General features: G+C 60.4%; 212 protein-coding genes and 2 pseudogenes (1 of these 214 running past the window's edge). 127 read left to right on the forward strand and 87 right to left on the reverse strand.

Annotated elements, in window-relative coordinates; all coding sequences use genetic code 11:
- From AB9N64_RS24230 to recX, 16 genes are all read left to right on the forward strand, one after another.
- Positions 1–449, forward strand: partial view of a phage tail tape measure C-terminal domain-containing protein gene (locus AB9N64_RS24230; protein WP_371359714.1) — the end only. The gene continues 712 nt to the left of window position 1, outside the view; the window shows 449 of its 1,161 coding nt (coding positions 713–1,161); the start codon falls outside the window, past its left edge; the stop codon is at positions 447–449.
- A gap of 28 nt (positions 450–477) precedes the next feature.
- Positions 478–816 (forward strand): phage tail protein, encoded by a 339-nt coding sequence (locus tag AB9N64_RS24235; RefSeq protein WP_032893276.1) that lies wholly within the window; start codon positions 478–480, stop codon positions 814–816.
- Between the two features lie 51 nt (positions 817–867).
- Positions 868–1,551 carry a phage minor tail protein L gene (locus AB9N64_RS24240; protein WP_057021849.1) on the forward strand — a complete coding sequence of 228 codons (684 nt, stop codon included), beginning with the start codon at positions 868–870 and terminating at the stop codon, positions 1,549–1,551.
- A gap of 2 nt (positions 1,552–1,553) precedes the next feature.
- Complete coding sequence (locus AB9N64_RS24245; protein WP_098949392.1) at positions 1,554–2,327, forward strand: C40 family peptidase; 774 nt, start codon at positions 1,554–1,556, stop codon at positions 2,325–2,327.
- A 33-nt stretch (positions 2,328–2,360) separates the two neighbouring features.
- Entirely contained in the window at positions 2,361–2,990 is a 630-nt protein-coding gene (locus AB9N64_RS24250; RefSeq protein ID WP_371359715.1) for a tail assembly protein, read from the forward strand.
- 32 nt (positions 2,991–3,022) lie between these two features.
- Positions 3,023–3,631, forward strand: coding sequence for a tail assembly protein (locus AB9N64_RS24255; protein ID WP_072434279.1), 609 nt, complete (start codon positions 3,023–3,025; stop codon positions 3,629–3,631).
- Between the two features lie 59 nt (positions 3,632–3,690).
- Positions 3,691–7,632: a phage tail protein gene (locus AB9N64_RS24260; RefSeq protein ID WP_371359716.1), complete on the forward strand. Its 3,942-nt coding sequence runs from the start codon at positions 3,691–3,693 to the stop codon at positions 7,630–7,632.
- Positions 7,633–7,918: 286 nt separating this feature from the next.
- Positions 7,919–8,638, forward strand: a complete 720-nt coding sequence (locus AB9N64_RS24265; RefSeq protein WP_130174742.1) for a hypothetical protein — start codon at positions 7,919–7,921, stop codon at positions 8,636–8,638.
- 330 nt (positions 8,639–8,968) lie between these two features.
- Positions 8,969–10,048, forward strand: a complete 1,080-nt coding sequence (locus AB9N64_RS24270) for a hypothetical protein (protein WP_130174743.1) — start codon at positions 8,969–8,971, stop codon at positions 10,046–10,048.
- Complete coding sequence (locus AB9N64_RS24275; protein ID WP_130174744.1) at positions 10,045–10,392, forward strand: hypothetical protein; 348 nt, start codon at positions 10,045–10,047, stop codon at positions 10,390–10,392. The genes AB9N64_RS24270 and AB9N64_RS24275 overlap by 4 nt, the downstream gene beginning before the upstream one ends.
- Positions 10,389–10,601: a hypothetical protein gene (locus AB9N64_RS24280; RefSeq protein ID WP_057012114.1), complete on the forward strand. Its 213-nt coding sequence runs from the start codon at positions 10,389–10,391 to the stop codon at positions 10,599–10,601. Before AB9N64_RS24275 ends, AB9N64_RS24280 begins: the two co-directional genes overlap by 4 nt.
- A 36-nt stretch (positions 10,602–10,637) precedes the next feature.
- Positions 10,638–11,177 (forward strand): glycoside hydrolase family 19 protein, encoded by a 540-nt coding sequence (locus tag AB9N64_RS24285; RefSeq protein WP_130174745.1) that lies wholly within the window; start codon positions 10,638–10,640, stop codon positions 11,175–11,177.
- On the forward strand, positions 11,165–11,659 hold the full coding sequence (locus tag AB9N64_RS24290; protein WP_371359717.1) for a lysis system i-spanin subunit Rz: 495 nt from the start codon (positions 11,165–11,167) through the stop codon (positions 11,657–11,659). The genes AB9N64_RS24285 and AB9N64_RS24290 overlap by 13 nt, the downstream gene beginning before the upstream one ends.
- 81 nt (positions 11,660–11,740) lie before the next feature.
- Positions 11,741–12,241, forward strand: coding sequence for a CinA family protein (locus tag AB9N64_RS24295; protein ID WP_020301157.1), 501 nt, complete (start codon positions 11,741–11,743; stop codon positions 12,239–12,241).
- Between the two features lie 83 nt (positions 12,242–12,324).
- Positions 12,325–13,383, forward strand: a complete 1,059-nt coding sequence (gene recA / locus AB9N64_RS24300) for a recombinase RecA (protein WP_014717176.1) — start codon at positions 12,325–12,327, stop codon at positions 13,381–13,383.
- An 8-nt stretch (positions 13,384–13,391) separates the two neighbouring features.
- A complete protein-coding gene (recX, locus tag AB9N64_RS24305) occupies positions 13,392–13,859 on the forward strand; it encodes a recombination regulator RecX (RefSeq protein WP_014717177.1) in 468 nt (155 codons plus the stop codon).
- A 61-nt stretch (positions 13,860–13,920) separates the two neighbouring features.
- Here the strand turns inward: recX and AB9N64_RS24310 are convergent, their stop codons facing one another.
- Both AB9N64_RS24310 and AB9N64_RS24315 read right to left on the reverse strand, forming a co-directional pair.
- Positions 13,921–15,033, reverse strand: coding sequence for a TIGR00730 family Rossman fold protein (locus tag AB9N64_RS24310; protein WP_020301155.1), 1,113 nt, complete (start codon positions 15,031–15,033; stop codon positions 13,921–13,923).
- A 294-nt stretch (positions 15,034–15,327) separates the two neighbouring features.
- On the reverse strand, positions 15,328–15,762 hold the full coding sequence (locus AB9N64_RS24315; RefSeq protein ID WP_014717179.1) for a PA3611 family quorum-sensing-regulated virulence factor: 435 nt from the start codon (positions 15,760–15,762) through the stop codon (positions 15,328–15,330).
- Between the two features lie 179 nt (positions 15,763–15,941).
- Here AB9N64_RS24315 and AB9N64_RS24320 point away from each other — a divergent pair, with 179 nt between their 5' ends.
- The 3 genes from AB9N64_RS24320 (at position 15,942) to AB9N64_RS24330 (ending at position 18,001) form a co-directional block, all read left to right on the forward strand.
- Entirely contained in the window at positions 15,942–16,661 is a 720-nt protein-coding gene (locus AB9N64_RS24320) for a tRNA-uridine aminocarboxypropyltransferase (RefSeq protein ID WP_014717180.1), read from the forward strand.
- Positions 16,662–16,912: 251 nt separating this feature from the next.
- Positions 16,913–17,563: a response regulator transcription factor ErdR gene (gene erdR / locus AB9N64_RS24325; protein ID WP_003189050.1), complete on the forward strand. Its 651-nt coding sequence runs from the start codon at positions 16,913–16,915 to the stop codon at positions 17,561–17,563.
- A gap of 75 nt (positions 17,564–17,638) precedes the next feature.
- Entirely contained in the window at positions 17,639–18,001 is a 363-nt protein-coding gene (locus tag AB9N64_RS24330) for a diacylglycerol kinase (protein ID WP_019817716.1), read from the forward strand.
- Between the two features lie 3 nt (positions 18,002–18,004).
- On the opposite strand, the gene AB9N64_RS24335 is transcribed toward AB9N64_RS24330, so the two are convergent.
- Positions 18,005–18,931, reverse strand: coding sequence for a LysR family transcriptional regulator (locus AB9N64_RS24335; RefSeq protein WP_003189054.1), 927 nt, complete (start codon positions 18,929–18,931; stop codon positions 18,005–18,007).
- A gap of 125 nt (positions 18,932–19,056) precedes the next feature.
- On the opposite strand from AB9N64_RS24335, the gene fpr reads away from it, so the two are divergent.
- The gene (gene fpr / locus AB9N64_RS24340) at positions 19,057–19,836 is read left to right on the forward strand and encodes a ferredoxin-NADP reductase (RefSeq protein ID WP_003189055.1); all 780 of its coding nucleotides are present in this window, start codon (positions 19,057–19,059) and stop codon (positions 19,834–19,836) included.
- A gap of 132 nt (positions 19,837–19,968) precedes the next feature.
- Here the strand turns inward: fpr and tsaA are convergent, their stop codons facing one another.
- The 7 genes from tsaA to AB9N64_RS24375 all read right to left on the reverse strand — a co-directional run bounded on the left by tsaA (position 19,969) and on the right by AB9N64_RS24375 (position 24,865).
- Positions 19,969–20,664: a tRNA (N6-threonylcarbamoyladenosine(37)-N6)-methyltransferase TrmO gene (gene tsaA / locus AB9N64_RS24345; RefSeq protein ID WP_014717182.1), complete on the reverse strand. Its 696-nt coding sequence runs from the start codon at positions 20,662–20,664 to the stop codon at positions 19,969–19,971.
- A 4-nt stretch (positions 20,665–20,668) separates the two neighbouring features.
- Positions 20,669–21,130, reverse strand: coding sequence for a DUF1456 family protein (locus tag AB9N64_RS24350; protein ID WP_005785469.1), 462 nt, complete (start codon positions 21,128–21,130; stop codon positions 20,669–20,671).
- 68 nt (positions 21,131–21,198) lie between these two features.
- Positions 21,199–21,909, reverse strand: a complete 711-nt coding sequence (locus tag AB9N64_RS24355; RefSeq protein ID WP_106111045.1) for an rRNA pseudouridine synthase — start codon at positions 21,907–21,909, stop codon at positions 21,199–21,201.
- Between the two features lie 207 nt (positions 21,910–22,116).
- Complete coding sequence (locus tag AB9N64_RS24360) at positions 22,117–22,587, reverse strand: GNAT family N-acetyltransferase (RefSeq protein ID WP_020301153.1); 471 nt, start codon at positions 22,585–22,587, stop codon at positions 22,117–22,119.
- A 100-nt stretch (positions 22,588–22,687) separates the two neighbouring features.
- Complete coding sequence (gene rimO, locus AB9N64_RS24365) at positions 22,688–24,028, reverse strand: 30S ribosomal protein S12 methylthiotransferase RimO (protein WP_003231334.1); 1,341 nt, start codon at positions 24,026–24,028, stop codon at positions 22,688–22,690.
- A gap of 181 nt (positions 24,029–24,209) precedes the next feature.
- On the reverse strand, positions 24,210–24,545 hold the full coding sequence (locus AB9N64_RS24370; protein WP_014717185.1) for an addiction module antidote protein: 336 nt from the start codon (positions 24,543–24,545) through the stop codon (positions 24,210–24,212).
- Positions 24,542–24,865: a type II toxin-antitoxin system RelE/ParE family toxin gene (locus AB9N64_RS24375; protein WP_371359721.1), complete on the reverse strand. Its 324-nt coding sequence runs from the start codon at positions 24,863–24,865 to the stop codon at positions 24,542–24,544. The genes AB9N64_RS24370 and AB9N64_RS24375 overlap by 4 nt, the downstream gene beginning before the upstream one ends.
- A gap of 414 nt (positions 24,866–25,279) precedes the next feature.
- Here AB9N64_RS24375 and AB9N64_RS24380 point away from each other — a divergent pair, with 414 nt between their 5' ends.
- From AB9N64_RS24380 to AB9N64_RS24395, 4 genes are all read left to right on the forward strand, one after another.
- Complete coding sequence (locus AB9N64_RS24380; protein WP_014717187.1) at positions 25,280–27,181, forward strand: potassium transporter Kup; 1,902 nt, start codon at positions 25,280–25,282, stop codon at positions 27,179–27,181.
- A gap of 135 nt (positions 27,182–27,316) precedes the next feature.
- Positions 27,317–28,423: an NADH:flavin oxidoreductase/NADH oxidase gene (locus tag AB9N64_RS24385; protein WP_019817719.1), complete on the forward strand. Its 1,107-nt coding sequence runs from the start codon at positions 27,317–27,319 to the stop codon at positions 28,421–28,423.
- Between the two features lie 103 nt (positions 28,424–28,526).
- Entirely contained in the window at positions 28,527–29,063 is a 537-nt protein-coding gene (locus AB9N64_RS24390; protein ID WP_201915540.1) for a GNAT family N-acetyltransferase, read from the forward strand.
- Between the two features lie 205 nt (positions 29,064–29,268).
- Positions 29,269–29,454, forward strand: a complete 186-nt coding sequence (locus tag AB9N64_RS24395; protein WP_014717190.1) for a hypothetical protein — start codon at positions 29,269–29,271, stop codon at positions 29,452–29,454.
- Between the two features lie 54 nt (positions 29,455–29,508).
- Here AB9N64_RS24395 and AB9N64_RS24400 read toward each other — a convergent pair whose 3' ends face one another.
- Positions 29,509–31,134, reverse strand: a complete 1,626-nt coding sequence (locus AB9N64_RS24400) for a glucan biosynthesis protein D (RefSeq protein WP_054917809.1) — start codon at positions 31,132–31,134, stop codon at positions 29,509–29,511.
- Between the two features lie 304 nt (positions 31,135–31,438).
- Here AB9N64_RS24400 and AB9N64_RS24405 point away from each other — a divergent pair, with 304 nt between their 5' ends.
- The 15 genes from AB9N64_RS24405 to AB9N64_RS24475 all read left to right on the forward strand — a co-directional run bounded on the left by AB9N64_RS24405 (position 31,439) and on the right by AB9N64_RS24475 (position 47,698).
- Positions 31,439–32,146 (forward strand): tellurite resistance TerB family protein, encoded by a 708-nt coding sequence (locus tag AB9N64_RS24405; RefSeq protein WP_014717192.1) that lies wholly within the window; start codon positions 31,439–31,441, stop codon positions 32,144–32,146.
- Between the two features lie 210 nt (positions 32,147–32,356).
- On the forward strand, positions 32,357–33,979 hold the full coding sequence (locus AB9N64_RS24410) for a methyl-accepting chemotaxis protein (protein ID WP_014717193.1): 1,623 nt from the start codon (positions 32,357–32,359) through the stop codon (positions 33,977–33,979).
- Positions 33,979–34,491, forward strand: a complete 513-nt coding sequence (locus AB9N64_RS24415) for a chemotaxis protein CheW (protein ID WP_014717194.1) — start codon at positions 33,979–33,981, stop codon at positions 34,489–34,491. Before AB9N64_RS24410 ends, AB9N64_RS24415 begins: the two co-directional genes overlap by 1 nt.
- The gene (locus AB9N64_RS24420) at positions 34,488–35,750 is read left to right on the forward strand and encodes a protein-glutamate O-methyltransferase CheR (RefSeq protein ID WP_060767078.1); all 1,263 of its coding nucleotides are present in this window, start codon (positions 34,488–34,490) and stop codon (positions 35,748–35,750) included. The genes AB9N64_RS24415 and AB9N64_RS24420 overlap by 4 nt, the downstream gene beginning before the upstream one ends.
- Positions 35,747–36,448 carry a chemotaxis protein CheW gene (locus tag AB9N64_RS24425; protein ID WP_168223761.1) on the forward strand — a complete coding sequence of 234 codons (702 nt, stop codon included), beginning with the start codon at positions 35,747–35,749 and terminating at the stop codon, positions 36,446–36,448. The genes AB9N64_RS24420 and AB9N64_RS24425 overlap by 4 nt, the downstream gene beginning before the upstream one ends.
- Entirely contained in the window at positions 36,445–38,721 is a 2,277-nt protein-coding gene (locus AB9N64_RS24430) for a hybrid sensor histidine kinase/response regulator (protein WP_032903262.1), read from the forward strand. The genes AB9N64_RS24425 and AB9N64_RS24430 overlap by 4 nt, the downstream gene beginning before the upstream one ends.
- A complete protein-coding gene (locus AB9N64_RS24435; RefSeq protein ID WP_003189079.1) occupies positions 38,718–39,728 on the forward strand; it encodes a chemotaxis response regulator protein-glutamate methylesterase in 1,011 nt (336 codons plus the stop codon). Before AB9N64_RS24430 ends, AB9N64_RS24435 begins: the two co-directional genes overlap by 4 nt.
- Before the next feature lie 52 nt (positions 39,729–39,780).
- The gene (locus AB9N64_RS24440) at positions 39,781–40,782 is read left to right on the forward strand and encodes a PleD family two-component system response regulator (RefSeq protein WP_014717198.1); all 1,002 of its coding nucleotides are present in this window, start codon (positions 39,781–39,783) and stop codon (positions 40,780–40,782) included.
- 175 nt (positions 40,783–40,957) lie between these two features.
- Positions 40,958–42,053, forward strand: a protein-coding gene (prfB, locus tag AB9N64_RS24445; RefSeq protein WP_096001736.1) for a peptide chain release factor 2 whose coding sequence is annotated in 2 segments (ribosomal slippage) — positions 40,958–41,029 and positions 41,031–42,053 — 1,095 coding nt in all. Because the reading frame shifts where the segments join, the coding sequence is not laid out codon by codon here.
- Between the two features lie 79 nt (positions 42,054–42,132).
- Positions 42,133–43,635, forward strand: coding sequence for a lysine--tRNA ligase (gene lysS, locus AB9N64_RS24450; protein ID WP_003189082.1), 1,503 nt, complete (start codon positions 42,133–42,135; stop codon positions 43,633–43,635).
- A gap of 143 nt (positions 43,636–43,778) precedes the next feature.
- Complete coding sequence (locus AB9N64_RS24455) at positions 43,779–44,495, forward strand: TetR/AcrR family transcriptional regulator (RefSeq protein ID WP_014717200.1); 717 nt, start codon at positions 43,779–43,781, stop codon at positions 44,493–44,495.
- A 96-nt stretch (positions 44,496–44,591) separates the two neighbouring features.
- Positions 44,592–45,869, forward strand: a complete 1,278-nt coding sequence (locus tag AB9N64_RS24460; protein ID WP_014717201.1) for a flavohemoglobin expression-modulating QEGLA motif protein — start codon at positions 44,592–44,594, stop codon at positions 45,867–45,869.
- A gap of 92 nt (positions 45,870–45,961) precedes the next feature.
- Complete coding sequence (locus AB9N64_RS24465; protein WP_060767076.1) at positions 45,962–46,867, forward strand: alpha/beta hydrolase; 906 nt, start codon at positions 45,962–45,964, stop codon at positions 46,865–46,867.
- Positions 46,864–47,190, forward strand: a complete 327-nt coding sequence (locus AB9N64_RS24470) for a hypothetical protein (protein ID WP_003172217.1) — start codon at positions 46,864–46,866, stop codon at positions 47,188–47,190. Before AB9N64_RS24465 ends, AB9N64_RS24470 begins: the two co-directional genes overlap by 4 nt.
- Positions 47,191–47,341: 151 nt before the next feature.
- Positions 47,342–47,698 carry a hypothetical protein gene (locus AB9N64_RS24475; protein ID WP_014717203.1) on the forward strand — a complete coding sequence of 119 codons (357 nt, stop codon included), beginning with the start codon at positions 47,342–47,344 and terminating at the stop codon, positions 47,696–47,698.
- Between the two features lie 491 nt (positions 47,699–48,189).
- Here the strand turns inward: AB9N64_RS24475 and AB9N64_RS24480 are convergent, their stop codons facing one another.
- The 3 genes from AB9N64_RS24480 to AB9N64_RS24490 all read right to left on the reverse strand — a co-directional run bounded on the left by AB9N64_RS24480 (position 48,190) and on the right by AB9N64_RS24490 (position 50,085).
- Complete coding sequence (locus AB9N64_RS24480; RefSeq protein WP_003189093.1) at positions 48,190–48,975, reverse strand: OmpA family protein; 786 nt, start codon at positions 48,973–48,975, stop codon at positions 48,190–48,192.
- Between the two features lie 56 nt (positions 48,976–49,031).
- Positions 49,032–49,457, reverse strand: a complete 426-nt coding sequence (locus AB9N64_RS24485) for a DUF4398 domain-containing protein (protein WP_003189094.1) — start codon at positions 49,455–49,457, stop codon at positions 49,032–49,034.
- Positions 49,458–49,740: 283 nt separating this feature from the next.
- Entirely contained in the window at positions 49,741–50,085 is a 345-nt protein-coding gene (locus AB9N64_RS24490) for a hypothetical protein (protein WP_014717206.1), read from the reverse strand.
- Between the two features lie 199 nt (positions 50,086–50,284).
- On the opposite strand from AB9N64_RS24490, the gene ppc reads away from it, so the two are divergent.
- From ppc to AB9N64_RS24520, 6 genes are all read left to right on the forward strand, one after another.
- Positions 50,285–52,930 (forward strand): phosphoenolpyruvate carboxylase, encoded by a 2,646-nt coding sequence (ppc, locus tag AB9N64_RS24495; protein WP_371359725.1) that lies wholly within the window; start codon positions 50,285–50,287, stop codon positions 52,928–52,930.
- 280 nt (positions 52,931–53,210) lie between these two features.
- Entirely contained in the window at positions 53,211–53,858 is a 648-nt protein-coding gene (adk, locus tag AB9N64_RS24500) for an adenylate kinase (RefSeq protein ID WP_003189104.1), read from the forward strand.
- Between the two features lie 90 nt (positions 53,859–53,948).
- Positions 53,949–54,635 (forward strand): tRNA (adenosine(37)-N6)-threonylcarbamoyltransferase complex dimerization subunit type 1 TsaB, encoded by a 687-nt coding sequence (gene tsaB / locus AB9N64_RS24505; protein ID WP_019817729.1) that lies wholly within the window; start codon positions 53,949–53,951, stop codon positions 54,633–54,635.
- Positions 54,636–54,795: 160 nt separating this feature from the next.
- On the forward strand, positions 54,796–55,098 hold the full coding sequence (locus AB9N64_RS24510; RefSeq protein WP_034126521.1) for a hypothetical protein: 303 nt from the start codon (positions 54,796–54,798) through the stop codon (positions 55,096–55,098).
- The gene (locus AB9N64_RS24515) at positions 55,098–55,958 is read left to right on the forward strand and encodes a DUF72 domain-containing protein (RefSeq protein ID WP_038449171.1); all 861 of its coding nucleotides are present in this window, start codon (positions 55,098–55,100) and stop codon (positions 55,956–55,958) included. The genes AB9N64_RS24510 and AB9N64_RS24515 overlap by 1 nt, the downstream gene beginning before the upstream one ends.
- 10 nt (positions 55,959–55,968) lie before the next feature.
- Positions 55,969–56,667, forward strand: coding sequence for an extensin family protein (locus AB9N64_RS24520; RefSeq protein ID WP_073453136.1), 699 nt, complete (start codon positions 55,969–55,971; stop codon positions 56,665–56,667).
- A gap of 3 nt (positions 56,668–56,670) precedes the next feature.
- On the opposite strand, the gene AB9N64_RS24525 is transcribed toward AB9N64_RS24520, so the two are convergent.
- Positions 56,671–57,291, reverse strand: coding sequence for a hypothetical protein (locus tag AB9N64_RS24525; protein WP_014717212.1), 621 nt, complete (start codon positions 57,289–57,291; stop codon positions 56,671–56,673).
- A 96-nt stretch (positions 57,292–57,387) separates the two neighbouring features.
- On the opposite strand from AB9N64_RS24525, the gene AB9N64_RS24530 reads away from it, so the two are divergent.
- Complete coding sequence (locus AB9N64_RS24530) at positions 57,388–58,170, forward strand: class I SAM-dependent methyltransferase (RefSeq protein WP_014717213.1); 783 nt, start codon at positions 57,388–57,390, stop codon at positions 58,168–58,170.
- Positions 58,171–58,757: 587 nt separating this feature from the next.
- Here the strand turns inward: AB9N64_RS24530 and AB9N64_RS24535 are convergent.
- Positions 58,758–59,414 carry a TetR/AcrR family transcriptional regulator gene (locus AB9N64_RS24535; RefSeq protein ID WP_019817872.1) on the reverse strand — a complete coding sequence of 219 codons (657 nt, stop codon included), beginning with the start codon at positions 59,412–59,414 and terminating at the stop codon, positions 58,758–58,760.
- A 93-nt stretch (positions 59,415–59,507) separates the two neighbouring features.
- Here AB9N64_RS24535 and AB9N64_RS24540 point away from each other — a divergent pair, with 93 nt between their 5' ends.
- The 3 genes from AB9N64_RS24540 to AB9N64_RS24550 all read left to right on the forward strand — a co-directional run bounded on the left by AB9N64_RS24540 (position 59,508) and on the right by AB9N64_RS24550 (position 64,060).
- A complete protein-coding gene (locus tag AB9N64_RS24540) occupies positions 59,508–60,608 on the forward strand; it encodes an efflux RND transporter periplasmic adaptor subunit (protein ID WP_371359726.1) in 1,101 nt (366 codons plus the stop codon).
- Between the two features lie 5 nt (positions 60,609–60,613).
- Entirely contained in the window at positions 60,614–63,679 is a 3,066-nt protein-coding gene (locus AB9N64_RS24545) for an efflux RND transporter permease subunit (RefSeq protein WP_130174759.1), read from the forward strand.
- Between the two features lie 141 nt (positions 63,680–63,820).
- Positions 63,821–64,060 carry a hypothetical protein gene (locus AB9N64_RS24550; RefSeq protein WP_060767069.1) on the forward strand — a complete coding sequence of 80 codons (240 nt, stop codon included), beginning with the start codon at positions 63,821–63,823 and terminating at the stop codon, positions 64,058–64,060.
- A gap of 93 nt (positions 64,061–64,153) precedes the next feature.
- On the opposite strand, the gene AB9N64_RS24555 is transcribed toward AB9N64_RS24550, so the two are convergent.
- The 3 genes from AB9N64_RS24555 to plsB are packed head-to-tail and all read right to left on the reverse strand — an operon-like array spanning position 64,154 to position 67,843.
- A complete protein-coding gene (locus AB9N64_RS24555; protein WP_003189124.1) occupies positions 64,154–64,843 on the reverse strand; it encodes a DUF4197 domain-containing protein in 690 nt (229 codons plus the stop codon).
- A 27-nt stretch (positions 64,844–64,870) separates the two neighbouring features.
- Positions 64,871–65,272, reverse strand: coding sequence for a YbaY family lipoprotein (locus tag AB9N64_RS24560; RefSeq protein ID WP_014717218.1), 402 nt, complete (start codon positions 65,270–65,272; stop codon positions 64,871–64,873).
- Between the two features lie 51 nt (positions 65,273–65,323).
- A complete protein-coding gene (plsB, locus tag AB9N64_RS24565) occupies positions 65,324–67,843 on the reverse strand; it encodes a glycerol-3-phosphate 1-O-acyltransferase PlsB (protein WP_371359728.1) in 2,520 nt (839 codons plus the stop codon).
- Positions 67,844–68,024: 181 nt separating this feature from the next.
- Here plsB and AB9N64_RS24570 point away from each other — a divergent pair, with 181 nt between their 5' ends.
- Complete coding sequence (locus AB9N64_RS24570; protein WP_122299770.1) at positions 68,025–68,234, forward strand: cold-shock protein; 210 nt, start codon at positions 68,025–68,027, stop codon at positions 68,232–68,234.
- Between the two features lie 137 nt (positions 68,235–68,371).
- Here AB9N64_RS24570 and AB9N64_RS24575 read toward each other — a convergent pair whose 3' ends face one another.
- The 4 genes from AB9N64_RS24575 to AB9N64_RS24590 all read right to left on the reverse strand — a co-directional run bounded on the left by AB9N64_RS24575 (position 68,372) and on the right by AB9N64_RS24590 (position 73,612).
- Positions 68,372–68,749, reverse strand: a complete 378-nt coding sequence (locus tag AB9N64_RS24575) for a hypothetical protein (protein ID WP_014717220.1) — start codon at positions 68,747–68,749, stop codon at positions 68,372–68,374.
- Between the two features lie 54 nt (positions 68,750–68,803).
- A complete protein-coding gene (locus AB9N64_RS24580) occupies positions 68,804–69,613 on the reverse strand; it encodes a putative RNA methyltransferase (protein ID WP_014717221.1) in 810 nt (269 codons plus the stop codon).
- Entirely contained in the window at positions 69,613–70,764 is a 1,152-nt protein-coding gene (gene dapE, locus AB9N64_RS24585; protein ID WP_005785553.1) for a succinyl-diaminopimelate desuccinylase, read from the reverse strand. Before dapE ends, AB9N64_RS24580 begins: the two co-directional genes overlap by 1 nt.
- Before the next feature lie 256 nt (positions 70,765–71,020).
- Positions 71,021–73,612: a glycosyltransferase gene (locus tag AB9N64_RS24590; RefSeq protein ID WP_019817866.1), complete on the reverse strand. Its 2,592-nt coding sequence runs from the start codon at positions 73,610–73,612 to the stop codon at positions 71,021–71,023.
- 217 nt (positions 73,613–73,829) lie between these two features.
- Between AB9N64_RS24590 and tcdA the strand changes: the two genes are divergently transcribed.
- A complete protein-coding gene (tcdA, locus tag AB9N64_RS24595) occupies positions 73,830–74,639 on the forward strand; it encodes a tRNA cyclic N6-threonylcarbamoyladenosine(37) synthase TcdA (RefSeq protein ID WP_019817865.1) in 810 nt (269 codons plus the stop codon).
- A 117-nt stretch (positions 74,640–74,756) separates the two neighbouring features.
- Here tcdA and AB9N64_RS24600 read toward each other — a convergent pair whose 3' ends face one another.
- The 4 genes from AB9N64_RS24600 to AB9N64_RS24615 form a co-directional block, all read right to left on the reverse strand.
- Positions 74,757–75,170: a SufE family protein gene (locus tag AB9N64_RS24600; protein ID WP_058410371.1), complete on the reverse strand. Its 414-nt coding sequence runs from the start codon at positions 75,168–75,170 to the stop codon at positions 74,757–74,759.
- Positions 75,167–76,372 (reverse strand): aminotransferase class V-fold PLP-dependent enzyme, encoded by a 1,206-nt coding sequence (locus AB9N64_RS24605; protein ID WP_058410372.1) that lies wholly within the window; start codon positions 76,370–76,372, stop codon positions 75,167–75,169. Before AB9N64_RS24605 ends, AB9N64_RS24600 begins: the two co-directional genes overlap by 4 nt.
- A gap of 67 nt (positions 76,373–76,439) precedes the next feature.
- Complete coding sequence (dapD, locus tag AB9N64_RS24610; RefSeq protein WP_014717226.1) at positions 76,440–77,474, reverse strand: 2,3,4,5-tetrahydropyridine-2,6-dicarboxylate N-succinyltransferase; 1,035 nt, start codon at positions 77,472–77,474, stop codon at positions 76,440–76,442.
- A 31-nt stretch (positions 77,475–77,505) separates the two neighbouring features.
- The gene (locus tag AB9N64_RS24615; protein ID WP_229999207.1) at positions 77,506–77,814 is read right to left on the reverse strand and encodes an arsenate reductase; all 309 of its coding nucleotides are present in this window, start codon (positions 77,812–77,814) and stop codon (positions 77,506–77,508) included.
- Between the two features lie 279 nt (positions 77,815–78,093).
- On the opposite strand from AB9N64_RS24615, the gene AB9N64_RS24620 reads away from it, so the two are divergent.
- The gene (locus tag AB9N64_RS24620) at positions 78,094–79,737 is read left to right on the forward strand and encodes a Na+/H+ antiporter (protein ID WP_014717228.1); all 1,644 of its coding nucleotides are present in this window, start codon (positions 78,094–78,096) and stop codon (positions 79,735–79,737) included.
- An 11-nt stretch (positions 79,738–79,748) separates the two neighbouring features.
- Here the strand turns inward: AB9N64_RS24620 and dapC are convergent, their stop codons facing one another.
- From dapC to map, 3 genes are all read right to left on the reverse strand, one after another.
- Positions 79,749–80,948: a succinyldiaminopimelate transaminase gene (dapC, locus tag AB9N64_RS24625; protein WP_371359732.1), complete on the reverse strand. Its 1,200-nt coding sequence runs from the start codon at positions 80,946–80,948 to the stop codon at positions 79,749–79,751.
- A 143-nt stretch (positions 80,949–81,091) separates the two neighbouring features.
- Positions 81,092–83,794: a [protein-PII] uridylyltransferase gene (locus tag AB9N64_RS24630; RefSeq protein WP_014717230.1), complete on the reverse strand. Its 2,703-nt coding sequence runs from the start codon at positions 83,792–83,794 to the stop codon at positions 81,092–81,094.
- Between the two features lie 64 nt (positions 83,795–83,858).
- Positions 83,859–84,641 carry a type I methionyl aminopeptidase gene (map, locus tag AB9N64_RS24635; RefSeq protein ID WP_003189156.1) on the reverse strand — a complete coding sequence of 261 codons (783 nt, stop codon included), beginning with the start codon at positions 84,639–84,641 and terminating at the stop codon, positions 83,859–83,861.
- Positions 84,642–85,029: 388 nt separating this feature from the next.
- On the opposite strand from map, the gene rpsB reads away from it, so the two are divergent.
- The 23 genes from rpsB (at position 85,030) to ispD (ending at position 111,195) form a co-directional block, all read left to right on the forward strand.
- Positions 85,030–85,767: a 30S ribosomal protein S2 gene (gene rpsB, locus AB9N64_RS24640; RefSeq protein WP_003189158.1), complete on the forward strand. Its 738-nt coding sequence runs from the start codon at positions 85,030–85,032 to the stop codon at positions 85,765–85,767.
- 191 nt (positions 85,768–85,958) lie between these two features.
- The gene (gene tsf / locus AB9N64_RS24645) at positions 85,959–86,822 is read left to right on the forward strand and encodes a translation elongation factor Ts (protein ID WP_005785711.1); all 864 of its coding nucleotides are present in this window, start codon (positions 85,959–85,961) and stop codon (positions 86,820–86,822) included.
- A 210-nt stretch (positions 86,823–87,032) separates the two neighbouring features.
- Positions 87,033–87,776: a UMP kinase gene (gene pyrH, locus AB9N64_RS24650; protein WP_003189161.1), complete on the forward strand. Its 744-nt coding sequence runs from the start codon at positions 87,033–87,035 to the stop codon at positions 87,774–87,776.
- Positions 87,773–88,330, forward strand: coding sequence for a ribosome recycling factor (gene frr, locus AB9N64_RS24655; protein WP_003189163.1), 558 nt, complete (start codon positions 87,773–87,775; stop codon positions 88,328–88,330). Before pyrH ends, frr begins: the two co-directional genes overlap by 4 nt.
- A 17-nt stretch (positions 88,331–88,347) precedes the next feature.
- On the forward strand, positions 88,348–89,103 hold the full coding sequence (gene uppS, locus AB9N64_RS24660) for a polyprenyl diphosphate synthase (RefSeq protein WP_003189167.1): 756 nt from the start codon (positions 88,348–88,350) through the stop codon (positions 89,101–89,103).
- Positions 89,104–89,910: a phosphatidate cytidylyltransferase gene (locus AB9N64_RS24665; protein ID WP_020300964.1), complete on the forward strand. Its 807-nt coding sequence runs from the start codon at positions 89,104–89,106 to the stop codon at positions 89,908–89,910.
- The gene (gene ispC, locus AB9N64_RS24670; protein WP_019817859.1) at positions 89,907–91,097 is read left to right on the forward strand and encodes a 1-deoxy-D-xylulose-5-phosphate reductoisomerase; all 1,191 of its coding nucleotides are present in this window, start codon (positions 89,907–89,909) and stop codon (positions 91,095–91,097) included. The genes AB9N64_RS24665 and ispC overlap by 4 nt, the downstream gene beginning before the upstream one ends.
- 53 nt (positions 91,098–91,150) lie before the next feature.
- The gene (gene rseP, locus AB9N64_RS24675; RefSeq protein WP_014717233.1) at positions 91,151–92,503 is read left to right on the forward strand and encodes a sigma E protease regulator RseP; all 1,353 of its coding nucleotides are present in this window, start codon (positions 91,151–91,153) and stop codon (positions 92,501–92,503) included.
- 74 nt (positions 92,504–92,577) lie between these two features.
- A complete protein-coding gene (gene bamA / locus AB9N64_RS24680; RefSeq protein ID WP_014717234.1) occupies positions 92,578–94,965 on the forward strand; it encodes an outer membrane protein assembly factor BamA in 2,388 nt (795 codons plus the stop codon).
- A 45-nt stretch (positions 94,966–95,010) separates the two neighbouring features.
- A complete protein-coding gene (locus tag AB9N64_RS24685) occupies positions 95,011–95,514 on the forward strand; it encodes an OmpH family outer membrane protein (RefSeq protein ID WP_003189173.1) in 504 nt (167 codons plus the stop codon).
- 3 nt (positions 95,515–95,517) lie between these two features.
- Positions 95,518–96,573 carry a UDP-3-O-(3-hydroxymyristoyl)glucosamine N-acyltransferase gene (gene lpxD, locus AB9N64_RS24690; RefSeq protein ID WP_014717235.1) on the forward strand — a complete coding sequence of 352 codons (1,056 nt, stop codon included), beginning with the start codon at positions 95,518–95,520 and terminating at the stop codon, positions 96,571–96,573.
- Between the two features lie 111 nt (positions 96,574–96,684).
- Entirely contained in the window at positions 96,685–97,125 is a 441-nt protein-coding gene (fabZ, locus tag AB9N64_RS24695; protein ID WP_003172281.1) for a 3-hydroxyacyl-ACP dehydratase FabZ, read from the forward strand.
- Entirely contained in the window at positions 97,122–97,898 is a 777-nt protein-coding gene (lpxA, locus tag AB9N64_RS24700) for an acyl-ACP--UDP-N-acetylglucosamine O-acyltransferase (RefSeq protein ID WP_014717236.1), read from the forward strand. The genes fabZ and lpxA overlap by 4 nt, the downstream gene beginning before the upstream one ends.
- A 2-nt stretch (positions 97,899–97,900) precedes the next feature.
- The gene (lpxB, locus tag AB9N64_RS24705) at positions 97,901–99,040 is read left to right on the forward strand and encodes a lipid-A-disaccharide synthase (protein ID WP_060767064.1); all 1,140 of its coding nucleotides are present in this window, start codon (positions 97,901–97,903) and stop codon (positions 99,038–99,040) included.
- A gap of 2 nt (positions 99,041–99,042) precedes the next feature.
- The gene (rnhB, locus tag AB9N64_RS24710) at positions 99,043–99,669 is read left to right on the forward strand and encodes a ribonuclease HII (RefSeq protein ID WP_161793220.1); all 627 of its coding nucleotides are present in this window, start codon (positions 99,043–99,045) and stop codon (positions 99,667–99,669) included.
- A 76-nt stretch (positions 99,670–99,745) separates the two neighbouring features.
- The gene (gene dnaE, locus AB9N64_RS24715) at positions 99,746–103,267 is read left to right on the forward strand and encodes a DNA polymerase III subunit alpha (protein ID WP_003189180.1); all 3,522 of its coding nucleotides are present in this window, start codon (positions 99,746–99,748) and stop codon (positions 103,265–103,267) included.
- 129 nt (positions 103,268–103,396) lie between these two features.
- On the forward strand, positions 103,397–104,344 hold the full coding sequence (locus tag AB9N64_RS24720; protein WP_003189182.1) for an acetyl-CoA carboxylase carboxyltransferase subunit alpha: 948 nt from the start codon (positions 103,397–103,399) through the stop codon (positions 104,342–104,344).
- Positions 104,345–104,518: 174 nt separating this feature from the next.
- Entirely contained in the window at positions 104,519–105,838 is a 1,320-nt protein-coding gene (tilS, locus tag AB9N64_RS24725; protein WP_371359739.1) for a tRNA lysidine(34) synthetase TilS, read from the forward strand.
- A gap of 273 nt (positions 105,839–106,111) precedes the next feature.
- Positions 106,112–107,743, forward strand: a complete 1,632-nt coding sequence (locus AB9N64_RS24730) for a CTP synthase (RefSeq protein ID WP_003189189.1) — start codon at positions 106,112–106,114, stop codon at positions 107,741–107,743.
- A gap of 5 nt (positions 107,744–107,748) precedes the next feature.
- The gene (gene kdsA / locus AB9N64_RS24735; RefSeq protein WP_003189190.1) at positions 107,749–108,594 is read left to right on the forward strand and encodes a 3-deoxy-8-phosphooctulonate synthase; all 846 of its coding nucleotides are present in this window, start codon (positions 107,749–107,751) and stop codon (positions 108,592–108,594) included.
- Between the two features lie 157 nt (positions 108,595–108,751).
- On the forward strand, positions 108,752–110,041 hold the full coding sequence (gene eno / locus AB9N64_RS24740) for a phosphopyruvate hydratase (RefSeq protein ID WP_003189193.1): 1,290 nt from the start codon (positions 108,752–108,754) through the stop codon (positions 110,039–110,041).
- A 171-nt stretch (positions 110,042–110,212) separates the two neighbouring features.
- Positions 110,213–110,491: a cell division protein FtsB gene (ftsB, locus tag AB9N64_RS24745; protein ID WP_003189195.1), complete on the forward strand. Its 279-nt coding sequence runs from the start codon at positions 110,213–110,215 to the stop codon at positions 110,489–110,491.
- On the forward strand, positions 110,488–111,195 hold the full coding sequence (gene ispD / locus AB9N64_RS24750) for a 2-C-methyl-D-erythritol 4-phosphate cytidylyltransferase (protein WP_014717241.1): 708 nt from the start codon (positions 110,488–110,490) through the stop codon (positions 111,193–111,195). The genes ftsB and ispD overlap by 4 nt, the downstream gene beginning before the upstream one ends.
- 129 nt (positions 111,196–111,324) lie before the next feature.
- Here the strand turns inward: ispD and AB9N64_RS24755 are convergent, their stop codons facing one another.
- Positions 111,325–112,221, reverse strand: a complete 897-nt coding sequence (locus tag AB9N64_RS24755; RefSeq protein WP_019817856.1) for a LysR substrate-binding domain-containing protein — start codon at positions 112,219–112,221, stop codon at positions 111,325–111,327.
- 109 nt (positions 112,222–112,330) lie between these two features.
- Here AB9N64_RS24755 and AB9N64_RS24760 point away from each other — a divergent pair, with 109 nt between their 5' ends.
- From AB9N64_RS24760 to rpoS, 8 genes are all read left to right on the forward strand, one after another.
- Positions 112,331–113,443: an S-(hydroxymethyl)glutathione dehydrogenase/class III alcohol dehydrogenase gene (locus tag AB9N64_RS24760; RefSeq protein ID WP_014717243.1), complete on the forward strand. Its 1,113-nt coding sequence runs from the start codon at positions 112,331–112,333 to the stop codon at positions 113,441–113,443.
- 8 nt (positions 113,444–113,451) lie between these two features.
- Complete coding sequence (gene fghA, locus AB9N64_RS24765; protein WP_014717244.1) at positions 113,452–114,297, forward strand: S-formylglutathione hydrolase; 846 nt, start codon at positions 113,452–113,454, stop codon at positions 114,295–114,297.
- A 54-nt stretch (positions 114,298–114,351) separates the two neighbouring features.
- A complete protein-coding gene (ispF, locus tag AB9N64_RS24770; RefSeq protein WP_003189207.1) occupies positions 114,352–114,825 on the forward strand; it encodes a 2-C-methyl-D-erythritol 2,4-cyclodiphosphate synthase in 474 nt (157 codons plus the stop codon).
- On the forward strand, positions 114,822–115,880 hold the full coding sequence (truD, locus tag AB9N64_RS24775) for a tRNA pseudouridine(13) synthase TruD (protein ID WP_014717246.1): 1,059 nt from the start codon (positions 114,822–114,824) through the stop codon (positions 115,878–115,880). Before ispF ends, truD begins: the two co-directional genes overlap by 4 nt.
- Positions 115,868–116,617, forward strand: coding sequence for a 5'/3'-nucleotidase SurE (surE, locus tag AB9N64_RS24780; protein WP_014717247.1), 750 nt, complete (start codon positions 115,868–115,870; stop codon positions 116,615–116,617). The genes truD and surE overlap by 13 nt, the downstream gene beginning before the upstream one ends.
- 41 nt (positions 116,618–116,658) lie before the next feature.
- Positions 116,659–117,294, forward strand: a complete 636-nt coding sequence (locus AB9N64_RS24785) for a protein-L-isoaspartate(D-aspartate) O-methyltransferase (protein ID WP_169850588.1) — start codon at positions 116,659–116,661, stop codon at positions 117,292–117,294.
- Between the two features lie 209 nt (positions 117,295–117,503).
- A complete protein-coding gene (locus AB9N64_RS24790; RefSeq protein WP_014717248.1) occupies positions 117,504–118,340 on the forward strand; it encodes a peptidoglycan DD-metalloendopeptidase family protein in 837 nt (278 codons plus the stop codon).
- Between the two features lie 106 nt (positions 118,341–118,446).
- Positions 118,447–119,454, forward strand: a complete 1,008-nt coding sequence (gene rpoS, locus AB9N64_RS24795; protein WP_003189214.1) for an RNA polymerase sigma factor RpoS — start codon at positions 118,447–118,449, stop codon at positions 119,452–119,454.
- A 156-nt stretch (positions 119,455–119,610) separates the two neighbouring features.
- Here the strand turns inward: rpoS and AB9N64_RS24800 are convergent, their stop codons facing one another.
- Positions 119,611–119,820 (reverse strand): cold-shock protein, encoded by a 210-nt coding sequence (locus AB9N64_RS24800; RefSeq protein ID WP_002554837.1) that lies wholly within the window; start codon positions 119,818–119,820, stop codon positions 119,611–119,613.
- Positions 119,821–120,208: 388 nt separating this feature from the next.
- On the opposite strand from AB9N64_RS24800, the gene dcd reads away from it, so the two are divergent.
- Entirely contained in the window at positions 120,209–120,775 is a 567-nt protein-coding gene (gene dcd / locus AB9N64_RS24805; RefSeq protein WP_003189215.1) for a dCTP deaminase, read from the forward strand.
- Between the two features lie 108 nt (positions 120,776–120,883).
- Complete coding sequence (locus tag AB9N64_RS24810; protein ID WP_005785769.1) at positions 120,884–121,081, forward strand: hypothetical protein; 198 nt, start codon at positions 120,884–120,886, stop codon at positions 121,079–121,081.
- A gap of 21 nt (positions 121,082–121,102) precedes the next feature.
- Here AB9N64_RS24810 and pdeM read toward each other — a convergent pair whose 3' ends face one another.
- From pdeM to AB9N64_RS24880, 14 genes are all read right to left on the reverse strand, one after another.
- Complete coding sequence (pdeM, locus tag AB9N64_RS24815; protein ID WP_020300973.1) at positions 121,103–121,753, reverse strand: ligase-associated DNA damage response endonuclease PdeM; 651 nt, start codon at positions 121,751–121,753, stop codon at positions 121,103–121,105.
- Entirely contained in the window at positions 121,753–124,233 is a 2,481-nt protein-coding gene (locus AB9N64_RS24820; protein WP_371359745.1) for a ligase-associated DNA damage response DEXH box helicase, read from the reverse strand. The genes pdeM and AB9N64_RS24820 overlap by 1 nt, the downstream gene beginning before the upstream one ends.
- A gap of 158 nt (positions 124,234–124,391) precedes the next feature.
- Positions 124,392–125,156 (reverse strand): ABC transporter ATP-binding protein, encoded by a 765-nt coding sequence (locus AB9N64_RS24825; protein ID WP_014717251.1) that lies wholly within the window; start codon positions 125,154–125,156, stop codon positions 124,392–124,394.
- A 13-nt stretch (positions 125,157–125,169) separates the two neighbouring features.
- Positions 125,170–126,288 (reverse strand): succinylglutamate desuccinylase/aspartoacylase family protein, encoded by a 1,119-nt coding sequence (locus AB9N64_RS24830; protein WP_014717252.1) that lies wholly within the window; start codon positions 126,286–126,288, stop codon positions 125,170–125,172.
- A gap of 9 nt (positions 126,289–126,297) precedes the next feature.
- Positions 126,298–127,008, reverse strand: coding sequence for an ABC transporter permease (locus AB9N64_RS24835; RefSeq protein ID WP_003189226.1), 711 nt, complete (start codon positions 127,006–127,008; stop codon positions 126,298–126,300).
- On the reverse strand, positions 127,005–127,733 hold the full coding sequence (locus AB9N64_RS24840; RefSeq protein ID WP_014717254.1) for an ABC transporter permease: 729 nt from the start codon (positions 127,731–127,733) through the stop codon (positions 127,005–127,007). Before AB9N64_RS24840 ends, AB9N64_RS24835 begins: the two co-directional genes overlap by 4 nt.
- A gap of 57 nt (positions 127,734–127,790) precedes the next feature.
- Entirely contained in the window at positions 127,791–128,570 is a 780-nt protein-coding gene (locus tag AB9N64_RS24845) for a transporter substrate-binding domain-containing protein (RefSeq protein ID WP_014717255.1), read from the reverse strand.
- 224 nt (positions 128,571–128,794) lie between these two features.
- A complete protein-coding gene (locus tag AB9N64_RS24850) occupies positions 128,795–130,429 on the reverse strand; it encodes an ATP-dependent DNA ligase (protein WP_014717256.1) in 1,635 nt (544 codons plus the stop codon).
- Positions 130,426–131,430, reverse strand: a complete 1,005-nt coding sequence (locus AB9N64_RS24855) for a ligase-associated DNA damage response exonuclease (RefSeq protein ID WP_014717257.1) — start codon at positions 131,428–131,430, stop codon at positions 130,426–130,428. Before AB9N64_RS24855 ends, AB9N64_RS24850 begins: the two co-directional genes overlap by 4 nt.
- A gap of 585 nt (positions 131,431–132,015) precedes the next feature.
- Positions 132,016–134,457 carry a penicillin acylase family protein gene (locus tag AB9N64_RS24860; protein ID WP_371359747.1) on the reverse strand — a complete coding sequence of 814 codons (2,442 nt, stop codon included), beginning with the start codon at positions 134,455–134,457 and terminating at the stop codon, positions 132,016–132,018.
- A gap of 275 nt (positions 134,458–134,732) precedes the next feature.
- Entirely contained in the window at positions 134,733–134,939 is a 207-nt protein-coding gene (locus tag AB9N64_RS24865) for an SEC-C metal-binding domain-containing protein (RefSeq protein WP_057975615.1), read from the reverse strand.
- Positions 134,936–135,418 (reverse strand): LEA type 2 family protein, encoded by a 483-nt coding sequence (locus AB9N64_RS24870; RefSeq protein ID WP_032873061.1) that lies wholly within the window; start codon positions 135,416–135,418, stop codon positions 134,936–134,938. Before AB9N64_RS24870 ends, AB9N64_RS24865 begins: the two co-directional genes overlap by 4 nt.
- Before the next feature lie 21 nt (positions 135,419–135,439).
- Positions 135,440–135,910 carry a YchJ family protein gene (locus tag AB9N64_RS24875; protein WP_003189238.1) on the reverse strand — a complete coding sequence of 157 codons (471 nt, stop codon included), beginning with the start codon at positions 135,908–135,910 and terminating at the stop codon, positions 135,440–135,442.
- A gap of 4 nt (positions 135,911–135,914) precedes the next feature.
- A complete protein-coding gene (locus AB9N64_RS24880) occupies positions 135,915–136,412 on the reverse strand; it encodes a DUF6231 family protein (RefSeq protein ID WP_014717260.1) in 498 nt (165 codons plus the stop codon).
- Between the two features lie 179 nt (positions 136,413–136,591).
- Here AB9N64_RS24880 and AB9N64_RS24885 point away from each other — a divergent pair, with 179 nt between their 5' ends.
- Positions 136,592–137,350 (forward strand): collagen-like protein, encoded by a 759-nt coding sequence (locus AB9N64_RS24885; protein WP_019817848.1) that lies wholly within the window; start codon positions 136,592–136,594, stop codon positions 137,348–137,350.
- A 103-nt stretch (positions 137,351–137,453) separates the two neighbouring features.
- On the opposite strand, the gene AB9N64_RS24890 is transcribed toward AB9N64_RS24885, so the two are convergent.
- The gene (locus AB9N64_RS24890) at positions 137,454–137,918 is read right to left on the reverse strand and encodes a CopD family protein (RefSeq protein WP_019817847.1); all 465 of its coding nucleotides are present in this window, start codon (positions 137,916–137,918) and stop codon (positions 137,454–137,456) included.
- Between the two features lie 99 nt (positions 137,919–138,017).
- Here AB9N64_RS24890 and dinG point away from each other — a divergent pair, with 99 nt between their 5' ends.
- The 6 genes from dinG (at position 138,018) to AB9N64_RS24920 (ending at position 146,477) form a co-directional block, all read left to right on the forward strand.
- A complete protein-coding gene (dinG, locus tag AB9N64_RS24895) occupies positions 138,018–140,162 on the forward strand; it encodes an ATP-dependent DNA helicase DinG (protein ID WP_014717263.1) in 2,145 nt (714 codons plus the stop codon).
- Positions 140,163–140,250: 88 nt separating this feature from the next.
- Positions 140,251–142,548 (forward strand): beta-galactosidase, encoded by a 2,298-nt coding sequence (locus AB9N64_RS24900; RefSeq protein WP_058410203.1) that lies wholly within the window; start codon positions 140,251–140,253, stop codon positions 142,546–142,548.
- An 82-nt stretch (positions 142,549–142,630) separates the two neighbouring features.
- Positions 142,631–143,776, forward strand: coding sequence for a serine hydrolase domain-containing protein (locus AB9N64_RS24905; protein WP_371359748.1), 1,146 nt, complete (start codon positions 142,631–142,633; stop codon positions 143,774–143,776).
- A gap of 144 nt (positions 143,777–143,920) precedes the next feature.
- The gene (locus AB9N64_RS24910) at positions 143,921–145,072 is read left to right on the forward strand and encodes an OmpA family protein (RefSeq protein WP_074059124.1); all 1,152 of its coding nucleotides are present in this window, start codon (positions 143,921–143,923) and stop codon (positions 145,070–145,072) included.
- A gap of 27 nt (positions 145,073–145,099) precedes the next feature.
- Positions 145,100–145,747, forward strand: a complete 648-nt coding sequence (gene pdxH, locus AB9N64_RS24915; RefSeq protein WP_019817843.1) for a pyridoxamine 5'-phosphate oxidase — start codon at positions 145,100–145,102, stop codon at positions 145,745–145,747.
- Between the two features lie 265 nt (positions 145,748–146,012).
- On the forward strand, positions 146,013–146,477 hold the full coding sequence (locus tag AB9N64_RS24920) for a glycine zipper 2TM domain-containing protein (protein ID WP_003189251.1): 465 nt from the start codon (positions 146,013–146,015) through the stop codon (positions 146,475–146,477).
- Positions 146,478–146,577: 100 nt separating this feature from the next.
- Here the strand turns inward: AB9N64_RS24920 and nhaA are convergent, their stop codons facing one another.
- On the reverse strand, positions 146,578–147,762 hold the full coding sequence (gene nhaA, locus AB9N64_RS24925; RefSeq protein WP_019817842.1) for a Na+/H+ antiporter NhaA: 1,185 nt from the start codon (positions 147,760–147,762) through the stop codon (positions 146,578–146,580).
- A gap of 216 nt (positions 147,763–147,978) precedes the next feature.
- On the opposite strand from nhaA, the gene AB9N64_RS24930 reads away from it, so the two are divergent.
- Positions 147,979–149,073 (forward strand): PLP-dependent cysteine synthase family protein, encoded by a 1,095-nt coding sequence (locus AB9N64_RS24930; RefSeq protein WP_014717269.1) that lies wholly within the window; start codon positions 147,979–147,981, stop codon positions 149,071–149,073.
- A 265-nt stretch (positions 149,074–149,338) separates the two neighbouring features.
- Here the strand turns inward: AB9N64_RS24930 and AB9N64_RS24935 are convergent, their stop codons facing one another.
- The 3 genes from AB9N64_RS24935 to AB9N64_RS24945 all read right to left on the reverse strand — a co-directional run bounded on the left by AB9N64_RS24935 (position 149,339) and on the right by AB9N64_RS24945 (position 152,426).
- Positions 149,339–150,952: an NAD(P)/FAD-dependent oxidoreductase gene (locus AB9N64_RS24935; RefSeq protein WP_014717270.1), complete on the reverse strand. Its 1,614-nt coding sequence runs from the start codon at positions 150,950–150,952 to the stop codon at positions 149,339–149,341.
- A 106-nt stretch (positions 150,953–151,058) separates the two neighbouring features.
- Positions 151,059–151,730: a COG3650 family protein gene (locus AB9N64_RS24940; protein ID WP_014717271.1), complete on the reverse strand. Its 672-nt coding sequence runs from the start codon at positions 151,728–151,730 to the stop codon at positions 151,059–151,061.
- 96 nt (positions 151,731–151,826) lie between these two features.
- Positions 151,827–152,426: a short chain dehydrogenase gene (locus AB9N64_RS24945; RefSeq protein WP_014717272.1), complete on the reverse strand. Its 600-nt coding sequence runs from the start codon at positions 152,424–152,426 to the stop codon at positions 151,827–151,829.
- Between the two features lie 145 nt (positions 152,427–152,571).
- Here AB9N64_RS24945 and AB9N64_RS24950 point away from each other — a divergent pair, with 145 nt between their 5' ends.
- A complete protein-coding gene (locus AB9N64_RS24950; RefSeq protein ID WP_019817839.1) occupies positions 152,572–153,486 on the forward strand; it encodes a LysR family transcriptional regulator in 915 nt (304 codons plus the stop codon).
- On the opposite strand, the gene AB9N64_RS24955 is transcribed toward AB9N64_RS24950, so the two are convergent.
- The 9 genes from AB9N64_RS24955 to AB9N64_RS24995 all read right to left on the reverse strand — a co-directional run bounded on the left by AB9N64_RS24955 (position 153,477) and on the right by AB9N64_RS24995 (position 161,183).
- Positions 153,477–153,962, reverse strand: coding sequence for a DoxX family protein (locus tag AB9N64_RS24955; RefSeq protein ID WP_014717274.1), 486 nt, complete (start codon positions 153,960–153,962; stop codon positions 153,477–153,479). The genes AB9N64_RS24950 and AB9N64_RS24955 overlap by 10 nt on opposite strands.
- Positions 153,959–154,735, reverse strand: a complete 777-nt coding sequence (locus AB9N64_RS24960) for a DUF2063 domain-containing protein (protein WP_371359749.1) — start codon at positions 154,733–154,735, stop codon at positions 153,959–153,961. The genes AB9N64_RS24955 and AB9N64_RS24960 overlap by 4 nt, the downstream gene beginning before the upstream one ends.
- The gene (locus AB9N64_RS24965) at positions 154,732–155,610 is read right to left on the reverse strand and encodes a DUF692 domain-containing protein (RefSeq protein WP_014717276.1); all 879 of its coding nucleotides are present in this window, start codon (positions 155,608–155,610) and stop codon (positions 154,732–154,734) included. The genes AB9N64_RS24960 and AB9N64_RS24965 overlap by 4 nt, the downstream gene beginning before the upstream one ends.
- 22 nt (positions 155,611–155,632) lie before the next feature.
- Positions 155,633–155,929 (reverse strand): DUF2282 domain-containing protein, encoded by a 297-nt coding sequence (locus AB9N64_RS24970; protein ID WP_014717277.1) that lies wholly within the window; start codon positions 155,927–155,929, stop codon positions 155,633–155,635.
- Between the two features lie 258 nt (positions 155,930–156,187).
- Positions 156,188–156,889 (reverse strand): ABC transporter ATP-binding protein, encoded by a 702-nt coding sequence (locus AB9N64_RS24975; RefSeq protein WP_003193540.1) that lies wholly within the window; start codon positions 156,887–156,889, stop codon positions 156,188–156,190.
- A gap of 1 nt (position 156,890) precedes the next feature.
- The gene (livG, locus tag AB9N64_RS24980) at positions 156,891–157,658 is read right to left on the reverse strand and encodes a high-affinity branched-chain amino acid ABC transporter ATP-binding protein LivG (protein WP_003193538.1); all 768 of its coding nucleotides are present in this window, start codon (positions 157,656–157,658) and stop codon (positions 156,891–156,893) included.
- A complete protein-coding gene (locus tag AB9N64_RS24985) occupies positions 157,655–158,908 on the reverse strand; it encodes a high-affinity branched-chain amino acid ABC transporter permease LivM (RefSeq protein ID WP_014717278.1) in 1,254 nt (417 codons plus the stop codon). The genes livG and AB9N64_RS24985 overlap by 4 nt, the downstream gene beginning before the upstream one ends.
- Positions 158,905–159,828, reverse strand: coding sequence for a high-affinity branched-chain amino acid ABC transporter permease LivH (gene livH / locus AB9N64_RS24990; RefSeq protein ID WP_003193535.1), 924 nt, complete (start codon positions 159,826–159,828; stop codon positions 158,905–158,907). Before livH ends, AB9N64_RS24985 begins: the two co-directional genes overlap by 4 nt.
- 227 nt (positions 159,829–160,055) lie before the next feature.
- The gene (locus AB9N64_RS24995) at positions 160,056–161,183 is read right to left on the reverse strand and encodes a branched-chain amino acid ABC transporter substrate-binding protein (RefSeq protein WP_032903230.1); all 1,128 of its coding nucleotides are present in this window, start codon (positions 161,181–161,183) and stop codon (positions 160,056–160,058) included.
- Between the two features lie 341 nt (positions 161,184–161,524).
- Between AB9N64_RS24995 and AB9N64_RS25000 the strand changes: the two genes are divergently transcribed.
- Entirely contained in the window at positions 161,525–161,827 is a 303-nt protein-coding gene (locus tag AB9N64_RS25000; protein ID WP_014717281.1) for a DUF2288 domain-containing protein, read from the forward strand.
- Positions 161,828–162,055: 228 nt separating this feature from the next.
- Here the strand turns inward: AB9N64_RS25000 and AB9N64_RS25005 are convergent, their stop codons facing one another.
- Together AB9N64_RS25005 and AB9N64_RS25010 are read right to left on the reverse strand one after the other, a co-directional pair.
- On the reverse strand, positions 162,056–164,317 hold the full coding sequence (locus tag AB9N64_RS25005) for a putative bifunctional diguanylate cyclase/phosphodiesterase (RefSeq protein ID WP_371359750.1): 2,262 nt from the start codon (positions 164,315–164,317) through the stop codon (positions 162,056–162,058).
- Between the two features lie 139 nt (positions 164,318–164,456).
- Positions 164,457–164,825 (reverse strand): YkgJ family cysteine cluster protein, encoded by a 369-nt coding sequence (locus AB9N64_RS25010; RefSeq protein ID WP_014717283.1) that lies wholly within the window; start codon positions 164,823–164,825, stop codon positions 164,457–164,459.
- A 252-nt stretch (positions 164,826–165,077) separates the two neighbouring features.
- Between AB9N64_RS25010 and AB9N64_RS25015 the strand changes: the two genes are divergently transcribed.
- Positions 165,078–166,424, forward strand: coding sequence for an MFS transporter (locus AB9N64_RS25015; RefSeq protein WP_014717284.1), 1,347 nt, complete (start codon positions 165,078–165,080; stop codon positions 166,422–166,424).
- 166 nt (positions 166,425–166,590) lie between these two features.
- Here AB9N64_RS25015 and rapA read toward each other — a convergent pair whose 3' ends face one another.
- Entirely contained in the window at positions 166,591–169,437 is a 2,847-nt protein-coding gene (rapA, locus tag AB9N64_RS25020; RefSeq protein ID WP_073453862.1) for an RNA polymerase-associated protein RapA, read from the reverse strand.
- 219 nt (positions 169,438–169,656) lie between these two features.
- Between rapA and AB9N64_RS25025 the strand changes: the two genes are divergently transcribed.
- Positions 169,657–169,998 (forward strand): hypothetical protein, encoded by a 342-nt coding sequence (locus tag AB9N64_RS25025; protein ID WP_014717286.1) that lies wholly within the window; start codon positions 169,657–169,659, stop codon positions 169,996–169,998.
- Here AB9N64_RS25025 and AB9N64_RS25030 read toward each other — a convergent pair.
- From AB9N64_RS25030 to AB9N64_RS25040, 3 genes are all read right to left on the reverse strand, one after another.
- Positions 169,995–171,176 carry an aminotransferase class V-fold PLP-dependent enzyme gene (locus AB9N64_RS25030; protein WP_201915515.1) on the reverse strand — a complete coding sequence of 394 codons (1,182 nt, stop codon included), beginning with the start codon at positions 171,174–171,176 and terminating at the stop codon, positions 169,995–169,997. The genes AB9N64_RS25025 and AB9N64_RS25030 overlap by 4 nt on opposite strands.
- A complete protein-coding gene (locus tag AB9N64_RS25035) occupies positions 171,173–171,643 on the reverse strand; it encodes a RidA family protein (protein WP_371359751.1) in 471 nt (156 codons plus the stop codon). The genes AB9N64_RS25030 and AB9N64_RS25035 overlap by 4 nt, the downstream gene beginning before the upstream one ends.
- A gap of 91 nt (positions 171,644–171,734) precedes the next feature.
- On the reverse strand, positions 171,735–172,607 hold the full coding sequence (locus tag AB9N64_RS25040) for a LysR substrate-binding domain-containing protein (RefSeq protein ID WP_371359752.1): 873 nt from the start codon (positions 172,605–172,607) through the stop codon (positions 171,735–171,737).
- 133 nt (positions 172,608–172,740) lie between these two features.
- Here AB9N64_RS25040 and AB9N64_RS25045 point away from each other — a divergent pair, with 133 nt between their 5' ends.
- A complete protein-coding gene (locus AB9N64_RS25045) occupies positions 172,741–172,902 on the forward strand; it encodes a hypothetical protein (RefSeq protein ID WP_005785860.1) in 162 nt (53 codons plus the stop codon).
- A gap of 143 nt (positions 172,903–173,045) precedes the next feature.
- Positions 173,046–173,162: a cytochrome c oxidase subunit CcoM gene (gene ccoM / locus AB9N64_RS25050; protein ID WP_019817835.1), complete on the forward strand. Its 117-nt coding sequence runs from the start codon at positions 173,046–173,048 to the stop codon at positions 173,160–173,162.
- Between the two features lie 203 nt (positions 173,163–173,365).
- Here ccoM and AB9N64_RS25055 read toward each other — a convergent pair whose 3' ends face one another.
- Positions 173,366–174,841, reverse strand: a complete 1,476-nt coding sequence (locus AB9N64_RS25055; protein ID WP_003189291.1) for an inorganic phosphate transporter — start codon at positions 174,839–174,841, stop codon at positions 173,366–173,368.
- A gap of 332 nt (positions 174,842–175,173) precedes the next feature.
- Positions 175,174–175,374 (reverse strand): hypothetical protein, encoded by a 201-nt coding sequence (locus AB9N64_RS25060; protein WP_003189295.1) that lies wholly within the window; start codon positions 175,372–175,374, stop codon positions 175,174–175,176.
- Positions 175,375–175,915: 541 nt separating this feature from the next.
- Between AB9N64_RS25060 and pcaR the strand changes: the two genes are divergently transcribed.
- From pcaR to pcaC, 11 genes and pseudogenes are all read left to right on the forward strand, one after another.
- Positions 175,916–176,758: a pca regulon transcriptional regulator PcaR gene (gene pcaR / locus AB9N64_RS25065; RefSeq protein ID WP_014717290.1), complete on the forward strand. Its 843-nt coding sequence runs from the start codon at positions 175,916–175,918 to the stop codon at positions 176,756–176,758.
- Positions 176,759–176,903: 145 nt separating this feature from the next.
- Positions 176,904–178,244, forward strand: a complete 1,341-nt coding sequence (locus AB9N64_RS25070) for an MFS transporter (protein WP_371359753.1) — start codon at positions 176,904–176,906, stop codon at positions 178,242–178,244.
- A gap of 248 nt (positions 178,245–178,492) precedes the next feature.
- Entirely contained in the window at positions 178,493–179,350 is an 858-nt protein-coding gene (locus AB9N64_RS25075; RefSeq protein ID WP_014717292.1) for a CoA transferase subunit A, read from the forward strand.
- Positions 179,350–180,129 carry a CoA-transferase subunit beta gene (locus tag AB9N64_RS25080; RefSeq protein ID WP_003189301.1) on the forward strand — a complete coding sequence of 260 codons (780 nt, stop codon included), beginning with the start codon at positions 179,350–179,352 and terminating at the stop codon, positions 180,127–180,129. Before AB9N64_RS25075 ends, AB9N64_RS25080 begins: the two co-directional genes overlap by 1 nt.
- Positions 180,129–181,329: pseudogene (pcaF, locus tag AB9N64_RS25085) on the forward strand (3-oxoadipyl-CoA thiolase). Before AB9N64_RS25080 ends, pcaF begins: the two are co-directional and overlap by 1 nt.
- Positions 181,330–181,350: 21 nt before the next feature.
- Positions 181,351–182,055: a protocatechuate 3,4-dioxygenase subunit beta gene (gene pcaH / locus AB9N64_RS25090; protein ID WP_019817832.1), complete on the forward strand. Its 705-nt coding sequence runs from the start codon at positions 181,351–181,353 to the stop codon at positions 182,053–182,055.
- Between the two features lies 1 nt (position 182,056).
- Entirely contained in the window at positions 182,057–182,623 is a 567-nt protein-coding gene (gene pcaG / locus AB9N64_RS25095; protein ID WP_014717295.1) for a protocatechuate 3,4-dioxygenase subunit alpha, read from the forward strand.
- 188 nt (positions 182,624–182,811) lie between these two features.
- The gene (locus tag AB9N64_RS25100; RefSeq protein WP_014717296.1) at positions 182,812–184,107 is read left to right on the forward strand and encodes an MFS family transporter; all 1,296 of its coding nucleotides are present in this window, start codon (positions 182,812–182,814) and stop codon (positions 184,105–184,107) included.
- A gap of 10 nt (positions 184,108–184,117) precedes the next feature.
- Positions 184,118–185,482 carry a 3-carboxy-cis,cis-muconate cycloisomerase gene (locus AB9N64_RS25105; protein ID WP_371359754.1) on the forward strand — a complete coding sequence of 455 codons (1,365 nt, stop codon included), beginning with the start codon at positions 184,118–184,120 and terminating at the stop codon, positions 185,480–185,482.
- A 10-nt stretch (positions 185,483–185,492) separates the two neighbouring features.
- A complete protein-coding gene (pcaD, locus tag AB9N64_RS25110; protein WP_371359755.1) occupies positions 185,493–186,284 on the forward strand; it encodes a 3-oxoadipate enol-lactonase in 792 nt (263 codons plus the stop codon).
- Between the two features lie 10 nt (positions 186,285–186,294).
- Complete coding sequence (gene pcaC, locus AB9N64_RS25115) at positions 186,295–186,693, forward strand: 4-carboxymuconolactone decarboxylase (protein ID WP_003189316.1); 399 nt, start codon at positions 186,295–186,297, stop codon at positions 186,691–186,693.
- A 128-nt stretch (positions 186,694–186,821) separates the two neighbouring features.
- Here pcaC and AB9N64_RS25120 read toward each other — a convergent pair whose 3' ends face one another.
- From AB9N64_RS25120 to AB9N64_RS25140, 5 genes are all read right to left on the reverse strand, one after another.
- A complete protein-coding gene (locus tag AB9N64_RS25120; protein ID WP_137270990.1) occupies positions 186,822–187,721 on the reverse strand; it encodes a polysaccharide deacetylase family protein in 900 nt (299 codons plus the stop codon).
- Positions 187,722–187,803: 82 nt separating this feature from the next.
- Positions 187,804–189,054, reverse strand: coding sequence for an OprD family porin (locus tag AB9N64_RS25125; RefSeq protein ID WP_019817827.1), 1,251 nt, complete (start codon positions 189,052–189,054; stop codon positions 187,804–187,806).
- A 180-nt stretch (positions 189,055–189,234) separates the two neighbouring features.
- Positions 189,235–190,692 (reverse strand): AdeC/AdeK/OprM family multidrug efflux complex outer membrane factor, encoded by a 1,458-nt coding sequence (adeC, locus tag AB9N64_RS25130; protein ID WP_371359756.1) that lies wholly within the window; start codon positions 190,690–190,692, stop codon positions 189,235–189,237.
- Positions 190,689–193,850: an efflux RND transporter permease subunit gene (locus AB9N64_RS25135; protein ID WP_014717302.1), complete on the reverse strand. Its 3,162-nt coding sequence runs from the start codon at positions 193,848–193,850 to the stop codon at positions 190,689–190,691. The genes adeC and AB9N64_RS25135 overlap by 4 nt, the downstream gene beginning before the upstream one ends.
- A 3-nt stretch (positions 193,851–193,853) precedes the next feature.
- Positions 193,854–195,002 (reverse strand): efflux RND transporter periplasmic adaptor subunit, encoded by a 1,149-nt coding sequence (locus tag AB9N64_RS25140; RefSeq protein WP_014717303.1) that lies wholly within the window; start codon positions 195,000–195,002, stop codon positions 193,854–193,856.
- 265 nt (positions 195,003–195,267) lie between these two features.
- Here AB9N64_RS25140 and AB9N64_RS25145 point away from each other — a divergent pair, with 265 nt between their 5' ends.
- Positions 195,268–195,900 (forward strand): TetR family transcriptional regulator, encoded by a 633-nt coding sequence (locus AB9N64_RS25145; RefSeq protein WP_014717304.1) that lies wholly within the window; start codon positions 195,268–195,270, stop codon positions 195,898–195,900.
- Between the two features lie 266 nt (positions 195,901–196,166).
- Here the strand turns inward: AB9N64_RS25145 and AB9N64_RS25150 are convergent, their stop codons facing one another.
- The 3 genes from AB9N64_RS25150 to AB9N64_RS25160 are packed head-to-tail and all read right to left on the reverse strand — an operon-like array spanning position 196,167 to position 198,746.
- Positions 196,167–197,222: an alkene reductase gene (locus AB9N64_RS25150; RefSeq protein WP_038449371.1), complete on the reverse strand. Its 1,056-nt coding sequence runs from the start codon at positions 197,220–197,222 to the stop codon at positions 196,167–196,169.
- A gap of 28 nt (positions 197,223–197,250) precedes the next feature.
- Positions 197,251–198,417 carry an MFS transporter gene (locus AB9N64_RS25155; RefSeq protein ID WP_014717315.1) on the reverse strand — a complete coding sequence of 389 codons (1,167 nt, stop codon included), beginning with the start codon at positions 198,415–198,417 and terminating at the stop codon, positions 197,251–197,253.
- A 17-nt stretch (positions 198,418–198,434) separates the two neighbouring features.
- Positions 198,435–198,746, reverse strand: coding sequence for a helix-turn-helix transcriptional regulator (locus tag AB9N64_RS25160; protein ID WP_003189349.1), 312 nt, complete (start codon positions 198,744–198,746; stop codon positions 198,435–198,437).
- 155 nt (positions 198,747–198,901) lie between these two features.
- Between AB9N64_RS25160 and AB9N64_RS25165 the strand changes: the two genes are divergently transcribed.
- Complete coding sequence (locus AB9N64_RS25165) at positions 198,902–199,480, forward strand: ACP phosphodiesterase (RefSeq protein WP_014717316.1); 579 nt, start codon at positions 198,902–198,904, stop codon at positions 199,478–199,480.
- Positions 199,481–199,538: 58 nt separating this feature from the next.
- Here the strand turns inward: AB9N64_RS25165 and AB9N64_RS25170 are convergent, their stop codons facing one another.
- Positions 199,539–200,330 carry a 1-acyl-sn-glycerol-3-phosphate acyltransferase gene (locus AB9N64_RS25170; protein ID WP_014717317.1) on the reverse strand — a complete coding sequence of 264 codons (792 nt, stop codon included), beginning with the start codon at positions 200,328–200,330 and terminating at the stop codon, positions 199,539–199,541.
- Positions 200,330–201,085 (reverse strand): L-ornithine N(alpha)-acyltransferase, encoded by a 756-nt coding sequence (olsB, locus tag AB9N64_RS25175; protein ID WP_003189352.1) that lies wholly within the window; start codon positions 201,083–201,085, stop codon positions 200,330–200,332. Before olsB ends, AB9N64_RS25170 begins: the two co-directional genes overlap by 1 nt.
- Before the next feature lie 184 nt (positions 201,086–201,269).
- Between olsB and AB9N64_RS25180 the strand changes: the two genes are divergently transcribed.
- The 8 genes from AB9N64_RS25180 to AB9N64_RS25215 all read left to right on the forward strand — a co-directional run bounded on the left by AB9N64_RS25180 (position 201,270) and on the right by AB9N64_RS25215 (position 209,632).
- The gene (locus AB9N64_RS25180) at positions 201,270–202,343 is read left to right on the forward strand and encodes a serine hydrolase domain-containing protein (protein ID WP_371359757.1); all 1,074 of its coding nucleotides are present in this window, start codon (positions 201,270–201,272) and stop codon (positions 202,341–202,343) included.
- Positions 202,340–202,654 (forward strand): hypothetical protein, encoded by a 315-nt coding sequence (locus AB9N64_RS25185; protein ID WP_014717319.1) that lies wholly within the window; start codon positions 202,340–202,342, stop codon positions 202,652–202,654. The genes AB9N64_RS25180 and AB9N64_RS25185 overlap by 4 nt, the downstream gene beginning before the upstream one ends.
- Before the next feature lie 258 nt (positions 202,655–202,912).
- A complete protein-coding gene (locus tag AB9N64_RS25190; RefSeq protein WP_019817817.1) occupies positions 202,913–204,088 on the forward strand; it encodes a M20 aminoacylase family protein in 1,176 nt (391 codons plus the stop codon).
- Between the two features lie 58 nt (positions 204,089–204,146).
- On the forward strand, positions 204,147–205,457 hold the full coding sequence (locus tag AB9N64_RS25195; RefSeq protein WP_014717321.1) for a citrate-proton symporter: 1,311 nt from the start codon (positions 204,147–204,149) through the stop codon (positions 205,455–205,457).
- Positions 205,454–206,896 carry an amidase gene (locus AB9N64_RS25200; RefSeq protein ID WP_122299698.1) on the forward strand — a complete coding sequence of 481 codons (1,443 nt, stop codon included), beginning with the start codon at positions 205,454–205,456 and terminating at the stop codon, positions 206,894–206,896. Before AB9N64_RS25195 ends, AB9N64_RS25200 begins: the two co-directional genes overlap by 4 nt.
- Before the next feature lie 64 nt (positions 206,897–206,960).
- Positions 206,961–207,719, forward strand: coding sequence for a helix-turn-helix domain-containing protein (locus AB9N64_RS25205; RefSeq protein WP_014717323.1), 759 nt, complete (start codon positions 206,961–206,963; stop codon positions 207,717–207,719).
- A gap of 172 nt (positions 207,720–207,891) precedes the next feature.
- Complete coding sequence (locus AB9N64_RS25210) at positions 207,892–208,473, forward strand: YceI family protein (RefSeq protein WP_003189365.1); 582 nt, start codon at positions 207,892–207,894, stop codon at positions 208,471–208,473.
- A gap of 1 nt (position 208,474) precedes the next feature.
- A complete protein-coding gene (locus AB9N64_RS25215; RefSeq protein WP_003189367.1) occupies positions 208,475–209,632 on the forward strand; it encodes a phosphatidylserine/phosphatidylglycerophosphate/cardiolipin synthase family protein in 1,158 nt (385 codons plus the stop codon).
- A gap of 145 nt (positions 209,633–209,777) precedes the next feature.
- On the opposite strand, the gene bglX is transcribed toward AB9N64_RS25215, so the two are convergent.
- Positions 209,778–212,069 (reverse strand): beta-glucosidase BglX, encoded by a 2,292-nt coding sequence (bglX, locus tag AB9N64_RS25220; RefSeq protein WP_106111527.1) that lies wholly within the window; start codon positions 212,067–212,069, stop codon positions 209,778–209,780.
- 241 nt (positions 212,070–212,310) lie between these two features.
- Between bglX and AB9N64_RS25225 the strand changes: the two genes are divergently transcribed.
- From AB9N64_RS25225 to AB9N64_RS25240, 4 genes are all read left to right on the forward strand, one after another.
- Complete coding sequence (locus AB9N64_RS25225; RefSeq protein ID WP_014717327.1) at positions 212,311–212,922, forward strand: LemA family protein; 612 nt, start codon at positions 212,311–212,313, stop codon at positions 212,920–212,922.
- A gap of 18 nt (positions 212,923–212,940) precedes the next feature.
- Positions 212,941–213,669 carry a YgcG family protein gene (locus tag AB9N64_RS25230; RefSeq protein WP_168224204.1) on the forward strand — a complete coding sequence of 243 codons (729 nt, stop codon included), beginning with the start codon at positions 212,941–212,943 and terminating at the stop codon, positions 213,667–213,669.
- 31 nt (positions 213,670–213,700) lie between these two features.
- A complete protein-coding gene (locus tag AB9N64_RS25235) occupies positions 213,701–214,318 on the forward strand; it encodes a TPM domain-containing protein (RefSeq protein ID WP_032903207.1) in 618 nt (205 codons plus the stop codon).
- A 207-nt stretch (positions 214,319–214,525) separates the two neighbouring features.
- Entirely contained in the window at positions 214,526–215,743 is a 1,218-nt protein-coding gene (locus AB9N64_RS25240) for an SAM-dependent methyltransferase (protein WP_106111526.1), read from the forward strand.
- Positions 215,744–216,348: 605 nt separating this feature from the next.
- Here the strand turns inward: AB9N64_RS25240 and AB9N64_RS25245 are convergent.
- The 3 genes from AB9N64_RS25245 to AB9N64_RS25255 form a co-directional block, all read right to left on the reverse strand.
- Positions 216,349–218,910, reverse strand: coding sequence for a TonB-dependent hemoglobin/transferrin/lactoferrin family receptor (locus AB9N64_RS25245; RefSeq protein ID WP_371359758.1), 2,562 nt, complete (start codon positions 218,908–218,910; stop codon positions 216,349–216,351).
- A 126-nt stretch (positions 218,911–219,036) separates the two neighbouring features.
- Positions 219,037–220,005, reverse strand: coding sequence for a FecR domain-containing protein (locus AB9N64_RS25250; protein ID WP_201915498.1), 969 nt, complete (start codon positions 220,003–220,005; stop codon positions 219,037–219,039).
- Positions 220,002–220,541, reverse strand: coding sequence for an RNA polymerase sigma factor (locus AB9N64_RS25255; RefSeq protein ID WP_166405453.1), 540 nt, complete (start codon positions 220,539–220,541; stop codon positions 220,002–220,004). The genes AB9N64_RS25250 and AB9N64_RS25255 overlap by 4 nt, the downstream gene beginning before the upstream one ends.
- Before the next feature lie 168 nt (positions 220,542–220,709).
- Between AB9N64_RS25255 and AB9N64_RS25260 the strand changes: the two genes are divergently transcribed.
- Positions 220,710–221,042, forward strand: coding sequence for a YegP family protein (locus AB9N64_RS25260; protein WP_014717333.1), 333 nt, complete (start codon positions 220,710–220,712; stop codon positions 221,040–221,042).
- A gap of 48 nt (positions 221,043–221,090) precedes the next feature.
- On the opposite strand, the gene AB9N64_RS25265 is transcribed toward AB9N64_RS25260, so the two are convergent.
- Together AB9N64_RS25265 and AB9N64_RS25270 are read right to left on the reverse strand one after the other, a co-directional pair.
- A complete protein-coding gene (locus AB9N64_RS25265) occupies positions 221,091–221,969 on the reverse strand; it encodes a dihydrodipicolinate synthase family protein (protein WP_019817812.1) in 879 nt (292 codons plus the stop codon).
- A 30-nt stretch (positions 221,970–221,999) separates the two neighbouring features.
- Positions 222,000–222,782, reverse strand: a complete 783-nt coding sequence (locus tag AB9N64_RS25270; RefSeq protein WP_014717335.1) for an aldolase — start codon at positions 222,780–222,782, stop codon at positions 222,000–222,002.
- Positions 222,783–222,942: 160 nt separating this feature from the next.
- On the opposite strand from AB9N64_RS25270, the gene AB9N64_RS25275 reads away from it, so the two are divergent.
- On the forward strand, positions 222,943–223,470 hold the full coding sequence (locus tag AB9N64_RS25275) for a helix-turn-helix domain-containing protein (RefSeq protein WP_014717336.1): 528 nt from the start codon (positions 222,943–222,945) through the stop codon (positions 223,468–223,470).
- A 122-nt stretch (positions 223,471–223,592) separates the two neighbouring features.
- Here the strand turns inward: AB9N64_RS25275 and AB9N64_RS25280 are convergent, their stop codons facing one another.
- Complete coding sequence (locus AB9N64_RS25280) at positions 223,593–224,609, reverse strand: DUF4917 family protein (RefSeq protein ID WP_014717337.1); 1,017 nt, start codon at positions 224,607–224,609, stop codon at positions 223,593–223,595.
- A gap of 123 nt (positions 224,610–224,732) precedes the next feature.
- Between AB9N64_RS25280 and yiaY the strand changes: the two genes are divergently transcribed.
- Positions 224,733–225,881 carry an L-threonine dehydrogenase gene (gene yiaY / locus AB9N64_RS25285; RefSeq protein WP_054917605.1) on the forward strand — a complete coding sequence of 383 codons (1,149 nt, stop codon included), beginning with the start codon at positions 224,733–224,735 and terminating at the stop codon, positions 225,879–225,881.
- Here yiaY and AB9N64_RS25290 read toward each other — a convergent pair.
- Together AB9N64_RS25290 and AB9N64_RS25295 are read right to left on the reverse strand one after the other, a co-directional pair.
- Positions 225,848–227,032: an MFS transporter gene (locus AB9N64_RS25290; protein ID WP_020301016.1), complete on the reverse strand. Its 1,185-nt coding sequence runs from the start codon at positions 227,030–227,032 to the stop codon at positions 225,848–225,850. The genes yiaY and AB9N64_RS25290 overlap by 34 nt on opposite strands.
- A gap of 105 nt (positions 227,033–227,137) precedes the next feature.
- Positions 227,138–228,050: pseudogene (locus AB9N64_RS25295) on the reverse strand (aminotransferase class I/II-fold pyridoxal phosphate-dependent enzyme).
- Positions 228,051–228,223 lie beyond the last annotated feature (173 nt).

The raw sequence follows: 228,223 nt of genomic DNA on the forward strand, positions 1-228,223 counted from the left end.
GCTCGGCCATCACCAGTTGGTTGAGCCCTTCTGTTCCAGCAGGTTCAGTGCTGGGGCCAAGCGGGTATCAAAATGAACTCAATGTCTCCGGCATCAAGTATGCCAATGGAGGGGTATTCACCAACTCCATTGCGACCGGCCCCACCCTGGCTCCCATGGCCCTCTTCGGCGAAGCCGGCCCCGAAGCCATCATGCCTCTGAGCCGTGGTTCCGACGGCTCCCTGGGCGTGCGCGCACTGGGCGGCGGTCAATCAGGCAACACCAGCAGCAACCAGGTGGTGATCCAGCAAACCATCAACGTTGCCGACGGCCAAGGCTCAGGCACCGACACCAACGCCCAGAACGTCGCCCGCGCCTATGCCGGTTCCGCCCGCCAGGGCGCCGCCGAGCAGATCGCCCGCGACCTCAAGCCGGGCGGGCAAATCTGGTCGGCCATCAACGGCCGCTGATCATCAACGGCTTACGCCTGGAGAAAACATGAGCACAGAAACTTTCACATGGGTGCCCAAGGTGGAGCCCGTCGGCAGCGTCGAATTTCGCCTGAAGACGGCCAAGTTCGGCGACGGCTACCAGCAAACGGCCGCGGATGGGATCAACAACAAAACCCAGTCCTGGCCACTGACGTTCGTGGGTGACGAAGCGCGCATCAAAGCGATCGTTGCTTTCCTTGATCGCCATGCTGGCGCCAAAGCGTTCAGTTGGACCGCACCACTGGCAGAGCCTGCGTTGTATCGCTGCAAGGGTTACCAGCCAACGCCCATGGGCGCCGGGCTCTACTCCCTGACGGCGACGTTCGAGCAAGCCTTCCACCCCTAGCGCCGCCTCCACCCCGCCGTAGTGCGGGGTTTTCTTTGCCCGGAGAATCATATGTCCATCACCGCAGATATCCAGACCCTGGAGCCCGGGGCCTGGGTGGAGCTTTTCGAGCTCGATGCCACTCCTTTGGGCGCCGAACTGTACCGGTTTCACGGCTACCCCCAGGAATCATCGATCTTCTGGCAGGGCCACGAATATTCACCCTGGCCGATCCAGGCCGAAGGCTTTGAAATGTCGGGGCAGGGTACCCAACCGACGCCGACGCTGGCCGTAGGTAACGTCGGCGGTTTCATCACGGCGCTGGTGCTGTATTTCGAAGATCTGGTAGGCGCGCGGCTGATCCGCCATCGCACCTTGGCCAAGTACCTCGACGGCCAACCCGAAGCCGACCCTGAAGAGGAACTGCCGCCGGACATCTGGTACGTCGAGCGCAAAGTCGCGGAAAGCAGCGAGACGGTGAAGTTTGAACTGGCCAGTGCGCTGGACTTCAACGGCGTGCAACTGCCACGTCGACAGATCGTCGCCAACGTGTGTTGGTGGCTCAGTTGCGGCGGTTACCGCGGCCCTTATTGCGGCTACAACGGCGGGCCGGTGGCGGATGCCAATGACGTGATCGTCACCGACGCTGCCAAGGATAAATGCGGTGGGCGGCTGACTAGCTGCAAGCTGCGTTTCGGCGAGAACAACCCACTGCCCTACGGTTCATTTCCAGCGGCGGGCCTGTTGCGGAGTTGAGCATGAACAAGACCAACCTGGCGGCGATTGCCCGGCACGCCGTGGCCGCGTATCCCCATGAGTGTTGCGGCTTGCTGATTCGTGAAGGGCGCAAGCGTGTGTATGTGCCTTGTCGAAATACGGCGAGCACACCCAGCGAACACTTTCGGCTGGCGCCCGAGGACTATGCCGCCGCGGAAGAACGCGGCGAAATCCTCGCTGTAGTGCACAGCCATCCGGATTGCCCGGCGACACCCAGTGAAGCAGACCGCGTGGCGTGCGAAGCCTCCGGGTTGCCTTGGCACATCGTTGAAGTACGCACCGACGACGACGGGCAGGTGCGCACCGGTGAATGGGCCAGTTGCACGCCAAACGGCTACCAGGCGCCCCTGATCGGTCGCGCCTTCGCCCACGGCGTGCATGACTGCCTGAGCATTATCCTTGACTACTACCGCCGCGAGCTGGGCATCGAGCTGGGTGACTATCAGCGTGAAGACGGTTGGTGGGACAAGGGCGGCAACCTCTACCTGGACAACCTGCCGGCCGCTGGCTTCGTGCAGGTCAGCCAACTGCAACAGGGCGATATCGTACTGATGCAGATCCGCTCGCCAGTGCCCAACCATGCTGCGATCTACCTGGCCGACGGCGTGCTGCAAAGCGAACCCGAACATTACCCGGCGCCAGGTTCGATCCTGCACCACCTGTATGGCCGCGACAGCAAGCGCGACACCTACGGCGGCTACTGGGGTGAGGTGACGGTGAGTTATTGGCGACACGGCCTGCGGGCCAAACATTAACCACATCGGCGGATCATTCGCCGGGAGGATGCCATGCATCATGAAAAAGTCAGGACGGTGCGCCTCTACGGCAGCCTTGGCGCGAGCTTCGGGCGCGTGCATCGACTGGCGGTGAGCAACGCCTCGGAAGCGATCCATGCACTGTGCATTCTGGTGCCGGGGTTTGAGCGTTATTTGATGCAGTCCAAGGACCGGGGCGTGACGTATTCGATTTTCCTGGGCCGCGACAACATTGGCCAGGATCGCCTCAAGGCACCTCCAGGCGCTGCGGATATCCGTATCGCACCGGTACTGGTGGGCAGTAAGCGCGCAGGGTCGATGCAAACCATTATTGGCGTTGCGCTGATTGTGGCGGCGTCGTACTTCTCTGGCGGTCTGGCCTCGGGGAGTTCCTCCACCCTGATCGGTGCTTCATCCACCACTGGCTGGACCTTTGCCGCGAGCATGGGGATTTCCATGGCCATGGGGGGCGTCGCGCAGTTGATGTCGCCGATGCCCAAGGGCCTGGGCACCATGGACCGCCCGGATAATCGCTCCAGTTACAGCTTCAATGGCCCGGTGAACACCAGCATCCAGGGTAGCCCGGTAGGCCTGTTATATGGCGAACTGACGGTGGGCAGTGCGGTGGTCAGCGCGGGTATCTATGCGCAGGACCAACTCTAGCCAACGTTGCGAAGATGACCAGGAGAGTGCTCATGGGATTGGCAGTAGAACAAAATATGATGCGAACCGTCCTGCTATCAGGCTCGCTCGCCAGGCTTTTCGGTCGAGAGCATCGTGTGACCACCACGGGTGGTTTCAAGGACGTGATGGGCTACTTCAAACAGTTTCCCGGCTTTGAACGTTACATGCTGCAGAGCGCTGACAAAGGTTTGCGCTTTGCGGTATTCAACGGCAAACGCAACATTAGCGAAGACGATATCCAAAAGCCTCTTGGCAAGGACGTGATTCGTATCGCGCCAGTGTTAACCGGCTCCAAGCGGGCCGGGGGGCTACAGACCATTATCGGCGCGGTATTAATCGCGGTGGCCTACTACAACCCGTTTGGCTTTCTCACGGGCCCGGCGGCCAGCATGATGATGATGGCAGGTGCGTCCATGGCGATGGGGGGCGTCATGCAGATGTTGTCACCTCCCCCCAAAGGGCTTGGCGCCCAGGATAGCCCCAACAATCGCCCGAGCTACAGCTTCAATGGCCCGGTCAATACCAACGCCCAGGGCAATCCGGTAGGGCTGCTCTACGGCGAGTTGGTCGTCGGCAGTGCTGTGATCAGTGCCGGCATCTACGCCCAGGACCAACTCTAACCGTCCTCCTTTTCACCCAGCCCGCCGAGTGCGGGCTTTATTTCGCCTGAAGGAAAGCCATGACTGACCTCACTCTCGCTGGCAGCAAAGGCGGCGCGTCCAAGCCCCGTCCCTCCGTGGAGGCGCCAGACAGCCTGCAAAGTACGGCCTATGCCCGTATCCTCGATCTCGTCAGCGAAGGCGAGATTGTCGGTTTGAAAAACGATAAGCGCTCGGTGTTTCTTGACGAGACCCCGCTGGCCAACGCCGATGGCAGCCTCAACTTCAGTGGCGTGACCCTCGACACCCGCAATGGCAGCCAGGACCAGTCACATATCCCTGGCTTCCCAGCAGTGGAAAACGAAAGCCCGGTGTCCGTCGAGCTGCGCAGTGATCAGCCCTGGACCAAGTCCTATTCCAACCTGCAACTGTCGGCGGTACGGGTTCGCCTGGCCGTGACGCGGCTGTCGCAGACCAACACCAGCAACGGCGACACCAACGGTTATACCGTCCAGTACGCCATTGACCTGTCCACCGACGGCGGCGCATTTACAGAGGTGCTGGCCGCCGCGTTCAGTGGCAAAACCACCACCAAGTACGAACGTTCCCACCGTGTCGACTTGCCACCTGCGAAAGTCGGCTGGACCTTGCGCGTGCGCCGTATCACGCCGAACTCCACCAGTGGCGCGATTGCCGATACCACCACCGTAGAATCGTCCACCGAGGTGATTGACGCCAAGCTGCGCTACCCGGGCTCGGCGCTGATCGGCCTGCAATTCGATGCCGCGCAATTTCAGTCGATCCCCTCGCGTTCTTTCGAACTGCGCGGGCGCATCATCAAGGTGCCCAATAACTACGACCCGCAAACCCGCACCTACAGCGGTGTATGGGACGGTACGTTCAAATCGGCCTGGACCGACAACCCGACGTGGATCTACTACGACCTGCTATTGCATCAACGCTATGGCCTGGGCCACCTGCTCAACGCCGGCCAAGTGGATAAGTGGGAGCTTTACCGCATCGGCCAGTACTGCGACCAGCCGGTGTCCGACGGCAAGGGCGGCACCGAACCGCGTTTCACCTGCAACCTGTACCTGTCGGTGCGTGCCGATGCACTGAAGGTGCTGCAAGACCTGGCGACCACCTTCCGGGGCATGGCCTATTGGGGCGCGGGTTCCGTGATGGCGGTGGCGGATATGCCGGAAGACCCGGTGTACACCTACTCCAACGCCAACGTGATCGGCGGCCAGTTCATTTACGGCGGTTCGGCGAAAAAGACCCGCTACACCGTTGCCCTGGTCAGTTGGAACGACCCGACGGATTTCTATCGCCAGAAGGTGCAATACGTCGACGACGCCGAGGGTATCGCGCGCTATGGCATCCAGCAAACCGAAATCAGCGCCACCGGTTGCACCTCGCAGGCGCAAGCCCAGCGCATCGGCAAATGGGCATTGCTGACCAACCGCCTGGAAACCGAAAGCGTGACCTTCGCGGTCGGCCTCGACGGCACCCTGGCGCGGCCCGGCCAGATCATCCGCGTGGCGGACAACGACCGCGCAGGCCGCCGCATCGGCGGGCGCCTGCGTGCCGCCACCCTCGACACCCTCACCCTGGATGCTGAAGTCACCGCCACTGCCGGCGACACCATCACCCTGGTGATGCCCAACGGCAAGGCTGTGTCCCGAGAGGTCAAATCCGTCAGCGCCGCAGGCGCGGATGAGCAGTTGGTTACGCTGCAAACCAAGCTCGACGACATGCCGCCGGCTCAATCGATCTGGGCCATCGACTCCGCGACCCTGGCTTTGCAACAGTTCCGCGTACTGTCGATCTCCGAAGACTTTTCGGATGACGAAATCAAATACAGCCTCAGCGCGGTCAAGCACGTACCGAGCAAATTTTCCGCCATCGACAACGGCGCCAAAATCGACAGCCCGCCGATCACGGTGATCCCACCGAGCGTGCAAGCGGCACCGACCGGCGTGATGGTCAGCAACGACCATTTCGTCGAGCAGGGCAGCGCGGTCAATGTCATGACCATCGAATGGCAGCGAGCGGCCAATGCCATTGCGTACGAGGCTTACTGGCGCAAGAACGACGGTGAATGGATCTACGCTGGCCGCACGGGCGGCAGTTCTATCGAAGTGTCCGGCATTTATGCCGGGCGCTATGTGGCCAAGGTGCGGGCGATCAACGCGTTGGATATCGGCTCGTTGTATAGCGAGTCGGTGGAAACCGTCCTTAACGGCAAGACCACACTGCCGCCGACCGTGGCAGCGCTGACGACGGAATCGTTGGTGTTTGCGATCAAGGTGAAATGGCAGATTCCGCAGGGAGTGAGCACGGCGGATTTGCAGCGTACGGAAATCTGGTACGGGAAGACTGCCGAGTTGGCGCTGGCGACCAAGTTGGGGGATTACGCGTACCCGCAGACTGACTTGACCATGATGGGGCTGGCGGCGGGGGCGTCGTTGTTCTTCTGGGCGCGGTTGGTGGATCGCACGGGCAATATCGGGCCTTGGTTTCCGACCGGGTCTGGGGTACTGGGGCAAAGCAGTTCGGATGCCTCTCCGATTCTCGATCTGATCGCAGGCAAGATTGGCGAGACGGAGCTGGGTAAGCACCTGGTGGATCGAATCGAGCTGATTGACGGTGTGGGCGTGGGCTCGGTCAATGAGCGCCTGGACAAGACGCGCAAAGAGTTGGAGGGGCTAGTAGATCAGGTAACGGATGCGTTGCTGTTTGATTCGGCCAGGGCATATGCCAGTGGTGAGTTTGTGCGGTTGGGCAATCACCTTTACCAGGCTGTTGTTTCGGTGCCTGCTGGAAATACACCGCCGAATACAACGTATTGGTTGGACATCGGCACGCTTGTGCAAACCACCGCGGCACTGGCTGCACACATACAGCAGAACTCGGCGGCAATTGCTCAGCATGGCAGCGACATCAACGCTCAGGCCCAGCAACTGAATGCTGTGAAGGTCACGGTTGATGATCCGGTCAGCGGCGTAAGCGCTACAGCGAATGGGTTGAACACCCTGAAGGCTACGGTGACCACGCTGGATGGCAAGGTCACTACCACGGCAGAACGGGTTGATGGCATCTCCTTGCAGGTTAACCCTTCTATGCAGGGTGACGAAGCTGGGTGGCAGGGTTCCGAACAGCAGAGCGTCGGCGTCTGGTCGATTCAGTCGGCGATTATCGAGGGCGACCTGATCCAGGGGCAGCGCACGGACGTACTGGAAGTAAAACATGCTGCGAACTCGGCAGCTGTTCAGTCTGAACAGACTGCACGTATTAGTGCCGACGGGGTATTGGGTAGCAGGATCGATACGGTTATGGCGCAGACCAACGCCAACAAAGCGGCTGTCCAATCCGAACAGATTGCACGTATCAATGCCGATGGCGCTCTCGGCAGCAGGATCGATTCCGTCACTGCACAAACCGACGCCAATAAGGCGGCTGTTCAGAGCGAGACTACCGCGCGTACAAATGGCGATCAGGCGCTCGGCCAACGCATCGACACCGTCCAAACCACGGTAGGTGGCCAAACATTGGCCATCCAAACCAACGCGACGGCTATTCAGACTGTGGAGGGCAAGGTCACGGCCAACTGGTCTGTGCGCATGCAGTACGACGCGGGCAAAGGGCAGTATTCCTATGCCGGTATCGGGCTTGGCTTAGAAAATGGACCGGGTGGGTTGGAGAGCCAATTCATCATCAGTGCTGATCGGTTTGCAGTAGGGCAGAAAAATCAATTTCCATTTGTAATTCAGGACGGGCAGACGATTATTGCTGATGCCTTTATTGGGAATGGGACTATTACCAATGCCAAGATCGGTAATTACATTCAATCTAATAATTATAAGGAGGCGGAGCGAGGTTGGAGGTTGTTCTTCGATGGAACATTCGAAATCAACGGTTCGGTGCCAGGAACAGGAAGAATGCTGATGAATAATCGAGCGATAAAAGTGTTTGATTCGGTTGGTACCCTTAGGGTTCAAATGGGAGATTTGAGTGCATGAGTTTTGGACTTATAACATTCAATTCTACGGGGGCTTCCATTAACACAATGACAGGCCAGGCATTGCGGGTTATAGAGAAGTTTTCGGTAGAGGCACTGACAAAAGGAAGTAAGGCTGTACCTGGGTATGGTCCTGCTAATGCTTATCTCTATTCGATACCCATAGGGTGGGCCGGGCAGGTAGGTGTCTCCGCTTCTCTTTTAGAGGGACAAATAGTCTGGGGCTATGAATGGTACTACCGCCCAGCTTATTTGTGTTCTAGTGTGCTAATTTTGGTGGCGTACAAATGAACTTTGGATTAGCGGTAAGAAATTCGGATGGGGAAATCCTCGTCGACTCTACATTTTTGAATTATTCCTTGGCTGAGTCTGGTACTACGAACTGTGCGATTGGCCTTACTTCTATCCGATTCGCGGCAATAATCACTTCACTCGATCCGCCTATCGCCTGCGCTGCCCAGTGGCTGGGTAAAGGACAAATAGGAGGAATCACACCGATAGGTTCGGTCGGAGCGTGGACAGGTTTTTCTGTTCGGGTGAGGCAAGCAGACATTACGTTGAACTGGCAAGCGTATACGACGAATTTACCCCCTGATGAAGAGTGGTCTTTGTCGGTATTCAACGATGTCAGCAATAGAGTTTTTGATGCTAGTCGGAGAATGCTCACATTTTCTGGAGAGGTATCCGGTAAAGCAGAGGATTGGGTTAGGGTGAGTGGTAGTCCTTTTGTAAATGGTCGTGACGATCTCTATCACTATCGGAAGGCTCCGATAGAGAATGGGCAGTATGTAGCCATAGGGGTACTTCCTTTTGCATTTTTTGGGATTACCAATAGCAGTCGTGGACAGGTATCGGTGGTTACGGAAGTAGGACTGGGTTGGGCTGCTAGTGGAATACCCTTACTATTTTTGGAGTCTTTTATGGATGCGCCTTCCGGTATGTTTTTAGGTGGTATTCCTGGTGCCGTAGTTTATGACTTTCCTGCGATGCCGATTTTAAATATCTAAAAGCGCTACATTAAGCACAGCTCTAATGAGATGTCCGAGGGGTCTGCGAGATACACGATGCATTTGGCGTTGTTTCACTTGCACCTGAAGGTAGTGGGTGGAACTACAGAGTGAGAGTGAGGGGGGAATGAGCATTGGACGCTAGCAGTGCTCTAGTCATAACGGTTAAGTTAAAAAAAACGCAGCCCTATGAGTGGCTAGTCTCATTTTCTCTACATTGTGAAGTCAGATAACAATCCCAGTAGTGGTACATGCTGTTTTTAACAGATGACTTATGTTTTTAACGTCCGCCGTAGTGCGGTTTTTTTTGCCTGTTTTTGGGAGCTTCAAATGGCACGACAAGAAATTGATCTGGGCACGCGCCCCAGCGGTGTGGGTGGTGATACTCCACGTAGTGCGATGATAAAGCTCAATGCAATGACCGCAGAGTTATATCAGGGGGATGCTTTGGCCAAAGCCAGCGGCTGGGGGGCAAGCGTTCCTATCTCTATGAAACCTACAGATAGCGCCGACGCCCTACCGGCCATCAATGGTTTGTTCATGTTCGGCAATGGTGGGGTTTCGCTCCCGTCGAGCTATGTTTTTATCATTCAAACTGTAAGTGGCGCCGGTGGAGGACATGTACGACAAATCGCTTTCGACTTGCTCAGTGAGCGCGAATGGAGCCGGCAATATGCCCAAGGAACAGTCGCTAAGCCTTGGCAAAGTGGCATATATGGCGAGTTGGATATTGACGCCGCACTCATGGTGCGCCGTCGTCTCAAAATCTTTAACCCCTATACTTACGTTGCCAATATCGATGATGTTTCTATTGCCCAAGTTCAAGGGTATGGGTACGTCTCTCTGAATACCGCAGGCACCCTGCCCTCTGGATATGCCTATGGAGTCGTCAACACGGTGCTGAATCCAGGCGACCAGGTGTTTCAGGATTTCGTAGGTTTGACTGGTCTTCCAGGCGCTACCCAGAACGCTTATAGGCGTACGGGTTATGGCACCAGTGAAACGCGCTGGGGTCCTTGGCGATTGGTCATGGACAGTGCCAGTGCACTGCAACCGGTAAATGATGGTGAGCGCAGCGGGTTGATGGACCTGACCATGATGAATGGTAATGCTGCCGTGTGGCGCTACAAGAACGGGAAAGTCGTCATGCATATCTGGACCGGCACAAGTGTGACGCTGCAGCCTGGGGACATCATCACCCAAATCGTTGCGCTCCCTGTCCAAGTTGTCGATCCACGTTTCGCCGTATGTGAGGTTAATTTCCAGCCGACCATTAGTTATGACCATTTCGGAATCACCACAAAATGGGTCAACGCAGACGGTGGTTCAGTAGGATTTAGTTGCCGCAACGGTGCAACGGCGCAGCAGTTTACAAACTTCAAGGTACAGGTAGTGGGGGCTTGGAAATGATCATTATCAAACTGTTTGCCGTTCTGATGGATGGCGAGTTGACGGCTAGCCTTGAGGGCGAGCTATTGACCGTTGGCGAAGATGTCTTGGATCTGTCGTTGATTCCCGACGGTTATCAAGTCAAGTCCAGCGACGTCGAATGTAAATGGTTGGCACCCATGTCGGTGATTGAGCGTAACAACGGCGTATTGAGCTTGACCCTAAAGCTGCCGGTAAGCGCTGATTCGCCTGAGTTCATGCGCAACCCGGAACCGTTGGCCGTTACGAGCGAGGGGCCTGTTTCTATTCCAAGAGCGCCGGTTATTGCTGCACCGGTTATCAAACCCATCGAGGTTGATGTATGAGCCTGATAAAACTTAACGCCCTTGAGAAAATTGGCAGTGTCGCTGAGGACGGCGAGCTGATCAGGACGAAGGCAGTCGCTTATCTGCAATCAACCGACTGGCAGGTGATCGCCAAGTATGAGCGTGCCCGACCCATTCCTGATGACGTGATGCAAAAACGCAAGGCAGCGTTGGATATCGTCAGCGGTGTATCCAATGTCGAAACTTGACTGCTTGTCGCGCGTTTTTATCACCTGGAGATCTTAATGATGATGACGCCGCAGCAGTTACTACAGATCCTCCCCGACGCCGGCCGCCAAGCCGGCGTTTTTGTTCCTGCCTTAAACATCGCAATGCATGCGTATGACGTTATTACCCCGTCGAGGATGGCTGCCTTTATTGCGCAGGTTGGGCATGAGTCTGGACAGTTGCGCTGGTTGAAAGAGTTTTGGGGGCCGACCGCTCAGCAGGCGAGGTATGAGGGGCGCACTGATCTGGGCAATTCGGTGGTGGGGGATGGTTTCAAATTTCGCGGCCGAGGCCTGATACAGGTCACGGGGCGGGCTAATTATGCTGCCTGTGGCGAGGCGCTGGGCCTGGATTTACTTGGTCATCCGCAGTTGCTGGAACAACCTCGATGGGCATGTGAATCCGCCGCCTGGTTCTGGCAAAGCAACGGGCTCAACGAGCTGGCTGACAAAAACCAGTTCACCACCATTACCCGGCGTATCAACGGCGGACTCAACGGCCTGGAGGGCCGCCTGCAGTTGTGGGCGCGGGCGAAGGCGGTGCTATGCGTTTCCTAAGTGTGTTGCGGTGGATCGGCATATGCCTGCTCATGGCGCTGGTGTGGCAGTTGCAGGCCTGGCGATATGGTGCGCAGCTGGAGCATCAGGCCGCTTCCCATTTGCAAGCGTTGAACCAGCAAAACCAGGCGGCGCTGAATCGGCAGAGGACGGAACAGGAAAAGCGCCTGGCCCTTGAGCTACAGCTCACCACCAGCGACCAGCAACACACCCAGGAATTAAGCGATGCCCAACGCAACCAAGTGGCTCTGCGCGATCGCCTGGCCACTGCTGATGTGCGGCTGTCAGTCCTTCTCGACACCACCGCCACTGGCTGTACAGTACCAGCCGCCTCCACCCCCGGCGGCGTGGTTCATGCAGCCCCGCGAGCCCGACTTGACCCGGCGCATGCTCAGCGAATTATCCGCATCACCGACGACGGCGATAGCGCCCTGATCGCCTTGCGCGCTTGCCAGGCCTATGTGCAGGCCGTCGCGCATTAGTCTCTTGATGCACTCTGTATCTTGCATGGCCGATAGGCTCCTGTAGGGTAGGCGAACCCCCGCCCACTCCTGGAGACGACTGTGAAGGAAATCACTCAACTGGCTGCCGAACTGGGGCGCCGTTTGCAGGTGCTCAGTGCCCACGTCACCACTGCCGAGTCCTGTACCGGCGGCGGTATTGCCGAAGCCATCACGCGGATCCCGGGCAGTTCGGCCTGGTTCGAGGCGGGCTATGTCACTTATTCCAACCGGCAGAAGACCCGGCAACTGAATGTGCCGGAAAAGCTGTTTGCCAAAGTCGGGGCCGTCAGCCAGGAAGTGGTGGAAGCGATGGCCCGCGGCGCGCAGGAAAAAAGCCTGGCGCGGTTTGCCGTGGCGGTCAGCGGTGTGGCCGGCCCCGATGGCGGCTCGCCGGACAAGCCGGTGGGCACCGTTTGGCTGGCCTTTGCCGTGGGCGACGAGGTGACCGCCGAGCTTGCGCACTTCCCCGGCAACCGCGACGAGGTCCGCCGACAAACGGTAAAAGCCGCGCTGGAGGGCTTGTTGCGACGAGCTGCAGCAGAAATAGACAATCAGGGGTAGGCGATCACCGATCTTTGTGGAACAATACTGTCTACTTATACAGGTGTTGGCCGTCAGGCCTTATTGATTACGTGAGGACTTTAATGGACGACAACAAGAAGAAAGCCTTGGCTGCGGCCCTGGGTCAGATCGAACGTCAATTCGGCAAGGGTGCCGTAATGCGTATGGGCGATCACGACCGTCAGGCGATCCCGGCTATTTCCACTGGCTCTCTGGGTCTGGACATCGCGCTCGGCATTGGTGGCCTGCCAAAAGGCCGTATCGTTGAAATCTACGGTCCTGAATCTTCCGGTAAAACCACCCTGACCCTGTCGGTGATTGCCCAGGCGCAAAAGATGGGCGCTACCTGCGCGTTCGTCGACGCCGAGCACGCCCTGGATCCTGAGTACGCCGGCAAGCTGGGCGTCAACGTCGATGACCTGCTGGTTTCCCAGCCGGACACCGGCGAGCAAGCCCTGGAAATCACCGACATGCTGGTGCGCTCCAACGCCATCGACGTGATCGTGGTCGACTCCGTGGCGGCCCTGGTGCCCAAGGCTGAAATCGAAGGCGAAATGGGCGACATGCACGTGGGCCTGCAAGCCCGCCTGATGTCCCAGGCGCTGCGTAAAATTACCGGTAACATCAAGAACGCCAACTGCCTGGTGATCTTCATCAACCAGATCCGTATGAAGATCGGCGTGATGTTCGGCAGCCCGGAAACCACCACCGGTGGTAACGCGCTGAAGTTCTACGCTTCGGTCCGTCTGGATATCCGTCGTACTGGCGCGGTGAAGGAAGGTGACGAGGTTGTCGGTAGCGAAACCCGCGTCAAGGTCGTGAAGAACAAAGTGGCCCCGCCATTCCGTCAGGCTGAGTTCCAGATTCTCTACGGCAAGGGTATCTACCTGAACGGCGAGATGATCGACCTGGGCGTACTGCACGGTTTTGTCGAGAAGTCCGGTGCCTGGTATGCCTACAACGGCAGCAAGATCGGTCAGGGCAAGGCCAACTCGGCCAAGTTCCTGGCAGACAATCCGGATATCGCTGCCACGCTTGAGAAGCAGATCCGCGACAAGCTGCTGACCGCAGCGCCGGACGTGAAAGCGGCTGCCAACCGCGAGCCGGTAGATGAAATGGAAGAAGCCGATACTGACGTCTGAAGCAAACGATGACTGTTGTACTGGATACACTCGTCGCCGTTCGGCGCACTGCGATGGACCTGCTCGCTCGCCGCGAGCATGGTCGAGTCGAGCTGACACGTAAGTTACGTCAGCGCGGCGCAGAGCCAGAGATGATCGAAACAGCCCTCGACCGGTTAACGGAAGAAGGGCTGTTGTCGGAAGCCCGTTACCTTGAAAGCTTTGTGTCTTACCGCGCACGTTCCGGTTACGGCCCTGCGCGGATTCGCGAGGAGTTAAGCCAACGTGGACTGCAACGTGCCGATATTGACCTTGCGCTACGTGAGTGCGGTATCAATTGGCAGTCGCAGTTGGAAGACACCTGGCGTCGCAAATTTGCGGGGCATCTTCCGATTGATGCCAAAGAACGTGCGAAGCAAGGTCGCTTCTTGAGTTATCGCGGGTTTTCGATGGACATGATCAGCCGCTTGTTGAGCGGCCGGGATATGGACGACTGAACGCCAAAAAACAAAAGGCCCACTATGAAAATAGTGGGCCTTTTTTTTTGCCTGCAAAAAATCACGCTGTCTCTGGCGTCATCCGTTGCTGGGCCTTGCCCTGAGCCTGTGCCCAGTTCTCCGGCAGGTTGATGTAATCCACCAACTCCCGCAATCGCCCCTGATCGCGACCGTTGAAATTGAACACCAGGCGCGTCAAATGGCTGAATCTCGGTTCGTCATGGTCTTCGCCCGTATAGGCGAGTTGCTGGAATTCGCCACTGAGCCGCAGGCTGGCAAACGCTTGCTGCATATGGGCGAGGGCGCGCTCACTCAGGGGATGATTCATGCGCACCACAAACTCACGCTTAAGCCAGCGGGTGGAGTGGAAGTTGGCGTAGAACTGGTTGATTTCGTCTACGGCCTCTTCGGCGCTGTAGACCAGGCGGACCAGTTTGAGGTCGGTGGGCAGGATATAGCGATTGGCTTCCAACTGACTGCGGATGAAATCCAGGGCGCCTTGCCAGAACCCACCGCCCGGCGCATCCAGTAGCACGACCGGCACCAGTGGGCTCTTGCCGGTCTGGATCAGGGTCAGCACTTCCAATGCCTCGTCGAGGGTGCCGAAACCGCCAGGGCACAACACCAGTGCGTCGGCTTCCTTGACGAAGAACAGCTTGCGGGTAAAGAAGAAGTGGAATGACAGCAGGTTGTCGGTGCCATCAATGGTTGGGTTGGCATGCTGTTCAAAGGGCAGGGTGATATTGAACCCTAGGCTGTGCTCCAGGCCCGCACCTTCGTGGGCCGCGGCCATGATGCCGCCACCGCCACCGGTTATGACCATCAGGTCGGACCGTGCCAACGCCGCACCTACCTCTCGGGCTAGCGCATACAGCGGGCTTTCCACTGGCGTACGCGCCGAGCCGAATACCGTGACTTTGCGCCGGCCCTTGAATTGTTCGAGCACCCGAAAGGCATGGTCCAGTTCGCGGATGGCCCGCAGGGTGATCTTGGCGTTCCAGCGATCACGGTCGTCCTGGGCCATGCGCAGGACGGTGAGGATCATGTCTCGATAAAGGGAGATATTCGGGCTGTTGGGGGCGATCAACTGAATTTGTGCGTCGACCTGCTGGGTGAGGTCGGTCCCGTTTTCTTCAAAATGACGAAGCAACAAATCATTCGATTCATAAGGCATTCAATTTCTCCTTCTCTACAGGGCCTGGGTAGTCGACGAGAACGTCGCCTGGGCCACGACACTGCTTGTGTCGCGGCATGCCGCAGGAGGGCAGGCCTTTTTTGCCCTGAAAATGTGACAGAACAGCGTTAAAAACTGTGGTGGGCGGGCATCTGGGATGAGCTGATCATGGGCCGAAAAACCCTTGGCTGGCAACCGCTTATTGATGGCTCATTAGGCAGTTTAGTCGTTGACAGCAAACGCAGCGGGGGCGTGCGCGCCGCTGGGCAGCGGCGCGGGAGGGGCAAGCAAAGGTTACTTTTTCTTCTTCGTCGGAGCCGGGCAATCGGCCTCTGCGAACTTGACCGAGGCCACCGGGCGATTGGTCTTGTTCTCGGTGATTTCATAGCGCATCACTGCGCCCTTGGCCATCAGCTCGCGGTAGCCCGGGTTGGTGCATACACTGCGGCCCAGCTGGAAATACACAGCCTTGGGGTTGGCGCGCATCTGTTCGGCACGGTCAGGCAACACGCTGAGGTGATCGATCAGTTGCATCCCTTCAACGGTGTAGGCGACTTCCAGGGTTTTTTCGTCGATTTCCCGGGGCAGGTCCTTGTTGCTTTCGGCCGCGACGCTTTGCAGCTTCTTGTTCATTTGAGCCTCCAGCAGCGAGGCCGCGTGGGCGCCCATAGGCAAGACCAGCGCAAGGGCGACGGATGGGGCAACAAGGCGCAGCATGGAACGCAGCATGAAACTCTCCTGATTCGGTTACTGGTGCATAGACCAGCCACTGGGCTGTGCGTTCAGTGGCGCGCAATTATAGGTGAGCCCTTGCCACTACAGCCAGGCGTATCGCTGGTAAACTGCGGGACTTATGTTTTCCATGAGTTTTGTTCCGTGTCGATTTCTTCTACTTCGCCGCGTGCCCGATGAGTCACGCCGTCTCCCGTTTGCGTACCCAGCGTCTGGCGCGTGCCGTCAGGCCGTTTCTCAATCGGGGTTCCCGTGCTGAGCGCTGTCCCGGCTGTCGGGTCATTCCTGAGTACTGCCTGTGTGCCTGGCGGCCTCAGGTAGAAGCCAAGTCCGCCATGTGCCTGTTGATGCATGACGTTGAACCGATGAAGCCCAGTAACACGGGCTGGCTGATCGCCGATGTCATACACGACACCACCGCGTTTGCCTGGTCGCGTACCGAAGTCGACCCCGAGTTGCTCAGGTTGCTGGCCGACCCGCAGTGGCAACCCTACATCGTATTTCCCGGTGAATTCGTGGCGCCGCAACGGGTGGTCAGTGAAGTGCGCGTGGAGGAGGGCAAGCGCCCACTGTTCATTCTGCTGGACGGCACCTGGAGCGAAGCGCGCAAGATGTTTCGCAAAAGTCCCTATCTGGAACATTTACCGGTGCTGAGCCTGGCGCCCGAACAGTTGTCACGCTACAAACTACGGCGCTCCAAGCGCGATGACCATTTCTGCACCGCCGAGGTGGCGGCGCTGTGCCTGGAGCTGGCCGATGACCTGGCCGCCAGCGAAGTGCTGGATGCCTACCTTGATGTGTTCAGCACCCATTACCTGGCTGCCAAATTCCAACTGTCATTGGATGCGGAGGACACCGTGCATACCCGCCTTGCACCCTACATCCCGGCGGGATAACCAGACGACGTTTGCATGATGGCACTGTAAGCCCGCAACCCGCTAAAATCCCCACGGGCGTAGTGCTTGACCCTCCAGGCTACGCTGGGCATGCTGTGCGCCGATTGGGCGCAACCGTGAATTATCGACGTCGTTTCATGTGTTTTTGACGTTGAGCGGGCCCTGTGGCGATCGCTGCCTGGCCGTCGCCTCGTGTATTGGTGAACCCTGAACCCATCAGGGCTCCCATAAAAAACAGGATCATTTAACCAATGGCCACATACGAAATCCTGATTGCCGATGACCACCCGCTGTTTCGCAGCGCACTGCATCAGGCCGTAACCCTGGGCCTTGGCCCCGATGTACGTCTGGTCGAAGTGGCCAGCATTGCCGAACTGGAAGCCCGCCTGACTGAAAAATCCGACTGGGATCTGGTGTTGCTCGACCTGAACATGCCGGGCGCGTACGGTTTCTCCGGGCTGGTGCTGCTGCGTGGCCAATACCCGCAGATCCCCGTGGTGATGGTGTCGGCCCAGGAAGAAGCCGACGTGGTGGTGCGCTCCAAAGAGTTTGGCGCCAGCGGCTTCATTCCCAAGTCCAGCGCGATGGAAGATATCCAGAAAGCCGTGCGCACGGTGTTGGACGGCGATGTGTCCTGGCCACCCCAGGCGTTTGAAGAAATCAATGTGTCCGATGAAGCCAAGGCCGCCCGCGATGGCCTGGCCAGCTTGACGCCCCAGCAGTTCCGAGTATTGACCATGGTCTGCGAAGGGTTGTTGAACAAGCAGATTGCTTACGAATTGAGTGTGTCGGAAGCGACCATCAAGGCCCACGTTACGGCGATTTTCCGTAAGTTGGGCGTGCGTACGCGCACTCAGGCGGCGTTGCTTTTGCAGCAACTCGAGTCCATCTCGCAACATTAAGTTACAGCCGCTTCACGCTTTTTTGACTTTGCGTGATCTAGCTTCCCCACTTCTTTGGTTCAGTTGCCTACATCTATGTCGCCTTTCAAGGGTCAAACCGGTATCAAACGTATCTTCAATGCAGGGGGCTATTCCCTGGATGGCCTGCGTGCGGCTTTCACTGGCGAGGCGGCATTCCGCCAACTGGTATTGCTGAATGTCATCCTGATTCCCGTGAGCTTTTTCCTGCAGGTCAGCCGGGTTGAACGGGCGCTGCTGATTGCAGTGTGTTTGTTGGCGCTGATCGTCGAATTGCTTAACTCAGCGGTAGAAGCGGCCATTGACCGTATTTCCCTGGACCGCCACCCGCTGTCGAAAAACGCCAAGGACATGGGCAGCGCCGCGCAATTCGTGGCACTGACCATGATCACCCTGGTATGGGCCGTAATCCTGATCTGACGATCAAGCGATACTCGGCAGCACGATCTCGTCGCTGCGCTGCACCCCAGCGGTGAAGGCGCGGCACAGTTCGAGAAACTCGCGCATCGCCGAGGTCTGGTACTTCTGCTTGTGCCAGATGAAGTAGAACTGCCGGGCCAAATCCAGGTCCGGGGTTTCTACCGGCACCAGGCTGCCACGGCGGAAGGCATCGCGCAGCGCCAGCCGCGAAATGCAGCCAATCCCCAAGCCTGACTCCACTGCCCGTTTGATCGCCTCGGTGTGTTCCAGCTCCAGGCGGATATTCAGCGCGCTGCGGTGATGACGCATTGCCTGATCAAAGGTCAGTCGCGTGCCCGAGCCCTGTTCCCGCAGGATCCACGCTTCGTGGGTCAACTCGTCCATGGTGGCCACGCCACGCTTGGCCAAATGATGCTGGGGCGCACAGAACACCACCAGCTCATCTTCTACCCAGGTCTGCACCTCGATATCGGGGTGGCTGCAGTCGCCTTCAATTAGACCCAGGTCAATTTCGTAGTGGGCAACCTGATGCACGATATGGGCAGTGTTCTGCACATGCAGCTTTACCTGGCTCTCGGGGTGTTGCTGCATAAAGCTGCCAATCAGCAGTGTCGCCAGGTAATTGCCTATGGTCAGCGTGGCGCCGACCGCCAGGGAACCGAAGCCTGACTTGCCGTTGAGCAGGTCTTCGATCTCCTTGGCCTGGTCCAGCAATGCCACCGCCTGGGGCAACAGCTGGTGACCGAGGGCGTTGAGGCTCAGGCGTTTACCGGCGCGGTCGAATAATTGACAGCTGGATTGACGCTCCAGCTCGGTAATTGAGGTGCTGGCGGCGGATTGAGATAAGGCCAGAAGGCCAGCAGCGCGCGAGACGCTTTCCTGCTGGGCGACGGCGACGAAAACTTGCAGTTGACGGAGAGTAAATCGCATATCGATATAACCGATAACCCTTATCTTAATAATCCAGTTAACAGATATTGTCGCCGCCATTAGAATGCTGTGCAATTGCGCATCCTTACCTTTGGCGCAGACCCATTTCCAGGAGTCCCCCGTACATGAGCAACATGAACCACGAGCGTGTCCTCAGTGTTCATCACTGGAACGACACTCTGTTCAGCTTCAAGTGCACCCGCGATCCGGGCCTGCGCTTCGAGAACGGTCAGTTCGTGATGATCGGCCTGCAACAGCCCAACGGCCGCCCGCTCATGCGCGCTTACTCCATTGCCAGCCCGAACTGGGAAGAGCATCTGGAGTTCTTCAGCATCAAGGTGCCCGATGGCCCGCTCACTTCCCAGTTGCAGCATCTGAAGGAAGGCGACGAGATCATCATCAGCAAAAAACCGACAGGCACCCTGGTGCTTGACGATTTGAAGCCGGGCAAGCATCTGTACCTGCTCAGCACCGGTACTGGCCTCGCTCCATTCATGAGCGTGATCCAGGACCCGGAGACCTATGAGCGTTTCGAAAAAGTCATCCTGTGCCACGGCGTGCGCTACGTCAACGAAGTCGCCTACCGCGAATTCATCACCGAGCACCTGCCGCAGAACGAGTTCTTCGGCGAGGCCCTGCGTGACAAGTTGATCTACTACCCGACCGTGACCCGCGAGCCGTTCGAAAACGAAGGTCGCCTGACCGACCTGATGCGCAGCGGCAAACTGTTCAGCGACATCGGCCTGCCACCGATCAACCCCGAGGACGACCGCGCCATGCTGTGCGGCAGCCCAAGCATGTTGGATGAGACCAGCGAAGTGTTGAACAGCTTCGGCCTGAAGGTATCGCCACGGATGCGTGAGCCGGGTGATTATTTGATCGAGCGTGCGTTCGTCGAGAAGTAATACAGAGTCAGTAACACCAGCGATCCAAAAAGTGTGGGAGCTGGCTTGCCTGCGATAGCATCACCTCGGTTCAACTGAACCACTGAGGTGTCTGCATCGCAGGCAAGCCAGCTCCCACATTTGGTTTTCGCCCTATTTAGCCGAAACCACTTCCAGCACACAAATCATCCCCGGCTCCGGGTAGTGCCAGCGCACATCCACATCCCAGAACCGCACACCGTATTCCCGTTCTGAGGTAGGAACCTGATACGCCGGCCGCGGATCCTGTGCCAGACACTGTTCAATCAACTCCACCAACGGTTCACCAAGGCGCTGTGCATGGCCTTGCGCCTGTTGCAGTGCAGCCTTGAGCCATTGCACGCCGATCAGCGCGGGCGCATTGCTGGCGATGTCGTTGGTGGCCGCATCCACGATATCGGCATACGGCACATACGGCTTGATATCCAGCACCGGCGTGCCATCGAGCAAATCTATGCCCGATATCCACAACCGCCCCGGTTCCACCTTGTCCAGCTTCACCACCGACTGGCCGATGCCATTGGGACGATGGGTTGCGCGGGTGGCAAACACACCCATGGACGTATTGCCGCCCAGGCGTGGCGGGCGCACTTTCAGGCGTGGCTTGTCTTCCAGTGCCTGATGAAACAGAAACAGCAGCCACACATGGCTGACCTGCTCCAGCCCCTGCACCGCCTCACCCTGGTCGAACGGCGCCACCAGCTCCAGCACGCCACGGGCAGCCGGTGCCAGTTGCGGTTGGCGCGGGATGGCGAACTTCTCCTTGAAACAGGAGCGTACGAAGCCGACGGGCGAGACCTGGTAACTCATGGGCTTAGGCACGGACCCGCAAGGTCAGGCCCTTGAGGAAGTTACGCAGCAACTGATCGCCACAGGTGCGGTAGTTGGTATGACCAAACTTACGGAACAGCGCGCTCAGCTCTGGCTTGGACACCGGGAACTCCGCCGCCTTGAGGATTGCATGCATGTCGTCTTCCTTCAGTTCGAAGGCCACGCGCAGCTTTTTCAGGATGATGTTGTTGGTCACCGGGGTTTCGATTGGTTGCGGCGGGCGGCTTTCGTCCTTGCCGCGCTTGAAGATCACCAGACCATCGAGGAAGTGGGCCATGACTTCATCCGGGCAGAACACAAAGCCTTCTTCCTCATCTTTCTTGAGGTAGGTCAGCAGGTCTTCCTTGGTCACGTCCATGCCGCCGAGCTTGATGATCTCGACCATCTTGTTGTCGCTGATGTCGAGCATGTAGCGCACGCTGCGCAGTACGTCGTTGTGAATCATGGTGGGCAATCCTGGTATTCAACTGATGACACCGCCGGAATCAGGCGGTGTCGGGAAAAGGGAACGGCTTAAAACTTTTCTTTGCCGGACAGGTAACGCCATTGGCCCACTGGCACCTTGCCAATGGACACGCCGCCGATGCGGATGCGGCGGATGGCGATGACTTTCAGGCCAACGGCTTCGCAGAACAGCGCGATCACGCCGGGTTGCGGGTTTTTCAGCGCAAAGCGCAGGCGGTTCTCGTTCTGCCAGCTGGCTTTGACGGCAGGCAGCTCTTTGCCTTTGTAGGTCAGGCCGTGGTTCAGGCGGTTAAGGCCGTGGGCAACCATGTCGCCTTCGACTTCCACCACGTATTCCTGCTCGATCTTGGCGGCATCGGCGGTCAACTTGCGCAGAATCTTCCAGTCCTGGGTAAACACCAGCAGGCCACTGGCCTTGGCTTGCAGGTCGGCGCTGGCGCTCAGGCGCAGAAAGTGCCCCTTGAGCGGACGCTTGCCGAAGCGGTGTTCTTCAGAGAGGGTTTCGGCGCTGATCGAGGCCATGGCGGTTTCAGCATCCACGCCTGCGGGGGCGTGCAGCAGGATAGTCACCGGCTCTGGCGCGGTGGCTTTAGCTTCCGGGTCCAGCTCGACCTTCTCGTCAGTGACCTTGAACTGCGGCTCGTCGATCACTTCGCCGTCCACCGAGACCCAGCCGCCTTCGATAAACAGCTCAGCCTCCCGACGGGAGCAACCGACCAGTTCGATAAGGCGTTTGGAGAGGCGTATGGGGTCAGTCATGACAAGGGCCGTAACAAAAGGGGGCCACTATTGTACCTGCCTGGCGCCGGTTAATCCCGGCCCCATTTCAGCCCATGTGCCATAACAATTACTTAACTGACGCAACACGGGCCAAATGTGGGAGCTGGCTTGCCTGCGAAGGCGGTATACCAGCACCGGATGGGTAGACTGACCCGACGCCTTCGCGGGCAAGCCAGCTCCCACAGTTCAGGCATTACGGGCCTGTTGCTGCTGGCGCAGACGCAGGTGCAGCAATGGATAAGGCTGCCCAAGCCCATCATGTTCTGTTCGCCCGATTACCTCGAAGCCTTGCTTGAGGTAAAAACCCAGGGCCTGGGGGTTCTGTTCGTTGACGTCCAGTTCATCGGCGTTCATGTGTTCGATCGCGTAGCCCAGCAATTGCCGGCCCAGCCCCTGGCCACGGTAGCGCGGGTCGATAAACAGCATTTCCACCTTGCCCGCCGACACCCCGGCGAAGCCGGTAATGTGCTGGCGCACGTCCTTGGTGCAGATCAGCATGACCGCATCGAGATAGCGGCTCAGCACCAGGTTTTTCAACATGTCGATATAGCTGTCCGGGAGGAAGTCGTGGGTGGCGCGTACCGAGTCCTCCCAGATCTGCACCAGGCGTGCGTAGTCGCTGGTTTTAGGTGTGTGAATCACCGAATGCTGACGCATACCCGCTGTCCCTTGCTGTATTCGGGGTTGATGGACAATACGATAGACCTAAAAAAGCCCCGCATCTTCTCAGAGGCGAGGCTTTTTTATCACCGTGCGATCAGTCGCGCTTTTCAGCCCACAAGTCGTACTCGTCGGCGTCGGTCACGGTGCACCAGACTTTGTCACCCGGCTTCAGGCCGCTGGCATCGTCGATAAACACGTTACCGTCAATTTCAGGGGCGTCGAAGAAGCAACGACCCACCGCGCCTTGCTCGTCGACTTCATCGATCAGCACTTCGATTTCCTTGCCGATGCGCAGTTGCAGGCGTGCCGAGCTGATCGCCTGCTGGTGCGCCATGAAGCGCTCCCAACGGTCTTGCTTGACGTCGTCCGGCACCACGGCCAGGTCCAGCAGGTTGGCCGGAGCACCTTCCACCGGCGAGTACTGGAAGCAACCGACGCGGTCCAGCTGCGCTTCGGTCAGCCAGTCCAGCAGGTACTGGAAGTCTTCCTCGGTCTCGCCGGGGAAACCGACGATGAAGGTGGAGCGGATGATCAGCTCCGGGCAGATCTCGCGCCAGTTCTTGATGCGTGCCAGGGTCTTGTCTTCAAACGCCGGACGTTTCATCGCCTTGAGCACTTTCGGGCTGGCGTGCTGGAACGGGATGTCCAGGTACGGCAGGATCTTGCCGGCGGCCATCAACGGGATCAACTCGTCCACGTGCGGGTAAGGGTAAACATAGTGCAGGCGCACCCACACGCCCAGGCTGCTGAGGGCTTCGCACAGCTCGGTCATGCGGGTTTTCACCGGCGCGCCGTTCCAGAAACCGGTGCGGTATTTCACATCGACGCCGTAGGCGCTGGTGTCCTGGGAGATCACCAGCAGCTCCTTGACGCCAGACTTGACCAGGCGCTGGGCCTCGTCGAGCACATCACCCACCGGGCGGCTTACCAGTTTGCCGCGCATCGACGGGATTATGCAGAAGCTGCAGCTGTGGTTGCAGCCTTCGGAAATCTTCAGATACGCGTAGTGGCGTGGGGTCAGCTTGATGCCTTGAGGCGGCACCAGGTCGATCAGCGGGTTGTGATCCTGGCGTGGCGGCACCACCTCGTGCACAGCGTTGACCACTTGCTCGTACTGCTGCGGGCCGGTCACCGCCAGCACACTCGGGTGCACGTTACGGATATTGCCTTCTTCCACCCCCATGCAGCCGGTCACGATGACCTTGCCGTTTTCCTTGATGGCTTCGCCGATCACTTCCAGGGATTCGGCCTTGGCCGAGTCGATGAAGCCGCAGGTGTTGACCACCACCACATCGGCGTCCTGGTAAGTGGACACGACGTCGTAGCCTTCCATACGCAATTGCGTGAGGATGCGCTCGGAGTCGACAAGCGCCTTCGGGCAACCCAGGGAAACAAAGCCAACCTTGGGGTTGGCTTTTGCGATGGTGGTGGACATGTCTAACCTCGGTATTGAATGACGCTGCCGGTCGTGCACGACAAGGCAACGGATGGGCGCTTGGTGCGCCTCTGATCAAAAAGTGCGCAATTCTATCGGTGGGCAACGCACTTGACCAGCTTTATGCAGGGAAATGCGACGAGTGCTGCGCCGGGTCATCCCCATAGCCACTGGCGCGCGCTTAAGCCCGGATGTCTTGTTCGGTTCGGTGCGATACCACTTTAGACATGCCCACACCTAACGCCTGGAGGACTTTAAGCAAAGTGGAGAGCTTAGGATCGCCGCCGACGCCGATGGACCTGTAGAGGTTTGCTCTATTGAGTCCTGTGTTCTGCGACAAGCTGAGCATCCCACCACGGGCTTCCGCCACTCGACGGATAGCGACAAGGAAAGCGTCCTCGCCACCGGCTTCATCTATTTCCTCAAGCGCGACAGATAAATATTCGAGGGCGAATGCTTCGTCGTTGCGAAGCATTTCCAGAACGCTATCTTCGTGCGGGCGGGTACGAATGGTCATTTTTGCTGCACCTTGTAAGATTTCCAGAGAGCCTTGGCCTGATCGATATCGTTCTGCTGTCTGGCCTTCGAACCACCGCCCAATAGGAAAATGATTTTTCGATCCTGGACGGCGTAATACACGCGAAACCCCGAGCCGAAATCGAGCTTCATCTCAAAGACCCCATCACCCACTGGCTCGGTAACGCCAAAGTGACCAAGGGACGCTCGATCCACTCTGGTGGTGATTCTTGCATTCGAACGCGTGTCCTGCACTGTATCCAGCCAAGCCTGGAAGATATCCACGCCGTTGATTGACAGTACGTGTTTCACTTCGTACATGAGGAGTGTACCTTAAAAGATACAGTCCGATAGTTGAGTTTTTATATCGACTGCGCGCCCTGCGAATGCACGATTGACTGATCAGGTAATCCGGCCAAGGCGCTCCTGCTCACACCACCCAGGCAGCACGACTGAGCCGGGCCAGGAATATACGGTTGGCCGTAAATGTGATCAATGCAGGCAAAAAGGCGCCAAAGTGCTGCTGTGCCCGCTATGACTGATTGCCTAAAACGACACCCCGTTCACTTGAACGGGGAAATACGACGAGTGCTGCGCTATGCTTCGCGCCGTTGCGCACGGGTAAAGCCCTTGGGTCAATAAAACGTCTGTTACGAGAAGTAAAACAGCGCATGCTAGGGTCAGCTTAGAAGCGCTGTTTATAAAAGACCTCAGGTCAAAGGGCAGGAGTGGTTGATGGGTCAGGCAAGTAGTCAGGCAGCAGGTGCCGAGCATTCAAAAGCCAAGCCGATTGGCATGCTGGTGGCGGCGGTCGGGGTGGTTTATGGCGATATCGGGACCAGCCCGCTCTACACCCTTAAAGAGGTGTTCAACGGCGGTTATGGGGTGCAGGTCAACCATGACGGTGTCTTGGGGATCCTGGCGCTGATCTTCTGGTCGCTGATCTGGGTGGTGTCGATCAAGTACGTGCTGTTCGTACTGCGTGCCGACAACCAGGGCGAGGGCGGCATCATGGCCCTCACCGCGTTGGCCCGGCGAGCTGCCGGGAAGCACACGAAATTGCGCAGTTTCCTGGTGGTGTGTGGCCTGTGTGGCGCGGCGTTGTTCTACGGCGACAGCATGATCACCCCGGCAATTTCGGTGTTGTCGGCCATCGAAGGCTTGGAACTGGCGTTCGACGGCCTGGAAAAATGGGTGGTGCCCATTGCCCTGGTGGTGCTGGTGGCGCTGTTCCTGATCCAGAAACACGGCACCGACCGCATCGGCAAGCTGTTTGGCCCGGTGATGGTGACCTGGTTCCTGGTGTTGGGCGGCCTGGGGGTGTACGGCATCCTGCAGCAACCCGAAGTGCTCAATGCACTGAACCCGGCATGGGGTGTGCGCTTCTTCATGGTTCACCCCGGTATTGGCGTGGCGATCCTCGGCGCGGTGGTGCTGGCATTGACCGGCGCTGAAGCGTTGTACGCCGACATGGGCCACTTCGGCCGCAAACCCATCGCCCGCGCCTGGTTCCTGCTGGTGCTGCCGGCGCTGGTGCTCAACTATTTTGGCCAGGGCGCGATGCTGCTGGGCGATCCGGAGGCGGCGCGCAACCCGTTCTACCTGCTGGCGCCGAGCTGGGCCCTGGTCCCGTTGGTGGGCTTGTCCACCATGGCCACGGTGATTGCTTCCCAGGCGGTGATTTCCGGCGCGTTTTCGTTGACCCGCCAGGCGATCCAGTTGGGTTACATCCCGCGCATGCATATCCAGCACACCTCCAGTGCCGAACAGGGCCAGATCTACATCGGTGCGGTGAACTGGTCGTTGATGGTCGGTGTGATCCTGCTGGTCCTAGGCTTCGAATCCTCCGGTGCCCTGGCCTCGGCCTACGGCGTAGCTGTGACGGGCACCATGCTGATGACCACCATCCTGGTGTCGGCGGTGATGCTGCTGCTGTGGAAATGGCCACCGGTGCTGGCCGTGCCGCTGTTGCTCTGCTGCCTGTTGGTGGATGGCCTGTTCTTCGCAGCCAACGCGCCGAAGATCCTCCAGGGCGGCGCCTTCCCGGTACTGGCGGGGATCGTGCTGTTTGTGCTGATGACCACCTGGAAGCGCGGCAAGCAATTGCTCGTCGGCCGTCTCGACGAGGGTGGCCTGCCGTTGCCGATCTTCATCAGCAGCATCCGCGTACAGCCGCCCCATCGCGTTCAGGGTACGGCAGTGTTCCTCACCGCGCGGCCCGACGCCGTGCCCCATGCTCTATTGCATAACCTGTTGCATAACCAGGTGCTGCATGAGCAGGTGGTACTGTTGACCGTGGTTTACGAAGACATTCCACGGGTGCCAGCGGCGCGACGCTTCGAGGTGGATGCCTACGGCGAAGGCTTCTTCCGCGTGATCCTGCACTTCGGGTTCACCGATGAGCCGGATGTGCCTGAAGCGCTGAAACTGTGCCATCTGGATGACCTGGACTTCAGCCCGATGCGCACCACTTACTTCCTCAGCCGTGAAACGGTGATTGCCTCGCGCATCAAAGGCATGGCCCGTTGGCGCGAAGTGTTGTTTGCCTTCATGTTGAAAAACGCCAACGGCAACCTGCGGTTCTTCAAACTGCCGGTCAACCGTGTGATCGAGCTGGGTACCCAGGTCGAGATGTAAGGCGCTGCCTACCGGGAGCCGGCAATCGGCTCCCGCTTTCCTTCTGAACCCTGTGCAAACGATGGTTGTCGACTAGGCTGGTAGGAGCGAGCTCGCTCCTACAAAAATGCCTATGAAGCCCAGAAGAGGTGCGCCATGAGTCAGCTGCTCGAACCTTATACCCTGCGCCAATTGACCCTGCTCAACCGCATCGCGGTTTCACCCATGTGCCAATACTCCAGCGACGATGGCCTGGCCAATGACTGGCACCTGGTGCATCTCGGCAGCCGGGCCGTGGGTGGCGCCGGGCTGATTTTTACCGAGGCCACGGCGGTGACCGCCGATGGCCGTATCACCGCCCAGGACCTGGGCCTGTGGAACGACGCCCAGATCGAACCGTTGCGGCGCATCACCCGTTTTATCGCGGCCCAGGGCGCGGTGGCTGGGATCCAGCTGGCCCATGCCGGGCGCAAGGCCAGCACCCATCGGCCATGGATCGGCAAACACGGTAGCGTCAAGCCGGAGGAGGGCGGCTGGGTGCCGGTGGGGCCCTCGCCGATTGCCTTCGACCCCAATCACACCCAGCCCAAGCCACTGGACGAAGGGCAGATCCAGCAAGTGATCGCCGACTTTGTCGCCGCCGCCAAGCGCGCCTTGACCGCAGGCTTTGAAGTGGTGGAAATCCACGCCGCCCACGGGTATCTGCTGCACCAGTTCCTCTCGCCGATCAGCAACCAGCGTCAGGATCACTATGGCGGCTCCTTCGAAAACCGCATTCGCCTGGTGCTGGAAGTGACCAGGGCCGTGCGTGCCGTGTGGCCAGAGGAGCTGCCGCTGTTTGTGCGCGTGTCGGCCACCGACTGGGTGGAAGATGGTTGGAACCCGGATGAAACCGTGGAGTTGGCGCGCCGCCTGAAAGACTTGGGCGTTGACTTGATCGACGTGTCCTCTGGCGGCACCGCTGCCAATGCCGAGATTCCCACCGGCCCCGGCTATCAGACGCGCTTCGCCGAGCGAGTGCGCAAGGAGTCGGGCATCGCCACCGGCACGGTTGGCATGATTACCGAACCGGCCCAGGCCGAGCATATCCTGCGCACTTGCCAGGCCGACATCATCTTCCTGGCCCGGGAACTGCTGCGCGACCCGTACTGGCCTTTGCATGCCGACGATGATCTGGGTGGGCGCAAGGCCATCTGGCCCGCGCAATACCAACGCGCCACCCACCGCGACCAGCCGATTCATGAGTCGGATCTGCGCGATTGATCCTGCACACGGCCCTACCGGACCCACCCTGACACGGTGGGTTTTTTCTTGCTCGCGTTTATAGGAAGGCTGATCCTTGGCGGTTGTTAAGCAGGAGAAGCTTATGCTGGTGGAACGCGCGTTAACCGAAGACGATATCCCTTTGCTGGCAACCATCGATCGTACGGAGCTGATCCCGGCGTGCTATCGCATGGACTGCGGCGAACTGGTGTTGTATGCCACACATCATGATATGCGCGGCTGGCCCGAAGGCGAGGCTGAACAGGATGCGGTGGCGCTGCGTGCCTGCCTCCAGCGCGGCGGGTGGTTGTGGGGCGTATTCGACGGCCCGGTGCTGGTCGCCGCAGTGGTGGTGGACAATCGGTCCTTCCATCACCAGGGCTTGCTGATGCGGCAGTTGAAATTCCTGCATGTGAGCCATAGTGCCCGCGGTACTGGCCTGGGCGGTCGGTTGTTGGCGCTGGCTTGCGAGCACGGCCGGCAAGTGGAGGTCCAAGCGCTCTATATCTCGGCGACGGAGTCGCGTAACACCGTGGACTTTTACCTGCGCCATGGTTGCCATTTGTTGCAGCAACCCCACGCTGAGCTTTATGCGCAAGAACCGCTAGACATCCACCTGTATCGACCCCTGCGTGAGTAATGGCTGTAGGCTTTTATTACCGACGTTATTTTTTTAAGTTAATACTCTAAAAAAATCCCACGAATGGTGAGATAGTTTCTACGCTAAGGGTAAGCCCGACTCCTGGCCCAGGGAGACAGGCGGTTGGTCCGCGAAGCTGTTGCGCTTCCCGGGAGTTGGGAAATGGGCACCAGGAGTGTTTGACTGATATCAGGAGTAGCGGTCCATGGCCAAGTCCTATGGCGTAGCGGGTGCGGTGGCGTCTTTTCTGAGTCGCCGGATGTCCTTGCGGGGTCGAAGGTTGAGTTCAGATGAGATGGAGTTGCTGGTGCAATACCGGGCGCTGACCGAGAGCGATCAGGTGGCGATGCGCTATCTGATTGGCGCGATGAAAAGCGTGTCGCGATTCTGAGCCAAATCCGATCATTCCCACGTTATTGCGTGGGAATGATCGTGCAGTGTGGCATCAGGTGTATTTGCGTTGCTCTGGGGCAGGTGGGAAGTACTGATACAGCCAGGTTTCACTGAGGGTGCGGTCCTGGGTTCGTATAAACAGGCGCAATTCGACGGGTTCCACGCTGTCGCTGGTGGGGTACCAGTCGAACAGGATGCGGTAGCCCTTGATGTTGTCCAGCACCAGCACACTGAAGTCCTTCACCTCACCATGGGAACAGGTCACCACGGGCTCGATGCCGGTGCCCGCTGGCAGGCGATCCAGGCCGCCGCCCTTGAAGTCCACGGCGAAACGCCGCGCCCATACCTTCGGATAATGCTCGCCGGGTGCCCAGCCTTCGGTAAAGCCGCCCATGCCGGAACGGGTCGCATCGACCTGTGCCAGCGGCGTGCTCACTGGCGGCAGTGCGCTCCAGTACAGCTTGTAGCCGTAGTTGAGCGAATCACCGGCGGCCACAGGCTTTTTCGGGGTCCAGAAGGCCACGATATTGTCCAGGGTTTCGCCAGTGGTGGGGATTTCCAGCAAGTCGATGGAGCCTTCGCCCCAGGCCGTGGTCGGTTCAACCCACAGGCTTGGGCGTTTGCTGTACCAGTCGACGGTGTCCTGGTAGCTGGCGAACTCATGGTCGGTCTGCACCAGGCCGAAGCCTTTGGGGTTGGTGTCGGCGAACGCGTTGAATTGCAACTTGGCCGGGTTGTTCAGGGGGCGGCAGATCCACTCGCCGTTGCCGCGCCACATGGCCAGGCGGTCCGAGTCGTGGATTTGCGGGTGGATGGTGTCGCACATGCGGCGCTCATGGGTGCCGCAGCTGAACATACTGGTCATGGGCGCGATGCCCAGTTGCTCGATGGCGGTGCGCGCATTGATGTGCGCGTCGATCGCCATCACCACTTGGTTGGCCTGGCAGTCGATGTCGAAGCGGTAGGCACCGGTGGCGCTTGGCGAGTCGAGCAGGGCGTAGACCACAAAGCGCGTGGCGTCCTTGTCCGGAGTTTCGAACCAGAACTGCGTGAAATCGGGGAACTCCTCGCGTTTTTTCGCGTAGGTATCAATCGCCAGGCCACGCGCCGAGAGGCCGTACTGGCCGGTGGAATCCACCGCACGGAAGTAGCTGGCGCCCAGAAACGACAGCACGTCATGGCGGTCCAGCTCCGGTGCCTTGAACAGCTTGAAACCGGAGAAACCCAGGTCGCCGGTCAATTGCTGGGTGTCCACCGTGGTTTTTTCATAGTTGAACAACGACGGGCGAAAATGCACTTCGCGGGCTTCACGGGTCTTGGGGTCGACGCTGTGCATGCGCACCGGCGTCTTGAAGCCCATGCCGACGTGGAAGAACTGCACGTCCAGTTGGCCGTTCAACTCTTTCCACAGCGAATGGTTACGGTCATAGCCGATGGCGTTGAAATTCTGCGGGGTCATGGTAGCCAGGGTCGGCGGCAGCACCTGCTTAGTGTCCTGGTAGCCACGGGTGGCCAATTGCTTGGCCTGGGCCTTGAGCGATTCGAAATCGAACGCCACGGCCTTGCCATCGGCAGCCCGATTCCCGGCCCAGGCCTGCGCGGCCAGCAGGCCACTGGCCGACAAACCGGTGTAAGCCGCAATGGCCATGGATGCTTTGAGCAAATTCCTGCGGTGCATAGAGACAACCTGTCGTGAGCAAATCCCGCGCCGTTCCTGGCACGTAGCGGATCAGAAATAACGGTTCGGACATGCCTTCGGCCAAACGCAACGGACAACAAACAGACGCCGGATAGCTTAAGCGGTTCGATGAACAAGGAAAATTGATTGATGGCGGGATGATGGCGTTGCATATGCAACAAGACATTTCCAGCATCGCAGTAGAACGTTACATCTGGAAGCACTCTAGATCGCGGCTTTTTGGCACTTAGTTTTACGCTGAAGGCCTATTGGTCCTACGAACCCAAGTGTCTGGAGGCTACGAATGAATACCCGTGGATTGCTCGATCAACTGCTTAAGTCTGGCCAGGATATGTTGCAAAACAAGGCGGGTGGGCAGCCTAAGTCGAATGACAAGGGCGCCCTCGGCGGCTTGCTCAGCGGTGGCGGGCTCGGCAGCATGCTCGGCGGTGCAGGCGGCGGGGCCCTGGCGGCGGGAGCCATGGGCTTGCTGCTGGGCAACAAGAAGGCGCGTAAATTCGGTGGCAAAGCGCTCACCTACGGCGGTCTGGCCGCACTGGGTGTGATTGCCTACAAGGCTTACGGCAACTGGCAGTCCCAGCAGGCCAGCGCGCCCCAAGGCGAGCCGCAAACCATCGACCGCCTGCCAGCGGCCCAGGTCGAACAACACAGCCAAGGCATTCTCAAGGCATTGGTGGCCGCGGCCAAGGCTGACGGCCATGTGGATGAGCGCGAGCGTGCCTTGATCGAAGGCGAGTTTACCAAGCTGGATAACGACCAGGAGTTGCAACACTGGCTGCACGCCGAACTCAACAAGCCCCTGGACCCCACCGACGTCGCCCGCGCCGCCAGCACCCCGGAAATGGCCGCCGAAATGTACATCGCCAGCGTGATGCTGGTGGACGAAGAAAACTTCATGGAAAAAGCCTACCTGGACGAACTGGCCCGCCAACTGAAACTTGAGCCCGGCTTGAAGCTTGAGTTGGAAAAACAAGTGCGGCTTAACGCATAAACAAGGCCACACGCTCATCAAAAATGTGGGAGCGGGCTTGCTCGCGAATGCGGTAGACCAGTCACTCTATTTCTGGCTGACTCACCGCATCCGCGAGCAAGCCCGCTCCCACTTTTGCATTCTGTGCACTGCACATCAAAAGCCTTGATAAAAGCGCGCAGCCGCTCAGCTATACTCCCCTCCATTTGAATGGCCCTGCGAGGAATTACTGTGAAGAACTGGACCCTGCGCCAAAGGATTTTGGCGAGCTTTGCGGTAATTATCGCGATCATGCTGCTGATGGTCGTGGTCTCGTATTCGCGCTTGCTGAAAATCGAAATCAGCGAAAACTCAGTGCGGGACGATGCGGTGCCCGGGGTGTTTTTCAGCTCGATGATTCGCAGCGCCTGGGTCGACAGCTACCTGCAAACCCAGGAGTTGGTCGGAATCCACGAGAACCAGGGTATTTCCGAAACCGACAAACAGGACTACAAGTCTTTCGAGGCTCGGCTTGAGCAACATATGGCCAGCTACGCAGGGACGATCAATATCACCCAGGATCGCACCGAATTCGATGCCTTCGAAAAACTGCACCAGAGCTACAACCAGATTCTCGCCCAGGTTTTGGCGGCCCATCAGAGCAATAACGCCGCCGAAGCACTGAGGTTGTTCAACGAGCAACTGACCCCCGCCTGGACAGCAGGCCGCATGAAGCTCAATGACATTATCAATGAGAACAAGCAGGTCGCCGACAACGCCACCGCCGCCATCGATGATGCGGTAGCGGCCGCGAAGATCAGCATGGGCGTCTCGCTGTTGCTGGCGATTCTCGCCGCCGCGCTGTGTGGCCTGTTGCTGATGCGCGCGATCATGGCGCCGATGCAGCGCATCGTTCAAATCCTCGAAGTCATGCGCACCGGTGACCTGAGCAAGCGCCTGAACCTGGAGCGCAAGGACGAATTCAACGCGGTTGAAACCGGCTTCAACGACATGATGACCGAGCTGACTGCCCTGGTGTCCCAGGCGCAGCGTTCATCGGTGCAGGTCACCACCTCGGTCACCGAGATTGCCGCGACCTCCAAGCAGCAACAGGCGACCGCGACAGAAACCGCAGCCACCACCACCGAAATCGGCGCCACTTCCCGCGAAATTGCCGCCACGTCCAAGGACTTGGTCCGCACCATGACCGAAGTGTCCACCGCCGCCGACCAGGCCTCGGTGGCTGCCGGTTCCGGCCAGCAGGGCCTGGCCCGCATGGAAGAAACCATGCACTCGGTGATGGGCGCCGCCGACCTGGTCAACGCCAAGCTGGCGATCCTCAATGAGAAGGCCGGCAATATCAACCAGGTGGTGGTGACCATCGTCAAGGTGGCCGACCAGACCAACCTGTTGTCCCTGAATGCGGCCATCGAGGCTGAGAAAGCCGGTGAGTACGGGCGCGGCTTTGCCGTGGTTGCCACCGAAGTGCGCCGCCTGGCCGACCAGACCGCTGTGGCGACCTACGACATCGAGCAGATGGTGCGTGAGATCCAGTCGGCGGTGTCGGCAGGGGTGATGGGCATGGACAAATTCTCCGAGGAGGTGCGCCGTGGCATGTCGGAGGTGCAGCAAGTGGGCGAGCAACTGTCGCAGATCATCCATCAGGTACAGGCCCTGGCGCCGCGGGTGTTGATGGTCAACGAAGGCATGCAGGCCCAGGCCACCGGCGCCGAGCAGATCAACCATGCGCTGGTGCAATTGGGCGATGCCAGCAGCCAGACCGTCGAATCCCTGCGCCAGGCCAGCTTTGCCATTGATGAACTGAGCCAGGTTGCGGTCGGTCTGCGCAGCGGCGTCTCGCGTTTCAAAGTCTGATGAGTGAGCTCGCGGCTAAACGCGGTGCCGTCCCGGCAGCGAAAAAGGCATTGTTTCTGGTGTTTCGCATCGGCAACGAACGCTTTGCCCTCAAGGCCACGGAAGTGGCCGAGGTGCTGCCGCGCCTGGCGCTTAAACCTATCGCCCAAGCGCCCTTATGGGTGGCGGGTATCTTCGCCCATCGTGGGGCGCTGGTGCCGGTCATCGACTTGAGCGCCCTGACGTTCGGCACTTCGGCCCAGGCGCGTACCAGTACGCGCCTGGTGTTGGTCAATTATCAGCCGCAGCCTTGGAGTGAGGCGCGTTGGCTAGGGCTGATCCTGGAACAGGCCACCGACACCCTGCGTTGCGACCCCGCCGAATTTCAGCCCTATGGCCTGGACAATCAGCAGGCGCCATACCTGGGGCCGGTGCGCGAGGACGCACAGGGCTTGATGCAGTGGATTGGCGTCGCCGATCTGTTGACCGCGCCAGTGCGTGCCTTGCTGTTTTCCGCCGAGTTGAGCCTATGAGCAATGACCCGCGGTTTTTCGCGTTCTTGAAAGAACGCATCGGCCTGGACGTCGCTTCGGTGGGCGAGGCGATCATCGAGCGCGCGGTGCGCCAGCGCTGCCAGTCGTCCCAGTCGCCGTCGGCGGAGGCTTACTGGCAACACCTGCAAACCTCCCATGACGAGCAGCAGGCGCTGATCGAAGCGGTGATCGTCCCCGAGACCTGGTTTTTCCGCTATCCCGAATCCTTTGCAACCCTGGCTCGCCTGGCCCAGGCACGCTTGGCCGAGATCAACCAGATGCGCGCCCTGCGTATTCTCAGCCTGCCGTGTTCGACCGGCGAAGAGCCCTATTCGATTGCCATGGCCTTGCTCGATGCGGGGTTGGCGCCCCACCAGTTCAAAGTGCAAGGCATGGACGTCAGCCCGCTGTCGGTGGAGCGCGCGCGGCGGGGCGTGTATGGCAAGAACTCGTTTCGCGGCGCCGATCTTGAATTTCGCGACCGCCACTTCACTGAAGACGTAGGCGTTTACCGCATCGCCGACCGGGTGCGTGAACAAGTGCGCCTGCAAGTCGGCAACTTGCTGGACCCGGCACTGCTGGCGAACGAGCCGACCTACGATTTTGTGTTCTGCCGCAACTTGCTGATCTACTTCGACCAGCCGACCCAGAAACAGGTCTTTGATGTGCTCAAGGCATTGACTCACGTGGACGGCGTGCTGTTTATCGGCCCGGCCGAGGGCAGCCTGCTGGGGCGCCACGGCATGCGCTCCATCGGCGTGCCGCAGTCCTTTGCCTTCAGTCGGCATGTAGAACCGGCCGCGCCGGCTGCACCTGTGATCAAACCGACGCCCGCGCCGCTACCGCAGCGCAGGGCGGCGCCGATACCGCTCAAGCCGCGACCGTTCAGCTCGGTCACCCCCCACGTGCCACCGGTCAAAGCTACGCATACCGATGCAGGGGATCTGCTCAGCCAGATCGCAACCCTGGCCAACGAGGGCAAAAGTGCCGAGGCCCGAGCGGCCTGCGAGCGGTATTTGAGCAGTCACCCGCCGGCCGCCCAGGTGTTTTACTGGTTGGGGCTGCTCAGCGATGTGGCTGGCAGTGCCCTGGAGGCCCAGGGGTATTACCGAAAAGCTCTGTATCTGGAACCGCAGCATCCCCAGGCCCTGATGCACCTGGCCGCGTTGCTCGAGTCCCAGGGTGACAGTGTCGGCGCGCGTCGTCTTCAGGCACGCGCCGCCCGTAGCGAGCGAGCTGACAGTGAGACCAAACGATGAGTAGCCCTGACGCGCTCGACACCGCAGGCCTGGACCTGACGCTGACCGATACCCAAGCCATTGACGACTGTTGGAACCGCATCGGTATTCATGGCGACAAGTCCTGCCCGCTGTTGGCCGAGCATATCCACTGCCGCAATTGCTCGGTGTATTCCGCCGCCGCCACACGCCTGCTCGACCGCTACGCACTGCAACAAGACGACCATCACGCGCAGGCAGCTGCCGAAGCGGATAGCGATGTGGTCACCCGTTCGCTGTTGATGTTCCGCCTCGGCGAAGAATGGCTCGGTATCGCCACCCGCTGCCTGGTGGAAGTGGCGCCGTTGCAGCCGATCCACTCTCTGCCGCACCAGCGCTCCCGAGCGCTGCTGGGCGTGGCCAACGTACGCGGGGCGCTGGTGGCGTGCCTGTCGTTGGTGGAACTGCTGGGCCTGGACAGCACCAGTGCCGGCGCCAGCGGCGGGCGGATCATGCCGCGCATGCTGATCATCGCTGCCCAGGACGGCCCGGTCGTCGTACCGGTAGATGAAGTAGACGGCATCCACGCCATTGATGAGCGCACCTTGAAGGCTGCGTCGGTGTCCGGCACCCAGGCCAGCGCACGCTACACCCAAGGCGTGTTGCAGTGGAAAGGCCGCAGTCTGCGCTGGCTGGACGAAGTGCAATTGTTGTCCGCCGTGACCCGGAGCCTCGCATGACCCCCGACCAGATGCGCGATGCCTCGCTGTTGGAACTGTTCAGCCTGGAAGCCGATGCGCAGACCCAGGTGTTGAGCGCGGGCCTGCTGGCGCTGGAACGCAACCCGACCCAGGCCGACCAGCTCGAAGCCTGCATGCGCGCCGCGCATTCACTTAAAGGGGCGGCGCGGATTGTCGGCGTGGATGCCGGGGTCAGCGTGGCCCACGTCATGGAAGACTGCCTGGTCAGTGCCCAGGAAGGCCGCCTGTACCTGCAACCTGAACATATCGACGCGTTGCTGCAAGGCACCGACCTGCTGATGCGAATCGCCACGCCGGGCAATGACGTGGGGCCGGCGGATATCGAGGCGTACGTAGCGCTGATGGAGCGCTTGCTCGATCCCTCGCAGCCGATTGCCACGCCCGTGCCAAATCCCGAGCCCATCCCCGCGCCGCGGGTTGACGCATTGCTGCTGGAGCCCGAGCTAGAGCCCGCGCCGGTCAGCAGTGAAGCGCCGCGCCAGAGCAAACGCATGACAGAAGGCGGCGAGCGCGTGCTGCGGGTGACGGCCGAGCGCTTGAACAGCCTGTTGGACTTGTCCAGCAAATCCCTGGTGGAAACCCAGCGGCTCAAGCCGTACCTGGCCAGCCTGCAACGCCTCAAGCGCATTCAGAGCAACAGCTTGCGTGCACTGGATGCCCTGGATGGCCAGCTAAAATCCCTGGATCTGAACCTGGAAGCCCAGGAAGCCCTGGCCGATACCCGTCGCCTGCTGAGTGAAGCCCAGGCCCTGCTGGCGGAAAAAAACGCCGAGCTGGATGAGTTCGGCTGGCAGGCCGGCCAGCGCGCCCAGGTGCTCTACGACACCGCATTGGCCTGCCGCATGCGGCCGTTTGCCGATGTGCTGGCCGGGCAGGTGCGTATGGTGCGTGACCTCGGTCGCAGCCTGGGCAAGCAAGTGCGCCTGGAGATTGAAGGCGAAAAGACCCAGGTCGACCGTGACGTGCTGGAAAAACTCGAAGCGCCGCTCACCCATTTATTGCGCAATGCCGTCGACCACGGCATCGAAACCCCTGAGCAGCGCGTGCTGGCGGGCAAGCCGGCGGAGGGCTTGATTCGCCTGCGCGCGTCCCATCAGGCCGGGTTGCTGGTGCTGGAATTGAGCGATGACGGCAACGGTGTCGACCTCGAGCGCCTGCGCGGCACTATTGTCGACCGGAATTTGTCTCCGGTGGAAACGGCTCTGCGCCTGAGCGAAGAGGAGCTACTGACCTTCCTGTTCCTGCCGGGGTTCAGCCTGCGGGACAAAGTCACCGAAGTGTCCGGGCGCGGTGTGGGCCTGGACGCGGTGCAGCATATGGTTCGCCAGTTGCGCGGCGCAGTGGTGCTGGAACAGACGGCGGGGCAGGGCAGTCGCTTCCATCTTGAGGTGCCGCTGACCCTGTCGGTGGTGCGCAGCCTGGTGGTGGAAGTCGGCGAAGAAGCCTATGCGTTTCCCCTGGCGCATATCGAACGCATGTGCGACCTGGCCCCCGACGACATCGTGCAGTTGGAAGGCCGCCAGCACTTCTGGCATGAAGGCCGACACGTCGGCCTGGTTGCCGCCAGTCAGTTGCTGCAGCGCCCGCCGGGGCAGACCCCTTCAGATACCTTGAAAGTGGTGGTGATCCGCGAACGCGATGCCGTGTACGGGATTGCCGTGGAGCGCTTTATCGGCGAGCGCACGTTGGTGGTGTTGCCGCTGGATGATCGCCTGGGCAAGGTCCAGGACATTTCTGCCGGGGCCTTGCTCGATGACGGCTCGGTGGTGTTGATCGTCGATGTCGAAGACATGCTGCGTTCAGTGGACAAGCTGCTCAATACCGGCCGCCTGGAGCGCATCGCCCGGCGCAACCAGCAGGCCACCGAAGCGCCGCGCAAGCGCGTGCTGGTGGTGGACGACTCACTGACGGTGCGCGAGCTGCAACGCAAATTGTTACTCAACCGGGGTTATGAAGTTGCCGTGGCGGTCGATGGCATGGATGGCTGGAACGCATTGCGCTCCGAGGACTTCGACCTGCTTATCACGGATATTGATATGCCTCGCATGGACGGTATTGAATTGGTCACACTTTTGCGCCGTGACAGTCGCCTGCAATCATTGCCGGTGATGGTGGTTTCCTACAAGGATCGTGAAGAAGACCGCCGCCGTGGCCTCGACGCCGGGGCCGACTATTATCTAGCCAAAGCCAGTTTCCATGACGACGCCTTGCTCGACGCCGTGGTTGAACTGATTGGAGGCGCCCGGGCATGAGGATTGCGATCGTCAATGACATGCCCCTGGCCGTAGAGGCCTTGCGCCGTGCCTTGAGTTACGAGCCCGCCCACGAGGTGGTGTGGGTGGCCAGCAATGGCCTGGAAGCGGTGCAGCGTTGCGCCGAGCTGACCCCGGACCTGATCCTGATGGACTTGATCATGCCGGTGATGGACGGCGTGGAAGCTACCCGCCAGATCATGGCCGACACGCCATGCCCGATCGTGATCGTCACCGTTGACCGCCAGGCCAACGTCAGCCGTGTATTCGAAGCCATGGGCCACGGCGCCCTGGATGTGGTGGACACCCCGGCACTGGGCGTGGGCAACCCCAAGGATGCGGCGGCGCCCCTGTTGCGCAAGATCCTCAATATTGGCTGGCTGATCGGCCAGCGCGGCACGCGGGTGCGTGCCGAAACCCCGCCGCAGCGGGTCACCGGCAAGCGTCAACGGCTGGTGGCGATTGGTTCTTCGGCCGGTGGGCCGGCGGCCCTGGAAGTTCTGCTCAAGGGGTTGCCCCGGGATTTCCCTGCCGCCATCGTGCTAGTGCAGCATGTGGACCAGGTGTTTGCCGCTGGCATGGCCGAGTGGCTGAGCAGCGCTTCCGGCCTGCCGGTGCGCCTGGCCTGTGAAGGCGAGCCGCCTCAACCCGGCGTGGTATTGCTGGCCGGCACCAACCACCATATTCGCTTGTTGAAAAATGGCACGCTAGCCTATACCGCAGAGCCGGTGAACGAGATTTACCGGCCGTCGATCGACGTGTTTTTCGAAAGCGTCGCCAGCCACTGGAACGGTGACGCCGTCGGTGTCTTGCTCACGGGCATGGGGCGCGACGGCGCCCAGGGCCTCAAGCTGATGCGGGAACAAGGATATTTGACCATCGCCCAGGACCAACAGAGTTCGGCGGTGTATGGCATGCCCAAAGCGGCGGCGGCGATTGATGCCGCTGTTGAAATTCGCCCACTGGATAGAATTGCGCCCCGATTGCTGGAGGTCTTTGCAAAATGAACAAAAATCTCCCGCCGTGCTGGCTTGCAGGTAGTAATTCAGGTGACTGCACATGAATGATTTACAGCTCGACGACTTCAAGACCGACGAAAACGCCGCCATGGTGTTGCTGGTCGACGACCAGGCCATGATCGGTGAAGCCGTGCGGCGTGGCCTGGCCCATGAAGAAAACATCGACTTCCACTTTTGTGCCGACCCGCACCAGGCGATTGCCCAGGCGATCCGCATCAAGCCCACGGTGATCTTGCAGGACCTGGTGATGCCGGGCCTGGACGGCCTCACTCTGGTGCGCGAATACCGCAATCACCCGGCCACCGCGAATATTCCGATCATCGTGCTGTCCACCAAAGAAGACCCGCTGATCAAGAGCGCGGCCTTTGCGGCCGGGGCCAACGATTACCTGGTCAAGCTACCGGACAACATCGAGTTGGTGGCGCGCATCCGCTACCACTCGCGCTCCTACATGACCCTGTTGCAGCGCGACGCGGCCTACCGCGCGTTGCGCGTCAGCCAGCAACAGTTGCTGGACACCAACCTGGTGCTGCAACGCCTGATGAACTCCGATGGCCTGACCGGGCTGTCCAACCGCCGCCACTTCGACGAATACCTGGAGTTGGAATGGCGCCGCGCCATGCGCGACCAGACCCAACTGTCGCTGCTGATGATCGACGTGGATTTCTTCAAGACCTTCAACGACAGCTTCGGCCACGTCGAGGGCGACGAAGCCTTGCGCAAAGTCGCCAACACCATCCGTGAAGCCAGCAGCCGCCCTTCGGATTTGCCGGCGCGCTACGGCGGCGAGGAGTTCGCGCTGGTCCTGCCCAACACCTCACCGGGCGGCGCACGCCTGGTCGCGGAAAAGCTGCGCATGGCGGTAGCGGCGTTGAAAATCCCGCACATCGCCCCGGCTGAAGGTGCCAGCCTGACCATCAGTATTGGGCTGTCGACGTTGACGCCGGTCCAGGGTACCGATTGTCGGCAGTTGATCATGGCGGCGGACAAGGGGTTATACACGGCCAAGAATAATGGGCGTAATCAGGTGGGCATCGAATAATCCCAAGCGCCGGGCGCCTCTGTGGGAGCAGGTAAGCCAGCTCCCACATTTGATCGCTATCTGGCTATGGATCCTGTACAAACCACCGCCTTTTCGGCCAAGCGGACTGCCGTTCGCAGCCGTTTGCCGTTATACTCGCCGGCTTTCAAAAGTTCGCCAACGAGTGCTGCCCGCCATGGAAATCAACCCGATCCTTAACACCATCAAGGACCTGTCCGAGCGCTCCGAAACTATTCGGGGGTATCTTTGACTACGATCAAAAGCATGAGCGTCTGACCGAGGTCAATCGCGAGCTTGAAGATCCGAGTGTCTGGAACAAACCTGAGTACGCCCAGGAACTGGGGCGCGAGCGCGCTGCGCTGGCACAGATCGTCGATACCCTCGACGAACTGAACACCGGCCTGGGTGATTGCCGCGACCTGCTGGACATGGCCGTCGAAGAAAACGACGAAGGCGCAGTGGGCGATGTCGTCGCCGAGCTGGCCCGTCTCGAGGAAAACCTCGCCAAGCTTGAATTCCGCCGCATGTTCAGCCATGAAATGGACCCGAACAACGCCTATCTGGATATCCAGGCCGGTTCCGGTGGCACCGAGGCCCAGGACTGGGCCAACATCCTGCTGCGCATGTACCTGCGCTGGGCCGACAAACGCGGTTTCGACGCGACCATCATGGAACTGTCCGCCGGTGAAGTGGCCGGTATCAAGGGCGCGACCGTGCACATCAAGGGCGAATATGCCTTTGGCTGGCTGCGCACCGAGATCGGCGTGCACCGCCTGGTGCGCAAGAGCCCGTTCGACTCCGGCAATCGTCGCCACACCTCATTCTCTGCGGTGTTCGTCTCGCCAGAGATCGACGACAAAGTGGAAATCGAGATCAACCCGGCCGACCTGCGGATCGACACCTACCGTTCCTCCGGCGCCGGTGGTCAGCACGTAAACACCACCGACTCGGCCGTACGTATTACCCACGTACCGACCAACACCGTGGTCAGCTGCCAGAACGAACGTTCCCAGCATGCCAACAAGGACACCGCCATGAAAATGCTGCGGGCCAAGTTGTACGAGCAGGAAATGCAGAAGCGCAACGCCGCTTCCCAGGCGCTGGAAGACACCAAGTCGGATATCGGCTGGGGCCACCAGATCCGTTCGTACGTGCTCGATGCCTCGCGGATCAAGGATCTGCGCACTAACATCGAACGCAGCGACTGCGACAAGGTACTCGACGGCGATATCGACGAATACCTGGAAGCCAGCCTGAAATCCGGCCTCTAATACCCTCTGTGGGAGCGGGCTTGCCCGCGATCCCCCGCCGAAGGCTGGGGGCAACGAACCTGATGGAATATTTAAAGACATGAGCGACCAACAACTCGACCCGCAAGCCCTGCAACAGGAAGAAAACTCCCTGATCGCCCTGCGCAAGGAAAAGCTTGCTGCCGAGCGCGCCAAGGGTAACGCCTTCCCCAACGACTTCCGTCGCGACAACTACTGCGATGCCTTGCAGAAGCAATACGCGGACAAGACCAAGGAAGAACTGGCAGAGGCTGCGATCCCGGTCAAGGTGGCAGGTCGCATCATGCTCAACCGTGGCTCGTTCATGGTGATCCAGGACATGACCGGTCGCATCCAGGTCTACGTCAACCGCAAGACCCTGTCCGAAGAAACCCTGGCCTCGGTGAAAACCTGGGACATGGGCGATATCATCGCAGCCGAAGGCACCCTGGCCCGTTCCGGCAAGGGCGACCTGTACGTCGAGATGACCAATGTGCGCCTGCTGACCAAGTCCCTGCGCCCGCTGCCAGACAAACACCACGGCCTGACCGACACCGAACAGCGCTATCGCCAGCGCTACGTTGACCTGATCGTCAACGAAGACGTGCGCCAGACCTTCCGCGTACGCTCGCAAGTCATTGCTCACATCCGCAGCTTCCTGATGCAGCGTGACTTCCTGGAAGTGGAAACGCCGATGCTGCAGACCATCCCGGGTGGTGCCGCAGCCAAACCGTTCGAAACCCACCACAACGCGCTGGACATGGAAATGTTCCTGCGTATCGCGCCGGAGCTGTACCTCAAGCGCTTGGTGGTGGGCGGCTTTGAAAAGGTGTTCGAGATCAACCGCAACTTCCGTAACGAAGGCGTCTCGACCCGTCACAACCCTGAATTCACCATGTTGGAGTTCTACCAGGCCTACGCCGACTACGAAGACAACATGGACCTGACCGAAGAACTGTTCCGCGAGCTGGCACAGCTGGTGCTGGGCAGCACTGACGTGCCGTACGGCGACAAGGTGTTCCACTTCGGCGAGCCATTCGTGCGCCTGTCGGTGTTCGACTCGATCCTCAAGTACAACCCCGAGCTGACCGCTGACGACCTCAACGACATCGACAAGGCCCGTGCCATTGCCAAGAAAGCCGGCGCCAAGGTGCTGGGCTTCGAAGGCCTCGGCAAGCTGCAGGTGATGATTTTCGAAGAACTGGTGGAGCACAAGCTGGAGCAGCCGCACTTCATTACCCAGTACCCGTTCGAAGTGTCGCCGCTGGCCCGTCGCAACGACGACAACCCCAACGTCACCGACCGTTTCGAGCTGTTCATCGGTGGCCGCGAAATCGCCAACGCCTATTCCGAGCTTAACGACGCGGAAGACCAGGCCGAGCGCTTCATGGCCCAGGTGGCCGACAAGGACGCCGGTGATGACGAAGCCATGCACTACGACGCCGACTTCGTTCGGGCCCTGGAGTACGGCATGCCGCCGACTGCCGGTGAGGGTATCGGCATTGACCGTCTGGTGATGTTGTTGACCAACTCGCCGTCGATCCGCGACGTGATCCTGTTCCCGCACATGCGGCCGCAAGCGTAACCGTAGCGAAATCCGAAGCCGCCTTTTATAAGGCGGCTTTTTTATGTGGCCTGTTCAAGTGGTGCTCGTCAGTGATCATTCCCACGCTCCGCGTGGGAATGCACCCTGTGACGCTCCGCGTCACCTCTAAAGGAAGAAGTGTGGTGAACCGCGTAATAGCTCAAGAAGGTGCCGCCGGCATTGCTGCTGCCGTGGCTGAAAGCGTTCAGTACCAGGGTCGCAAGGCCAGCCGACGGGGCAGCGAGCAACGCCGGCAAGACATTCTCGATGCGGCCATGCGTATCGTCGTGCGCGATGGCGTGCGGGCCGTACGTCACCGGGCAGTGGCGGCAGAGGCGGGGGTGCCGCTGTCGGCCACCACCTATTACTTCAAAGACATCGACGACCTGCTCACCGATACCTTCGCCCAGTACGTGGAACGCAGCGCCGCTTTCATGGGCAAACTGTGGGTGCGCAACGAAGGCCTGTTGCGCGAGATGGTCGCCTATGGCGATGGCAGTCCGGAGTCGCGCTCGCAACTGGCCGATGATATCGCGCGCCTGACCGCTGACTATGTACTGCGCCAGCTGACCAACCGGCGCGAATACCTGATGGCTGAGCAGGCTTTTCGCCAGGAAGCCCTATTGAACCCGCGGCTGGCCGAACTGGTACGCTCCCATCAACAGATCCTGTTGCAGGGTACCGGGCAGTTTTTCCAGGTATTGGGCTCCCGTGAGCCGCAGCAGGATGCCAAGGTGTTGACGGCTATCATCAGTCGGATGGAATATCAGGGCCTGTTGGGCGGCGCAGAGCCTCTGACCGGTGACGAGATGCTTGAAATTCTCAAGCGTTACATGCACCTGGTATTGGCCTCGGTCTAGCCCTGTGCGCAATCTGCTTTGGGGGGAGCTGGGCTTGCTGCTGAAGCCGTGCGCTACCTGCGCGTGGGCCAATAACGTTTAAAGAGGAAGCACCGGGTGGACGATTACCAGCAGACGATACGCACCTTGTCCGATCGCATTGTGCTGGCGCAAACACCGATCCGCGTTCTCGATGCGGTGAAATGGGACGAAAACATTCGCCAGGGATTTCTCAAGGCCAAGGGCAAGGCGATGCCTGCCGTAGACCGCGATTACTACCTGAACCGACCGCTGTCGTTCGACTCCAGCGCGGTGAAGCTGGAATTCCAGAACATCGAGCGCGACATCACCCGTCGCCTTGGACAATTCAGCCCGGTGGGGCAGATCATGCGGCGCATGTGCCGCGAATACCGCATGGTGGTGCGCATGCTTGAAGCGCGCGGCACCGAGGACTTCGGTCTGATTTCCCAAGAGCTGTACGGCGCCGCCTCCGATGCGTTCCACGCCGGCGACCCGACCCTGGCCGACCTTGGCCTGATGCTCTCCGATTACCTCAACAACATCGACGGTAGGGGTGACCTCAAGGACGAAGCCAAGACCCTCACCGCCAAAGATGCGGTCAGCCTGCTGCAAACCCGTCTGAACAAGGTATTTGGCGAGGCGGAAGAAACCATCCGCGTATTCGAGTCCGATGGCATTGTCGCCGACGCAGCGGCGGGCGCTGACTACATCAAGATCCGCGCCGACGCGATGTTCAACGACCGCGACGTGCGCGCTTTGGAGGTGCATGAAGGCCTGGTGCATGTGGGCACCACCCTCAACGGCCAGAACCAGCCGATCTGCACGTTCCTGTCCAAAGGCCCGCCGTCGTCCACCGTCACCCAGGAAGGCCTGGCGATCCTGATGGAAATCATCACGTTTGCCTCCTACCCCAGCCGCCTGCGCAAACTCACCAACCGGACACGCGCCATCCATATGGTGGAGGAGGGTGCCGACTTCCTGCAGGTGTTCGAGTTCTTCCGCGAGCAAGGCTTTGAAATGGCCGAAAGCTATGGGAATGCCAGCCGGGTATTCCGTGGTTCGGTGCCCACCGGTCTGCCATTTACCAAGGATTTGTCCTACCTCAAGGGCTTTATCATGGTCTACAACTACATCCAGCTCGCTGTACGTAAAGGCAAGCTGGAGCAAGTGCCGCTGCTGTTCTGCGGCAAGACCACCCTTGAAGACATGCGTACCCTGCGCCAGTTGGTCGACGAAGGCCTGGTGGTGCCGCCCAAGTACCTGCCGGAGCAGTTTCGCGACATGAACGCGCTGGCGGCCTGGATGTGCTTCTCCAACTTCCTCAACCACTTGAGCCTGGACCGGATCGAGGCGGATTACTCCAATATCCTTTAACTGACGAAACCGGATCAAAATGTGGGAGCAGGCAAGCCAGCTCCCACATTTGATCTGCACGGGTCTTCAGAACTTTCGCGAGGCTTCAACGGATGAGAATCCTCGGCATTTTATGCCTGCTACTCACACTGAACGGCTGCAGCTCCTTGCTGTTCTACCCCGAGCCCGGCCTGCCCTTCACGCCGGAAAAAGCCCATCTTCCCTACCGCGACGTCACGCTCACCACCGCAGATGGCGTGAAACTGCACGCCTGGTGGCTGCCGGCCAAACCCGGTGTACCGCTCAAGGGCACCGTCCTGCATTTGCACGGCAATGGCGGTAACCTCGCCTGGCACCTGGGGGGCAGTTGGTGGTTGCCGGAACAGGGCTATCAAGTGCTGTTGCTGGACTATCGTGGCTATGGGCTTTCGGAAGGCAAGCCATCGTTGCCGGCGATCTACCAGGATATCGACGCCGCTTTCAGCTGGATCGACAAGGCGCCTGAAACCCAGGGTCAACCGCTGATTATCCTCGGCCAAAGCCTGGGTGGTGCACTGGCAGTGCATTACCTGGCAGCCCACCCGGAGCGCCAATCCCAACTCAAGGCGCTGGTATTGGACGGCGTACCCGCCAGTTATCGTGACGTAGGACAATTCGCCTTGAGCACTTCCTGGTTAACCTGGCCGTTGCAGGTGCCGCTGTCATGGCTGGTGCCTGACGGCGATAGTGCGATCAAGGCCATGCCAGGGCTGACCGGCGTGCCCAAGTTGCTGTTCCACAGCCTGGATGACCCTATCGTGCCGGTGTCCAATGGCATCCGCTTGTATCAGGTCGCCCCCCCGCCCAGGGTGTTGCAACTGACCCGTGGCGGCCATGTGCAGACCTTTGCCGACAAAACCTGGCAAACCGTCATGCTGCGTTATCTGGACGACCCGCAGCACTTCAACGGCTTGCGCCGCCTGGGAGAAATCCCGAATTACCCTGTTCCTAAAGTTGATTCATCAGAGAGCCCGCAATGAGCGAAGAACGCAATATGATCCCGCTGATTCTCACCGGCATCGGCACCATCATCGGCACCGTAGGCTGCCTGTGGTACTACGGCTACCTGCACTTCGCCAAGCCCGAAGATGCGTTGCTGCTCAGCGACTTCACCATGCTCAAGACAGTGCCGGGCGAGGATTACAAGATCTCCCTGACCCCGGCTGCGCAAGTGGCGCAGTGCGTTGACGGCGTGTTGGTGATGTTTGATACCGAACAGAAAGGCTTGAGCGGCGTGCTGGTCAATAACAAGAAGCAGGCCGTGCGTTGCATGGGGCAGGAAACCCCGCAGTTGCAACAGTGAGCCCAAAAACCATCCGGTGTGCAGCTTAGTTGCTCAAGGGCTTTCGAGCCTTTACAGATTGGAACCATCTTCATTCGTACGCCACAGATGAGGTACTGATTGGCCTGGCTGATCAGCGCACTTTATTTCATCAATCTGGAGTACGAGTTTTATGAATGGTATTGGCGCAGCACCTTCAATTGGCGTCGGCAATTCGGGAGGTTCTCAGGGGGCTTCGCAAGGTCTTGATCAGCAAATCCAGCAACTTCAAGAGCAAATCCGCGCTAAGCGCGGTGAAGGTTCGCAAGGTTCTGGTTCCGGTGGTTCCCAGGGGGGTGGAGGCGCTCAAGGTTCCGGAGCAAGCCAAGGCGCTGGTGGGGGAGAAAGCATTGAAGAGCTGCTTGAAATGCTGAAGCAACTGCTGGAAAAAAAAGCGGCTCAAAGTGGCCAAGCCGGTGAAGGTGGCTCAGCTGGCCAAGGCCAGATTCAGGCCGGCGGTGGCGAGAATCAAGGCTCAGTCACCTACTGATAGGCAACCCTTAAAAACCTGTCAGTTATCGACAGGTTTTTCATGTCAGCGGCATTGCACTTATCGGCGTACCGGGGGCGTGTAACGAAATTGTTTGGAACCTAATTGCGTCAGGTACCACAAAGGGCGATGTAACTTACGCACAGTGGGGGCGGGAAGGCAGTGATAAGAATTGATGCGATATGCAATATGCTGGCTATGGCCAGGGCGCATCAGGCGTTGGAGCGGGCGGATGCGCAAGAACAGGCGCGTAATCAGTTGGCAGGTTGCTCATCTGATACCTCCCGTCATAACAAAAAGATAACGCCGCCGGATGAAGATACTGATCGCATGATCAAGTTTCCCTAGTCAAAAAAACCACCGTTTCTGGTGGTTTTTTTGTGGCAATCGCAGCACCTTCGGATACATCAATGACTAAAGCTTGAATACGCATTCATGAATGGCAACGAAAAAGCCCCGCCTGAAGGCGGGGCTTTTTACCAGACCAATGATCAGTTAGCGACGGAAGACCGTGGCTTGACCGGCTGGTTGTCGTTGGAGATTGTCACCTCAACGCGACGGTTCATGGCGCGGCCGGAAACGCTGCCGTTATCGGCAACCGGATATTCCTTGCCATAGCCCTGGGTCACGATGCGCGAGATATCCACGCCTTGTTGAGCCAGTGCACGTTGAACGGAAGCGGCACGACGCTCCGACAGGCTCTGGTTGTACGAGTCAGAACCGGTGCTGTCGGTGTAGCCTTCGACGATCACTTTACGGTCTGGGTTGTCGCGCAGGAACTGAGCCAGCTTGGTGATGTTCACCAGGCCGCTGGATTTCAGGTCGGACTTGTTGGTGGCGAACAGCACGTCACCGAAAGTCACCAGGGTGCCACGATCGGTTTGCTTGGCGTTCAAGCTGTTTTGCAGTTGCTTGATCTGCGCATCACGCGCGTCCAGCAGGGCACGGGCGCGTTCGTCACCGGCGTTTTTCAGCTTGGCTTCGGATTCGCGCAGGACGATGGTGTCCTTGGCCACTTCAACGCGCTGGTTGGTCAGGTATGCGAGTTGGTCGACTTTCTTCTCGTCTTCTTTGTCGCGGTAGGCCTTGTCAGCCTTGTCCAGCCAGTCGCTGGCGTCTTTGGTTTCCAGCGCAGCCAGCTTGGTGGCTTGTGGGTTGGTTTGCAGGGACGAGAAATTGGTCCGCGCATTTTCCAGGTTCGCGTTCGGCGGGGTGGAGCAGGCCGCCAAGGCAACGCTCATCGCCAGCAGGGCAGGGATCATCAATTGTTTACGCATAGTCGTGTCGTCCTTTCAATTCGATATCAGGTGCGATGCAGTCAAGTGGCAGCGGCTTACTTCTGCATGATTGCAGCTGGGCGCATGCCTTCTTTACGCAGTTCGTCAACAGCCTTCTGGGAATCCTTCACAGCCTGTTGAGCCTTGGCAGCCTGGGCTTTACGCTCAGCGACGCGAGCATCCCACTCGGCTTGTTCAGCCAGTTGGCGAGCTTTGTCGTAGTTCTTGTCGTGCATGGCAATCTCAGCTTCTTTGAGCTTGTCCTGGGCCGACTTCATTTCCACCGCCGCATACTCGGTACCGCCGGCGCTGACTGCGCTGTTGACGGCCGATTGGGTTACGGCGTACTGCTCGGTTGGAGGGTTGCCGGCGCAGCCCGCCAGAACGAAGCTGGTGCCGATTGCCAGCGCGGCCAATTTGAGCCCGCGCAGGTGGTTAAACGAGGATTTGGCAGTGCTGGTGTTCATCGTCTTCAACTCCATTGGATAACTCCTGAAAAACATCAAAATCCATCGGGGCGTATCGATTTCGGGCCCGTCGGTAAAGCACATGGCGTCCGTTCAAACGACCGTTCCACAAGTGATGGCTACTGGCTGTGACCGGAGGCTTTTTTCAAAAGTTCAGCGGATATGGCGATTTGCCTAAAAAAATATCTGACTGACTGGTCAATGTTTAAAAAATGGAACTTTCGCGGCGGGCAGCGGTACCTCCGGGCCTGTAAAAGGCCCGGAATACGTGGGTTTAATTGACGTCAATAAATGTTTATCAGTGTTTTTGTTCGTCAGCAACGGCTGATAAATCATGCAAATGGCGACGGGATAACGTGAGAAAACGTGGGGTGGGGCCGACGTCTTCATACAGCGGATCACCCTCTTCGTCGGTGGCAATCACCTGCTGGCCCTGGATGTAGGGAAAGCTGGCTTCCAGCTCTTCCAGTGCGGCGCCGATCAGCTCGCCGAGCAGTTCTTCGACGTGGCGCTTGGGGTACATCTCGGCAATGGCCGCCAGCCGGGCAGCGGCTTCTACATCCAGATGAATGGCGTATTCAGTCTTGGTCAAACGACCCTTGGCGGTTTCTTCCCAATGCTGGGCCAGTTCTCGAATTTTCATGGCTACCTCAATAAAGCCTGCGATGGCAGGCGGTGATGAGTGACCAGCCGCCTGCGTGAAAATAACGCGGCGACTCATCGTTGAGACTAGCTGCAAGCGCCAAGGTTTAAAGTCGTTCGCGTTCGGCCTTGTCAGAAACCGACGTCGGCGGCACTCTGAAGCACTTGCGCGTCCCGGATTTCTGGCTGGAGATTGGCTGATGAGTGATATCGATGCACGCTTGCGTGAGGATGTTCACCTGCTGGGTGAGCTGTTGGGCAACACCATTCGAGAGCAGTACGGCGAGGCTTTCCTCGATAAGATCGAGCAGATCCGCAAAGGCGCCAAGGCCGACCGCCATGGAGCCGTTTCGCAAAATGCCGCTGGTGATGAACTGAGCGCCAGCCTCAATCAGTTGCAGGAGGAGGAGTTGCTGCCCGTGGCGCGGGCCTTCAACCAGTTCCTCAACCTGGCCAACATTGCCGAGCAATATCAGTTGATTCATCGGCGCGATGAATCGCAATCTGCGCCGTTCGAATCCCGCGTCTTGCCAGAATTGCTGGCCCGTCTGCAAAGCGAAGGGCACAGCAATGAATCCTTGGCCCGGCAGCTGGCGCGGCTGGACATCGAGCTGGTGCTCACCGCCCACCCCACCGAAGTGGCCCGCCGCACGCTGATTCAGAAATACGATGCCATTGCCGCGCAACTGGCCTTGCAGGATCACCGCGATCTCACCACCGCCGAGCGCGAGCAGATTCGCGAGCGCTTGCAACGCTTGATCGCCGAAGCCTGGCACACCGAAGAAATCCGGCGCGTGCGCCCCACGCCGGTAGATGAAGCCAAATGGGGCTTTGCGGTGATCGAGCATTCGCTGTGGCACGCCATTCCCAATTACCTGCGCAAGGCCGACCAGGCCCTGCACGCCGCCACCGGCTTGCGCCTGCCCCTGGAGGCTGCGCCGATTCGCTTTGCTTCGTGGATGGGCGGCGACCGTGACGGCAACCCGAACGTCACCGCGCCGGTCACCCGCGAAGTGCTGCTGCTGGCGCGTTGGATGGCGGCGGATTTGTATCTGCGTGACATTGATCAACTGGCTTCCGAGCTGTCGATGCAACAGGCCAGCCCGGCGTTGCAAGCCAAAGTCGGCGACAGCGTCGAACCTTATCGTGCCTTGCTCAAGCAACTGCGCGAACGCCTGCGCGCCACGCGCCAGTGGGCCCACACCTCGTTGACCAGCACCACCCCGGCGCCGGCCGAGGTGTTGCAGGACAACCGCGACCTGCTCGACCCGCTGCAGCTGTGCTACCAGTCCCTGCATGAATGCGGCATGGGTGTGATCGCCGATGGCCCGCTGCTCGACTGCCTGCGCCGTGCCGTAACGTTCGGCCTGTTCCTGGTGCGCCTGGATGTGCGTCAGGACTCCAGCCGTCACTCGGCGGCCATGACCGAAATCACCGACTACCTGGGCCTGGGGCGTTATGAGGACTGGGATGAGGATGCGCGTATCAGCTTCCTGACCCAGGAACTGACCAATCGGCGGCCCTTGCTGCCGGGTTACTTCAAACCCTCGGCGGACACTGCCGAGGTATTGAATACCTGCAAGGAAATCGCCGCCGCACCGGCGGCGTCATTAGGTTCGTATGTCATCTCTATGGCGGGCGCCGCGTCGGATGTATTGGCGGTGCAACTGCTGTTGAAAGAGTCGGGCGTACAACGGCCGATGCGCGTAGTGCCGTTGTTCGAGACCCTGGCCGACCTGGACAACGCCGGACCGGTGATGGAGCGCCTGCTGCAATTGCCGGGTTACCGCGCACGCTTGCAGGGCCCGCAGGAAGTGATGATTGGCTACTCGGACTCGGCCAAGGACGCGGGCACCACGGCCGCCGCCTGGGCGCAGTACCGGGCGCAGGAACGTCTGGTGGATATCTGCCGCGAGCAACAGGTGGAGCTATTGTTGTTCCATGGTCGCGGCGGCACCGTTGGTCGTGGCGGTGGCCCGGCACACGCGGCTATCCTGTCGCAGCCGCCGGGCTCGGTGGCGGGGCGTTTCCGTACCACTGAGCAGGGCGAGATGATTCGCTTCAAATTCGGTCTGCCGGATATCGCTGAGCAGAACCTCAATCTCTACCTGGCGGCGGTACTGGAAGCGACCCTGTTACCGCCGCCCCCTCCCGAGCCTGCCTGGCGTCATCTGATGGACGAACTGGCGGCAGACGGTGTCAGCGCTTACCGGGCCGTGGTGCGGGAAAATCCGCAGTTCGTCGAGTACTTCCGCCAGTCCACGCCGGAGCAGGAGTTGGGCCGTTTGCCCTTGGGCAGTCGCCCGGCCAAGCGCCGTGCGGGCGGGATAGAAAGCTTGCGCGCCATCCCATGGATCTTTGGCTGGACCCAGACGCGTCTGATGCTACCCGCCTGGCTCGGCTGGGAAGCGGCACTGAGCAAGGCGCTGGAGCGCGGTGAAGGTCAATTGCTGGGGCAGATGCGCGAGCAGTGGCCATTCTTTCGCACGCGCATCGACATGCTGGAAATGGTGCTGGCCAAGGCCGATGCCGATATCGCCCGTCTTTATGATGAGCGTCTGGTGCAGCCGGACCTGCTGGCATTGGGTGCGCACTTACGCGACCTATTGTCGCAGGCGTGTGACGTGGTGCTTGGCCTGACCGGCCAGTCGCAGCTGCTGGCCCATAGCCCCGACACCCTGGAGTTCATCCGCCTGCGCAACACCTACCTGGACCCCTTGCACCTGTTGCAGGCCGAGTTGTTGGCACGTTCCCGTCAGCAGGAGGCTGCGCAAGACAGCCCTCTGGAACAGGCGCTGCTGGTGTCCGTGGCCGGTATTGCGGCCGGTTTGCGCAACACCGGTTGAGGTTTTTTGCGTGTACTCAATGGCTTGCGGATAAACCACGACGACCGCCCGGAAACGGGCGGTCGTCTTTTGAGCAGGCGGGTTGCGCTCAGGCACACCCTGGCGCTGACGCATGTGCGGCGCGGGTTTCTCCTACTTTTGGCGGCTTGTATGGTGAGGGCCCGCTGTGTATCTTGATCAGCCTTTGGCCGTTTGATCGGCCTAGAACCACATTTTTACGAGATTGGCCCCACGCGGCGAATCCGAGCGTCATCTCTATAAAAAATTGAGGAGCACATCGATGCGCGTCATTCTGCTGGGAGCTCCCGGGGCCGGTAAAGGTACTCAGGCAAAGTTCATCACTGAAAAATTCGGCATTCCACAAATCTCCACCGGCGACATGCTGCGTGCGGCCGTCAAGGCTGGCACCGAGCTGGGCCTGATCGCCAAGAGCGTGATGGACAGCGGCGGCCTGGTCTCCGATGACCTGATCATCAACCTGGTCAAGGAACGCATCAGCCAGGAAGACTGCAAGAACGGTTTCCTGTTCGACGGCTTCCCACGCACCATTCCCCAGGCTGAAGCCTTGGTGAAGGCGGGCGTGGAGTTGGACGCCGTGGTCGAGATCGCAGTTGAAGACGAAGAGATCGTCCAGCGTATCGCTGGCCGTCGCGTTCACGAAGGCTCGGGCCGCGTGTACCACATCGTCTACAACCCGCCGAAAGTCGAAGGCAAGGACGATGTCACTGGCGAAGACCTGGTGCAGCGTAAAGACGACACCGAAGAAACTGTGCGTCATCGCCTGTCGGTCTACCATTCCCAGACCAAGCCCCTGGTGGACTTCTACCAGAAGCTGTCCGCAGCCCAGGGCAAGCCGAAATACAGCCACATCCCTGGTGTGGGCTCGGTAGAGGCCATCACCGCCAAGGTGTTGCAAGCACTGAGCTGATCCTGTGATCGGCGGCACAGACAACGGCCCGCTTGCGGGCCGTTGTTGTTTATACTGGCGCACTTTTTTCCGACTTGGACACCCACACCGATGAGCACCCTGCTGGCCCTGGACACCGCGACTGAAGCTTGCTCCGTTGCCTTGCTGCACGATGGCAAGGTCACGAGCCACTACGAGGTGATCCCGCGCCTGCACGCGCAGAAATTGTTGCCGATGATCAAGCAACTGCTTGAAGACGCCGGTACCACCCTGGCTGCCGTGGATGCCATCGCGTTCGGCCGTGGCCCCGGTGCATTCACTGGCGTGCGCATTGCCATTGGCGTGGTGCAGGGCCTGGCCTTTGCGCTGGAGCGCCCGGTGTTGCCGGTGTCCAACCTGGCGGTACTGGCCCAGCGTGCGTTGCGTGAGCACGGGGCATCGCAGGTGGCAGCGGCAATTGATGCGCGCATGGATGAGGTTTACTGGGGTTGCTACCGTGAGACCGCAGGCGAAATGCGCCTGGTCGGTGCGGAAGCGGTGCTTGCCCCCGAAGCTGCGCAGTTGCCCGCTGACGCCAGCGGTGATTGGTTCGGTGCCGGCACGGGCTGGGGTTATGGCGAGCGCATCAAGGTGTCGTGTGCCGAGCAGGACGCAGCGATGTTGCCCCACGCCGAAGACCTGCTGGCGTTGGCACGTTTCGCATTCGAGCGCGGCGAGGCGATTGCGGCGGACCAGGCAGCACCGGTGTACCTGCGCGATAAAGTCGCGCAGACCAAGGCCGAACGCGGGATTATTTGACGCCAAAAATGTGGGCGTTACGCGGCAAATTTCGCCAATCGTCAGAATTTGCCTGGGTTTTTAAACCTTTTACAAATTATGTGTTCTAGTTATCACCAGAGCATTTGCGCGCCATGGAAAGTGCCGCTAAATTGCCATCATTGATACCGAGTCTGCATGTATGCGTATAGACGGTTTTTCCTCACAGTCGTACCCCCTCAAGCGTAAGCCGCGCAAGGCGAGCGTGACGGTAGACGAGTCCGTCGAGGATTCACCGGACTTCATCGAAGTACACACCGATACGCCTTCCAAAGCTCAAGGCGCCTCGAGCGCACGTATCAGCGGCGTTCCTGCCCGTCAGCAAGACATGGTCTTTCCCCGTTCCATGAGCAAAAGCGTTGCCACCGCCCTGGCCAGCTACCTGACCACTGCCGGCTTTGTCGAATGGGATATGGAAGTGCTGGGTCTCGATATCCATATCTGATGCGTTTGCCTTATTACATCGGCTGCCCGTCCTGGAGTGAAAACGCCTGGCGCGAGTACCTGTATCCCGTTGAGGCACGTTCCAGCGATTACCTCGGGCTCTATTCCCAGGTCTTCAACGCCGTTGAGGGCAATACCACTTTTTACGCTCGCCCCTCGGCCGCCACTGTGCAGCGCTGGGCCGAAATCATGCCTGATGATTTTCGCTTCACCGCCAAATTCCCCGGCGATATCAGCCATGCTGGCGATTTACGTGAACAGTTGCCGGCGGCAGAAAGTTTTGTCGGCTTGATGAGCCCGTTGGGTGAGCGCGTTTCACCGCTGTGGCTGCAGCTCTCGAAGAGCTTTACGCCGCCACGCCTGGCGGAGCTGGCTGGATTTCTCGATGGCATTGATCGGCCGCTGGCCGTGGAGGTGCGTCATGAACAGTTCTTTGCCAAGGGTGATGCTGAGCGCATGCTCAACCGCCTGTTGCGCGATCGCGGTGTCGAGCGCATCTGCCTCGATCCCCGTGCACTGTTCAGTTGTACTTCTACCTCGGAAGCGGTGCTGCATGCTCAGTCAAAAAAGCCCCGGGTGCCACCGCGCCCGGCGGCCCTGACGCAGTTTCCCCAGGTGCGCTTCATCGGGCATCCGGACCTTGAGGCCAATGACCCGTTCCTGATTCCCTGGGTGGAAAAGATTGCCAGTTGGATCGAAGAGGGCCGCACGCCCTATATGTTCCTGCACACGTCGGACAACCGTCTCGCGGCACAGCTGGCGCTGCGCTTCCACGCCAAGCTGATGGTGCGCCTGCCAGGGCTACCGCCGCTGCCTGCCTTGCATCGAGAACCCGTGGCGGAGCAGCTCGGACTACTTTGAGGGTTGAGCCGTGGGTGTGGTCAAGACATTGAGTGTGTTGCTGTTGGTGGTGGGGGCATTTGCGTTGGCTGTCTGGCGCGGTTGGGTGCCGATGCCGCCTGAATGGAACCCCTGGGCGCCCTTGGATGTGCGAGCGAGCCCCAACCTGTTGACGCGCTACAAGCTCAGTCGTTTGCAGGATGATCCAGCGCTTTGTGACCAGGTGTTGAACACCTCTGGTCTGCGCGTGAGCCGCCAGGCCGATACACCGACTGATGCAGCGTGCCCCTTGCGCAGTGTCCTGCGCGTGCAGGGCGCTGACGTGGCCTTGAGCAGCAGCTTTCTTGCCAGTTGCCCGCTGGCGGTGGCGTTCGCCTTGTTCGAGCGACATAGCCTGCAACCGGCGGCCCAGGCCGTGTTTGGCCAAGCGGTGAGCCGCGTCGAGCATTTGGGCAGTTTTGCCTGCCGTAATATCTACAACCGTGCCGACGGTCGACTCAGCCAGCATGCGTCGGCCAATGCCCTGGATATCGCCGGTTTTCGCCTGGCGGATGGGCGCAGCATCAGCGTGCTCAAGGATTGGCCGGGCCAGGGCGACAGTGCGCGTTTCCTGCGCTTGGTACGCGATGGCGCCTGTGATGATTTCAACGTGGTGTTGAGCCCGGACTACAACGCCGCCCATCGCAACCATTTCCATCTGGACATGGGGCGTTGGTGGGTGTGTCGCTAAGGTTCAGGCGGCCAGGCGCAGGTTGTGGGTCACCAGCGGGCGCGCCCAGTAGTAATCGAAATCCAGGGCCTTTTGCTGCGCCAGCAGTTCTTCTTCGGGGTACGGCGTGGCGGCCGGTGGCAGCAGGTCCAGCTCGAATTCGGCAATCGGCAGGTGCAGTGGGCGTGGTTGTGGCGCCGGGCCCGGCGCGGGTAGCGGTTGGCCGGCGTTCAGCACAATGGGGCGCACCCACTCGCTCTCAAACGCTTGCTGGCGTTGCTGGGCGACTATTTCTTCTTCCGGGAACGGCGTCGCGGCCGGTGGCAGCAGCTCGGTTTCGAACTCGGCAATTGGCAGGAAGAGCGGTTCCGGCGGGGCGATCTCGGTGTCTTTCACATCGCACTCACGCTGGGTGAGGATCTGCGCCAGCAGGTCGGCGCCTTCGCGGGGTTCAACCGCCGGGTCTGCCGGGGCAGGCGTCTTGGCGGCGAGCGCGTCCGACGTTTCACCGAGCTGCTCGGCCAACGCACGGGCGAAGAAGTCCTGCCACACATGACTCACCCCGGCCAGCGCTTGGGTATTGCGCAGGCCGTAATGGTTGTGGGTCGGCAGTACACCGATGGAAAGGGGAAGAATGTCTGACATTTTTCTCGGTCGACGCTCAGCTCTGGCAAAATACCTGACTGTGATTTTTATCGGCCGTTGTTTGCCGATCCTTAATATTTTTGAGCGTGGCGATTGATGAACGAACAACCAGCGGCCAGCCGCATCCAGGTCCAAGCCTTGGCTGACAGCTTCCAGGCCCGCGCTGAACAGTGGGCTTCGCTGCTGGGGTTGCCTCTGCAGGTGGCCGATGCGGATTTTTCCCTGCAAGTGGGGGAGCACGGCTTGCAGTTGCAACAGCTTGGGCCTGATGCGCCAGGGCCGGTGCGGGTCGACTTTGTCGAAGGCGGCGCGGCGCATCGGCGGTTGTATGGTGGCGGCAGCGGGCAGATGATCGCCAAGGCGGTGGGCATCGCCCAGGGCGTGCGCCCGCGGGTGCTGGATGCCACGGCTGGCTTGGGCAAGGACGCGTTCGTGCTGGCCAGCCTCGGGTGTGAGATGAGCCTGATCGAGCGCCAGCCGCTGATCGGCGCCTTGCTCGAAGATGGTCTGGCCCGCGCTGCCGAGGATTTTGACGTGGCGCCGATTGTGGCGCGCATGAAGCTGCTCAAGGGCAACTCCATCGACGTGATGCTCAATTGGCAGGGCGAGCCGCCTCAGGTGATCTACCTGGACCCGATGTTTCCGCACCGTGAGAAAACCGCCCTGGTGAAGAAGGAAATGCGCCTGTTCCGCCCATTGGTGGGCGATGACCCGGATGCCCCGGCGTTGCTCGCGGCGGCTCTGGCCCTGGCCAGCCATCGTGTGGTGGTCAAGCGTCCGCGCAAGGCACCCTGCATTGAGGGGCCGAAGCCGAGCCATGCGCTGGATGGCAAGTCCAGCCGCTACGACATTTATCCCAAGAAAGCGCTCAAGCCGTAAGCTGCAAACAGCAGCACTTATCTCCCAGGTGCGGCGAGATCCAACTGTGGGAGCTGGCTTGCCTGCGAAGACGGCCTGACAGCCGATGCCTATCTCTCTGGCGCGCCGCAATCCAAATGTGGGAGCTGGCTTGCCTGCGATGACGGCCTGAAAGCCGACACCTGTCTACCTGACGCCCCGCTATCCAAACTGTGGGAGCGGGCTTGCTCGCGAAGGCTGCCTGGCAGTCAACACAGTTGGATTGTGTACATATCCATTCCTGCGGTAACGGCCACCTAGGGTTCCGCTCTGACAGCGGCTCACTTTTGAAAAGCGCAAAAGTAAGCAAAACGCTCTTGCCCCACCACTCGGCACCTCGCCTGGGCTCGGTGTGCCCGTAATCCGCCAGTGAGTTGGGGGGCCGCCGCCATGCGCCATCCATGGCGCGGGGCGGCTAAACCGGCATCCCTGCCGGTTTACCCCCCAAATCCCTGTCGAATTCCGGCCAGCGTGGTTTGACGGGGCGCTTAAGATCAAAATCAAAAGCAGATCAAGAGCAGATCAAGAGCGACTCGCTTCGCATCGTGGTTACCGTCGGTTGCTACCGCCTATGCGGTGCTGTCGAGCCCCGTGCTGCGATAGGCCCGCATAAACAACTGCACCACGTCCTGCACATGCTCTTCAGCCTCTTGCGCGCTCAATTGTCCGCCGCAGCCATACAACAAGCGAAAGTTCGCCGTGCCCTTGAGCAAGCAAAAGAAGTGCTCCGCGGCTTTGAACGGTGTGTCGATGCTCAGCGCGCCGCCCTGGTCAATCTTGCCGAGCAAGCGCTCCATGCCTTGCAGCATGCGCATGGGGCCGGCGTTGAAGAAGATCTGGGAGAGTTTCACGTCCTGATTGCCGGTGGTCATCATCAGGCGATGCAGGTTTACCGACTCCTCGCTGTTGATCAGCCGATGAAAGCCGCGTGCGATGTTGAGCAACACCGTCTCGACGGGCATGCCTTCGGGAAGCTCGAAGTACATCACCGGCAATTGCTCTTCACATTTGGCCACTACCGCCGCGGTGAACAGCGTCTCCTTGTCGGTGAAGTGGCTGTAGACCGTGAGTTTCGATACGCCGGCCGCCAGGGCGACGGCGTCCATGCTGGTGTTTGCATAGCCCTTGTCCAGGAACAGCGATTTTGCCGATTCGAGGATTGCCTGGCGTTTTGCCATGTCCTTGGGGCGCCCGGGGCTTGCGGTGTTCAGAGGATTGTCGGACATTTTCACCTTTAATACTGGACTGGTGAGTTTGGTATTAATAACATACCGGCCAGTATAATTATTCCAAGCTCTATTTGCGAAAGGTCCTTCAGCATGCGCAGCGCTTTCCTGCCCCTTGCTTTGCCTGTCAGCCTGATCTTCCTGTTGGCCGCTTGCGGCCATGAAGAAGCGGCCCAGACCACCGTGCGCCCGGCCATGGTGGTGCAACCGCAGCCGTCGGCGCAGGCAATGGACAGCTACCCCGGTGAGGTGCGTGCCCGTTATGAGCCGGACCTGGCCTTTCGCATCGGCGGCAAAGTCAGCAAGCGCCTGGTGGAGGAGGGCGAACGGGTCAAGGCCAACCAGCCGCTGGCCGAACTCGACCCCCAGGACGTGCGCCTGCAACTGGAGGCCACCCGCGCCCAAGTAGCCGCCGCAGAGGCCAATCTGAGCTTGGTGCGTGCGGAGCGAGATCGCTACAAGACCTTGATGGACCGTCAGATGGTCAGTCGGTCGCAGTACGACAATTCCGAAAACCTCTACCGAGCCGGTGAAGCACGCCTGAAGCAGATCAAGGCCGAGTTCGATGTGTCCAGCAATCAGGCCGGCTACGCCGTGCTGCGTGCGCCTCAGGATGGGGTAGTCGCCAAGCGTGCCGTCGAGGTGGGGCAAGTGCTTTCCGCTGGCCAGACGGTGTTCACCCTGGCCACCGATGGCGAGCGTGAAGTCTTGATCAGCCTGCCCGAACAGGGCTTTGGCCGCTTCAAGATCGGCCAGCCGGTGTCGGTGGAGTTGTGGAGCCAGCCAGAGCAACGCTTCGCCGGGCGCATTCGTGAACTGTCGCCTGCCGCCGACCCCAAGTCTCGCACCTTCGCCGCGCGCGTAGCCTTCACCGGCGGCAAAGTGCCCGCCGAACTGGGCCAAAGCGCACGGGTTTTCATCCAGGTCGACGGTGTCATTCCCCTATCGGTACCGCTGTCTGCCCTGAGTGCCGAGAACGGTGCGTCCTACGTTTGGCGTGTAAAACCGGACAACACCCTTGAACGCACCCCTGTACGCATTGGTGCGTTTGGCGAAAACACCGTGCCGGTACTCGAAGGCTTGGCCGCCACCGATTGGGTGGTGGCCGCAGGCGTGCATGTGCTCCATGAGGGCCAGTCAGTGCGCCCGGTGGATCGCTCCAACCGTGTAGTGAATCTGGCGGCCAAGGAGTAGTCCCCATGGGTTTCAATCTTTCCGAATGGGCGTTGCGTAATCGCCAGATCGTACTGTTCCTGATGATCCTGCTGGCCGTGGTTGGCACCTTGTCCTACACCAAGTTGGGACAAAGCGAAGACCCGCCCTTTACCTTCAAGGCCATGGTGATCAAGACCAACTGGCCTGGAGCCACGGCCCAGGAGGTTTCGCGCCAGGTCACTGAGCGAATCGAGAAAAAACTCATGGAGACCGGTGAGTATGAACGCATCGTGTCGTTCTCCCGTCCTGGTGAATCCCAGGTCACCTTTATTGCCCGTGATTCGATGCGTTCGGCGCAGATTCCTGAGTTGTGGTACCAGGTGCGCAAGAAAATCAGCGACATCCGCCACACCTTGCCGCCGGATATCCAGGGGCCGTTTTTCAACGATGAGTTCGGCACCACCTTCGGCAATATCTACGCCCTGACCGGCGACGGCTTTGACTATGCGGTGCTCAAGGACTACGCCGACCGCATCCAGATCCAGCTGCAACGCGTCCCGGATGTGGGCAAGGTCGAGCTGCTCGGCCTGCAGGACGAGAAGATCTGGATCGAGCTGTCCAACCTCAAGCTCGCCACCCTCGGCTTGCCTCTGGCTGCGGTACAACAGGCGTTGCAGGAGCAAAATGCGGTGTCCACCGCCGGCTTCTTTGAAACCCCCACCGAGCGCGTGCAACTGCGCGTTTCGGGCAACTTCAAGACAGTAGAGGAGATCCGCAACTTTCCGATACGCGTGGGGGATCGCACCTTCCGCATCGGTGACGTGGCTGACATCCATCGAGGCTTCAACGACCCACCGGCACCGCGCATGCGCTACATGGGCGCAGATGCCATCGGCCTGGCCGTGGCCATGCGCGACGGTGGCGACATCCTCGTACTGGGCAAGGCCCTTGAAGCGCAATTCGCACGCCTGCAAAAGAACCTTCCGGCAGGGATGGAGCTGCGCAAGGTGTCGGACCAGCCGGCAGCTGTGAAGACCAGCGTCGGCGAATTCGTCCAGGTATTGGCTGAAGCGCTGGCGATTGTTTTGCTGGTGAGCTTTTTCTCCCTCGGCGTGCGCACCGGCATGGTCGTCGCCCTGGCGATTCCGCTGGTACTGGCGATGACCTTTGCCGCCATGTATTACCTGGGCATCGGCCTGCACAAGATTTCCCTGGGCGCCTTGGTCTTGGCCCTGGGCTTGCTGGTGGATGACGCGATCATCGCCGTGGAAATGATGGCGATCAAAATGGAACAGGGCTACGACCGCCTCAAAGCCGCGAGTTTCGCCTGGACCAGCACCGCATTCCCCATGCTCACCGGCACCCTGATCACGGCCGCAGGCTTCTTGCCGATTGCCACCGCGCAATCGAGCACTGGCGAATACACCCGTTCGATCTTCCAGGTGGTGACCATTGCACTGCTGGCCTCCTGGGTGGCGGCCGTGGTGTTTGTGCCCTACCTGGGGGAAAAACTCCTGCCCGACCTGGCGAAGATTCATGCGGCCAAACACGGCACCGACGGCCCGGACCCTTACGGCACACCCTTCTATCAGCGTGTAAGGCGTCTGGTGGAGTGGTGCGTGCAGCGGCGTAAAACCGTGATCGTGCTGACCCTGCTGCTGTTTATCGGCTCGGTTGCACTGTTTCGCTTCGTGCCGCAACAGTTCTTCCCGGCTTCCGGTCGCTTGGAGTTGATGGTCGACCTGAAACTGGCCGAAGGCGCTTCCCTGAGCAACACCGCCGAACAGGTCAAGCGCCTGGAGGCGTTGCTCAAGGAGCATGCCGGCATCAATAACTATGTCGCCTACGCGGGCACCGGTTCGCCACGGTTTTACCTGCCACTGGACCAGCAATTGCCCGCTGCCAGCTTCGCCCAGTTTGTGGTGCTGGCTAACACCATCGAGGAGCGAGAAAGCCTGCGCACCTGGCTGATCGAAACCCTCAACGAGCAATTCCCCGCCCTGCGTTCGCGGGTCACGCGCCTGGAGAACGGCCCGCCCGTAGGCTACCCCGTGCAGTTTCGTGTGACTGGCGAGCACATCGAAGAAGTCCGTTCGCTGGCGCGCAAAGTGGCGGCCAAGGTTCGCGAAAATACCCATGTGGTGAATGTGCATCTGGACTGGGAAGAACCGAGCAAAATCGTATACCTGAATATCGACCAAGACCGTGCCCGTGCCCTGGGTGTGAGCACTGCCAACCTGTCGAAATTCCTGCAGAGTTCCCTGACCGGCGCCAGCGTCAGCCAGTATCGGGAGGACAACGAATTGATCGAGATCCTCCTGCGCGGCACGGTGCATGAGCGTAGCGAGCTGTCGCGCCTGCCAAGCCTGGCCGTGCCCACCGACAATGGTAAAAGCGTGGCGCTGTCGCAAATTGCCACCCTCGAATATGGATTCGAAGAAGGCATCATCTGGCGTCGCAACCGTCTGCCCACAGTGACCGTACGGGCCGATATCTATGGCAAGGAACAGCCGGCGACCCTCGTGCAGCAGATCTTGCCGACGCTCGCCGATGTGCGAGCCGAGCTGCCGGACGGCTATCTGTTGGAGGTGGGCGGTACGGTTGAAGACTCTGCGCGGGGGCAAAACTCGGTGAAGGCCGGCGTGCCGCTGTTTATCGTGGTGGTGCTGACCTTGCTGATGCTGCAACTGCGCAGCTTTTCGCGCACGGCCATGGTCTTTCTCACCGCACCGTTGGGGCTGATCGGCGTGACCCTGTTCCTGTTGGTGTTCCGCCAACCCTTCGGTTTCGTCGCCATGCTCGGCACCATCGCGCTGTCGGGCATGATCATGCGTAATTCGGTGATTCTGGTGGACCAGATAGAACAAGACATCAAGGCCGGCCTGACACCCTGGCAGGCGATTATCGAAGCCACGGTGCGACGCTTTCGCCCGATTGTGCTGACGGCGCTGGCGGCGGTGCTGGCGATGATTCCATTGTCACGCAGTGTGTTCTTCGGGCCGATGGCCGTGGCGATCATGGGCGGGTTGATTGTGGCGACGGCGTTGACGCTGTTGTTCTTGCCGGCGTTGTATGCGGCGTGGTTCAGGATCAGGAAGGACGCGGAATAAATCTGTGGCTGTTTTTGGCGTACCCAGTTGGAACCTTTTTTTCAGGCTTGCCACAGAAGGTTACCTGCTTGCAGGTACTTTATCCGGTGGTTTTTATCGCCAGGATAAAGTTTCCACAACGTTCATAGAGGCAACATAGGTATGCTCACACAAGTAGCGGCAAACTTTTACGCGGGGCTCAGCGTGATGCTGGGCGGCGGTCGGGTGGGCGGCGCTTGCGCCAAACATTCACATAATGACTCCGTCAGTCGGCGTGAGCTTTCAGACGCGCTCAAATCGTTCAAATACGGTCATTCCCAGCCCACCACTAATTTGACGATCAACAACAGCGTTTCCAACGCTAACAGCAATGCGAATACCAACGCTCAAATCGGCCGTTGAATGCGCTGAGTTCTGATATTCAGCCATTGCAAACACTCTGCACCCGCAGAGTGTTTGCCGCGTTACGTCCCGGTACAAGTCGCTGGCGAAGGCTTAAAGTGCCCCAAACACCTTCTTGGCCAAGCTGGTGGCTGCCGCCGCCGGGTTCTTGCGAATGGTTTCTTCCTGCTGCGCAATCATCTTGAACAAACCATCCAGCGCCTGCTCGGTCACGTAGTTTTCGACGTTGGCGCTCTTGGCATCCACGGCGCCAAAGGCTGCGGCCTTGCCGGCCAGAGCGTTGTACTGCTGAGCCACGCCGACTTTGTCGGTGGCGGCCTTGACGATGGGCAGGAACTTGGCGCGAATTTCTTCACGGCTGCTTTTGTTCAGGTACTGGGTGGCGGAGTCCTGGCCTCCACTGAGAATGCCCTTGGCGTCGGTCACGCTCATGTTCTTCACGGCGTTGACCAGAATTGGCTGGGCCTGGGTCACGGCGGTTTCTGCGGCCTTGTTCATGCTGGTTTCCAGTTGCGTGACCTGGTCACCCATACCAAACATTTTAAGCTTGTCGGCGACTTTGCCGAGTTTGCCCGGCAGGCCGATCTTCACGTCCGGGTTGTTGCTGAAACCACCGGGCGTCCCGAGTTGTTTCACAGCAATCTGTGCACCTTGGGTCAAGGCATCCTTGAGGCCGCCGCTGGCGTCACCCTGGGACAGGCTGCCCAGATCCAGGGCCATGGCGTTGGCGCCGAACAGCAAGCCAGCACACAGGGCGGTGAGGCGAAGAGATTTGCGGAGCATGGGCGCTTCCTTATGAAGTGGGAATGATCAATGTGCGGCCGCATCTACCCGCAGGCGCAGCGGTTGTGGGTCCTGGCCGTTGAGTTGCACGGTGTGCCGCTCGGTGGTGATAAACAGTAGCTTGCCGTCCAGCTCGATGCGAGCGCTGACCGAATAGGTGTGGCCCGGTTTGACCTGAGCCGGGTCATAGCTCAGGTGAAACGGCAGCGGCACCTGGCCTTTGACCGGGCCTTTCTGTTCGGCGAGGGTCACGGCCGGGGCGTCCATCAGGGACACGTCCTGCAGGCTGACACTCAAGGTGGCGGCCGGCGGCAGGGCGATGCGTTGCAGGTAGAACACTTCGCCGTCCAGACTGGCCTTTGGGGTTGGGGTCATCGAGTGGCAGGCTCCGAGCAGGGCGGTCAGGCCCAGAAGGATGAGTTTTTTCACGGTGCAACTCCTTTTCAACGGCGCCGGAATCCGCCCGACGCCTCGTTCAATTTAGCGCTTTTCTTCAGGAGGGGTGGCAACCGGTTCAGGCGCGGTCTCGGTTGCGCCGTCCACGCGGTGCAAGGCCACCTGGCGGATCGACAGGCGAATATCCGCCGGCAACACGCGTTTGGCCGCACCTTCTGCCAGTTCGCCGAGCAGGTCGTGATAGCCCAGCTTGCCGGCTTCATCGCGGCGTAGCACATCTTGCTCCAGCAACGTCTGGATGAAATGTCGGAAAAGGCTCTTGTCGAAGAATTCCGGAGCGTTGAGGCCGTGCAGGATTGACAGGCGCTGGGCCATGATCGTGCACAGGTCTTCCAGCTCTTCGGCGCTGATACTGTTCTGGCCGCTGTTGAGCAGCAACGAGATCGCCATGTAGAAGCGTTGCAGGGTCTGGGCGATGCTCTTGGACAGCAGCGTCAGCAGCACAAAGTGCCGCGAACTCGGCGCCGGGCGCAGGTACACGGCGTTTTCGAAACGCAGCAGGCCTTGTTCGACAAACGCGTCCAGCCATTGATCGACCACGTTGTCCAAGTCGTCCAAGGACCAACGAATAAACAGTTCCGATTGCAGGTACGGGTAAAGCGCGTGGGTGTAGCGCAGGATCTGTTCGCGGCTCATCCGCGAGCTGCTCTGGAAGAAGCTCGCCAGCAACGCCGGCAGGGCGAAGATGTGCAGCACGTTGTTGCGGTAGTAGGTCATCAGGACGGCATTCTGCTCATCCAGATAAACGATTTTGCCCAGGGCGTCACTCTGCTCGGACAACAGGTTCATGTCCTTGACGTGCTTGATCAGCGCCAGGCCATCGCCTTCCGGCAGGGTGGTGTGGGGCGAGTAGGGCACACGACGCAACAGCGCGAGGTACAGGTCCAGCTGGCGGGCCATGGCCTGTTCATCCAGGGCCAGGCGGGTGGTGGACAGCAGGGCCAGCGCCACCAGGTTCACCGGGTTCACCGCAGCGGCTTCGTTCAAATGACGCGCCACCTGTTCGCCGAGGCGATTGGTGGTTTCGTTGAGCCAGGCCGGTTTGTAGTTCGGCCCCAGTTCCTGGGCGCGCCAGTCCGGTTGCTCGGCGTCGAGGAACTCTGCCAGCTTGATCGGTTCGCCAAAGTTGACTGCCACTTGGCCGAAGCGTTGCTTGAGCGCGCCGACCACTTTGAAGATATCGAAGATCGACTCTTTCTTCTTGCTGGCGCCACGCAGTTCGCCCAGGTAAGTGCGGCCTTCGAGGACACGCTCATAACCGATATACACCGGCACGAACACGATAGGCATGCGCGAGGAGCGCAAGAAGCTGCGCAGGGTGATCGCCAACATCCCGGTTTTCGGTTGTAGCATGCGCCCGGTGCGCGAGCGGCCGCCTTCGACGAAGTACTCCACCGGGAAGCCCTTGGTAAACAGGGTGTGCAGGTATTCGTTGAACACCGAGGTGTACAACGGGTTGCCCTTGAAGGTGCGGCGCATGAAAAACGCACCGCCACGGCGCAGCAGGCTGCCGATCACCGGCATGTTGAGGTTGATGCCGGCGGCGATATGCGGTGGGGTCAGGCCGTTCTTGAACAGCAGGTAGGACAGCAGCAGGTAGTCGATATGGCTGCGGTGGCAAGGCACGTAGATTACCTCGTAGCCTTGGGCCACCTTTTGCACGCCTTCGATGTTATTGACCTTGATGCCGTCGTAGATCTTGTTCCAGAACCAGCTCAAGACCACTTCCAGGAAGCGGATCGCGGTGTAGGTGTAGTCCGAGGCAATTTCGTTGCCATAGCGCAGGGCCAGGGCCTTGGCTTTTTCCTGCGAGATTTTTTCGCGTTCGGCCTCATCAGAAATGGCCTGGCGCACTAGCGGCATATTGACCAGGCCCTTCACCAGATTACGGCGGTGGGACAGGTCGGGGCCGATCACCGCCGTCTTCAGGTTACGAAAGTGCACACGCAAGATGCGCTGGGCCATGCGCACGGTGCGTTCGTGGCCTTTATTGTGCTCGATCAATTCGCGCAGGTTGATAGGCGCGGAGAATTGCACGCGGGTCTTGCGCCCCAGGATCAGGATGCTCAACAACCGGCGTAGACGCCCGGTGACCGCCCAGCTGTCGGCGAATAACAGCTTCCACGGGCTGGACTCGCTTTCGGGGGATTGGCCCCAGAACACACTGACCGGAATGATTTGTGCATTCTCTTCGGCGTGTTCGGTGAGGGTATTGACCAGCCGCGTCAGGGTGGGTGGTGCGCCACGCTTGTCCTGGCGCCCAAGCCAATCCGGATCCGGCGTGAGGTAGAAGAACGCCGCAGGCTCCATCAACGGCCCCACTGACACTGGCAGCACCGGGCGTGGCAGGCCGGCCTTGGTGCACTCGGCGTCGACCACTGCCAACTCGGTGAGGGAGGGTGATTGCAGGACGTAGAAAACCGGCCGGCTGCGGTCCAGGTTAAGGGTGAGGGACGACTGGTTGATCGTCTCTGAGCGAACCCAGAGGTACAACAGTCGGCGCAAGGTGCCAAACACCAGACGGCGGAACGGGGAGCGGGTCATAGGCGAACTGCTTCAAGTGGAAAAAACCGAGCAGGCGCTCGGGCGGGTAGTGTGCCGTATTCGCCGAAAATCGGCAAAAAAGCAGCGATGTAAAGTTGAGTTGATGGTTTTTGAGCCTGTCTTATACTCGGCAGTTCAATGCGAGCGACTCAACAATAAAAAAACCAGTGGGAGTGAACAGATGACAATGCGTGAAACCGGCAATGTGAAGTGGTTCAACGATGCAAAGGGCTACGGCTTTATCCAGCGTGAAGATGGCAAGGATGTGTTTGTGCACTACCGCGCCATTCGCGGTGAAGGCCACCGCTCGTTGGCCGAAGGCCAGCAGGTGGAATACGCCGTGGTGACCGGCGAGAAGGGCTTGCAGGCGGAGGATGTGGTCGGCCTGTAACAACTTAGTCTTGATAACCCAATCAACTGTGGGAGCTGGCTTGCCTGCGATAGCATCACTGTGGTCTGACTGATAGACCAAGGTGTCTGCATCGCAGGCAAGCCAGCTCCCACATTGATTGGGTTGGCAATGGGCTGTCAGGCGGTTTTCCAAGTGATCTGTTCTTCACCGTCTACGCTGATGCGAATCCAGGTGTCGGCACTTTCCTCACCCTCTTCTTCAACCCAGGTGCCCGGCGCGCAGCGCACTTCGACGTTCAGCGCGGCAAACGCGGCGCGGGCGCAGGCGATGTCGTCGTCCCACGGGGTCTGGTCGCTTTCCAGGTACAGGCTGTTCCATTTGCCCACCGCCTTGGGCAGCCAGGTCACCGGCACGCTGCCGGCCTTGCACTTGTAGGTCTGGCCTTTCTGGACCCAGTCGGTGCACGGGCCCAGGGCGGCGCCCAGCCAGGCGGCGATGGCCTTGTGATCGACGTCGGCGTCCTTCAGGTAAATCTCAATATCGGGTTGGCGCATGGATGTTCCTCGTTGCGGGATTCGAAAATCCATTCGCGGGTGGGTGAACGTCAGTCATTGAAGCACGAAATAATCGTAACGCATCGACACCGTGACCTGCAGCGGCTCGGCCGCCTCGATCACCTCGTGGCGGCGCTCGGCACTGGCTCGCCAGCCGTGGGGCGTCATCGCCAGCAGGTTGGCGCGGTCCTGGGCTTCGGCCAGGCTCAGGGTGAATTCCAGTGTTTCACTGTGTGCCAGGTGCATGCCATCCGGCACCAGGGCCAGATGTTTATCGTCGGTATACTCGCGTACCTCGTCGTAAAGACGCTCGCGCAGTTCCATCAAGTGGCCGCTGGTCGGGCCGACCTTCATCAAACCGCCGCCGGGACTGAGCAGGCGCTTGGCCTCTTGCCAATCCAACGGGCTGAACACGCTGGCGAGGAACTGGCAGCTGGCATCGGCCAATGGCACGCGGGCCATGCTGGCGATCAACCAGGTCAGCGCCGGGTTGCGTTTGCACGCGCGCTTGACCGCTTCCTTGGAGATATCCAGGGCATAGCCATCGGCGTGGGGTAGGGCCTGGGCAATTTGCGCGGTGTAGTAACCCTCGCCACACCCAATGTCGACCCAGCGCTGCGGTGCACGCTCGGCGGCCAGTTCGGCCAAGCGCTTGGCCACCGGGGCGTAGTGCCCGGCGTTGAGGAAGTCGCGGCGCGCCTCGACCATGGCCAGGTTATCGCCTGGGTCGCGGCTGTTCTTGTGCTGCACCGGCAACAGGTTCAGGTAACCCTGGCGCGCGCGATCGAAACGGTGCCCGGCCGGGCACGCCACGCCACTGTCCACCGCATTGAGCGGTGCGCTGCAAATGGGGCAGGCAAGCATCAGGCGAGCAACTTGATCAGGGTCTGGTAGTAGATTTCGGTCAGCACATCGAGGTCGCTGGCCAGGATGCGTTCGTTGACCTGGTGGATCGTCGCGTTGACCGGGCCCAGCTCGACCACCTGGGTGCCCAGCGTGGCGATAAAGCGCCCATCGGAGGTACCGCCGCTGGTGGATGCCTTGGTCTCACGCCCGGTGATCGCCTTGATACTGGCAGATACCGCATCCAGCAGCGCACCCGGCTCGGTGAGGAACGGCAGGCCCGATAGCGCCCAGTCCACATGCCAGTCCAGGCCATGTTTATCCAGGATCGCCGCGACCCGCTGTTGCAGACCCTCGACGGTGGACTCGGTAGAGAAGCGGAAGTTGAATACCGCCGTCAGGTCGCCGGGGATCACGTTGGTGGCGCCGGTACCCGAATTGAGGTTGGAAATCTGGAAACTGGTCGGCGGGAAGAAGGCGTTGCCGTCATCCCAATGCTCGGCAGCCAATTCAGCCAGGGCCGCCGCAGCCAGGTGGATCGGGTTCTTCGCCAGATGCGGGTAAGCCACATGGCCCTGTACACCGCGCACGGTCAAGGTGGCACCGAGGGAGCCACGACGGCCGTTCTTGACCACATCGCCCACCAGGGTCGTGCTCGACGGTTCGCCGACGATGCACCAGTCCAGGCGTTCCTTGCGCGCGGCCAGACGTTCGATCACCGCCTTGGTGCCATGGTGCGCCGGGCCTTCTTCGTCGCTGGTGATCAGGAAGGCGACCGAACCCTTGTGGTCCGGGTAGTCGGTGACGAAACGTTCCGCTGCCACCAGCATCGCCGCCAGGCTGCCTTTCATGTCAGCCGCGCCACGGCCACAGAGCATGCCGTTTTCATCGATCAACGCGTCGAACGGGTCGTTCTGCCAGGCCTGTACCGGACCGGTCGGCACCACGTCGGTGTGACCGGCAAAGCACAGCACCGGACCTTCATGCTTGCCATGGGTGGCCCAGAAATTGTCCACATCTTCGATGCGCATCGGTTCAAGCGCAAAACCGGCGTCGCCCAGGCGCTGCATCATCAGCTTCTGGCAATCGGCATCGATCGGCGTGACCGACGGGCGACGGATCAGGTCGATGGCCAGTTGAAGGGTCGGCGAAAGGTCGGCATGGGCCGTCATGGGGGGAACTCCGGAAAGCGTGTGATGGGGCGCAGGACGAATGTGGAAATACAGAGCCTGGAGCGACGCAACTCCAATGTGGGAGCTGGCTTGCCGGCGATAGCATCGCTGCGGTGTGCCTGTCAGACCGCGGCGTCTGTATCGCAGGCAAGCCAGCTCCCACATAGAATTGGGCCAGGCCAAGTCTCACAAAAGGGCCGTTATCTTATAGCAAAACGGCGGCCAAGGGCCGCCGTTTAGTGCATCGCGTGACTTTTTACGCCGCCGGCGCAGCCTCAGGCGCCGTCGAAGGTTTGGGCAGCGACGACAAGAACGCCATGATCAGCGCCGCCACGTACGGCAGCGACTGCACCAGCAACATCACCACCCAGAAGCGAATGTCATTGCTCGGCAGGCCTTGCACCAGGTAGATCCCCAGCGCCGCGCCCCATAGCAGCAGCATGATGAACATTTCTTCGCGGGCTTCGGAAATGGCCACCCAGAAGCCGTGGTTATCGGCGTTTTTCGGCGTGCGAAAGAACGGAATGCTGGTGGTGAAGAAACCATACAGCACCGCTTTGGCGATGGTATGGGACAACGCCAAACCGGCCAGGGCCGCGCAGAACGCATCTTTCAAGTTCACGCCTACCGCACGACGGTAGAGGAAGATGATCTTGCCGACCTTGAACACGAACAACGCCAACGGCGGGATCGCGAAAATCAGCAATGGCGGGTCGACCCGAGTCGGCACGATGATCATCGCCGCAGACCACAACAGGGCGCCGACGGTAAAGAAGATGTTCATACCATCGGCCACCCACGGCAACCAGCCCGCGAGGAAGTGGTAGCGCTGACCGCGGGTGAGCTCGGTGTCCTTGCCACGTATCAGGCTGGCGGTGTGGCGCTTGATGATCTGGATCGCGCCATAGGCCCAGCGGAAACGCTGTTTCTTGAAGTCGATAAAGGTATCCGGCATCAAACCCTTGCCGTAGCTGTCGTGGTAGTACGCCGCCGACAGGCCTTTTTCGAACACGCGCAGGCCCAGTTCGGCGTCTTCACAGATGCACCAGTCGGCCCAGCCCAGCTCTTCGAGCACCGAGCGGCGTGTCATGGTCATGGTGCCGTGCTGGATGATCGCGTCGCGGTCGTTACGGGTGACCATACCGATATGGAAGAAGCCCTTGTATTCGGCGTAGCAGAGCTTCTTGAAGGTGCTTTCGTTCTGGTCGCGGTAATCCTGGGGCGACTGCACCACGGCGATTTTCGGGTCGGCGAAGTGCGGCACCATGTGCTTGAGCCAGTTGGGCGATACGCAGTAGTCCGAGTCGATCACCGCGATCACTTCGGCATCCTTGGCGGTGTGCGGGATCAGGTAGTTCAGCGCGCCGCCCTTGAAACCGGCCAGGGGCGCGACGTGGAAGAACTTGAAGCGCGGGCCCAGGGTTTCGCAGTAATCGCGCACCGGCTCCCACACCGCCGGGTCCTTGGTGTTGTTGTCGATGATCAGGACTTCGTAGTCCGGATAGTCGAGGGCGGCCAGCGCGTCGAGGGTCTGTTTGACCATTTCCGGCGGCTCGTTGTAGCACGGCACATGGATCGACACTTTCGGGCGGTAGTCCGAATCGCCTTCCACGGGCAGGAATTCACGCCGACGCTTGTGGGTCCAGACTGCTTCCGCCAGCTCATGGGCTTCGGTCAGCAACACAATGAACACGCCCAGGGCGCCGAGTGCCAGCAACACACCGACCGTCACGCTGAACCAGGTGCTGTATTGCTGGCTGTAGTCGTAGCCGATCCAGACCAGCACCGACCCGCACAGGAACGCAATAAAGGTCAGGAAGGTGCGGCCACGCTGGCGCAGGGCCGAGCCATCGATCATCAACAGGGTCAGGGACAGCAGCGCAAGCACCACTGAACCGATGGCCAGTACCCGCCATTGCGGAATCGCCACCACCGGGCCGTCAAAATTGAATTTCTGCTGGCGCGCGGCGTTGAATACACCCCAATACGCACCCGCCGAACCTTCATCGCTGACCTTCCACGGCTGGTCGAAGGCCTCGATCACGAAGTAGTTGTAACCCTGGCGGTTGAGCTTGTTGACCAGCGTACGCAGGTAAATCGCCTGGTCTGCCGGCGACGATTCATTGCCGCCGCGCATACGGCCGTTGCTCGGCCAGCCCACTTCCGACAGCAGCAGTGGCTTTTTCGGGAAGGCTTTCTTCAGGTCCTTGGCGCGGTCCAGGACGTACTGGCCGGCCTTGTCCATTGGGATGTATTCCCAGAACGGCAGGATGTGCGCGGCGATCAGGTCGACGTGCTTGGCCAGTTGCGGGTTCTTTTCCCAGATGTGCCATTGCTCGGAGGTGGTCACCGGGACTTTCACGGCGGCGCGCACGCGGTCGAGCAGCACGATCAGGGCTTCGGGGGTGATTTCTTCCCGGAACAACGCTTCGTTGCCCACCACTACGCGCACGACACTGCGCGAGGTGTTGGCGATCTCGATAGCGCGCTGGATCTCCCGCTCGTTACGCTCAAGGTCCGGGCTGATCCAGATCCCCAGGGTCACGCGCAGGCCAAACTCTTCGGCCAGCTTCGGAATATCCCCCAGGGGGCCGTCCACCGAGTAGGTACGGATGTTGTCCGTCAGCTTGCTCATGATCGCAAGGTCCTGACGCATCTGTTCGTCGGTAGGGTACTGGCCTTTCTGCGGGTACTGGCCTTGCTGGAACGGCGAGTAGGAAAAGCCGGAGATCTGATCTGGCCAGTTGGGAGCGGTGACCGGGCGGTTGATCAGCGCCCAGAAACCGGTGAACAGCGCGGCAATCGCCAGCACCACCACCAGGTTGAGTCCAAATTTACGCGATGCCATGGTTATGTCGGGTTCCAAAGGGTGCGGAACGAAAGAGGTGTCGGCCTACGCCGAACGGCGCGCATCCTACACCGGCCCTTCCCTGAGCGTACAGCAGACAGAGAAAAGCCGGACGTTAGTCTGCGAAACTCCATCTAAGTTCTTCACTTGTAACTTGTAGCTTAAAACTTGCTGCTGCGTAGCCCTATAATGCGCGCCGGTTTTTGGGGTAATGATGATGAGTACAGAAGATCCGCGGTTTGCAGGCGTTGCCCGCTTGTACGGCCTTGAGGGCCTGGAACGCTTGAAAGCGGCCCATGTGGCGATTGTCGGCGTCGGCGGCGTGGGTTCCTGGGCGGCAGAAGCGATTGCCCGCTGCGGGGTGGGTGAGATTTCGCTGTTTGACCTGGACGATGTCTGCGTCAGCAACAGCAACCGCCAGTTGCATGCCCTGGACAGCACCGTGGGCAAGCCCAAGGTCGAAGTGATGGCTGAGCGCCTGCGCGGCATCAACCCCGATTGCACCGTGCACGCGGTGGCAGACTTCGTCACCCGCGATACCATGGCCGAGTACATCACGCCGACTATCGACTGTGTGATCGACTGCATCGACGCGGTCAACGCCAAGGCGGCGCTGATTGCCTGGTGCAAGCGCCGCAAGATCCAGATCATCACCACCGGCGGCGCCGGTGGGCAGATTGACCCCACGCTGATCCAGGTGTGTGACCTGAACCGCACCTTCAATGACCCGTTGGCCTCGAAAGTGCGCTCTACCTTGCGCCGCGATTATGGCTTTTCGCGTACCGTGACTCGTCATTACAGCGTGCCGTGCGTGTTTTCCACCGAGCAACTGCGCTACCCCAAGCCTGATGGCAGCATCTGCCTGCAGAAGAGTTTTGTCGGTGATGGCGTGAAGCTGGACTGCGCGGGCGGGTTTGGCGCGGTGATGATGGTCACAGCCACGTTCGGCATGGTGGCGGCCACCAAGGCGGTAGACAAGATCGTGGCGGGAGTGCGCAGGCCGTCGGAGCGCATCAAACCCAGCTAAATCTCATTGCCGAACATAGATCCAAATTGTGGGAGCTGGCTTGCCTGCGATAGCGGTGTGTCAGCCACTGAAAATACTGACTGATTCGCCACTATCGCAGGCAAGCCAGCTCCCACATTATTTCTGTGTACGCGTCAGGTCTCGCATGCGTTGCAGTACGGCATTCAAGCCATTGCTGCGCGACGGCGATAACTGGCGCGACAAGCCCAGTTGATTGAACCAGTCAGGCAGGTCAACCGCTTGCAGTTCATCAGCCGACAGCCCATTGACCCGCGCCAGCAGCAACGCCACCAACCCACGAATCATCCGCGCCTCGCTGCTCGCCGTAAACTGCCAATGGCCGTCCTGCAAGCGCCCCACCAGCCACACCAGGCTTTCGCAACCGTGCACCAGATTAGCGTCGACCTTTTCGTCATCAGCCAGGGCGGGCAAGCGTTCACCCCATTGCATCAGCACCCGGGCGCGCTGCTCCCAACTGCCAATGGCCTGGAAGGCTTGCAGTGCGGCGTGTGCCTCCAGCGGCAAGCTCATCGCAGCATGTCCAGCGCCTGGTCCAACGCTTCAAAAAAGCGCTCCAGGTCGTCGGAATCGTTGTAGAGCGCCAGTGAAACGCGGATGGCGCCTGACAGATTCATCGCCTTCAACAGCGGCATTGCGCAGTGGTGACCGGCACGCACAGCAATGCCTTGCTCGGTCAGCAGGTGGGCGAGGTCGGCGTTGTGCACGCCCGCCACCACAAAACTCACCAGCGCCACCTGCGGCGATCCCAGCACGCGTACGCCATTGCGTGCCTTAAGCCCACGCAGCAGGTAGTCATGCAGGGCGGCTTCGTGGGCGATCACCGCCGAGGGATCCAGTGAACTCAGGTAATCCAGGCTCGCGCCCAGGCCGATCACACTCGCAATCGGAGGAGTGCCGGCCTCGAAACCCAGCGGCGCGGGGCGAAAGCTGGCGCTGTGGTAGTCGGCCTGTTGCACCATCTCGCCGCCGAACTGCCAGTGGCGCAGGTGGTGCAGGGCCTCATTACGGCCATACAGCACACCCACGCCGTCCGGGCCGTAGAGTTTGTGGCTGGAAAATACGTAGAAGTCGCAGCCCAGGGCCTGCACGTCGTGACGGCCATGGACGATGCCTTGGGCGCCGTCCACCACCGTGAGGGCGCCGTGTGCCTGGGCCATCGTCAGCAAGGCTGGCAGCGGCTGCCAGGCACCGAGCACGTTGGATAACTGGCTCGCCGCCAGCAAGCGTGTGCGTGGGCCAACCAAGCTGGCCGCGGCGTCCAGGTCGATGACGCCGTCATCGTCCAGAGGCAAGACCACCAGTGTGAGTGCGCGGCGTTTGGCCAATTGCTGCCAGGGCAACAGGTTGGCGTGGTGTTCCAGGGCGCTGATGGCAATCTCATCGCCCGCATTGAATAAGTGCTCCAGGCCATAGGCCAGGAGGTTCAGCGCAGAGGTTGCGCCGTGGGTAAACACGACCTGCCCGCTGTCACCTGCGTTCAACCACTGCGCGACCTTGCTGCGGCTGTCTTCGAACGCCTGGGTCGCATGGGCTCCGGGCAAATGCTGAGCACGGTGCACATTGGCTGCGCCATTGGCGTAGTAATGACTGATGGCATCCAGCAGGGCTTGGGGTTTTTGCGTGGTGGCGGCGCTGTCCAGATAGGTCTGGTCTTGCCGTTGCAGGGTGGCGATGGCCGGGAAATCGGCGCGCCAGGGGGAGGGCACAAGCATGGTGATCAAGACTCGTATAAGCGAGCCGCCCCCGAAGGTGCGGCCGCTAGTGGCATCGAGTGGCTGCTTAGTTGTGAGCGTGCAGCGCTTCGTTCAGTTCGATGGCCGATTTGTGGGTTTTGCACTCCACGGCACCGGTCTCGGAGTTACGACGGAACAGCAGGTCTGGCTGGCCAGCCAACTCACGCGCCTTGACCACCTTGACCAGTTGGTTCTGCTCATCCAGCAGGGCAACCTTGGTGCCGGCGGTGATGTACAGGCCCGACTCCACGGTGTTGCGGTCGCCCAATGGGATACCGGTACCGGCGTTGGCGCCGATCAGGCAGCCTTCGCCCACCTTGATCACGATATTGCCGCCGCCCGACAGGGTGCCCATGGTGGAGCAACCGCCGCCCAGGTCCGAGCCCTTGCCGACGAATACGCCCGCCGATACGCGGCCTTCGATCATGCCCGGGCCTTCGGTGCCCGCGTTGAAGTTGACGAAGCCTTCGTGCATCACGGTGGTGCCTTCGCCTACGTACGCGCCCAGGCGGATACGAGCAGCGTCAGCGATACGCACGCCAGCCGGTACGACGTAGTCGGTCATTTTCGGGAACTTGTCCACCGAGAACACTTCCAGCAGGTCGCCACGCAGGCGCGCTTCCAGTTGGCGCTCGGCCAGTTCATTGATGTCGATAGCGCCCTGGCTGGTCCAGGCCACGTTCGGCAACTGCGGGAACACCCCGGCCAGGCTCAGGCCGTGGGGCTTGACCAGGCGATGGGACAGCAGGTGCAGCTTGAGGTAGGCCTCAGGCGTGGAGGTCAGCGCTGCGTCTTCGGCCAGCAAGGTCGCGACCAGCGGCGTGTGGCTTTCGGCCAGGCGGCTGAGCAGGGCGGCCTGGGTAGCATCGACGCCTTTGAGCGCGTCGGCCAGTTGCAGGGCCTGGCTCACGGTGAAGGTGATCGCCTGGTTGCCTTCGGTGTAACCGAGGATCGGTGCGATGGCGGCAACGATTTCAGCCGACGGGTTGAGCAAGGGCTGTGCGTAAAACACTTCCAGCCAAGCACCTTGGCGGTTCTGAGTGCCGACGCCGAAGCCCAGGCTGAACAGGGAATTGGACATGCTGTTACCTCTACAAAAATGGAAGGCTGGCCTACTTGAGGGCCGCCGAATAACTATCTGGCTTGAAGCCAATCAGGGTTCTGTCACCGAGATCGAGCACCGGGCGCTTGATCATCGAGGGTTGTGCGAGCATCAATTCAATGGCTTTCGACTGATCGAGATCGGCTTTGCGTTCGTCTTCGAGTTTGCGAAAGGTGGTGCCCGCACGGTTCAAAACCACCTGCCAACCGTGCTCGTTGCACCATTGGGTCAAGTGTTCGCGGTCGATACCGGCTGTTTTGTAGTCATGGAACTCATAGCTCACTCCGTGCTCATCGAGCCAGGTGCGCGCCTTTTTCATGGTGTCGCAGGCTTTGATGCCGAAAAGGTGCAAGGTTTTGCTTGAAGCACTCAAGGAATTGCCCCCCTTTGGACGTATGAAAATGAAAGATCGCCGATTATGCCACGACCAGCGGGTTTCGGCGCCGCTCGTCAACAGCGTGCGACTTTTGCGCAAAGTGCCAGTGCGCAGCATAGGCGAGTAACATAGCCAGGTAACATAGCCGGGTAATATGGCACTTCAACGGCCAGTTGTTGCCTGATGTGTCGTTGCAAGTCGATTGTCCGGGAAACCCGCGTTATGCAAACCGCCTACACCGTTCTTATCCTGCTGATGCTGGTCAGCCTTTCGCGCCTGGTCGGGCGCATCATCCCACTGCCGTTGCCCCTGGTGCAGATCGCCGCCGGCGCCTTGCTGGCCTGGCCCACGTTGGGGCTGCATGTGGCGCTGGACCCGGAGCTGTTCCTGTTTCTGTTCCTGCCACCGCTGCTGTTTTCCGATGGTTGGCGCATGCCCAAGCGCGAGTTGTGGCGCCTGCGTGGTCCGATCCTGACGTTGGCGGTGGGGCTGGTGCTGTTCACCGTGGTGGGCGCTGGTTACTTTATTCATTGGTTGCTGCCCTCGATCCCCTTGCCGGTGGCCTTTGCCCTGGCAGCGGTTTTATCCCCGACGGACGCCGTGGCAGTGTCGGCCATTTCCCAGAATCGTTTGCCCAAGCCGCTGATGCACATGCTCCAGGGCGAAGCCTTGATGAATGACGCGTCGGGCCTGGTGACCTTCAAATTTGCCCTGGCCGCGGCGTTGACCGGGGTCTTTTCCCTGGCGGACGCCAGCCTGACGTTTGTACTGGTGGCAGTGGGTGGGTTGGCGATCGGCGTGGCGCTGAGCTGGCTGGTCGGCCGCCTGCGCGCCTGGATGATCGCGCGCGGTTGGGATGACCCGGCGACCCATGTGGTGTTCATGTTGCTGCTGCCCTTTGCTGCGTACGTACTGGCTGAACGCCTGGGCGCGTCCGGCATTCTCTCGGCGGTGGCGGCGGGCATGATGCAAAGCTGGCTCGACCTGCTGCCGCGCCAGACCAGCACGCGTTTGCTCAACCGCAGCGTCTGGTCGCTGCTGGAGTTTGCCTTCAATGGCCTGATTTTCCTGCTGCTCGGCCTGCAACTGCCGGACATCATCAAGGCTGTGGTCAGTCATGAAACCACGCTGTGGCCCACCTTGATGTATCGCTGCCTGGATGTGGTAGCGATCTTCCTGGTGCTGGTGGTATTGCGCTTTATCTGGGTGCAGAGCATCTGGCGGCTGTCGGGGTTGCTGCGCAGGCTGCGTGGCAAAAGCGCGCTGACCCTGGTGCCGACGGCCCGCTCCTGCTGGTTACTGACCGTCGGCGGTGTTCGCGGAGCGGTGACCCTGGCGGGCGTCATGTCGGTGCCCTTGTTGCTGGCGCCGGGCCAGGATTTCCCTGAGCGTGACCTGCTGATCTTTATCGCTGCCGGGGTGATCCTGCTGTCGCTGGTCGCTGCCTGCATCGCGCTGCCGTTACTGCTGCGTGGTGTCGAAAAAGGCCCGGATGAGAAGCGCCACAACGAAGTGCGCGAGGCCTGGAAGAAGACCGCCGTGGCGGCGATCCATGCGCTGGAGGCCCAGGAACCCGCCGAAGCCGAAACCCCGGATGCCGCTCAAGCTGCGCTGGCCACCGAGCTCAAGGCGCGGCTGATGGCGGAGTATCGTCATCAGTTGGATGTGTTTAATGATTCGGCTGAAGCCCAGGCGCTGGCGCTGCAGATGGACCAATTGGAGCGCAAGCTGCGGCTCAAGGCCCTACGCGCGCAACGGTTGGAGTTGTACAGCTTGAGCCGTCATCACCAGATTGGTGATGACGTGTTGAGGGAGGTGTTGGCGGAGTTGGATATGAGCGAGGCGAATTTGGGTCACATGAAGTGACCGGTAGGCCCTTAACGGCGACGCTGGATAAAGTCGCGAATCCGCTCAGCCGCTTCCACGCATTCGGCTAACGGCGCAACCAATGCCAGGCGCACACGCCCCGCGCCAGGGTTAAAGCCGTCCACTTCGCGCGACAGGTAAGAGCCCGGCACCACCGTCACATGTTCTTCCACGAACAAATCGCGGCAGAAAGTGGCGTCGTCACCCTCTACATTCGGCCACAGGTAAAAGCCGCCGTCCGGGCTTTGCACGTCCAGCACCGGCTCGAGGATCGCCAGCACCGCGTCGAACTTCTCGCGGTACAGGTCACGATTGGCCAGTACGTGGGCTTCGTCCTGCCAGGCCGCAATGCTTGCAAGCTGGGTTTGCACGGGCATCGCGCAGCCGTGGTAGGTGCGGTACAGCAAAAAGGCTTTGAGGATCTCGGCGTCGCCGGCCACGAAGCCTGAGCGCAGGCCTGGCAGGTTGGAGCGCTTGGACAGGCTGTGGAACACCACGCAACGCTTGAAGTCCTGGCGCCCCAGCTCGACGCAGGCGCTGAGCAGGCCCGACGGTGGGGTTTGCTCGTCGAAGTACAACTCGCTGTAGCACTCGTCGGCGGCGATGACGAAGTCATATTCGTCGGCCAGGGCGATGAGTTTTTTCAGGGTGTCGACCGGGATCAGCGCGCCGGTCGGGTTGCCTGGGGAGCACAGGAACAGGATCTGGCAACGTTTCCAGATGTCGGGGGAGACGGCGTCGAAGTCCGGGTTGAAGCCATTGCTGTCCAGGCACGGCAGGTAATGCGGCTTGGCCCCGGCCAGGAACGCGGCGCCTTCGTAGATCTGGTAGAACGGGTTGGGGCTCACCACCAGCGCGTCGTCGCCACGGTTGACCACGGTCTGGGTGAAGGCAAACAGCGCCTCGCGCGTACCGTTGACCGGCAGGATGTTGCGTGCCGGGTCCAGCCAGCCCTTGGGCACGTTGAAGCGACGTTCGCACCAGGCGCCGATGGCTTCGCGCAGGGCCGGAATACCCAAGGTGGTGGGGTACACCGCCATTTGATCGAGGTTATTGCTCAAGGCCTCGGCAACGAAGGCCGGTGAGGTGTGCTTGGGCTCGCCGATGGATAGCGCAATCGGGCGCTTGTCCGGGTTCGGCGTCACGCTGCCGAGCAGAGCGCGCAGTTTCTCGAAGGGGTAGGGCTGCAACTGGTTAAGGGCGTTGTTCATATAAGCCTCTGTCACGGTGAGCGCGGATCCTGTGGGAGCTGGCTTGCCTGCGATGGCCTCACTGCGGTCGACCTGACGCACCGAGGTGTCTGCATCGCAGGCAAGCCAGCTCCCACATGACTCCTGTTCACAAAGTTAAGAATTCAAATGGTCAGGCGTGTCAGCTCGACGCCGGGTTCCTGGCTCACGCTCAATTGCTCCACGATCGCCGCTTGCAAACGCAGGCACAGCTGCGGGTCGGACAGTGGCTGGTTGTCGGCGTCGGTGATAAAGAACACGTCTTCCACGCGCTCGCCCAGGGTCGCAATCTTGGCGTTCTGCAACGACAGGTCGAACTCCAGGAAAATCCCGCCGATGCGTGCCAGCAGGCCCGGGCGATCCGGTGCGCTGAGCTCCAGCACCGTCACCGGTCGCTGTGCGTCGTTGGAGATGGTCACCTGGGGCGCAAAGGCAAAGTGCTTGAGCTGGCGCGGCACCCGGCGCTGGATGATGGTGGGGTAGTCGTCGGGGTTGCGCAGGGCTTCGGTAAGACCTTCGCGGATCTTTTTCACCCGCGCCGGGTTATCGCCAATTGAGTCGCCGTCGGTGTCGAGCACGATGTAGGTGTCGAGGGTGAACTGGCTGCTGGAGGTGATGACCCGGGCGTCGTGGATGTTCAGGTTGAGCTGGTCCATGGCCGCCACGGTCACGGCAAAGAAGTCGTGCTGGTCGGGGGCGTAGATGAAGATCTGCGTGCCGCCTTCGAATTCGCGCTGGGTGGTTTCCTTGATCAGGACCAACGGGCCGCCATCGGCGGGTTGCTGCAGGATCGCGTCGCTGTGCCAGGCCACGTCGCCGGCGGTGTGGCGCAGGAAGTAATCGTCACCCAGTTGCGACCAGAGTTGCTCGACGTCGTCCGGGTCGTTACCGCCGCGCACCAGGATATCCAGGGCTGCGCTTTGGGTACGGCGGATCTGCTCTTCGCGGTCCACCGGGTTCTCCAGGCCACGGCGCAGGGCGCGCTTGGTCTCGGTGTATAGCTGGCGCAACAGGCTGGCGCGCCAGGAGTTCCACAGTGTCGGGTTGGTGGCGTTGATGTCGGAGACGGTCAGCACATACAGGTAATCCAGGCGGGTCTCATCGCCGACGATGCCGGCAAAGTCGTGAATCACCTGCGGGTCGGACAAGTCCTTGCGCTGGGCCGTGGTCGACATCACCAGGTGGTTCTGCACCAGCCAGACAATCAGGCGGCTGTCCCACACCGGCAACTGGTGGCGCTGGCAGAAGGCTTCGGCATCGACCGCGCCGATCTCCGAGTGGTCGCCATGCCTGCCCTTGCCGATGTCGTGGTACAAGCCGGCCAGGTAAATCAACTCGGGCTTGGGCAGCTTGGCCATCAGCTTACTGGCCAGCGGGAATTTCTCTGACACCTGGGTGTACTGCAACTTACGCAGGTGCTTGATCAGGTTCAGGGTGTGGGCATCGACGGTATAGATATGGAACAGGTCGTGTTGCATCTGCCCGACGATAAAGCCGAACTCCGGCAGGTAGCGCCCGAGAATGCCGTAGCGGTTCATGCGCCGCAGGTTGCGATGGATGCCGATGCGGCACTTGAACAGCTCGATAAACAGGCTGGTGTTACGGATATCGTTGCGAAAGTCGTCGTCGATCAGGTGACGGTTTTCCCGCAGCAAGCGGATGGTGTCGGCGCGCACGCCTTTGATCTCCGGCTGCTGGGCCATCAACACAAAGATTTCCAGCATGGCGAACGGTGTGCGGCGGAACACGTTGTCGTTACGCGCTTCGATATAGCCGTCATGCAGTTGGAAACGCGCGTTGATCGGCTGCGGCGGCGCTTCATCTTCGGGAGCCAGGATCACTTCTTCGAAGTGCTGGATGATCAAGTCGCTGAGCTGAGCAATGCTCATGACCACCCGGTAGTACTGCTGCATGAAGCTTTCAATGCTGGTCTTCGCATCTTCGCCTTCAAAGCCCAGAAGGGTAGCGATAGAGCGCTGGTGGTCGAAGAGCAGGCGGTCTTCGGAACGACCAGCCAGCATGTGCAGGGCGTAGCGCACCTTCCACAGGAATTCCTGGGACGAGGCCAGCAGAGTGTTTTCGCTCTCCACCAGAAAGCCTTCGCCAGCCAGGGCGCGCAGGTTCAGCGTGCCGTATTGGCGGCGCGCTACCCACAAAATCGTCTGGATATCCCGCAGCCCGCCCGGTGAGCCTTTGACGTTGGGTTCCAGGTTGTATTCGGTGTCGTTGTACTTGTGGTGCCGGGCTTTTTGTTCGGCGCGCTTGGCCAGGAAAAAGTCTTTGCTTGGCCACATGTGTGCGGTGCTGGTGACTTCGAGCATGCGCTGGCGCAGGCGCTCGGGGCCACAGATGGTGCGGCTTTCCATCAGGTTGGTGACCACCGTCAGGTCCGCACGGGCCTCTTCCGCGCATTCGTCCACCGAGCGTACGCTTTGGCCGACTTCCAGGCCGATGTCCCACAGCAACGTCAGAAAGCGCTCGATGGAATCGCGAAAGGTCTCGTGATCGGCCTTGTCCAGCAGGATCAGCAGGTCAATGTCGGAGTAGGGGTGCAGTTCGCCGCGACCGTAGCCGCCGACCGCCACCAGGGCGATATCGGCGTCGAAACTCCAATTGAACTGCTCCCAGGCCTTTTGCAGGATGTTATCGACGAACCAGGCGCGGTCTTCGATCAGGCGGCGAATATCCCGGCCACTGCGAAAGCGCGCATCGAGCACCTCGCGGGCTTGGCGGATGGCCTTCTTGAAGGCGGCGATGGGGCTTGCCTTCAATGCCAGCTCGGCCTGGAACTGGCCACGGTCGAAGAGTTCGGGATCCACCTGGGGCATCGATCGGCTTTCCTTTCTATCTATCAGTCAGTCACAACACGCTGTGGGAAAACCTGGGCAGCCTTCAGGCCGAAACGCGTGGGATGGTGTCGTCGGCGCGCAGGGTGAAGATCTCATAACCGGTGTCGGTGACCAGCAGGGTGTGTTCCCACTGGGCTGAGAGCTTGCGGTCCTTGGTGATGGCGGTCCAGCCGTCGCCCAACACCTTGGTGTCGGCCTTGCCCTGGTTGATCATCGGTTCGATGGTGAAGGTCATGCCGGCCTTGAGTTCCATGCCGGTGCCCGCACGGCCGTAGTGCAGAATCTGCGGCTCTTCGTGGAACACTTTGCCGATACCATGGCCGCAGAATTCGCGCACCACCGAGAAGCCGTTCTTTTCCGCGTGCTTCTGGATCACTTCGCCAATGTCACCCAGGCGGCAGCCGGGTTTGACGATCTCGATGGCCTTGTACATGCATTCCTGGGTGACCTGGGACAGGCGCTCGGCCCACACCGGCACGTTACCGACGTGGAACATGCGGCTGGTATCGCCGTGGTAACCATCCTTGATCACCGTGACGTCGATGTTCAGGGTGTCACCGTCTTTCAGTGGTTTGTCGCCCGGAATGCCGTGGCAGACCACGTGGTTGATCGAGGTGCAGATCGACTTGGGGAAACCTTTGTAATTCAGCGGGGCAGGGATGGCTTTTTGCACGTCGACTATATAGTCGTGGCAGATACGGTCCAGCGCTTCAGTGGTGACGCCGGGCTTGACGTGTTCGGCGATCATTTCCAGCACGTCGGCAGCCAGTTTGCCGGCAACGCGCATGCCTGCGATGTCTTCGGCGGTTTTCAAGGTAACGGTCATACAGGCTCTCTCTAGCGCGACGCGCTGAAATCAATACGGTTCACGGGGGGCGCGACAAAGGGTTACAACATTCGCGCAATTCCCAAAAAACGCGATTCTAACAGACGATGCTGGCAAATCATGCGCGTCTGGTGATCGCTTCTCTCTATGAGGTAGAGGCATGTTGGCTGTATTCAAGGGCTTACGCAAAGGCGGCGACCGGCAAATGTGATTGCGGGTTTCGTTTTTGCCGATGCTGTGGTATAAAATGCGCCGCTTTCCGGGGATACCCCGCAAAGCTTAAATCCACACACGTGTCGACACGATGACCTGGGTGCCGGAGGCCTTGATGCCGTTGGTTGGTCATTGGGATACGTGGAGGCCAAACCCGACTTATTAAGGAACTATCATGTCCCAAGTCAACATGCGCGATATGCTGAAGGCCGGTGTGCACTTCGGTCACCAGACCCGTTACTGGAACCCGAAAATGGGTAAGTACATTTTCGGCGCGCGTAACAAGATTCACATTATCAACCTTGAAAAAACCCTGCCAATGTTCAACGAAGCGCTGACTTTCGTAGAGCGTCTGGCCCAGGGCAAAAACAAGATCCTGTTCGTCGGCACCAAGCGTTCCGCTGGCAAGATCGTTGCTGAAGAAGCAGCACGTTGCGGTTCTCCGTACGTCGATCACCGCTGGTTGGGCGGCATGCTGACCAACTTCAAAACCATCCGTGCTTCCATCAAGCGTCTGCGTGACCTTGAAGTACAAGCCGAAGACGGTACTTTCGCCAAGCTGACCAAGAAAGAAGCGCTGATGCGCTCCCGTGATCTGGAAAAGCTCGATCGTTCCCTGGGTGGTATCAAGGACATGGGCGGTCTGCCTGACGCACTGTTCGTGATCGACGTTGATCACGAGCGCATCGCGATCACCGAAGCCAACAAGCTGGGCATCCCGGTTATCGGCGTAGTCGATACCAACAGCAGCCCGGAAGGCGTTGACTACATCATCCCAGGCAACGATGACGCAATCCGCGCTATCCAGCTGTACATGGGTTCGATGGCTGACGCTGTAATCCGTGGCCGCAACCACGTTGCTGGCGGTACCGAGCAGTTCGTTGAAGAAGCTCCGGTAGCTGCCGCTGAGTAACTGACGCCCTGGCGTTGACTCAGTAAGCAAAAAGGGGGCTTGGCCCCCTTTTTGCCACCTCGAAAACCATTTGTCGGCAGCGCAGCTACATTATTTGTAACGTGCAGCGGCCTACAACGGAGATTCGGGAAGAATTGATCGCCCGTTTGATCGGGTGGAATGGTTGAAAACCTATCCAAGAGGATTTTGAAATGGCAGAGATTACTGCAGCGTTGGTTAAAGAACTGCGTGAGCGTACCGGCGAAGGCATGATGGATTGCAAAAAGGCCTTGACCAAGGCCGGCGGCGACATCGAAAAAGCCATTGATGACATGCGTGCTTCCGGCGCCATCAAGGCTGCCAAGAAAGCAGGCAACGTGGCTGCTGAAGGCGCTATCGCTCTGAAAGAAGACGGCAAATCCGCCGTTCTGCTGGAAGTGAACTCCCAGACCGACTTCCTGGCTCTGCAGGACGACTTCAAAGCATTCGTTGCTGCCAGCGTCGAAAAAGCTTTCGCTGACAAGCTGACCACTGTTGAGCCTCTGATCGAAGCTCAAGAAGCAGCTCGCCTGGTACTGGTCGGCAAGGTTGGCGAAAACGTCAACATCCGTCGCCTGGTTCGCGTTGAAGGTGACGTAGTTGGTGGCTACCTGCACGGCAACAAAATCGGTGTTGCAGTTGTTCTGAAAGGCGGCGACGTTGAGCTGGCCAAAGACATCGCGATGCACGTTGCTGCAAGCAACCCTGAGTTCCTGCTGCCTTCGGAAGTTTCGGCCGAAGCGATCGAGCGTGAAAAAGCTGTGTTCCTGCAGCTGAACGAAGAAAAAATCAAAGGCAAGCCAGAAAACATTGTTGAGAACATGGTCAAGGGCCGTATCAGCAAGTTCCTGGCCGAAGCAAGCCTGGTTGAGCAGGCGTTCGTCAAGAACCCTGAAATCAAGGTTGGCGAACTGGCCAAGAAAGCCGGTGCTGAAATCGTTTCCTTCACTTACTTCAAAGTAGGCGAAGGCATCGAGAAGCCGGTCGACAACTTCGCTGAAGAAGTTGCTGCCCAGCTGGCTGCCGCCAAGCAATAAGACAGTTCCAAACTGTCGCCGAAAGAGGCTGCCCGCTCACGCGCGCAGCCTCTTTTCAAATGGGAAGGCCAATTTTATTTGGTTTCCTCTCGGAACTGGCTTACAAAGCCGTGTTCCGATGGCGCTGTGACAGCGTCCAGCTAGAGTGAACGCAAGCCGTAAACGGCTCGCCAAGAATTTTTAAAAAATACGCCGCAGGAGAGATTCGCAATGGCTCAGCAGGGCAGTGGTTATCAGGCTCGCTATAAACGCATTCTACTCAAGCTCAGCGGCGAGGCCCTGATGGGCTCGGAAGAGTTCGGGATCGATCCCAAGGTGCTTGACCGCATGGCGCTGGAAGTCGGCCAATTGGTCGGTATCGGTGTGCAGGTCGGCCTGGTGATTGGTGGTGGCAACCTGTTCCGCGGTGCGGCACTCAGTGCTGCCGGTATGGACCGGGTTACCGGCGACCACATGGGCATGCTGGCCACTGTGATGAACGCCCTGGCCATGCGCGACGCCCTGGAGCGCGCCAATATCTCGGCCATCGTGATGTCGGCTATTTCCATGGTTGGCGTGACCGATCATTATGATCGCCGCAAAGCCATGCGCCACCTGAACTCCAAGGAAGTGGTGATCTTTGCCGCTGGCACAGGTAACCCGTTCTTCACCACCGACTCGGCCGCATGCCTGCGTGCTATCGAAATCGATGCCGACGTGGTGTTGAAGGCGACCAAGGTGGATGGCGTTTACACTGCAGACCCATTCAAAGACCCGCATGCCGAGAAGTTCGATCATCTGACCTACGATGAAGTACTGGATCGCAAGCTGGGTGTCATGGACCTGACCGCTATCTGCCTGTGCCGCGACCACAAGATGCCGCTGCGCGTATTTAACATGAACAAGCCCGGCGCCCTGCTGAATATCGTACACGGCGGCGCAGAAGGGACTCTGATCGAGGAAGGCCAACAATGATCAACGAAATCAAGAAAGACGCCCAGGCGCGTATGCAGAAATCCCTGGAATCCTTGAGCCATGCCTTTGGCCAGATCCGTACTGGCAAGGCGCACCCAAGCATCCTGGGCAGCGTGATGGTGCCTTACTACGGTTCCGACACCCCGCTGAGCGGTGTAGCCAACGTGACCGTGAAGGATTCGCGCACCCTGCAAGTTGTGGCCTTCGAGCGCAACATGCTCGCGGCTGTCGACAAGGCTATCCAGAGTGCCGGCCTGAACCTCAACCCGACCAACCTGGGCGAGTTGCTGCTGATCTCCATGCCAGCCCTGACCGAAGAAACCCGAAAGGGCTTCACCAAGCAGGCGCGCAGTGCTGCTGAAGATGCGCGCGTTGCCGTGCGTAACATCCGCCGCGATGCGCTGGGCGACCTGAAGAAACTGGTCAAGGATAAGGAAATCAGCGAAGACGAAGAGCGCCGTGCCGTCGCTGATATCGACAAGCTGACCAAGGACGCCGAAGCCCAGATTACCAAGGCGACCGAAGAAAAAGAAAAGGACCTGATGGCCGTATAAGGGGTCAGGACGCCTTCATGGAAAAGACCAAGCAGACTGTGCCCTCCGTGGTGCCGCGCCATGTCGCGATCATCATGGATGGGAATAATCGCTGGGCGAAAAAACGCTTTATGCCGGGTGTTGCCGGGCATAAAGCGGGTGTTGACGCGGTAAGGGCGGTGATTGAAGTGTGCGCCGAGGCCAAGGTCGAAGTGCTGACCTTGTTCGCGTTCTCCAGTGAGAACTGGCAGCGGCCCGCCGATGAGGTCAGTGCCTTGATGGACCTGTTCTTCAAGGCCTTGCGTCGTGAGGCCAAGCGCCTCAATGACAACAACATCAGTCTGCGCATCATTGGTGATCGTTCGCGGTTCCATCCGGAGCTGCAAACGGCCATGCGCGAAGCCGAGGCCATCACTGCCGGCAGTAACCGTTTTGTACTGCAGATCGCAGCCAACTACGGTGGCCAGTGGGATATCGCCCAGGCTGCACAGCGGCTGGCCCGCGAAGTGCAGGCCGGCCATCTGCGCCCGGACGACATCACGCCCGAACTGTTGCAAACCTGCCTGGTGACCGGCGACCTACCGTTGCCGGACTTGTGCATTCGTACCGGTGGCGAGCATCGCATCAGCAATTTCCTGCTGTGGCAGCTGGCCTACACCGAGCTGTACTTCTCCGACCTGTTCTGGCCGGACTTCAAACACGATGCCATGCGTAATGCACTGGCCGATTTCGCTTCCCGTCAGCGTCGTTTCGGTAAAACGAGCGAGCAGATCGAAGCTGGAGCCCGGGTTTAAATGCTTAAACAACGAATCATCACGGCGCTGATCCTGCTGCCGATTGCCTTGTGCGGTTTTTTCCTGCTCGACGGTTCCGGCTTTGCGCTGTTCATCGGCTTGGTCGTGACCCTTGGGGCGTGGGAATGGGCGCGCCTGGCAGGTTTCGTCAACCAGTTGCCGCGTGTGGCCTACGCCGCCGTGGTCGCGCTGTTGTTGTTCTTCATGTACATCCTGCCGGACATCGCGCCCTGGGTGCTGGGAGCAGCAGTGTTGTGGTGGGCGTTGGCGACGTTCCTGGTACTCACCTATCCACGCACCAGTGGCCAATGGTCCAGCGTGGCCTGCAAGCTGGTGATCGGCCTGGCGATCCTGTTGCCGGCCTGGCAAGGGCTGGTGGAAATCAAGCGTTACCCGCTGGGCAACGAATTGATCCTGGCTGTAATGGTGTTGGTATGGGGTGCTGATATTGGTGCCTACTTCTCGGGTAGAGCCTTTGGCAAACGCAAGCTGGCCCCGGCCGTCAGCCCCGGCAAGAGCTGGGAAGGCGTATACGGCGGCCTGGCCTTGACGCTGCTGATCACCCTGGTGGTCGGTGTGGTGCGTGAATGGTCGGTAAAAGAAGTGCTTCTGGCCTTGCTGGGGACGGCTATTGTCGTCTTCATCTCGGTGGTGGGCGACCTTACCGAGAGCATGTTCAAACGCCAGGCGGGCATCAAGGACAGCAGTAACCTGCTGCCAGGCCATGGCGGTGTGCTTGACCGTATCGACAGCCTCACCGCTGCGCTGCCTATTTTTGCCGTGCTGTTGTGGATGATCGCTTCGTGAGCCGCCTGCAGCAGGTTACGGTGCTGGGCGCGACCGGCTCGGTCGGGCTCAGTACCCTTGACGTCATAGCGCGTCACCCCGATCGCTATCAAGTTTTCGCCCTGACCGGCTTCACGCGTTTGCGCGAGTTGCTGGCCTTGTGCGTGCGTCACTCGCCGCGCTTTGCCGTGGTGCCTGAGGCGGCTGCGGCTCGTAATCTGCAGGAGGATCTGCGGGCTGCCGGGCTGGCTACTCAGGTATTGGTCGGCGAGGCAGGGTTGTGCCAGGTCTCGGCCGATGCGGACGTGGATACCGTCGTGGCGGCGATTGTCGGTGCAGCCGGTTTGCGCCCGACCTTGGCGGCAGTCGATGCTGGCAAGAAAATCCTGCTGGCCAACAAAGAAGCCTTGGTCATGTCCGGCGCACTCTTTATGCAAGCGGTGCGTAAGAGCGGCGCGGTGCTGCTGCCTCTGGACAGCGAGCACAACGCCATCTTCCAGTGCATGCCCGGTGATTTTGCCCGCGGCTTGAGCCAGGTCGGCGTGCGCCGGATTTTGCTGACGGCATCGGGTGGCCCATTCCGCCAGACTCCGTCGGCCGAGCTGGACCATGTGTCTCCCGATCAGGCATGCGCTCACCCGAACTGGTCCATGGGGCGCAAAATCTCCGTGGATTCGGCGAGCATGATGAACAAGGGCCTGGAGTTGATCGAGGCATGCTGGCTGTTCGATGCGCGGCCTGACCAGGTTGAGGTGGTCATTCACCCACAAAGTGTGATCCATTCCCTGGTCGATTACGTGGATGGCTCGGTGTTGGCGCAGTTGGGTAACCCGGACATGCGCACACCGATCGCCAACGCCTTGGCGTGGCCTGAGCGGATTGATTCCGGCGTAGCACCGTTGGACCTGTTTGCAATTGCGCGCCTGGACTTCGAAGCTCCAGACGAGCAGCGTTTCCCTTGTTTGCGCCTGGCGCGGCAAGCGGCCGAGGCGGGTAACAGTGCCCCGGCGATGCTTAACGCGGCCAACGAAGTGGCCGTGGCGGCGTTTCTTGAACGGCGCATCCGCTTTCCGCAGATCGCGAGTATCATCGAGGACGTCCTGGCGCGTGAGCCGGTAGTGGCAGTGAATGACCTGGAGGCGGTGTTCGAGGCTGACACCAAGGCCCGAGCCCTGGCTGGGCAATGGTTGGATCGCAATGCGGGTTAGGCCGCGGGCAGGTTTGAGTCTTCAGGCATTGGATTGAAATGCGGAGAAATTAGATGAGTGCGCTCTACATGATTGTCGGCACCCTGGTTGCTCTGGGTGTGTTGGTGACCTTCCACGAATTCGGCCACTTCTGGGTGGCGCGTCGTTGCGGCGTCAAGGTATTGCGCTTTTCCGTCGGTTTCGGCATGCCGTTGTTGCGCTGGCATGATCGCCGCGGCACTGAGTTTGTCATTGCTGCTATCCCGTTGGGCGGCTACGTCAAGATGCTCGATGAGCGCGAAGGCGAAGTGCCTGCAGACCAACTGGACCAATCCTTCAATCGCAAGACCGTTCGTCAGCGTATCGCGATTGTCGCGGCGGGGCCGATTGCCAACTTCCTGTTGGCGATGGTGTTCTTCTGGGTTTTGGCCATGCTGGGCAGCCAGCAGGTGCGCCCGGTCATTGGCGCGGTCGAAGCCGACAGCATCGCGGCCAAGGCGGGCCTGACGGCAGGGCAGGAAATTGTATCGATTGATGGCGAACCCACCACAGGGTGGGGCGCGGTCAATTTGCAGTTGGTGCGTCGCCTGGGTGAAAGCGGCACCGTCAATGTGGTGGTGCGTGACCAGGACTCCAGCGCCGAAACCCCGCGGGCATTGGCGCTGGACCATTGGCTCAAGGGCGCCGATGAGCCCGATCCGATCAAATCCCTGGGGATCCGCCCTTGGCGTCCGGCCTTGCCGCCGGTGCTGGCCGAACTCGATCCAAAGGGGCCGGCCCAGGCTGCTGGCCTGAAAACCGGTGATCGCCTGTTGGCCCTTGATGGTCAGGCGCTGGGTGACTGGCAGCAGGTGGTCGACCTGGTGCGTGTGCGCCCTGATACCAAAATTGTGCTGAAGGTTGAGCGCGAGGGTGCTCAAATCGACGTCCCCGTGACCTTGTCGGTGCGAGGGGAAGCCAAGGCGGCCGGCGGATACCTGGGTGCCGGGGTCAAAGGTGTCGAATGGCCGCCATCGATGGTGCGAGAGGTCAGTTTCGGGCCTTTGGCCGCGATTGGCGAGGGTGCGAAACGCACCTGGACCATGAGCGTGCTGACCCTCGAATCCCTCAAGAAAATGTTGTTCGGTGAGCTCTCGGTAAAAAACTTGAGTGGACCGATAACCATTGCTAAAGTGGCGGGCGCTTCTGCCCAGTCGGGTGTCGCGGATTTCCTGAATTTCCTGGCTTATCTGAGTATTAGCCTTGGGGTTCTGAATTTGCTGCCCATTCCAGTATTGGATGGGGGGCATCTGCTGTTTTATCTGGTCGAGTGGGTGCGTGGTCGCCCCTTGTCGGATCGGGTGCAGGGTTGGGGGATACAGATTGGTATCAGTTTGGTGGTCGGGGTGATGTTGTTAGCCCTGGTCAACGATCTGGGACGTCTGTAACGCTTCGCTGAATTGCGAATCTGCCGCATTTTGCGGCAGTTTGTTTATTGCCAGTTGGAATAAGAAAGGACTTCATGAAACGTCTGCTGCTAACTGCGGTTCTCACCGTATTGATGATCGCCGAAGTTCACGCCGAGTCCTTCACCATCTCCGATATTCGCGTCAACGGCCTCCAGCGGGTTTCCGCGGGTAGCGTCTTTGGTGCCTTGCCGTTGAACGTCGGGGAACAGGCGGATGATCGTCGCCTGGTGGAATCCACTCGTGCGCTGTTCAAAACCGGGTTCTTTCAAGATATCCAACTGGGTCGCGAAGGTAACGTCCTGGTCATCACGGTCGTCGAGCGACCTTCCGTCGCGAGTATCGCGATCGAAGGTAACAAGGCCATCTCCACTGAAGACCTGATGAAGGGCCTGAAGCAATCGGGCCTGGCCGAGGGCGAGATCTTCCAGCGCGCAACCCTTGAGGGCGTGCGTAACGAGTTGCAACGCCAGTACGTAGCCCAGGGCCGCTACTCCGCGACCGTGGAAACCGAAGTGATCCCCCAGCCTCGTAACCGTGTGGGCCTGAAGGTCAACATCAACGAAGGCACCGTGGCCGCCATCCAGCACATCAACGTCGTGGGCAACACCAAGTTCCCTGATGAAGACCTGGTCGACCTGTTCGAACTCAAGACCACCAACTGGTTGTCGTTCTTCAAGAACGATGACAAGTACGCCCGTGAAAAACTCTCCGGTGACCTGGAACGCCTGCGCTCCTACTACCTGGACCGTGGCTACATCAACATGGACATCGCTTCGACCCAGGTGTCCATCACCCCGGACAAGAAGCACGTCTACATTACCGTCAACGTCAACGAAGGTGAGAAGTACAAGGTTCGTGACGTCAAGCTCAGCGGTGACCTGAAAGTGCCTGAAGACCAGGTCAAGTCCCTGTTGCTGGTGCAGAAGGACCAGGTGTTCTCGCGCAAGCTGATGACCACTACCTCTGAGCTGATCACCCGCCGCCTGGGTAACGAAGGCTATACCTTCGCCAACGTCAACGGCGTGCCGACCCCGAATGATGAAGACCACACCGTGGACATCACCTTCGTCGTCGATCCGGGCAAGCGTGCCTACGTCAACCGCATCAACTTCCGAGGCAACACCAAGTCTGCGGACGAAGTGCTGCGTCGTGAAATGCGTCAGATGGAAGGTGGCTGGGCTTCGACCTACCTGATCGACCAATCCAAGACCCGTCTTGAGCGCCTGGGCTTCTTCAAGGAAGTCAACGTCGAAACCCCGGCCGTACCGGGTGTGGATGACCAGGTTGACGTGAACTACGCCGTTGAAGAACAAGCCTCGGGTTCGATCACTGCCAGTGTCGGTTTCGCCCAGAGCGCCGGTTTGATCCTGGGTGGTTCCATCACGCAGAACAACTTCCTGGGTACCGGTAACCGTGTGTCCATCGGCCTGACCCGCAGCGAATACCAGAGCCGATACAACTTCGGCTACACCGACCCCTACTGGACTGCAGACGGCGTGAGCCTGGGCTACAACGCCTTCTACCGCACCACCGACTACAAAGACCTCGATGTTGACGTTGCAAGCTATGCGATCGACAGCCTGGGTGCTGGTGTCAACGTGGGTTACCCGATCAGCGAAACCTCGCGCCTGACCTTTGGCCTTACCGCCCAGCAGGATGAGATCAAGACCGGTGTGTACACCGTGGACGAAATCTTCGACTTCACCCGTCGTGAAGGCGACAAGTTCCTGAACTTCAAGGCGTCTGCCGGTTGGTCCGAGTCGACCCTGAACAAAGGCGTACTGGCAACCCGCGGCCACTCCCAGAGCCTGACTGCGGAAGTCACCACGCCGGGCAGCGACCTGTCGTTCTTCAAGCTCGACTACCGCGGCCAGTTGTTCCAGCCGTTGAGCGATAACTACACCATGCGCCTGCACACAGAGCTGGGCTATGGCGACGGTTATGGTTCGACCGATGGCTTGCCGTTCTATGAAAACTACTATGCAGGTGGTTTCAATTCGGTACGTGGTTTCAAGGACAGCACCTTGGGTCCGCGTGGTACGCCAAGCCGCGGTGTTGACCGGACTGGTAACCAGGGCACTGTCGCTGACTCGGACAACGACCCGCTGCCATTCGGTGGTAACGTGTTGATCCAGGGTGGTGCGGAGATTCTGTTCCCGCTGCCGTTCGTCAAGGACCAGCGTTCCCTGCGTACTTCGGTCTTCTGGGACGTGGGTAACGTGTTCGACTCCAAGTGCGAACAGATCAAGAACCCAAGTGGCTTGAAGTCCAACACTCAGTGCAACGACGTAAGCCTCAGCAACCTGGCGAGCTCCGTGGGCGTGGGTGTGACCTGGGTGACTGCGCTGGGCCCGTTGAGCTTTGCTCTGGCCATGCCGATCAAGAAACCGGATAACGCTGAAACCCAGATTTTCCAATTCTCCCTCGGCCAGACGTTCTAAGCGTCTGACCTAAGATAACGACAACGGATTCTGTAGGAGTACATCGTGCGTAAGTTGACTCAATTGGTCTTGCTGGCCACTGTGCTGGTCACCACCCCGGCCTTCGCCGAAATGAAAATCGCGGTCCTGAACTATCAGATGGCCCTGCTGGAGTCCGATGCGGCCAAGCGATATGCCGTGGATGCCGAGAAGAAATTCGGTCCGCAACTGACCAAACTCAAGACGCTGGAAAGCAGCGCCAAGGGTATCCAGGACCGCCTGGTAGCCGGTGGCGACAAGATGCAGCAAGGCGAGCGCGAGCGTCTGGAGCTTGAATTCAAGCAAAAGGCCCGTGACTACCAGTTCCAATCCAAGGAGCTGAACGAAGCCAAGGCTGTGGCCGACCGCGAAATGCTCAAGCAGCTCAAGCCTAAATTGGACAGCGCTGTGGAAGAAGTCATCAAGAAGGGTGCCTTTGACCTGGTGTTCGAGCGTGGCGCCGTGATCGACGTCAAGCCTCAATACGACATCACCCGCCAGGTGATCGAGCGCATGAACCAGCTGAAGTAAACCATGACAGCGACTATCAAGCTCGGCGAGTTGGCCGAGTTCCTGGGGGCCACCTTACGTGGCTCCAAGGAGAAAGAAATCACTGGGCTAGCCACCTTGCAGGAGGCTGGCCCAGCTCAGTTGAGCTTCCTCGCAAATCCTCAATACCGTAAATACCTGGTCGACTGCCAGGCCGCAGCCGTGTTGCTGAAGGCCGCTGACGCCGAAGGGTTTACCGGGGATGCGCTGGTGGTGGCCGACCCGTACCTGTCGTACGCCAAGGCGTCGCACCTGTTCGATCCCAAGCCGAAGGCGGCTGGCGGTATTCACCCGTCTGCCGTGATCGCCGAGGATGCCCAGGTTGACCCTGCCGCCAGCATCGGTGCGTTTGCCGTGATCGAGAGCGGGGCGCGTATTGGTGCTGGTGTCACCGTGGGTGCCCACTGCTTTATCGGTGCACGCTGTGAAATTGGTGCCGATGGTTGGCTAGCCCCCCGCGTGACTCTCTACCACGATGTGCGTATTGGTCAACGTGTGGTCATACAGTCCGGTGCTGTTATCGGCGGCGAAGGCTTTGGCTTTGCCAACTCCAAAGGTGTCTGGCACAAGATTGCCCAGGTCGGTGGCGTACTGATCGGCGACGATGTGGAGATCGGTGTGAACACTGCTGTGGATCGCGGAGCCTTGGCCGATACCGTGATCGGTAACGGTGTGAAGCTCGATAACCAGATCCAGATCGCTCACAACGTACAGATTGGCGATCACACCGCCATGGCCGCCTGCGTGGGTATTTCCGGCAGCACCAAGATCGGCAAGCATTGCATGCTCGCCGGTGGCGTGGGGCTGGTGGGGCATATCGACATTTGCGACAACGTCTTCATCACCGGCATGACCATGGTGACCCACTCGATCACAGAGCCAGGGGCCTATTCATCCGGTACCGCGATGCAACCTGCGGCCGAATGGCGCAAGAGTGCCGCGCGTTTGAGGAAGATCGACGACATGGCACGACGTATCAAACAGCTTGAAAAGCGTGTCGGGGACGTGACCCCTGGCGGTAATGCTTCATCAGAAGGCTGATACCATTTCCATATCAAGTGTGCGCGGCCGCTAGACGGCCTCCTTGATTTGCTAGCGGGGCGTGCGCCTGGTGCGCCCGCCCCCAATCTTTATTACAGGCTTCCCCCCGAAATGATGGACATCAACGAGATTCGCGAATACCTGCCTCACCGTTACCCGTTCCTGCTGGTGGACCGCGTAGTGGACCTCAACGTCGAGGAAAAGCGCATTCGTGCCTACAAGAATGTCAGCATCAACGAACCATTCTTCAATGGTCACTTTCCTGCGCATCCAATCATGCCAGGTGTGTTGATCATCGAAGCCATGGCCCAGGCTGCCGGTATCCTTGGTTTCAAAATGCTCGACCTCAAGCCTGCCGACGGCACGCTTTACTATTTCGTGGGTTCCGACAAACTGCGTTTTCGCAACCCGGTCACCCCGGGTGACCAGTTGATCCTGGAAGCCAAGTTCATCAGTTGCAAACGCCAGATCTGGAAGTTTGAATGCCAGGCCTCGGTAGATGGCAAGCCGGTGTGCTCTGCCGAGATCATCTGTGCGGAACGCAAACTATGAGTTTGATTGACCCTCGCGCAATCATCGATCCGTCGGCCGTACTGGCCGCCGACGTTGAGGTCGGCCCTTGGTCGATCGTCGGCGCAGGTGTGGAAATCGGCGAGGGGACTGTCATCGGGCCGCACGTGATCCTCAAGGGTCCCACCCGAATTGGCAAACACAATCGTATCTACCAGTTTTCCTCGGTAGGCGAAGACACCCCGGACATGAAGTACAAGGGTGAAGAAACACGCCTGGTCATCGGTGACCACAACATCATTCGTGAAGGCGTCACCATTCACCGCGGCACCGTGCAGGATCGCGCCGAAACCACCTTGGGTGATCACAATCTGGTCATGGCCTATGCGCACATCGGCCATGACAGCGTGATCGGCAACCATTGTATTCTGGTCAACAACACTGCGTTGGCAGGCCATGTGCACGTTGATGACTGGGCGATCCTCTCCGGTTTTACCCTGGTGCATCAATACTGCCACATCGGCGCCCACAGCTTTTCCGGCATGGGCACCGCCATCGGCAAGGATGTCCCGGCGTTCGTGACGGTGTTCGGCAACCCTGCCGAAGCCCGTAGCATGAACTTCGAGGGCATGCGTCGTCGCGGTTTCAGCGAAGACGCCATCCACGCCCTGCGCCGTGCCTACAAGACGGTTTACCGCCAAGGGTTGACCGTGGAACAGGCCTTGGCCGAGTTGGCCGAGCCTGCCACGCAGTTCTCGGAAGTCGCGGTGTTCCGTGACTCCATCCAGACCTCGACTCGCGGCATCACTCGCTGATCATGGCCACTCTGCGTATTGCGCTCGTGGCCGGTGAAGCTTCCGGCGATATCCTGGGTGCCGGCTTGATGCGGGCGCTCAAGGCCCAGCATCCGGCGGTGGAATTTATCGGGGTCGGTGGCCCATTGATGCAGGCCGAAGGCCTGACCTCCTACTTCCCCATGGAGCGCCTGTCGGTCATGGGGCTGGTGGAAGTCTTGGGGCGCCTGCGTGAGCTGCTGGCTCGCCGCAAGCTGTTGATCAAGACACTGATCGAAGAACAGCCTGACGTCTTTATCGGCATCGATGCGCCGGATTTCACGCTCAATATCGAACTCAAGTTGCGCCAGGCCGGGATCAAGACCGTGCACTACGTCAGCCCATCCGTGTGGGCGTGGCGCCAGAAGCGTGTGTTGAAAATCCGCGAAGGCTGCGACCTGATGCTGACCTTGCTGCCATTCGAAGCCCGGTTCTACGAAGAGAAGGGCGTGCCGGTGCGGTTTGTCGGCCACACCCTGGCTGACGCCATTCCCTTGCAAGCTGATCGTGCGGCTGCGCGTGCCGAGCTGGGCTTGCGCGATGGCCCCTTGGTTGCGTTGATGCCAGGGAGCCGTGGCGGCGAGGTAGGACGTTTGGGAGCGCTGTTTTTTGATGCCGCCGAACGTCTCCAGGCGCAAAAGCCGGGGATCCGCTTTGTACTGCCCTGTGCCAGCCCACAACGCCGTGCCCAGATCGAAACCCTGCTGGAAGGTCGCAGCCTGCCGTTGACGCTGCTCGATGGCCAGTCCCACCTGGCCCTGGCAGCCTGCGATGCGGTGTTGATCGCCTCGGGCACCGCCACGCTTGAGGCCTTGCTGTACAAGCGGCCGATGGTCGTGGCCTATCGCCTGGCGCCACTGACCTTCTGGATTCTCAAGCGCATGGTCAAGAGCCCTTACATTTCCTTGCCCAACCTGTTGGCCCAGCGCCTGCTGGTGCCGGAGTTGTTGCAGGACGATGCAACGCCCGACGCGCTTGCGCAAACCCTACTACCCTTGATCGACGGCGGCGAAGAGCAGACCCGTGGTTTCGACGATATTCACCGCACGTTACGCCGTGACGCCTCGAACCAGGCGGCCGACGCCGTGTTGACCTTGATCGGCCATAAACAGGAAGCCTTATGACCATGCAAATGGGCCTGGATTTCAGCCTCGTTGCCCAGGCCCACGAACTGGTGGCGGGTGTTGACGAAGTCGGGCGCGGTCCGCTCTGTGGCGCAGTGGTTACGGCGGCGGTGATCCTTGATCCGAACCGCCCGATCCTGGGGCTCAACGATTCGAAGAAGCTCACCGAAGCCCGTCGCGAAAAACTCTATGACGAAATCTGTGAAAAAGCCCTGAGCTGGCATATCGCCCGGGCTGAAGTCGAAGAAATCGACGAGCTGAATATCCTGCACGCCACCATGCTGGCGATGCAGCGTGCTGTGGAAGGGCTGCACATCACCCCGAAAATGGCGATGATCGACGGTAACCGCTGCCCTAAACTGACAATGCCGTCCGAAGCGGTGGTCAAGGGCGATAGCAAGGTTCCGGCCATTGCGGCTGCCTCGATCCTGGCCAAGGTCAGCCGCGACCGTGAAATGGCCGCGTTCGAATTGATCTATCCCGGCTACGGCATTGGTGGCCATAAAGGCTACCCGACCCCCGTTCATCTGGAAGCTCTGGCTCGGCTCGGCCCCACCCCGATCCATCGCCGCTCGTTTGCCCCGGTGCGCCAGGCTTATGAGGCCCGTGAAAGTCTGATCGAGGTTTAGCAGCAAGGCTGATGTTTTTACCCAGGCCCGGTACAATCCGGGCCTTGTTGTTTTCATGTATCAAGACAGGATCACTATGCCGGCTTCATTCGTTCATCTACGCCTGCACACTGAGTACTCCCTGGTCGACGGCCTGGTACGGATCAAACCGCTGGTCAAAACCCTGGTGGGCATGAACATGCCTGCGGTCGCGGTTACCGACCAGAACAACATGTGTTCCCTGGTCAAGTTCTACAAGAACGCCATGGGCGCCGGCATCAAGCCGATCTGCGGCGCCGACCTCTGGCTGTCCAACAAAGACCCGGATAACCCCCTGAGCCGCATCAGCCTGCTGGCGATGAACGGCGTGGGTTATCGCAACCTCACCGAACTGATCTCCCGTGGCTTTATCGATGGCCAGCGTAACGGCTCGATCATCATCGAGCGCGAGTGGGTGGCCGAAGCCAGCGAAGGCCTGATCATGCTCTCGGCGGCCAAAGAGGGCGAAATCGGTATCGCGCTGCTGGGCGGCAACCCTCAGGAAGCCGAAGTGCTGGCGCGTGAGTGGATGCAGGTGTTCCCAGGCCGGTTCTACCTGGAAGTCCAGCGCACCAACCGTCCCAACGATGAAGAGCATCTGCACGCTGCCGTCGCCCTGGCCGATAAGCTGGGTGCGCCGCTGGTGGCGACCAACGATGTGCGCTTCATCAAGAAAGAAGACTTCGAAGCCCACGAAACCCGCGTGTGCATCGGTGAAGGCCGGGCCCTGGATGACCCGCGCCGCTCGAAGAACTACAGCGAAGAGCAGTACCTCAAAAGCGCCGAGGAAATGGCGGAGCTGTTCAGCGACTTGCCCGAGGCCCTGGAAAACTCCGTCGAGATCGCCAAGCGCTGCAACATCGAAGTAAAGCTGGGCAAGCACTTTTTGCCCAACTTCCCGATTCCCGATGGCATGACCATCGACGAATACTTTCGCAAAGTGTCGTTCGATGGCCTGGAGGAACGCCTCAGCGTCCTGCTGCCCAAGGACACCACCGAGGACTACGAAGCCAAGCGCCAGGTGTATGTCGATCGGTTGAATTTCGAGCTGGATATCATCATCCAGATGGGGTTCCCCGGCTACTTCCTGATCGTAATGGACTTTATCCAGTGGGCGAAAAACAACGGCGTGCCGGTAGGTCCGGGCCGGGGGTCAGGTGCTGGCTCGCTGGTGGCCTACGTACAGAAGATCACCGACCTTGACCCGCTTGAATATGACCTGCTGTTCGAACGGTTCCTGAACCCGGAACGGGTATCCATGCCCGACTTCGACGTCGACTTCTGCATGGATGGTCGTGACCGCGTGATTGAATACGTGGCCGAGAAATACGGCCGCAACGCAGTAAGTCAGATCATCACCTTCGGTTCCATGGCCGCCAAAGCGGTAATTCGCGACGTGGCGCGGGTGCAGGGCAAGTCCTACGGTTTGGCCGACCGCCTGTCGAAGATGATCCCGTTCGAAGTCGGCATGACCCTGGAAAAAGCCTACGAGCAGGAAGAAATCCTGCGCGACTTCATCAAGGTCGATGAAGAAGCCGCCGAAATCTGGGACATGGCGCGCAAGCTCGAAGGCGTGGTGCGTAACGTCGGTAAACACGCTGGTGGCGTGGTTATTGCGCCGACCAAGCTCACCGACTTTTCGCCGATCTATTGCGATGAAGAAGGCGACGGCCTGGTCACCCAGTTCGACAAGGACGACGTGGAGGCCGCCGGCCTGGTGAAGTTCGACTTCCTCGGCCTGCGGACCCTGACGATCATCGACTGGGCACTCAAGACCATCAACCGCGACCGTGCCAAGGTCGGCGAAGAACCGCTGGATATCGCGTTTATCCCGCTGGACGACAAACCGACCTATAGCCTGCTGCAAAAAGCCGAAACCACGGCGGTGTTCCAGCTTGAATCCCGGGGCATGAAGGAGCTGATCAAAAAGCTCAAGCCCGACTGCCTGGAAGACTTGATCGCACTGGTGGCCCTGTTCCGTCCGGGCCCGCTGCAATCGGGCATGGTGGATGACTTCATCAACCGTAAACACGGCCGCGCCGAGCTGGCTTACCCGCACTCCGACTACCAGTACGAGGGCCTCAAGCCCGTACTGGCGCCGACCTACGGCATCATCCTGTACCAGGAACAGGTGATGCAGATCGCCCAGGTGATGGCCGGCTACACCCTCGGCGGTGCGGACATGCTGCGTCGCGCCATGGGTAAGAAAAAGCCCGAGGAAATGGCCAAGCAGCGCGGCGGTTTCATTGAAGGTTGCGCCACCAACAACATCGATGCCGACCTGGCCGGTAACATCTTCGACCTGGTAGAAAAATTCGCCGGTTATGGCTTCAACAAATCCCACTCCGCCGCCTATGGCCTGGTGTCGTACCAGACCGCCTGGTTGAAAGCCCACTACCCGGCACCGTTCATGGCGGCGGTACTCTCGGCGGATATGCACAACACCGACAAGGTCGTGACCTTGATCGAGGAAGTGCGCACCATGAAGCTGCGCCTCGACGCGCCGGACGTGAACGCTTCGGAGTTCAAGTTCACGGTGAACGACGAAGGCCGCATCATCTATGGCCTCGGCGCGATCAAAGGCGTGGGCGAAGGTCCGGTGGAGGCCATTACCGAAGCGCGTCAGGACGGGCCGTTCAAGGACCTGTTCGATTTCTGCGCGCGGGTGGATCTCAAGCGCATCAACAAACGTACCCTCGATGGCCTGATCCGCAGCGGCGCACTCGACCGTCTTGGCCCGTATTTTCATGATGAGCCCAAGGCTTACCAGGCCAATATCGATCGTAACCGGGCGGTGCTGCTGACCGCCATGGAAGAGGCGATCAAGGCCGCCGAGCAGACCGCTCGTACCCATGACAGCGGCCACGCCGACCTGTTTGGCGGGCTGTTCGTCGAAGAGGATGCGGATGTCTACGCGAATCACCGCAAGGCCAAGGAGCTGACTCTGAAGGAACGCCTCAAGGGTGAAAAAGACACCTTGGGCCTGTACCTCACCGGTCACCCGATTGACGAGTACGAAGGCGAAATCCGCCGTTTTGCCCGTCAGCGCATCATCGACCTCAAACCGGCGCGGGATACCCAGACCGTCGCCGGTATGATCATCGCCCTGCGGGTGATGAAAAATAAGAAGGGCGACAAGATGGGCTTCATCACCCTCGATGACCGCTCGGGCCGCATCGAAGCGTCATTGTTTGCCGACGCGTTTCACTCCGCCCAATCGCTGTTGCAGACCGACGCCATGGTGGTGGTGGAAGGGGAGGTCAGCAATGATGACTTCTCCGGTGGCCTGCGCCTGCGCATCAAGCGCGTGATGAGCATGGAAGACGCCCGCACCAACCTGGCCGAAAGCCTGCGCCTGAAGGTCAAAACCGAAGCGCTTAAAGGCGATCAGCTACGCTGGTTGGGTGACCTGCTAAAACGCCATCGTGGCGCATGCCCGGTGACCATGGAGTACACCGGCAGCGATGCCAAGGCCATGTTGCAGTTTGGTGAGACGTGGCGAATTGATCCCGCTGATGGCTTGATTCAAGCTTTGCGTGACCAGTTCGGGCGAGACAACGTCTTCCTCCAATACCGTTGACGGTCAGATAGATCTGATCTCGACTAAACATTTAATCTCGACCTAAACGCGCCTCTCCCTTAAGGTAGGGCGCGAATAGACAACCGGCTGGCCAGGCACCCCTTGGCCGTCGACCCAAGACGGACGCTTATGAACCCGAATTTTCTTGATTTCGAACAGCCGATCGCTGACCTGCAAGCCAAGATCGAAGAGCTGCGCCTGGTCGGCAATGACAATTCGCTGAACATCGGTGATGAAATCGCTCGCCTGCAAGACAAGAGCAGCACGCTCACCGAAGACATCTTCGGCAAGCTGACCAGCTGGCAGATCGCGCGCCTGGCTCGCCACCCGCGCCGTCCCTACACCCTGGACTACATCGAACACATCTTCACCGAGTTCGACGAGTTGCACGGCGACCGTCACTTCTCCGACGACGCGGCCATTGTGGGCGGTATCGCTCGCCTGGACGATCAGCCGGTTATGGTGATCGGTCATCAGAAAGGCCGTGAAGTGCGCGAGAAAGTACGCCGCAACTTCGGCATGCCGCGCCCGGAAGGCTATCGCAAGGCGTGCCGCCTGATGGAAATGGCCGAGCGCTTCAAGATGCCTATCCTGACCTTCATCGACACGCCGGGTGCCTACCCGGGTATCGACGCCGAAGAGCGCAACCAGAGCGAAGCGATTGCCTGGAACCTGCGCGTCATGGCGCGCCTGAAAACCCCGATCATCGCCACTGTGATTGGTGAAGGTGGTTCCGGCGGTGCCCTGGCCATTGGTGTCTGCGACCAACTGAACATGTTGCAGTACTCGACCTACGCGGTGATCTCGCCGGAAGGTTGTGCCTCGATCCTGTGGAAAACCGCCGAAAAGGCGCCGGACGCTGCCGAAGCCATGGGCATCACCGCCGATCGCCTCAAAGGCCTGGGTATCGTGGACAAGGTCATCGCCGAGCCACTGGGCGGCGCCCACCGTGACCCGGCTGCCGCCGCTGCGACCATCCGTGCCGAGTTGGGTTCGCAACTGGCGATGCTCAAGAAGCTGGATAACGAAGCGCTGCTGGCTCGTCGTTATGAGCGCCTGATGAGCTACGGCCTCTAAGCCGACGCTGTACCCAATGTAGTAGCCGGCTTGTGTGGGAGCTGGCTTGCCTGCGATAGCATCACCTTGGTATCACTGATACACCGAGGTGCCTGCATCGCGGGCAAGCCCGGCTCCCACATTTGCTTTGTGTATGCTGACGAACGTATTCAAGCTTTGCGGCGGTGACGTGTGATGAAACCAACCCTGCCGGCCACACTCCTGCACACCCTGGCCCCCTGGCGCAACGCCCCGGCCTGGCATATCGCGTTCTCCGGCGGTCTCGACTCCACCGTCCTGCTGCACCTCCTGGTCTCACTGGCCAACATCGAAAATCTGCCTCCTGTCAGCGCCGTCCATGTCCACCATGGCCTGCAAGCTGCTGCCGAGGCGTGGCCTGCTCATTGCCAATCGGTCTGCGACAGCCTGGGCGTACCCTTGCGCGTCATGCGCGTGCAGGTCAGTCCCGGTGCGAGCCTTGAACGCGCGGCCCGCGAGGCGCGCTACCAAGCGTTCATGCAAGTCATGGAGGCAGGGGAGGTGCTTTTCACTGGCCAGCATCGCGACGATCAAGCCGAAACCCTGCTGTTTCGCCTGCTGCGTGGCGCCGGTGTGCGAGGGTTGGCGGCTATGCCTGAGCATCGCCCGTTGGCCCAAGGCCGCTTGGTGCGGCCGTTGCTGGCGTGCACCCGTAGCGAGCTGGAAGCCTACGCCCATCAGCATCAGTTGCAGTGGATCGACGACCCCTCCAACGTTGATTCCCGGTTTTCCCGCAATTACTTGCGTCACCGTGTACTCCCTGCCGTGACGGAGCGCTGGCCCCAGGCGATCACCCACTTGGCTCGCACGGCTGAACACATGGCTGAGGCGCAAGGGCTGCTCGACGAATTGGCGATGATGGACCTGCAGCGCGCCGATCAGCCTTCTGCGTTTCCCTGGTTGCCTCTGCCGTCTCTGGCGCTTGAACCATTGCGTGAATTATCCGATGCCCGCCAGCGTAACGCCCTGCGGCATTGGCTCGCGCCACTGACCCGTTTACCCGACAGCGATCACTGGGCCGGTTGGCATGCCCTGCGCGATGCCAAGGGGGACGCACAGCCTCTGTGGCGCCTGGCCGACGGCCAAATGCAGCGTAGCGGTGAACGCATCTGGTGGTTGCCCTCCACATGGTCGGAGTTTTCCGACGCATCGGTGAGCTGGCCCGATCCGCAAAATCCACTAGAGTTATCGGGTAATGGCCAACTGAGATTTATCGGCAAGGCCCCCGAAGGCCCGCTGCAGGTGCGTTATCGCCAGGGTGGCGAAATCATCGACGTACCGGGCCGAGGCCGGCGCGATCTCAAGCGTCTGCTGAATGAAAGCGGCATGCCGGGCTTCGTCCGTGGCAGATTGCCGCTGGTCTATCGGGGCGAGCAATTGCTGGCTGTGCCAAGCGTTGCGGGGGCATGGGCCCGGTCGATGGGTGAGGTGCAATTGGATTGGTTGCCACAGACCTGCGATCAAGGTTTGAGCTGATAGCGCCTTTCCGGTAGACTACGCTCCCTTCTTGATACAACTTCTGTGGATTCGCCTGAATCGCAGTCGTTGCCGATTACCAAGCAGTCTTTGCTGGGCGATTCCAAAAAATGTGTAGCGATCAACGTACCGGTGTTTCATTGCTGGTCTGTCACAACGCGGCGGTTTTTTTGAAAGGTGCACTGTGATTAATGCAGGTGATCGGGGGCTTCGGCCTTCCTTCGCTTTCCCCGGCGGCTCGGACCGCTTTAACGCAGACTTCTAGGGTTTTTCATGACGCGCTACATATTCGTCACGGGCGGTGTTGTTTCTTCATTGGGGAAAGGCATTGCCTCCGCTTCATTGGCGGCCATCCTGGAGGCGCGGGGACTTAAGGTCACCATGCTCAAGCTGGACCCGTACATCAACGTCGACCCGGGCACCATGAGCCCGTTCCAGCACGGTGAAGTGTTCGTCACCCACGACGGCGCCGAGACCGACCTGGACCTGGGCCACTACGAGCGGTTCATCCGCACGACCATGACCCAGAACAACAACTTCACCACCGGCCGTGTCTACGAGCACGTGTTGCGCAAAGAGCGCCGTGGTGACTACCTGGGTGCAACCATCCAGGTGATCCCGCACATCACCGACGAAATCAAGCGCCGCATCATCAAGGGTGCAGGCGATGCCGACGTGGCCATGGTCGAGATCGGTGGCACCGTGGGTGACATCGAGTCCCAACCGTTCCTCGAGGCCATCCGCCAGTTGCGTTTCGAAGTCGGCGCCAAGCGCGCGATGCTGATGCACCTGACATTGGTGCCGTACATCGCCACTGCCGGCGAAACCAAAACCAAGCCTACCCAGCATTCGGTCAAGGAACTGCGTTCCATCGGCCTGCAGCCGGATGTGCTGGTATGCCGCTCCGATCACCCGATCGACATTTCCTCGCGTCGCAAGATTGCGCAGTTCACCAACGTTGAAGAGCGTGCGGTGATTGCCCTGGAAGACGCCGACACCATCTACAAGATCCCGGGCATCCTGCATTCCCAGGGGCTGGATGATTTTGTGGTCGAGCGTTTCGGCTTGCAGTGCGGCGGTGCAGACCTGTCCGAGTGGGAAGCGGTTGTCGACGCCAAGCTCAACCCAGAGCATGAAGTCACCATCGCCATGGTCGGCAAATACATGGAACTGCTGGACGCGTACAAGTCGCTGATCGAAGCCATGAGCCACGCCGGTATCAGCAACCGTACCAAGGTCAACCTGCGCTACATCGACTCCGAAGACATCGAGAACCAGGGCACCGCGCTGCTCGAAGGTGTTGACGCGATCCTCGTTCCCGGCGGTTTCGGCCTGCGTGGTGTGGAAGGCAAGATCACTGCCGTGCAGTACGCCCGTGAAAACAAGGTGCCGTACCTGGGTATCTGCCTGGGCATGCAAGTGGCCGTTATCGAGTTCGCTCGTAACGTGCTGGGCTGGAAAGACGCCAACTCCACCGAGTTCGATCACAGCAGCGGCCATCCGGTCGTGGGTCTGATCACCGAGTGGGAAGACGCCACTGGCGCCGTTGAAACCCGTACCGAAACGTCCGACCTGGGCGGCACCATGCGCCTGGGTGCACAGGATTGCCTGCTGGAAGCTGGCTCGCTGGTACACGACTGCTACGGCAAGGACGTGATCGTCGAGCGTCACCGCCACCGCTATGAAGTGAACAATAACCTGCTGCCGCAGATCAAAGAAGCTGGCCTGAAAATCTCCGGCCGCTCCGGTGATGGCAAGCTGGTTGAAGTGGTCGAGGCACCGGATCATCCGTGGTTCGTGGCGTGTCAGTTCCACCCGGAGTTCACCTCGACGCCGCGCGACGGTCACCCGTTGTTCAGTGGTTTCGTCAAAGCAGCACTGACGCAACATCAGAAGAAGGCGTAAACCTGATGGCCCAGAAGATCATTCGCGTAGGCGACATCGAGATTGCCAACGACAAGCCCATGGTGCTGTTCGGCGGCATGAACGTGCTGGAAAGCCGTGACATGGCGATGCAGGTGTGTGAGGAGTACGTGCGGGTCACCCAGAAACTGGGTATCCCTTACGTCTTCAAGGCCAGCTTCGACAAGGCCAACCGTTCGTCCGTGACCTCCTATCGCGGCCCGGGCCTTGAAGAAGGCATGCGGATCTTCCAGGACATCAAGCAAGCCTTCGGCGTGCCGATCATCACCGACGTCCACGAGCCTGAGCAGGCTGCCGTGGTCGCCGAGGTGTGCGACATCATCCAGTTGCCGGCCTTCCTGTCGCGCCAGACCGACCTCGTGGTCGCCATGGCCAAGACCGGCGCTGTGATCAACATCAAGAAAGCCCAATTCCTCGCTCCTCAGGAGATGAAACACATCCTGAGCAAATGCGTGGAAGCGGGTAACGACCAGTTGATCCTCTGCGAGCGGGGTTCGAGCTTCGGCTACAACAACCTCGTGGTGGACATGCTCGGTTTCGGCATCATGAAACAGTTCGAATACCCCGTGTTCTTCGACGTGACCCATGCGCTGCAAATGCCCGGTGGTCGTTCGGACTCCGCTGGCGGGCGACGTGCCCAGGTGACGGACCTGGCCAAGGCGGGCATGAGCCAGTCCCTGGCGGGCCTGTTCCTTGAAGCTCACCCGGACCCGGACAACGCCAAATGCGATGGCCCGTGCGCCCTGCGCCTGGACAAGCTGGAGCCATTCCTGGCCCAACTCAAGCAGTTGGACGAGCTGGTCAAGAGTTTTCCGACGGTAGAGACCGCGTAACTGGCATTTCTCCGGTAGAATTTCCCACGCTTTACGCTCAGGCCCCCGGGCCTGAGCCTTGTCGTCTGCAAGCCTGCCCCGTTGTTCCACCCTTGCGGTCGGTCAAAAGATTTCCTTCAGCTGCGTCGTTTTCGTCAACTTTGGAGTGTTTACAACAATGGCAAAAATCGTCGACATCAAAGGTCGTGAAGTTCTCGACTCCCGTGGCAACCCCACCGTCGAAGCCGACGTGCTTCTCGATAACGGCATCATCGGCAGCGCCTGCGCGCCGTCCGGTGCTTCCACCGGTTCGCGCGAAGCGCTGGAACTGCGTGATGGCGACAAGAGCCGTTACCTGGGCAAGGGTGTACTCAAGGCTGTAGCCAACATCAACGGTCCGATTCGTGACCTGTTGCTGGGCAAGGACCCGCTGGACCAGAAAGCCCTGGACCACGCGATGATCAAGCTCGACGGCACTGAAAACAAAGGCAGCCTCGGCGCCAACGCCATTCTCGCGGTGTCCCTGGCAGCTGCCAAGGCGGCTGCGCAGGACCAGGACCTGCCGTTGTACGCACACATTGCCAATCTGAATGGCACCCCGGGCGTCTACTCGATGCCGGTGCCGATGATGAACATCATCAACGGTGGCGAGCACGCAGATAACAACGTCGACATCCAGGAATTCATGGTACAGCCGGTTGGCGCCAAGTCCTTCTCCGAAGGCCTGCGCATGGGTACCGAGATTTTCCATCACCTCAAAGCTGTACTGAAGGCTCGTGGCCTGAGCACTGCCGTGGGTGACGAAGGCGGTTTCGCGCCGAACCTGGCCTCCAACGAAGACGCACTGAAAGTCATCTCCGAAGCCGTGGCCAACGCTGGCTACAAGCTGGGCACCGACGTGACCCTGGCCCTGGACTGCGCCGCCAGCGAATTCTATGAAGACGGCAAGTACAACCTGTCCGGCGAAGGCCAGGTGTTCAACTCCGAAGGCTTCGCTGAATACCTCAAAGGCCTGACCCAGCGCTACCCGATCATCTCGATCGAAGACGGCCTGGACGAGTCCGACTGGGATGGCTGGAAAATCCTCACCGACAAGATCGGCGAAAAAATCCAGCTGGTGGGTGACGACCTGTTCGTGACCAACACCAAGATCCTGAAAGAAGGCATCGACAAGAAGATCGCCAACTCGATCCTGATCAAGTTCAACCAGATCGGCACCCTGACCGAAACCCTGGAAGCCATCCAGATGGCCAAGGCCGCGGGCTACACCGCCGTGATCTCCCATCGCTCCGGCGAAACCGAAGATTCCACCATTGCCGACCTGGCCGTGGGTACTTCGGCGGGCCAGATCAAGACCGGTTCCCTGTGCCGTTCCGATCGCGTGTCCAAGTACAACCAATTGCTGCGCATCGAAGAGCAGTTGGCAGGTAAAGCCAAGTACAACGGTCGCGGCGAGTTTCGCGGCTAAGCAGTAAATGGTAAAAAGTCGGCGGATTGCGTCAGAAATCTCACGTCAGTGTGAATTTCGGCGCTAATCTGCTGACTGACAAGCGCAAGCCTGGTTTTTCCAGGCTTTGTGCTATCAGTTGCTGCAAAAGGTTTGCATGACTGTCTTTTTTCACTGGATACCCGGATTTCGATGCGCAGTCCCAATTGGTTGTTCCTCGTCTTACTCTTGTTGCTGGCTGGCCTGCAGTACCGCCTATGGGTCGGTAATGGCAGCTTTGCGCAGGTGGAAGAGCTGACCCAGCAAATTGCCGACCAGCGTGCCGAAAACGAACGCCTGCTGGAGCGCAACCGTGTCCTGGACGCTGAAGTGCTTGAGCTGAAAAAAGGCACGGAGACCGTTGAAGAGCGGGCTCGTCATGAACTGGGCATGGTCAAGGAGGGCGAGACCCTCTACCAGTTGGCCCAATGAGCCACGATTTACCGGCCTTCTGGGCCGTGATTCCTGCCGCGGGCGTCGGTGCCCGTATGGCCGCAGACCGTCCCAAGCAGTACCTGCAACTGGGCGGGCGCACTATTCTCGAACACAGCCTCGGCTGTTTTCTCGACCACCCACGCCTCAAGGGCCTGGTGGTCAGTCTTGCAATTGACGATCCTTATTGGCCCACCTTGGCATGCGCCACTGACCCGCGTATCCAGCGTGCCGACGGGGGCTCGGAACGTTCCGGCTCGGTGCTCAATGCGCTGCTGCAACTCAACGCCCTGGGCGCCAGTGATGACGACTGGGTGTTGGTGCACGACGCTGCGCGGCCTAACCTGAGCCGTGATGACCTCGACAAATTGTTGGCGGAACTGGCTGACGATCCGGTAGGTGGCCTGCTGGCGGTGCCGGCGCGCGACACCCTCAAGCGTGTCGACAAGCATGGCCGTGTGGTGGATACCGTTGATCGCAGCCTGATCTGGCAGGCTTACACGCCGCAGATGTTCCGCCTGGGCGCCTTGCATCGCGCCTTGGCCGACAGCCTGGTGGCCGATGCGGTGATCACCGATGAAGCGTCGGCCATGGAATGGTCCGGGCAGGCGCCGCGCCTGATCGAAGGGCGTTCGGACAATATCAAGGTGACTCGGCCGGAAGACCTGGAGTGGTTGAAGTTGCGCTGGGCTAACCGGCGGTAACCTGTCAGACCGGGTCTGCTTCATCGCAGGCAAGCCAGCTCCCACATTTGATCGCTGCCACATCAAACAACACGTCCAACTGTGGGAGCCGGGCTTGCCCGCGATGAGGCCGGTGCAGACCACCTCAATTCAATGCTTGTACTCCGGCCTCTGCGCCAACCCCACCTTCAAAAAGTCCACCAGCTTCCTCACCTTCGGCGACAAATGCCGCTGCTGCGGATACAACGCCCACACCGCAGTATTTGGCGGTTGATGAGCCTCCAGCAACGACACCAACGCCCCGCTGTGCAGATGCTCCAGCACGTAGTAATCCGGCAACTGGCACAAGCCCATGCCTTGTAACGCCGCATCCAGCACCGCTTGCCCGCTGTTGCAGCGCCAATTGCCTTGCACGCGCTGGGAAAATTCCCGCCCATCCTGGGCCATTTGCCAGATATCCGAGCTGCCAATCAGGCAGTTATGCCGGCTCAACTCCGACAAACTGTGTGGCCGACCGTACCGTTCGAGGTAGGAGGGCGACGCGCATAGGTACATGCGTCGAGGTGCCAGGCGGCTGGCAACCATGCGCGAGTCTTGCAGGCGTCCCAGGCGGATGGCCAGGTCGAGGCCTTCATGCACCAGGTCCAGCGAGCGGTTGGTCAACTCGATGTCCACGCGCAGTTGCGGATAGTGCGCCATGAATCGTGTCACCAGCGGCACGATAAAGCGTTCGCCATAGGCCACGGCGCAGGTCATGCGCAACATGCCCTTGGGTTCGCTGGTCAGGTCGCCCACCGCCCGCAACGCTTCCTCGCGACCGTCCTGCAGGCGTTGGCAGTGCTGCAGGAAGGTCTGACCGGCTTCGGTCAAAGTCACCTTGCGCGTACTGCGGTACAGCAATCGGGTTTGCAGGCGTTCTTCAAGGCGCGCCACTTGCCGGCTGACATGGGATGAAGACACCCCCAACCGTTCGGCCGCCGCCGTGAACTGGCTGCATTCGGCCACCGCGACAAACTCGTCAATGCCTTCCCAGCGGTTCTCCAGCATGGTGATTGTCCCTGTACAGCAATAATGTTTTGCTTTAGTCCGAATTATTCATCAATAGGTGATGATTTACACTCACCGTCTCAGTTTTTAACCCGATGGAGAAACCCGGATGATCAAGTCCCGTGCCGCCGTAGCCTTCGAGGCCAAGAAGCCCCTTGAAATTGTTGAAGTGGATGTCGCCATGCCCAAGGCTGGCGAGGTGCTGCTGCGGGTGGTCGCGTCCGGCGTGTGCCACACCGACGCCTACACCTTGTCGGGGGCGGACCCGGAAGGCATCTTCCCGTCGATCCTCGGCCATGAAGGCGGCGCAGTGGTGGAAGCCATCGGCGAGGGCGTAACTTCGGTGGCTGTGGGCGATCACGTGATCCCGCTGTACACCCCGGAATGCGGCAAGTGCAAGTTCTGTCTGAGTGGCAAGACCAACCTGTGCCAGGCCATTCGCGCCACGCAGGGCAAGGGCTTGATGCCGGATGGCACCACGCGTTTCTCCTACAAGGGCCAGCCGATTTTCCACTATATGGGCACCTCGACGTTCTCCGAGTACACCGTGCTGCCGGAAATCTCCGTGGCCAAGATTCCTAAAGAAGCGCCGCTGGAAAAAGTCTGCCTGCTCGGTTGTGGCGTCACCACTGGCATCGGTGCGGTGATCAACACCGCCAAGGTCAAGCCGGGCGACACCGTGGCCGTCTTCGGCCTGGGCGGTATTGGCCTGTCGGCGATTATCGGTGCAGTCAAGGCCAAGGCCGGTCGCATCATTGCTATTGATATCAACCCGGCCAAGTTCGAAATCGCCAAGCAACTGGGTGCCACCGATTGCATCAACCCGAAAGACTACGACCGCCCAATCCAGGACGTGATTGTCGACCTGACTGACGGCGGCGTGGACTTCTCTTTCGAGTGCATCGGCAATGTGCAACTGATGCGTGCGGCCCTTGAGTGCTGCCACAAAGGCTGGGGCGAGTCAGTGATCATCGGCGTGGCCGGTGCTGGCCAGGAAATTGCCACTCGCCCATTCCAGCTGGTCACCGGTCGCGTCTGGCGTGGTTCGGCGTTTGGTGGCGTGCGCGGTCGTACCGAATTGCCAAGCTACGTGGAAATGGCTCAGTCCGGTGAAATTCCGCTGGATACCTTCATCACCCACACCATGGGCCTGGAAGATATCAACAAAGCGTTTGACCTGATGCATGAAGGCAAGAGCATTCGTACCGTCATTCACTTCTGAGGTCGGCCATGAGTCTGGAAAACCTGTCATGCCAGAAGAGCTTCGGCGGCTGGCATAAACGCTACAAGCATCATTCCGATGTGCTCGGTTGCGACATGACCTTTGCCGTCTACCTGCCTCCGCAAGCGGAGCAGGGCGGCAAGCTGCCGGTGTTGTATTGGCTGTCCGGTTTGACCTGTACTGACGAAAACTTCATGCAGAAGGCCGGCGCCCAGCGCATGGCCGCCGAGTTGGGCTTGATTATCGTCGCGCCGGACACCAGCCCCCGTGGCCCCGGCGTGCCGGGCGACCCGGACAATGCCTGGGACTTCGGCCTCGGCGCCGGCTTCTACCTCAATGCCACCCAGGAACCCTGGGCCAAGCACTATCGGATGCATGACTACGTGGTGCAGGAATTGCCGGCACTGGTGGAGGTGCATTTCCCTGCGTCGGATAAACGCGGCATCAGCGGCCACTCCATGGGCGGTCACGGTGCGCTGGTCTGTGCGCTGCGCAACCCTGGACGTTACCTGTCGGTGTCGGCATTTTCGCCGATCAACAATCCGATGGACTGTCCGTGGGGCCAGAAGGCCTTTTCCCGTTATTTGGGGGAAGAGCGCTCGAAGTGGCGTGAATGGGATGCCTGCGTGCTGATCAGCGAAGCCTCGGAAAAGTTGCCGCTGTTAGTGGACCAGGGCGATCGCGACGATTTCCTCGCCGTTCAGCTCAAGCCCGAAGCCCTGCTGCAAGCAGCCAAGGCAGCCAACCATCCGCTGGAACTGCGCCTGCAGCCTGGCTACGACCACAGCTACTTCTTCATCGCCAGCTTCATCGAAGACCATTTGCGGCATCATGGTCGTGCTTTGCTCGGTTAATCTGAGGCAAAAGTAGGTAGAATCACGCCCTGAATTAAATCGGGGCGTTTTTTTATGCGTATTGGCCACGGCTACGATGTGCACCGTTTCGCTGAAGGCGATTTCATCACCCTGGGCGGCGTGCGTATTGCACACCACCATGGGTTGCTGGCTCATTCTGACGGCGACGTGGTCTTGCACGCCTTGAGCGATGCCTTGCTCGGCGCGGCTGCATTGGGCGATATCGGCAAGCACTTCCCGGACACCGATCCCACCTTCAAGGGCGCGGACAGCCGTGTGTTGCTGCGCCATGTGGTCGGCCTGATCCATGCCAAGGGCTGGAAGGTTGGCAACGTCGATAACACCATCGTCGCCCAGGCGCCGAAAATGGCCCCCCATATCGAAGCGATGCGCACAGCGATCGCCGCAGACCTGCAAATTGAATTGGATCAAGTCAACGTGAAAGCCACCACCACCGAAAAGCTCGGGTTTACCGGTCGTGAAGAGGGCATCGCGGTGCACTCCGTCGCCTTGTTGCTGCGCGCATGAACGACCTGCAACTGCTGGGCCCGAGGGCCTATGGCGAGGCCCTGGGCAGCGCGGTACTCAAGGCCACAGCCGAAGACTTCCAGGTTGATGAGGTGCTGGACATCCCGCTGACCGGCGACGGCGAGCACCTGTGGCTGTGGGTGGAAAAGCGCGGCTTGAACACTGAGGAAGCGGCACGGCGTATCGCCAAGGCTGCTGGGGTGCCATTGCGCACCGTCAGCTATGCCGGGCTCAAGGACCGTCAGGCCCTGACCCGCCAGTGGTTCAGCGTGCAATTGCCCGGCAAGGCCGACCCGGACATGAGCGGCGCAGAAAACGACACCCTCAAGATCCTGAAAACCGCCCGTCACAAACGCAAGTTGCAGCGTGGGGCTCATTCGGCCAACGGCTTCACCTTGCGCCTGACCCAACTGGTCGGCGACACCGCTGCCATCGACGCACGTCTGCAGTTGATTGCCCGGCACGGCATCCCCAATTATTTCGGCACCCAGCGTTTTGGCCACAACGGCGGCAATGTGGCGGATGCTCGCGAGTGGGCTGCCCGCAAGGCCCTGCCCGAGCAGCGCAACGTGCGCTCGCGCTTGCTGTCCACCGCTCGCAGTTACCTGTTCAACCAAGTGTTGGCGGCTCGCGTCGCCGACGGTTCATGGCAGCGAGCCCAAGTTGGCGATCTGCTGGCGTTTACCGACAGTCGCAGTTTTTTTCCGGCCGGGGAAGCTGAGTGCAGTGACCCGCGCCTGGCGATTCTGGACCTGCATCCCACCGGCCCGCAGTGGGGCGAGGGCGATTCACCGGCGAAAGGTCTTACATACGAGCTGGAACAATCTGTCGCCGCTGGCGAAGCTGACCTACGTGATTGGCTGGTGAAGGCGGGAATGAGCCAGGAACGTCGCATTCTGCGACTGCCCATTGGCGGGTTGACGTGGCATTATCCCGGGCCTGACATTCTGCAATTGGAATTCGTCCTGCCGGCCGGATGCTTCGCCACTGTCTTGGTGCGCGAGCTTGTTGATCTGGTGCCGGTGGGGCAGACGGACAGCCCATGCGTATTCTGATATCAAACGATGACGGTGCCACCGCACCCGGTCTTGCCGCGCTCCATGCTGCGCTGCAGGATTACGCCGAGTGCGTGGTGGTTGCCCCCGACCAGGACAAGAGCGGCGCCAGCAGTTCGCTGACGCTCGACCGTCCGCTGCACCCGCGGGTCCTGGCCAATGGCTTTATCAGCGTTAACGGCACCCCCACCGACTGCGTGCACCTGGCGATCAACAGTCTGCTGGAGCACCAGCCAGACCTGGTGGTCTCGGGGATCAACCTGGGCGCCAACCTGGGTGATGACGTGCTGTATTCCGGTACCGTGGCGGCCGCCCTTGAAGGGCGCTTCCTGGGCCGCACCGGCTTTGCCTTTTCCTTTGCCTCGCGGCAATTGGATAATCTGGCGACGGCGGCGTATTACGCGCGCAAGCTGGTGGAGGCCCATGGCTCCCTGGACCTGCCGCCGCGTACGGTGCTCAACGTCAATATCCCCAACTTGCCCCTCGACCATATTCGCGGTATCCAACTCACGCGCCTGGGCCATCGCGCCCGTGCTGCGGCGCCCTTGAAGGTGGTCGACCCACGAGGCAAGGAAGGATACTGGATCGCCGCGGCCGGTGACGCCGAAGATGGCGGCGAGGGCACGGACTTTCATGCGGTGATGCAAGGCTATGTCTCCGTTACCCCGTTGCTGTTTGATCGCACCTTCAGTGATGCCTTCAGTGGCCTTGATGGCTGGCTGGAGGGACTGCGTTGATGGCTCGTGAACAAGACGACTTGTTGCGCCGCGGCATCGGGATGACCTCCCAGCGCACCCGGGAGCGGTTGATCCAGCGTCTGTATGAAGAAGGCTTGTCCAACGCACAGGTGCTGGAAGTAATCCGACGCACGCCGCGGCATCTGTTTGTTGATGAGGCACTGGCACATCGCGCCTATGAAGACACAGCGTTGCCCATCGGCCACAACCAGACCATCTCTCAGCCCTATATGGTTGCGCGTATGAGCGAGCTATTGCTGGCGGCGGGGCCGTTGGACAAGGTGCTGGAGATTGGTACCGGCTCTGGCTATCAGACGGCCGTGCTGTCGCAATTGGTAGAGCGAGTGTTTTCGGTCGAGCGCATCAAGGTGCTACAGGACCGGGCCAAAGAGCGTCTGGTGGAGCTGAACCTGCGCAACGTGGTATTCCGCTGGGGCGATGGCTGGGAGGGCTGGCCGGCGCTGGCGCCCTACAACGGTATCATCGTCACCGCCGTGGCCACCGATGTGCCGCAAGCCTTGCTGGATCAATTGGCACCTGGCGGGCGGCTGGTCATCCCGGTGGGCTCCGGCGAAGTGCAACAGTTGATGCTTATTATCCGTGAGGACGAAGGTTTTTCCCGGCATGTACTCGGTGCCGTGCGTTTCGTCCCCTTGCTCAACGGCCCGCTGGCCTGATCATTTATTCGCGGGCAGTGAATTCTGTAAGCGGGGATGTGTCTTACGGCGGGGTCTATTGAATCAACACACCTGGCAGCCACGATTAAACATGATGAATTTTTCCTTTCAGTCAGGTGCCAGTAAAAAGCCAATGCCCAGTTATACTTGCGTCATATTTCAAGCCTGATCCAGGCGTTAACGTTCAGCCACCACAAAGGGAGCGGCGGGTGAGTCTCACAGGTCCTGCGCAGCGAATGAGTAAAACAAGCTTTCAGCGACTGGTGCTTGGCCTTGTCTTGAGTTCCTTATTGGCAGCCTGCTCGAGCACGCCATCCGGCGGTGCGCGGGTCGTTGACCGTACCAACGCAACCCCCCAGAGACCTACGGTCACCACTGGCCAATACGTGGTGCGCAAAGGCGACACCCTGTTCTCGATTGCCTTTCGTTACGGCTGGGACTACAAGGCGCTGGCCGCCCGTAACAACATTCCTGTGCCGTATACGATCCATCCGGGGCAGACCATTCGTTTCGATGGTCGCTCAGGTTCTGCACCTACGGCAGTTGTGACAAAGTCGGGATCTTCGCCATCGTCCTCGAGCAAGACCACCATCATTACCCGGCCTGCAGGCAGCGCCGCGCCTACGGTTGCGAGCAAGCCGGCACCCGCGCCGTTGCCACCCGCCGGGCCTGCGCCGGCCGGTTGGGGATGGCCCTCAAACGGAGTGTTGATTGGAAAATTCTCTTCAAACGGTAGTTTGAATAAAGGCATTGATATCGCCGGGGATTTGGGACAGCCTGTTTTAGCTGCGTCTGATGGGACAGTGGTGTACGCCGGGAGTGGTTTGCGGGGCTACGGCGAGCTGGTCATCATCAAGCACAGCGATACCTACGTCAGTGCCTACGGTCATAACCGCAGGTTGTTGGTTCGGGAGGGGCAGCAGGTCAAGGTCGGACAGACGATTGCCGAAATGGGGTCAACGGGCACAGACCGGGTGAAACTGCACTTTGAGATTCGCCGCCAAGGGAAGCCTGTAGATCCGCTGCAATTCCTGCCCCGTCGTTGATGTGTTGCACAGCCTGTTCCCTCACGTAGAAGGAACAGGCTCCAGCGTTGCCAAGGATAGAGGCGTCGCTTGAGCTTGAGGTCGAACTCACCAAAGGACTATAACAATGGCTCTCAGTAAAGAAGTGCCGGAGTTTGACATCGACGATGAGGTTCTCCTTATGGAGGCCGGTATCGATTTGGAAACGATGTCAGATAATGAAGGGGTATCACCACCTTCAGTTCGCACCAAATCCAAGAATGCTGCCGCGTTGAAGCAGCACAAGTACGTTGACTATACGCGGGCGCTCGACGCAACCCAGTTGTACCTCAATGAAATCGGCTTTTCCCCTCTGTTGACCCCCGAAGAAGAAGTCCATTTTGCGCGTCTGTCGCAAAAGGGCGATCCGGCTGGGCGTAAGCGCATGATTGAAAGCAACCTGCGCCTGGTGGTGAAAATCGCCCGACGCTACGTCAATCGTGGGCTGTCCCTGTTGGACCTGATCGAGGAGGGCAACCTGGGCTTGATCCGGGCTGTGGAAAAATTCGACCCTGAGCGGGGCTTCCGTTTCTCCACCTATGCCACCTGGTGGATTCGCCAGACCATCGAACGGGCGATCATGAATCAGACCCGCACGATCCGGTTGCCGATCCATGTGGTCAAGGAGCTCAACGTCTACCTGCGGGCGGCGCGTGAGCTGACGCAAAAACTCGATCATGAACCTTCGCCTGAAGAGATCGCCAACCTGCTGGAAAAACCGGTAGGGGAGGTCAAGCGCATGCTCGGCCTTAACGAGCGTGTCTCTTCGGTCGATGTCTCGCTGGGGCCGGACTCGGACAAGACCCTGCTGGACACCCTGACCGATGATCGTCCGACGGACCCTTGCGAGCTGTTGCAGGACGATGATCTTTCCCAAAGTATTGACCAGTGGCTCTCAGAGCTCACGGACAAGCAGCGTGAAGTGGTGATTCGCCGCTTCGGCCTGCGCGGTCATGAGAGCAGCACCCTGGAGGATGTAGGTCTGGAGATTGGTCTGACCCGTGAGCGGGTGCGGCAGATCCAGGTAGAGGGCCTCAAGCGCTTGCGCGAGATCCTGGAGAAGAATGGCTTGTCGAGTGAGTCGTTGTTCCAATAACGATTGGTAGGGCAGCGATGACAAAACGCCCGATGCATGTGAATGCATCGGGCGTTTTGCTGTGCCCTGATCGTTCCCACGCAGAGCGCGGGAACGATCAGGCATAAAAAAACCCCGCTTTTAAGGGCGGGGTTTTTTCGACTAAGTCAGTACAAGTTAGATAACTTGAACTTCTTCAGCTTGCATGCCTTTCTGACCGCGGGTAGCGATGAAAGAAACCTGTTGGCCTTCTTTCAGGCTTTTGAAGCCGTCGGATTGGATAGCTTTGAAGTGAACGAACAGGTCGTCACCGGATTGTGGAGTGATGAAGCCGAAGCCTTTTTCATCGTTGAACCACTTAACGGTACCAGTTTGGCGATTAGACATGGTGTATCTCCTTGGACAAAGTTAACTGCGACTCAGGAAAAGCCCTGGCCGAGACTGAGTGCAAAGAGCAGGAAAAATTCTTGGAGATGGTTGGATCGAAATTCAACATATCGTGTAGAGATTCTCAGTGACACAAGCAGCACAGTGGCGCCACCTTAACCCTTTTTCCGGAACGTGCCAATGGTATTTCCGAAGGTTTCTCTATTTTCGTGACTGGCGGTGGTATTTACAGTCATTGGCGCCTGCCGTCCGGGTCCCGGCCACGCTCGCTATGGCTTATAACCGGCCGTGCATTGATCAAGAAAACCCGTACGGCCTTTGAACCCCAACGCCGGCCCCGGTAAGATGGCCCACAGATTTTTTTCGCCTCGCTATTCAGGACACCGCCATGAGCATCAAATCGGACAAGTGGATTCGCCGCATGGCGCAGGAACACGGCATGATCGAGCCGTTCGTCGAACGTCAGATTCGTGGCGAAGGCGACGAGCGCGTGATTTCGTACGGTGTTTCCAGCTATGGCTACGACGTGCGTTGCGCCGATGAATTCAAGGTGTTCACCAACATCAATTCGGCGATCGTCGATCCAAAGAACTTCGACGAAAAGAGCTTCGTCGACGTCAAGAGCGACGTGTGCATCATCCCGCCCAACTCTTTCGCCCTGGCGCGCACCGTGGAATTCTTCCGTATTCCGCGCGACGTGTTGACCATCTGCCTGGGTAAAAGCACCTATGCCCGCTGCGGCATTATCGTCAACGTCACACCGCTCGAGCCGGAGTGGGAAGGCCACGTGACCCTGGAATTCTCCAACACTACCACCTTGCCGGCGAAAATCTACGCCAACGAAGGCGTGGCACAGATGCTGTTCCTGCAGTCCGATGAGGCTTGTGAAGTGTCTTACAAGGACCGTGCGGGCAAGTATCAGGGCCAACGCGGCGTCACTCTCCCACGCGCTTGATCGAAAGCGCCTACGGGTAAAGGGAATTTGTCTGCAGAAAGTGACTCTATCTAGGTGTACTGCTTCGGCGCGTGTGAAACGCGCCGGGCCATACTTGAGGAGTACCTTATGAAGATCGACCCGCGAATCAGCGCAGAACTCGCCCGGCTTGAACCCAACCAGATTGGTGTTCTGGCCTGGTCCTTGATGGCCAACCCCGCGCACGCGGGGGGCATCCCTGGTCAACCCGAACCTGATTACCCACAGCCTACCGAACCGGGTGAGCCGACCTTACCGGACGAGCCGCCACCCGCGCCCGTTGCCTGATCCCTGAGCAGGCCTTATCGATCATTGAATCGGCCAGACCTGGTGATCGCCGATCACATAGATTCGGCGGTCTGGGGCCTGCTCCACGGCATAGCCCCCTGTAAACGCGCCAAAGGCTGGCAGCAGGCTTACCCTCCCGCCGACCTGGAAGCACGGCAGGCGTAGCCGTTGGCGCCCTTTACCGCGCAGGTGGTACACAGGATGCACATGCCCCGCCAGTACATGATGGCTGGCATGGGCGTCGGGCTCATGTTGCAAGGCGAAAGGGCCCATCAGCAGAGGCTCCGCGACCACGTCGATGCGCAAGTCCAGTGGTGGGTCGCCGGCACGTTTGTCGTGATTGCCGCGAATCAAGATCAATGCCAGTGTGCGATTGCGCTCACGCCAGGCCCGGATTGCGTTCAGGGTGCCGCTGGCGTGAGAGCCGGGGCCGTGCAGGAAATCGCCGAGAAAGATCAACTGTTCGCAGGGTAGGGCCGATAACAGCCTGTCCAGGCCTTCCAGGTTGGCCGTAGTCGTGCCCTGTGGCACCGGCTGCCCCAGGCTGCGATAGGCCGACGCCTTGCCAAAATGCGCGTCGGCGATCAGTAAACATTTACGCGCGGGCCAGTACACAGCTTTCTGCGGCAATAGCCATAGCTCTTCACCTTCCAGTGTCAGTGGGTAATGCATCAGCCTTGCCCTTTGTCGGCGACTTTTTCCAGGTCCTTGACCATCCGCGCGATGCGCTCCGAGAGTTTTTCCGAGCTCATGCTTTCGCGCATCCGTTCTACCAGCAGCGGAAAGGCCAGGGGCGTGGGCCGCTGGATCCTGTGCAGGTCCAGCTTCAGCGTCGACAGATGATTCAGCGTCTGTTCCAGTCGGCGAATATCCAGCTCGTCCCGCAGAACTTCTTCTCCTGCCTGGGCCAGCAGCAGATTTTGTGGGTCATATTGCTTGAACACTTCAAAGAACAAACCACTGGAAGCCTGCACTTGTCGCGTGCTTTTTGGCGCGCCGGGATACCCGGCAAATACCAGCCCGGCGATTCGCGCAATCTCGCGAAAGCGGCGCAGGGCCAGTTCGCCGGCATTGAGGCTGGCGACCACATCCGCCAGCAGGCCTTGGGGGCTCAGCAACCTTGTATTCAACAACTGGGGCCACTGCACCTCGGTGGCGCTCAACAGCTCCAGGCCATAATCATTCACCGCAATCGAAAAGGTCAGCGGCTGCTGCTGGCTGACCCGCCATGCCAGCAAACTGGCTAGGCCCAGGTGTACCTGGCGGCCAGCGAATGGGTACAGAAACAGGTGCCAGCCCTCTCGCGACCGCAGGGTTTCAGCCAGCAAATGCGCGCGGGTCGGCAGCCCGGACCAGCGCAATTGGGTATGCAGCAACGGTTGCACCGCCTTCATCTCTGGGCCGTCGAAGTGCCCATGCGCGGCGGCATCAAAACGCTCGACCACCGCCTGGGCCAGTTCGTTGGAAAGGGGCATGCGCCCGCCATTCCAGCGTGGCACGGCGGCTTTTTTCGCGTTGCTGCGGCGTACGTAAGCGGTCATGTTTTCCACGCGCACCAATTCCAGCAACCGCCCCGCGAACAAAAACCCATCCCCCGGCTTGAGCCTTGCAATAAAGCCTTCCTCGACACTGCCCAGGTTCTTGCCGCCGCCGCCTTTGCTCCAGAACTTGAGCTGGATGCTGGCGTCACTGACGATGGTGCCCACGCTCATGCGGTGGCGGCGTGCCAGGCGGGCATCCGGAACGCGCCAGATGCCGTGCTCATCGGGCTCCACCCGGCGGTAATCCGGATAAGCGGTGAGTGACAGGCCACCATGGCGCACAAACCCCAGGGCCCAGGCCCAGTCCGCTTCGGTGAGGTCGCGATAGGCCCAGGCGCCGCGCACTTCGTCGAACAGTGCCGCCGGCGTAAACCCGCCGCCCAAGGCCATGCTGACCAAGTGTTGGACCAGCACATCCAGCGGCTTGTACGGTGATTCCCGCGCTTCGATGCGCCGTTGGGCGATCGCATCCTGGGCGGCTGCGGCTTCCACCAGCTCCAGGCTGTGGGTGGGCACCAGCGTTACCCGTGAGGGCCGCCCTGGCGCGTGGCCGGAGCGCCCGGCGCGTTGCATCAGCCGCGCTACGCCCTTGGCGGAGCCGATTTGCAGCACCCGTTCCACCGGCAGGAAGTCAACGCCCAGGTCGAGGCTGGAAGTGCACACCACTGCCTTGAGCTGTCCATCTTTCAACGCTCGCTCCACCCAGTCCCGGGTCTCTCGCGATAACGAACCGTGGTGCAGGGCAATCAAGCCGGCCCAGTCCGGACGAGCGCCCAGAATCGCCTGGTACCAGATCTCGGATTGCGCGCGGGTGTTGGTAAATACCAGGCAACTGCTGCTGGCCTCTACCTCGGCGACCACTTGCGGCAACATCTTCAAGCCGATATGCCCGGCCCAGGGAAAGCGCTCGGTGACGGGCGGCAGCAAGGTGTCGACCTTCAGTGCCTTGGCCGTTTGCCCCTGTACATTGATGCCGCCGCCCTGTGGGGCCAGTACCTCCAAGGCGTGGGCCTGATTACCCAGCGTCGCGGAAATACCCCACACCATCAACTCAGGATGCCAGCGCCGCAAGCGTGCCAGTGCCAGTTGCAACTGCACGCCACGCTTATTGCCGATCAGTTCGTGCCATTCATCCACGATGACCATGCGCAGGTGCGCCAGGCTGGTTTCACTGTCGGCACGGGCCAGCATCAGGGTCAGGCTTTCCGGGGTGGTGACCAGGGCGGTGGGCTGGCGGCGGGTCTGGCGTGCGCGTTCGCTGCTGCTGGTATCGCCGGTGCGCAGGCCCACGCTCCAGGGAATGTGCAGGGCCTCCAGCGGTGCTTGCAGGGCGCGTGCGGAGTCGGCGGCCAGGGCGCGCATCGGCGTGATCCACAGGACGGTCAGCGGCTGGGCAGGCGGTTTGCGCTTGCTTGTAGCGGGCGGGCGGGTAATGGCGAAACGGTTGAGTGCGGCAAACCACAAGGCATAGGTTTTACCCGCCCCGGTGCTGGCATGCAGTAACCCCGACTGGCCGGCCTTGACCGCGGCCCATACCTCTTTCTGAAAGGCGAATGGCTTCCAGCCTTGGGTGGCAAACCATTGCTTGGCGAAGTCGTGGGTTTTTGCCATGCGGCAGCGGACGCTCTGGAGGGGTTAGTTCAAAGACCCTTCAAGCAGTGCCGACGTTCCAACTGTAGGCGCGGGCTTGCCCGCGAACAAAGCCCAGGCGCCGCGTTTAATCTGGAGGCCCGCGTTATCGTTGACGATTTTGGCGAGCAAGCTCGCGCCTACTTCAAATTGCCACTCAGAAACTGCTGCAGGCGTTCGCTTTTCGGATTGCCCAGCACATCCTCCGGCAAGCCCTGCTCCTCCACCAGACCCTGGTGCAGGAACAGCACCTGGCTTGAAACCTTGCGCGCAAAGCTCATCTCGTGGGTCACCATGATCATGGTGCGGCCTTCCTCGGCCAGGCCCTGGATCACCTTTAACACTTCGCCCACCAACTCCGGGTCCAGCGCCGACGTGGGTTCATCGAACAGCATCACCTCCGGCTCCATGGCCAGGGCGCGGGCGATGGCGACACGCTGCTGCTGGCCGCCGGAGAGGAATGCCGGGTATTGATCAGCCACCCGCGCCGGCAGCCCGACTTTGTCCAGGTAGCGGCGGGCACGGTCTTCGGCGTCCTTCTTGCTGCAACCCAGCACGCGGCGGGGGGCCATGGTGATGTTTTCCAGCACGCTCATGTGGCTCCACAAGTTGAAGTGCTGGAACACCATCGCCAGCCGTGTGCGCAAGCGTTGCAGCTCGGCGTCGTCAGCCACCCTCATGCCCTGGCGATCGCTGACCATGCGGATCGCTTGGCCGTCCAGGGTCATGGCGCCATCGTTGGGGGTTTCCAAAAAGTTGATACAGCGCAGGAAGGTACTCTTGCCTGAGCCACTGGCGCCGATCAGGCTGATCACATCACCGGTCTTGGCCTTGAGCGACACACCTTTGAGCACTTGATTGTCGCCATAGCTTTTGTGCAGGCCTTCAACGGTCAGTTTGTACATGGGGCATGCATCCTCAAGGCGAAAGTAGATAACCGCTGCGGTAGGCCTGTGTGCCGGCGACATGGCAGATCACCATGCCGGCCGTGGCCATGCGGCGTAGCGAACGGGCGTAAAGCAGCCCGGCGTGCTGGCAGTGCACAGGCGTTACGCGGTCTGTAATGGGGTCGATGATGTCGGCGACCCATTGCCCGGCCTCCAGGTATTGGCCTGGCAGGGCGTTGAATACCAGCAAGCCACCCACCGCCGTGGTCACCGGCTCCACCGCCGCCAACGGCGTAGCCGGGTAGGCCAGGGCAGGCAAGGGGGCTGCATTGCCGCGAATGGCGCCGAAGTGGATCAAATAATCAATGATGGCCTGGCAGTCCAGCGCGGCGAGGCCGTGGTTGACATCGCCCTGGCCACGCAGCTCGACGGTCACCGACAAGCTGCCCATGGGGATCGGGTAGCGTTCGCCGAAGCGTTGCTGCAACTGCCACCACACCAGGGTGAAACACTCATCAAAAGACTGCCCGCCGGAATCGGTGGCCAACAGGTTGGCCTGCGAACCCAGGTAGCGCGCCAACGGCTCTACCTGTGGCCAGGCTTCGGGCGTGGTGTACAGGTGCGTCACGGCTTCGAAGTCGCAATGCAGGTCCAGCACCACGTCGGCATCACAGGCCAGGCGTTGCAGCACCAGGCGTTGGGAGTGCAACTGGGTCTGGGCGGTGTGCGCGGCCAGGGCGTGGGACAGTGCGCTGCGGATCAATTGGGCATTGCGCTGGGGATCATCGCCCAGCAGGTCTTCGACCTGGTTACCGACGTCTTCGCTGAGATCGACGAACAGGCGATTGAAGTTCTGCCCGCTTTCCAGTTCGTAGCGGCCCAAGGGGATATCCATCAATACCTGTTCCAGGCCCACCGGGTTGGCGACGGGCACCAGCACGATTTCGCTACGCAAGCGCCCGGCCGTTTCAAGTTCTGCCAGGCGCGCCTTCAGATGCCAGGCCACCAGCATGCCCGGCAATTCATCGGCATGCAGGGAGGACTGGATGTACACCTTGCCTTCGGGCTGCTGCGGGCCGAAGTGAAAACTGTGGATCTGCCGCGCCGTGCCGGGCACCGGCGCGATCAAGTCATGTAGCTGATGGTGCATGCAAACTCCTTAGTGGCTCGGCCCGAGAAAGGCCAGCCAACGGCGTTCCGCCAGGCGAAACAGGCCGACCAGGGCAAAGGTCACCGTCAGATAGATCAGTGCGGCAATGCCAAATGACTGGAAGGTCATGAAGGTGGCGGAGTTGGCATCCCGGGCCACTTTGAGGATATCCGGGATCGTCGCGGTAAAGGCCACGGTGGTCGAGTGCAGCATCAGGATCACCTCGTTGCTGTAGTAGGGCAACGAGCGTCGCAACGCAGAAGGCATGATCACGTAGGCGTACAGCTTCCAGCCGCTTAGGCCATAAGCCTTGGCCGCCTCGACTTCGCCGTGGGCCATGCTGCGGATCGCCCCGGCGAAAATCTCGGTGGTGTAGGCGCAGGTGTTGAGGGCGAAGGCGAGGAGGGTGCAGTTCATCGCATCGCGAAAGAACGCATCCAGCACCGGTTGTGCTCGTACGGCGGCAAGGCTGTAGATGCCGGTGTAGCAGATCAGCAGTTGGATATAGAGCGGCGTGCCACGAAACAGGTAGGTGTAGAACTGCACGGGCCAACGCACCAGGCGCTTGCGCGAAACGCGGGCGATGGACAGCGGGATCGACACCAGAAAGCCGATGACCAGTGAGGCGCTGAGCAGCCACAAGGTCATGGCCAGACCGGTGATGTGCTGGCCGTCGCTATAAAGAAAGGGGCGCCAGTATTCCTGCAATAGCTCGATCATCGCACGGCCTCCCGGGCGCCTGCGGAGTAGCGACGTTCAAGTCGGCGCAAGACAAAGTTGGACGCGCTGGTGATCAACAGGTAGATCAGCGCCGCCAGCACCAGGAAATAAAACAATTGATAGGTGCTCTTGCCAGCGTCCTGGGCGGCTTTTACCAAGTCTGCCAGGCCGATGATCGACACCAGTGCGGTGGCCTTGAGCATCACCATCCAGTTATTGCCGATGCCCGGCAGCGCAAAGCGCATCATCTGCGGGAAGGTCACATAGCGAAACCGCTGTCCGCGCTTGAGCCCGTAAGCGGTGGCGGCTTCGAGTTGGCCACGGGGCACGGCGAGGATCGCACCGCGAAAGGTTTCGGTGAAATACGCACCGTAGATAAAGCCCAGGGTGATCACCCCGGCGCTGAACGGGTCGATCTCGATGTATTCCCATTCCATAAAGTCGGTAAAGCCACTGAGCCAGGTTTGCAGGCTGTAGAAAATCAACAGCATCAGCACCAGGTCCGGTACCCCGCGAATCAGGGTGGTGTAGAGCTGGGCGGGGATACGCACAATGGCCAGGCTGGACAATTTGGCGCTGGCGCCGAGCAGGCCCAGCACTACGCTGACGGCCAGGGACAGCACCGACAACTTGATGGTCATCCAGGTGCCTTGCAGCAACAGCGGGCCGAAACCCTTCAGGCTGAATGCGCTCAGCCCGAGGGTTTGCAACAGATCTTCGAACATAAATCAGGACCTATGGCGATAAAAAAGCGCCCCACCCGAAGCAGGGCGCCCCAGGCATTATTTGCCGCTGTACAGGTTCAGATCGCCAAAGTGTTTCTTCTGGATAGTGGCGTAGGTGCCATCATCGTGTAACGCTTTGATACCTTTATCCAAAAGCGCCTTGAGTTCAGTGTTACCTTTTTTGATACCGATGGCGGTTTTCGACGGCAGCAGCGGGTCGTCGATAGCGGCGCTCACTTCATAGCCAGCACCGGCGGGCGACTTGAGAAAGCCCAGTTCGGCTTGCAGCATGTCCTGCACGGAAGCGTCGAGGCGCCCGGAGGTCAGGTCGGCGTACACCTGGTCCTGGTTGGCGTAAGCCTTGGTGGTCACCCCGGCTTTATCCAGTACGGCCTTGGCGTAGGCTTCCTGGATGGTGCCTTGCTCATAACCCACGGATTTGCCCTTGAGAGATTCTGGCGTCGAATAGCCAGCGCCTTTCTTGAACACCAGCGAAGTCGGGCCGGAGAACAGCTCGGAGGAGAAGTCGATGGCCTTCTCGCGCACTGGAGTCACGGTCATCGACGAAATCACGCCATCGAATTTATTGGCTTTCAGGCCCGGGATCATGCCGTCGAAGTCACTTTCGACCCACTTGCACTTGACCTTCAGCTCTGCGCAGATCGCATTGCCCAGGTCGATATCGAAGCCCACCAGGCTGCCGTCGGCGGCCTTGGATTCGAACGGTGCGTAGGAAGGGTCGACACCAAAACGCAATTCCTTGTATTCCTTGGCTGTAGCAACACCAGCAGCCATGCACAGAGCCAGTGCAGAAAGGGTCAGCAATGCTTTTTTCATTAGGTAATCCCTGGAAACCAAGATAAGCGCTTGTGGCGCGATTAGGACTGTTACTGAACGGTGTCAGACCCACCACAAGTAGCAATTTCTGCACCATAGTTCCGGATGGGCTTTTTAAACGGTGGGGTAAGGCAGTTCCAAGTGTAGGCGGTGCCCAAAAATGGGCATGGAATTTCCAGTGCACCATTCTGGATCTTTCATTTATCAAGAAGGTGGGAGGTGGATCAGGCCAACAGGTCTTGTAGCGTGGCCAGGTTGTCCGCTTCCTCCACCGCCTTGTCCTGGCGCCAGCGCAGCATCCGCGGAAACCGCACCGCAATTCCGCTCTTGTGCCGCTTGGACAGAGCAATCCCTTCAAAACCCAGCTCAAACACCATGCTCGGCGTCACGCTGCTGACCGGGCCGAACTTCTCCACTGTGGTTTTGCGCACAATGGCGTCGACCTTGCGCATTTCCTCGTCGGTCAGCCCGGAATACGCCTTGGCGAACGGCACCAGAGTGCGCTCGCTGCCTGGCGGGCCGTCCCATACCGCGAAGGTGTAGTCGCTGTAGAGGCTGGCGCGCCGGCCATGGCCGCGCTGGGCGTAGATCAACACGGCGTCGACGCTGAAGGGGTCGACCTTCCACTTCCACCACAGGCCCATGTCCTTGGTGCGGCCCACGCCGTAGAGGCCGTTGCGATCCTTGAGCATCATGCCTTCCACGCCCAGGCTGCGAGAGGCGTCGCGCTGCTCGGCCAAGGCTGCCCAGGTCTTGCCTTCCAGCAAGGGCGAGGGCAATAACACCGGTTGGTTGCACGCAGCGATGACCTGTTCCAATTGGGTACGGCGTTCGGCTTGGGTGTGGTTGCGCCAGTCGTCGCCCTGATACTCCAGCAGGTCGTACGCGAGCACCGCCACTGGCGCATCCTCAAGAACTTTTTTACTCAAGGTTTTACGGCCAATGCGCTGTTGCAGCAGCGCGAAGGGTTGCACCGAGTCTTTCCACACCACGATTTCGCCATCAATCACCGTACCATCGGGCAGGCCACTGACCAGGCTGTGGAGTTCAGGGAAACGTTCAGTCAGCAACTCTTCCCCGCGAGACCAGACCCACAGGCGGCCCTCGCGCTTGACCAGTTGTGCGCGAATGCCATCAAACTTCCATTCCACCTGCCAATCGGCGGGTGAACCGAGCAGGGTGTCGAATTGCTCCACCGGTTGCGCCAGCCCGTGAGCCAGAAAAAACGGATAGGGTTGCCCGCCACGTTGCGCGTGCTCGTCGGATGATTCGGCGGCAATCAGCTTGAGGTAGCCTTCGGCTGTGGGACGGTTCGACAAATCGGTGTAGCCCACCAACCGCTGCGCCACGCGCTTGCTGTCGAGGTCGGCCATGGCAGCGAGGGCGCGGGTCACCAGCAGTTTGGATACGCCCACCCGAAAGCTGCCGGTGATCAACTTGATGCACACCATCAGGCTCGGTTGGTCCAGTTGCGCCCACAGCGCCGGCAGCCGGTCTGCAAGGTCCAAGGGTGGCAGACCGCGCAGGGGCAGCAGTTTTTCTTCCAGCCACACGGCCAGGCCGTCTTCGGATGTGTAGGTGGATTCTGGCAGGAGCAGTGAGATCGTCTCGGCCAGGTCACCTACGGACTGGTAGCTCTCTTCGAACAGCCAGGGTTCGATGCCGGCCGCTTCGGTGGCCATGTCCCGTAGCAGGCGCGTCGGCACCAGTTGCCGTGGCCTCCCGCCGCTGAGAAAGTACACCGCCCAGGCCGCATCGGCTGGCGGCGCCTGCAGGAAGTAGGCTTGCAGAGCCGCAAGCTTGGCATTGCTGGAAGTGGTGGCGTCGAGGTTGGCGTACAGCTCGGCGAAGGCTTTCATGCAGTAGCCTCTTCTTCGTCATCGCCGTATTCGGTGCTGAAGCCTTGGGCATCCAAGCCCTTTTCCCGCAGGTGACGCACCAACACACCGACCGAACCATGGGTGACCATTACCCGTTGTGCGCCGGTTTGTTCGATGGCCCACAACAAGCCGGGCCAATCGGCGTGGTCCGAGAGCACGAAGCCACGGTCCACACCGCGTCGCCGTCTGGTACCACGCAAGCGCATCCAGCCGCTGGCGAAGGCGTCGCTGTAGTCGCCAAAGCGGCGCATCCAGGTACTGCCTCCGGCGGAGGGCGGGGCGATGATCAGGGCTTGGCGCAGCAGTGGGTCGGTCTTTTTGAAGTCGCCGGCATACAGGGTCTCGGGGATGTAGATGCCCGCTTCGCGGTACACCCGGTTCAACGGCTCGACCGCGCCGTGGCTGAGGATCGGGCCGATGCTGGCGTCCAGCCCATGGAGAATGCGTTGGGCCTTGCCGAAGGAATAACAGAACAACACGCTGGCTTTGCCGCTGGCGATATTGGCCTTCCACCAGTCATTGATCCCGGCAAAAATCTGCGCCTGAGGCTGCCAGCGGTAAATCGGCAGCCCGAATGTGGATTCGGTGATAAAGGTGTGGCAGCGCACCGGTTCGAAGGGTGCGCAGGTGCCATCGGGCTCGACCTTATAGTCGCCGGACGCCACCCAGACCTCGCCCTGGTATTCCAGGCGCACCTGGGCCGAGCCCAGAACATGCCCGGCTGGATGAAAACTCAAGGTCACGCCGTGATGCACCAACCGTTCGCCGTAGGCCAGGGTTTGCAGGTTGATGTCCTGGCCCAGGCGCCAGCGCAGGATACCTTCGCCGGGGGCGGCGGCCAGGTAGTGTTGATTGCCGGTGCGGGCGTGATCGCCGTGGGCGTGGGTGATGACTGCACGTTCTACTGGGCGCCAGGGGTCGATGTAAAAATCACCGGCAGGGCAGTAGAGGCCTTCGGGGCGGGCGATGACAAGGTCCATGGGGGGGCCGGGGCGGTGGGCTTGTTAGTTATGAGGCGGGGCTGGGTGCAGAAGTTCTATCTGAATGCAGGTAGTACAAAGGTGGGAGTTGGCTTGCCTGCGATGACGGTCTGAAAGCCGACACCTATCTACCTGACACCCGACGATCCAACTGTGGGAGCTGGCTTGCCTGCGAAGGCGGCCTGACAGCCGAAGCTGTTATCTGTGTACATATCCATTTCTGCGGTAACGGCCACTTAGGGTTCCGCTTTTACAGCGGGTCACTTTTGGAAAAGAGCCCCAAAAGTAACCAAAAGGGCTCTTGCCCCACCACTCGGCACCTCGCTTGGGCTCGGTGTGCCCGTAATCCGCCAGTGATTTGGGGGGCCGCCGCCACGCGCCATCCATGGCGCGGGGCGGCTAAACCGGCATCCCTGCCGGTTTACCCCCCAAATCCCTGTCGAATTCCGGCCAGCGTGGTTTGACGGGGCGCTTAAGATCAAAATCAAAAGCAGATCAAGAGCGACTCGCTTCGCATCGTGGTTACCGTCGGCTGCTATCGCAGCAAGCCACACAGCGTTATCCGGTTTCGTCAAGGAAGCCCGGTTACTTACCGGGCGTCAGGGTCAACCTTGTCTTGCCATACACCTTTTCAAAGTTCTGCGGCTGCATCGGAAAGCTCAGGTATTGCGCCTTCAACGACGGGTCGATGCCGCTGACATAGTTCGGGCTGGCCGGGTTGCCGGATTGGCCGATGCCGCCCTGGCCCATCATCGGTTCCGCCTGGCCGAAGTCGATGATCATGCGCAGCGCCGACACCTGGGTCGCGTTGAAGTCCTGGCCCCAGCTATAGGGCGCCGGGTTCAAGGTGTTGTGGTCGCCACCGCTGGCAAAGGGGCCGCGGAGGACCTGGCCGCTGGTGTTTTTCCATGTGGTGCTGTGCAGCTTGCCCCACTGCCAGGCCTTGTGATCGGCGCCCAGTTGGCTGTCGCCAGTAGTGATGGCGGCGGCCAGGGTGCGGGCCAGGATCGCGGGTTTGTCTTCTTTTTGCGGTGTACGCGTGTCATCCCAGAACGGGCTGTCTTCACGTCCCAGCAGATGGTCGGCGATGGCCGAGTAGGACAGGCTGGCGTTGCTGACGAAGGCTTTCCAACTGGCGCTGTTTTCCGGGCCGAGTTTGTCGAGGAAGATCTGCCGGGCGCTTTCCTGCAGGAACAATTCATAGATCGCCGCGTCAGCCGAGGTGGTTGCCAGCCGACCATCGAAGGCCATCAGGCGCTCCAGTGCTTCGCGGGCCTTGGCACGCTCCGCTGCCGGCAGGGCCTCGATGGCCTGCTTGAGGGGCTGGGCCATGCCGGGTGCCTGGAACATGCCCTTGAGCTTGGCGGCGAAGAGGGTGGTCTGGTCGTATTGCATGGCAATCAGGCTGCGGCTGTCATGCTTGCCGGCGTTGGCCAGTTGCGCCAGGCGTTCGCTGCGCTCCGGTGCATCCCAGGCGTTGGACAGTTGCATACCGTAGCCACGCGGCGCGGTGCGCTGGTTGGCGGTGCCGATCCAGCCTTGGGCCGGGTCCTGGTCGTACGGGTGCAGCATCGCGTCGGCGTAGCCGTCCCAGTCAAAGCGCGTGTCCCAGCCCGGCGATGGCAGCAGGCCTTCGCCTTCGCGGCGGTTGGGGAAGCGGCCGGTAACCTGCCAGCCGATGTTGCTGGCGTCGGCGAAGATCATGTTCAGGGCGATGGCGCGAATCTCGCGGGTAGCATCCGAGGCCTTGCCGGCGTTTTGTGCGCGGGACAGGTCGAAGAACGCATCCAGGCTCTTGTCGTCCTTGAAGTCGGCGGTTTGCAAAGCCAGGCCTAGACCGCTGGTGAGCGCCTGGCTGCTGTTGAGCAGGGCGCCGTGGCGGGTTTCGTACACCACTTCGCGAATCGAGCGCTGGCCCTTGATGAAGAAGGTTTCGTTGCGCACGCCGGCCGGCAGCCATTTGCCGTTGTTCTCGTAGTAAAGCGCGTTGCCCTGGCGTTTGACCTTCTCGAGGAACAGGTCCTGGGTGTCGCCCTTGACCGCGCTCATGCTCCACGCGACCTTGCCGTTGAAACCCGACAGCAGGGTCGGCAGGCCGGCAATCGAAGCACCGACAGCCTGGTATTTGGGCGCACGAATCTGCACGTAGTTCCACGGCGACGGTGCTTGTGGCTGCGCGGCGATGTCGTTGGCCAGCAGGCTCTTGCCGCTGCGGCTGCGTTGCGGGCCAATGGCCCAGTTGCTTGAGGTGGTGACGCCCAGGGCATTAAGGCTGCGCAATTGCTGGCCCACCGTCTCTAGCCCGGCGAGGCCGGTGATCTGGCTCAGGTTGACGCCTTTGAGCTTGTCGGCTTCGGCCAGCGGGACGGGTTCGTCCGGTGCGCTTGGGGTGAGCCAGGCGAGTTTGTCGACGCCGACCTTTTGCGCCAGCACCAGGGCCGAAAGCTCCTCCTGCAAGTTGCTCGACTGGCTGAAATTGAGCAGGCAGAACAGCAGCGCCGAATCTTCCGGCTTCCAGTACTCGGGCTTGTAGCCGCTCTGGGCCAGGTCCGTCGGCAACTTGTCGCGATAACGGAACAGGTAGGCGTTGACGCCTCGGGCATACACTTCAAAGAAGCGTTTGAGGCGCGGCGACGAGGCGTTGTACAACTCGCCAGCGTTTTTCTTGAGGTTGACCGCCCGCATGAAACGGTCGACGTCCAGCACTTGCGGCCCCGACATTTCCGCCAGACGGCCCTGGGCCAGCAGGCGCAGCGTGACCATCTGGGTGATGCGGTCGCTGGCGTGCACGTAACCGAGGCTGAACAGTGCGTCGTGGAAGGTGTTGCTTTCGATCAGCGGCATGCCTTGGGCATTGCGGCGCACCGACACATTCTGTGCCAGGCCCTTGATTGGCTGCACGCCAGCAACGGGCGGCAGGGTGTCCTGGGTGTTCTGGAGCTGGCAACCGGCCAGGCCCAAGGCACTGACCACTGCCGCGGCAACGCCGAACCGGGGAAGAAAATGTAAGAGGGCTGGCGAGGCCATGGCAAAGCTCCTGCGGGGGGTAGCGTCAGTAAAGGCGATACGTTAGTGAGCGCGGCGAAACGACGCAAGCGGGAGTTTTGGGTTAAGCATTAGAACTTGAGTCAGGCGCAGACCTGTGTGGGAGCGGGCTTGCTCGCAAAAACAGTGTATCAGTCAGTGTCTGTATCAACTGACGGAACGCGTTCGCGAGCAAGCCCGCTGCCACATTTGATCGCCTGCAACCTTGGATCAAGGCTGGGGCGGGGGGCCGCCGGCATTTTGATCTTCAGTACGGTTTAAGCGCCGTGGCACTTCTTGAATTTTTTCTCGCTGCCGCACGGGCAAGGATCGTTGCGACCGACGTCCTTCAACGCATTGCGCACCGGCTCTTGATGAGCGTGGCCGCAGTTCGGGCCGTGGACATGGCCGTGGTCGTGATCATGATCATGGTGGTCGTGATCGTGGTTGCAGTCAGGACCATGGACATGGGGTTGCTGTGTCATCGATGTTGCTCCGGAATAAAATCGCCGGGGATTATCTCGCCATTGTGTGCCACCTGCACGTCATTACCGATGAATAATCCGGTTTTCAGTTCGCCTTCCAGGCGATAAGGCACGGGCTCGTCGGGATTTTTCAACATCTGCACCACCTCGCGCACCTGCGGCCAGAGGTTGGTGCGCACCGAGACCTTGAAGAATTTATGACTGCGTGGCGGTACGGTCAGCCACTCGTTGGACTCGCCTTCGGTCAATACCAGGTTGCCCAGGCTGACCTTGTAGACCAGGCCGCGCACGGTCAGGTCGGCGTCGTCGCGGTTGTCCACGCGAAAGTACAGCTTGAATTTCTGTTCCAGCAGCTTGGCCCGTACCACTTCGACCTTGACCAGGGAAACGTGGGGTGGCGGCGCGTCGTCTTCGAACCAGGACGCGCAGCCGGTCAGGCCCAGGGTCAACGCCAGTATCAAGCTATACATCCGAAGCATGGCGTTATCCCCGTCGAGTCATTAGAAGTAGCTGGAACAGCACTTCTTGAATTTCTGCCCACTGCCACACAAACAGGCATCGTTACGTCCGGCCTTCACTTCTACCGTAGGGTCGATGAAGTACCAGCGCCCTTCATTCTGTACGAAAGAAGACTGCTCGCGGTGACTATGTTCACCGGTAGCGTCATGCCAGCGCGCGGTAAAGGTGACAAAGGCGTGTTCCGGCTGGCCGCCGAACACCTCGGAGCTTTCAACCTCCAGCCCCAGCCAGGTGCTCTGGGCACTCCAGGCGGCAATGGCGTCGCGGTCCAGGCCGGCCTGTTGCGCAGGCAGCGTAGTGGCGACCAGGTAATCGACCAGGCCCAGCACATAGGCGCTGTAGCGCGAGCGCATCAACGCGCTGGCACAGGGGGCCGGGTGACCGGCGTGATAATGGCCGCAGCAGGCATCCAGCAGATTGCCGCTGCCACACGGGCAAATGGATGTACTCATCGGGTTACCACCAATACTTTCCGAAGTTTTCCGGGTTGGCCCAGAAGCGGGCGTTGAGCCAGTCCGGCACCTGTTTATAGTCAAGCAGATCATAGGTAAACAGCGTGAGTACCTGATCATCGCGTTGGAAGCGTTCACCGGCTTGCAGGGCCAGGGAGAAAAAGTCGGTGTCCTTCCAGTCGCAGGCACTCAGGTCGACCAGCACCGCAATGCGGCTGGCGTTGAGGTTACGAATGCCACCGAGCAAGGTCAGGCCTTGGGGTTTGGGCAGGTGCTCCAGGCAGTCGACCACCAGCGCGAGGTCAAAACGCTGCACCGCGAGGTCTTCCGACAACGGCCCTGGCGCGGCATAGAACACCTCGGTGTCCGGGTGCGCAGCTTTGAAGGCATCCAGCGCCGGAAATTGGCTGGCGCCCACTAACAACAGGCGTTTTGGCCTGTGAAGGTCCAGCAGGGCCGCCAAGGCGTGTTGGGGCGTACGGGCAGAAATTCCAGCGGTCATTGCAGATCCTCGCATCAAGACCGTAGAGACTAGCGCGGCTAGGCGCGTGGGCCTAGAGCGCGACGGTCGATACCCACCGAGGCAGAACTGAAGTTTTTTGATCCTTCACTGGCAAATCGCCGGTAGAAGTCGTTACTGTGCGCTCAAAGAAAAATTTGAAAACACTCAGGAGCCCCATGATGCGTAAGGTTTTTCTGCTGGCCCTGTTGGTCAGCCCCGTTGCCCTGGCCCAGAGCGTCAGTGTCGAAACCAATTCCTTGATGCGCCTGCCCAGCAGCACCAGCGTGTTGCAGCTTGAACGCCTGGACGTAGCGGACTACGGCACCTTGCTGATTCCGGCCACTATCAGCCAGGTCACGGTGGATGAGCTGCACTTGGGGCGCGACGCACGCATCACCATTGTGCCCGGCAATACCGCCTTGCAAATGCAAGTGCGCGAGGCGCAGTTGGAGCACGGTAGCCAGATCACCTCACGGGGCGCCCCCGGCACCCACGAAAAACCCGCCAAAGCTGGGCGTGACCTGACCTTGCGCATTAACTCGCTGACTGCCCAAGCGCTGTCGGTGGATGCCCGTGGCGGCGCTGGCGCCCAAGGATATGCGGGCCTGGACGGTGCCAACGGCGTGGACCCGGGTTGCACCTGGGGCTCAGCCGGGCGCGGCTTTAATGGCGATAACGGCGGCGATGGCCGGCCAGGGGCGGCGGGCGCCCAGGTACGCCTGGAGTTGCCGCAGGCGTTCCCGGCTGAACAGATCAAGGTCTGGGTCGATGGCGGGCCGGGCGGCCTGGCTGGGGTGGCGGGTAAACCCGGCAAGGGCGGGCAATCCAAGGGCTGCCTGGTGTACCGCGCGGACGGCGGCGAAAAGGGCCGGCCAGGGTTGGAGGGGCAACCGGGGCCGGCTGGGCCTGCGGGGTCTGTGACTATCCAGCGGCTCTGAGTCGCCTGGCCTGACGCTATCGCGGGCAAGCCCGGCTCCCACATTTGGAATGCATTCCAGTGTGGGAGCCGGGCTTGCCCGCGATAGCGTTGTAAGACTCGCCTCAGAACATCGGCCGAGCCGAAGCCACCGCCACCACCACCAACCCCACGATCAAATTAATCCCCACCAACCTGCGAATCTGCCCCAGCGCAGCCGCGCCCGCCGGCCAATCCTCAGCCGCCACCGCTGCCTTCAGCTCCGGGAACTTCAACGCCTGGATGCGGATAAACAACGCCGTCATCACCAGATACAACCCCATCATCACCTGTACATAACGCGGCGCGGTCTCAAAACCACTGAAACGCAGTTGCAGCAAACCAATGCCGCTGATCGGCAAAAGCACCACCGCCACCCATACCCATACAAAAAAACGTTGAAACACATTTGCCCATAGCTTGAGCCGGGCAGGGCCCTCAAGCGCCGCCATGGCGGCGGGGCGCAGGATCATCCAGGCGAAAAACATGCCGCCGACCCAGATCAAGGCGGCCAGTACATGCAGGGTGTAAGCGAGGCTAAACGCGGTCATTGTGGTACTCCGTTCTGCGCGGGATTAATTAGCGGGGTATGATAGCGGCCGATCCGAACCACTGAAAATTTATCCAGCGTTTTTTGCGCCCGACTATCCATGATCAGCACTGAACTCAAAACCACGATCCAGGGCGCCTATTCGCGTTTTCTCGAAGCCAAGAGCTTGAAACCGCGCTACGGCCAACGCCTGATGATCGCCGAAGTGGCAAAAGTCCTCGGGGATATCGACACCGACGACGAAGGCCGCCGCGAGGGTGAGCCTGCGGTAGTGGCCGTCGAGGCCGGTACCGGTACCGGCAAGACGGTGGCCTACAGCCTGGCTGCGATCCCTACGGCCAAGGCTGCTGGCAAGCGCCTGGTGATCGCCACCGCTACCGTCGCGCTGCAAGAGCAGATCGTCTACAAAGACTTGCCCGACCTGATGCGCAACAGCGGCTTGAGCTTTACCTTCGCCCTGGCCAAGGGCCGTGGCCGCTACATGTGCCTGTCCAAGCTCGACGTATTGCTGCAGGAAGGCCACGCCCAAACCGCCACCGCCTCCTTGTTCGAAGAAGAAGGCTTCAAGATCGAGGTGGATGAGGCCAGCCAGAAGCTGTTTACCAGCATGATCGAGAAGCTGGCCGGCAACAAATGGGACGGCGACCGCGACAGCTGGCCCACTGCCCTAGAAGACTCCGACTGGGCGCGCCTGACCACCGACCATAGCCAATGCACCAACCGCCATTGCCCCAACTTCGGCCAGTGCGCGTTCTACAAGGCGCGCGAAGGCATGGGCAAAGTGGACGTCATCGTCACCAACCACGACATGGTATTGGCTGACCTCGCCCTGGGCGGCGGTGCGGTACTGCCCGACCCCCGCGACACCCTCTACGTCTTCGACGAAGGCCACCACCTGCCAGACAAGGCCATTGGCCATTTCGCCCACTACACCCGTTTGCGTTCCACGGCCGACTGGCTGGAAACCACTGCCAAGAATCTCACCAAGTTGCTGGCCCAGCACCCGTTACCCGGCGACCTGGGCAAGTTGATCGAGCAAGTGCCGGAGCTGGCGCGCGAGATCAAGACCCAGCAGCAATTCATGTTCAGCGCCTGCGAGCAGGTGGCGGACTTCAAGCCCGGTGAAGACGTCGAAGGCCGAGAGCGCCCGCGCCACCGTTTTGTCGGCGGGATGATTCCCGAGCACATGCGCGAAATGGGCATCGAGCTGAAGAAAGGCTTTTCACGCCTGACCGACCTGTTCACCCGCCTGACGGACTTGCTCAAGGAAGGCATGGATGGCGAGGTCAATATCGGCATCGCCAGCAACCAGGCCGAAGAGTGGTATCCCTTGTTCGGCAGTTTGCTGTCTCGTTCCCAAGGCAATTGGGAGCTGTGGACCGCCTTTACCGTCGAAGACCCGGAAGACAACCCGCCCATGGCCCGCTGGCTGACGTTGTCGGAAAGCGGTGCGTTGTTCGATATCGAGGTCAACGCCAGCCCGATCCTCGCCGCTGAAATGCTGCGCCGCAACCTGTGGAACGTCGCCTACGGCTGCCTGGTAACCTCGGCCACGCTGACGGCCCTGGGCACCTTTGACCGCTTCCGCATGCGCGCCGGCCTGCCGAAAAAAGCCGTCACCGCCGTGGTGCCCAGCCCGTTTCATCACGCTGACGCCGGCGTGCTGCGGGTGCCAGACCTCAAGGCCGACCCACGGGACGCGGCGGCGCACACGGCGGCGATCATTCGCGATTTGCCGTCGTTGGTGGAAGGCTCCCGCGGCACCCTGGTGCTGTTCTCGTCGCGCAAACAGATGCAGGACGTGTTCGACGGCCTCGACCGCGACTGGCGCAAGCAGGTGTTTATCCAGGGCAACCTGTCCAAGCAGGAAACCCTGAACAAGCACAAAGCGCGGGTCGACGGTGGGGATTCCAGTGTGTTGTTCGGCCTGGCCAGCTTTGCCGAAGGCGTGGACTTGCCCGGTGCCTACTGCGAACACGTGGTGATCGCCAAAATCCCGTTCTCGGTGCCGGACGACCCGGTCGAGGCCGCACTGGCCGAATGGATCGAAGCCCGGGGCGGCAACCCGTTCATGGAAATCTCGGTGCCGGATGCTTCACTGAAGCTGGTGCAGGCCTGCGGGCGTCTGCTGCGTACCGAAGAAGACCGCGGCACCATCACCTTGCTCGACCGTCGCCTGGTTACCCAGCGCTATGGCAAGGCGATCCTCAATGCGTTGCCGCCGTTCAGGCGCGAAATTTCTTAAGCCACCGTGGGCGGATTCGCCCACTCTGTGGTCTATCTCATCACTATCATCAGGCCAGTCATCGGCCGTTTGGGAGAACCTTGTTCGTATGATCCGCACGCTGCCCGCTCTTTTTGCCCTGCTGTTCGCTGCGCCTTTGATGGCGGCGCCCGAGGGGCAACAAACGCTGTTCAACTTCGTCCGGCCTGCCGATGTGGTCAAGGTGGCGACCCAGGACGCCAGCCTGCCGCAATACAACGCCGAACAAACCCCCGAAGGCGAGGTGCTGCGCCGCATCACCTTCAACCCAGCGGCCGAGCCGAGCCTGGTGCTCAGCCCGCAGACGGGGACGTGGGATTGGTCGCAATCGAGCGCCATGAGCCTGCGTATCCAGAGCGCAATGAACTGGGCGCTGACCCTTTACGTCAAGGTGCAGAGCGCCGACGGCAAGACGCTCGTCAGCCGCATCGACCTGCCGGCCGGCCCGGCTCAGACGTTGCTCGTCCCGCTGCAAGCCAACGCTCCCCTGAGCCAGGGCATGAAGGCCGGCCCGCCGATGCCGATGACGGTGGATGGCCAACGGGTATTGCTGGCCGCCAGCGCCGGCGAAATCGACCGCAGCCAGGTGGTCTCGGTGACCCTGTCGATGCTCAAGCCCAATGCCGCCCAAAGTATCCTGCTGGAGCGCTTTGGCGTGCAGGACAGCGAGCCAGTATTGAAGGCTGCCTACACTGAACTAGTGGATGCCTATGGCCAATCCAACCGCGCGCGCTGGCCGGAGAAGGTCAGCAACGACGAGCAACTCAAGGCATCGGCCGCCAAGGAACAACAGCAGCTCAAGACCTGGCTGGCCGAGCGGGACAAGTCCTCCCTGGATCAATACGGTGGCTGGAAGAAGGGCCCGGCCTTCGACGCCAGCGGCTTTTTCCGCACCCAGAAGCGCGACGGCCGCTGGTACCTGGTGACGCCGGACGGGCATCCGTTCTACTCCCTGGGTGTGAACACCGTGGCGCCGGACAACAGCCAGACCTACGTGGCGGGGCGCGAGTGGATGTTCGCGGCGCTGCCCAAGGCCGGCGAACCCTTTGACAAGTACTACGGCAGCGACGACAGCCGCACCGGCAACGGCGCCGGCGAAGGTCGCGGCTTTGGCTCAGGGCGTTGGTACGATTTCTACGGCGCCAACCTGCAACGCACTTACGGCGGTGACGCGTTGGACCAGCCACGCTGGGTGACCCATACCCTCGATCGCCTGCAAGCCTGGGGCTTTAACACCGTCGGCAACTGGAGCGATCCCGACCTGGCCACTGCCGACCGCGTGCCGTACACCTTGCCGCTGTCGATTGTCGGTGACTATGCCAGCATCAGTACCGGCACCGACTGGTGGGGCGGTATGCCCGATCCGTTCGACCCGCGCTTTGCCATGGCCACCGAGCGCGCAGTGGCTATTGCCGCACGCGATCACCGTGACGATCCTTGGCTGATCGGTTTCTTTGCCGACAACGAACTGGCCTGGGCCGGTCCTGGCGAGGATGCAAAATCTCGCTACGCCCTGGCGTACGGCACCCTGCGCATGACCACCGACGTGCCGGCCAAGCGCGCCTTCCTCAAGCAACTGCGCGATAAATATCGCAATGAAGAGGGCCTTTCCAAAGCCTGGGGTATTCAACTGGCTGGTTGGGAACTGATGGAAGACCCAGGCTTCGAGCCGCCGATGCCCAGCCCTGAACACCCGGAAATCGAAGCCGACTTCAAGTATTTCCAGAAGACCTTCGCCGATGCTTACTTCAAGACCATTTCCGACTCGCTGAAGTGGCACGCACCCAACCAGCTGTTGCTGGGCGGCCGTTTTGCGGTGAGCACGCCCGAGGCCGTCGCTTCGTGCGCGCAGTATTGCGACGTGCTGAGCTTCAACATGTACACCTTGAAACCCCAGGACGGTTATGACTTCGCCGCGCTGCGTGCGCTGGACAAACCGGTACTGATCACCGAATTCAACTTTGGCTCCGCCGACCGCGGCCCGTTCTGGGGCGGCGTGACGCAACTGGCCCGCGAAGAGGACCGCGGCGCGGCGTACTCTGCCTTCCTCAAGCAGGCGGTGGCCGAGCCGTCGATTGTCGGGGTGCACTGGTTCCAGTACCTGGACCAGCCGGTCACCGGGCGTCTGCTGGATGGTGAAAACGGCCATTTCGGCCTGGTCGGCATCACCGATGTACCCTTCCAGGGCTTTGTCGAGACGGTGCGCAAGAGCAACCTGGCCGCGCTCGACCAGTTGGGCCGTGAGGCGCAAAAAGCCAAGGCCACCCAAGCGACGCGTGAGAGTGACGCCGCCAAACCTGGGCGTGACGGCAAAGGCGCGGGGCAGGGCGCCGGGCACCCTGGCGGGCATGCTGGGAATGGGCATTGATTCATCGTTGACGGGTTCACAAAACCCACAATGGCTGAAAGAATGGCGACCAATTTTCATGGTGTTTTCCGAGGGGACTTAGGTGCAGATTCAGGGTCATTACGAGCTGCAGTTCGAAGCGGTGCGCGAAGCCTTCGCCGCCCTGTTCGATGATCCTCAGGAGCGTGGTGCCGGGCTGTGCATCCAGATCGGCGGGCAAACCGTCGTCGACCTGTGGGCCGGTACTGCCGACAAGGACGGTGCCGAGGCCTGGCACAGCGATACCATCGTCAACCTGTTCTCCTGCACCAAGACCTTCACGGCAGTGACTGCCCTGCAACTGGTGGCCGAAGGCAAGCTCAAGCTCGATGCGCCGGTAGCCGAGTACTGGCCGGAGTTTGCCGCTGCTGGCAAGGACGCGATCACGCTGCGCCAGTTGCTCTGCCACCAGGCCGGGCTGCCCGCCATCCGCGGAATGCTGCCCACCGAGGCCCTGTACGATTGGCAATTGATGGTCGATACCCTGGCGGCAGAAGCCCCGTGGTGGACACCGGGCCAAGGCCATGGCTATGAAGCGATCACCTATGGCTGGCTGGTTGGCGAACTGTTGCGCCGCGCCGATGGGCGCGGGCCGGGGGAGTCGATCGTGGCGCGGGTGGCACGCCCCTTGGGGCTGGACTTCCATGTGGGCCTGGCGGATGAAGAGTTTTATCGCGTCGCCCATATCGCACGCAGCAAAGGCACTATCGGTGATGAAGCCGCGCAACGGTTACTTCAAGTAATGATGCGCGAGCCTGCGGCGATGACTACCCGTGCATTTGCCAACCCACCGTCTATTCTGACCAGCACTAATAAGCCCGAATGGCGACGCATGCAGCAGCCTGCGGCGAATGGCCACGGTAATGCGCGCAGCCTGGCCGGGTTTTATAGTGGTTTGTTGGACGGTAGTTTGCTGGAAAGCGACATGCTCGAACAATTGACCCGCGAGCACAGTATCGGGCTGGATAAAACCTTATTGACCCAAACCCGTTTCGGCCTGGGCTGCATGTTGGATCAACCGCAGTTGCCCAATGCCACGTTCGGCCTTGGGCCACGTGCATTCGGGCATCCCGGGGCAGGGGGATCAGTCGGGTTTGCCGACCCTGAACATGATGTAGCCTTCGGTTTCGTGACTAATACCCTGGGGCCTTACGTACTTATGGACCCGCGGGCCCAGAAGTTGGTCGGAATATTGGCCGGTTGTCTATAAACCCCTTGCTGTTTCACAATTTTTTGTTACAAAGGCAAGTATAAAAAAGATGCTGAACGACATGTTGTAACTTGAATGTTCTTTTAGCGTCTGTTTAACGGGTCCCGCGACCCCCCTGGTTTTTTCTCATTTTGTGGATATCTCATGTTATCGAACAAGTCTTTGGCACTGGCGCTGTGCCTCACTATTACGGGTTGTGCACAAACTCCACAAAATGATGCCGAAGGTGGGCATTGGTGGTCATTTGGATCTGACAAAGCTGCAACCAAGGATCCAGTGGCCCAGACCGACACCAAGCCGGATGCCAAACCCGACGCCAAGCCGGCCGCCGGTGCCAAGCCTGTTGAACCTGTCACCGCTGCTGCCGCTACCCCGGCCGCCAAAGCCGACACCGGTTACAGCTGGTGGCCGTTTTCCACCAAGACCGCCGAAGAAAAAGCCGCCGACGCCAAGGCTGACCTGAAAGCCGACCTCAAGGCGGCAACGCCGGCCTCGGACGCAGCGCCTGTCGTCGCCAAGACCGATAGCGAGCCGCGCTGGTGGTGGCCTTTCGAAAGCAAGCCAAAGCCTTTGGCCAAGGTCGATGTGACCAACGTACAAATGCCTGACCCGAAAGTCACCCAAGCCTGGCTGGACGAATACGAACCACGCCTGCGTGCGGCCATCAAGGACAGCAACCTGCAACTGGAGCGCCGTGACAACACCCTGGTCGTGATTGCTCCGGTAGACGGTTCCTACAACCCGAAGCGCCCGGCCATGTTACTGCCGGTGACCCTGGGCCCGTTCACGCGGGTGGCCAAGGCTGTTGAAGCTGACCCGAAGACCGCCGTACTGGTGCTGGGCCACGTTGATGCCACTGGCAGTGCTCCCGCCAGCCAGGCGTTGAGCAAGGAGCGTGCGCAGTCCATTGCCTCGATTTTCAGCCTGAGTGGTCTGAAACAGGATCGCTTGATGCTGCGTGGCATGGGCGACCTTATGCCGCGTGCCGCCAACGACAGCAATCAGGGGCGTGCGCTGAACCGTCGCATGGAAATCATGTTCACTCAGCGTACAACGATGTTGGCACTGCTGAGCAAGTACAACTCCGGCAAGACCCCGCCCGTAGCCGAAATGGTCGCGGTGCAGAATGTGCCTGCACCAGCACCGGCGGCAAAAGCGCCTGCCAAAAAGGCCACGGCCAAGAAAGCGGCGGCCAAGCCAGCGGCTAAAAAGGCTGCGGCCAAGCCGGCTGCCAAGAAGCCGGCTACTGCAAAAGCCAAGGCGGCACCCGCTTCGAACGACCAGGCGAAAAACTGAGCTGTTGAACCACAAGGATAAAGCCGCATGACCCAGGCACTGGCCGATATGCGCCGTGACTACACACGGGACGGTTTGAGCGAGGCCCAGGCCCCGGACGAGCCGTTTGCGTTGTTCCACCAATGGTTTGCTGATGCGGTGAAAACCGAACAGCCGCCAGTGGAGGCCAATGCCATGACGCTGGCGACGGTGGATCAGGACGGTCGCCCGCACTGCCGTATCCTGCTGCTCAAGGGCCTGGATGCACAGGGCTTTACCTTCTTCACCAACTATCAGAGCGCCAAGGGTGAACAACTCGCGGCGCGGCCGTTTGCGGCCATGACCTTCTTCTGGCCAACCCTGGAGCGCCAGGTACGCATTGAAGGGCGCGTGGCCAAGGTCACGCCTGAAGAGTCGGATGCTTATTATCAGGTGCGCCCATTGGGCAGCCGCCTGGGCGCCTGGGCCTCTCCGCAGAGCAAAGTCATTCGTGATCGCGAAGAGCTGCAGGCGCTGCTCAAGGCCACTGAAGAGCGTTTCAGCGATACCCAGCCCGATTGCCCCGAGCATTGGGGAGGGTACCGTTTACTGCCTGAGCGCATCGAGTTCTGGCAAGGCCGGGCCAGCCGCCTGCATGATCGCCTCAACTACCGTTTGCAAGACGGCCAATGGTGCCGCGAGCGCCTGGCGCCCTGAGCGTCACCTTTCGTCATCCCACCTGAATCAACACCGTTGCGTCGAAGTCTCTGTTCAAGAGACTTCGGACGCTTTCGGCTGTGCGGCTACACTGATCGAGCCGGTTATGGCATCGTTCCGTACCCTGGCTTGGTTACCGTTCGTCGAGTTCTCTGGTGCTGGCAGTCTGTACTCAGGCTGAATGAAAGCAAGTTTCTGCCTGGTGCGCCGTGACACGCGCCAAGCCACAGCGTTTAATGAATACCTGTCCTTTGGAGTTGATGCTATGCGTAAGTCCGTTTTACTAGTTGCCTGCTTTACCACCCTGTCGTTGCTGCTGGGTGGCTGCGCCTCGAGTCTGACCGGCGACTCGTACTCTCGTGATGAGGCGCGTCGTGTACAGACCGTTCGCATGGGCACCATCGAATCCCTGCGTCCAGTGAAAATTGAAGGCACCAAGACCCCAATCGGTGGCGCTGCGGGTGCAGTTATCGGCGGCGTTGGCGGCAGTGCCATTGGTGGCGGCCGTGGCAGCATCGTCACTGCTGTGATCGGCGCAGTTGCGGGCGGCCTGCTGGGCTCGGCCACTGAAGAAGGCCTGACCCGTACCCAGGGCGTGGAAATCACCGTGCGCGAAGACGACGGCAGCATGCGTGCTTACGTACAAGCCGTGCAGGAAAATGAAATCTTCCGCATTGGCGACCGCGTACGCATCATGACCGTCGACGGTACCAGCCGCGTTACTCGCTAAGCCTTAAGCTTCAGGCGAAGAAAAACCCCAACCGGGTGACCGGTTGGGGTTTTTGTTTGTAGGAGCGAGCAAGCTCGCTCCTACAACTGACTGACTTCAATCATGCAACGACGGCTTTCTTGCGACTTGCCATCGCCGTCACCGCATACCCGATAAAGGCCGCCAGGATCGACCCGGTCAGAATCCCCATGCGATCTTCACCGGCAAACTCACTGGCGCCTGGCACAAACGCCAGGGAGCCGACAAACAGGCTCATGGTGAAGCCGATCCCGCACAGAATCGCCACGCCCATTACCTGACCCCAGTTGGCGCCGCTGGGCAGTGAGGCGATGCCGGTTTTGATCGCCAGCCAGGTGAGGCCGAACACACCGACGGTCTTGCCGATCAAGAGACCGGCGGCGATGCCCATGGGCACGGAGTGGGTGAAGCTCTCCAGGCTGACACCTGTCAGAGAGACCCCGGCATTGGCAAACGCGAACAGCGGCAGGATGGCGTAGGCCACCCACGGGTGCAGGGCGTGTTCCAGGCTCAGCAGCGGTGAGGTTTCGGCATTTTTGGTGCGCAGTGGAATGCAGAACGCCAGGGTTACACCCGCCAAGGTCGCATGCACACCGCTCTTGAGCACGCACACCCACAGGATCAGGCCGATGATCATATACGGCCCCAGTTTGATCACGCCCAGGCGGTTCATCGCAATCAGCGCAATCAAGCACGCCCCCGCGCCCGCTAGGGATGCCGTGGACAAGTCAGCGGAATAGAACAAGGCAATGACGATGATGGCGCCAAGGTCATCAATGATCGCCAGGGTCATCAGGAACAGTTTCAGTGACACCGGTACGCGCTTGCCCAGCAGGGCCAGCACGCCCAGAGCGAAGGCAATGTCGGTGGCCATGGGGATCGCCCAGCCAGCGAGGGCGGCCGGGTTGTCCTTGTTCAGCGCCCAGTAGATCAGCGCCGGCACCACCATGCCGCCGATGGCCGCTGCGCCAGGCAACACCACTTGCGAAGGCTTGGACAGGTGACCATCGAGCAGCTCACGCTTGACCTCCAGGCCGATCAACAGGAAGAACAGGGCCATCAAGCCATCGTTGATCCAAAGCAGCGCCGGCTTGGCGATTTTCAACGCGCCAACCTGAGCCACCACCGGCGTGTCGAGAAAGGCGTTGTACAGGTGCGACAACGGTGAGTTGTTGATAATCAGCGCCAAAGCGGCAGCGGCGATCAACAACAGACCACTGGCGGCTTCCAGCTGGAAGAAACGGGTGAAAGTGCTACGCAGAGGCAAGGGATGCTCTCCAATCCAGGTTCAATAGGTGGGTACCCTAACCCGTACCGTTAGTTGTTAAAACAAAAGTTATATTCTTATTTGTTATAAGGGATGGGCCGGGGCATCGGTGGGCTAAAGACTAGCAATTGTGTGTCCAATTGCGTCGTCACTGTATCTGTGTGAAGCGTGGGAAACATCCTAAGATCACCGCTGAAAACCTTTAGAGAACCCACCATGAGCGACCACCGTACCTGGGCCCGCGAAGCCATTCGTATCATTGAAGCGGACTTCCAGCGGAGCGCCGATACCCACCTGATCCCGCTGCCATTACCGGGTTTGCCAGGCATCGAGTTGTACTTCAAGGATGAGTCCAGCCACCCCACCGGCAGCCTGAAACACCGGCTGGCGCGCTCGCTGTTCCTGTATGCGCTGTGCAATGGCTGGCTCAAGCCGGGCGCCCCCGTTATTGAAGCGTCCAGCGGCTCTACGGCGATCTCGGAAGCCTACTTCGCGCGCTTGCTCGGCTTGCCGTTTATTGCCGTCATGCCCGCGACCACGTCCCAAGAGAAGATCGCCCAGATTGCCTTCTACGGTGGCAAGAGCCATCTGGTCCAGGACCCGACGCAGATCTACGCCGAATCCGAACGCCTGGCCCAGGAAAGCGGGGGGCACTTCATGGACCAGTTCACCTACGCCGAGCGTGCCACCGACTGGCGGGCAAACAACAACATTGCCGAGTCGATCTTCCAGCAGATGCGCTTTGAGCAGCACCCGGAGCCGAGTTGGTTGATTTCCAGCCCTGGCACCGGCGGCACCACCGCGACCCTGGGCCGTTATGTGCGTTATCGCCAGCATTGCACCCGGGTGCTGTGTGCCGATGCCGAACGCTCGGTGTTTTTCGATTTCTACCAGAGTGGTGACGCCAGCCTGCGCCTGGACTGTGGCTCGCGGATTGAAGGGATTGGTCGCCCGCGGGTGGAGGCATCGTTTCTGCCCGCGGTGATTGACGCCATGGTCAAAGTGCCGGATGCAGTGTCCCTGGCGGCCATGCATTACCTGGCTGAGCGTTTGGGGCGACGGGTTGGCGGGTCCAGCGGGACCAACCTGATCGGTGCGCTGATGGCGGCGCAACAGATGAAAGCGGCGGGGGAGTCGGGGTCGATCGTTGCGATCTTGTGCGATGGCGGTGAGCGCTATGCCACGACCTATTACGATCAAGCGTGGCTGGCGGGGCAGGGCTATGAGCTGGAAGGGTTGATCGCGGCGGTTGCGGCGAGTGTCGAACGCGGTGAGGCGCTACCCGCTAACATCCTGCGCGCTAATATCTGACACCCCACTATCCAACTGTGTGCGGGCTTGCCCGCGAAAGCGGAGCGTCAGTCACTGAATTTTTAACTGCACCACCGCTATCGCAGGCAAGCCAGCTCCCACAGTGGTCGTGTATTGCCCCCAGGATCAACGCCCGGCACAGATCCCCTGTGGGAGCGGGCTTGCCCGCGAAAGCGGCGTGTCAGTCACCTAGTCTTTAACTGCACCACCGCTTTCGCAGGCAAGCCAGCTCCCACACGGGATTTATGCTGGCCGTCAGCGTGCTTCAGGCCTCGATGCCGAGCATATCCCGCGCCAACGCCTCGGCGATCCGAATCCCGTCGACACCCGCCGACAGAATCCCACCGGCATAGCCTGCGCCTTCACCGGCCGGGAACAAGCCTTTGACGTTCAGGCTCTGCATCGACTCGTTGCGGGTAATGCGCAGTGGGGACGAGGTGCGGGTCTCGATGCCGGTCAGCACCGCATCGTGCAGCGAGTAGCCTTTGATCTGTTTCTCGAACGCTGGCAAGGCTTCGCGGATGGCTTCGATGGCGAAGTCCGGCAAGGCCAGCGCCAGGTCACCCAACGACACGCCGGGTTTGTAGGACGGCTCCACGCTGCCCAGCGCCGTGGAGGGCTTGCCAGCGATGAAGTCGCCCACCAGTTGCGCGGGGGCCTCGTAGTTACTACCGCCGAGGATGTAGGCGTGGGACTCCAGGCGTTCCTGCAACTCGATACCGGCCAGCGGGCCGCCTGGGTAATCCACCTCGGGGGTAATGCCTACCACGATGCCAGAGTTGGCATTGCGCTCGTTACGCGAGTATTGGCTCATGCCGTTGGTCACGACGCGATGGGGCTCCGAGGTCGCAGCCACGACGGTGCCGCCCGGGCACATGCAGAAGCTGTAGACCGAACGGCCATTCTTGGCGTGGTGCACCAGTTTGTAGTCCGCTGCGCCCAGCTTGGGGTGGCCAGCGTATTTGCCCAAGCGTGCGGCGTCGATCAGCGACTGCGGGTGCTCGATACGGAAACCCACCGAGAATGGCTTGGCTTCCATGTACACGCCACGGTCGTGGAGCATGCGGAAGGTGTCACGGGCGCTGTGGCCCAGGGCAAGAATCACATGCTTGGAGAGGATCTGCTCGCCGCCGTCGATGACCACGCCGTTCAACTGGCCGTCTTCGATCAACACGTCGGTGACCCGTTGTTCGAAGCGCACTTCACCGCCCAGGGCGATGATCTGCTCGCGCATGTTTTCTACCACGCCGGTCAGGCGGAAGGTACCGATGTGCGGCTTGCTGACGTAGAGAATTTCTTCCGGCGCGCCGGCCTTGACGAACTCGTGCAGCACTTTGCGACCGTGGAATTTCGGGTCCTTGATCTGGCTGTACAGCTTGCCGTCAGAGAAGGTACCGGCGCCGCCTTCACCAAATTGCACGTTGGACTCTGGGTTGAGCACGCTTTTGCGCCACAGGCCCCAGGTGTCCTTGGTGCGTTGGCGCACTTCCTTGCCGCGCTCGAGGATGATCGGCTTGAAACCCATCTGTGCCAGCAGCAGGCCGGCGAAAATCCCGCAGGGACCAAAACCTACCACGATCGGCCGCTCAGCCAGGCCTTCCGGCGCCTGACCCACCACCTTGTAGCTGACATCCGGTGCCGGGTTGACGTTGCGGTCGTCGGCAAACTTGAGCAGCAGCGCGGCTTCACCCGTCACGTTCAGGTCGACGGTGTAGATGAAGCACAGCTCGGAGGTCTTTTTACGCGCATCGTAGCTGCGCTTGAACAGGGTGAAATCGAGCAGGTCATCACTGGCGATGCCCAGGCGCTGCACGATGGCCGTGCGCAGGTCTTCTTCGGGATGGTCGATGGGCAGCTTGAGTTCGGTGATTCGTAACATGACAGGATCCGGTAGGCGGCGGGCAAGAAGGCCGGCTGTTTTGCAAACCGGCGATTATAAGCCCCAATGGCAAGTTTCCGTCAGGTTAAAACAGCACAGGGGCTAATCAGTCGTCCCGCGAGCCGCCGAACGCCGCGCAACCACGCTGCACCTGGCCGTTCACGCGCAGCTCGGCGCTCATGTGCTGCAGGCTGCCGCTCACACTGTCGACGCAGCGCTGGGGCGCCACCCATAGTTCGATGTGCTGGTTATTGGCTTCGGTCATCAGGTTGAAGCGGCCGTCGCCCAGTTGTTCCTCGACGTACGGCACTGCCAAAGGTGGCTGGCCCTCGCGCTCCAGCACCATGCCCTTGGCCGTGACGTTCATCGCCCAGGCGGGTTTATGGCCGTTGGCCCGCAGGATCATGCGCTTGAAATCCGGGTCAGAGCACGCTGAGGTCGAGCGTTCGACGCGATACAGCTGTTGCAGGTCCACTGAACCCTGGGTGCCGCTGGCGACCCCGGAAAACTTGCCACGCAGGTCGGCAAACAGTATGCCCTGCTGGCCAGCCAGCGAGGCGGCTTCCTGCAGGACGCTGGTGCCGCCGGTATCGTTGACCACGTAGCTACGCTGGTCGCCACAGGGCTGGAACAGCAGTTTGCCGTCCACCGCCGTCAACTCACCCTGCATACGGGTCAGCCCGACAGTCGATGGCTTGGCCGGCTCGCTTTCGAACAATTGGCAGGCGGCGAACACAGGAAGCAAGGCAAACAGGGCGAGGGTACGGGCGGCGCGCATTATCGGGTCTCCAGGCAAGTGCCGCCACGTTACGCAGGCTGGCCGTGCATCACAAGCCCGCTTGCCAGCTTCAGGCGTTTCTTACGGATCTCACCCTCAACCTACGATAAAGGTCTGACCGGTTTGCAGGCCCTCGACGCTTTTGGCGTAAGCCAGTGCCACATCGGCGGCCGGGGCAGGTTTGTAGCCACGGAAATAGGGAGCATAGCTGCCCATGGCTTCCAGCAACACCGTCGGGCTGACCGAGTTGATGCGCAGGCCGCGTGGCAACTCGATGGCCGCCGCTTTGACGAAGGCGTCCAGTGCACCGTTGACCAAGGCCGCCGAAGCACCGGTGCGGATCGGGTCACGGTTCAGAATGCCGCTGGTGAACGTGAACGAAGCACCGTCGTTGGCGTATTCACGGCCGATCAACAGCAGGTTGACCTGGCCCATCAGTTTGTCACGCAGGCCCAGTTCGAAATCGCTGTCGTTCATGTCTGCCAGGGGCACGAAGTTGACGCTGCCTGCCGCGCAGATCAGCGCGTCGAACTTGCCGGTCTGCTCGAACAGCTTACGGATCGAGTTGCTATCGCTGATATCCACCTGGAAGTCACCGCTGGTGCGGCCGATGCTGATCACTTCGTGGCGCTGGGCCAACTCTGCCTTGACTGCTGAACCGATGGTGCCGCTGGCACCAATCAATAGGATTTTCATCGTGCTGTTCCTCTGGGGCTGACTCCCTGCAGGAGCGAGCTTGCTCGCTCCTGCAGGGGTTGGGATTTGCATTCAGTCTAGTGTGGCTTTTTAGCTGGATAAACGCGCTAATAGGCAACCTTTGGTTTTCAAATGGAAACAGTCCATGAGCGAAATGGATGACTTGGCGGCGTTCGCCGTGCTGATCGAAGCCGGCAGTTTCACTGTGGCGGCCGCACAATTGGGCTGCAGCAAAGGGCAGTTGTCCAAGCGCATCAGCCAGTTGGAAGCGCAGTTTGCCGTGGTTTTGCTGCACCGCACTACGCGCAAGCTGAGCCTTACTGCTGCCGGCGCGGCGTTGCTGCCCCAGGCACAAGCATTGGTGGTGCAGGTGGAACGCGCGCGCCAGGCCTTGGCGCGGCTCAAAGATGATTTGGCCGGCCCTGTACGTATGACTGTCCCGGTGTCGTTGGGTGAAACCTTTTTCGATGGCTTGTTGCTGGAATTTTCCAAGCAATACCCGCAGGTGCAGATCGAGCTGGAGCTTAACAACAGCTACCGGGACCTGGCGCGCGATGGCTTTGACTTGGGCGTTCGCTCGGGCGCCCTCGAAAATGAACGCCTGGTAGCCAGGCCTTTACTGGCCTGGCATGAGATGACCTGCGCCAGCCCGGCCTATCTGGAACAGCATGGCGAGCCGCAGACCCCGGCGGACCTGGCGGCGCACAGCTGTTTGCTCAACAGTCATTACAGTGGTCGCGAGGAATGGTTGTACCACCAGCAACACGAATTGCTGCGGGTAAAGGTGAGCGGTACCTTCGCCTCCAACCACTACAACCTGCTGAAAAAAGCCGCCTTGGTCGGCGCCGGTATTGCTCGCCTGCCGTCCTACGTTTTACCCACGGAGCTGGCTGATGGCCGATTGCGCTGGCTGCTGCGCGACTATCAGACGCGCAGCATGCCGATGTACCTGGTGCATCCCTACCAGGGCGGCCTGCCACGGCGTACCCAAGTGTTGGCCGACTACCTGGTGGACTGGTTCAAGCGCAGCGGCGAGGCACTGGATCGACTTCAGCGATAACGACGGGCAATCAGGTGGTCGATGGACAGCCAACCTGGGCCTTTGGCAAGCAACAGCAATAACAGCGCAAGCCAGGTGCCATGAGTGGGATAGGCGTCGGGGTAGACGAACAGTTGGATGGTCAGGGTCATGCCGATCAAGGCCAGGGCCGAAAAGCGCGTGGCGAACCCCAGCAGGATCAATACCGGAAAAAAGTGCTCGGCAAAGGTTGCCAAGTGCGCGGCCACCTCGGGCGACAGCAGAGGCAATTGGTATTCGCTGCGAAATAAAAACAGGGTCGAGGCGGCAAGTTTGGGCTCACCCCATTGGAAGGTGCCGCTGATCAGGTCAATGGCAAAGCCTTCGACCTTGGTCTGGCCAGACTTCCAGAACACCGCCGCAATGGAGAAGCGCGCGATAAAGGCGATCAGGCTGTAGGGGATTTTTTCAAACAGTGCGACGGTTCGCTTTACCAGGCAAGGAGCGGGAATGTTCATGGCAATACCTCGGGTTGCAGATGCAAATGAGTGATGGCGTCGTGGCTGATCAACAGCGTGAGACATTGGTGCAAATCGAATTCGGTTGAGGCTTCCAGGGCATCAGCGATGGCCATTTCCAGCCCGGCGCCTTGGTTGAGGCGGTTGATAAAGGTCACAGACCCGCGGTCGATGGCGAACACCTTGACCGCTAAGCCTTGGCGCAAGACCAGCGCGCCTTGGGCATACCAAAGGTGCAAAGTGGCGATAGCCCCGTCGACCTGATGCGCCGCCCAGACCGATACCACCGCGTAGGAAGATTCCAGCGTGGCAAGTGACGGATGCAGTCGTACACGCAGTTGCCCCAGTTGCGCGCAGCCTTGCAGTTGCCGAAGTACGCTGTGCTGATCCAGAACCTGGCAATCCGCCGCGTGATAAGCGCGAACCCTCAAGCGTTCCAGCCGGGCGACATCGGCCAGGTAGGGCACGCTCGAGGCCGGTTCGAAACCTTGGATAAAGTCAGAGAACGTGCTGCCGTACTCACTTATCAACGGGCTGGTGGGCGGATGAGCCTGGGCATACAGGCCGGCCATGGCGCGGAAAAATTCATCGCCGACCAGTTGCCGGGCCACCGGGTAGGCGGCCGCCAAAGCATTGATCAACGCGCTATGGACATTGTTTCGATACACCGCAAAGCGGCTCGTCGGCTCAGCACCGTTGCTGCTGAACACGCCCTCGGGGCAGGTTGCTTGCGGGGCCAGTAAAGCCTCGGCGAATGTTTGCTGAATACTCATCTGTCCACCTGCGACAAATACCATTCGGCCTGCCGGGCCTCTGTTTGCAGCACGCTGAACGCGGGCACCTGGTTATCCCGCTCGATCAGCGTCGCCACCGCTCCGGTTCGCGCCAGTACCTGTGCGTACAGCTGCCACACGGCGTTATCGATCGGCGCGCCGTGGTCGTCGATTAGTAGGCGGTCGCCCAGGCTGTCGGTGTCTTCGGCAAAACCGGCCAGATGAATCTCACCCACCGCGTGCAATGGCAGGGCATCGATGTAGGCCAGCGGGTCGCGCTGGTGATTGATGCAGGACACGTAGACGTTGTTGACGTCGAGCAGCAGGCCGCAACCGGTCCGGCGGACGATCTCGCTGATAAAGTCGGTTTCGTCCAAAGTAGAGCGCTGGAACTGCAGATAAGTAGACGGGTTTTCCAGCAGCATCGGGCGCTTGAGCGTGCTCTGTACTTGGTCCACGTGTTCGCATACCCGCTCCAGGGTGCTGGCGTCGTAGGCCAGGGGCAGCAGGTCGTTGAGAAACACCGGGCCGTGGCTGGACCAGGCCAGGTGTTCGGAAAAAGACTGGGGTTGGTAGCGTTCGATCAGCGTGGCCAGGCGTGCCAGGTGCTCGCGGTCCAGAGGACCTTCGCCGCCAATAGACAGGCCGACGCCGTGCAGTGACAGGGGGTACTGCGCACGAATCAACCCCAGGTAGTGATGAAACGGGCCGCCGGCCACCATGTAGTTTTCGGCGTGTACTTCGAAAAAACCGATGTCGGGGCGGGTCTCGAGCACCTCGGTGAAGTGCTCGGTCTTGAGCCCCAGCCCGGCCCGATAGGGAAGGCCGGGCACCTGAGCCGGTGAGACCGCGTGTTGGGCTGTAGGCGTCATCATCAGTACTCAGGCTGCGCGGGGTTCAGGATTTGGCGGTGAAGGCCGCTTCCTGGCCAAAACCGGTCGGCGAGGTGGTGCTTGGGGTCTGGGTGCACGTGCCGGCAGGGACCAGTTTCCAGGCATTGGCCTGGTCTTTGGTTTTGGAGGTGCCAGCGCAGGAAGTGCCGGCGCCCGCGGCGCAGTCATTCTTGCCGGCTTCAGCCACGCCGAAGCATTTCTGCATGTCGTCGGCCGCGTGGGCGGTGGTGGTCAGGGCGGACAGGCTCAGGGCAGAACCAAGGGCCAGAACGAGGGTGGCAGCGGACAGTTTGGTGGTCATGGTGTGTCTCCAGCAGTGGTTGAATGCGCAGGCTTGATTGCCTGCATGCACCACTAGAGAAAGGGGGAGGGAATTCGTTACAAAGCCATCGAAAAAAACTGCAAAACAACACCTATTTAATGGCTTATACAAAGAAAATGTGGGAGTCGGGCTTGCCCGCGATGCAAACGCCTCGGTTCTTCAGATACACCGGGGTGATGCTATCGCAGGCAAGCCAGCTCCCACACAAGCCAGCTCCCATTTAGAACTTGCTCTTTCTTAGCCGCCGAGGTACGCCTCCCGCACCTTCGGATCCGTCAGCAATTGCTCGCCGGTGCCCTGCATCACCACCCGGCCATTCTCCAGCACATAGGCACGGTCAGCGATTTTCAGCGCCTGGTTGGCGTTCTGCTCCACCAAAAACACCGTCACACCGTCCTTGCGCAGTTGTTCGATGATGTCGAAGATCTGCTGGATGATGATCGGTGCCAGGCCCAGGGAAGGCTCGTCCAGCAACAACAGCTTGGGCTTGCTCATCAGCGCCCGGCCGATGGCGAGCATTTGCTGCTCGCCGCCGGACATGGTGCCGCCGCGCTGGCTGAAGCGTTCCTTGAGGCGGGGGAACAGGTGCAGCACCTTGTCCATCTGCTCCTGGTAATCGCCCTTGTCGGTAAAGAACCCACCCATGGCCAGGTTCTCTTCCACGGTCAGGCGCGAAAACACCCGACGGCCCTCCGGCACCACCGCAATGCTCTTGCGCATGATCTCGGCGGAGTGCTTGCCCACCAGTTCTTCACCCATGTAGCGGATGCTGCCACTGTAGGCTTGCGGCGAACCGCACAAGGTCATCAGCAAGGTCGATTTGCCAGCCCCGTTGGCGCCGATCAGGGTCACGATCTCACCCTGGCGTACTTCGACGTTGACGCTGTGCAGGGCCTGGATCTTGCCGTAGAAAGTGGAAACGTTTTCGAATTGCAGCATTTTACGCTTCCCCCAAGTAGGCTTTGATCACTTCGGGATTGTCGCGGATCTGCTCCGGCGTCCCATTGGCCAGCGGCGTGCCCTGGTTGATCACCACGATGTGGTCGGAGATGCTCATGACCAGTTTCATGTCGTGTTCGATCAACAGCACCGTGGCATTGTTTTCCTCACGCAGCACACTGATCAGCGCCTTGAGGTCTTCGGTTTCCTTGGGGTTCAGGCCCGCGGCAGGTTCGTCGAGCATCAGGATGCGCGGGCGGGTCATCATGCAGCGGGCGATTTCCAGGCGACGTTGCTGGCCGTAGGCGAGGGTGCCTGCCGGGCGGTTGGCGAACTCGGTCAGGTTGACCTTGTCCAGCCAGTACGCCGCGTATTCCATGGCCTCGCGCTCGCTCTTGCGGAACGCCGGGGTCTTGAACAGACCTGCGAAGAAGTTGGTGTTCAAGTGACGGTGCTGGGCGATCAACAGGTTCTCGACCGCCGTCATGTCCTTGAACAACCGCACGTTCTGGAAGGTACGCACCACGCCCTTGCGAGCGATCTCGTGACCGGCCAGGCCCTGGATCGGCTGGCCGTCCAGCAGGATGCTGCCGCCGCTCGGCTTGTAGAAGCCGGTGAGGCAGTTGAACACCGTGGTCTTGCCGGCGCCGTTGGGGCCGATCAGTGCTACCACTTGTTTCTCTTTGACGGTCAGGGCCACGCCATTGACCGCCAGCAAACCGCCGAAGCGCATGCTCAGGTTTTCGACTTTCAGGATCTCGCGGCTCATTTGCGCAGCTCCATGTGTGGACGTTGCATGGGCAGCAGGCCTTGAGGGCGCCAGATCATCATCAGCACCATCATGGCGCCGAACATCAACATGCGGTATTCGCTGAACTCACGCATCATTTCCGGCAGCAGGATCATCACGATGGCCGCCAGGATCACGCCCAGTTGCGAGCCCATGCCACCCAATACCACGATGGCGAGAATGATCGCCGACTCGATAAAGGTGAACGATTCCGGCGTCACCAGGCCTTGGCGAGCGGCAAAGAAGCTGCCGGCAAAGCCTGCGAACGCAGCGCCCAGGGTGAACGCGGATAGCTTGATGATGGTCGGGTTCAGGCCCAGGGCGCGGCAGGCGATTTCATCTTCGCGCAACGCTTCCCAGGCGCGCCCGATGGGCATGCGCAGCAGGCGGTTGATCACGAACAGAGCCGCCAATGCCAGCAACAGCGCGACCAGGTACAGGAACACCACTTTGCTCACCGGGTTGTAGGCAATCCCGAAGTACTCGTGGAAGGTCTGCATGCCTTCGGCGGCGGTGCGGTCGAACGACAGCCCGAAGAACGTCGGCTTGGGAATGCTGCTGATACCGTTGGGGCCACCGGTGATATCGGTGAGGTTACGCAAGAACAGGCGAATGATTTCCCCGAAGCCCAGGGTCACGATGGCCAGGTAGTCACCGCGCAGGCGCAGCACCGGGAAGCCCAGCAGGAAGCCGAACGTAGCCGCTGCCATACCGGCCAGTGGCAGGCAGATCCAGAAGCTCCAGCCCAGGTAGTGCGAGAGCAGCGCGTAGGTGTAGGCACCCACGGCGTAGAAGCCCACATAACCCAGGTCGAGCAGGCCGGCCAGGCCCACTACGATGTTCAGGCCCAGGCCCAGCAACACATAGATCAGGATCAGGGTGGCAATGTCGACCGCGCCGCGCGAGCCGAAGAACGGCCAGATCAGCGCCGCGATGATCAACCCGATGATGATGTAGCGCTGGGTGCGCGGCAGGGTCAGAAATTGGCTGACCTTGGGCGACACCAACGGGCCACGGTTGCCCTTGAACAAGGCACCGACCTGCTGCGTGAACAGTACACGCAGGAACATCAGCACCGAACACAGGGCGATGATGGTCAGGGTCACTGGCCCGGTGCCGTGCACCTCCAGGTTGATGCCGACAATGCTCAGCTTGAGGCCGAGTACCGGAAAGGCCACGGCCCATACCAGCAAGGCGCTGAAAAACGCCGATTTAAGATATCTGCTCATACTTTCTCAACCTCCGGACGGCCCAGGATGCCGGTCGGACGGAACAACAACACCAGAACCAACAGGCCGAACGCGACGACGTCCTTGTACTGGTCACCGAAGATATCGGCGCCAAAGGCTTCGGCCACACCCAGCACCAGCCCGCCGAGCATGGCGCCCGGAATGCTGCCGATGCCGCCCAATACCGCTGCGGTAAAGGCCTTGAGGCCCACCAGGAAGCCGGCGTTGGGGTTGATCACGCCGTATTGCATGCTCAGCAACACGGCCGCCACGGCCGCCAGCGCAGCACCAATGACGAAGGTCAGGGCGATGATGTTGTTGGTGTTGATGCCCAGCAGGTTGGCCATCTTGATGTCTTCGGCGCAGGCCCGGCAGGCGCGGCCCAGACGGGAGCGAGAGATGAACAGCGTCAGGCCCAGCATGGCCACCAGGGTGACCACGAAAACCAGAATCTGCATGTACGAAATCAGCACTTCTTGTGCGCCACCCGGGCCGAAGGAGATGCTCCCCGGAATCAGGTTGGGAATGGACTTGTCCTTGGAGTCCTGGGACAGCAATACGGTGTTCTGCAGGAAAATCGACATGCCGATGGCAGAAATCAGCGGGATCAAACGGTTGCTGCCACGCAAGGGACGGTAGGCAACCCGCTCGATGCTGTAGCCATAGGCACTGGTCACGATGATCGACGCCAGGAACGCAGCGGTCATCAACAGCGGCAGGGAGTGGATCCCCATCATGGCCAGCCCGGCAAGGGCGATAAAGGCCACGTAGGAACCAATCATGTACACCTCGCCATGGGCGAAGTTGATCATTCCAATGATGCCGTAAACCATTGTGTAGCCAATGGCTATCAAGGCATAGGTGCTGCCAATGGTCAGGCCATTAACCAGCTGTTGGAAAAAATGATAGATCTCAGGCATTACAGCGCTCCTAAAAACCCGATACGCATTTCACTGGTGGAGTCATTTCCGGCTCGGTGCCCTGTTCTGTGACCAGGTTGCACAAAGCGTTTGCCAGCGAACCGCTGGTGACGGTTTTAAGATTTTCAGGTGAGCCAGCGCCCGGATCGCGGGTGACATGGCCCATAAACCTCGTAAAACAAAGCCCACTGCTTGCACAGTGGGCTTGTTGACCAGTAACGCCTGGCTTACTGAGGGGAAACTTCGGTTTTTGGTTTACCGAAGTGCCATTCGTAGACCACGAACTTGAAGTCCTTCAGGTCGCCCTTGGCGTCGAAGCTCAGGTCGCCCGTAGGGGTCTTGAAGGTACCGGCATGGATGGCCTCGGCCACTTTGGCGGTGTCTTCGCTCTTGGCGGCCTTGATACCGCCGGCAATGACCTCAACCGCCGAGTAGGCCGGGAACACGAACGGACCGGTTGGGTCCTGCTTGTTCTTGGCGAACTCTTCAACGATGGCTTTGTTGGCAGGGTCGGTGTCGAAGGATTTCGGCAGGGTCACCAGCAGGCCTTCGGAAGCGCCCTGGGCGATTTGCGAGATGGAGTCGTTGCCGACGCCTTCCGGGCCCATGAACTTGGCGTTCAGGCCTTTTTCCTTGGCTTGGCGCAGGATCAGGCCCAGCTCAGGGTGGTAGCCGCCGTAGTAGACGAAGTCGACGTTGGCTTGCTTGAGTTTCTGGATGATCGAGGAGAAGTCTTTGTCACCGGCGTTCAGGCCTTCGAAGACGGCAACCTTGGTGCCTTTCTTCTCGAGGGTCTGTTTAACGGCGGTGGCGATGCCTTCACCGTACTGCTGCTTGTCGTGCAGTACGGCAACGATCTTCGGTTTCACGTGGTCGGCGATGTAGTTGCCGGCTGCCGGGCCTTGGGCGCTGTCCAGGCCGATGGTGCGGAAGATCAGCTTGTAGCCACGGGCGGTGATTTCCGGGCTGGTGGCAGCCGGGGTAATCATGATCACGCCTTCGTCTTCATAGATGTCGGAGGCGGGTTGAGTGGAGCTGGAGCAGAGGTGGCCGACGACGAACTTGACGCCATCATTGACCACTTTGTTGGCAACGGCCACGGCTTGCTTTGGATCGCAAGCGTCGTCGTATTCCTTGGCCTCAAGCATCTTGCCGTCTACGCCGCCCTTGGCGTTGATGTCTGCGATGGCTTGCTTGGCACCCATGAATTGCATGTCGCCGTATTGCGTCACCGGACCGGTCTTGGGGCCGGCGATGCCGATCTTGATGGTGTCGGCTGCGAACGAATGGCCGGCAACCCCAGCCAGGACCATAGCGGCAAACAGTTTGGAAATCTGCTTAGTAGCCTTATTCATAGTGCTCCACTCTTACTGTTGTATTTTTTATAGTTCTAGCGGCCTTGTGAGCTGCAGAACCGGATCAGATATCGCGGATATCCCCCCGGCATTGCCCTGGCAACTGTACCGGTACAGTGTAGAGCGCCGGTTGATCGCTTGAAAAGCTGGCAGCTGGGGGCAAAACCTGGGTGTGTCGCTTAAGTGAAAGAAAAAGACAGAATTGCGCCGGGTTGCTGATAGCTTTCAAGGCATTCCGTGGCTTTCCTGGCAGTTTCAATCGCTACTTCATTTGCTACTGGGTTTTTCTGCCTGAGCGACGGGGCTATGATTGCGCCGATTTTTTACTCAGGTGAATTCCCATGACGCAAGAACCAAGCACCCTCTATGCCAAGCTGCTCGGTGAAACCGCCGAAATTTCCTGGAAGGAGCTTGAACCGTTCTTTGCCAAGGGTGCCCTATTGTGGGTCGATGCCGGCCTGGATTTGATCGAGGCCGCCGAAGGAATGGCCGAAGACAACCGTGACAAAGTCGCCGCCTGGCTGGCTGCAGGCACCCTTGGCGAGGTGTCTGCGACGCGGGCATTGGACCTGGTGGAACGGGATCCAAGCTTATGGGCGGTAGTGGTCTCGCCGTGGATCCTGATCCAGGAAAGGGCGCGGTAATAATGGCGCGCACGAAAAAGGTGCGTATTTTTCACGCAGTGAAGTGTGTAGCCGAGTAACCGCTCAACGCGTGATGGCACCTTGCCGTAGAGAAAGGTCACAGCCGAGGGTGACGTAAGCGTCACGGGAACAGTTGAGGGCAGAAGGAATGAGTGGCGCAATTGTTTCCGGGTATGACGCGGCGTGAAGAGAAGCAACGATCACACCACCACTCCCCGTGCCCGGGTCTCAGCGAATCGGCCTGACAATAGAAGGCGAGCCGATACGCCCTGGCGCCGGGTCTTTTGGCTGCGCAGCGTCGTTGCCTTCCACGCTTGGCAGATATAACGGATTGCGCATGGCAATGCCCTGCATCACGCCGATGATGTCATCGAAAGGCACCGCCGGGCTGAGCAGGTAGCCCTGGATGTAGTCGCAGCCATGCTTGAGCAGCAGCTCGAACTGCGCCTGGGTTTCCACGCCCTCGGTGACCACCTGCAAGTGCAGGGTGTGGGCCATGCCAATAATCGCCTGGACAATTTCACTGTCTGCGGTGGACTTGGGGATGTCCTGGATAAACGAGCGGTCGATCTTCAAAGTGTTGAGCGGCAAGCGCTTGAGGTAAGCCAGCGACGAATAGCCGGTGCCGAAGTCATCGATGGCCAGCGACACACCCAGGGCGCGGATCTGCCGCAACAGCGCCAAGGTACTGCTGATGTTGCCCATCAACGCGTTTTCAGTGACTTCCAGTTCCAGGCGGTTGGTGCCTATGCCGGCGAAGCGCAGGGCGTCTTCGATTTCATCGGCCAGTTCGTCACGCGCCAGGTTCAGCGCCGAGCAATTCACGGCCATGATCAGCTCGGTGTAGCCCCGGTCAGACAACAGGCTCAGGTCGTGACAGGCCTGACGCAATACCCAGTGGTCCAGCTCGGCGATCAGTCCGTTGTTCTCGGCGATGCCGATAAAGCGGTCCGGGGCCAGTAGCCCGTGTTGGGGGTGCTGCCAGCGCACCAGGGCTTCCAGGCGTGTGACCTTGCCCAGTTTCATGTCAAAGATCGGTTGATAAAACAGCACCAGCTGGCTGCGCGTACGCAAGGCGGCGCGCAGTTCTTCTTCCAGTTGCAGCTCAAGAAAGGCACGGGTTTTAAGGTTGGAACTGAAGAAGTTCAAACAATTGCGCCCCGCATCCTTGGATTGGTACAGCGCCAGGTCGGCGGTTTTCAGCAGCTCTTCGCAGGTGTGGCCGTCCTCGGGGAACAGGCTGATACCGATACTGGTGGTCATCACCATGCGTCGGCCGGCCAGTTCGATGGGCTCTTTCATCTTCTGCATGATGCGCTGGGCCATGTGCCGGGCTTCGTCGCGGTGATGAATATTGACCAGGATGCAGAACTCATCGCCGCCAAAGCGTGCCACTACATCTTCATGGCTGCGTATCGAGCCCTTGATATGCCCGGCGAGCACTGTGAGCAACTGGTCGCCCGCGTCATGGCCCAGGCTGTCGTTGATACGCTTGAAATGGTCGATATCAAGGAAGATCACCGCCAGCATGCCTTGGCTGCGGGTTTTTTCCGCGACTTTTTCCGCAAAGATCTGATTGAAACCACGGCGGTTAAGCAGGCTGGTCAGTGCGTCGAAGTGGGCCACTTGTTGCAGCGAAGCGCGGGCCTGGTCGAGTTCGCTGAGCAGCGCGTTGACCCGACGCAGGTCACGCTCCTTGTGTTGCAACTTCTTGTCGGCCAGGGCTGCGCTGATGCTGCTGCCGATTACCAGCAAGGTGATCATGGCGACCGACAGGCCCAGTTGAATCGGGTTGTTATCCGCCGGTAACGAAAGATCCGCGCCACTGGGCACCAGCATTTGCATAGCCGCCATGCCGGTGAAGTGCATGCTCAGAATCCCGGCGCCCAGCACCAGGCTGGCGGCGTATTTGAGCAGTTGGTGAAACACGCCGGCACCGTTGCGCAGGTAATTGGACAGCAACAATGCGGCCAGGCTGGCGCCCATGGCAATCGCCACCGAGGCCAAAAACAGCCGTGTTTCGAAGTACACCTGGGCCTGGGAGCGCATGGCTGACATGCCCACGTAGTGCATCAACGCGATACCCAGCCCCATCCACACCGAAGCCACCAGGTACTGATGAAAGCGCAGGTGGGTATGACTGAGGGTCTGCATGGCAAGCAACGAGGCGATCAGGGCGATCAGCAGCGAGGCGAACGTCATGATCAGTTCGTAGTGAATGGCGATGGGGGCCTGGAAGGCCAGCATGCTGATGAAGTGGGTCGACCAGATGCCGCCTGCCAGGCAACCGGCACCCAGCCAGCGCCAATGGCGGCGGGCGGTGGGGTCTTCGACATGGCCCACACGTTCGGCCATGTCCAGGGTACCGAAACCCGCCGCGCAGGCGACCAGGTACGCCAGCAGCACCAGAAACGGGTTATGACTGCAGTTGAGCAATAAATGCCCGCTGTCTGGAAGGTCGGTAAAAAAATGCTGCCCCAGCCATTCCATAGCTTATCCCGTCACAGAGCCATGTCACTGCCAGCGGCGATGACCTATGAGGTCGAGTATAGAAGTCTATCGAGATTTGCCATGAGTAATGGCGTTTTGATCTCAAATTATTTTGATATGCCGTCCATAGCGTTTGGTGCTAAGCGCTGATGGGCAGGTCGAGTTCGAAGTGCGGGGCCTCCAACGGGGCCAGGCCGAATGCGGCACGGGCGGCGTCGCAATCGACATTTTGCACGCCCTGGCTCCAGGACGCCTCGAACTCGCGACACACGCTGGAGCGCTGCTCATAAATTGAGCAGCTGGTGGCCTGTCCGACTTCACCTTCAAGGCTGCAACACCGTGCCGGTTTGCGGTCGGTGCCGATCATCGCCACGCGGCTGGGGTTGATCTGCACCACCAGGTCATCGGGCACCGTGCCCCCGGACGAGGCGCACTCACCCCAAAAGAAGGACACGCGAAAGTGTGAACAGCAGGCACCGCAATTCAGACACGGACTGGCTTCGGACATGGGCGTCATCAATAAGAAAGTAGGGTGGGGGTGTTACAGGAAGGCTCGCCATTCTATCCGTGCCATGGCCGTTGGGAAGGGGGGTACGCACTTATATTTTCGTGGGACAAATCCCCGTGTTGCCGGCTGAAATCATGCCCTATCAGCTTTACGAATCATTACAGACAACCCCGCCTTACCTGACTATGTTGCAGGTACCGGGCAGGATGCATCGGGCATCACAGCTCTCATAACAATAAAAGAGACGGACCCATGCAGAACTCGACCCAAGCGGCGAATGCCTGGCGCATTCTGTTCCTGCTGTTCCTGGCCAACCTGTTCAACTTCTTCGATCGCACCATCCCCGCGATTATCATCGAGCCGATCCGCATGGAATGGCACTTGAGCGACTTTCAGCTCGGTATCATCGGCACCGCCTTTACCATCGTCTACGCCATTGCCGGGCTACCGCTCGGGCGCCTGGCCGACACCGGCTCACGCAGCAAGTTGATGGGCTGGGGCTTGTTCGCCTGGAGCGGGCTGACGGCGGTTAACGGCATGGTCGGCAGTTTCTGGACCTTCCTGCTGGTGCGCATGGGCATTGGCATCGGCGAAGCCAGCTATGCACCCGCGGCCAATTCGCTGATTGGCGACCTCTTTCCCGCCCACCGCCGTGCCCGAGCCATGGGGATTTTCATGCTTGGCCTGCCGTTGGGCCTGTTGCTGGCGTTCTTTACCATCGGTGCGATGGTCAAGGCGTTCGACAGCTGGCGCGCGCCCTTCTTTATCGCAGCGGTGCCGGGGCTGATCCTGGCGGTGTTTATGTTCTACATAAAAGAACCCAAGCGCGGCGCGGCGGAAACCGTGCAGGTCTCCCAGGAGCGCGTCGACCGCCCGATCCGCCGCGTGCTGGCCGTGCCGACCTTCCTGTGGCTGGTGCTGGCCGGGCTGTGCTTTAACTTTGCCACCTATGCGTGCAACTCATTCCTGGTGCCGATGCTGCAACGCTATTTCCTCATGCCGTTGCAGGACGCGGCCGTCGCGACGGGCGTCATTGTCGGCCTGACCGGCTTGGTGGGCCTGACGCTGGGCGGCTGGATTGCCGACAAGATTCATCAGCGGGTCGCCAATGGTCGATTGTTGTTTGCCGCCTTCAGCTTGATCATCTCCACGGGCACCACCGCCTGGGCATTGCATGCCGGGCGCGTCGAAATCGGAGTATTTGTCGCGCTGTTCAGTGTGGGCTGGTTGTTTGCCTACAACTTCTATACCTGCGTGTATACCGCGATCCAGGACGTGGTCGAACCGCGTTTGCGCGCGACGGCGATGGCGCTGTTCTTTGCTGGGCTGTATTTGCTCGGCGGTGGCATGGGGCCGGTGGTGGTTGGGGCGCTGTCCGATCACTTTGCCCATTCGGCGATGTATGCGGCCGGGGCGCAGCAGATGACCGAGGCTTATAAAGCGGTGGGCTTGCATGACGCCATGTACCTGATTCCGGTGGCGCTGTTCTTGACCATGCTTTTTCTGTTCCAGGCCTCGCGCAGTTTTGTGCGTGATGCCAAGCGGATGAAGGAAGGGTTGAGTGCGGTTGAGGTGCCGGCAACTGCGGTAACGGCGTGAGACCGAGTGATCGTTCCCATGCTCTGCGTGGGAACGCCGCTCTGGACGCTCTGCGTCCGCTTTAAAGTCGTGACGCAGAGCGTCACATGATGCATTCCCACACAGAGCGTGGGAACGATCTCTAAAAAGGCCCGCACTAAGCGGGCCTTTTACGTTCAGCGGTTTATCAACCTGCCACCAGCACCCGAATCGCTTCCAGTCGCAGTGCCGCTTTATCGAGCATGGCCAGGCCTTGCTCGCGCTGGTTGCGCAAGGCGACCAGCTCGCTGTCACGCACGGTCGGGTTGACCGCTTGCAACGCGGTCAGGCGCGCCAGCTCTTCGTCAGTATCTGCCGCGAGGCGACGCTTGGCTTCGGCGACACGCTCGGCGTGACGCGGGGCGATCTTCTCTTCACCGGCGTTGATGCGCGGGGTGAGTTGGTCGCGCTGCGCCTGCACGAATTTGTTTGCGCTGGCCCGTGGCACGCTTTCCAGCTGGTCATTCAAGGTCACGAACGACACGCGGCCCGACAAATCATTGCCGTTGGCATCCAGCAGGCAGCGCAAGGCGGCCGGTGGCAGGTAGCGGCCCAGTTGCAGGGAGCGCGGGGCGACCACTTCGCTGACATACAGCAGTTCAAGCAATACGGTGCCTGGCTTGAGCGCCTTGTTCTTGATCAGCGCCACGGCGGTGTTGCCCATGGAACCGGACAGCACCAGGTCCATGCCGCCCTGCACCATCGGGTGTTCCCAGGTGATGAACTGCATGTCTTCGCGCGACAGCGCCTGGTTACGGTCGTAGGTAATGGTCACACCTTCGTCGTCGCCCAGGGGGAAGCTGGCGTCGAGCATTTTTTCGCTGGGCTTGAGGATCAGCGCGTTTTCCGAATGGTCTTCGCTGTCGATGCCGAACGCGTCGAACAGGGTTTCCATGTAGATCGGCAGGGCGAACTGGTCGTCTTGTTCGAGGATGTCCTCGACCAGGGCATCGCCTTCGCCGGCGCCGCCGGAATTGAGTTCGAGCAAACGGTCACGACCGGTGTGCAGCTCCTGCTCCAGGCGCTCGCGCTCGGCACGGGCTTCGTCGATCAGGGCTTGCCACTCGCCGTCATCGGCGGCTTCCAGCAAGGGCAGCAGGCGCGGGCCGAACTGATGCTGCAAGGCGTTGCCGGTCGGGCAGGTGTTGAGGAAGGCATTGAGCGCTTCGTGGTACCACTGGAAAAGGCGTTCTTGCGGGCTGGTTTCCAGGTACGGCACGTGCAGTTCGATCACGTGTTTCTGGCCGATCCGGTCCAGGCGCCCGATGCGCTGTTCCAGCAGGTCGGGGTGGGACGGCAGGTCGAACAGCACCAGGTGATGGGAAAACTGGAAGTTGCGGCCTTCACTGCCGATTTCCGAGCAGATCAGCACCTGGGCACCGAACTCTTCATCGGCAAAATAGGCAGCGGCGCGGTCACGCTCCAGGATGTTCATGCCCTCGTGGAACACCGTGGCCGGGATGCCGGAGCGCACGCGCAGGGCGTCTTCCAGGTCCATGGCGGTTTCGGCGTGGGCGCAGATCACCAGGACCTTGGTGCGCTTGAGCATTTTCAACTGGTCGATCAGCCACTCGACCCGTGGGTCGAAACGCCACCAGCGGTTCTCTTCCTCGATGTCCGGTTGCGCCTGGAAGCTGACTTCCGGGTACAGCTCGGCGTGTTCGCCCAGTGGCAGTTCGAGGTATTCGTCCGGGTTGGGCAGCGGGTAGGCGTGCAGCTTGCGCTCGGGGAAGCCTTGCACGGCGGCGCGGGTGTTGCGGAACAGTACGCGGCCGGTACCGTGGCGGTCGAGCAGTTCACGCACCAGGCGGGCACTGGCTTCGCTGTCGCCATCGTTGACGGCGGTGAGCAGGGCTTCACCTTCGTCACCGAGGAAGCCTTGAATGGTCTTGTGCGCGGTTGGCGACAGGCGGCCCTTGTCCAGCAGCTCCTGCACGGCTTCGGCCACCGGGCGATAGTTTTCGCTCTCGGCGCGGAAGGCTTGCAGATCGTGGAAGCGGTTCGGGTCCAGCAGGCGCAGGCGCGCAAAATGGCTGTCCTGGCCCAGTTGTTCCGGGGTGGCGGTCAGCAGCAGCACGCCAGGAATCACTTCGGCCAGTTGTTCGACCAGCGAGTATTCGGCGCTGGCCTTGTCTTCGTGCCACACCAGATGGTGGGCTTCGTCGACCACCAGCAAGTCCCAGCCGGCGGCGAACAGCGCGTCCTGGGCCTTCTCGTCGTCCACCAGCCATTCCAGCGCAACGAGTGCAAGCTGGGTGTCTTCGAACGGGTTGGTGGCATCGCTTTCGATAAAGCGCTCTTCATCGAACAGCGCAACCTGCAGGTTGAAGCGGCGGCGCATTTCCACCAGCCATTGGTGCTGCAGGTTTTCCGGAACCAGGATCAGTACGCGGCTGGCACGGCCCGAAAGCAGTTGGCGATGGATCACCAGGCCCGCTTCGATGGTCTTGCCCAGGCCCACTTCGTCCGCCAGCAACACCCGTGGCGCGATACGGTCCGCGACTTCGCGGGCGATGTGCAGTTGGTGGGCAATCGGTTGGGCGCGTACGCCACCCAGGCCCCACAGCGAGGACTGCAACTGGCGGCTGGTGTGTTCCAGGGTGTGGTAGCGCAGCGAGAACCACGCCAGCGGGTCAATCTGCCCGGCGAACAGACGGTCACTGGCCAGGCGGAACTGGATAAAGTTGGACAGTTGGGTTTCCGGCAGGGTGACCTGCTCGTTCTGCCCATTGAGGCCGTGGTAGACCAGCAGGCCATCGACGTCGTCGACTTCCTGTACGGTCATTTTCCAGCCTTCGAAATGGGTGATGGTGTCACCCGGCGAAAACCTCACGCGAGTAAGGGGCGCATTCCGTAGCGCATACTGGCGAGTGTCGCCAGTGGCCGGATAGAGCACGGTCAACAAGCGGCCGTCCTGTGCCAGAACGGTGCCTAACCCCAGCTCTGCTTCGCTGTCACTAATCCAGCGTTGCCCCGGTTGATACTGCTGCGCCATGCTGCCTGACTCCCGCCGTGAAAAAGCCGACTATGTTAACGGAACACGGCCCGGCGCCCAAGAACTCTGACAAAAACTACGCTGTTTGTACGGGCAGGCGGAAATTGAATCGACGGGTGGCGGGCACTTGAGAGTGTCGACTGAGTCACAGCTTGGCACGCGGGTGCTCAAGTCGCCCTGCCACCCGCCGACAGCCTGTTGATCAGGAGAATAATTATCATGCTGCCACCCATGCTGCCCGTCAGTGTTGTGCCGGTCACGTCGCAACTCGACCCGGCACGCCAGAAGCCGGATATTCCGCCGGTGGTGCCCGTTCAACCGGGCTCCAACGAGAGCACGATCGACCTGAAAAAAGGCGATGCCGAGCAATCGACCTTTCTGCTGCGCGAAGAGCAGCGTCGCCAGCAGGAGCAGCAGAAACGCCGGCGCGAAGCCGACGACGACGCGGAGCAGCATTTGCCGATTCCCGGCGACTTGCTCAACGCTGACAACACCGTGCCCGTGGCGCCGCTGATCGAAGACGCGCCGCGCCAGGGCCTGTGGGTGGATATCGAGGTCTAACCGTTCAGTTCGCGCAGGGCCTTCACCAGCAGCTCAATATCGTCATCGGTGTTGAGCGGGCTGACGGAGATGCGCGCAACGCTGCTCAACCCACGTGCTTGCATGTCCAGCGGGGTGTAGGCCACGCCATTGGCGCCGATGTTGATGCGCTTTACCCCCAGGCGTTGTTTGAGTTCAAAACTATCCCAGCCGGCCAGGTTGAACGCGATCAAGCCTGAATGCGTGTTGCCCAAGTCGTGCAAGCTGATCCCCGGTATCTGACGCAGTGCTTCGCGGATTCGCGCGCTGGTCTGCAAGACTCTTTGCCATACCCGCTCAATCCCCAGTTGATTGATCTCGTGCAACGCATTGCCCAGGCCGGCCAGCAGGGCGAAAGAGACTTCGCTGGTTTCAAAGCGCCGGGCGTCGTTGCGCAGGTCGAAGCCTTCGGCGGTCCAGGGCGCTGAAAACACGTCGCGTTGGGCCGGGTTCAGATGCGGCAGAAAATCCGGCCTGATATACAGCAGCGCGGTACCGCGAGGCCCGCGCAGGTGTTTGCGGCCGGCAGACTTGAGCACATCGCACTGCAACGCTTGCACATCCACCGGCAGTTGGCCGACGGCTTGGCCCGCGTCGATGAAGTAGGGGATGGCATGCCGCCTGGCCACATCGCCGATGGCCTGGGCCGGGTTGATCAAGCCACCGTTGGCCGGCAGCCAGGTGAGGTCGATCAGCTTCACCTTGGCATCCAGCATCGCCTCCAACGCCACCGGGCAGGCCGCGCCGCTGGCATCGCACGGGATGACCTCCACCCGCGCCCCGGCTTGAATGGCCAGTTCCATGCTCGCCAGATTACCGCCCCATTCGTGGCGCCCCACCAGAATTCGATCACCCGGCTGCCAGGGCCCCAGCGCCTGGAAGGCCATGCTCCAGGCCGTCGAGCCACTGCTGGCGAAGGCAATCGCTGAGGCGGGCGCATTGAGCAACTGCCCAGCGGCGCGGCGGGCCTTTTCCACTAAGATGGCACCCTGTTCTCCGGCCTCCATCGGGCCGTCGCGGGCTTCGCGTTGCAGCTGTTCGATGATGGCGTCGAGCGTCGCCTGGCTGGGCAAGGAGGCTCCAGCATGATTGAAGTGCACGAGGCCGGACTGGCAACCGGGCGTGGCTTCTCGCAAGTGCTGGATTTGCAGCGGGCTCATGGCTGCAGCTCGAAAATGGCGTCCACTTCCACGGCGACACCAGCCGGCAGACTGCAAACACCTACGGCGGTGCGCACGTGCCGGCCCTTGTCGCCGAGGGCGTTGACCAGCAGGTTCGAAGCGCCATTGGCGACCAGGCTTTGGCGCTGGAAGTCGGCGCTGCTGGCAATGAACACGCCCAGGCGAAGGATGCGCACCACCCGCGACAGGTCATCGCCGAGCGCATCGCTTAATTGCCCCAGCAGGCCCAGCGCTGCCAATTCCGCCGCTTGGGCGCCATCTTCATCGCTGAGAGAATCGCCCAGCCGGCCAATGTAGGCTGGTTTGCCATCGATCATGGGAATTTGTCCCGAGATGAACAGCTGGTGTTGGCTGATCACATGATTGATGTAGTTGGCTGCGGGTTGGCTGTGCGTAGGCAGTGTCAGGCCGAGGGCGCGTACGCGCTGGCGGATGGAGTCAGTCATGGTGGAATCCTCTGGTGTCAGAAGGTTCCAGCATGTTGGTGGTGGCGAGGGGCGACAAACGGATAGATCTCAACCGACGTATCTAAAAAACTCACGCGTCGGCGCACGCTTGCTTCAACCACTGACTGAAGCATTCAGCCGCCTCACTGAGCGGACCCTGAGGGGCGATCAGCCAATAGCCGATGTCGCTGTGATAGGGCGGCCTGTCAAAGGCCTCCACCAGGCTGCCGTCGTGGAGCCTGCGTTCAATCAGGCGATGGCGGCCCATGGCGATACCCTGGCCGGCCACGCTCGCTTCGACCACGATGTTGTAGTCATGCAACATCACGCGGGGGTGATGATCGAGGTTGATCTGGTAATGGGCGGACCAATCGGTCCACTCGAAAGGGCGGTGCGAGGTCGCCATCAACAACGGGCCTGTGGCGACCTGCCTGGCCTTGAACGCCGGGCTGCATACCGGTGACAGGGTTTCGGTCATCAGGCGTGTGGCGAGCACGTCGGGCCAGTCGCCCTTGCCGTAGCGGATGGCCAAGTCAACTTCGGCCGTGGCGACGTTGGCCAATTGAATCGCGGGCAGCAATTCCACCTGGATATGCGGGTGGCGCTGTAGAAACTCGGCCAGGCGCGGCGCCAGCCACAGCGTGGCAAAGGACGCCAGCAAGCCGATACGCAATACACTGGCGCACGGCGCTCCCCGCTGGCTGCGTGTTGCAGCGGCGATGGCGTCCAGGGCAGGGCGTATTTGCGCGTAGTAATCTTGCCCGGCCAACGTCAGGTCGATCGCACGGGTTCGCCGGATAAACAGCGGCTTGCCCAAGTGGTGCTCGAGCTTATGTACCTGGTGGCTCAGCGCACTTTGGGTCACCGACAACTCGTTAGCCGCCTTGATAAAACTCAAGTGCCGTGCCACGGCCTCGAAGGCGCGCAGGGCCAGCAGCGGTGGAAGGTCGTTGTGCAAGGCCACCTGGATGCACCTCCTGGGCAGGGTAGAAAGTGCCGATTTTGGTCGATGGCCTGCATTTTGTCGCCCGCTTAATTGCCGTCGGGCGGGGCAGGCCGCATTATTGAGGCATTCTCGCCACGACGTAAGCCAAGCCATGAGTGATGACGACAAGCTGATCGACCTGAACGCCGAACGTGCCAAGCGCGTTCACGACCTTAATGACAAGCGCCTGAATGAAGTGCGCCAAGCCTTTGAGCAAGCCATGCCCTTGGGCAAGCCCAAGAAGAAGTCGAAGAACAAGCCGAAAAAACGTTGAAACGTCCCGCCTCTATTGATGCAGGTCAGTTATTCCCCTTCTTTACGCCCCGTTGTGGGCGACATTGATCCTGGTCAATTTCCCACTGTGCCTTCTCTATTAACTTAGCCCTATCGCAACAGGGCAAGTGCAGGAGGCCGGTCATGTTTTTCGATAATGTGGTTTTTGCCGGAGTGCTGACTGTTAGCCTCATGGTGCTGTTTTTTGTAGGGTTTGGATTTTTTATCTGGAAAGACGCGAACAAGCGTAAAAAACCTTAAGTCTTTCCGGGTTATATGAGCACGCAAGGCATTTTGGGCGACTTCGGTCGCCCTTTTTTTTGGCTGTGACGCTCCGCGTCACCCGTGCGCCAGTGAGACGCGGAGCGTCCGCGGCGGCATTCCCACGCAGAGCGTGGGAACGAACGATCATAAAAAAAGGTGCGACCCTCGCGGATCGCACCTTTTTTATTGCCGGCTGGCTATCAGTTGCCCAAAGCCTTGGACGCCAGCCAGAACAACCCGGCCGAGAGGCCTACGGTCGCTGGCAAGGTCAATACCCAGGCCATCAGGATGGTCTTGACGGTGCCACCTTGCAGGCCGCTTTTGTTCGCAACCATGGTGCCTGCCACGCCAGAAGACAGGACGTGGGTGGTGGACACTGGCAGGGCGAAGATGTTGGCGAAGCCGATCATGGTGGCCGTGGTGATTTGCGCCGACATGCCCTGGGCATAGGTCATGCCTTGCTTGCCGATCTTTTCACCGATGGTCAGCACCACGCGCTTCCAGCCCACCATGGTGCCCAGGCCCAGGGCCAGTGCGACCGCGAGGATCACCCAGAACGGGGCGTACTCGGTGGTGGCGGTCAGGTCTTTGCGCAGCTTGTCGAGGTCGGACTTCTCACGGGAGTCCAGGCCTGGCAGCTTGCCGACCTTTTTCGCGGTGTCATCCAGGCAAAGCAGGTAGCGACGTACCTCGATGCGGTGGTCGGCCGTCAGCGAGTGGTAGTCCGAGACGCCCTTGAGGGTGCCCAGCAGCGCGTTGATCGTCGGTTCGGTCTGCTGCGGGTTGCAGCGGAACTTGCCCGGGAGGTCATCCTTCACGCTTTTGCCCAGGGCCAGGAATTCACCGAGGGTTTCGTGGTTGCGCTGGTAGAACTGGTTCAGGTGCAGGGTGGCGTCGCGGGTACGTTCGATCTGGTAAGTGGTGCTGCCCAGGTCCAATACGAACTGCGCCGGCACGATACCGATGAGCACCAGCATGATCAGGCCGATGCCCTTCTGGCCATCGTTGGAGCCGTGCACGAAGCTCACCGCCATGGCCGAAATCACCAGGACGAGGCGGTTCCAGAATGGCGGGTGCTTTTTGTCGTCAAGCTTGCGGCGCTGGTCCGGGGTCTTGTGCATCTTCGACAGCGGACGCCACCACTTCAGACCGATCAGTACCAGAGCGGCGACCAGAAAGCCCGCCATCGGCGAGAACACTAGGGACGCGCCGATATCCACGGCCTTCTGCCAGTTCACACCGTCAGCCAGGGGGATGTCGTTGATCAACGCGTTGGCCAGGCCGACACCAAGGATCGAGCCGATCAGGGTGTGGGAGCTGGAGGCGGGGATACCGAAGTACCAGGTGCCCAGGTTCCAGGTGATCGCTGCTGCCAACAACGAGAAGACCATTGCCAAGCCATGGCCGGTGTTCACATTGATCAGCAACTCCACCGGCAGCAAGTGCACGATGGCGTAGGCGACACCGACACCACCGAGCAATACGCCGAGGAAATTGAACACCCCGGAGAAGAACACGGCCAGGTGTGGCGGCATGGCTTTGGTATAGATGACTGTGGCCACCGCGTTAGCGGTGTCATGAAAGCCATTGATGAACTCGAAGGCGAGGACAAAGGCCAGGGCGAGCAACAGGCTCACTAGAACCCAAGCATCCAGTCCGCTGAATAAATCGATCATGAAGGTTTTCTGACCCGGTCGTAAGGGGGCGCGATTATGCCAGAAAACATCAGTAATCGATGCATTAGCTGCTCATCGGTAACAATCTTCCTGGAAAAAAACGCGGCAGGACGCACGCATCCCAGGGTTTTCGGGGCTTTGGCAAGTCTTTGATTTATAAAGCGCAGGCCGCAGAAGGCGGGCTTTAGTCATGAAAATGCCATGCCTGAAACATTTGTATGAAATTTCGTAGGTGGCTATAGGTTACTGACCAGTGGACGCTAAAGCGGGTGCCCTCTGCCAGTACTTCACCGGCAGAGACAGCACGACCCTTAAGGCTCGAACCGAAGCGCTTATGGCTCCTCGGTCTTGAGCTCCTGCTCGATCTTTTGGATTTCCTGGGCAAATGCCTGGTCTAGCAGGCTGGCGCGTTTACGCCATGGCTTGCGTTCCGGCTCGGGTTGCGCGGCGTAGGTGGTGACTTCCCCGCCGTAGACATCCTTGTAACGTTGCTCCTGGCGCTCAAGTTCCGCGCGCAGTTCATCTTTCGTCACAGTATTACCTAATTGAGTTGAGTTTATTGATTGCGCAGCGTCATGCCTGAAAGTCGTGCTCGGGCGATTCCAAATAGAACAATAAAACGTTCAAATGGGTAAATAGGCCTGAGGGCAGTTCTTTTAAGCGAATACTTGTGTCCGGCCCTGCATACAACCCGCAACGCCCGGTGAGCTCCACTCCCGATACATACCGGGCCGACCTCTGCACAGGTTGCATTATAGCGGCGCATTTGAATAACACTATCATCATGAAGTTAAAAAGCGTCAACGATGTGTCAGAGGTTTGTTACATGCTGGCGTCGGTATTTGTGAACACCGTCATCATCCTGGCAGGGTAAATGCCCCTGCTTTATAGATGCATCAGGCAAATCTGAAACCATGGCCGCGAGGTGTGCGCCAGCGCCGGCCAAATTGCGATAATCGCATGGTCGTTCGATAATCGCCCAATGTTGCCGACGCTGACTTGTGCAGGGCGACCGGCACGGCTTGTAATAGCCGCCAACCCTCCCGTGGTGATAACAAGAGAAGGCCCCTTGAAATGAACGATCAATTGCGCAACTCCTTTGCATCAGTGGCGCCGCCGATCGTGGCTTCACCGGCCAAGCGCATCCAGGCATTCACCGGTGATCCGGATTTCATGACGTCCCTGGCCCGTGGCCTGGCCGTGGTGCAGGCATTCCAGGAGCGTAAGCGTCACCTGACCATCGCTCAGATCAGCCATCGCACGGAAATTCCCCGCGCCGCCGTGCGCCGTTGCCTGCACACCTTGATCAAGCTCGGCTACGCCACCACGGATGGGCGCACCTACTCGCTGTTGCCCAAGGTACTGACCCTCGGTCATGCCTATCTGTCGTCCACACCGCTGGCTGTTTCGGCCCAGCCTTACCTGGACCGCATGAGCGAGCAACTGCATGAAGCCTGCAACATGGCCACCCTGGAAGGCGATGACATTCTTTATATCGCCCGTTCCGCCACCACCCAGCGTCTGATCTCGGTTGACCTGTCGGTGGGTGGGCGCTTGCCTGCATATTGCACGTCCATGGGCCGCATTCTGCTGGCCGCCCTCGACGACGCTTCGCTGCAGGATTATCTCGACCATGCCGACCTGCAAACCAAGACCAGCCGCACCCTGACCACGCCGCAAGCGTTATTGGAATGCCTGCAACAGGTGCGTCAGCAGGGCTGGTGCATTGTCGACCAGGAACTGGAGCAGGGCCTGCGTTCCATCGCGGTGCCGGTGTATGACGCGTCCGGCCAGGTGTTGGCCGCGCTTAATGTCAGCACCCATGCCGGGCGGGTCAGCCGCAGCGAGTTGGAGCAGCGCTTTTTGCCGAGCATGCTCAGCGCCAGCCGTGAGCTGAGTGCGCAGCTGTTTGCCTAAGCTGTTCGGTGACCGCACAGATCCCGGCTGGCTCGATTGACGGTGTTTCCCTTGGCTTATTAATGTGCGGCAGCGCTCTGAGGAGCTGCCCAATAAGAATGATGACCCCAGGTCGTCAGCCCGCCATCGGTGTGGAATAAAAATAATGAATCAGCCTTCTGTCGGTACCACCCTGGACGTACAGTCCTTTATCAACACCCAGCCACTCTCGCGCTATCAGTGGCGCGTGGTGATCCTGTGTTTCCTGATTGTCTTTCTCGACGGCCTCGACACCGCCGCGATGGGCTTTATCGCGCCCGCGCTGTCCCAGGACTGGGGCATCGACCGCGCCAGCCTCGGCCCGGTGATGAGCGCCGCGTTGATCGGCATGATGTTTGGCGCACTCGGTTCCGGCCCCCTGGCCGACCGCTTTGGCCGCAAAGTCGTGCTGGTCGGCGCGGTGTTGGTGTTTGGTGCGTTCAGCCTGGCGTCGGCCTACAGCACCACTGTCGACCAGTTGCTGGTGCTGCGCTTTCTCACCGGCCTGGGCCTGGGCGCCGGCATGCCGAATGCCACCACCTTGTTGTCTGAATACACCCCCGAGCGGCATAAATCCTTGTTGGTGACCAGCATGTTCTGTGGCTTCAACCTCGGCATGGCCGGTGGTGGGTTTATTTCGGCCAAGCTGATCCCGGCCTTCGGCTGGCACAGCCTGTTGCTGATCGGCGGCATCCTGCCGTTGATCCTGGCTGGGGTGCTGCTGGTATGGCTACCGGAATCGGCGCGTTACCTGGTGGTGCGCAATCGCGGCACCGACAAGGTGCGCAAGACCCTGGCCCCTATCGAGCCAAACATCGTTGCCCAGGCCTCTCACTTCAGCGTACCGGAGCAAAAAACCGTCAAGGCCCGCAATGTATTCGCGGTGATCTTCTCGGGCACCTACAGCGCTGGCACCTTGCTGTTGTGGCTCACGTACTTCATGGGCCTGGTGATCGTTTACCTGCTGACCAGTTGGCTCCCCACCTTGATGCGCGACAGTGGCGCGAGCATGGAGCAAGCCGCGTTCATCGGCGCGCTGTTCCAGTTTGGTGGGGTATTGAGCGCGGTGGGCGTGGGCTGGGCGATGGACCGGTTCAACCCGCACAAAGTGATCGGCACGTTCTATCTGCTGGCCGGGGTGTTTGCCTACGCGGTGGGGCAGAGCCTGGGCAACATCACGTTGTTGGCCACCCTGGTGCTGGTCGCCGGGATGTGCGTCAACGGTGCGCAATCGGCGATGCCGTCGCTGGCGGCGCGTTTCTACCCCACCCAAGGCCGTGCCACCGGTGTGTCGTGGATGCTCGGCATCGGCCGCTTCGGCGCGATCCTGGGGGCGTGGATGGGCGCAACCTTGCTGGGCCTGGGCTGGAACTTCGAGCAGGTGCTCACCGCATTGGTGATACCGGCGGCCTTGGCCACGGCAGCGGTAATGATTAAGGGCATGGTCAGCCATGCCGATGCGACCTGAAACCGATCACTACCCCTGTGGGAGCTGGCTTGCCTGCGATAGCGGTGCTGAATCCACTCGCGCCATCGCAGGCAAGCCAGCTCCCACATTGACCCTGTTCCTTGCGATGGTTAGTTAAGCAACAATCGGTTCGATAATCGAACGCTCAGTCGATTATCGGATTGTTTGGCCTATTTCCCCGGCTTAATCTTCTAGCACTTCGGCGCCACCTCAGCGCCTTTTTCGATCAACACCGGGAGCCCAACCCCATGGCTGAAATCCTCACCCTGCGTGATGCGGTCAAGCGCTTCGTGAACGACGGCGATACCGTCGCCCTCGAAGGCTTCACCCACCTGATCCCTACGGCCGCAGGCCATGAAATCATTCGTCAGGGCAAGAAAGACCTGACGCTGGTGCGCATGACGCCTGACCTGATCTACGACCAGTTGATCGGTGCCGGCTGTGCGCGCAAGTTGATTTTCTCCTGGGGCGGCAACCCGGGCGTGGGTTCCCTGCATCGGCTGCGCGACGCGGTAGAGAAACAATGGCCGCAAGCGCTGGAGATCGAAGAGCACAGCCACGCCGACCTGGCCAATGCCTACGTCGCCGGTGCCTCCGGCCTGCCGTTCGCGGTGTTGCGGGCCTATGCCGGTTCCGACTTGCCCAAGGTCAATCCGCTGATCAAGACCGTCACCTGCCCCTTCACCGGCGAAGTGCTGGCGGCGGTGCCATCGGTGCGTCCGGACATCACCGTGATTCACGCGCAGAAAGCCGATCGCAAAGGCAACGTGCTGCTCTGGGGCATTCTGGGGGTGCAAAAGGAAGCGGCGCTGGCGGCCAAGCGCTGCATCGTCACCGTCGAGGAAATCGTCGACGACCTGAATGCGCCGATGAACAGCTGCGTGCTGCCGACCTGGGCGCTGACGGCGGTGTGTCACGTACCCGGTGGTGCCCATCCTTCCTACGCGCACGGCTACAACGAGCGGGATAACCGCTTCTACCAGGCGTGGGACCCGATTGCCCGCGACCGCGGGACCTTTACCGCCTGGATCGACGAATACATCCACGGCACTGCCGACTTCAGTGAATTCCAGGCCAAGCTGGCCGCCGCGCAGGAGGCTAAGTAATGGCTTATTCCACCAATGAAATGATGACCGTCGCCGCCGCACGCCGCCTCAAGAACGGCTCGGTGTGCTTCGTCGGCATCGGCCTGCCATCCAAGGCGGCCAACCTGGCGCGCCTGACGTCCTCGCCGGATGTGGTGCTGATCTACGAGTCCGGCCCGATTGGGGCCAAGCCCAGCGTGTTGCCGCTGTCCATCGGCGATGGCGAGCTGGCGGAGACCGCCGACACCGTGGTGCCCACCGGTGAGATCTTTCGCTACTGGCTGCAGGGCGGGCGCATTGATGTCGGTTTTCTCGGCGCGGCCCAGGTCGACCGTTTCGGCAATATCAACACCACCGTGGTCGGTGATTATCACCAGCCCAAAGTGCGTTTGCCGGGTGCCGGTGGCGCGCCGGAAATCGCCGGTTCGGCCAAGAGCGTGTTGATCATCCTTAAGCAATCGTCCCGTTCGTTTGTGGACAAACTGGACTTCATCACCTCCGTCGGTCACGGCGAAGGTGGCGACTCACGCAAGCGTCTGGGCCTGCCCGGCGCCGGCCCGGTGGGCATCATTACCGACCTGTGCATCATGGAGCCGGAGGAGGGCAGCCATGAGTTCGTGGTCACTGCACTGCATCCCGGCGTGACCCGCGAGCAAGTGGTCGCCGCCACCGGCTGGGCGATTCGCTTTGCCGACCAGGTGAGCACCACCGCTGAACCCACCGAGACCGAACTGACCGCCCTGCGTGACCTCGAAGCACGCACCGCCGCCGCCCATGGCCAAGCACCGGGAGAAGCCTGATGCGCGAGGTTTATATCTGTGATGCCATTCGCACGCCCATCGGCCGTTTCGGTGGTGGCCTGTCCACGGTGCGCGCCGATGACCTGGCGGCACTGCCGATCAAGGCGTTGATCGAGCGTAACCCGTCGGTGGACTGGAGCGCCGTAGACGAAGTCTTCCTCGGCTGCGCCAACCAGGCAGGTGAAGACAACCGCAATGTGGCACGCATGGCGTTGCTGCTGGCGGGGCTGCCGGAAAGTATTCCCGGCGTGACCCTCAACCGCCTCTGTGCCTCGGGCATGGATGCCATCGGCACCGCCTTTCGTGCGATTGCCAGCGGTGAAATGGAGTTGGCGATTGCCGGTGGCGTCGAATCGATGTCCCGCGCTCCGTTTGTGATGGGCAAGGCCGACGCGGCGTTCTCGCGCAACATGAAGTTGGAAGACACCACCATTGGCTGGCGCTTTATCAACCCGCTGATGAAGGCCCAGTACGGTGTGGATGCCATGCCGCAGACCGCCGATAACGTGGCCGATGACTATCAGGTTTCCCGCGCCGACCAGGACGCTTTCGCCCTGCGCAGCCAGCAACGCACCGCCGCTGCCCAGGCCGCCGGGTTCTTTGCCGAGGAAATCGTTCCGGTGCGAATCGCCCATAAAAAAGGCGAAACCCTGGTGGAACGCGATGAACACCCACGGGACACCACGTTGGAAGCCCTGGCCAAGCTCAAGCCGGTCAACGGCGCGGACAAGACCGTCACTGCCGGCAATGCCTCGGGCGTCAACGACGGCGCCGCCGCGCTGATCCTCGCCAGCGCCGAGGCCGTCAAGCAACACGGCCTCACCGCCCGCGCCCGTGTGCTGGGCATGGCCAGTGCCGGAGTCGCCCCGCGGGTGATGGGCATCGGCCCGGTGCCGGCGGTGCGCAAACTGGTGGAGCGCCTGGGGTTGGCGGTCACCGACTTTGATGTGATCGAACTCAACGAAGCCTTCGCCAGCCAAGGCCTGGCGGTGCTGCGCGAGCTGGGTATCGCTGACGATGCGCCCCAGGTCAACCCCAACGGCGGCGCCATTGCCCTCGGTCACCCCTTGGGGATGAGTGGTGCGCGGTTGGTGATGACGGCCCTGCACCAATTGGAAAAAAACCGGCGGCCGCAAAGGCCTGGCGACCATGTGCGTGGGCGTCGGCCAAGGCCTGGCCCTGGCGATTGAACGCGTCTGATAACTAAAAGAGGATTGCTCCATGAGTGACAAGCCCGGTTACCGGCGCCCGCAAGCGGGCACTCAACCTGATTACCTGCACCCGGCCTACCAGTCGACGAACCTGCGTTCGCCTTCACAGCCTTTGGTGTTCCTGCCCCATTCCTTGTCGGAAATCACTGGCCCGACCATCGGCGCCGAACGTATCAATGAGAAGGACAACGACCTGACAGCCCAGCATGAGGGCGAGCCGCAAGGCGAGCGCATCATCATTCATGGCCGTGTGCTGGACGAAAACGGCCTGCCAGTGCCGGGCATCCTTGTGGAGATCTGGCAGGCCAATGCCGCCGGCCGCTACAACCACAAGCGCGACCTGCACGATGCACCCCTGGACCCGAATTTCACCGGCACCGGGCGCACCGTCACCGACGCCGACGGCTGGTACCAGTTCCAAACCATCAAGCCCGGCGCCTACCCGTGGGGCAACCACCACAACGCCTGGCGCCCGGCGCATATCCACTTTTCGCTGTTCGGCCCCAGCGTGCTGACGCGCCTGGTGACGCAAATGTATTTCCCGGGCGACCCGTTGCTGGAATACGACCCGATCTACAACTGCGTGCCGGACACCAGCGCCAAGCAACGCTTGATCGCCAGTTTCGACCTGGAAAAAACCATTCCTTCCTATGCCCTCGGCTACCGCTGGGACATCGTCCTGCGCGGCCGCGACGCCACGCCGATGGAGAAATGAGATGACACTCAACGCGACCACGTCCCACACCGTCGGGCCGTATTACCACATTGGCCTGACCTGGCTGAACCGTGAAGACCTGACCGTCACTGCCACCCTCGGTGAACGTGTGGCAATCAGCGGCCAAGTGGTGGACGGCAACGGTGATGTCGTCAACGATGCCATGCTGGAAGTCTGGCAGGCCAATGCCGCCGGCAAATATGCTCACCCCGAAGACGAGCAGGACAAAGCGCTCGACCCGAACTTCGAAGGCTTTGGCCGCGTGCCGGTGGATGCCGAAGGGCGTTTCCGCTTTACCACCGTCAAGCCGGGCAGTGTGCCGGGGCTGAAGGGCACCACCCAGGCGCCGCATTTGGTGGTGCTGGTGTTTGCCCGTGGGTTGGTGAAGCACTTGCTGACGCGGATTTATTTTGACGGTGAGGCCTTGAACGGCGATGACCCGTTGCTGGCGTGTGTGCCGGCAGAACGTCGGGGCACCTTGATTGCCCAGGCGGATGCGGCAGGGGTTTATCAGTGGAATGTGATTTTGCAGGGCACAGATAAGGAAACGGTGTTCTTCGACTATTGAGTTGGCTGTAGGGCCCCATCGCAGGCAAGCCAGCTCCCACCTTGAATGTGTTCACAACACAAAATGTGGGAGCCGGGCTTGCCCGCGATGAGGCCCTCTCAGGCTCCACCTATCCAAAAGTCTGCTTGCGGAACAGGGTTGTTGCAAAGTATGTCTAGGCTATAACCGTTCCCACTGAGTAAAAAAACATGACAACAAAAACCAGCCACTACACCGGGGAAGAACGCAGCAAAAGGATCTTTGCGATTGTCGGTGCGTCCTCCGGCAACCTGGTCGAATGGTTCGACTTCTACGTCTATGCCTTCTGCGCGATTTATTTTGCTCCGGCGTTTTTCCCCTCGGACGACCCCACGGTGCAGTTGCTCAACACCGCCGGGGTGTTTGCCGCCGGGTTCCTGATGCGACCGATCGGTGGCTGGTTGTTTGGCCGGGTGGCCGACAAGCACGGGCGCAAGAACTCGATGATGATCTCGGTGCTGATGATGTGCGGCGGCTCCCTGGTCATCGCCTTTCTGCCGACCTACAACGCCATCGGTGCCTGGGCGCCAGCGTTGCTGTTGGTGGCGCGGCTGTTCCAGGGCTTGTCGGTGGGCGGCGAATACGGCACCACGGCCACTTACATGAGTGAAGTCGCGCTCAAGGGCCAGCGTGGCTTCTTTGCTTCGTTCCAGTACGTGACCCTGATCGGCGGCCAGTTGCTGGCGGTGCTGGTGGTGGTGATCCTGCAACAGATCCTCACCGAAGAAGAACTGCGCGCCTGGGGCTGGCGCATCCCGTTTGTGATCGGCGCTATAGCCGCCGTGATCTCCCTGCTGCTGCGTCGCACCCTGAAAGAAACCACCAGCAAGGAAATGCGTGAAGACAAGGACGCCGGCAGTATCGTCGCGCTGTTTCGCGACCACGGCAAAGCCTTCATTACGGTGCTGGGCTACACCGCCGGCGGCTCGCTGATTTTCTATACCTTCACCACCTACATGCAGAAGTACCTGGTGAATACCGTGGGCATGCACGCCAAGACGTCGAGCTACATCATGACCGGCGCGCTGTTTCTGTACATGTGCATGCAGCCGTTGTTCGGCATGTTGGCCGACAAGATTGGCCGGCGTAATTCCATGCTCTGGTTTGCCGGCCTTGGCACGCTGTTTACCGTGCCGATCCTGCTGACCTTGAAAACCGTGACCAGCCCGTTTTTGGCGTTTGTGCTGATCACCCTGGCCTTGGCGATTGTCAGCTTCTACACCTCCATCAGCGGCCTGGTCAAAGCGGAGATGTTCCCGCCCCAGGTGCGTGCATTGGGTGTGGGCCTGGCGTATGCGGTGGCTAACGCGGTGTTTGGCGGTTCGGCAGAAGTGGTTGCGCTGAGCCTCAAATCCATCGGCATGGAAAACACCTTTTATTGGTACGTCACCGCGATGATGGCGGTGGCCTTCCTGTTCAGCTTGCGCCTGCCGAAACAGGCGGCGTACCTGCATCACGATCTGTAAGGGATGAGTTATGACGCTGCGCACGAGCAATCAACTGTTCGACGCTTATTTCACCGCTGACAGCATGGCCGAACTGTTCTGTGACCAGGGGCGTTTGCAGGGCATGCTGGATTTCGAGGCCGCACTGGCCCGGGCGCAGGCCCGGGTCGGGTTGATTCCCCAGGCCGCTGTCGCACCGATTGCCCAGGCGTGCCTGGCGTCGCTGTATGACGTGGACGCCCTTGGCAGCGCGATTGCCACGGCGGGAAACTCTGCGATTCCATTGGTGAAGGCGTTGGGCAAGTTGATCGCCAGTGAGGACGCCGACGCCGAGCGTTATGTACACCTGGGCGCAACCAGCCAGGATGTGATGGACACCGGCCTGGTGCTGCAACTGCGCCGTGGGGTGGAATTGATCGAGGCCGACCTGGCTCGCCTGGGGGAGGTGTTGGCCGCCCAGGCTCAGCGTTACGCCACCGTGCCGTTGGCCGGGCGCACCTGGTTGCAGCATGCGACGCCGGTCACCTTGGGGATGAAAATCGCCGGTTGGCTGGGCGCGGTGACGCGCAGTCGCCAGCGCCTGGCCGAGTTGAAGCCGCGCCTGCTGGTGATGCAATTTGGCGGCGCCTCGGGCACCTTGGCCGCGCTCGGCGAACACGCCATGCCTGTGGCCGAGGCCTTGGCTGCCGAGTTGCAACTGGGCTTGCCGGAGCAACCCTGGCACACCCAGCGTGACCGCCTGGTGGAGTTTGCCAGCCTGCTTGGCCTGATCGCCGGTAGCCTCGGCAAATTGGGCCGCGATAGCAGCCTGCTGATGCAGACCGAAGCGGCGGAGGTGTTCGAGCCTTCGGCGCCGGGCAAGGGCGGTTCGTCCACCATGCCGCACAAGCGTAACCCGGTGGGCGCCGCGGTGCTGATCAGCGCGGCCACCCGCGTACCGGGTCTGGTGGCGACAATGTTCAGCGCCATGCCCCAGGAGCACGAACGCAGCCTGGGCTTGTGGCACGCCGAATGGGAAACCTTGCCAGAGATTTGCCGCTTGGTGTCCGGTGCCTTGCATCAGGCAATTCTGGTCAGTGAAGGGCTGGAGGTGAATGCCGAACGCATGGCACACAACCTCGGCCTGACTCAGGGCCTGGTACTGGCCGAAGCGGTGAGTATCGTGCTCGCCCAACGCTTGGGCCGCGACACTGCGCACCATCTGCTGGAGCAGTGCTGCAAACGTGCGGTCGCCGAGCAGCGCCATTTGCGCGCGGTACTGGCGGATGAGCCGCACGTCACCGCCGAGCTGTCGGCGGCTGAACTGGATCGCCTGCTCGACCCTGCCCACTACCTGGGCCAGGCGTCTACCTGGGTCACGCGTGCGGTGACCGAACATTTTGCTTTGACTGCCTGAGGAGAACGCTGTGGCTTTTGTACAACTCGCCGAGGGCGAACTGCATTACCAACTCGAGGGGCCCGCCGACGCACCGGTACTGGTGCTGTCCAATTCCCTGGGTACCGACCTGCATATGTGGGATCTTCAGATCCCGGCCTTCACCGAGCATTTTCGTGTGCTGCGTTTCGACACCCGTGGCCACGGCCAATCCCTGGTGACCGAGGGGCCTTACAGCATCGAGCAACTGGGTGCAGACGTGCTCGCACTGCTGGATGCGCTGGATATCCAGAAGGCACATTTTTGCGGATTGTCCATGGGCGGCTTGATCGGCCAATGGCTGGGCATTCATGCCGGCGAGCGCCTGCAACGCCTGGTGGTGTGTAATACCGCGGCCAAGATCGGCACGCCCGAGGTGTGGAACCCGCGTATCGAAATGGTCCTGCGTGATGGCGCCGTCGCGATGGTGGCGCTGCGCGATGCGTCGATTGCGCGCTGGTTCACCGCAGATTTCGCCGCTGCCAACCCGCACCAGGCCAAGCAGATCACCGATATGCTCGCAGCCACTTCGCCCGAGGGGTATGCCGCCAACTGCGGCGCCGTGCGCGATGCGGATTTTCGTGAGCAATTGTCCTCGATCAAGGTGCCGACCCTGGTGATTGCCGGCACCGAAGACGCGGTGACGCCGCCAGGCGGCGGCCGTTTTATCCAGAGCCATGTGCAGGGCGCCGAGTACGCCGAGTTCTATGCAGCGCACCTGTCCAACGTTCAGGCCGGTGCTGCGTTCAGCGACCGGGTGATCGAATTTCTGCTGGCCCGCTGAGGAGCTATTTGTGGACGAGAAACAACGTTACGCCGAGGGCCTGCAGGTGCGCCGCGAAGTACTGGGCGATGCCCATGTCGACCGCAGCCTCAATGCCCTGACCGAGTTCAACAGCGAGTTCCAGGAAATGATCACCCGCCACGCCTGGGGTGACATCTGGACCCGTCCCGGCCTGCCTCGGCATACCCGCAGCCTGATCACCATCGCGATGCTGATCGGCATGAACCGCAGTGAAGAACTGAAGCTGCACCTGCGTGCCGCCGCCAGCAACGGCGTAACCCGCGCCGAGATCAAGGAAGTGCTGATGCAGAGTGCGATCTACTGCGGGATCCCGGCAGCGAATGCGACGTTTCACCTGGCGGAGTCGGTGTGGGATGAGTTGGGTGTGGAGTCTCGCCAACAAGACTGAATGTGAAAGGCGATCCCCTGTGGGAGCTGGCTTGCCTGCGATTGCAGCGACGAGGTCTGACTGGGGACCGTGTTGTCTGCATCGCAGGCAAGCCAGCTCCCACAGGGGATCGTCACAGGTTTAAGGTATTAGCGGGAATCAGCATCCCACAGCCAATTCCACACCCCAGGCAGGTGCACCGGCTCGTTCACAGCCTTGACCGTCCGGGCCAGCGCTGCGCGTTCCAGCGCGGCGTGGTCGGTATAGAACGGCTCGGCCGCGGTCTTCAAACCGTTGACCCGTGCGCTGTCCATCAGAATCTGCAAGTACTCCTGCATATGCCGCGCGGTGTAGCGGTTGATGTCATGGAAGGTCACCACTACCGGGATCACACCCTCCACTGTCGGTAGTTCACCTAAGGCGATGCGTTCGCGTACCACCGACAGTTGCCGATACAGGTTTGCCCGCCGACGCGGGCTGGCGTTGAAGCCCCAGATCTTGCCGTCATTGGCGCTCAAATCCGTCAACAGTACCTGCATGCCGTGGCGTTGGTAGGCGGCGAAGGTGCGCTTGTCGTAGTTCCAGAAGGGTGGGCGTACCAGCACGGGGCGCGCGCCCGTGATGGCGGCAATGTCTGCGGCGCCTTCGGTAAGGGTGTGTTCCAGCGTGGCGTCGTTCAACCAGCGATGATTGGTGTGAAACGCGGTGGCCGTGTGGAAGGCCAGGACATGGCCAGCGGCGAATTCTCGTTCCATGGTCTTGCGGCCTCGGGAACTGCCGCCTGCGCGAGCGGCTTCGGTCTGCAGGAAGAACACCGCCTTGATCCCCGGCAGCACCGGGTTGTTGGCCAGGTCCGCCACTACCGAACGGCTCGGGTTGTTGTAGCCCGAGGCGCTTGGGCCATCGTCGAAGGTCAGCAAAAAGCGGATCGGCGCCTGGGCCAGCAGGCGTTGTTCGGTCTGTGGTGTCAGGGCGATGGGTGCGCTGATACAGCCCCCCAGGCTCAAGACCAGGGCAAACAAAGCGATTGCTGTAGCGAAGGATTTCATGCCGTGCAGGGCCCGAGTAAAGGCCGCTGCTGGGGGGATCAGCAGCGGCAGGCGCGCACCATACAGTAAGTGCTATGCCGGTTTACAGCAGACTGATCGGATAGCTGACGATCAACCGGTTCTCATCGAACTCGTTGTTGCTGTAGTCCCTGCGCATGCTCGAATTGCGCCAGCGCACGTTGAGGTTTTTCAGCGTGCCGCTTTGCACCGTATAGCCTACTTCGGTCTCGCGGCCCCACTCCTTGCCGTCGGTGATGGTGCCGGTGTGCACGTTGCTGCCGCTGATATAGCGGTTCATCAGGGTCAGGCCCGGTACACCGAGGGCGGCGAAGTTGTAGTCGTGGCGAACCTGCCAGGATTTTTCCTGTGCGTTGTCATAGCTGGAGTTGTAGCTGTCGTTGGCCAGGGTGCCGCCGCTGGTGCCGTTGACGCGCATCCAGGCACTGTCGCCGGTGAGTTTTTGCAGGCCGACGTAGAAGGTGTTGCCACCGTACCTGGCCGAGAACAAACCGGACCAGGTTTTGTTGTCCAGGTCGCCGGCGCGGGCGCTGCCGTCGTCCTTACCGTAAAAGAAGCCCAGGTTGGCGCCCAGGGTCCAGTCGCCCACAGGCTGGCTGTGGATCAGATTGACGAACTGCTGGCTGTAGATGTCCTTGAGCTGGGCATTCCACACGCCGACTTGGGTGCGTTTGTCGTTGAATGCGTATTCGGCGCCCTGGAAGTTGAAACGGTCGGAGGTGAAGGCGGTTTTGCCGAACATTGACATGTCGCTCATGCTGCCATCGTCCCGCGGACTATTGGCGCGGAATTGGCCGCCATAGAGGGTCAGGCCGTCGATTTCCTTCGAGGTGATCTGCCCGCCACGCAGGGTCTGTGGCAGGGAGCGGCCATCGTCGGAACGCAGGATCGGCAGCACCGGCATCCATTCGCCCACCTTCAGCTCGGTCTTGGAAAAGCGCGCCTTGAATGCCACGCCCAGCCGGCCAAACTCATCGGCTGGCCGGCCGTCATGGTCCAGCGGCAGCAACTGCGTGCCGCCTGTGCCACGCCCGCCATCGAGCTTGAGCGAGTACAAGCCCAGCACGTCCACACCAAAACCGACTGTGCCTTGGGTGAACCCGGACTTGGCGTCGAGAATGAAACTTTGCGTCCACTCCTGCGCGCCACCCTGAGCCTTGGTCGGGTTGGTGTAGTTGCGGTTGAAGAAGAAATTACGCAGGTTGAGGTTGGCGCTGGCGTCTTCGAGAAAGCCGTGATCCTGGGCGAGAACGGGCAGGGCAGAACTGGCGACAGCAGCCGCCAGCAACAGCTGGCGCGGTTGGAAAGTGCTCATGGTGTGAACCTGTTGTTATTGGGTTTATGCAGGTGGCGGCCATGGTGCGCGGCGGTGCGGGGGCGATGAAAGTAGGGGAAGGTGGGTTGTGGGCGATGATCGAACGCAAGTTGTAAGGGCAACAATGTAGGCATAAAAAAACCGCTTCCGGTGAGGGAAGCGGTTTTCACACCCGCGCTATCAGAACAACTTCAACGGCGGTGCTTGTTCTTTCAACGGCTCGTTCTTCGCAGTCTGCTCGTTCCAGCCACCGCCGAGGGCCTTGTACAGGTTGACCTCGCTGGTGAGCTGCGCCAGGCGGTCGGTGATCAGCGATTGCTGGGCACTGAACAGTTGGCGCTGGGCGTCGAGGAAGGTCAGGTTGCTGTCGACACCAATGCGGTAGCGACGCTCGGCCAGGCGGTAGTAATCCTGGTTAGCCTCGACGAAGCCGCGCTGGGCATCCAATTGCTGCTTGTAGGTCGCACGCGCGGCCAGGCCGTCGGAGACTTCCTGGAAGCCGGTCTGGATGGCCTTCTCGTAGTTGGCCACGTTGATCTCTTTCTGGATCTTCGAGTAGTCCAGGCTTGCGCGCAGGCTACCGGCGTTGAAGATCGGGATGTTGATCTGCGGGGCAAACGCCCAGGTCCCCGAACCGCCTTTGAACAGGCCACCCAGGGTAGGGCTGGCAGTACCGGCGCTGGCGGTCAGGCTGATGCTCGGGAAGAACGCCGCACGGGCCGCGCCGATGTTGGCGTTGGCGGCCTTGAGGTTGTACTCGGCCTGCACAATATCGGGACGACGTTGCAGCAGGTCCGATGGCAACCCGGCGGGCACTTCGCTGAGCAGGTCATCGGACAGCGGCTTGCTGGCGATATTCGCCGGCAGGCCGGTGCCCAGCAGCAGGGTCAGGCCGTTTTCGTCCTGGGCCACCTGGCGGGTGTAACGCGCCAGTTGCACACGGGCGTTTTCCACCGAGGTGCGTGCCTGGCTGAGGTCGAGGGCCGAGGCCACGCCGACTTCATTGCTGCGCGAGGTGAGCTTGTAGCTTTGCTCGAACGCGGCCAGGGTGTCCTGGGTCAGCTTGAGCAGCTCCTTGTCGGCCTGCCAGGTCAGGTAGGCATTCGCCACGCTGGCCACCAGGCTGATTTGGGTGCTGCGACGTGCTTCTTCAGTGGCGAAGTACTTCTGCAGCGCTTCTTCACTGAGGCTGCGCACGCGACCGAACAGGTCCAGCTCATAAGAGCTGATCCCAAGGCCCGCCGAGTACTGGCTGGCGATAGTCGATTCGCCGGTCTGCGACAGCTTGGCCGGGGTGCGCGAACGGCTGCCGTTACCGGTGGCCGACACGGCCGGGAACAGGTCGGCACGTTGGATCTGATATTGCGCCGCATAGGCGTCGATGTTCAGCGCCGCGACACGCAGGTCACGGTTGTTCACCAACGCGGTCTGGATCAGCTGTTGCAGGGCAGGGTCATGGAAAAACTGCTTCCAGCCTTGCTCGGCAGCGGCCTGGCTCGGCGCCTGGGCCGACGAATACGCCGGCCCCTGCGGGAACTGCGCGGCCACCGGCGCTTCGGGGCGCTGATAGTCAGGTATCAGCGAGCAGCCACTGAGCACGAATGCGGTGACGGCTAGGGAAAGTAGCGACTTGCTCATTGGCCAGCCTCTTTAGGAGTTTCAGTAGTGTCTTTCTTTTTGCGTTCGCCAGCGGCGGACACGGTTGCGTAGAACAGCGGCACCCAGAAGATCGCCAGCACAGTGGCCGTGATCATACCGCCGATAACGCCGGTACCGATTGCGTGCTGGCTGCCTGAGCCGGCGCCGGTGGAGATTGCCAGCGGTAGTACGCCGAGCATGAACGCCAACGAGGTCATGATGATCGGGCGCAGACGCATACGGGACGCTTCGATAGCCGCCTCGACGATGCCTTTGCCTTGCTCGTGCAGTTCCTTGGCGAATTCCACGATGAGGATGGCGTTTTTCGCCGCCAGGCCCACCGTCACCAACAGGCCCACCTGGAAGAACACGTCGTTGGACAAGCCGCGCATGCTGGTGGCGATCAGTGCACCGATCACACCCAGTGGCACAACCAGAATCACCGCAATCGGAATCGACCAGCTTTCGTACAGTGCTGCCAGGCACAGGAACACGACCAAAAGCGACAGTGCGTACAGGGCTGGCGCCTGGGAACCGGAAAGGCGTTCTTCGTACGACAGGCCTGTCCAGGCATAACCGACACCGGCCGGCAGTTCTTTGGCAATGCGTTCGACTTCGGCCATCGCATCACCGGTACTGTAGCCCGGTGCCGGGGTACCGAGGATTTCCATCGCCGCTACACCGTTGTATCGCGAAAGTTTGGGCGAACCGTAGATCCACTGGCCCGACGAGATAGCCGACAGCGGCACCATTTTCCCGTCGTTGCTGCGCACGTACCATTTGTCCAGATCTTCAGGCGACATGCGGCTGGCGGCGTCACCTTGTACATACACCTTCTTCACGCGACCACGGTCGATGAAGTCGTTGATGTAGCTACCACCCAAGGCAATGGCCAGGGTCTGCTGGATATCGGCGAGGCTGATGCCTTGGGCACTGGCCTTCTCGTCGTCAACGGTCAGCTCGTACTGCGGCTCATCGTTCACGCCGTTAGGGCGTACGCCGGCCAGCACCTTGCTTTGTGCCGCAGCGCCCAGGAACTGGTTACGTGCAGCCATAAGCTTGTCGTGGCCGACGCCACCCTGGTCTTGCAGGAACACGTCAAAACCGGTGGCGTTACCCAGCTCCAGCACCGAAGGCGGCACGATGGCAAATACCATGGCGTCCTTGAAGGCCCCGAAGAAGTAACCCTGGGCACGCTTGGCCACTTCGAACACCGACTGGCTCGAATCCCGCTCGTCCCACGGCTTGAGCATCACGAACGCAAGACCCGAGCTCTGGCCACGGCCAGCAAAGTTGAAGCCGTTCACGGTAAACACCGATTTCACTGCCTTGCCTTCGCCTGGCTCGCCCTCCTTGTCGTTCAGCAGGAAGGCGCGCATGTCGTCGACGACTTTTTGCGTGCGCTCAGCCGAAGCACCGACCGGTGTCTGCACCTGGGCGAAGATCACACCCTGGTCTTCCTCAGGCAGGAACGCGCTTGGAATACGGGTGAACATCCAGATCATGCCGGCCAGGATCAGCGCGTACACCAGGAATGCCGGGATCTTGTGCTTGATCATGCCGCCCACGCCGCGCTCGTACTTGAGTACGCCACGGTCGAAGGTGCGGTTGAACCAGCCGAAGAAGCCGCGCTTGGGCTGGCCGTGTTTTTCCGGATCAATCGGCTTGAGCATGGTGGCGCACAACGCCGGGGTGAAGATCAGGGCAACCAGCACCGACAACGCCATCGCCGAAACGATGGTGATGGAGAACTGCCGGTAGATCACACCGGTAGAACCACCGAAGAACGCCATCGGCAGCAGTACCGCCGACAGTACCAGGGCAATACCCACCAGGGCGCCCTGGATCTGGCCCATGGACTTTATCGTTGCTTCCTTGGGCGACAGGTGCTCCTCAGCCATTACCCGTTCGACGTTTTCCACTACCACGATGGCATCGTCCACCAGCAAGCCGATGGCCAGGATCATGCCGAACATGGTCAAGGTGTTGATGGTGAAGCCGCACGCCGCCAGGATCCCGAAGGTACCCAGCAATACCACCGGTACGGTCATGGTGGTGATGATGGTGGCACGGAAGTTCTGCAGGAACAGGAACATCACCAGGAACACCAACACAATCGCTTCGACCAGGGTGTGAACCACACCGGAGATCGACTCGGTCACGACCGGCGTGGTGTCATACGGCACCACCGCCTTCATGCCTGGCGGGAAGAACGGCTCCAGGGACTTGACTGTTTCGCGGATGGCCTTGCCAGTGTCCAGGGCGTTGGCACCGGCCGCCAGCTTGATCGCCATACCCGAAGCCGGCTTGCCGTTGAACTGTGCACTGATGCTGTAGTTCTGGCCGCCCAGTTCGATGCGCGCGACATCACCCAGGCGAACCTGGGAGCCGTCGGTGTTCACCTTCATCAGGATCTTGGCGAATTCCTCGGTGCTTTGCAGGCGCGTCTTGCCGATGATCGTGGCGTTCAGCTGGGTGCCGGGCAGGGCAGGCAGGCCGCCCAGTTGGCCGGTGGCCACCTGCACGTTCTGGGCCTTGATGGCATTGCTGACGTCCACTGGCGTGAGCTGGTAGTTGTTGAGCTTGGCCGGGTCGAGCCAGATACGCATCGCGTACTGCGAACCGAACACCTGGAAGTCACCCACCCCCGCGGTACGGGAGATCGGGTCCTGGATGTTGGACACGATGTAGTTGGAGAGGTCGTCCTTGGTCATGCTGCCGTCTTCCGACACTAGACCGATCACCATCAGGAAGTTCTTCACCGACTTGGTCACACGGATACCCTGTTGCTGCACTTCTTGCGGCAGCAGTGGGGTGGCCAGGTTCAGCTTGTTCTGTACCTGGACCTGAGCGATATCCGGGTTGGTACCCTGGTTGAACGTCACGGTGATGGTCATGCTGCCGTCGGAGTTACTGTCCGAGGAGACATACCGCAGGTTGTCGATACCGTTGAGCTGTTGCTCGATGACCTGCACCACGGTGTCCTGCACGGTTTGTGCGGACGCGCCTGGGTAGGTCACCTGGATATCAATGGCCGTTGGCGCAATGGCCGGGTATTGGTTGATGGGCAACTTCAGGATCGAGAGTGCCCCGACCAGCATGATCACCAGGGCAATTACCCAGGCGAAAATGGGACGGTCGATAAAAAATTTCGACATGGATTACTCCCCTTGACCAGCAGCGGCAGCAGGCGCTGCGGCAGTACCGGCGGGTTTAGCGTTGGAGGCTTCCGTGACCTTCACCTCGGCGCCTGGCTTGACGTACTGCAAGCCTTCGGTGATGACGCGATCACCGGCATTGAGGCCTTTTTCCACCAGCCAGTAGGCACCGGCGGTACGGTTGGCAACCAGTTCACGTTGCTCGACCTTGTTGTCCTTGTTCACGATCAGCGCCGTCGGAATGCCGCGCAGGTCACGGGTCACGCCTTGTTGCGGAGCCAGGATGGCCTTGCTGTTCACACCGGCCAGCAACTGGGCGTGGACGAACATGCCCGGCAGCAGCACGTGGTCAGGGTTGGGGAACACGGCGCGCAGGGTCACGGAACCGGTGGTCTGGTCGACCGACACTTCGGAGAACTCGAGCTTGCCGTCCTGGGCGTAGGCCGTGCCGTCTTCCAGGGTCAGCTTGACCTTGGCAGCGTTGTCGCCGGCTTTTTCCAGTTGGCCACTGGCCAGGTCGCGACGCAGCTTGAGCATTTCAGCTGAAGATTGCGTGACGTCGACGTAGATCGGGTCCAGTTGCTGGATCACCGCCATGGCGTCGGCCTGGCCATTGCTGACCAGTGCGCCTTCGGTGACCGAAGAACGGCCAATACGCCCGGAGATCGGCGCGTACACCTTGGTGTAGCGCACGTTGATCTGGGCGGTTTGAACGTTTGCCTCGGCAGTCATGCGGTTGGCAACGGCGGTGTCGTATTCCTGACGGCTGACGGCCTGCTCCTCGACCAATTGCTTGTAGCGATCGGTGATGGATTTGGTCTGGGTCAGGCTCGCCTGTGCGCTTTTGAGCGTGGCTTCATACACCGACGGGTCGATCTGGTAGAGCTGTTGCCCTTCCTTCACGTCGGCGCCTTCCTTGAACAGGCGCTTGAGAATGATGCCGTTGACCTGCGGCCGAACTTCCGCAATGCGGAAGGCCGTGGTGCGGCCTGGCAGCTCGGTGGTCAGGGTATAGGCTTGCGGTTGAATGGTGACCACGCCGACCTGAGGGGTTTGAGCGGGCGGTGCCGCTTCTTCCTTTTTACATCCGCTGAGCAGCGATGCCAGGGCGACGGCAGTGACCAGAGCGGTAACAGCTGGCTTAAGTTGCATGAAGATCCTCGGGTCAGGCGCGCAGAGTGCGCACAAGAAGTGTGGAAGGGTAAAAAACAAGCCGTGAGTGGATAAGTAGCTTGCTACGCAATATACTTACGTTCATGGTTGTTTGTAAACTCTTGACAGGCTTCGCGCAATGCTGACAAAGCACCGCTGCAAGCCTCGATTCTAGTACGTTCGGCGCCCATGACGGCGTCGTCCCACAATTATTCAGATGATGGTCAAGTACCATCCACAGTGTCCTGATTGAGGTTTTACTGCCATGGTTCGTCGCACCAAAGAGGAAGCTCAGGAAACGCGCAGCCAGATTCTCCAAGCCGCCGAGCAAGCCTTTTATGAGCGTGGCGTGGCGCGCACCACCCTGGCGGACATCGCCGCGCTGGCAGGGGTGACGCGCGGGGCTATCTATTGGCATTTCAGCAATAAGTCCGATTTGCTCCAGGCCCTGCTCGACACGCTGCACGAACCGCTGGACGAACTGGCCCGGGCGAGTGAAAGCGAGGATGAAGCCGACCCGCTCGGCTGTATGCGCAAGCTGCTGATTCATCTTTACCACGAAGTGGCCCTGGACCCGAAAACCCGGCGCATCAACGAGATTCTGTTTCATAAGTGCGAGTTCACCGATGAAATGTGCGACATGCGCCGCCAACGCCAGACCCACAGCCTGGAATGCAACCTGCGTATCAGCCTGACGTTGCGTAACGCGGTCAATCGCGGGCAACTGCCTGAAAATCTCGACACCACCCGTGGGGCTGTCTGCATACATGCCTTCATCCACGGTTTGATCGGCCAGTGGCTGCTGGTCCCCGATAGCTTTGAACTGCACCAGGACGCCGAGCGCTGGGCTGACATAGGGCTGGACATGCTGCGCCTGAGCCCCAGCCTGCGCAATTGAAACAAAATGCGTAATTGCAACCCGTTGTGTCAACAGTAAAGCCTAAGGACGGTCAATCGTCCTTCTGGCTGATTTGTGGGGTGACTTTATATACGGCCTGGCGAGCGGTTGATAGGTAGCCGGCTAAGTATTTTGTAGCGATATTGTTGCCGTTCTGTGAAGCGATGTTTCCAGGGGACTACAGACAGGCACAAATGTAGGAGGGGGACTTGCCTCTGATACTGTAGGAGCGAGCAAGCTCGCTCCTACAGTATTTGCGGATGACGTTAGATCGGCAGCGTCGGGTAGTCGATGTAACCTACCGGGCCTTTGCCATAGAAGGTCTCCGGATGCGGCTCGTTCAACGGCGCATCAGCCTTCAGTCGCGCCGGCAGGTCCGGGTTGGCGATGAAAGGAATACCGAAGGCCACTGCATCCGCCTTGCCCGCCGCCAGCCAGGCATTGGCGCTGTCTTTGGTGAAACGTTCGTTGGCGATGTACGCGCCGCCGAAGGCTTTTTTCAGCTGCGGGCCAAGGCTGTCTGCGCCTTCTTTTTCACGGGAGCAGATAAAGGCGATACCGCGCTTGCCCAGTTCGCTGGCGACGTAGGTGAAGGTCTCGGCGAGGTTGTCGTCGCCCATGTCATGCGCGTCAGCACGCGGTGCCAGGTGCACGCCCACGCGGCCGGCGCCCCAGACTTCGATGGCGGCGTCGGTGACTTCCAGCAACAGGCGCGCACGGTTTTCCAAAGAGCCGCCGTACTGGTCGGTGCGCTGGTTGGTGCTGCTTTGCAGGAACTGGTCGAGCAGGTAGCCGTTGGCGCCGTGGATTTCCACGCCGTCGAAGCCTGCGGCCTTGGCGTTCTCGGCGCCGGTGCGGTAAGCGTCGACGATGTCGGCGATTTCAGCGGTTTCCAGGGCGCGCGGGGTCGGGTAGTCGGCCAATGGGCGAACCAGGCTGACGTGGCCTTTAGCCTGAACCGCACTCGGAGCCACCGGGGTTTCGCCGTTCAGGTAGGACGCGTGGGAGATGCGGCCCACATGCCACAACTGCAAGAAGATCTTGCCGCCCGCGCCATGCACGGCCTTGGTGATGTTGGCCCAGCCGCGCACCTGATCGTTGGACCAGATGCCGGGGGTGTCCGGGTAGCCCACGCCCATGGGCGTCACGGAAGTGGCTTCGCTGAGGATCAGCCCGGCGGAGGCGCGTTGCACGTAGTACTCGGCCATCAGTGCGTTGGGTACGCGGCCGGCATCCGCGCGGCAGCGGGTCAGCGGCGCCATGATGATGCGGTTCGACAGTTGCAGGTCGCCCAGTGTGATCGGATCGAAAATAGTCGTCATGGGAAAAACACCTTCTCTTTCAAGTTGATCAGTGGGTCGCGGGGGCCAGGTCGGCATTGGCGCCCTGACGGAAAGTGATCAGGGTCACCAGCAGCGCGAGGATGGCCAGCGCCGCGGCGGCCAGTGGCACGCGGGTCAGGCCGAAACCGTGGGCAATCACGCTGCCACCGACCCAGGCGCCGAGGGCGTTGCCAATGTTGAAGGCCCCGATGTTCAGGGTGGACACCAGGTTCGGCGCGGCCTTGCCGAAGGTCACCACGTTGATTTGCAGCGCCGGCACGGCGGCGAACGAAGCGGTGGCCCACAGGAACAGGGTGATTTCAGTCGGTATCACCGCAACGCTGGTCCAGCTCAGCACCGTGCAAACCACCGCCATGCTGATGAACACGCCGATCAAGGTGGCCGCCAGGCGCTTGTCCGCCAGTTTGCCGCCGATGATGTTGCCCACGGTGAGGCCCAGGCCGATCAGCAGCAGCGTCCAGGTCACGCCTTTGGGCGACACGCCAGTGACATCGCCCAGCAGCGGCGCGACGTAGGTAAAGAGGGTAAACATGGACGCGGCAAACAGCGCAGTCATGCTCAGTGACAACCAGATACCGGCGCCCTTGAGGGCGGCCAGTTCGGCACGCATGTCGAGTTTTTCTTCGTCACGCTTGGCGGGCAGGAAGCGAATAAGGCCGATCAAGGCGATCACGCCAATCACGGTCACGGCCCAGAAGGTCGAGCGCCAGCCGGCTTCCTGGCCCAGCGCCGTACCCAGGGGCACGCCCAGCACGTTGGCCAGGGTCAACCCGGTGAACATCAGCGCCACCGCCGACGCACGTTTGTTGGCCGGCACCAGGTTGGCCGCCACCACCGAACCAATTCCGAAGAAGGCTCCGTGGCACAACGCGGTGACCACACGGGCAAACATCAGCACGTTGTAGTCGCTTGCCAGGGCGCAGAGCAGGTTGCCGATAATGAAAATACCCATCAACGCTACCAGCGCCGCCTTGCGTGGCAGCCTGGCGGTGGCCAGTGCCATGAACGGTGCGCCGATGGCCACGCCCAGGGCGTAACCGGTGACCAGCCAGCCGGCGCCGGGAATTGACACACCCAGGTCTGCCGCCACATCGGGCAGCAAGCCCATGATGACGAACTCGGTGGTGCCGATGGCGAAGGCGCTCAGGGCCAGTATGAGTAGCGAGAGGGGCATGTACGTGTCCTTGGTGATTACGGTGCGCTGAGTTCGGTAATGAGCGCAGTCAGAAAGGCTTGGATCACTTCCTCATTGCGCTTGAAAAAGTGCCACTGTCCAGCCTTCTGGCTGCTGATCAGACCCGCCCGTTGCAAGGTGGCCAGGTGGGCCGACACCGTCGACTGGGACAAGCCGCAGCGCTGGTCGATCTGCCCGGCGCAGATGCCGTATTCGTGGTTGTGCAATTGCTCGGGGAACTGCACTTTCGGGTCTTTGAGCCAGGTGAGGATGTCTCGTCGTACTGGGTGCGCCAGGGCTTTTATTATTTCGTCGAGGTCGATGGACATGGCAGGGTGCTCGGTGTCGTAAAGCGTTATATCGCGATAAGGCGAACTTTAGATCGTAATATCCCGATATACCAATATGATTTTGATCTGAGGCCAGGTCGAATCGGTATATCGGGTTATAACGATATGTTGGTGGCAGTGGTAGACTGCGCGGCATGAATTATCTCGCACATCTGCACCTGGGCGGCCAACTTCCTGCGCAATTGCTGGGTAGCCTTTATGGTGACTTCGTCAAAGGCCGCCTGCAGGGCCAGTTCAGCCCGCAAATCGAAGCGGCGATCCAGTTGCATCGTTCCATCGACCGCTTTACCGATAGCCATCCGCTGGTGGGCGAGGCCTTGTCGCGCTTCAGTCTGACCCGCCGGCGCTATGCCGGGATCGTCCTCGATGTGTTTTTTGACCATTGCCTGGCGCGGGATTGGGCGCTGTATGCCGACCAGCCTCTGGAGCGTTTCACGTCCCAGGTGTATCAGGTGTTGGCGGCTGAACCCGCGTTGCCGGGGCGGCTGGCGCAGATTGCGCCGTATATGGCCGCGGATGATTGGTTGGGCTCGTACCGCGAGTTTGCGGTGATGGACCAGGTGCTGCGCGGGATTTCGCGGCGGCTGACGCAGCCTGAGGAGTTAGGATATGCGATGCAGGAGTTGCGGGTTTTATATGAGCCCCTGAGTGAGGACTTTCGACTGTTCTACCCAGAGTTGCAGAAATTTGCGCAATCTCAACTGACTACATGAGAGCTGAATGTGGGAGCTGGCTTGCCGGCTCCCATATTTGGATTGTGTTCACATTGCTTCAGGCTGCGAATGCAGGTCGAGCAGCCACTTGCTCTGCTTCCGGCACTGGCCCAAACAACGCCTTCTGCACCGCTTGCTGCGCCTGATACGCCAACGCCGCACGTTCCTGCCCAGTGCAGGCAATCGGTTTGAGCACATGAATCTCTACATCGCCCTGGTCATTGGAAAACAAGCGCATCAGGTGCGATAGCAAATCATCATCGCCAATAAAGGGCGCCAGCGGGTCGACCTGGCCGTCGCGCAGATACCGAATCGCCACCGGCTGCAGCGACACATCCGCATCGATCGCGCTGGCCAGCAAGCGCCCGTGGAACGTGCGCAGGCCGCGACCGTCGGTGGTGGTGCCTTCGGGGAACATCAGCAAGGGGTGCTGTTGTTCCAGATGACGGGTCATCTGCTTGCGAATCAGTTGGCTGTCACCTGAACCGCGACGAATAAACAGGCTGCCAGCCTTGGCCGCCAGCCAGCCCGCCACCGGCCAGGTACGTACTTCGGCCTTGGACAAAAACGACATCGGCGCCACCATGCCCAGCAACGGGATATCCGTCCAGGACACATGATTGCTCACCCACAGCATCGGCGTTTGCGGCAACTCGCCATGCACCGTCACGCGAAAGGGCAGGGCGTTGGTCAGCCGTGCCATGAAGAAGCGCGACCAACGCTGGCGCCGCACCATCGAGTTAGCCACCCCCAGGCGCTCGAACAGGCCGAACACACTGGCCATGCTCAACCCCAGCCCCACCACCAACAGCACGCGGGCGATGCGCCCGTAAATGCGCAGGCGGTTCATCACATGGCCGCCTTGAAGTGGCGCGCGTAACGCGGGCACAACTCGTCGCGCTTGAGCAGGATAAACACGTCGGCTACCTGGAAGTCTTCATCCCAGCACGGCTCGCCGCAGATCTTCGCGCCCAGGCGCATGTAGGCCTTGAGCAGCGGCGGCATTTCGGCGATGACGTTGGACGGCAAGTCCAGGGCCGGCAGCGGTTTTTTCGGTTCGGCGCGCAGGTGTTCGTTGCACAGATAGCGCTCGCGCAAGCGCTGCATGATCGCGTGGGCCTGGATGCCGCCATCGTGCATCGGGATGCTTGCGCAGCCCATCAGGTAGCTGTAGCCACCCTGGTTGAGTACCTCGGCCAACTCGCCCCACAACACCGCGATGGTGCCGCCATTGCGATAGGCCGGGTCGACGCAGGTGCGGCCAATCTCCAGAATCGGGCCCTGCAAGTGCAGCAGGCCATGCAGGCTGAATTCTTCTTCGCTGTAGAACCGGCCCAGGGTGCTGGCGGCCTGGTGGTCGAGCAGACGGGTAGTAGCGACGAGTCGACCGCTGTTCAAATCCCGCACGCCGATATGGCTGCAGTGAACATCATAGTCATCCATGTCCAGACCCAGTTCCGCGCCTTTCAGCTTGGCGTTGAACTCGCCGCTGAACACGTTGAACCGCAGGGCCTGGGCTTCCTGCAATGCCTGTGCGCCTACCAGGCGTTCGGCTTGCAGACGGCGTTCATTGCCTTTGTCGCTGATGCGGGCGATCTGAGTCATAGCGAGTCTCCGGGTGCCGGCCAGGTTGCGGCCAGTCGACTTTGTTGTCCAAAGTCAGGCTATGTAGCCTCGGTGTCAGCTCCATGAAGTTACGGTGACGGTTGGATGACAGCCCCCTTGTCGCAAATCTGTCACTGGCGTGAGCTAGGCTCGCGGGCTTGAATGCCCCCTTGAGTTTGCGTCCATGGTCCGAGGCCTGTTGTGCGTTGCCCTGTTGTTCGTCGCCGTGAATGCTCGCGCTGAAATCTGGCCTGAAAAGGAGTGGGTCGTGGGCACAGCCCTCTCCGGTCCCGCTGTCGATGCCCTGAACGCCTACGCTTTCCCACCCCGTGACGATGTCACCCGCAACGGTATTCGCACCGACGCGTTGCTGGTCATTCGGGATGGCGAAATCATCTATGAACGCTACGCCGCACCCACCACTGCCAGCACACCGCACCTGACCTGGTCCGTCAGCAAAAGCCTGATGGCTACCGTGCTGGGCGTGGCCTATGGGCAAGGCCGCTTCAAACTCAGCGACCCTGTCGCACGTTTCTACCCGCCGATGAAGCAGCACCCTAAGGTAACCATGGCCGACTTGCTGCACTGGGCCTCCGGGTTGGATTGGCAGGAAGACTACGAATACGCCCCGCTGAAGTCTTCGGTAGTGGCGATGCTCTACACCCGTGGCCACACCGACATGGCGCAATTCACGGCGGATACCGAAGCCGCCGCCGCCCCCGGCCAGGTTTTCCGCTATTCCAGCGGCGACAGTAACCTCTTGTCCGCCGCGCTCAAGGGCATGCTCGGCCACAAGGCTTACATGAACTACCCATGGGACGCGCTGTTCCAGCCCCTGGGCATTCGCGACGCAACCTGGGAAACCGATGCGGATGAAACGTTTGTCGCGTCGTCCTATGCCTATCTCACAGCCCGCGATCTGGCACGAGTAGGGCTACTGATGGCGCGGGATGGGCGCTGGGGCGAGCGACAACTGCTGCCCAAGGACTGGGTCGCCTTCAACCGCCGGCCCTTCGATCGCTACAAAGCCGGCCAGGATGAAGCCGTGCCGGGCGGCCATTGGTGGCTCAACACCGGCGCCCCCCAACCCTGGCCCGACGCACCGGCCGCCACCTTTGCCGCGCTGGGGCACTGGGGCCAGGCGCTGTTTGTGCTGCCCGATGAACACCTGGTGATCGTGCGTTACGGCGATGATCGGGATGGTAGTTACCGGCATAACGAACTGCTCAAACGAGTGCTGGCGGCGGTGCGCTCATGATGCGTCGTCATCCGTTCATCAGCGTTTTACTGGTGTTGTTTATCGCACTCTTGGGCTGGGTTTGGCACGAGCGCGTCAACCTGCAAGCCTTCCCTGACATCATCGCGGCGTACACCGCCAAGGAGTATTGCTCGTGCCGGTATGTGGCCAACAACCCTGCGCAGTATTGCCTGGGGTATGTGAAGCAGTACGTGCCAACCAGTGCGTTCACTGACTCGCCGGAACGCAGTGAAGTCACGGCAAGCGGTTTAGGGCGTACGCAGACGGCGCGGTGGTTGGGCGACCGTCAAGGCTGCCGCCTCAACCCCTGACACACCCAAATTCCCCTGTGGGAGCTGGCTTGCCTGCGATAGCGCCAGGTCAGTCAACATCACGGGTGCCTGTGCCGCCGTCATCGCAGGCAAGCCAGGTCCCACATTTAGATTATCTGCGTGGGTTCTCGGAAAAAGAACCGGCCCTGAGGTTCCACAGAGTGGAACCACCTTTGATTGTCCTCACGCGCACATCGCGCTTAGCTGTCGATGTGTCGCCAACAAGAACGGGACCACCCGCCTGTGAGGAGAATCACCATGCGCCCGCACCAGCACATCCTGGATTGGCTCAGTGACGTTGCCAGCGACTTGCACGCTGTGCGTCACGATATCCACGCCCACCCCGAACTCGGCTTTGAAGAGAACCGCACCTCAGCACTGGTCGCGCAGTCATTGCGGGAGTGGGGGTATGAGGTGCATACCGGCATCGGCAAGACCGGTGTGGTCGGCGTGCTGCGTAACGGCAGCAGCTCGCGCACGTTGGGGATTCGCGCCGACATGGACGCCTTGCCCATCATCGAAAATACCGGCGCGGTCTATACCAGCCAGCATGCCGGCTGCATGCACGCCTGCGGCCATGACGGCCACACCACCATGTTGCTCGGTGCCGCGCGTTACTTGGCGGCGACGCGGCAATTGGACGGCACTTTGAACCTGATTTTCCAACCCGCCGAAGAAGGCCAGGGCGGTGCCGAGGCGATGTTGGCGGACGGTTTGCTGGAGCGCTTTCCTTGCGACGGGTTGTTCGGCATGCACAATATGCCGGGTTTGCCGGCGGGGCATCTGGGCTTGAGAGTTGGCCCGATGATGGCGTCCCAGGATTTGCTTACCGTGACCCTCGAAGGTGTCGGTGGCCACGGCTCCATGCCACACCTCACTATCGATCCACTGGTGGCGGCAGCCAGCATGGTCATGGCTCTGCAAACGGTGGTGGCGCGCAATATCGATACCCAGGAAGCCGCCGTGGTCACCGTCGGCGCCTTGCAGGCCGGCCAGGCGGCCAACGTGATTCCCCAGCAAGCGTTATTGCGCCTGAGCCTGCGCGCACTCAACCCCAAGGTGCGTGAACAAATGCTGGAACGGGTCAACGCGATCATCCAGACCCAGGCCGCCAGCTTCGGCTGCACCGTGCAGGTCGAACACCGCCCGGCCTACCCGGTGCTGGTCAACCACGCCGAAGAAACCGAATTCGCCCGTCAGGTCGGCGTGGCCTTGCTCGGTGCCGACGCCGTGGACGGCAACACCCGCACGCTGATGGGCAGCGAAGACTTCGCCTGGATGCTGCAACGCTGCCCAGGCAGTTATCTGTTTATCGGCAACGGCGTGTCGCGGCCGATGGTGCACAACCCCGCCTATGACTTCAACGACGACATCCTGCTGACCGGCGCAGCCTACTGGGGCGCGCTGGCCGAGAGCTGGCTCAAGCCGGCCTGATGACCTCTTTTTTCTGCCGCTGGACCCTTTCCCTGACCGGTTGAACGGAGTGTTCCTCATGCAGACTGCAAAACCTGGTGTTTCGCGCACCCGCCAAGTGGTGGCGGCGGTGATTGGCAACGCGTTGGAATGGTATGACTTCATCGTCTACGGCTTTCTCGCCAGTATCATCGCCCGGCAGTTCTTCCCCTCGGAGGACGAATACGCCTCGCTGCTGATGGCCCTGGCCACCTTCGGCGTGGGCTTTTTCATGCGCCCGGTGGGCGGCATCCTCTTGGGCATCTACGCCGACCGCAAAGGCCGCAAGGCGGCGATGCAGTTGATTATCCGGTTGATGACCGTGTCCATCGCGCTGATCGCCTTCGCGCCGAACTATGCTGCCATCGGCATGGGCGCGCCGTTGCTGATTGTGGTGGCGCGGATGCTGCAGGGGTTTGCTACCGGCGGTGAGTACGCGAGTGCCACGGCATTTCTGGTGGAAAGTGCACCGGCCCATCGCAAGGGATTGTATGGCTCCTGGCAACTGGTGGGGCAATGCCTGGCGGTGTTCGGTGGGGCAGCGATGGTGGCGCTGGTCACGCATTTCTTTTCGCCCGAAACCCTCGACTTGTGGGGCTGGCGCCTGCCGTTTGTGCTGGGCTTGTTGATCGGCCCGGTGGGGTTGTGGATTCGTCGGCACATGGAAGACCCGGAAGAGTTCATCGAAGCGCGCAAGCAAGCCACTGGCCCGGCGCCGAGCCTCATGCAAGTGCTGCGGGAGCATCGGCGCAGTATTCTGGTGTCGATGGGGCTGGCCTGCGGCGCGACGGTGTCGTTTTATGTGGTGCTGGTGAACATGCCGACCTTCGCTCACAAGAACCTTGGCCTGCCGCTGGACCAGGTGCTGATGGTGCAGATGTTTGCGGTAGCGCTGATGACTGTGGTGATTCCGTTGTCCGGCCTGCTCTCGGATCGATGGGGACGGCGGCCGGTGTTGATGGCCTTCACCTTGGCGTTCTTCGTGATGGTCTACCCGTTGTATGTGTGGGTGGCCGCCGCGCCGTCTATCGAGCGCCTGCTGGTGATGCAGGTGATGTTGTGCACGGCGATTGGCGGGTTCTTCGGGCCAGCGCCGACGGCATTGGCCGAGCAGTTCCCTATCGAGGTGCGCTCGACCGGTGTGTCGGTGGCCTATAACGTGGCGGTGATGGTGTTCGGTGGTTTCGCGCCGTTGATCGTGACCTGGCTGAGCAAGGTACTGGGCACGCCGGTGGCGCCCTCGTTTTATGTATTGTTTGCGTGCGTGCTGACGCTGCTGGGCACTTACTGCATGCGCGAGGCACCCCGGGCGAGCAAACCGCTGCCGTTTTCCAGAGAGGTGAAGCCTTGAGTATTGTTGATTGGGATGCCACTGAACTGTCGCGGGCCATTCATGGGCGGCAGGTGTCGTGCGAAGAGGTGATGCAGGCGTACCTGGCACAGATTCAGCGCTTTAACCCTGGCGTGAATGCGCTGGTGTCGTTGCGCGACAGCGAGGCCGTGCTGGCCGAGGCGAGGGCCTGCGATCGTGAGTTGGACCAGGGCCACTCCCGTGGCTGGATGCATGGCATGCCCCAGGCCATCAAGGACCTGGCGGCCACCCGGGGCTTGCGCACCACCCTGGGCTCACCGCTGTTCGCCGAGCATGTGCCGGGCGAGGACGCCATCAGCGTGGCGCGGGTGCGGGCCAGTGGCGCGATCATCATCGGCAAGACCAACGTGCCGGAGTTCGGCCTGGGTTCCCACACCTACAACACGCTGTTCGGTACCACCGGCAACGCCTATGACCCGCGCCTGGCGGCCGGCGGCAGCAGTGGCGGAGCGGCGGTGGCCCTGGCGCTACGCATGCTGCCGGTGGCCGACGGCAGCGACATGATGGGCTCGCTGCGCAACCCGGCGGCGTTCAACAACGTGTTCGGCTTGCGCCCCTCCCAAGGGCGGGTGCCCCACGGGCCGATGCCGGAACTGTTTGTGCAGCAACTGGGCACCGAAGGCCCGATGGGGCGCAGCGTGACGGATGTGGCGCGGTTGCTGAGCATCCAGGCCGGTTACGACCCCCGCACGCCGCTGTCATCCCAGGCCGATCCGACGGTGCTTGGCCAGCCGTTGCTGCATGACTTCAAGGGTGCGCGCCTTGGTTGGCTGGGGGACTACAACGGTTATCTGCCGATGGATGATGGCGTGATGAGCCTGTGCGAAGCGGCGCTGGATGATTTCGCCAGGTTGGGCTGTGAAGTGCACAGCTGCCAACCGGACTTTTCCATGGCGCGCCTGTGGCGCTGCTGGTTGGTACACCGCCATTGGCTGGTGCACGGCAACCTCGGCGCGGCCTATGCCAACCCGCAAAAACGCGCACTGCTCAAACCCGAAGCGCAATGGGAAGTGGAGGGCGGCCAGGGCTTGAGTGCTCAGCAGGTTTACCAGGCGTCGGTGGACCGCAGTGAGTGGTACCGCGCCTTGGGCAAGCTGTTCGAACGTTACGATTTCCTGCTGTTGCCCACCGCCCAGGTGTTCCCTTTCGATGCACAACAGCCTTGGCCACGCCTCGTCGGCGGGCGTGAAATGGACACTTATCACCGTTGGATGGAGGTGGTGATCGGCCCGACCCTCGCCGGTTTGCCGAGCATGAGCATTCCGGTGGGCTTCAACCCCCAGGGCTTGCCCATGGGCCTGCAAATCATTGGCCCGGCCCAGGCCGACAGGGCCGTGCTGCAATTGGCCTACGCCCATGAACAACTGACCCAATGGGTACAACGCCGGCCACCGGCGTGCCTTGCAACGACCCGTTGAGCGCTGACCGGGCCTGTATCTTGCTGTGAAAAAAGATCATCCACCGGCAACAGGGAGATCGAACATGGAGACAGGCACCGTACGCTCGGTTGAACGCGCACTGGCAATTGTCGAGTTGCTGGGCGAGCACCAGGCCCTGGGGCTGGAAGAGTTGCACTACCTCACGCGCCTGCCCAAGGCCACGGTGTCGCGCATGTTGCTGACCTTGCAGGAACAGGGTTGGGTCTATCGGGGCCTGAGTGATCGACGTTACCGCCTGCGTGCCCGGCGCTTGTTCGGCGATACCCAGCAACGCTTCAAGCGCCAGGTGGTGGAGAGCGCCGCCCCCTGGTTATTGGAGCTCAGCGAGCGCACCGGGCTGGTGGTGGATTTGTCGTGCTTCGATGGTGAGCGCCTGGAGGTCATGGAGAGTGCGATTCCCAGTGTGTTGCGCAAGCTGTACCCGAACAACTGCCAGATCGTCGGCCAGTATGCCAGCCTGTTCCATTCCGCGATGGGCAAAGCCTGCTTGACGCAATTGCCGGCCGAAGAAGTACATCGCCTGGCAGGCCGTAATCATGTGGCGGCAGACGAGCACTATCGCGCATGCGAGCAAACCCAGCACCAGGGCTTTGGCCAGCGTACCGAGGGCTATTGGGAATATCCTGTGCGTTTGCCGTTCCTGATCCGGGCGGTGGCGCTGCCGGTGCGCGCCAATGGCCGCCTGGTGGGGAGCATGGCGCTGCATTGGCCAATGCATCAGGCGCCGGTGGAGCGAGTGTTGAATTTGCATATGGGCAGCCTTGAACAGGCGGTGTGCGAAGTGCAGCGAACGCTGGATTAAAAACACCGCAAAACCCTGTGGGAGCTGGCTTGCCTGCGATGGCGGTGTGCCAGGCGAGAAATGGTTCACTGATACACCGCCATCGCAGGCAAGCCAGCTCCCACATTTGAATTTGCGCCGGTTGTGAGATTGCGCTTAAGGTTCGCCCAGGTTTTTTGCCCCATGAGTCTTTATGTTCAATGTCAAACCTCTGGTCTTCGCGCTGCTGACCTGTGCTGCCGTGCCCGCCCACGCCGACTGGTACCTGGATAACGAATCCTCACGCCTGTCCTTCGTCACCACTAAAAACACCGAAGTGGCTGAAGTCCAGCGCTTCCTGGTATTGCATGGCAAGGTCGACGCCAAAGGTGCGGCTCGGCTGGAAGTGGAGCTGGACTCAATCAACAGCGGCATCCCGCTGCGCGACGAGCGCATGCGTAAAGAGCTGTTCGAGATCAAGACCTTCCCCGAAGCGCAGATCAGCGCGCAAATCAATCTGCAGCCCATCAATGACTTGGCATCCGGCGCGCAGTTGGAATTGCGCCTGCCCTTGAGCGTCACGCTGCACGGCAAGACCCAGACCTACAGCGCCGAACTGCTGGCCACGCGCCTGGATGAGCGGCGTTTCCAGGTGGTAACCCTGGAGCCCGTGGTGCTGCATGCCGAAGATTTCGACCTGGCGCCCGGTGTGGCTACCTTGCGCAAGGCGGCGGGGCTCAAGTCGATCAGTTTGTCGGTGCCGGTGGGTGCGGTGCTGATCTTCACGGCGCGCTGACATGAGCGGCGCGGTGTTCCCGTGGCGCAGCGCCAATCAGTTCGAATTGCTGATCGACGGGCCGAATTTCTTCCCGCAGATGCTGGTGGGCATCGCCCGGGCTGAGCAGCAGGTTGACCTTGAGTTGTACCTGGTCGAAGCCGGTGCCTGCGCCGAGGCCATGGTGCAGGCACTGGTGCTGGCTGCCGAACGCGGCGTGCAGGTGCGTTGCCTGTTTGACGATTACGGCAGCCTGGCGTTTACCCTGGGGCTGCGCAAGCGCTTGACCGACGCCGGCGTGACGCTGCGCTTTTACAACCGCCTGAATTGGCGGCGCTGGATGCGCAACCTGTATCGCGACCATCGCAAGCTGCTGCTGATCGACCAGCGCATTGCAGTGGTCGGCGGCACCGGTGTCACCGACGAGTTCTGGACGCCGGGGCAAGACACCGCCGACTGGCATGAAGTGATGGTGCAGATCAGCGGCCCATTGGTGCTGGACTGGCAGGCCCTGTTCGATCGGCAATGGCACGCTAACGCCGCGCGCCGTGAATGGAAACCGGCGACCCATTTTGGTTTGCCCCGCTTGCCCAAGGTGCCCGCCACCGGGCCGGGGCTGGGCCGCGTTGCCTATGCCGATGCGCGTCAGCACCGCGATATTCTGCAATCGTTGATTCGCGCCTTGAACAGCAGCAAATCGCGTATCTGGCTGGCGACCCCATACTTCCTGCCCACCTGGAGCGTGCGCCGTGCCTTGCGCCGGGCGGCTGGGCGTGGTGTGGATGTGCGTCTGTTGCTCACCGGCCCGCGCACCGATCACCCGTCGGTGCGTTACGCCGGGCACCGTTATTACCCGCGTCTGCTGCGTTCAGGGGTGCAGATCTTCGAATACCAGCCGTGCTTCCTGCACCTGAAGATGGTGCTGGTGGACGATTGGGTGAGCATTGGCTCGTGCAATTTCGACCACTGGAATTTGCGCTTTAACCTGGAAGCCAATCTTGAAGCGCTGGACCCGGGATTGACGGCGGCGGTGGTGGGCAGTTTCGAAGCGGACTTTGCCCAGAGCCAGGCGGTGAGTCTGGAGGCATGGAAGGCGCGGCCATTGTGGCGGCGGGTAAAGCAGCGGGTGTGGGGCTGGATTGATCGGTTGGTGGTCAACCTGCTGGATCGGCGCGGCTAGTCGGGCCAACTCAATCAACTGTGGGAGCTGGCTTGCCTGCGATAGCATCACCTCGGTACACCTGACAAACCGAGGTGCCTGTATCACAGGCAAGCCAGCTCCCACAAAAGCCAGCTCCCACAGCGACCGTGTTGACAGCTTCAGATCAGAGCAGTTCGAAGGTTTGCTGCTGCACGTCCTGGGAGTCCAACCCGATCTGCACATTGAACTCACCCGGTTCGGCCGCGTACTTGAGCTGGCTGTTGTAGAACTTCAGGTCGTCCTCGGTGATGGTGAAGTGCAGCGTGCGTGCTTCGCCGGCCTTGAGCATGACCTTCTGGAAGTTCTTCAGCTCCTTGATCGGGCGGATCATCGAACCGGCCACGTCCTGGATATACAACTGCACAACCGTTTCGCCATCGACCTTGCCGGTGTTCTTCACGGTGACGCTGGCGTCGAGCTTGCCGGTCTTGTTCAGCGTGGTGGACGACAGTGCCATGTCCGACAGGCTGAACGTGGTGTAGCTCAGGCCATAGCCAAACGGAAACAGGGGACCGGTGGTGTCATCGAAGTACTGTGAGGTGTAGTTGCCCGGCTTGCCTGGGGTGAATGGCCGGCCCACGGTCAGGTGGTTGTAGTAAGTCGGAATCTGCCCCACCGAACGAGGGAAGGTGATCGGCAGTTTGCCCGACGGGTTGTAGTCGCCGAACAGTACATCGGCGATGGCGTTGCCGCCTTCGGTACCTGCGAACCAGGTTTCCAGGATGGCATCGGCCTGTTGGTTCTCTTCGAGAATCGACAGCGGACGGCCGTTCATCAACACCAGCACCAGCGGTTTGCCGGTGGCTTTGAGGGCCTTGATCAAGTCGCGCTGGCTTTGCGGGATGTTCAGGTCGGTACGACTCGACGATTCGTGGGACATGCCACGGGACTCGCCCACCGCCGCGACGATGACGTCGGCGTTGTTCGCCGCCTTCACCGCTTCATCAATCAGCACCTGGGCAGGGCGCGGGTCATCCACCACTTCCGGGGCATCGAAGTTGAGGAAGTTGAGGTAGTCGAGCACCGCTTTGTCGCTGGTGATGTTGGCGCCACGGGCATAGATCACTTTGCCTTTTTCGCCGATCACGGCGTTCATGCCGTCGAGCAGGGTCACCGACTGCGCAGGCCGGCCGGCAGCAGCCCAACTGCCCATCATGTCGATGGGTGCCTTGGCCAGCGGGCCGACCAGGGCAATGGTCGCGGATTTTTTCAGCGGCAGGGTGTCGTTGTGGTTCTTGAGCAACACCAGGCTGCGGCGCGCAATGTCGCGGGCCTCGGCGCGGTGCAGGCGGCTGTCGGCGTAGGTGTCGACCGGGTCATCCTCGGCCTTGCCGATGCGCAGGTATGGGTCCTTGAACAGGCCCATGTCGTACTTGGCACCGAGCACTTCGCGCACGGCGTTGTCGATGTCGCTCTGCTGGATCTCGCCGGACTTGAGCAGCCCCGGCAATTCCTTGCCGTACAGCGAGTCGTTCATGCTCATGTCGATGCCGGCCTTGATCGCCAGCTTGGCGGCTTCACGCCCGTCTTTGGCCACGCCGTGCTTGATCAGCTCGAAGATCGCGCCGTGGTCGCTGACGGTCAGGCCCTTGAAGCCCCAGTCCTTGCGCAGCAGGTCGTTCATCAGCCAGGTGTTGGCCGTGGCGGGCACGCCGTTGATCGAGTTGAGCGCCACCATCACGCCGCCGGAGCCAGCCTTGATCGCTGCGTGGTAGGGCGGCAGATAGTCCTGGTACATCTTGACCGGGCTCATGTCGACCACATTGTAGTCGCGCCCGCCTTCCACCGCGCCATAGAGGGCAAAGTGCTTGACGCTGGCCATGAGGCTGTCGGCATTTGCGGGGCTGGTGCCCTGGAACGCCTTGACCATGACTTCGGCAATGCGTGACACCAGGTAGGTGTCTTCACCGAAACCTTCTGAAGTGCGGCCCCAGCGCGGGTCGCGGGAGATATCGACCATCGGCGCAAACGTGATGTCGAGGCTGTCGGCGGCGGCTTCCTGGGCGGCGATGCGCCCGGAGCGGCCAATGGCGTCCATGTCCCAACTGGAGGCCAGGGCCAGGCTGATCGGGAAAATGGTGCGGTGGCCGTGGATCACGTCATAGGCGAAGAACATCGGGATCTTCAAGCGGCTGCGCATGGCCGCGTCCTGCATCGGACGGTTTTCCGGGCGGGTGATGGAGTTGAACGTGCCACCGATGCGACCGGCGGCGATTTCCTTGCGGATCAGCTCGCGGGGCATTTCCGGGCCGATACTGATCAGGCGCAATTGGCCGATCTTCTCATCCAGGGTCATTTGCTTGAGCAGGTCGCTGACGAAGGCGTCCTTGTCGTTAAGCGCAGCAGGCTTTGTTTCTGCCCATACGGGGTGGCTGGCCAGAGTGGCAACAAGGCCGAGCAAACACAGCTTTTTCATGAATATCCTTTTTCGGCGACTGCGCAGCATTCAGAGAGATGCTGTCGGCCAAAATGTGGGGAACGTCTATTGTTGTTCGGGTGTTGTTCAGATAAATGCAGCACACTCTGAACTCTTTTTCGCGCTGGGCATCTTTGTAGCTGATTGGCTCGAAGCATTCCAGTGGTGGCGGATTATGCCCCAAGCGCGTGGTTTATAGGGTTAGTCGTCACATTCCATCAGATCGGGCAGGAGAAACACTATGCAAGCAGCACACACTTATCGCTGGGGCTTCAAGGCTGCGGCGCTGTTACTGATCAGCAGCGTGCTGAGCGGTTGCGGCATCAACAACATCCCGACCCTGGACGAACAGGCCAAGGCCGCCTGGGGCCAGGTGCAGAACCAGTACCAGCGCCGTGCCGACCTGATCCCCAACCTGGTGGAAACGGTGAAGGCGTATGCCGCCCACGAACAGGAAACCCTCACCGCGGTGATTGAAGCGCGGGCCAAGGCCACCTCGATCCAGGTGGATGCGAGCACCCTGGACAACCCCGAGAAGCTCAAGCAGTTCCAGCAAGCCCAGGATGGCCTGAGCGGCGCACTCAGCCGTTTGATGGTGGTGTCCGAGCGTTACCCGGACCTGAAGGCCAACCAGAACTTCCTGGCCTTGCAATCGCAACTTGAAGGCACCGAGAACCGTATCGCTGTGTCTCGCCGTGACTTTATCCAGGCCGTACAGGCTTACAACACCGAGATCCGTACTTTCCCGGGCCGCCTGTGGCACAGCGTGATGTACAGCGATTTGCCGATCCGCGCCACGTTTGAAGCCACCAGCGCCGATGCCGATAAAGCGCCGCAAGTGAAGTTCAAATAAGGCTGCACTGAGGTGTCGATGCGTTTATTACGGATAGGCCTGGCGCTGTGGCTGTTGGCCTGCGTGGGCGTGGCCCAGGCGGCACTGAGCTTCCCGGCGCTGACCGGGCGGGTGGTGGACAGCGCGCAGATGATCGACCCGGCGGTGCGCGAGCAACTGACCCAGCAATTGCAGGCGCTGGAGCAGACCTCGGGCGACCAGCTGGTGGTGGTCACCGTGCCCGACCTGCAAGGTGTGCCCATTGAGGACTACGGTTATCAACTGGGCCGCCAGTGGGGCATTGGCCAGAAGGGCAAGGACAACGGCGCGCTGTTGATCGTTGCCCGTGATGACCGTCAATTGCGCATCGAAGTCGGCTATGGCCTGGAAGGTGTGCTGACGGATGCGCAATCCTGGGTGATTATCAACCAGGTGATCCTGCCCAAGTTCAAGGCCGGCAATTTCAGCCAGGGCATCAGCGACGGCGTGGCCGCGATGATCCAGGTGGTGGGCGGTGAGCCCTTGGCGGTGCCGGCTCATGTGGCGGATGCGAACTTCGCCATGGATAATCCCGGTTTTTCCATCGGCCTGTTTATTCTGCTGATCGGCGTGCTGTGGCTGTGCAATCGCATGGGCTTGCCGGTGGGCGCTATCCTGCTGGCGATTCTCAACAGCAGCGGGCGCGGCGGTGGTGGGGGCGGCGGTGGCGGTGGTTTCCGCGGCGGCGGCGGTGGTTTTGGCGGTGGCGGGGCTTCGGGCAGCTGGTAATGACAATAACGAGAATAGAGCATCTACAACCATGGCATTACTGACTGAACACGAGCAGCGCCAAGTCGCCGAAGCGATCGCCCGGGTCGAGAAAACCACCGACGCGGAGTTGGTCACCGTGCTGGCGGCGCGCGCCGACGACTACGCCTACATTCCGTTGCTGTGGGCGAGCTTGATCGCGTTGGTGGTGCCGGGCGTGGTGCATTACCTGTCGGGTTACCTGACCATGTACACCTTGCTGGTGGCGCAGTGGGCGACGTTCATTGTGCTGTGCCTGGTGTTCCGCTTGCCCAAGGTCACTACTCGGCTGATCCCGCGTTCGGTACGCCACTGGCGTGCGTCCAACCTGGCGCGGCGGCAGTTTCTGGAGCAGAACTTGCACCACACGCTGGGCAGCACCGGGGTGCTGATTTTTGTCAGCGAGGCTGAGCGTTATGTGGAGATCCTGGTGGATGAGGGGATTTCCAAGCGCCTGGATGACAGCAATTGGGACGCTATTGTCCAGGCGTTTACCCAGCAGGTGAAACAGGGGCAGACGCTGGCCGGGTTCATCGCCTGCGTTGAAGCCTGTGGCGAGTTGCTCAAGGTGCATGTGCCCGTTACTCACACCCGCAACGAACTGCCCAATCGCCTGGTCGTACTCGAATAACTGCTTTCTGTGGGAGCCGGGCTTGCCCGCGATGGCATCGCCTCGGTTTGCCTGATTAACCGAGTGGCCTGCATCGCAGGCAAGCCAGCTCCCGCACAAGGCAGCATCCTTATTCGGGTTGATTGACCGTTGATCAAATAACCCCGTGCCCTGAACCCCCATCCCGCCTAAAATGCCCGGCATTCTTTACCCGAGGCGTTTTTGTTCATGTCCGTCACCGCTCAACCTGCCCGCCCTGCGCCGGATCATCATGCCCAGTTCATCGAACTGTTGAGCGCAAGCCTGGCCCAGAACGCTTTTATCAAGCTGGTGCTGGCCAAGTACGTCGGTGAGGAAGCCGAGTTGCAGCGGCTGATCATCAAGCCGGTGGTGGTCAAGGACCGGCCATGCCTGTCGTTCGTCTATCGCTACAAGACCCGCGATATCACCAAGAACTTCCCCTTGGCCGACGGCGTTGCGGCGATCGGCGAGCTGTTGCCCAGCTCGTTCAAGAACGCGCACTTGCTGGCGCTGACCGACGAAGCCCAGTTGGAATACAGCAAGAAGAACAAAAGCTCGCTGTTCAAAAGTAAACCGCAGCAACTGCGCGAGGCGCCTTCGGCTGAGCATAACCGCGAAAAAAATCGCTTCCTCGACCTGAGCCGGCCGTTCCTCGCCGACCTGGGCGTGACCGACGCCAAGCAGGCGCTGATCCCCTCGATGTCGCGCAAGTGGAAGCAGATCAACAAGTTCATCGAAGTGTTCAGCCATGCGCTGACGTCGTCGCCGTTGCAGCTCGACCGCCCGGTGCGTGTCGCCGATTTCGGCTCGGGCAAGGGCTACCTGACCTTCGCCATTCACGATTACCTGCGCAATACCCTCAAGGCTGAGGGCGAGGTCACCGGTGTCGAGTTGCGTGAAGACATGGTCACCCTGTGCAACAGCGCCGCCGCACGCCTGGAACACCCGGGGCTGGTGTTCAAATGCGGCGATGTGCGCAGCGTGGCGCCCAGTGAGCTGGACGTGATGATTGCCTTGCATGCCTGCGACATCGCCACCGACTACGCGATCCACACCGGCATCCGTTCCGGTGCGTCGATCATCATGTGCTCGCCGTGCTGCCACAAACAGATCCGCCTGCAGATCCAGAGCCCGGCGCTGCTCAAACCGATGCTGCAATACGGCCTGCACCTGGGCCAGCAGGCAGAAATGGTCACCGACAGCCTGCGTGCATTGTTGCTTGAAGCCTGTGGCTATGAGACCAAGGTGTTCGAGTTCATCTCGTTGGAACACACGAACAAGAACAAGATGATCCTGGCGGTCAAACGTGCCGAGCCTGTGGACAACGCGCAGCTATTGGCAAAAATCCAGGAGCTCAAGGCGTTCTATCACATCACCGAGCACTGCCTGGAAACCCTGCTGCGCGGGGATGGCTACCTGGCTTGAAATGGGCGCGGTTCCCTGTGGGAGCTTGCTCCCGTGACGGCCCCGGCGGCCAGCGCATATCTACCTGACGCCCCACGATCCAAATGTGGGAGCTGGCTTGCCTGCGATAGCGGCCTGACAGCCGACGCCTATCTGCCTGACACCCCACAATCCAACTGTGGGAGCGGGCTTGCTCGCGAAGGCGGCCTGGCAGTCAACACCGTTGGATTGTGTGTATATCCATTCCTGCGGTAACGGCCACCTAGGGTTCCGCTCTGACAGCGGCTCACTTTTGAAAAGCGCAAAAGTAAGCAAAACGCTCTTGCCCCACCACTCGGCACCTCGCTTAGGCTCGGTGTGCCCGTAATCCGCCAGTGATTTGGGGGGCCGCCGCCACGCGCCATCCATGGCGCGGGGCGGCTAAACCGGCATCCCTGCCGGTTTACCCCCCAAATCCCTGTCGAATTCCGGCCAGCGTGGTTTGACGGGGCGCTTGAGATCAAAAGCAGATCAAGATCAAGAGCGGCTCGCTTCGCATCGTGGTTATCGTCGACCGTTACAGCGTTGTGTAGATACTTTTGGCTATCGCAGGCAAGCCAGCTCCCACAGTTGGAATACGTGCGTGCTTAGAAGAAACGCGTCACGCTGATCTTCGCATCACGCCCTTTCGTGTACGCCCGGTCGCCGCTCAAGGCCGGGCGGAAGTTTTTGTTGAACAGGTTGTCTACCGTGAAGTTCACCTCGGTGCCTTTGAGGTACGCCTGCTGCGGTGTCCATTTGGCGAACAGGCCCTGGGTGTTGTAGCGCTTGTTGCCGTACTGGTCGTAGAACAGATCGCCGACGCTGGAGCCCGGGCCGCCCGAGTATTTGTCGCTGGGCAGGCGGTCGGTGGCGCCGATGAACTGGCCCATCCAGCCCACCTGGGCATCCCAGGCCGGGATGTGGGTACCCAGTACCAGCACCCATTTGGTCGGCGGGATGTCCCGCGCTGCCACGTCCGGGCCCCAAGGGTTGGTGTAGGCGCCTTGGTGCTGGCCCTTGGCATAGGCGAACGACACCGAGCCAAACAGGTAGGTGGAGTTGTAAATCGATTCGAGCTCAACGCCCTTGATGGTCAGGCTGCCGATATTGCGGTAGTTGGACATCGGCCCAGGCGGGCAAGCTGAAGCGATGCTGCCGCCATTGACAGCCTGGTTCTGGCAGCCCACGCCGGTGGCCTTGAAGATCTCGTCTTCGACCTTGTTGTGAAACAGGGTGGTGCGCAGTTGCAGGTTATCGTCCTGGGCGATCAGGTTGTCGAAGCTGGTGATGTTGCCCAGGGTGATCGAGGTGATGCGCTCCGGGTCCAGGTCGACGCTGGTGGCGGTGCGACTGCCCACGCCCTGCACTTCGTATTGTTCGTCGATCACCGGGGCGCGCCAGGTCTGGCTCCAGTTGGCGAACAGCCCCACGTTCGGCGTCACGGTCCAGAACAGCGCCAGGCGTGGCGACCAACCTGTGTAGGTGCGGTCGCTGTAGTCGTGACCCACTGCCGGGCTGGGGTTGTTGTAGTAGGGCGCATCGTTGCCTTCGCCGCGGTTGCGCACATGGTCATAGCGCAGCGACGGCGTGATCGTCACGTCGCCCAACGTCACCGCGTCCTGGATAAAGAAGCTGTTGGTATCAACTTTGCCGTGGGGCATGAAGCCTGGCTGGAAGTGCCCGTAGTTGTAGCGCGGCGTGTTGTAGGTGGCGCCGGGCATCCACATTTCGGTTTCGCGGGTGTGCTTGCGGATTTGCCCGCCAACCGTCACGGCATGCTGCAAGGGGCCGGTGTCAAACAGGCTGACGTTGCGGATGTCCAGGAGCTTGTCGGTGTAGGCGGTGTCCATCTTGCGCCCGCCGGTGGCCAACTGGAAAAACGCCGTGGCGTCACGCTCATCGGTCTGCTCGGTGTTGGACTGTGAGTACTTGATGGTCAAGTCCACCAGCGGGTTGTCCAGCGGCTGGTATTCATACTTGCCCGACCAGGTGGTGTCGACCGTGTCACGGTGGGCGAGGAAGCGCTTCAACGCGCCTTCGTAGCCGTAGCGGTCGATGTTGAACTGGGTTGGCGGCGTGGGGTAACTGGCGGCGGAAAACGGGGTCCAGCGGTTGCTGTGGGAGCGCGAGTATGACAGCCCGACACTGTGCTCATCGGTAAAATGCGCGTTGACCTTGAACAGCTTACCGTCCACATCCTGGGCGCTGTTGGGCAAGCGCTGGGGGTTGATCGGGTACTCATTGTTGTCGTTGGGCAATTTGGCGGCCACCTTCATATCGCCGCCGTCGCGTTGGGTCAGGTAGGCCAGCGCATCGAAACGGCCGTCGTCGGTACGGCCATAGACGGCACTGCTGTAGACCTGTTCATGGTCGTTGCTGGAGTAGCCATATTTGAGCATCGCACCGCTGTTGCGGCCGTCCTTGAGCAGGTCCGGGGCGTCCTTGGTGACCATGTTGACCGTGCCGCCGAAGCCGCCATTACCGGTGAACGGCGAGTTGGGACCTTTTTCCACTTCGATGCGCTTGATCAGCTCGGGCTCGATAAACACCGTGCCTTGCTGGTAACGCTCAAAGCCTGTCTTGGTGGCACCGTCAACGGTCAGCGGCACGTCTTCGGCATCGCCGAAACCGCGGATGTTGATGGTCTGGCCGCCGGGTTTCAGCGAGCCGCCCTGGCTGACACCGGGCAAGGTCTGCAACAGGCTGGGAATGTTATTGGACTGGTAACGGTCGATGTCGGCCTGGGTCAGGGTGGAGCGGTTGACGGTGCTGGCGTTCACCTCGTTGCCGGTGCCGATCACGCTCAAGGTGTCCAACTGGATTGCGCCACCGGTGGTGGTGGTTTTACCCTCATCGGGGCGCACCACGTAGGTACTGCCGACCTTGAGCAGGATGAGTTCACCGTTTTTGAGCAGGGAGCGGATGGCCACTTCCGGGGTGTAGTCACCGTTAAGCGCCGGGGCCTGCACATTCTTGAGCAGGGTTTCATCGAACAGCAGCTGGATTTTCGCCTGCTGGGCCACCTGGCTCAGGGACGTGGCCAGCGACTGGGCAGGCAGGTGCAGCTTGAACGACTCGGCTTCGGCGCTGAGGCTCAAGGCCAGGCACGTAGCCATGAGTGTCGGTCGAAGAAACAGGTGCGAAGCGTGACAAGGCGCGCGAAACATGAAATCCCCCGGAGCGGCTAAATAGCCAAAAAGGTGTGCGTATCAAACACGGACAGGAGGAAGACGGGGCAGGCAAAAAAAACCACACATGCGAATGCAAAATATTCTCATGTGTGGTGTTGCCGCCTATTTGCTTGGCTCGATTCTCATGATGCCGTCCGCCGAGAGTACGGTTTTCACCGGCAACAGCGCGGGCAAGGCATTGAGCAGGGCGTCCGGGTCATTCACATCCAGGTTGCCCGAAACCTTGAGTTGCGCCACGGCCTTGCTCACCTGCAACGACGCCTGTGGACGGTACAGGCTCAGTTCGTCGATCAGGCTGGCCAGCTCGCGATTGCGAAACGACAAGTGCCCGCTGCGCCAATCGGCGACCTCTTCGGCGCTGAGGCTTTGCGGTTGCACGATGCCTTTGGCGTAGTTGTATGAGGCCCGTTGCTGGGCGCCGAGCAGGGTGACGGGGCTTTTGCCATTGGGCGCGAAAGCGACCTGGCCATGGGCAACGCTGACCACCAATTGCTGCTGCCCTCGGCGCACATCGAAAGCAGTGCCCACCACCCGTACGCTCGACTCGCCGGCTTGCACGTAGAGGGGGCGTTCCTTGTCGGCGGCCACTTCGAGGTACAGCTGACCTTTGTCCAGGTGCAGCACCCGTAGATGGGCGCTGAAGTCCACGCGGATATGGGTGTTGGCATTCACATACAAGGTACTGCCATCCGGCAGATTCAACGTGCGCATGCCCTTGGCCTGGGTGGCAACCTGGCTGTGATACAGCTCGCGCGGTGCGCCGATAGAGGTCGCCAACACGGCGCACACCAAGGCAGCGGCCACCGCCAGGGCAGGGCGCCACAAGGCGGGCTTGCGCTTGGGCAGTGCCAGCGGTTTGTTCAGTTGTTGCAACTGGGCGAGGTCGGCCCATAACTGTTCGAATTCGGCATAGGCGCGCGCATGGTCGGGCACCGCCTGCCAGGCGGCAAAGGCTTTACGGTCGGCGCGGCATACTTCGTTGCGGTTGCGTGCAAACCAACTGGCGGCCTGGGCATCGATGGAATCGCTCGCTTGGCTGTCCAGCGCGTTTGTGTCGCTCGGGCGGTTCATTCTGGCTGCTCCGTGCCGGTGTCGGGTTGAAGGCGTCGCTTGCAGTGCAGCAGGGCAAAGGCGATGTGCTTTTCCACCATGCTGGTGGAGATGCCCATGCGCGTTGCGATCTGCGCCTGGCTCAAGCCTTCGAGGCGGTGCAGCATAAGGGCTTCTCGCCGGCGGGGCGAGAGTTCGGCGAGGACTTCTTTCAACTGTTCCAGGCGTTGCAGGCGAAGGGCGGCGGCCATAGGGTCGTTGTGCTCGTCGGTGACCGGCTCGGCATCCATTTCGGCGTGATCAGGGTGGACGATTTGCCGTACCTTCTGTTTACGCCAGTGATCGCGCAGCAGGTTGCGTGCCATCTGGAACAGAAACGCCCGTGGCTGCTCGACCTTGGCCCGGTCGCGGTAGCCCAGCCATTGGGTAAACACATCCTGGGCCATGTCTGCCGCATCGCTGGCGTTGTCCGTGCGTTTGCGCAGGAAATACAGAATGTCTGCATAAAACCCGCGACAGGCATCGGCCGACGACGGGTCGGGCTGGGGACGAGACATGGATACCCTTCTTGACGAAGCACGATGTGGAAAAGTCGCGAATGATATCGAGAATTATTGTCATTTGTCTCCAGCTAAATAGATCTCCCGTGTTTGGCTGGAAAAAATTGGGGCATGGCCTTTAATCCTACAAGTTTGGGAGCGATATCCCACTCAAAGGAGAAAGTCATGGCTGGATGGTATGAGTTGAGTAAAAGCAGTAACGGGCAGTTTCGTTTCGTGCTTAAGGCGGCGAACGCAGAAACCATATTGACCAGCGAGCTTTACACCACCCGCGGTGCTACTGAAGCCGGCATTGCTTCAGTGCAGGCAAACAGCCCACATGATGAACGTTATGAGAAAAAAGTGGCCAGCAACGGCCAGCCGTTCTTCAACCTCAAGGCTGCCAATCATCAAGTGATCGGCAGCAGTGAGCAGTACACCTCTACAGCCGCACGAGACAATGGCATTGCCAGCGTCAAGACCAATGGTTCCAGTGTCACTATCAAGGACAAGACCTGACGGTTGTGCAAGAAGGCCTACGCCCGGCTCGCGAGAGCCGGGCGTTTTTTATACCGATGACAGCAACGCTTTGAGCTGTCCGATCCCTGCTTCGCCCAACGGGAACACCGGCAAGCGCGGATGACCCACCTCCAACCCAGTCAAGCGCAACCCGGCCTTGATCGTCGCCGGCAGCCCGCCTTTGAGGATGAATTGCAGCAAGGGCAACTGTCGGTAGAACAGCTCCCGCGCCTTGTTCAAATCATCGGCCAGTACGGCCTGATACAAGCTCAGGTTCAGTTGCGGGATCAGGTTCGGCGCCGCGGTGCACCAGCCTTTGGCGCCAGCCGCGAAGGCTTCCAGCGCCAGCGGGTTGCAGCCGTTGTAGAACGGCACGTCACTTTGCAGTTTCAACTGGTGCATGCGCTGGATGTCGCCAGTGCTCTCCTTGACCATCGTCACGTTCTCGACCTGCTTGAGGATGCGCAGGATCAGCTCCACCGACATGTCGGTGCCGCTGGTGGCCGGGTTGTTGTAGAGCATGATCGGCACGCCGATGCTGTCGCCGATGGCGGCGTAGTGAGCGAGGATTTCCGCGTCACTGAGTTTCCAGTACGAGGCCGGCAGCACCATGACCACATCGGCGCCGTGCTCTTCGGCGTAGCGGGCGCGGCGTACGGCCTTGGCGGTGGTCAGGTCGGACACGCTGACAATGGTCGGCACGCGCTTGGCGACTTTCTTGATGCTGTAGGCGCTGACTTCATCCCACTCGGCATCGCTCAGGTAAGCGCCTTCGCCCGTGCTGCCCAAGGGCGCAATGGCGTGGACGCCGCTGTTGATCAAGCGGTCGATGGAGTGCCCGAGGGCGTCGAGGTCAACGCGTTGGCCGTCGGCACTGAAGGGGGTGATGGTGTAGCCGATGATGCCGTGAATGGTTGGGTTGGACATGGGAAAAACTCCGGTCGAAAAGGGGGACAATCAGTTCAGGCAGTCGGCGTGCTTGCGCAGGTTTTGCCGGGCGTAGTAGTTGAACGCGGCGCCGTGGCGTTTGGGCTTGGAGATCCAGTCATGGGCCTCGCGCCCCAGCTCCGGCAGGATCGGTTTGACGCTGCCCGCAGACATCGCCAGCAACTGCAACTTGGCAGCCCGTTCGATCAGTTGCGCAATCACGCAGGCTTCTTCGATGTTGGCCCCGGTGGACAACTGCCCGTGGTGCGAGAGCAGGATGGCGCGCTTGTCGCCCAGGGCCGTGGTGATGATTTCCCCTTCTTCGTTGCCCACCGGCACGCCGGGCCAGGCCTCCAGGAACGCGCAATCTTCGTACAGCGGGCAAAGGTCCATGTGCGACACCTGCAACGGCACTTCCAGCATCGACAGCGCGGCAATGTGCGTAGGGTGCGTGTGGATGATGCAGTTTACATCCGGGCGGCCGCGGTACACCCAGGTGTGAAAACGGTTGGCGGGGTTGGGAATGCCATGGCCTTCCAGTACTTCGAGGTCTTCGTTGACCAGCAGCAGGTTGCTGGCGGTAATTTCATCAAAACCCAGGCCCAGTTGCTGGGTGTAGTAGGTGCCGGGCGTCGGCCCACGTGCGGTGATCTGCCCGGCCAGGCCGGAGTCGTGGCCGTACTCGAACAGGATTCGGCAGGTCAGCGCCAGCTTTTGCCGGTCGGTCCACGTATTATCTGCCAGGCTGTTTTGCATCTGGCTCAGTGCTTGCTTGACCAGTTGGTCTTTTGGGAGTGCTAATGTCTTGGCCATATCGGTGTCCTTTGGATGGTTCAATGGACGTCGGATTTGCTGGTCGCCCGCTGCTCGCAAGGTCGTTGGGTGAGTGCAAATGACACTAAAGATGCTATATGACACTTTGTGTCATTGGCAAGCCTGTCTCATCGCTTTCTGCATGGATTAACCGCAGCAAATGTCTATCCGCTTGAAAATATTAAGAAAAAAACTTGGCGTAACCCTGGAGGCCCTGGCCGAAAAATCCGGGATGACCAAGAGTTACCTGTCGAAAGTCGAGCGCGGGCTCAATACGCCCTCCATCGCCGCGGCATTGAAACTGGCCAAGGCTCTGAACGTGAAGGTCGAAGAGCTGTTCAGCGAAGACAACGTCAGCCTCGACAGCTACAGCCTGGTGCGCAGCCATGAGCGGCCCGACACCTCGCCGGGTTATGCGGTGCTTGCCCACCAAGTCAGCGAGCGCAGCCTGCTGCCGTTCATCATTTATCCGCCGGCGGAGTTCACCGACAAGACCTTCAAGGAGCACTTGGGAGAGGAGTTTTTATTCGTGCATGAAGGCCAGGTTGAGGTGGATTTCATGAGTGAGCGCGTGCTGTTGGCGCGCGGCGATGCACTGCATTTCAACGCGCAGAAACCCCACCGGATTCGCTCGGTGGGAGAGGTGCAGGCGCAGTTGCTAGTGGTGGTGCACAGCGCTGAGGAATGAGGCTGATCCCGACTTGAAATGCAGTCAATGTGGGAGCTGGCTTGCCTGCGATAGCGGTTTATCGGTGCCCGATCTGTCGCTGACCCACCGCCATCGCAGGCAAGCCAGCTCCCACATTTTGCTCAGCGTTCCACAGGGACGGACAATGCCGGATTACCCAGTGGGTGCGTACGCGCTGTAAAGAACCTCAGTTCCACAGCAGAGCCCTCGAACAACTCCAGATACCGCCGCTTCTGTTGGCGAATAAACCCATCGCTGCGCCCCGACACCGAGATCGCCAGGGTGTTGATGCTGGCCTGGCCGATAGCATCCACCAGGTGTTTATCCTGCGGCCCCAAGTCATGGCCGAAGATGCACAGCGCGCCTTCATGGCTCAACAGCTGTTCATAACAGAACGACAGATAATCCGAACTGCGGATACTTTTGAGTTTCTCCTCCACCTTGCCTTCACTGACAAACAGCGGCACATCGTCGAGGGTCTTGATCGTGTTGTTGATGGCAAAACTGCTGAGCAGGGTGCTGTCGGTGGACGGCAATTTGCGCGCCGTGCCGTCGAGGTTGCGCACCAGGTGCAGGCCGCCGTGCAGGTACAGGATGCGGGTGGCGTCGGTGTGCGTATTGCGCAGGTCGAAGCTTGAGTCGGCGCTGCGAAACAGGTCGTCAATGCCCGGTGCGTGCAGGGTCGCCCAATAGTTGAGCAAGTCGTAGTTACTGGTGAAGACGGTGGCGTAGGTGGTCAGCTCCGCGTTGATCGTCGTCAGCGTCGACGGCTGCACCAGGCGCCAGGGAATGTGCACGGTATGAATGGTGTTGATCAGCGCTTCCTTGATCGCGTAGTAACGGTTACGCGGCGCCGCCGAGCTGACCGCCAGGGCCTTGTTGACCCGGCTGGTGGTTTTCAAGGCGCCCAGCGCTTGCTCGAAACTGCGGGTCTGCAAGGCGTCGAACACGCTGAGTTCGGAGGCGCTCAGGGGTTTTTCTTCGACGGTACGGGCGTTTTCGAACAGCGAGTCGTAGGCAAAGTCTTCCCAAATCGTACGGCTGGCGCCGTTACCGATCAGTATCCCGCTGAAGTCGACGGCAGCGCGCAGGGCACTCCAGTCTTCAAGGTGGGCGTCAATATCCTGGAAATCCTTCATTGCGGCGGGTCTACTCGAAATCGGCTGGGGGGTGACTTTATCACGAGCCGGCATTGATCCTGATCAAGATGCGCCACGCGGTACAGGTTGATTCTGTCGGCATAAAGCCTTTGAGGATTGATCATGAGCAGCACGTTCTTCATCCCCGCCGTCAACATCATGGGTATCGATTGCCTCGACGAAGCGATGACCGCCATCCGCAACTACGGCTTTGACAAGGCGTTGATTGTGACCGACGTGGGCCTGGCCAAAGCCGGTGTGGCCGGCATGATCGCCGAGAAGCTGGCGATGCAGGATATCGACTCGGTGATCTACGACGGCGCCAAGCCCAACCCCAGCGTGGAAAACGTCGAAAAAGGCCTGGCGTTGCTGCAACAGAGCGCCTGCGATTTCGTCGTGTCCCTGGGTGGCGGTTCGCCCCATGACTGCGCCAAGGGCATTGCCCTGTGCGCCACCAACGGCGGGCGCATCGGCGACTATGAAGGCGTCGACCGATCGAGCAAGCCGCAACTGCCGCTGGTGGCCATCAATACCACCGCTGGCACGGCCAGCGAGATGACGCGTTTTTGCATCATCACTGACGAAAGCCGCCACGTAAAAATGGCCATCGTTGATCGCAATGTCACGCCGTTGCTGTCGGTCAACGACCCGGCGCTGATGGTCGGCATGCCCCAGGGCCTCACTGCCGCCACGGGCATGGATGCGCTGACCCACGCCATCGAAGCCTATGTGTCCACCGCCGCGACACCGATCACCGACGCCTGCGCGATCAAGGCCATCGAGTTGATCAGCGCCAACCTGCGCCTGGCGGTCCGCGACGGCACTGACAAGGCCGCACGGGAAAACATGGCCTATGCGCAGTTTCTCGCCGGCATGGCCTTCAACAATGCGTCCCTGGGTTTCGTGCATGCCATGGCCCACCAACTGGGCGGCTTGTACGACTTGCCCCACGGCGTGTGCAACGCCGTGCTATTGCCCCATGTACAAAGCTTCAATGCCAGCGTCTGCGCCAAACGCCTGAGCGACGTGGGCCGGGCCCTTGGCGCAGATATCAAGGGCATCACCGCCGAGGAGGGCGCCCAGGCTGCCATCGCGGCGATTCGTCGGTTGTCACAGGACGTGGAAATCCCTGCGGGCTTGCGTGAGCTTGGCGCTAAGTTGCAGGACATCCCGTTGCTGGCCAGCAATGCGTTGAAAGATGCCTGCGGGCTGACCAACCCACGGCGGGCTGACCAGCGTCAGATTGAGGAGATCTTTCGTAGCGCGTTTTGATCCGAGCTGCAGCGGGCAAGGCATACGCATGTGCCGCCCGCCAACGCCACACACAACACCGCCAGCGGCCACGCCTGCTGGCTCACCAGTAGGCTTGCCGCACCGCCGATCATGGCTGCCATCAACTGATGCACAAAACCGCCGAGGGCCATGGCGTAGGGGCCGCTGATGGGGGCCTCATCATTGGCGAGAGATAAACTGATAGGGTAACTGATCGACTGCCCCAGCACCGCCACGCAATAGGGCAACCACAGCAGCACCGCGAGCCCACTGGCAAGCACGCTGCCTAGCAACATGGTCGCCGTACCGAGCAGTACCAATGCAACGCCTGCACGCATCATTCTCAAGCGACCTGTGCGTGCAACGAAGCGATTGACCATTAACGCACCTGCCAGGTAAGCCCCACTTATCGGCCAACCCAGCCAGCCGTATTCCATTGCGCTCCACTGAAAACCTCCCTGAAAAATCAACGGTGCGCAGGTATTGAATGCAATGATCACCCCATAGCCCAAACCGCCGGCCAGTGCGGCGTGCAGAAAGGGAGGATGTCGCGCAATCGCGTTGTAAACACGCCAAGCGCGGACCGGGGAGCCAGCTTTTGCTTGCGTCGCAAATACCACCCGCTGCAACACCCCTATCAAAGCGACAGCCCCGATTGCCAACGTATAGAAAATTGCCTTCCAGCCAAACGCCATTTGCAATAACGAACCCACGAATTGGCCAATACCCAAGGCGACCACGAAGGTCATCCCCAGCCACGATAGTCCTTTGGCCAACTGTGCACCGCTGAAGTTGTCGCGCACTAATACCCGTGCCATGACGGACATCCCACCAGCCCCCAAGCCTTGAAGCAGGCGTAAGGCTAGAAATGACTCAACATTGAACGCTGATGGGATCGTCGCACTCGCCAGGGCATACACCGCCAAGGCTGCAAGTAACACCGGTTTTCTGCCAAGTCGCTCAGCCAGACTACCCCACAGCAGCATTGGCAAGGCCATGCCCACCAGATACACCGCTAGAGCCAGAGCAACATGCTTTTCGACGGCTAAAGCTTGCGCGATTGCTGGGACTGCGGGCAGATAGCTGCTGATACCGGCTTGAGCGAGGAAGGCAGCACTACAGGCGAGGAGGAGAGCGATATTGCTTTTCAATAAAAATCGTCCTATATCCTAAGTAAGGAAGAAACTGCTAGTTCGGCATCGTTTACACAGTTTTTAATCCGTTTCAGTAATCGTGGCCATTAATGAACGTCCCCATTAGGTAGCTTCTGACTGGGAGTGCAAGCTGGTGCTGGTTTTTGAGGCCGTGGTTAGTTGGGTTAGCTGTGCGCAAAACGACTCTATCGTTGTAGGGGACATATCTGCTCGGAGCGTTATGCGTACGGCTGATTTTCCTTTTGGCACTACCGGAAAAAATACAGCAGATGTAAAAAAGCCAATGTCCGAAAGTCGGGTGGCGAGCTCATTCGCTTTTTCAGCTTCTCCACAGTTAATTAAGCGTATGGCAGTCTGGGTGCCGTGCTGCTCTGTATATATTAATTTGTCAAATAGTTGAATGTTAAATTGAAGTTTTTCTTGAAGCTCGTATAGCTCTTCAGTCTGGTGTATTTTTAGCGACGCCAGCCCAGCGCCAATAGCCGCTGAGTTCAGACTTTGCGACCAGTTGCTCGGTCCACCATAACGGTACATCAGACTTTTTTGTCGTTCGCTGCCAAACATGATCAACCCGCCGCTAGCACCGAAAGACTTTCCTAAGGACGCGACTATTAATGTCTGATCGTCTTGCGCATGCATAAATGGCCGGATGTAACCACGTCCTCCCTCTCCGAATGCCGACAGCGCATGCGAGTCGTCCATATAGAGAAATAGCCCATAACGAGCTTTTAAGTAAAGTAAACCGTCAACGTCCGCAACGCCGCAGGGTTTTGGCCTCCCTTATTCCCTGCATCGCACCTTCTATTATGGCCGGGTGGTGATCGAGCCCAAGATATGAGGTTGTGCAGAAGTGATGGAAGTCGCGCCCATATTGATCTGTCAGGTAATTATTACTTTTGACGGTGACATTGAGCTCGCATATTCGCCCGCTCTTTGCCGAGTGCCAGTCCGTTTCGGCCAATGCTATGAGTTTTTTGTAATTTGAGAATTTGTGTGTGAGTGATGAGTTTTCCATTTCTCTAGCGTCCTTTGGGGGGGCTGGAAAACACTATCGGGAAAATTTTGATTCGATAAGTCAGACGATTCCCAGGCACGATAGTCCGGATGGAGTATTTCGTGTAGGTCCATTCCTGCTTTTAGGATGGCACAGTAATGTCATTCGATAGCTGCCTACAATGTCCTGGTGTG

The organism is Pseudomonas sp. KT_2_4 (assembly GCF_041410225.1).
In the GTDB taxonomy this organism is placed as follows: Bacteria; Pseudomonadota; Gammaproteobacteria; order Pseudomonadales; family Pseudomonadaceae; genus Aquipseudomonas; species Aquipseudomonas paracarnis.

Bases quoted from the DNA above. Each gene is read 5' to 3' on its own strand.
- dapE (WP_005785553.1), bottom strand. From the start codon at position 70,764: ATGACGGCCCATGCCGACCTTTCGCCGACCCTTCAACTGGCCATCGAC.
- AB9N64_RS24730 (WP_003189189.1), top strand. From the start codon at position 106,112: ATGACGCGCTACATATTCGTCACGGGCGGTGTTGTTTCTTCATTGGGG.
- lpxB (WP_060767064.1), top strand. From the start codon at position 97,901: ATGGCCACTCTGCGTATTGCGCTCGTGGCCGGTGAAGCTTCCGGCGAT.
- AB9N64_RS24855 (WP_014717257.1), bottom strand. From the start codon at position 131,430: ATGGACCTTGTCATCGCCCGCCCCGAAGGCCTCTACTGCCCTGCCGGT.
- AB9N64_RS24315 (WP_014717179.1), bottom strand. From the start codon at position 15,762: ATGCTGCGTTCCATGCTGCGCCTTGTTGCCCCATCCGTCGCCCTTGCG.
- AB9N64_RS24720 (WP_003189182.1), top strand. From the start codon at position 103,397: ATGAACCCGAATTTTCTTGATTTCGAACAGCCGATCGCTGACCTGCAA.
- AB9N64_RS24355 (WP_106111045.1), bottom strand. From the start codon at position 21,909: ATGACTGACCCCATACGCCTCTCCAAACGCCTTATCGAACTGGTCGGT.
- recX (WP_014717177.1), top strand. From the start codon at position 13,392: ATGACTGTTGTACTGGATACACTCGTCGCCGTTCGGCGCACTGCGATG.
- AB9N64_RS24540 (WP_371359726.1), top strand. From the start codon at position 59,508: ATGCGCAGCGCTTTCCTGCCCCTTGCTTTGCCTGTCAGCCTGATCTTC.
- AB9N64_RS24885 (WP_019817848.1), top strand. From the start codon at position 136,592: ATGCGTAAGGTTTTTCTGCTGGCCCTGTTGGTCAGCCCCGTTGCCCTG.
- AB9N64_RS25270 (WP_014717335.1), bottom strand. From the start codon at position 222,782: ATGGCCAAGACATTAGCACTCCCAAAAGACCAACTGGTCAAGCAAGCA.
- AB9N64_RS25025 (WP_014717286.1), top strand. From the start codon at position 169,657: ATGCTGCCACCCATGCTGCCCGTCAGTGTTGTGCCGGTCACGTCGCAA.
- pcaG (WP_014717295.1), top strand. From the start codon at position 182,057: ATGACACTCAACGCGACCACGTCCCACACCGTCGGGCCGTATTACCAC.
- AB9N64_RS24250 (WP_371359715.1), top strand. From the start codon at position 2,361: ATGCATCATGAAAAAGTCAGGACGGTGCGCCTCTACGGCAGCCTTGGC.
- AB9N64_RS24515 (WP_038449171.1), top strand. From the start codon at position 55,098: ATGCGTTTGCCTTATTACATCGGCTGCCCGTCCTGGAGTGAAAACGCC.
- AB9N64_RS24605 (WP_058410372.1), bottom strand. From the start codon at position 76,372: ATGCTTGTGCCCTCCCCCTGGCGCGCCGATTTCCCGGCCATCGCCACC.
- ftsB (WP_003189195.1), top strand. From the start codon at position 110,213: ATGCGCAGTCCCAATTGGTTGTTCCTCGTCTTACTCTTGTTGCTGGCT.
- rseP (WP_014717233.1), top strand. From the start codon at position 91,151: ATGAGTGCGCTCTACATGATTGTCGGCACCCTGGTTGCTCTGGGTGTG.
- AB9N64_RS25185 (WP_014717319.1), top strand. From the start codon at position 202,340: ATGATGCGTCGTCATCCGTTCATCAGCGTTTTACTGGTGTTGTTTATC.
- AB9N64_RS24600 (WP_058410371.1), bottom strand. From the start codon at position 75,170: ATGAGCTTGCCGCTGGAGGCACACGCCGCACTGCAAGCCTTCCAGGCC.
- pyrH (WP_003189161.1), top strand. From the start codon at position 87,033: ATGGCTCAGCAGGGCAGTGGTTATCAGGCTCGCTATAAACGCATTCTA.
- AB9N64_RS24535 (WP_019817872.1), bottom strand. From the start codon at position 59,414: ATGTCCGACAATCCTCTGAACACCGCAAGCCCCGGGCGCCCCAAGGAC.
- adeC (WP_371359756.1), bottom strand. From the start codon at position 190,692: ATGAGCAAGTCGCTACTTTCCCTAGCCGTCACCGCATTCGTGCTCAGT.
- AB9N64_RS25000 (WP_014717281.1), top strand. From the start codon at position 161,525: ATGACGCAAGAACCAAGCACCCTCTATGCCAAGCTGCTCGGTGAAACC.
- AB9N64_RS24880 (WP_014717260.1), bottom strand. From the start codon at position 136,412: ATGACCGCTGGAATTTCTGCCCGTACGCCCCAACACGCCTTGGCGGCC.
- AB9N64_RS24555 (WP_003189124.1), bottom strand. From the start codon at position 64,843: ATGCTCCGCAAATCTCTTCGCCTCACCGCCCTGTGTGCTGGCTTGCTG.
- AB9N64_RS24465 (WP_060767076.1), top strand. From the start codon at position 45,962: ATGAGAATCCTCGGCATTTTATGCCTGCTACTCACACTGAACGGCTGC.
- AB9N64_RS24260 (WP_371359716.1), top strand. From the start codon at position 3,691: ATGACTGACCTCACTCTCGCTGGCAGCAAAGGCGGCGCGTCCAAGCCC.
- AB9N64_RS25170 (WP_014717317.1), bottom strand. From the start codon at position 200,330: ATGAACCGCCTGCGCATTTACGGGCGCATCGCCCGCGTGCTGTTGGTG.
- AB9N64_RS25280 (WP_014717337.1), bottom strand. From the start codon at position 224,609: ATGAAGGATTTCCAGGATATTGACGCCCACCTTGAAGACTGGAGTGCC.
- AB9N64_RS25080 (WP_003189301.1), top strand. From the start codon at position 179,350: ATGGCTTATTCCACCAATGAAATGATGACCGTCGCCGCCGCACGCCGC.
- AB9N64_RS24545 (WP_130174759.1), top strand. From the start codon at position 60,614: ATGGGTTTCAATCTTTCCGAATGGGCGTTGCGTAATCGCCAGATCGTA.
- AB9N64_RS24890 (WP_019817847.1), bottom strand. From the start codon at position 137,918: ATGACCGCGTTTAGCCTCGCTTACACCCTGCATGTACTGGCCGCCTTG.
- AB9N64_RS24940 (WP_014717271.1), bottom strand. From the start codon at position 151,730: ATGCGCGCCGCCCGTACCCTCGCCCTGTTTGCCTTGCTTCCTGTGTTC.
- tsf (WP_005785711.1), top strand. From the start codon at position 85,959: ATGGCAGAGATTACTGCAGCGTTGGTTAAAGAACTGCGTGAGCGTACC.
- AB9N64_RS24995 (WP_032903230.1), bottom strand. From the start codon at position 161,183: ATGAATAAGGCTACTAAGCAGATTTCCAAACTGTTTGCCGCTATGGTC.
- AB9N64_RS24480 (WP_003189093.1), bottom strand. From the start codon at position 48,975: ATGCGTAAACAATTGATGATCCCTGCCCTGCTGGCGATGAGCGTTGCC.
- AB9N64_RS24525 (WP_014717212.1), bottom strand. From the start codon at position 57,291: ATGTCAGACATTCTTCCCCTTTCCATCGGTGTACTGCCGACCCACAAC.
- AB9N64_RS24630 (WP_014717230.1), bottom strand. From the start codon at position 83,794: ATGCCCCAGGTGGATCCCGAACTCTTCGACCGTGGCCAGTTCCAGGCC.
- AB9N64_RS24850 (WP_014717256.1), bottom strand. From the start codon at position 130,429: ATGAAAGCCTTCGCCGAGCTGTACGCCAACCTCGACGCCACCACTTCC.
- AB9N64_RS24840 (WP_014717254.1), bottom strand. From the start codon at position 127,733: ATGTTCGAAGATCTGTTGCAAACCCTCGGGCTGAGCGCATTCAGCCTG.
- AB9N64_RS24435 (WP_003189079.1), top strand. From the start codon at position 38,718: ATGAGGATTGCGATCGTCAATGACATGCCCCTGGCCGTAGAGGCCTTG.
- dapD (WP_014717226.1), bottom strand. From the start codon at position 77,474: ATGTCCAATTCCCTGTTCAGCCTGGGCTTCGGCGTCGGCACTCAGAAC.
- AB9N64_RS25125 (WP_019817827.1), bottom strand. From the start codon at position 189,054: ATGAGCACTTTCCAACCGCGCCAGCTGTTGCTGGCGGCTGCTGTCGCC.
- AB9N64_RS24820 (WP_371359745.1), bottom strand. From the start codon at position 124,233: ATGGCAAAAACCCACGACTTCGCCAAGCAATGGTTTGCCACCCAAGGC.
- AB9N64_RS24785 (WP_169850588.1), top strand. From the start codon at position 116,659: ATGACCTCCCAGCGCACCCGGGAGCGGTTGATCCAGCGTCTGTATGAA.
- dcd (WP_003189215.1), top strand. From the start codon at position 120,209: ATGAGCATCAAATCGGACAAGTGGATTCGCCGCATGGCGCAGGAACAC.
- AB9N64_RS24755 (WP_019817856.1), bottom strand. From the start codon at position 112,221: ATGCTGGAGAACCGCTGGGAAGGCATTGACGAGTTTGTCGCGGTGGCC.
- AB9N64_RS24570 (WP_122299770.1), top strand. From the start codon at position 68,025: ATGACAATGCGTGAAACCGGCAATGTGAAGTGGTTCAACGATGCAAAG.
- AB9N64_RS25165 (WP_014717316.1), top strand. From the start codon at position 198,902: ATGAATTATCTCGCACATCTGCACCTGGGCGGCCAACTTCCTGCGCAA.
- AB9N64_RS24590 (WP_019817866.1), bottom strand. From the start codon at position 73,612: ATGGCATCGCGTAAATTTGGACTCAACCTGGTGGTGGTGCTGGCGATT.
- AB9N64_RS25105 (WP_371359754.1), top strand. From the start codon at position 184,118: ATGACGCTGCGCACGAGCAATCAACTGTTCGACGCTTATTTCACCGCT.
- eno (WP_003189193.1), top strand. From the start codon at position 108,752: ATGGCAAAAATCGTCGACATCAAAGGTCGTGAAGTTCTCGACTCCCGT.
- AB9N64_RS24845 (WP_014717255.1), bottom strand. From the start codon at position 128,570: ATGAAAAAAGCATTGCTGACCCTTTCTGCACTGGCTCTGTGCATGGCT.
- AB9N64_RS25015 (WP_014717284.1), top strand. From the start codon at position 165,078: ATGCAGAACTCGACCCAAGCGGCGAATGCCTGGCGCATTCTGTTCCTG.
- AB9N64_RS24385 (WP_019817719.1), top strand. From the start codon at position 27,317: ATGAGTCAGCTGCTCGAACCTTATACCCTGCGCCAATTGACCCTGCTC.
- AB9N64_RS24235 (WP_032893276.1), top strand. From the start codon at position 478: ATGAGCACAGAAACTTTCACATGGGTGCCCAAGGTGGAGCCCGTCGGC.
- pdeM (WP_020300973.1), bottom strand. From the start codon at position 121,753: ATGCATTACCCACTGACACTGGAAGGTGAAGAGCTATGGCTATTGCCG.
- rapA (WP_073453862.1), bottom strand. From the start codon at position 169,437: ATGGCGCAGCAGTATCAACCGGGGCAACGCTGGATTAGTGACAGCGAA.
- fghA (WP_014717244.1), top strand. From the start codon at position 113,452: ATGAGTCTGGAAAACCTGTCATGCCAGAAGAGCTTCGGCGGCTGGCAT.
- AB9N64_RS24280 (WP_057012114.1), top strand. From the start codon at position 10,389: ATGAGCCTGATAAAACTTAACGCCCTTGAGAAAATTGGCAGTGTCGCT.
- AB9N64_RS24420 (WP_060767078.1), top strand. From the start codon at position 34,488: ATGAGCAATGACCCGCGGTTTTTCGCGTTCTTGAAAGAACGCATCGGC.
- AB9N64_RS25250 (WP_201915498.1), bottom strand. From the start codon at position 220,005: ATGAACCGCCCGAGCGACACAAACGCGCTGGACAGCCAAGCGAGCGAT.
- ispD (WP_014717241.1), top strand. From the start codon at position 110,488: ATGAGCCACGATTTACCGGCCTTCTGGGCCGTGATTCCTGCCGCGGGC.
- dnaE (WP_003189180.1), top strand. From the start codon at position 99,746: ATGCCGGCTTCATTCGTTCATCTACGCCTGCACACTGAGTACTCCCTG.
- AB9N64_RS24285 (WP_130174745.1), top strand. From the start codon at position 10,638: ATGATGATGACGCCGCAGCAGTTACTACAGATCCTCCCCGACGCCGGC.
- AB9N64_RS24270 (WP_130174743.1), top strand. From the start codon at position 8,969: ATGGCACGACAAGAAATTGATCTGGGCACGCGCCCCAGCGGTGTGGGT.
- olsB (WP_003189352.1), bottom strand. From the start codon at position 201,085: ATGACTCAGATCGCCCGCATCAGCGACAAAGGCAATGAACGCCGTCTG.
- ccoM (WP_019817835.1), top strand. From the start codon at position 173,046: ATGTTTTTCGATAATGTGGTTTTTGCCGGAGTGCTGACTGTTAGCCTC.
- AB9N64_RS24370 (WP_014717185.1), bottom strand. From the start codon at position 24,545: ATGACCATTCGTACCCGCCCGCACGAAGATAGCGTTCTGGAAATGCTT.
- AB9N64_RS24930 (WP_014717269.1), top strand. From the start codon at position 147,979: ATGAGCGACCACCGTACCTGGGCCCGCGAAGCCATTCGTATCATTGAA.
- surE (WP_014717247.1), top strand. From the start codon at position 115,868: ATGCGTATTCTGATATCAAACGATGACGGTGCCACCGCACCCGGTCTT.
- AB9N64_RS24490 (WP_014717206.1), bottom strand. From the start codon at position 50,085: ATGAAAATTCGAGAACTGGCCCAGCATTGGGAAGAAACCGCCAAGGGT.
- AB9N64_RS25120 (WP_137270990.1), bottom strand. From the start codon at position 187,721: ATGAAATCCTTCGCTACAGCAATCGCTTTGTTTGCCCTGGTCTTGAGC.
- dinG (WP_014717263.1), top strand. From the start codon at position 138,018: ATGATCAGCACTGAACTCAAAACCACGATCCAGGGCGCCTATTCGCGT.
- AB9N64_RS25010 (WP_014717283.1), bottom strand. From the start codon at position 164,825: ATGTCCGAAGCCAGTCCGTGTCTGAATTGCGGTGCCTGCTGTTCACAC.
- AB9N64_RS25045 (WP_005785860.1), top strand. From the start codon at position 172,741: ATGAGTGATGACGACAAGCTGATCGACCTGAACGCCGAACGTGCCAAG.
- AB9N64_RS24860 (WP_371359747.1), bottom strand. From the start codon at position 134,457: ATGGCCTCGCCAGCCCTCTTACATTTTCTTCCCCGGTTCGGCGTTGCC.
- AB9N64_RS24510 (WP_034126521.1), top strand. From the start codon at position 54,796: ATGCGTATAGACGGTTTTTCCTCACAGTCGTACCCCCTCAAGCGTAAG.
- lpxA (WP_014717236.1), top strand. From the start codon at position 97,122: ATGAGTTTGATTGACCCTCGCGCAATCATCGATCCGTCGGCCGTACTG.
- AB9N64_RS24800 (WP_002554837.1), bottom strand. From the start codon at position 119,820: ATGTCTAATCGCCAAACTGGTACCGTTAAGTGGTTCAACGATGAAAAA.
- livH (WP_003193535.1), bottom strand. From the start codon at position 159,828: ATGCCTGAGATCTATCATTTTTTCCAACAGCTGGTTAATGGCCTGACC.
- AB9N64_RS24985 (WP_014717278.1), bottom strand. From the start codon at position 158,908: ATGAGCAGATATCTTAAATCGGCGTTTTTCAGCGCCTTGCTGGTATGG.
- AB9N64_RS24580 (WP_014717221.1), bottom strand. From the start codon at position 69,613: ATGCTTGCCTGCCCCATTTGCAGCGCACCGCTCAATGCGGTGGACAGT.
- AB9N64_RS24240 (WP_057021849.1), top strand. From the start codon at position 868: ATGTCCATCACCGCAGATATCCAGACCCTGGAGCCCGGGGCCTGGGTG.
- AB9N64_RS24395 (WP_014717190.1), top strand. From the start codon at position 29,269: ATGGCCAAGTCCTATGGCGTAGCGGGTGCGGTGGCGTCTTTTCTGAGT.
- AB9N64_RS24440 (WP_014717198.1), top strand. From the start codon at position 39,781: ATGAATGATTTACAGCTCGACGACTTCAAGACCGACGAAAACGCCGCC.
- truD (WP_014717246.1), top strand. From the start codon at position 114,822: ATGAACGACCTGCAACTGCTGGGCCCGAGGGCCTATGGCGAGGCCCTG.
- AB9N64_RS25070 (WP_371359753.1), top strand. From the start codon at position 176,904: ATGAATCAGCCTTCTGTCGGTACCACCCTGGACGTACAGTCCTTTATC.
- tsaB (WP_019817729.1), top strand. From the start codon at position 53,949: ATGAGCACCCTGCTGGCCCTGGACACCGCGACTGAAGCTTGCTCCGTT.
- AB9N64_RS24965 (WP_014717276.1), bottom strand. From the start codon at position 155,610: ATGATGACGCCTACAGCCCAACACGCGGTCTCACCGGCTCAGGTGCCC.
- tilS (WP_371359739.1), top strand. From the start codon at position 104,519: ATGAAACCAACCCTGCCGGCCACACTCCTGCACACCCTGGCCCCCTGG.
- AB9N64_RS25135 (WP_014717302.1), bottom strand. From the start codon at position 193,850: ATGTCGAAATTTTTTATCGACCGTCCCATTTTCGCCTGGGTAATTGCC.
- AB9N64_RS24400 (WP_054917809.1), bottom strand. From the start codon at position 31,134: ATGCACCGCAGGAATTTGCTCAAAGCATCCATGGCCATTGCGGCTTAC.
- AB9N64_RS24970 (WP_014717277.1), bottom strand. From the start codon at position 155,929: ATGACCACCAAACTGTCCGCTGCCACCCTCGTTCTGGCCCTTGGTTCT.
- AB9N64_RS25215 (WP_003189367.1), top strand. From the start codon at position 208,475: ATGAGCGGCGCGGTGTTCCCGTGGCGCAGCGCCAATCAGTTCGAATTG.
- AB9N64_RS25205 (WP_014717323.1), top strand. From the start codon at position 206,961: ATGGAGACAGGCACCGTACGCTCGGTTGAACGCGCACTGGCAATTGTC.
- AB9N64_RS24875 (WP_003189238.1), bottom strand. From the start codon at position 135,910: ATGAGTACATCCATTTGCCCGTGTGGCAGCGGCAATCTGCTGGATGCC.
- ppc (WP_371359725.1), top strand. From the start codon at position 50,285: ATGAGTGATATCGATGCACGCTTGCGTGAGGATGTTCACCTGCTGGGT.
- AB9N64_RS24945 (WP_014717272.1), bottom strand. From the start codon at position 152,426: ATGAAAATCCTATTGATTGGTGCCAGCGGCACCATCGGTTCAGCAGTC.
- AB9N64_RS25140 (WP_014717303.1), bottom strand. From the start codon at position 195,002: ATGCAACTTAAGCCAGCTGTTACCGCTCTGGTCACTGCCGTCGCCCTG.
- AB9N64_RS24390 (WP_201915540.1), top strand. From the start codon at position 28,527: ATGCTGGTGGAACGCGCGTTAACCGAAGACGATATCCCTTTGCTGGCA.
- recA (WP_014717176.1), top strand. From the start codon at position 12,325: ATGGACGACAACAAGAAGAAAGCCTTGGCTGCGGCCCTGGGTCAGATC.
- pcaR (WP_014717290.1), top strand. From the start codon at position 175,916: ATGAACGATCAATTGCGCAACTCCTTTGCATCAGTGGCGCCGCCGATC.
- AB9N64_RS25225 (WP_014717327.1), top strand. From the start codon at position 212,311: ATGCAAGCAGCACACACTTATCGCTGGGGCTTCAAGGCTGCGGCGCTG.
- frr (WP_003189163.1), top strand. From the start codon at position 87,773: ATGATCAACGAAATCAAGAAAGACGCCCAGGCGCGTATGCAGAAATCC.
- AB9N64_RS25035 (WP_371359751.1), bottom strand. From the start codon at position 171,643: ATGACTGACTCCATCCGCCAGCGCGTACGCGCCCTCGGCCTGACACTG.
- AB9N64_RS24290 (WP_371359717.1), top strand. From the start codon at position 11,165: ATGCGTTTCCTAAGTGTGTTGCGGTGGATCGGCATATGCCTGCTCATG.
- lpxD (WP_014717235.1), top strand. From the start codon at position 95,518: ATGACAGCGACTATCAAGCTCGGCGAGTTGGCCGAGTTCCTGGGGGCC.
- map (WP_003189156.1), bottom strand. From the start codon at position 84,641: ATGACCGTTACCTTGAAAACCGCCGAAGACATCGCAGGCATGCGCGTT.
- fabZ (WP_003172281.1), top strand. From the start codon at position 96,685: ATGATGGACATCAACGAGATTCGCGAATACCTGCCTCACCGTTACCCG.
- AB9N64_RS24920 (WP_003189251.1), top strand. From the start codon at position 146,013: ATGCGTAAGTCCGTTTTACTAGTTGCCTGCTTTACCACCCTGTCGTTG.
- fpr (WP_003189055.1), top strand. From the start codon at position 19,057: ATGAGCAACATGAACCACGAGCGTGTCCTCAGTGTTCATCACTGGAAC.
- AB9N64_RS24330 (WP_019817716.1), top strand. From the start codon at position 17,639: ATGTCGCCTTTCAAGGGTCAAACCGGTATCAAACGTATCTTCAATGCA.
- plsB (WP_371359728.1), bottom strand. From the start codon at position 67,843: ATGACCCGCTCCCCGTTCCGCCGTCTGGTGTTTGGCACCTTGCGCCGA.
- AB9N64_RS25155 (WP_014717315.1), bottom strand. From the start codon at position 198,417: ATGCCCCTCTCGCTACTCATACTGGCCCTGAGCGCCTTCGCCATCGGC.
- AB9N64_RS25240 (WP_106111526.1), top strand. From the start codon at position 214,526: ATGTCCGTCACCGCTCAACCTGCCCGCCCTGCGCCGGATCATCATGCC.
- AB9N64_RS24265 (WP_130174742.1), top strand. From the start codon at position 7,919: ATGAACTTTGGATTAGCGGTAAGAAATTCGGATGGGGAAATCCTCGTC.
- AB9N64_RS24335 (WP_003189054.1), bottom strand. From the start codon at position 18,931: ATGCGATTTACTCTCCGTCAACTGCAAGTTTTCGTCGCCGTCGCCCAG.
- pdxH (WP_019817843.1), top strand. From the start codon at position 145,100: ATGACCCAGGCACTGGCCGATATGCGCCGTGACTACACACGGGACGGT.
- AB9N64_RS25230 (WP_168224204.1), top strand. From the start codon at position 212,941: ATGCGTTTATTACGGATAGGCCTGGCGCTGTGGCTGTTGGCCTGCGTG.
- AB9N64_RS24415 (WP_014717194.1), top strand. From the start codon at position 33,979: ATGAGTGAGCTCGCGGCTAAACGCGGTGCCGTCCCGGCAGCGAAAAAG.
- AB9N64_RS24900 (WP_058410203.1), top strand. From the start codon at position 140,251: ATGATCCGCACGCTGCCCGCTCTTTTTGCCCTGCTGTTCGCTGCGCCT.
- AB9N64_RS25255 (WP_166405453.1), bottom strand. From the start codon at position 220,541: ATGTCTCGTCCCCAGCCCGACCCGTCGTCGGCCGATGCCTGTCGCGGG.
- kdsA (WP_003189190.1), top strand. From the start codon at position 107,749: ATGGCCCAGAAGATCATTCGCGTAGGCGACATCGAGATTGCCAACGAC.
- AB9N64_RS24960 (WP_371359749.1), bottom strand. From the start codon at position 154,735: ATGAGTATTCAGCAAACATTCGCCGAGGCTTTACTGGCCCCGCAAGCA.
- AB9N64_RS24910 (WP_074059124.1), top strand. From the start codon at position 143,921: ATGTTATCGAACAAGTCTTTGGCACTGGCGCTGTGCCTCACTATTACG.
- AB9N64_RS25210 (WP_003189365.1), top strand. From the start codon at position 207,892: ATGTTCAATGTCAAACCTCTGGTCTTCGCGCTGCTGACCTGTGCTGCC.
- AB9N64_RS24350 (WP_005785469.1), bottom strand. From the start codon at position 21,130: ATGATTCACAACGACGTACTGCGCAGCGTGCGCTACATGCTCGACATC.
- AB9N64_RS25180 (WP_371359757.1), top strand. From the start codon at position 201,270: ATGGTCCGAGGCCTGTTGTGCGTTGCCCTGTTGTTCGTCGCCGTGAAT.
- AB9N64_RS25195 (WP_014717321.1), top strand. From the start codon at position 204,147: ATGCAGACTGCAAAACCTGGTGTTTCGCGCACCCGCCAAGTGGTGGCG.
- lysS (WP_003189082.1), top strand. From the start codon at position 42,133: ATGAGCGACCAACAACTCGACCCGCAAGCCCTGCAACAGGAAGAAAAC.
- AB9N64_RS24870 (WP_032873061.1), bottom strand. From the start codon at position 135,418: ATGCTTCGGATGTATAGCTTGATACTGGCGTTGACCCTGGGCCTGACC.
- dapC (WP_371359732.1), bottom strand. From the start codon at position 80,948: ATGAACAACGCCCTTAACCAGTTGCAGCCCTACCCCTTCGAGAAACTG.
- AB9N64_RS24935 (WP_014717270.1), bottom strand. From the start codon at position 150,952: ATGTTACGAATCACCGAACTCAAGCTGCCCATCGACCATCCCGAAGAA.
- ispF (WP_003189207.1), top strand. From the start codon at position 114,352: ATGCGTATTGGCCACGGCTACGATGTGCACCGTTTCGCTGAAGGCGAT.
- AB9N64_RS25245 (WP_371359758.1), bottom strand. From the start codon at position 218,910: ATGTTTCGCGCGCCTTGTCACGCTTCGCACCTGTTTCTTCGACCGACA.
- AB9N64_RS25265 (WP_019817812.1), bottom strand. From the start codon at position 221,969: ATGTCCAACCCAACCATTCACGGCATCATCGGCTACACCATCACCCCC.
- AB9N64_RS24425 (WP_168223761.1), top strand. From the start codon at position 35,747: ATGAGTAGCCCTGACGCGCTCGACACCGCAGGCCTGGACCTGACGCTG.
- AB9N64_RS24665 (WP_020300964.1), top strand. From the start codon at position 89,104: ATGCTTAAACAACGAATCATCACGGCGCTGATCCTGCTGCCGATTGCC.
- AB9N64_RS25275 (WP_014717336.1), top strand. From the start codon at position 222,943: ATGTCTATCCGCTTGAAAATATTAAGAAAAAAACTTGGCGTAACCCTG.
- tsaA (WP_014717182.1), bottom strand. From the start codon at position 20,664: ATGAGTTACCAGGTCTCGCCCGTCGGCTTCGTACGCTCCTGTTTCAAG.
- rpoS (WP_003189214.1), top strand. From the start codon at position 118,447: ATGGCTCTCAGTAAAGAAGTGCCGGAGTTTGACATCGACGATGAGGTT.
- AB9N64_RS24760 (WP_014717243.1), top strand. From the start codon at position 112,331: ATGATCAAGTCCCGTGCCGCCGTAGCCTTCGAGGCCAAGAAGCCCCTT.
- AB9N64_RS24430 (WP_032903262.1), top strand. From the start codon at position 36,445: ATGACCCCCGACCAGATGCGCGATGCCTCGCTGTTGGAACTGTTCAGC.
- rimO (WP_003231334.1), bottom strand. From the start codon at position 24,028: ATGTCCACCACCATCGCAAAAGCCAACCCCAAGGTTGGCTTTGTTTCC.
- rnhB (WP_161793220.1), top strand. From the start codon at position 99,043: ATGCAAATGGGCCTGGATTTCAGCCTCGTTGCCCAGGCCCACGAACTG.
- AB9N64_RS25075 (WP_014717292.1), top strand. From the start codon at position 178,493: ATGGCTGAAATCCTCACCCTGCGTGATGCGGTCAAGCGCTTCGTGAAC.
- AB9N64_RS24810 (WP_005785769.1), top strand. From the start codon at position 120,884: ATGAAGATCGACCCGCGAATCAGCGCAGAACTCGCCCGGCTTGAACCC.
- bamA (WP_014717234.1), top strand. From the start codon at position 92,578: ATGAAACGTCTGCTGCTAACTGCGGTTCTCACCGTATTGATGATCGCC.
- AB9N64_RS25235 (WP_032903207.1), top strand. From the start codon at position 213,701: ATGGCATTACTGACTGAACACGAGCAGCGCCAAGTCGCCGAAGCGATC.
- AB9N64_RS25030 (WP_201915515.1), bottom strand. From the start codon at position 171,176: ATGAGCCCGCTGCAAATCCAGCACTTGCGAGAAGCCACGCCCGGTTGC.
- AB9N64_RS24835 (WP_003189226.1), bottom strand. From the start codon at position 127,008: ATGATCGAGCTATTGCAGGAATACTGGCGCCCCTTTCTTTATAGCGAC.
- rpsB (WP_003189158.1), top strand. From the start codon at position 85,030: ATGTCCCAAGTCAACATGCGCGATATGCTGAAGGCCGGTGTGCACTTC.
- AB9N64_RS24975 (WP_003193540.1), bottom strand. From the start codon at position 156,889: ATGCTGCAATTCGAAAACGTTTCCACTTTCTACGGCAAGATCCAGGCC.
- AB9N64_RS24405 (WP_014717192.1), top strand. From the start codon at position 31,439: ATGAATACCCGTGGATTGCTCGATCAACTGCTTAAGTCTGGCCAGGAT.
- AB9N64_RS24470 (WP_003172217.1), top strand. From the start codon at position 46,864: ATGAGCGAAGAACGCAATATGATCCCGCTGATTCTCACCGGCATCGGC.
- AB9N64_RS25150 (WP_038449371.1), bottom strand. From the start codon at position 197,222: ATGACGACTATTTTCGATCCGATCACACTGGGCGACCTGCAACTGTCG.
- AB9N64_RS24375 (WP_371359721.1), bottom strand. From the start codon at position 24,865: ATGTACGAAGTGAAACACGTACTGTCAATCAACGGCGTGGATATCTTC.
- adk (WP_003189104.1), top strand. From the start codon at position 53,211: ATGCGCGTCATTCTGCTGGGAGCTCCCGGGGCCGGTAAAGGTACTCAG.
- AB9N64_RS24575 (WP_014717220.1), bottom strand. From the start codon at position 68,749: ATGCGCCAACCCGATATTGAGATTTACCTGAAGGACGCCGACGTCGAT.
- pcaH (WP_019817832.1), top strand. From the start codon at position 181,351: ATGAGTGACAAGCCCGGTTACCGGCGCCCGCAAGCGGGCACTCAACCT.
- AB9N64_RS24620 (WP_014717228.1), top strand. From the start codon at position 78,094: ATGCAAACCGCCTACACCGTTCTTATCCTGCTGATGCTGGTCAGCCTT.
- AB9N64_RS24475 (WP_014717203.1), top strand. From the start codon at position 47,342: ATGAATGGTATTGGCGCAGCACCTTCAATTGGCGTCGGCAATTCGGGA.
- AB9N64_RS24550 (WP_060767069.1), top strand. From the start codon at position 63,821: ATGCTCACACAAGTAGCGGCAAACTTTTACGCGGGGCTCAGCGTGATG.
- bglX (WP_106111527.1), bottom strand. From the start codon at position 212,069: ATGAAAAAGCTGTGTTTGCTCGGCCTTGTTGCCACTCTGGCCAGCCAC.
- AB9N64_RS24485 (WP_003189094.1), bottom strand. From the start codon at position 49,457: ATGGAGTTGAAGACGATGAACACCAGCACTGCCAAATCCTCGTTTAAC.
- yiaY (WP_054917605.1), top strand. From the start codon at position 224,733: ATGAGCAGCACGTTCTTCATCCCCGCCGTCAACATCATGGGTATCGAT.
- tcdA (WP_019817865.1), top strand. From the start codon at position 73,830: ATGAGTACAGAAGATCCGCGGTTTGCAGGCGTTGCCCGCTTGTACGGC.
- AB9N64_RS24380 (WP_014717187.1), top strand. From the start codon at position 25,280: ATGGGTCAGGCAAGTAGTCAGGCAGCAGGTGCCGAGCATTCAAAAGCC.
- AB9N64_RS25055 (WP_003189291.1), bottom strand. From the start codon at position 174,841: ATGATCGATTTATTCAGCGGACTGGATGCTTGGGTTCTAGTGAGCCTG.
- AB9N64_RS24320 (WP_014717180.1), top strand. From the start codon at position 15,942: ATGAGTCACGCCGTCTCCCGTTTGCGTACCCAGCGTCTGGCGCGTGCC.
- erdR (WP_003189050.1), top strand. From the start codon at position 16,913: ATGGCCACATACGAAATCCTGATTGCCGATGACCACCCGCTGTTTCGC.
- livG (WP_003193538.1), bottom strand. From the start codon at position 157,658: ATGAGCCGCGAGATCCTGAAAGTCGAAAACCTGAGCATGCGCTTCGGC.
- AB9N64_RS25260 (WP_014717333.1), top strand. From the start codon at position 220,710: ATGGCTGGATGGTATGAGTTGAGTAAAAGCAGTAACGGGCAGTTTCGT.
- AB9N64_RS24530 (WP_014717213.1), top strand. From the start codon at position 57,388: ATGAACGAACAACCAGCGGCCAGCCGCATCCAGGTCCAAGCCTTGGCT.
- AB9N64_RS24825 (WP_014717251.1), bottom strand. From the start codon at position 125,156: ATGTACAAACTGACCGTTGAAGGCCTGCACAAAAGCTATGGCGACAAT.
- AB9N64_RS25100 (WP_014717296.1), top strand. From the start codon at position 182,812: ATGACAACAAAAACCAGCCACTACACCGGGGAAGAACGCAGCAAAAGG.
- uppS (WP_003189167.1), top strand. From the start codon at position 88,348: ATGGAAAAGACCAAGCAGACTGTGCCCTCCGTGGTGCCGCGCCATGTC.
- AB9N64_RS24275 (WP_130174744.1), top strand. From the start codon at position 10,045: ATGATCATTATCAAACTGTTTGCCGTTCTGATGGATGGCGAGTTGACG.
- AB9N64_RS24310 (WP_020301155.1), bottom strand. From the start codon at position 15,033: ATGCCTTATGAATCGAATGATTTGTTGCTTCGTCATTTTGAAGAAAAC.
- AB9N64_RS24255 (WP_072434279.1), top strand. From the start codon at position 3,023: ATGGGATTGGCAGTAGAACAAAATATGATGCGAACCGTCCTGCTATCA.
- AB9N64_RS25145 (WP_014717304.1), top strand. From the start codon at position 195,268: ATGGTTCGTCGCACCAAAGAGGAAGCTCAGGAAACGCGCAGCCAGATT.
- AB9N64_RS24950 (WP_019817839.1), top strand. From the start codon at position 152,572: ATGAGCGAAATGGATGACTTGGCGGCGTTCGCCGTGCTGATCGAAGCC.
- AB9N64_RS25005 (WP_371359750.1), bottom strand. From the start codon at position 164,317: ATGGAATGGCTGGGGCAGCATTTTTTTACCGACCTTCCAGACAGCGGG.
- AB9N64_RS24955 (WP_014717274.1), bottom strand. From the start codon at position 153,962: ATGAACATTCCCGCTCCTTGCCTGGTAAAGCGAACCGTCGCACTGTTT.
- AB9N64_RS24245 (WP_098949392.1), top strand. From the start codon at position 1,554: ATGAACAAGACCAACCTGGCGGCGATTGCCCGGCACGCCGTGGCCGCG.
- AB9N64_RS24615 (WP_229999207.1), bottom strand. From the start codon at position 77,814: ATGAAAAAGGCGCGCACCTGGCTCGATGAGCACGGAGTGAGCTATGAG.
- AB9N64_RS24360 (WP_020301153.1), bottom strand. From the start codon at position 22,587: ATGCGTCAGCATTCGGTGATTCACACACCTAAAACCAGCGACTACGCA.
- AB9N64_RS24865 (WP_057975615.1), bottom strand. From the start codon at position 134,939: ATGACACAGCAACCCCATGTCCATGGTCCTGACTGCAACCACGATCAC.
- AB9N64_RS24830 (WP_014717252.1), bottom strand. From the start codon at position 126,288: ATGCACCATCAGCTACATGACTTGATCGCGCCGGTGCCCGGCACGGCG.
- AB9N64_RS25190 (WP_019817817.1), top strand. From the start codon at position 202,913: ATGCGCCCGCACCAGCACATCCTGGATTGGCTCAGTGACGTTGCCAGC.
- AB9N64_RS25160 (WP_003189349.1), bottom strand. From the start codon at position 198,746: ATGTCCATCGACCTCGACGAAATAATAAAAGCCCTGGCGCACCCAGTA.